At 38.8% G+C, this 230,686-nt stretch carries 215 protein-coding genes, 3 tRNA genes, 1 rRNA gene, 2 pseudogenes and 1 riboswitch (1 of these 222 cut by a window edge); of the genes and pseudogenes, 118 read left to right on the top strand and 103 right to left on the bottom strand.

Going from position 1 to position 230,686, the window contains the following annotated elements; genetic code table 11:
• Window positions 1-187, top strand: the 3' portion of a protein-coding gene (locus tag AC1M86_RS03275) for an AraC family transcriptional regulator (RefSeq protein WP_035267577.1). 821 nt of this gene lie to the left of the window's left edge; 187 of the gene's 1,008 nt are visible here — the last part of the coding sequence; its start codon lies off the left edge, out of view; the stop codon is at window positions 185-187.
• Between the two features lie 42 nt (window positions 188-229).
• On the opposite strand, the gene AC1M86_RS03270 is transcribed toward AC1M86_RS03275, so the two are convergent.
• Window positions 230-475, bottom strand: coding sequence for a hypothetical protein (locus AC1M86_RS03270; protein ID WP_179999072.1), 246 nt, complete (start codon window positions 473-475; stop codon window positions 230-232).
• Between the two features lie 72 nt (window positions 476-547).
• Complete coding sequence (locus AC1M86_RS03265; RefSeq protein WP_481591881.1) at window positions 548-1,591, bottom strand: DNA/RNA non-specific endonuclease; 1,044 nt, start codon at window positions 1,589-1,591, stop codon at window positions 548-550.
• 300 nt (window positions 1,592-1,891) lie between these two features.
• On the opposite strand from AC1M86_RS03265, the gene AC1M86_RS03260 reads away from it, so the two are divergent.
• On the top strand, window positions 1,892-2,254 hold the full coding sequence (locus AC1M86_RS03260; protein ID WP_228133254.1) for a hypothetical protein: 363 nt from the start codon (window positions 1,892-1,894) through the stop codon (window positions 2,252-2,254).
• A 69-nt stretch (window positions 2,255-2,323) separates the two neighbouring features.
• On the opposite strand, the gene AC1M86_RS03255 is transcribed toward AC1M86_RS03260, so the two are convergent.
• A complete protein-coding gene (locus AC1M86_RS03255; protein ID WP_481607229.1) occupies window positions 2,324-4,204 on the bottom strand; it encodes a potassium transporter Kup in 1,881 nt (626 codons plus the stop codon).
• Between the two features lie 123 nt (window positions 4,205-4,327).
• Here AC1M86_RS03255 and AC1M86_RS03250 point away from each other — a divergent pair.
• The 3 genes from AC1M86_RS03250 (at window position 4,328) to AC1M86_RS03240 (ending at window position 5,105) form a co-directional block, all read left to right on the top strand.
• Window positions 4,328-4,418: transfer RNA gene (locus AC1M86_RS03250), tRNA-Ser, on the top strand.
• A 206-nt stretch (window positions 4,419-4,624) separates the two neighbouring features.
• On the top strand, window positions 4,625-4,852 hold the full coding sequence (locus tag AC1M86_RS03245; protein WP_035267585.1) for a hypothetical protein: 228 nt from the start codon (window positions 4,625-4,627) through the stop codon (window positions 4,850-4,852).
• 177 nt (window positions 4,853-5,029) lie between these two features.
• A tRNA-Thr gene (locus AC1M86_RS03240) sits at window positions 5,030-5,105 on the top strand.
• A gap of 49 nt (window positions 5,106-5,154) precedes the next feature.
• Here AC1M86_RS03240 and AC1M86_RS03235 read toward each other — a convergent pair.
• From AC1M86_RS03235 to AC1M86_RS03225, 3 genes are all read right to left on the bottom strand, one after another.
• Window positions 5,155-5,994: a methyltransferase domain-containing protein gene (locus tag AC1M86_RS03235; protein WP_481607228.1), complete on the bottom strand. Its 840-nt coding sequence runs from the start codon at window positions 5,992-5,994 to the stop codon at window positions 5,155-5,157.
• Between the two features lie 8 nt (window positions 5,995-6,002).
• The gene (locus AC1M86_RS03230) at window positions 6,003-7,301 is read right to left on the bottom strand and encodes an FAD-dependent oxidoreductase (protein ID WP_481607227.1); all 1,299 of its coding nucleotides are present in this window, start codon (window positions 7,299-7,301) and stop codon (window positions 6,003-6,005) included.
• Window positions 7,302-7,749: 448 nt separating this feature from the next.
• Window positions 7,750-8,619 (bottom strand): pirin family protein, encoded by an 870-nt coding sequence (locus AC1M86_RS03225; RefSeq protein WP_481607226.1) that lies wholly within the window; start codon window positions 8,617-8,619, stop codon window positions 7,750-7,752.
• Window positions 8,620-8,919: 300 nt separating this feature from the next.
• On the opposite strand from AC1M86_RS03225, the gene ycaC reads away from it, so the two are divergent.
• Window positions 8,920-9,546 (top strand): isochorismate family cysteine hydrolase YcaC, encoded by a 627-nt coding sequence (gene ycaC / locus AC1M86_RS03220; RefSeq protein ID WP_035267592.1) that lies wholly within the window; start codon window positions 8,920-8,922, stop codon window positions 9,544-9,546.
• A gap of 122 nt (window positions 9,547-9,668) precedes the next feature.
• Window positions 9,669-10,592 (top strand): LysR substrate-binding domain-containing protein, encoded by a 924-nt coding sequence (locus AC1M86_RS03215; RefSeq protein ID WP_092766475.1) that lies wholly within the window; start codon window positions 9,669-9,671, stop codon window positions 10,590-10,592.
• Between the two features lie 45 nt (window positions 10,593-10,637).
• On the opposite strand, the gene ahpC is transcribed toward AC1M86_RS03215, so the two are convergent.
• The 8 genes and pseudogenes from ahpC to gigD all read right to left on the bottom strand — a co-directional run bounded on the left by ahpC (window position 10,638) and on the right by gigD (window position 15,295).
• Window positions 10,638-11,201, bottom strand: coding sequence for an alkyl hydroperoxide reductase subunit C (gene ahpC, locus AC1M86_RS03210; protein ID WP_481607225.1), 564 nt, complete (start codon window positions 11,199-11,201; stop codon window positions 10,638-10,640).
• Window positions 11,202-11,623: 422 nt separating this feature from the next.
• Complete coding sequence (locus AC1M86_RS03205) at window positions 11,624-12,118, bottom strand: flavin reductase family protein (protein WP_035267597.1); 495 nt, start codon at window positions 12,116-12,118, stop codon at window positions 11,624-11,626.
• 112 nt (window positions 12,119-12,230) lie between these two features.
• Window positions 12,231-12,664: pseudogene (locus AC1M86_RS03200) on the bottom strand (uroporphyrinogen decarboxylase/cobalamine-independent methonine synthase family protein); the annotation flags it as partial.
• 365 nt (window positions 12,665-13,029) lie between these two features.
• Entirely contained in the window at window positions 13,030-13,251 is a 222-nt protein-coding gene (locus AC1M86_RS03195) for a hypothetical protein (protein ID WP_035267598.1), read from the bottom strand.
• 345 nt (window positions 13,252-13,596) lie between these two features.
• Window positions 13,597-13,797, bottom strand: a complete 201-nt coding sequence (locus AC1M86_RS03190) for a hypothetical protein (RefSeq protein ID WP_092766478.1) — start codon at window positions 13,795-13,797, stop codon at window positions 13,597-13,599.
• On the bottom strand, window positions 13,794-14,006 hold the full coding sequence (locus AC1M86_RS03185) for a cold-shock protein (RefSeq protein ID WP_035267602.1): 213 nt from the start codon (window positions 14,004-14,006) through the stop codon (window positions 13,794-13,796). Before AC1M86_RS03185 ends, AC1M86_RS03190 begins: the two co-directional genes overlap by 4 nt.
• A 241-nt stretch (window positions 14,007-14,247) precedes the next feature.
• Window positions 14,248-14,324, bottom strand: a tRNA-Met gene (locus AC1M86_RS03180).
• A gap of 518 nt (window positions 14,325-14,842) precedes the next feature.
• Window positions 14,843-15,295 carry an Lrp/AsnC family transcriptional regulator GigD gene (gene gigD, locus AC1M86_RS03175; RefSeq protein ID WP_092766480.1) on the bottom strand — a complete coding sequence of 151 codons (453 nt, stop codon included), beginning with the start codon at window positions 15,293-15,295 and terminating at the stop codon, window positions 14,843-14,845.
• A gap of 141 nt (window positions 15,296-15,436) precedes the next feature.
• On the opposite strand from gigD, the gene kynU reads away from it, so the two are divergent.
• The 4 genes from kynU to AC1M86_RS03155 all read left to right on the top strand — a co-directional run bounded on the left by kynU (window position 15,437) and on the right by AC1M86_RS03155 (window position 20,124).
• On the top strand, window positions 15,437-16,690 hold the full coding sequence (gene kynU, locus AC1M86_RS03170) for a kynureninase (RefSeq protein WP_481607224.1): 1,254 nt from the start codon (window positions 15,437-15,439) through the stop codon (window positions 16,688-16,690).
• 40 nt (window positions 16,691-16,730) lie between these two features.
• Window positions 16,731-18,131 carry an amino acid permease gene (locus AC1M86_RS03165; protein ID WP_180028467.1) on the top strand — a complete coding sequence of 467 codons (1,401 nt, stop codon included), beginning with the start codon at window positions 16,731-16,733 and terminating at the stop codon, window positions 18,129-18,131.
• A gap of 17 nt (window positions 18,132-18,148) precedes the next feature.
• On the top strand, window positions 18,149-18,898 hold the full coding sequence (locus AC1M86_RS03160; RefSeq protein WP_481607223.1) for an alpha/beta hydrolase: 750 nt from the start codon (window positions 18,149-18,151) through the stop codon (window positions 18,896-18,898).
• Between the two features lie 164 nt (window positions 18,899-19,062).
• Window positions 19,063-20,124, top strand: coding sequence for a porin (locus AC1M86_RS03155; protein WP_481607222.1), 1,062 nt, complete (start codon window positions 19,063-19,065; stop codon window positions 20,122-20,124).
• Between the two features lie 122 nt (window positions 20,125-20,246).
• On the opposite strand, the gene AC1M86_RS03150 is transcribed toward AC1M86_RS03155, so the two are convergent.
• The 4 genes from AC1M86_RS03150 to AC1M86_RS03135 all read right to left on the bottom strand — a co-directional run bounded on the left by AC1M86_RS03150 (window position 20,247) and on the right by AC1M86_RS03135 (window position 24,054).
• Window positions 20,247-20,651 carry a hypothetical protein gene (locus tag AC1M86_RS03150; RefSeq protein WP_143047394.1) on the bottom strand — a complete coding sequence of 135 codons (405 nt, stop codon included), beginning with the start codon at window positions 20,649-20,651 and terminating at the stop codon, window positions 20,247-20,249.
• Window positions 20,652-20,804: 153 nt separating this feature from the next.
• Window positions 20,805-21,380, bottom strand: coding sequence for a single-stranded DNA-binding protein (gene ssb, locus AC1M86_RS03145; protein ID WP_092766486.1), 576 nt, complete (start codon window positions 21,378-21,380; stop codon window positions 20,805-20,807).
• Window positions 21,381-21,431: 51 nt separating this feature from the next.
• The gene (locus tag AC1M86_RS03140) at window positions 21,432-22,796 is read right to left on the bottom strand and encodes an MFS transporter (RefSeq protein ID WP_481607221.1); all 1,365 of its coding nucleotides are present in this window, start codon (window positions 22,794-22,796) and stop codon (window positions 21,432-21,434) included.
• Window positions 22,797-22,968: 172 nt separating this feature from the next.
• The gene (locus AC1M86_RS03135) at window positions 22,969-24,054 is read right to left on the bottom strand and encodes a DUF475 domain-containing protein (RefSeq protein ID WP_179999088.1); all 1,086 of its coding nucleotides are present in this window, start codon (window positions 24,052-24,054) and stop codon (window positions 22,969-22,971) included.
• A 317-nt stretch (window positions 24,055-24,371) separates the two neighbouring features.
• On the opposite strand from AC1M86_RS03135, the gene tenA reads away from it, so the two are divergent.
• From tenA to AC1M86_RS03115, 4 genes are all read left to right on the top strand, one after another.
• Window positions 24,372-25,046, top strand: coding sequence for a thiaminase II (gene tenA, locus AC1M86_RS03130; protein WP_035265765.1), 675 nt, complete (start codon window positions 24,372-24,374; stop codon window positions 25,044-25,046).
• A 172-nt stretch (window positions 25,047-25,218) separates the two neighbouring features.
• Window positions 25,219-25,590 (top strand): hypothetical protein, encoded by a 372-nt coding sequence (locus AC1M86_RS03125; RefSeq protein WP_481607220.1) that lies wholly within the window; start codon window positions 25,219-25,221, stop codon window positions 25,588-25,590.
• Between the two features lie 255 nt (window positions 25,591-25,845).
• The gene (uvrA, locus tag AC1M86_RS03120) at window positions 25,846-28,677 is read left to right on the top strand and encodes an excinuclease ABC subunit UvrA (RefSeq protein WP_035265769.1); all 2,832 of its coding nucleotides are present in this window, start codon (window positions 25,846-25,848) and stop codon (window positions 28,675-28,677) included.
• A 112-nt stretch (window positions 28,678-28,789) separates the two neighbouring features.
• Window positions 28,790-29,302 (top strand): hypothetical protein, encoded by a 513-nt coding sequence (locus AC1M86_RS03115; protein WP_035265770.1) that lies wholly within the window; start codon window positions 28,790-28,792, stop codon window positions 29,300-29,302.
• Window positions 29,303-29,496: 194 nt separating this feature from the next.
• Here AC1M86_RS03115 and AC1M86_RS03110 read toward each other — a convergent pair whose 3' ends face one another.
• Both AC1M86_RS03110 and blaOXA read right to left on the bottom strand, forming a co-directional pair.
• Window positions 29,497-31,203, bottom strand: coding sequence for a GGDEF domain-containing protein (locus AC1M86_RS03110; RefSeq protein WP_481607219.1), 1,707 nt, complete (start codon window positions 31,201-31,203; stop codon window positions 29,497-29,499).
• A gap of 487 nt (window positions 31,204-31,690) precedes the next feature.
• Entirely contained in the window at window positions 31,691-32,557 is an 867-nt protein-coding gene (blaOXA, locus tag AC1M86_RS03105; RefSeq protein WP_481607316.1) for a class D beta-lactamase, read from the bottom strand.
• An 847-nt stretch (window positions 32,558-33,404) separates the two neighbouring features.
• Here blaOXA and omp33-36 point away from each other — a divergent pair.
• Window positions 33,405-34,352: a porin Omp33-36 gene (gene omp33-36, locus AC1M86_RS03100; RefSeq protein WP_481607218.1), complete on the top strand. Its 948-nt coding sequence runs from the start codon at window positions 33,405-33,407 to the stop codon at window positions 34,350-34,352.
• Between the two features lie 63 nt (window positions 34,353-34,415).
• On the opposite strand, the gene AC1M86_RS03095 is transcribed toward omp33-36, so the two are convergent.
• The 4 genes and pseudogenes from AC1M86_RS03095 to AC1M86_RS03080 form a co-directional block, all read right to left on the bottom strand.
• On the bottom strand, window positions 34,416-36,386 hold the full coding sequence (locus AC1M86_RS03095; protein ID WP_481607217.1) for a BCCT family transporter: 1,971 nt from the start codon (window positions 36,384-36,386) through the stop codon (window positions 34,416-34,418).
• A gap of 224 nt (window positions 36,387-36,610) precedes the next feature.
• Window positions 36,611-37,299, bottom strand: a pseudogene (locus AC1M86_RS03090) (ion channel).
• 136 nt (window positions 37,300-37,435) lie between these two features.
• Complete coding sequence (locus tag AC1M86_RS03085) at window positions 37,436-39,142, bottom strand: cation acetate symporter (protein ID WP_180028478.1); 1,707 nt, start codon at window positions 39,140-39,142, stop codon at window positions 37,436-37,438.
• 1 nt (window position 39,143) lies between these two features.
• The gene (locus tag AC1M86_RS03080) at window positions 39,144-39,476 is read right to left on the bottom strand and encodes a DUF485 domain-containing protein (RefSeq protein ID WP_035265779.1); all 333 of its coding nucleotides are present in this window, start codon (window positions 39,474-39,476) and stop codon (window positions 39,144-39,146) included.
• Window positions 39,477-39,659: 183 nt separating this feature from the next.
• On the opposite strand from AC1M86_RS03080, the gene AC1M86_RS03075 reads away from it, so the two are divergent.
• Window positions 39,660-43,151: a hybrid sensor histidine kinase/response regulator gene (locus AC1M86_RS03075; RefSeq protein WP_481586858.1), complete on the top strand. Its 3,492-nt coding sequence runs from the start codon at window positions 39,660-39,662 to the stop codon at window positions 43,149-43,151.
• Between the two features lie 425 nt (window positions 43,152-43,576).
• Window positions 43,577-44,344, top strand: coding sequence for a hypothetical protein (locus AC1M86_RS03070; protein WP_035265786.1), 768 nt, complete (start codon window positions 43,577-43,579; stop codon window positions 44,342-44,344).
• 62 nt (window positions 44,345-44,406) lie between these two features.
• On the opposite strand, the gene AC1M86_RS03065 is transcribed toward AC1M86_RS03070, so the two are convergent.
• On the bottom strand, window positions 44,407-45,057 hold the full coding sequence (locus AC1M86_RS03065; RefSeq protein WP_035265788.1) for a response regulator: 651 nt from the start codon (window positions 45,055-45,057) through the stop codon (window positions 44,407-44,409).
• 376 nt (window positions 45,058-45,433) lie between these two features.
• Between AC1M86_RS03065 and msuE the strand changes: the two genes are divergently transcribed.
• The 4 genes from msuE (at window position 45,434) to AC1M86_RS03045 (ending at window position 49,461) form a co-directional block, all read left to right on the top strand.
• Window positions 45,434-46,171, top strand: coding sequence for an FMN reductase (gene msuE, locus AC1M86_RS03060; protein WP_481594495.1), 738 nt, complete (start codon window positions 45,434-45,436; stop codon window positions 46,169-46,171).
• Between the two features lie 29 nt (window positions 46,172-46,200).
• The gene (gene sfnG / locus AC1M86_RS03055) at window positions 46,201-47,310 is read left to right on the top strand and encodes a dimethylsulfone monooxygenase SfnG (protein ID WP_035265790.1); all 1,110 of its coding nucleotides are present in this window, start codon (window positions 46,201-46,203) and stop codon (window positions 47,308-47,310) included.
• 309 nt (window positions 47,311-47,619) lie between these two features.
• Entirely contained in the window at window positions 47,620-48,768 is a 1,149-nt protein-coding gene (locus AC1M86_RS03050; RefSeq protein WP_306669939.1) for an MFS transporter, read from the top strand.
• 78 nt (window positions 48,769-48,846) lie between these two features.
• On the top strand, window positions 48,847-49,461 hold the full coding sequence (locus tag AC1M86_RS03045; protein WP_092766502.1) for a riboflavin synthase subunit alpha: 615 nt from the start codon (window positions 48,847-48,849) through the stop codon (window positions 49,459-49,461).
• A 44-nt stretch (window positions 49,462-49,505) separates the two neighbouring features.
• Here AC1M86_RS03045 and AC1M86_RS03040 read toward each other — a convergent pair whose 3' ends face one another.
• Both AC1M86_RS03040 and acs read right to left on the bottom strand, forming a co-directional pair.
• The gene (locus AC1M86_RS03040; protein WP_481607216.1) at window positions 49,506-50,687 is read right to left on the bottom strand and encodes an acyl-CoA dehydrogenase family protein; all 1,182 of its coding nucleotides are present in this window, start codon (window positions 50,685-50,687) and stop codon (window positions 49,506-49,508) included.
• A 149-nt stretch (window positions 50,688-50,836) separates the two neighbouring features.
• Window positions 50,837-52,780 (bottom strand): acetate--CoA ligase, encoded by a 1,944-nt coding sequence (gene acs, locus AC1M86_RS03035; protein ID WP_035265794.1) that lies wholly within the window; start codon window positions 52,778-52,780, stop codon window positions 50,837-50,839.
• A gap of 453 nt (window positions 52,781-53,233) precedes the next feature.
• Between acs and AC1M86_RS03030 the strand changes: the two genes are divergently transcribed.
• Entirely contained in the window at window positions 53,234-54,217 is a 984-nt protein-coding gene (locus AC1M86_RS03030) for a mechanosensitive ion channel family protein (protein WP_180028484.1), read from the top strand.
• Here AC1M86_RS03030 and AC1M86_RS03025 read toward each other — a convergent pair.
• The 5 genes from AC1M86_RS03025 to prfB all read right to left on the bottom strand — a co-directional run bounded on the left by AC1M86_RS03025 (window position 54,191) and on the right by prfB (window position 59,000).
• Window positions 54,191-54,904, bottom strand: a complete 714-nt coding sequence (locus AC1M86_RS03025; RefSeq protein WP_481586864.1) for a 16S rRNA (uracil(1498)-N(3))-methyltransferase — start codon at window positions 54,902-54,904, stop codon at window positions 54,191-54,193. The two genes, AC1M86_RS03030 and AC1M86_RS03025, sit on opposite strands and share 27 nt — an antisense overlap.
• A gap of 11 nt (window positions 54,905-54,915) precedes the next feature.
• Complete coding sequence (locus AC1M86_RS03020) at window positions 54,916-56,196, bottom strand: 3-deoxy-D-manno-octulosonic acid transferase (protein ID WP_481607215.1); 1,281 nt, start codon at window positions 56,194-56,196, stop codon at window positions 54,916-54,918.
• A 98-nt stretch (window positions 56,197-56,294) separates the two neighbouring features.
• Complete coding sequence (locus tag AC1M86_RS03015; protein ID WP_481588808.1) at window positions 56,295-57,359, bottom strand: alkene reductase; 1,065 nt, start codon at window positions 57,357-57,359, stop codon at window positions 56,295-56,297.
• A gap of 26 nt (window positions 57,360-57,385) precedes the next feature.
• Window positions 57,386-57,688 (bottom strand): ArsR/SmtB family transcription factor, encoded by a 303-nt coding sequence (locus tag AC1M86_RS03010; RefSeq protein WP_035265803.1) that lies wholly within the window; start codon window positions 57,686-57,688, stop codon window positions 57,386-57,388.
• A gap of 216 nt (window positions 57,689-57,904) precedes the next feature.
• Window positions 57,905-59,000 (bottom strand): peptide chain release factor 2 gene (prfB, locus tag AC1M86_RS03005; protein ID WP_481591851.1). Its coding sequence is split into 2 segments (ribosomal slippage): window positions 57,905-58,927 and window positions 58,929-59,000, totalling 1,095 coding nucleotides; the frame shifts between segments, so codons are not numbered across the junction.
• A 177-nt stretch (window positions 59,001-59,177) separates the two neighbouring features.
• Here prfB and AC1M86_RS03000 point away from each other — a divergent pair.
• The 3 genes from AC1M86_RS03000 (at window position 59,178) to AC1M86_RS02990 (ending at window position 62,036) form a co-directional block, all read left to right on the top strand.
• Complete coding sequence (locus AC1M86_RS03000; protein ID WP_481607214.1) at window positions 59,178-60,029, top strand: putative porin; 852 nt, start codon at window positions 59,178-59,180, stop codon at window positions 60,027-60,029.
• Window positions 60,030-60,318: 289 nt separating this feature from the next.
• Window positions 60,319-61,101 carry a putative porin gene (locus tag AC1M86_RS02995; RefSeq protein WP_035265806.1) on the top strand — a complete coding sequence of 261 codons (783 nt, stop codon included), beginning with the start codon at window positions 60,319-60,321 and terminating at the stop codon, window positions 61,099-61,101.
• 173 nt (window positions 61,102-61,274) lie between these two features.
• Complete coding sequence (locus AC1M86_RS02990; RefSeq protein WP_481595747.1) at window positions 61,275-62,036, top strand: putative porin; 762 nt, start codon at window positions 61,275-61,277, stop codon at window positions 62,034-62,036.
• A 37-nt stretch (window positions 62,037-62,073) separates the two neighbouring features.
• Here AC1M86_RS02990 and recJ read toward each other — a convergent pair whose 3' ends face one another.
• The 9 genes from recJ to AC1M86_RS02945 form a co-directional block, all read right to left on the bottom strand.
• On the bottom strand, window positions 62,074-63,777 hold the full coding sequence (recJ, locus tag AC1M86_RS02985; RefSeq protein ID WP_481595746.1) for a single-stranded-DNA-specific exonuclease RecJ: 1,704 nt from the start codon (window positions 63,775-63,777) through the stop codon (window positions 62,074-62,076).
• Window positions 63,778-64,434, bottom strand: a complete 657-nt coding sequence (gene pdxH / locus AC1M86_RS02980) for a pyridoxamine 5'-phosphate oxidase (RefSeq protein WP_481607213.1) — start codon at window positions 64,432-64,434, stop codon at window positions 63,778-63,780.
• Window positions 64,435-64,448: 14 nt separating this feature from the next.
• Window positions 64,449-65,783, bottom strand: a complete 1,335-nt coding sequence (gene glmM, locus AC1M86_RS02975; protein ID WP_035265813.1) for a phosphoglucosamine mutase — start codon at window positions 65,781-65,783, stop codon at window positions 64,449-64,451.
• A 125-nt stretch (window positions 65,784-65,908) separates the two neighbouring features.
• Window positions 65,909-67,375, bottom strand: a complete 1,467-nt coding sequence (guaB, locus tag AC1M86_RS02970) for an IMP dehydrogenase (RefSeq protein WP_035265814.1) — start codon at window positions 67,373-67,375, stop codon at window positions 65,909-65,911.
• Between the two features lie 177 nt (window positions 67,376-67,552).
• On the bottom strand, window positions 67,553-67,918 hold the full coding sequence (locus AC1M86_RS02965; RefSeq protein ID WP_179999146.1) for a YkgJ family cysteine cluster protein: 366 nt from the start codon (window positions 67,916-67,918) through the stop codon (window positions 67,553-67,555).
• Window positions 67,919-68,133: 215 nt separating this feature from the next.
• Complete coding sequence (locus AC1M86_RS02960) at window positions 68,134-68,709, bottom strand: TMEM165/GDT1 family protein (protein WP_481607212.1); 576 nt, start codon at window positions 68,707-68,709, stop codon at window positions 68,134-68,136.
• 75 nt (window positions 68,710-68,784) lie between these two features.
• Window positions 68,785-68,927, bottom strand: a riboswitch (yybP-ykoY riboswitch).
• A gap of 88 nt (window positions 68,928-69,015) precedes the next feature.
• Window positions 69,016-70,992, bottom strand: coding sequence for a 2-oxo acid dehydrogenase subunit E2 (locus AC1M86_RS02955; protein ID WP_481607211.1), 1,977 nt, complete (start codon window positions 70,990-70,992; stop codon window positions 69,016-69,018).
• Between the two features lie 2 nt (window positions 70,993-70,994).
• Complete coding sequence (gene aceE, locus AC1M86_RS02950; protein WP_092766512.1) at window positions 70,995-73,697, bottom strand: pyruvate dehydrogenase (acetyl-transferring), homodimeric type; 2,703 nt, start codon at window positions 73,695-73,697, stop codon at window positions 70,995-70,997.
• Window positions 73,698-74,019: 322 nt separating this feature from the next.
• Entirely contained in the window at window positions 74,020-74,727 is a 708-nt protein-coding gene (locus tag AC1M86_RS02945; protein ID WP_481607210.1) for a M23 family metallopeptidase, read from the bottom strand.
• Window positions 74,728-74,834: 107 nt separating this feature from the next.
• On the opposite strand from AC1M86_RS02945, the gene AC1M86_RS02940 reads away from it, so the two are divergent.
• Entirely contained in the window at window positions 74,835-75,278 is a 444-nt protein-coding gene (locus AC1M86_RS02940) for a DUF721 domain-containing protein (protein WP_481607209.1), read from the top strand.
• 97 nt (window positions 75,279-75,375) lie between these two features.
• Here the strand turns inward: AC1M86_RS02940 and lpxC are convergent, their stop codons facing one another.
• From lpxC to murG, 7 genes are all read right to left on the bottom strand, one after another.
• On the bottom strand, window positions 75,376-76,278 hold the full coding sequence (gene lpxC, locus AC1M86_RS02935) for a UDP-3-O-acyl-N-acetylglucosamine deacetylase (RefSeq protein ID WP_481607208.1): 903 nt from the start codon (window positions 76,276-76,278) through the stop codon (window positions 75,376-75,378).
• Between the two features lie 123 nt (window positions 76,279-76,401).
• Entirely contained in the window at window positions 76,402-77,580 is a 1,179-nt protein-coding gene (gene ftsZ / locus AC1M86_RS02930; RefSeq protein ID WP_481607207.1) for a cell division protein FtsZ, read from the bottom strand.
• Between the two features lie 163 nt (window positions 77,581-77,743).
• The gene (gene ftsA / locus AC1M86_RS02925) at window positions 77,744-79,006 is read right to left on the bottom strand and encodes a cell division protein FtsA (RefSeq protein WP_035265831.1); all 1,263 of its coding nucleotides are present in this window, start codon (window positions 79,004-79,006) and stop codon (window positions 77,744-77,746) included.
• Between the two features lie 61 nt (window positions 79,007-79,067).
• Window positions 79,068-79,922, bottom strand: coding sequence for a cell division protein FtsQ/DivIB (locus tag AC1M86_RS02920; RefSeq protein ID WP_035265833.1), 855 nt, complete (start codon window positions 79,920-79,922; stop codon window positions 79,068-79,070).
• Window positions 79,923-79,925: 3 nt separating this feature from the next.
• Window positions 79,926-80,855: a D-alanine--D-alanine ligase gene (locus AC1M86_RS02915; RefSeq protein WP_035265835.1), complete on the bottom strand. Its 930-nt coding sequence runs from the start codon at window positions 80,853-80,855 to the stop codon at window positions 79,926-79,928.
• Window positions 80,856-80,910: 55 nt separating this feature from the next.
• Window positions 80,911-82,359 carry a UDP-N-acetylmuramate--L-alanine ligase gene (gene murC, locus AC1M86_RS02910; RefSeq protein WP_481607206.1) on the bottom strand — a complete coding sequence of 483 codons (1,449 nt, stop codon included), beginning with the start codon at window positions 82,357-82,359 and terminating at the stop codon, window positions 80,911-80,913.
• Between the two features lie 15 nt (window positions 82,360-82,374).
• The gene (gene murG / locus AC1M86_RS02905; RefSeq protein ID WP_481607205.1) at window positions 82,375-83,472 is read right to left on the bottom strand and encodes an undecaprenyldiphospho-muramoylpentapeptide beta-N-acetylglucosaminyltransferase; all 1,098 of its coding nucleotides are present in this window, start codon (window positions 83,470-83,472) and stop codon (window positions 82,375-82,377) included.
• A gap of 393 nt (window positions 83,473-83,865) precedes the next feature.
• Between murG and AC1M86_RS02900 the strand changes: the two genes are divergently transcribed.
• Window positions 83,866-85,083 carry an MFS transporter gene (locus tag AC1M86_RS02900; RefSeq protein ID WP_481586876.1) on the top strand — a complete coding sequence of 406 codons (1,218 nt, stop codon included), beginning with the start codon at window positions 83,866-83,868 and terminating at the stop codon, window positions 85,081-85,083.
• Window positions 85,084-85,102: 19 nt separating this feature from the next.
• Here the strand turns inward: AC1M86_RS02900 and gshB are convergent, their stop codons facing one another.
• The 3 genes from gshB to AC1M86_RS02885 all read right to left on the bottom strand — a co-directional run bounded on the left by gshB (window position 85,103) and on the right by AC1M86_RS02885 (window position 87,897).
• Window positions 85,103-86,041: a glutathione synthase gene (gshB, locus tag AC1M86_RS02895; protein WP_035270267.1), complete on the bottom strand. Its 939-nt coding sequence runs from the start codon at window positions 86,039-86,041 to the stop codon at window positions 85,103-85,105.
• A 132-nt stretch (window positions 86,042-86,173) separates the two neighbouring features.
• Window positions 86,174-87,067: a LysO family transporter gene (locus tag AC1M86_RS02890; protein ID WP_481607204.1), complete on the bottom strand. Its 894-nt coding sequence runs from the start codon at window positions 87,065-87,067 to the stop codon at window positions 86,174-86,176.
• Complete coding sequence (locus AC1M86_RS02885; protein WP_081403308.1) at window positions 87,064-87,897, bottom strand: 2OG-Fe dioxygenase family protein; 834 nt, start codon at window positions 87,895-87,897, stop codon at window positions 87,064-87,066. The genes AC1M86_RS02890 and AC1M86_RS02885 overlap by 4 nt, the downstream gene beginning before the upstream one ends.
• 218 nt (window positions 87,898-88,115) lie before the next feature.
• On the opposite strand from AC1M86_RS02885, the gene AC1M86_RS02880 reads away from it, so the two are divergent.
• The 5 genes from AC1M86_RS02880 (at window position 88,116) to AC1M86_RS02860 (ending at window position 92,058) form a co-directional block, all read left to right on the top strand.
• Window positions 88,116-88,673: a hypothetical protein gene (locus tag AC1M86_RS02880; protein WP_481588798.1), complete on the top strand. Its 558-nt coding sequence runs from the start codon at window positions 88,116-88,118 to the stop codon at window positions 88,671-88,673.
• A 64-nt stretch (window positions 88,674-88,737) separates the two neighbouring features.
• Window positions 88,738-89,673, top strand: a complete 936-nt coding sequence (locus AC1M86_RS02875) for a hypothetical protein (protein WP_481607203.1) — start codon at window positions 88,738-88,740, stop codon at window positions 89,671-89,673.
• 250 nt (window positions 89,674-89,923) lie between these two features.
• Window positions 89,924-90,535 carry an NAD(P)-dependent oxidoreductase gene (locus AC1M86_RS02870; RefSeq protein ID WP_092766521.1) on the top strand — a complete coding sequence of 204 codons (612 nt, stop codon included), beginning with the start codon at window positions 89,924-89,926 and terminating at the stop codon, window positions 90,533-90,535.
• 147 nt (window positions 90,536-90,682) lie between these two features.
• Window positions 90,683-91,321 (top strand): LysE family translocator, encoded by a 639-nt coding sequence (locus AC1M86_RS02865; RefSeq protein WP_481607202.1) that lies wholly within the window; start codon window positions 90,683-90,685, stop codon window positions 91,319-91,321.
• A 293-nt stretch (window positions 91,322-91,614) separates the two neighbouring features.
• Window positions 91,615-92,058, top strand: coding sequence for a selenium binding protein (locus tag AC1M86_RS02860; protein WP_481607201.1), 444 nt, complete (start codon window positions 91,615-91,617; stop codon window positions 92,056-92,058).
• Window positions 92,059-92,135: 77 nt separating this feature from the next.
• Here the strand turns inward: AC1M86_RS02860 and AC1M86_RS02855 are convergent, their stop codons facing one another.
• The 3 genes from AC1M86_RS02855 to arsC form a co-directional block, all read right to left on the bottom strand.
• On the bottom strand, window positions 92,136-92,534 hold the full coding sequence (locus AC1M86_RS02855; protein WP_481607200.1) for an Imm63 family immunity protein: 399 nt from the start codon (window positions 92,532-92,534) through the stop codon (window positions 92,136-92,138).
• A gap of 60 nt (window positions 92,535-92,594) precedes the next feature.
• Complete coding sequence (locus tag AC1M86_RS02850) at window positions 92,595-93,191, bottom strand: DJ-1/PfpI family protein (RefSeq protein WP_481607199.1); 597 nt, start codon at window positions 93,189-93,191, stop codon at window positions 92,595-92,597.
• A gap of 545 nt (window positions 93,192-93,736) precedes the next feature.
• Window positions 93,737-94,165 (bottom strand): arsenate reductase (glutaredoxin), encoded by a 429-nt coding sequence (arsC, locus tag AC1M86_RS02845; RefSeq protein WP_481607198.1) that lies wholly within the window; start codon window positions 94,163-94,165, stop codon window positions 93,737-93,739.
• A gap of 82 nt (window positions 94,166-94,247) precedes the next feature.
• On the opposite strand from arsC, the gene AC1M86_RS02840 reads away from it, so the two are divergent.
• Genes AC1M86_RS02840 through arsH form a run of 3 tightly spaced genes read left to right on the top strand, consistent with a single transcriptional unit; the run spans window position 94,248 to window position 96,317 of the window.
• Window positions 94,248-94,562 (top strand): ArsR/SmtB family transcription factor, encoded by a 315-nt coding sequence (locus AC1M86_RS02840; protein WP_035264683.1) that lies wholly within the window; start codon window positions 94,248-94,250, stop codon window positions 94,560-94,562.
• A 4-nt stretch (window positions 94,563-94,566) separates the two neighbouring features.
• Window positions 94,567-95,607, top strand: coding sequence for an ACR3 family arsenite efflux transporter (gene arsB, locus AC1M86_RS02835; RefSeq protein WP_481607197.1), 1,041 nt, complete (start codon window positions 94,567-94,569; stop codon window positions 95,605-95,607).
• Between the two features lie 5 nt (window positions 95,608-95,612).
• Window positions 95,613-96,317, top strand: a complete 705-nt coding sequence (gene arsH / locus AC1M86_RS02830) for an arsenical resistance protein ArsH (protein WP_481607315.1) — start codon at window positions 95,613-95,615, stop codon at window positions 96,315-96,317.
• Window positions 96,318-96,499: 182 nt separating this feature from the next.
• Here arsH and pyrE read toward each other — a convergent pair whose 3' ends face one another.
• The gene (gene pyrE / locus AC1M86_RS02825; RefSeq protein ID WP_481591958.1) at window positions 96,500-97,150 is read right to left on the bottom strand and encodes an orotate phosphoribosyltransferase; all 651 of its coding nucleotides are present in this window, start codon (window positions 97,148-97,150) and stop codon (window positions 96,500-96,502) included.
• Between the two features lie 38 nt (window positions 97,151-97,188).
• Between pyrE and AC1M86_RS02820 the strand changes: the two genes are divergently transcribed.
• Together AC1M86_RS02820 and AC1M86_RS02815 are read left to right on the top strand one after the other, a co-directional pair.
• Window positions 97,189-98,007 carry an exodeoxyribonuclease III gene (locus AC1M86_RS02820; protein ID WP_092766525.1) on the top strand — a complete coding sequence of 273 codons (819 nt, stop codon included), beginning with the start codon at window positions 97,189-97,191 and terminating at the stop codon, window positions 98,005-98,007.
• Window positions 98,008-98,438: 431 nt separating this feature from the next.
• Window positions 98,439-98,789, top strand: a complete 351-nt coding sequence (locus AC1M86_RS02815) for a Spx/MgsR family RNA polymerase-binding regulatory protein (RefSeq protein ID WP_481607196.1) — start codon at window positions 98,439-98,441, stop codon at window positions 98,787-98,789.
• Between the two features lie 48 nt (window positions 98,790-98,837).
• On the opposite strand, the gene AC1M86_RS02810 is transcribed toward AC1M86_RS02815, so the two are convergent.
• Entirely contained in the window at window positions 98,838-99,275 is a 438-nt protein-coding gene (locus AC1M86_RS02810) for a DUF2147 domain-containing protein (protein ID WP_035264927.1), read from the bottom strand.
• A 143-nt stretch (window positions 99,276-99,418) separates the two neighbouring features.
• On the opposite strand from AC1M86_RS02810, the gene AC1M86_RS02805 reads away from it, so the two are divergent.
• Window positions 99,419-100,333, top strand: coding sequence for an alpha/beta hydrolase (locus AC1M86_RS02805; protein WP_035264694.1), 915 nt, complete (start codon window positions 99,419-99,421; stop codon window positions 100,331-100,333).
• A gap of 61 nt (window positions 100,334-100,394) precedes the next feature.
• Here the strand turns inward: AC1M86_RS02805 and AC1M86_RS02800 are convergent, their stop codons facing one another.
• From AC1M86_RS02800 to AC1M86_RS02790, 3 genes are all read right to left on the bottom strand, one after another.
• Entirely contained in the window at window positions 100,395-101,162 is a 768-nt protein-coding gene (locus tag AC1M86_RS02800) for a transporter (protein WP_481607195.1), read from the bottom strand.
• Between the two features lie 12 nt (window positions 101,163-101,174).
• Window positions 101,175-101,717 (bottom strand): ankyrin repeat domain-containing protein, encoded by a 543-nt coding sequence (locus AC1M86_RS02795; protein ID WP_035264700.1) that lies wholly within the window; start codon window positions 101,715-101,717, stop codon window positions 101,175-101,177.
• Between the two features lie 126 nt (window positions 101,718-101,843).
• A complete protein-coding gene (locus tag AC1M86_RS02790) occupies window positions 101,844-102,203 on the bottom strand; it encodes an HPF/RaiA family ribosome-associated protein (RefSeq protein ID WP_035264715.1) in 360 nt (119 codons plus the stop codon).
• Window positions 102,204-102,444: 241 nt separating this feature from the next.
• Here AC1M86_RS02790 and puuE point away from each other — a divergent pair, with 241 nt between their 5' ends.
• The 6 genes from puuE (at window position 102,445) to AC1M86_RS02760 (ending at window position 107,234) form a co-directional block, all read left to right on the top strand.
• On the top strand, window positions 102,445-103,407 hold the full coding sequence (gene puuE, locus AC1M86_RS02785) for an allantoinase PuuE (protein WP_035264719.1): 963 nt from the start codon (window positions 102,445-102,447) through the stop codon (window positions 103,405-103,407).
• A gap of 133 nt (window positions 103,408-103,540) precedes the next feature.
• Window positions 103,541-104,044 (top strand): 2-oxo-4-hydroxy-4-carboxy-5-ureidoimidazoline decarboxylase, encoded by a 504-nt coding sequence (gene uraD / locus AC1M86_RS02780; RefSeq protein ID WP_180028400.1) that lies wholly within the window; start codon window positions 103,541-103,543, stop codon window positions 104,042-104,044.
• Window positions 104,041-104,367 (top strand): hydroxyisourate hydrolase, encoded by a 327-nt coding sequence (gene uraH / locus AC1M86_RS02775; protein ID WP_035264724.1) that lies wholly within the window; start codon window positions 104,041-104,043, stop codon window positions 104,365-104,367. Before uraD ends, uraH begins: the two co-directional genes overlap by 4 nt.
• 34 nt (window positions 104,368-104,401) lie before the next feature.
• Complete coding sequence (locus tag AC1M86_RS02770) at window positions 104,402-105,760, top strand: nucleobase:cation symporter-2 family protein (protein ID WP_035264726.1); 1,359 nt, start codon at window positions 104,402-104,404, stop codon at window positions 105,758-105,760.
• Window positions 105,761-105,882: 122 nt separating this feature from the next.
• Window positions 105,883-106,632 (top strand): outer membrane protein OmpK, encoded by a 750-nt coding sequence (locus tag AC1M86_RS02765; protein WP_481607194.1) that lies wholly within the window; start codon window positions 105,883-105,885, stop codon window positions 106,630-106,632.
• A gap of 95 nt (window positions 106,633-106,727) precedes the next feature.
• Window positions 106,728-107,234 (top strand): GNAT family N-acetyltransferase, encoded by a 507-nt coding sequence (locus AC1M86_RS02760; protein WP_179999697.1) that lies wholly within the window; start codon window positions 106,728-106,730, stop codon window positions 107,232-107,234.
• 32 nt (window positions 107,235-107,266) lie between these two features.
• Here the strand turns inward: AC1M86_RS02760 and hpxO are convergent, their stop codons facing one another.
• Complete coding sequence (gene hpxO, locus AC1M86_RS02755; RefSeq protein ID WP_481607193.1) at window positions 107,267-108,424, bottom strand: FAD-dependent urate hydroxylase HpxO; 1,158 nt, start codon at window positions 108,422-108,424, stop codon at window positions 107,267-107,269.
• Window positions 108,425-108,636: 212 nt separating this feature from the next.
• Between hpxO and alc the strand changes: the two genes are divergently transcribed.
• Window positions 108,637-109,644, top strand: a complete 1,008-nt coding sequence (alc, locus tag AC1M86_RS02750; RefSeq protein WP_481607192.1) for an allantoicase — start codon at window positions 108,637-108,639, stop codon at window positions 109,642-109,644.
• A gap of 93 nt (window positions 109,645-109,737) precedes the next feature.
• Window positions 109,738-110,235, top strand: a complete 498-nt coding sequence (locus tag AC1M86_RS02745; RefSeq protein WP_481607191.1) for an ureidoglycolate lyase — start codon at window positions 109,738-109,740, stop codon at window positions 110,233-110,235.
• A gap of 68 nt (window positions 110,236-110,303) precedes the next feature.
• Here the strand turns inward: AC1M86_RS02745 and AC1M86_RS02740 are convergent, their stop codons facing one another.
• The 3 genes from AC1M86_RS02740 to AC1M86_RS02730 form a co-directional block, all read right to left on the bottom strand.
• Window positions 110,304-110,705, bottom strand: coding sequence for a nuclear transport factor 2 family protein (locus AC1M86_RS02740; protein WP_481607190.1), 402 nt, complete (start codon window positions 110,703-110,705; stop codon window positions 110,304-110,306).
• Window positions 110,706-110,813: 108 nt separating this feature from the next.
• Window positions 110,814-111,734: a response regulator gene (locus AC1M86_RS02735; protein ID WP_481607189.1), complete on the bottom strand. Its 921-nt coding sequence runs from the start codon at window positions 111,732-111,734 to the stop codon at window positions 110,814-110,816.
• 3 nt (window positions 111,735-111,737) lie between these two features.
• On the bottom strand, window positions 111,738-115,214 hold the full coding sequence (locus tag AC1M86_RS02730) for a hybrid sensor histidine kinase/response regulator (protein WP_481607314.1): 3,477 nt from the start codon (window positions 115,212-115,214) through the stop codon (window positions 111,738-111,740).
• Window positions 115,215-115,416: 202 nt separating this feature from the next.
• Here AC1M86_RS02730 and urtA point away from each other — a divergent pair, with 202 nt between their 5' ends.
• From urtA to AC1M86_RS02685, 9 genes are all read left to right on the top strand, one after another.
• Window positions 115,417-116,655: an urea ABC transporter substrate-binding protein gene (gene urtA, locus AC1M86_RS02725; protein ID WP_481607188.1), complete on the top strand. Its 1,239-nt coding sequence runs from the start codon at window positions 115,417-115,419 to the stop codon at window positions 116,653-116,655.
• Window positions 116,656-116,735: 80 nt separating this feature from the next.
• Window positions 116,736-117,656: an urea ABC transporter permease subunit UrtB gene (gene urtB, locus AC1M86_RS02720; protein ID WP_035264743.1), complete on the top strand. Its 921-nt coding sequence runs from the start codon at window positions 116,736-116,738 to the stop codon at window positions 117,654-117,656.
• A gap of 19 nt (window positions 117,657-117,675) precedes the next feature.
• Window positions 117,676-118,842: an urea ABC transporter permease subunit UrtC gene (gene urtC / locus AC1M86_RS02715; protein ID WP_481590162.1), complete on the top strand. Its 1,167-nt coding sequence runs from the start codon at window positions 117,676-117,678 to the stop codon at window positions 118,840-118,842.
• On the top strand, window positions 118,839-119,597 hold the full coding sequence (gene urtD / locus AC1M86_RS02710) for an urea ABC transporter ATP-binding protein UrtD (RefSeq protein WP_092766538.1): 759 nt from the start codon (window positions 118,839-118,841) through the stop codon (window positions 119,595-119,597). Before urtC ends, urtD begins: the two co-directional genes overlap by 4 nt.
• A 9-nt stretch (window positions 119,598-119,606) precedes the next feature.
• Complete coding sequence (gene urtE, locus AC1M86_RS02705) at window positions 119,607-120,305, top strand: urea ABC transporter ATP-binding subunit UrtE (protein ID WP_481607187.1); 699 nt, start codon at window positions 119,607-119,609, stop codon at window positions 120,303-120,305.
• Window positions 120,306-120,517: 212 nt separating this feature from the next.
• A complete protein-coding gene (locus AC1M86_RS02700) occupies window positions 120,518-121,561 on the top strand; it encodes an aliphatic amidase (protein ID WP_035264753.1) in 1,044 nt (347 codons plus the stop codon).
• 38 nt (window positions 121,562-121,599) lie between these two features.
• The gene (locus AC1M86_RS02695; protein WP_481607186.1) at window positions 121,600-122,715 is read left to right on the top strand and encodes an AAA family ATPase; all 1,116 of its coding nucleotides are present in this window, start codon (window positions 121,600-121,602) and stop codon (window positions 122,713-122,715) included.
• A gap of 39 nt (window positions 122,716-122,754) precedes the next feature.
• Complete coding sequence (gene fmdA, locus AC1M86_RS02690; RefSeq protein ID WP_092766540.1) at window positions 122,755-123,933, top strand: formamidase; 1,179 nt, start codon at window positions 122,755-122,757, stop codon at window positions 123,931-123,933.
• Between the two features lie 121 nt (window positions 123,934-124,054).
• Window positions 124,055-124,351 (top strand): FmdB family zinc ribbon protein, encoded by a 297-nt coding sequence (locus AC1M86_RS02685; protein WP_481607185.1) that lies wholly within the window; start codon window positions 124,055-124,057, stop codon window positions 124,349-124,351.
• Between the two features lie 44 nt (window positions 124,352-124,395).
• Here AC1M86_RS02685 and parE read toward each other — a convergent pair whose 3' ends face one another.
• Together parE and AC1M86_RS02675 are read right to left on the bottom strand one after the other, a co-directional pair.
• Window positions 124,396-126,276: a DNA topoisomerase IV subunit B gene (gene parE, locus AC1M86_RS02680; RefSeq protein WP_481607184.1), complete on the bottom strand. Its 1,881-nt coding sequence runs from the start codon at window positions 126,274-126,276 to the stop codon at window positions 124,396-124,398.
• 14 nt (window positions 126,277-126,290) lie between these two features.
• Window positions 126,291-126,875: a YqiA/YcfP family alpha/beta fold hydrolase gene (locus AC1M86_RS02675; protein WP_035264764.1), complete on the bottom strand. Its 585-nt coding sequence runs from the start codon at window positions 126,873-126,875 to the stop codon at window positions 126,291-126,293.
• Between the two features lie 248 nt (window positions 126,876-127,123).
• Between AC1M86_RS02675 and AC1M86_RS02670 the strand changes: the two genes are divergently transcribed.
• On the top strand, window positions 127,124-128,455 hold the full coding sequence (locus AC1M86_RS02670) for a PGAP1-like alpha/beta domain-containing protein (protein ID WP_481607183.1): 1,332 nt from the start codon (window positions 127,124-127,126) through the stop codon (window positions 128,453-128,455).
• Window positions 128,456-128,498: 43 nt separating this feature from the next.
• Here the strand turns inward: AC1M86_RS02670 and AC1M86_RS02665 are convergent, their stop codons facing one another.
• Together AC1M86_RS02665 and gshA are read right to left on the bottom strand one after the other, a co-directional pair.
• Window positions 128,499-128,999: a disulfide bond formation protein B gene (locus tag AC1M86_RS02665; RefSeq protein ID WP_180028388.1), complete on the bottom strand. Its 501-nt coding sequence runs from the start codon at window positions 128,997-128,999 to the stop codon at window positions 128,499-128,501.
• Between the two features lie 18 nt (window positions 129,000-129,017).
• Entirely contained in the window at window positions 129,018-130,595 is a 1,578-nt protein-coding gene (gene gshA / locus AC1M86_RS02660) for a glutamate--cysteine ligase (RefSeq protein WP_481607182.1), read from the bottom strand.
• A 212-nt stretch (window positions 130,596-130,807) separates the two neighbouring features.
• On the opposite strand from gshA, the gene AC1M86_RS02655 reads away from it, so the two are divergent.
• Genes AC1M86_RS02655 through AC1M86_RS02645 form a run of 3 tightly spaced genes read left to right on the top strand, consistent with a single transcriptional unit; the run spans window position 130,808 to window position 133,282 of the window.
• Window positions 130,808-131,347, top strand: coding sequence for a DUF924 family protein (locus tag AC1M86_RS02655; protein ID WP_481607181.1), 540 nt, complete (start codon window positions 130,808-130,810; stop codon window positions 131,345-131,347).
• 35 nt (window positions 131,348-131,382) lie between these two features.
• Window positions 131,383-131,937, top strand: a complete 555-nt coding sequence (locus AC1M86_RS02650; protein ID WP_481607180.1) for a CC0125/CC1285 family lipoprotein — start codon at window positions 131,383-131,385, stop codon at window positions 131,935-131,937.
• 37 nt (window positions 131,938-131,974) lie between these two features.
• Window positions 131,975-133,282 carry a DUF445 domain-containing protein gene (locus tag AC1M86_RS02645; RefSeq protein WP_092766548.1) on the top strand — a complete coding sequence of 436 codons (1,308 nt, stop codon included), beginning with the start codon at window positions 131,975-131,977 and terminating at the stop codon, window positions 133,280-133,282.
• Between the two features lie 187 nt (window positions 133,283-133,469).
• On the opposite strand, the gene thrH is transcribed toward AC1M86_RS02645, so the two are convergent.
• The 3 genes from thrH to AC1M86_RS02630 are packed head-to-tail and all read right to left on the bottom strand — an operon-like array spanning window position 133,470 to window position 135,497.
• A complete protein-coding gene (thrH, locus tag AC1M86_RS02640) occupies window positions 133,470-134,102 on the bottom strand; it encodes a bifunctional phosphoserine phosphatase/homoserine phosphotransferase ThrH (protein WP_092766549.1) in 633 nt (210 codons plus the stop codon).
• 12 nt (window positions 134,103-134,114) lie between these two features.
• Window positions 134,115-134,723 (bottom strand): LysE family translocator, encoded by a 609-nt coding sequence (locus AC1M86_RS02635; protein WP_035264787.1) that lies wholly within the window; start codon window positions 134,721-134,723, stop codon window positions 134,115-134,117.
• 3 nt (window positions 134,724-134,726) lie between these two features.
• Entirely contained in the window at window positions 134,727-135,497 is a 771-nt protein-coding gene (locus tag AC1M86_RS02630) for a 2OG-Fe dioxygenase family protein (RefSeq protein ID WP_035264789.1), read from the bottom strand.
• Between the two features lie 97 nt (window positions 135,498-135,594).
• Here AC1M86_RS02630 and AC1M86_RS02625 point away from each other — a divergent pair, with 97 nt between their 5' ends.
• From AC1M86_RS02625 to AC1M86_RS02615, 3 genes are all read left to right on the top strand, one after another.
• Window positions 135,595-136,467: a LysR family transcriptional regulator gene (locus AC1M86_RS02625; RefSeq protein WP_035264791.1), complete on the top strand. Its 873-nt coding sequence runs from the start codon at window positions 135,595-135,597 to the stop codon at window positions 136,465-136,467.
• Window positions 136,468-136,622: 155 nt separating this feature from the next.
• Window positions 136,623-137,786: a methionine aminotransferase gene (locus AC1M86_RS02620; protein WP_481595706.1), complete on the top strand. Its 1,164-nt coding sequence runs from the start codon at window positions 136,623-136,625 to the stop codon at window positions 137,784-137,786.
• A gap of 104 nt (window positions 137,787-137,890) precedes the next feature.
• Entirely contained in the window at window positions 137,891-139,258 is a 1,368-nt protein-coding gene (locus AC1M86_RS02615) for an MATE family efflux transporter (protein WP_035264795.1), read from the top strand.
• Window positions 139,259-139,309: 51 nt separating this feature from the next.
• On the opposite strand, the gene AC1M86_RS02610 is transcribed toward AC1M86_RS02615, so the two are convergent.
• On the bottom strand, window positions 139,310-140,155 hold the full coding sequence (locus AC1M86_RS02610; RefSeq protein WP_035264797.1) for an SDR family NAD(P)-dependent oxidoreductase: 846 nt from the start codon (window positions 140,153-140,155) through the stop codon (window positions 139,310-139,312).
• Between the two features lie 198 nt (window positions 140,156-140,353).
• On the opposite strand from AC1M86_RS02610, the gene AC1M86_RS02605 reads away from it, so the two are divergent.
• From AC1M86_RS02605 to phoR, 3 genes are all read left to right on the top strand, one after another.
• A complete protein-coding gene (locus tag AC1M86_RS02605; protein WP_035264798.1) occupies window positions 140,354-141,040 on the top strand; it encodes a TetR/AcrR family transcriptional regulator in 687 nt (228 codons plus the stop codon).
• A gap of 228 nt (window positions 141,041-141,268) precedes the next feature.
• Window positions 141,269-141,979: a phosphate regulon transcriptional regulator PhoB gene (gene phoB, locus AC1M86_RS02600; RefSeq protein WP_035264799.1), complete on the top strand. Its 711-nt coding sequence runs from the start codon at window positions 141,269-141,271 to the stop codon at window positions 141,977-141,979.
• A 10-nt stretch (window positions 141,980-141,989) separates the two neighbouring features.
• A complete protein-coding gene (gene phoR, locus AC1M86_RS02595; protein ID WP_035264800.1) occupies window positions 141,990-143,351 on the top strand; it encodes a phosphate regulon sensor histidine kinase PhoR in 1,362 nt (453 codons plus the stop codon).
• A gap of 40 nt (window positions 143,352-143,391) precedes the next feature.
• Here the strand turns inward: phoR and asd are convergent, their stop codons facing one another.
• The 5 genes from asd to AC1M86_RS02570 all read right to left on the bottom strand — a co-directional run bounded on the left by asd (window position 143,392) and on the right by AC1M86_RS02570 (window position 148,670).
• The gene (gene asd / locus AC1M86_RS02590; protein ID WP_481607179.1) at window positions 143,392-144,240 is read right to left on the bottom strand and encodes an archaetidylserine decarboxylase; all 849 of its coding nucleotides are present in this window, start codon (window positions 144,238-144,240) and stop codon (window positions 143,392-143,394) included.
• A complete protein-coding gene (locus AC1M86_RS02585; RefSeq protein WP_481590171.1) occupies window positions 144,237-145,085 on the bottom strand; it encodes a sulfurtransferase in 849 nt (282 codons plus the stop codon). The genes asd and AC1M86_RS02585 overlap by 4 nt, the downstream gene beginning before the upstream one ends.
• A 111-nt stretch (window positions 145,086-145,196) precedes the next feature.
• Window positions 145,197-146,399, bottom strand: a complete 1,203-nt coding sequence (pncB, locus tag AC1M86_RS02580) for a nicotinate phosphoribosyltransferase (protein WP_481607178.1) — start codon at window positions 146,397-146,399, stop codon at window positions 145,197-145,199.
• Window positions 146,400-146,512: 113 nt separating this feature from the next.
• Entirely contained in the window at window positions 146,513-147,016 is a 504-nt protein-coding gene (locus AC1M86_RS02575; RefSeq protein ID WP_481607177.1) for an ankyrin repeat domain-containing protein, read from the bottom strand.
• Window positions 147,017-147,155: 139 nt separating this feature from the next.
• Window positions 147,156-148,670 (bottom strand): catalase, encoded by a 1,515-nt coding sequence (locus tag AC1M86_RS02570; protein WP_481607176.1) that lies wholly within the window; start codon window positions 148,668-148,670, stop codon window positions 147,156-147,158.
• A gap of 233 nt (window positions 148,671-148,903) precedes the next feature.
• On the opposite strand from AC1M86_RS02570, the gene dtd reads away from it, so the two are divergent.
• On the top strand, window positions 148,904-149,344 hold the full coding sequence (dtd, locus tag AC1M86_RS02565) for a D-aminoacyl-tRNA deacylase (RefSeq protein WP_481607175.1): 441 nt from the start codon (window positions 148,904-148,906) through the stop codon (window positions 149,342-149,344).
• Between the two features lie 90 nt (window positions 149,345-149,434).
• On the opposite strand, the gene AC1M86_RS02560 is transcribed toward dtd, so the two are convergent.
• The 3 genes from AC1M86_RS02560 to serB form a co-directional block, all read right to left on the bottom strand.
• Window positions 149,435-149,914, bottom strand: coding sequence for an SCP-2 sterol transfer family protein (locus AC1M86_RS02560; protein ID WP_035264813.1), 480 nt, complete (start codon window positions 149,912-149,914; stop codon window positions 149,435-149,437).
• 191 nt (window positions 149,915-150,105) lie between these two features.
• Window positions 150,106-150,420, bottom strand: coding sequence for a ciprofloxacin tolerance protein AciT (gene aciT / locus AC1M86_RS02555; protein WP_035264816.1), 315 nt, complete (start codon window positions 150,418-150,420; stop codon window positions 150,106-150,108).
• A gap of 415 nt (window positions 150,421-150,835) precedes the next feature.
• Window positions 150,836-152,056: a phosphoserine phosphatase SerB gene (gene serB, locus AC1M86_RS02550; protein ID WP_179999629.1), complete on the bottom strand. Its 1,221-nt coding sequence runs from the start codon at window positions 152,054-152,056 to the stop codon at window positions 150,836-150,838.
• Window positions 152,057-152,133: 77 nt separating this feature from the next.
• On the opposite strand from serB, the gene AC1M86_RS02545 reads away from it, so the two are divergent.
• The 17 genes from AC1M86_RS02545 (at window position 152,134) to AC1M86_RS02465 (ending at window position 173,884) form a co-directional block, all read left to right on the top strand.
• Window positions 152,134-153,405: a hypothetical protein gene (locus AC1M86_RS02545; protein WP_481607174.1), complete on the top strand. Its 1,272-nt coding sequence runs from the start codon at window positions 152,134-152,136 to the stop codon at window positions 153,403-153,405.
• A 284-nt stretch (window positions 153,406-153,689) separates the two neighbouring features.
• The gene (gene ribBA, locus AC1M86_RS02540) at window positions 153,690-154,811 is read left to right on the top strand and encodes a bifunctional 3,4-dihydroxy-2-butanone-4-phosphate synthase/GTP cyclohydrolase II (RefSeq protein WP_035264829.1); all 1,122 of its coding nucleotides are present in this window, start codon (window positions 153,690-153,692) and stop codon (window positions 154,809-154,811) included.
• A 24-nt stretch (window positions 154,812-154,835) separates the two neighbouring features.
• Window positions 154,836-155,306, top strand: a complete 471-nt coding sequence (gene ribH, locus AC1M86_RS02535) for a 6,7-dimethyl-8-ribityllumazine synthase (RefSeq protein ID WP_035264832.1) — start codon at window positions 154,836-154,838, stop codon at window positions 155,304-155,306.
• 3 nt (window positions 155,307-155,309) lie between these two features.
• Window positions 155,310-155,759, top strand: a complete 450-nt coding sequence (gene nusB, locus AC1M86_RS02530; RefSeq protein ID WP_035264834.1) for a transcription antitermination factor NusB — start codon at window positions 155,310-155,312, stop codon at window positions 155,757-155,759.
• A gap of 12 nt (window positions 155,760-155,771) precedes the next feature.
• On the top strand, window positions 155,772-156,701 hold the full coding sequence (gene thiL / locus AC1M86_RS02525; protein WP_481607173.1) for a thiamine-phosphate kinase: 930 nt from the start codon (window positions 155,772-155,774) through the stop codon (window positions 156,699-156,701).
• Window positions 156,702-156,711: 10 nt separating this feature from the next.
• A complete protein-coding gene (locus tag AC1M86_RS02520) occupies window positions 156,712-157,188 on the top strand; it encodes a phosphatidylglycerophosphatase A family protein (RefSeq protein ID WP_081403227.1) in 477 nt (158 codons plus the stop codon).
• A 26-nt stretch (window positions 157,189-157,214) separates the two neighbouring features.
• Window positions 157,215-158,579, top strand: a complete 1,365-nt coding sequence (gene glmU, locus AC1M86_RS02515) for a bifunctional UDP-N-acetylglucosamine diphosphorylase/glucosamine-1-phosphate N-acetyltransferase GlmU (RefSeq protein WP_481607172.1) — start codon at window positions 157,215-157,217, stop codon at window positions 158,577-158,579.
• 12 nt (window positions 158,580-158,591) lie between these two features.
• Window positions 158,592-160,430 (top strand): glutamine--fructose-6-phosphate transaminase (isomerizing), encoded by a 1,839-nt coding sequence (gene glmS / locus AC1M86_RS02510; RefSeq protein ID WP_035264843.1) that lies wholly within the window; start codon window positions 158,592-158,594, stop codon window positions 160,428-160,430.
• A gap of 152 nt (window positions 160,431-160,582) precedes the next feature.
• The gene (locus AC1M86_RS02505) at window positions 160,583-161,416 is read left to right on the top strand and encodes a TnsA endonuclease N-terminal domain-containing protein (RefSeq protein ID WP_481607171.1); all 834 of its coding nucleotides are present in this window, start codon (window positions 160,583-160,585) and stop codon (window positions 161,414-161,416) included.
• Entirely contained in the window at window positions 161,400-163,487 is a 2,088-nt protein-coding gene (locus tag AC1M86_RS02500) for a transposase (RefSeq protein WP_481607170.1), read from the top strand. Before AC1M86_RS02505 ends, AC1M86_RS02500 begins: the two co-directional genes overlap by 17 nt.
• The gene (locus AC1M86_RS02495; RefSeq protein ID WP_481607169.1) at window positions 163,488-165,134 is read left to right on the top strand and encodes an AAA family ATPase; all 1,647 of its coding nucleotides are present in this window, start codon (window positions 163,488-163,490) and stop codon (window positions 165,132-165,134) included.
• Between the two features lie 13 nt (window positions 165,135-165,147).
• Complete coding sequence (locus AC1M86_RS02490) at window positions 165,148-166,671, top strand: TniQ family protein (RefSeq protein ID WP_481607168.1); 1,524 nt, start codon at window positions 165,148-165,150, stop codon at window positions 166,669-166,671.
• Entirely contained in the window at window positions 166,664-168,262 is a 1,599-nt protein-coding gene (locus AC1M86_RS02485; RefSeq protein WP_481607167.1) for a Tn7-like element transposition protein TnsE, read from the top strand. Before AC1M86_RS02490 ends, AC1M86_RS02485 begins: the two co-directional genes overlap by 8 nt.
• Window positions 168,263-168,345: 83 nt before the next feature.
• Window positions 168,346-169,728: a class I SAM-dependent DNA methyltransferase gene (locus AC1M86_RS02480; RefSeq protein ID WP_481607166.1), complete on the top strand. Its 1,383-nt coding sequence runs from the start codon at window positions 168,346-168,348 to the stop codon at window positions 169,726-169,728.
• A 22-nt stretch (window positions 169,729-169,750) separates the two neighbouring features.
• Complete coding sequence (locus AC1M86_RS02475) at window positions 169,751-171,193, top strand: restriction endonuclease subunit S (protein WP_481607165.1); 1,443 nt, start codon at window positions 169,751-169,753, stop codon at window positions 171,191-171,193.
• Window positions 171,193-172,788, top strand: a complete 1,596-nt coding sequence (locus AC1M86_RS02470; protein ID WP_481607164.1) for a restriction system-associated AAA family ATPase — start codon at window positions 171,193-171,195, stop codon at window positions 172,786-172,788. Before AC1M86_RS02475 ends, AC1M86_RS02470 begins: the two co-directional genes overlap by 1 nt.
• A 79-nt stretch (window positions 172,789-172,867) precedes the next feature.
• Window positions 172,868-173,884, top strand: a complete 1,017-nt coding sequence (locus tag AC1M86_RS02465) for a hypothetical protein (RefSeq protein WP_481607163.1) — start codon at window positions 172,868-172,870, stop codon at window positions 173,882-173,884.
• A 1-nt stretch (window position 173,885) separates the two neighbouring features.
• On the opposite strand, the gene AC1M86_RS02460 is transcribed toward AC1M86_RS02465, so the two are convergent.
• The gene (locus AC1M86_RS02460) at window positions 173,886-174,098 is read right to left on the bottom strand and encodes a helix-turn-helix domain-containing protein (RefSeq protein WP_481607162.1); all 213 of its coding nucleotides are present in this window, start codon (window positions 174,096-174,098) and stop codon (window positions 173,886-173,888) included.
• A 90-nt stretch (window positions 174,099-174,188) separates the two neighbouring features.
• On the opposite strand from AC1M86_RS02460, the gene AC1M86_RS02455 reads away from it, so the two are divergent.
• Both AC1M86_RS02455 and AC1M86_RS02450 read left to right on the top strand, forming a co-directional pair.
• Window positions 174,189-174,671, top strand: a complete 483-nt coding sequence (locus AC1M86_RS02455; protein WP_481607161.1) for a hypothetical protein — start codon at window positions 174,189-174,191, stop codon at window positions 174,669-174,671.
• Window positions 174,672-174,898: 227 nt separating this feature from the next.
• Window positions 174,899-175,363, top strand: a complete 465-nt coding sequence (locus tag AC1M86_RS02450; protein WP_481597145.1) for a 2-thiouracil desulfurase family protein — start codon at window positions 174,899-174,901, stop codon at window positions 175,361-175,363.
• A gap of 6 nt (window positions 175,364-175,369) precedes the next feature.
• Here the strand turns inward: AC1M86_RS02450 and AC1M86_RS02445 are convergent, their stop codons facing one another.
• The 3 genes from AC1M86_RS02445 to mhpT all read right to left on the bottom strand — a co-directional run bounded on the left by AC1M86_RS02445 (window position 175,370) and on the right by mhpT (window position 178,390).
• Window positions 175,370-176,335 carry a bile acid:sodium symporter family protein gene (locus AC1M86_RS02445; protein WP_481591985.1) on the bottom strand — a complete coding sequence of 322 codons (966 nt, stop codon included), beginning with the start codon at window positions 176,333-176,335 and terminating at the stop codon, window positions 175,370-175,372.
• 49 nt (window positions 176,336-176,384) lie between these two features.
• Entirely contained in the window at window positions 176,385-177,038 is a 654-nt protein-coding gene (gene pncA / locus AC1M86_RS02440) for a bifunctional nicotinamidase/pyrazinamidase (protein WP_481595696.1), read from the bottom strand.
• A gap of 143 nt (window positions 177,039-177,181) precedes the next feature.
• The gene (gene mhpT, locus AC1M86_RS02435; protein ID WP_035264856.1) at window positions 177,182-178,390 is read right to left on the bottom strand and encodes a 3-(3-hydroxy-phenyl)propionate transporter MhpT; all 1,209 of its coding nucleotides are present in this window, start codon (window positions 178,388-178,390) and stop codon (window positions 177,182-177,184) included.
• Between the two features lie 681 nt (window positions 178,391-179,071).
• Between mhpT and dapA the strand changes: the two genes are divergently transcribed.
• The 3 genes from dapA to purC are packed head-to-tail and all read left to right on the top strand — an operon-like array spanning window position 179,072 to window position 181,351.
• Window positions 179,072-179,971 (top strand): 4-hydroxy-tetrahydrodipicolinate synthase, encoded by a 900-nt coding sequence (dapA, locus tag AC1M86_RS02430; protein ID WP_481592783.1) that lies wholly within the window; start codon window positions 179,072-179,074, stop codon window positions 179,969-179,971.
• 17 nt (window positions 179,972-179,988) lie between these two features.
• Window positions 179,989-180,594, top strand: coding sequence for a lipoprotein-34 precursor (NlpB) (locus AC1M86_RS02425; protein WP_481607160.1), 606 nt, complete (start codon window positions 179,989-179,991; stop codon window positions 180,592-180,594).
• A gap of 37 nt (window positions 180,595-180,631) precedes the next feature.
• Complete coding sequence (gene purC, locus AC1M86_RS02420; RefSeq protein WP_092766585.1) at window positions 180,632-181,351, top strand: phosphoribosylaminoimidazolesuccinocarboxamide synthase; 720 nt, start codon at window positions 180,632-180,634, stop codon at window positions 181,349-181,351.
• Window positions 181,352-181,770: 419 nt separating this feature from the next.
• On the opposite strand, the gene AC1M86_RS02415 is transcribed toward purC, so the two are convergent.
• From AC1M86_RS02415 to AC1M86_RS02405, 3 genes are all read right to left on the bottom strand, one after another.
• Window positions 181,771-183,045 carry a replication-associated recombination protein A gene (locus AC1M86_RS02415; RefSeq protein ID WP_092766586.1) on the bottom strand — a complete coding sequence of 425 codons (1,275 nt, stop codon included), beginning with the start codon at window positions 183,043-183,045 and terminating at the stop codon, window positions 181,771-181,773.
• Window positions 183,046-183,147: 102 nt separating this feature from the next.
• The gene (locus AC1M86_RS02410; protein WP_481607159.1) at window positions 183,148-184,332 is read right to left on the bottom strand and encodes a PQQ-dependent sugar dehydrogenase; all 1,185 of its coding nucleotides are present in this window, start codon (window positions 184,330-184,332) and stop codon (window positions 183,148-183,150) included.
• Window positions 184,333-184,442: 110 nt separating this feature from the next.
• Window positions 184,443-184,895: a YcgN family cysteine cluster protein gene (locus AC1M86_RS02405; RefSeq protein WP_481591991.1), complete on the bottom strand. Its 453-nt coding sequence runs from the start codon at window positions 184,893-184,895 to the stop codon at window positions 184,443-184,445.
• Window positions 184,896-185,085: 190 nt separating this feature from the next.
• Here AC1M86_RS02405 and AC1M86_RS02400 point away from each other — a divergent pair, with 190 nt between their 5' ends.
• The 7 genes from AC1M86_RS02400 to AC1M86_RS02370 all read left to right on the top strand — a co-directional run bounded on the left by AC1M86_RS02400 (window position 185,086) and on the right by AC1M86_RS02370 (window position 189,227).
• The gene (locus tag AC1M86_RS02400) at window positions 185,086-185,244 is read left to right on the top strand and encodes a DUF1328 domain-containing protein (protein ID WP_035264869.1); all 159 of its coding nucleotides are present in this window, start codon (window positions 185,086-185,088) and stop codon (window positions 185,242-185,244) included.
• Window positions 185,245-185,473: 229 nt separating this feature from the next.
• A complete protein-coding gene (locus AC1M86_RS02395) occupies window positions 185,474-186,211 on the top strand; it encodes a dienelactone hydrolase family protein (RefSeq protein ID WP_481607158.1) in 738 nt (245 codons plus the stop codon).
• Between the two features lie 62 nt (window positions 186,212-186,273).
• Window positions 186,274-186,642, top strand: coding sequence for an HIT family protein (locus tag AC1M86_RS02390; RefSeq protein ID WP_265596980.1), 369 nt, complete (start codon window positions 186,274-186,276; stop codon window positions 186,640-186,642).
• A 106-nt stretch (window positions 186,643-186,748) separates the two neighbouring features.
• Window positions 186,749-187,780, top strand: a complete 1,032-nt coding sequence (gene mutY, locus AC1M86_RS02385; protein ID WP_481607157.1) for an A/G-specific adenine glycosylase — start codon at window positions 186,749-186,751, stop codon at window positions 187,778-187,780.
• 47 nt (window positions 187,781-187,827) lie between these two features.
• Window positions 187,828-188,364 carry a M23 family metallopeptidase gene (locus AC1M86_RS02380; protein WP_481595690.1) on the top strand — a complete coding sequence of 179 codons (537 nt, stop codon included), beginning with the start codon at window positions 187,828-187,830 and terminating at the stop codon, window positions 188,362-188,364.
• Window positions 188,365-188,393: 29 nt separating this feature from the next.
• The gene (locus tag AC1M86_RS02375) at window positions 188,394-188,639 is read left to right on the top strand and encodes a hypothetical protein (protein ID WP_035264881.1); all 246 of its coding nucleotides are present in this window, start codon (window positions 188,394-188,396) and stop codon (window positions 188,637-188,639) included.
• Window positions 188,640-188,657: 18 nt separating this feature from the next.
• Window positions 188,658-189,227 (top strand): DNA-3-methyladenine glycosylase I, encoded by a 570-nt coding sequence (locus AC1M86_RS02370; protein WP_481607156.1) that lies wholly within the window; start codon window positions 188,658-188,660, stop codon window positions 189,225-189,227.
• Window positions 189,228-189,232: 5 nt separating this feature from the next.
• On the opposite strand, the gene AC1M86_RS02365 is transcribed toward AC1M86_RS02370, so the two are convergent.
• On the bottom strand, window positions 189,233-190,675 hold the full coding sequence (locus AC1M86_RS02365) for an aminotransferase-like domain-containing protein (RefSeq protein ID WP_035264885.1): 1,443 nt from the start codon (window positions 190,673-190,675) through the stop codon (window positions 189,233-189,235).
• Between the two features lie 94 nt (window positions 190,676-190,769).
• Between AC1M86_RS02365 and AC1M86_RS02360 the strand changes: the two genes are divergently transcribed.
• Entirely contained in the window at window positions 190,770-191,180 is a 411-nt protein-coding gene (locus tag AC1M86_RS02360; protein WP_481607155.1) for a hypothetical protein, read from the top strand.
• An 18-nt stretch (window positions 191,181-191,198) separates the two neighbouring features.
• Here the strand turns inward: AC1M86_RS02360 and AC1M86_RS02355 are convergent, their stop codons facing one another.
• Together AC1M86_RS02355 and dapB are read right to left on the bottom strand one after the other, a co-directional pair.
• Complete coding sequence (locus AC1M86_RS02355) at window positions 191,199-191,849, bottom strand: START domain-containing protein (protein ID WP_481607154.1); 651 nt, start codon at window positions 191,847-191,849, stop codon at window positions 191,199-191,201.
• A gap of 55 nt (window positions 191,850-191,904) precedes the next feature.
• Window positions 191,905-192,726 (bottom strand): 4-hydroxy-tetrahydrodipicolinate reductase, encoded by an 822-nt coding sequence (gene dapB, locus AC1M86_RS02350; RefSeq protein ID WP_035264896.1) that lies wholly within the window; start codon window positions 192,724-192,726, stop codon window positions 191,905-191,907.
• Window positions 192,727-192,946: 220 nt separating this feature from the next.
• Between dapB and AC1M86_RS02345 the strand changes: the two genes are divergently transcribed.
• The 10 genes from AC1M86_RS02345 to AC1M86_RS02300 all read left to right on the top strand — a co-directional run bounded on the left by AC1M86_RS02345 (window position 192,947) and on the right by AC1M86_RS02300 (window position 201,974).
• Window positions 192,947-193,102, top strand: a complete 156-nt coding sequence (locus tag AC1M86_RS02345) for a hypothetical protein (protein WP_171076739.1) — start codon at window positions 192,947-192,949, stop codon at window positions 193,100-193,102.
• Window positions 193,103-193,382: 280 nt separating this feature from the next.
• Window positions 193,383-193,781: an RcnB family protein gene (locus AC1M86_RS02340; RefSeq protein ID WP_092766593.1), complete on the top strand. Its 399-nt coding sequence runs from the start codon at window positions 193,383-193,385 to the stop codon at window positions 193,779-193,781.
• Between the two features lie 179 nt (window positions 193,782-193,960).
• Complete coding sequence (locus AC1M86_RS02335) at window positions 193,961-194,338, top strand: RcnB family protein (protein ID WP_035264902.1); 378 nt, start codon at window positions 193,961-193,963, stop codon at window positions 194,336-194,338.
• Window positions 194,339-194,488: 150 nt separating this feature from the next.
• On the top strand, window positions 194,489-195,841 hold the full coding sequence (gene argA, locus AC1M86_RS02330; RefSeq protein WP_035264904.1) for an amino-acid N-acetyltransferase: 1,353 nt from the start codon (window positions 194,489-194,491) through the stop codon (window positions 195,839-195,841).
• Between the two features lie 363 nt (window positions 195,842-196,204).
• A complete protein-coding gene (locus AC1M86_RS02325; protein WP_481591997.1) occupies window positions 196,205-197,179 on the top strand; it encodes a sulfonate ABC transporter substrate-binding protein in 975 nt (324 codons plus the stop codon).
• Between the two features lie 81 nt (window positions 197,180-197,260).
• On the top strand, window positions 197,261-198,193 hold the full coding sequence (locus tag AC1M86_RS02320) for a sulfonate ABC transporter substrate-binding protein (RefSeq protein ID WP_228143083.1): 933 nt from the start codon (window positions 197,261-197,263) through the stop codon (window positions 198,191-198,193).
• 21 nt (window positions 198,194-198,214) lie between these two features.
• Window positions 198,215-199,390: an FMNH2-dependent alkanesulfonate monooxygenase gene (gene ssuD, locus AC1M86_RS02315; protein ID WP_092766595.1), complete on the top strand. Its 1,176-nt coding sequence runs from the start codon at window positions 198,215-198,217 to the stop codon at window positions 199,388-199,390.
• A gap of 53 nt (window positions 199,391-199,443) precedes the next feature.
• Window positions 199,444-200,241, top strand: a complete 798-nt coding sequence (gene ssuC, locus AC1M86_RS02310) for an aliphatic sulfonate ABC transporter permease SsuC (RefSeq protein ID WP_481586967.1) — start codon at window positions 199,444-199,446, stop codon at window positions 200,239-200,241.
• 8 nt (window positions 200,242-200,249) lie between these two features.
• Window positions 200,250-201,044, top strand: a complete 795-nt coding sequence (locus AC1M86_RS02305) for an ABC transporter ATP-binding protein (RefSeq protein ID WP_035264921.1) — start codon at window positions 200,250-200,252, stop codon at window positions 201,042-201,044.
• 315 nt (window positions 201,045-201,359) lie between these two features.
• Window positions 201,360-201,974, top strand: coding sequence for a TetR family transcriptional regulator C-terminal domain-containing protein (locus AC1M86_RS02300; protein WP_481607153.1), 615 nt, complete (start codon window positions 201,360-201,362; stop codon window positions 201,972-201,974).
• A gap of 77 nt (window positions 201,975-202,051) precedes the next feature.
• On the opposite strand, the gene AC1M86_RS02295 is transcribed toward AC1M86_RS02300, so the two are convergent.
• The gene (locus AC1M86_RS02295) at window positions 202,052-202,621 is read right to left on the bottom strand and encodes a 5'-methylthioadenosine/S-adenosylhomocysteine nucleosidase family protein (protein WP_481607152.1); all 570 of its coding nucleotides are present in this window, start codon (window positions 202,619-202,621) and stop codon (window positions 202,052-202,054) included.
• A 189-nt stretch (window positions 202,622-202,810) separates the two neighbouring features.
• Here AC1M86_RS02295 and ribF point away from each other — a divergent pair, with 189 nt between their 5' ends.
• The 5 genes from ribF (at window position 202,811) to AC1M86_RS02270 (ending at window position 208,393) form a co-directional block, all read left to right on the top strand.
• Window positions 202,811-203,812 carry a riboflavin biosynthesis protein RibF gene (gene ribF, locus AC1M86_RS02290; RefSeq protein ID WP_481607151.1) on the top strand — a complete coding sequence of 334 codons (1,002 nt, stop codon included), beginning with the start codon at window positions 202,811-202,813 and terminating at the stop codon, window positions 203,810-203,812.
• Window positions 203,813-203,873: 61 nt separating this feature from the next.
• Window positions 203,874-206,720, top strand: coding sequence for an isoleucine--tRNA ligase (gene ileS / locus AC1M86_RS02285; protein WP_481607150.1), 2,847 nt, complete (start codon window positions 203,874-203,876; stop codon window positions 206,718-206,720).
• Window positions 206,713-207,255, top strand: a complete 543-nt coding sequence (lspA, locus tag AC1M86_RS02280; protein WP_035270556.1) for a signal peptidase II — start codon at window positions 206,713-206,715, stop codon at window positions 207,253-207,255. Before ileS ends, lspA begins: the two co-directional genes overlap by 8 nt.
• Entirely contained in the window at window positions 207,248-207,730 is a 483-nt protein-coding gene (locus tag AC1M86_RS02275; protein WP_035270560.1) for an FKBP-type peptidyl-prolyl cis-trans isomerase, read from the top strand. The genes lspA and AC1M86_RS02275 overlap by 8 nt, the downstream gene beginning before the upstream one ends.
• A gap of 120 nt (window positions 207,731-207,850) precedes the next feature.
• Window positions 207,851-208,393, top strand: coding sequence for an NADPH-dependent FMN reductase (locus AC1M86_RS02270; RefSeq protein WP_481588750.1), 543 nt, complete (start codon window positions 207,851-207,853; stop codon window positions 208,391-208,393).
• A gap of 135 nt (window positions 208,394-208,528) precedes the next feature.
• On the opposite strand, the gene AC1M86_RS02265 is transcribed toward AC1M86_RS02270, so the two are convergent.
• From AC1M86_RS02265 to AC1M86_RS02210, 12 genes are all read right to left on the bottom strand, one after another.
• Window positions 208,529-208,795 carry a PAAR domain-containing protein gene (locus AC1M86_RS02265; RefSeq protein ID WP_092766603.1) on the bottom strand — a complete coding sequence of 89 codons (267 nt, stop codon included), beginning with the start codon at window positions 208,793-208,795 and terminating at the stop codon, window positions 208,529-208,531.
• Between the two features lie 23 nt (window positions 208,796-208,818).
• Window positions 208,819-209,577, bottom strand: a complete 759-nt coding sequence (locus AC1M86_RS02260; RefSeq protein WP_092766604.1) for an OmpA family protein — start codon at window positions 209,575-209,577, stop codon at window positions 208,819-208,821.
• Entirely contained in the window at window positions 209,577-210,536 is a 960-nt protein-coding gene (tagF, locus tag AC1M86_RS02255) for a type VI secretion system-associated protein TagF (RefSeq protein ID WP_481588748.1), read from the bottom strand. The genes AC1M86_RS02260 and tagF overlap by 1 nt, the downstream gene beginning before the upstream one ends.
• Before the next feature lie 43 nt (window positions 210,537-210,579).
• Window positions 210,580-214,419, bottom strand: coding sequence for a type VI secretion system membrane subunit TssM (gene tssM, locus AC1M86_RS02250; RefSeq protein ID WP_481590192.1), 3,840 nt, complete (start codon window positions 214,417-214,419; stop codon window positions 210,580-210,582).
• A gap of 26 nt (window positions 214,420-214,445) precedes the next feature.
• Window positions 214,446-215,852, bottom strand: coding sequence for a hypothetical protein (locus AC1M86_RS02245; RefSeq protein ID WP_481607149.1), 1,407 nt, complete (start codon window positions 215,850-215,852; stop codon window positions 214,446-214,448).
• Entirely contained in the window at window positions 215,849-216,844 is a 996-nt protein-coding gene (gene tssG / locus AC1M86_RS02240; protein WP_481607148.1) for a type VI secretion system baseplate subunit TssG, read from the bottom strand. Before tssG ends, AC1M86_RS02245 begins: the two co-directional genes overlap by 4 nt.
• On the bottom strand, window positions 216,808-218,616 hold the full coding sequence (tssF, locus tag AC1M86_RS02235) for a type VI secretion system baseplate subunit TssF (RefSeq protein ID WP_481607147.1): 1,809 nt from the start codon (window positions 218,614-218,616) through the stop codon (window positions 216,808-216,810). The genes tssG and tssF overlap by 37 nt, the downstream gene beginning before the upstream one ends.
• Before the next feature lie 13 nt (window positions 218,617-218,629).
• Window positions 218,630-219,109, bottom strand: coding sequence for a type VI secretion system baseplate subunit TssE (gene tssE / locus AC1M86_RS02230; protein WP_481607146.1), 480 nt, complete (start codon window positions 219,107-219,109; stop codon window positions 218,630-218,632).
• Window positions 219,110-219,177: 68 nt separating this feature from the next.
• A complete protein-coding gene (locus AC1M86_RS02225; RefSeq protein ID WP_092766611.1) occupies window positions 219,178-219,681 on the bottom strand; it encodes an Hcp family type VI secretion system effector in 504 nt (167 codons plus the stop codon).
• Window positions 219,682-219,725: 44 nt separating this feature from the next.
• On the bottom strand, window positions 219,726-221,207 hold the full coding sequence (gene tssC, locus AC1M86_RS02220) for a type VI secretion system contractile sheath large subunit (RefSeq protein WP_481607145.1): 1,482 nt from the start codon (window positions 221,205-221,207) through the stop codon (window positions 219,726-219,728).
• Window positions 221,200-221,712, bottom strand: a complete 513-nt coding sequence (gene tssB / locus AC1M86_RS02215) for a type VI secretion system contractile sheath small subunit (protein ID WP_092766613.1) — start codon at window positions 221,710-221,712, stop codon at window positions 221,200-221,202. The genes tssC and tssB overlap by 8 nt, the downstream gene beginning before the upstream one ends.
• Window positions 221,713-221,740: 28 nt before the next feature.
• The gene (locus AC1M86_RS02210; protein ID WP_481607144.1) at window positions 221,741-222,328 is read right to left on the bottom strand and encodes a hypothetical protein; all 588 of its coding nucleotides are present in this window, start codon (window positions 222,326-222,328) and stop codon (window positions 221,741-221,743) included.
• Window positions 222,329-222,762: 434 nt separating this feature from the next.
• Between AC1M86_RS02210 and tssH the strand changes: the two genes are divergently transcribed.
• From tssH to AC1M86_RS02180, 6 genes are read left to right on the top strand one after another with little or no spacing between them, the layout of a single operon-like run.
• Window positions 222,763-225,459: a type VI secretion system ATPase TssH gene (gene tssH / locus AC1M86_RS02205; RefSeq protein ID WP_481607313.1), complete on the top strand. Its 2,697-nt coding sequence runs from the start codon at window positions 222,763-222,765 to the stop codon at window positions 225,457-225,459.
• A gap of 22 nt (window positions 225,460-225,481) precedes the next feature.
• Complete coding sequence (gene tssA, locus AC1M86_RS02200; protein ID WP_481607143.1) at window positions 225,482-226,600, top strand: type VI secretion system protein TssA; 1,119 nt, start codon at window positions 225,482-225,484, stop codon at window positions 226,598-226,600.
• 5 nt (window positions 226,601-226,605) lie between these two features.
• Window positions 226,606-227,970, top strand: coding sequence for a type VI secretion system baseplate subunit TssK (gene tssK / locus AC1M86_RS02195; protein WP_481594548.1), 1,365 nt, complete (start codon window positions 226,606-226,608; stop codon window positions 227,968-227,970).
• 19 nt (window positions 227,971-227,989) lie between these two features.
• On the top strand, window positions 227,990-228,793 hold the full coding sequence (gene icmH / locus AC1M86_RS02190; protein ID WP_481607142.1) for a type IVB secretion system protein IcmH/DotU: 804 nt from the start codon (window positions 227,990-227,992) through the stop codon (window positions 228,791-228,793).
• 12 nt (window positions 228,794-228,805) lie between these two features.
• Window positions 228,806-229,423 (top strand): hypothetical protein, encoded by a 618-nt coding sequence (locus tag AC1M86_RS02185; RefSeq protein WP_481607141.1) that lies wholly within the window; start codon window positions 228,806-228,808, stop codon window positions 229,421-229,423.
• Entirely contained in the window at window positions 229,420-230,397 is a 978-nt protein-coding gene (locus tag AC1M86_RS02180) for a M15 family metallopeptidase (RefSeq protein ID WP_481607140.1), read from the top strand. The genes AC1M86_RS02185 and AC1M86_RS02180 overlap by 4 nt, the downstream gene beginning before the upstream one ends.
• A 214-nt stretch (window positions 230,398-230,611) precedes the next feature.
• Here the strand turns inward: AC1M86_RS02180 and rrf are convergent.
• Window positions 230,612-230,686, bottom strand: a 5S ribosomal RNA gene (rrf, locus tag AC1M86_RS02175); the annotation flags it as partial.

Genomic DNA, 230,686 nt, shown 5'->3' with positions numbered 1-230,686 from the left:
TCAGCAGCGTGTTCAAGAAGTCCGCAAACTTCTAGCGATTCAATATCTACAAGATCCTTATCTCAGCTTACATGAGATTTCGTTATTGCTCAGTTATTCTGAACAAAGTGCATTCCAACGCGCATTTCGTCAGTGGATGAAGATGACACCCCAACAGTGGCGTATTCAACATCATATTCGCACTTGATGATTGTGAATTTAAGTCTTCAGTCTAAAGATGATTGATGAATCACAAGAAAGGATTTTCTATTTCATTCTCAGCCGTCGTTTCTATTTTTTCTGCTAAATTTTTTTGATCTTCTAAGTAGATGACCATTGCATCTAAATATTGTTTTAACGCTTTCGCAGCGGCTAAACCGGCTTGATCTTTGGTGATTTGCAAGTTGCCATAAATACTCACACGATCAAGATCATTTTCAAGCGTCAGATCATGTATCGAATGTGACTCAGTCCCATTTTCAAAAGGCTTAAACATGGCAAATCTCTTTATGTTTATAAATATCAATCCCTGAAGATAAATGAATCTTCAGGGCAAATTCGAGCTTTTTTATTTAAGGATTTGTAATAAATATTGCAACAACGCTTGAACCAACTCTTTCACGATTGCATCTTGTGCTTGTTCATCGATCTTAGCCTCTTGATTCGTTACGGTTGTATTGACAGGTACGCTTTGACTACTAAACTCTTTTTGCAGCGCTTTGAGTTGATCTGTTGAGATATCAACTGCACATTGGCTTTCGGCATCCCAGTGCGAATACTCTATCGCTTGTTGAGCTTTGACCTGATTGGCTTTTAATGGCAATTTATAAGTATTACGCTTTTGCTCAGATGTAAGTTGAGGAAACAGATTCATGCCAAGCACTTCTTCTAACTGGCATACACTGACCACTTGCATCTGTAGTGAATTATTATTTGGAGCGTAATATGCGCCAATAGCACCTGTTTTAGGTATATATACGGCTTTAAACACCGCTGTTGGAACAATAACACCGCGTCCAATGGTTTTCAGTTTTTTGCCACTATATACAGGCCCGGTAATCACATACACATCATGTTTCTGCTTCGTAACGATTGCACGTGTCGCTTCCTCAATTTCTCGCCAGATTTGTTGGTTATTCTGCGGAGCTTGAGGAACCATATTGGCTAAAGAAAAACTGTCGTACTGTGCAGCTTTATTTGGCATATCAGCATTTGGAGCCATATGACCACGGTCATATCCCGACCCACGATAATCTGATAATAATGCTCGATGCTTTTCTGCTACACGAGTCTCCTCATGGAAACTGTCTTCTCTTTTTATTTTTTGGCTCAGCCGATCTGGATTCAGATATTCAGCTACCCATAATGGTGTTTTTGAGACACCAGAATACATAGTGGTGAATCCATTAAAGCATAATGGGTAGCGATCTTTATTTAAGCTCTCTTTGATTAAATAAGGTGGCTCTTGGCGATAAAATTGATTTAGACAAGCTGTATTATTAACCGAACCTGAAAATGGCAGATATGAAGACAACTTTTCTTGACCGAAAGCAATTGCAAAGCTTCCTGCTGCAACAATACCTAATACAGCTTTTACCACAATATTATTCAAACTCAGATTACCTATTCATTCCGTGTTCAACTTCTGGCCCAATGCGTGGGCTTTATTCAAAACCGGCCACAGCTTAACAAGCTATGAATTTGAAGTACATCAAGTGAATTTTCAAGTGAATAAAGGATCTTCGCATTCCGTTCAAATATCACTCAAAATAAGTAACAAATTGTTGTTTTTATAGAATAGTTTTTTAATACTCTTTAAGGTTTTACGTGTATTTGATTGAATTACATCAATTACTTGTGAGATGGTATAAAAGTTATTTAGTAAATTAAAAGAATTGAAAGTGAGGACACTATGAAATTAGCACATACTTCTTTGACAGCATTAGTAATGGGTTTATCTTTGGCAAGTGCAAGTGCATTTGCTGAGCCACCAGTTCAAGCTGGCGAAACTTTGGAAAGCCTTTCTAAAGCTAAAGTCGTAACAACAGTGAATGGTCAGCCTGGTACTTTACAAGAAGTATTAGCTAATGGTCAGATGAAAGTTATTTCTGAAGGTGCTACAACACAAGCGCCTGCTGATGCGAAAGCGCCTATTGGAAACTTACCACCTGCTGAAGCAGAAGAAACTGCTCCTCAAGCACAAACTGCAGTTCCAGCTCAACCTGAAGTAAATGCAACTGAAGAAGCGCCTGTAGAAGCACCAGCGGCTGAGTAAGGTATTAGGCTTAATAAAAAACCGCCTTTGAGGCGGTTTTTTATATCCAAAATTTTAGCAAACGCTTACTCAGATTTCGATCTGGCTTCCCATTTCGACCACGCGATTTGGTGGAATTAAATAGAAATCACTCACAGGACTGGTATTCCGCTGCATTGATATAAATAATTTTTCACGCCATGGCGCCATTCCTTCTCCCACGGTATGAATCAGACGATCACGTGAAATAAAGAAACTAATTTGCATCATATCAAATTCAAAATTTAACTGCTCATATGCCGCTTTCAGCGCGACTGGAATGTTGGGTTGGTCTTTAAACCCATAATATACAAAAATCCTAAAGAATCGATTATCCATCTTTTCTACACGAATTCTCTCAATATCAGGTACATAAGGTACATCTTTAGTAATGACCGTAATCATCATATTACGTTCGTGTAGAACCTTATTATGCTTAATATTGTGCAACATCGCATGTGGAACGATATTAGGTGTTCCTGTGAGGAAAATTGCATCCCCAGGAACGATCAGCGTTTCATCACTCATCTTGACACTTTGAATAAAGAGATCAATAGGTAACGCATCAGACTCAAGCTTATTGAGTACGATTTGACGGCCATCTTTCCACGTCATTAAAACGGTAAATACAATTGCACCAATCAAGATTGGCACCCATCCACCACCAACAATTTTTAAAGAAGTCGAAGCAACAAAAATGAGGTCGATGATCAATAAAGGCACAGCAAAAAGGGCTACTTTCCAAACAGGCCAGCGCCAAACGCCATAAGCTAAAATCGAAATTAAAATCGTACCGCACAGCATCGTCATGGTCACTGCTACACCGTAGGCACTGGCAAGATTCGCGCTATTTTCAAATAATAAAATGAGAATAATGACTGAAATAAATAATACCCAGTTGATGAACGGGACATAGATTTGTCCTTGTTCAACATCAGATGTATGTTGCACGGTTAAACGCGGTAAATAGCGCAATTGAATCGCTTGATTGACCATTGAGAATACGCCCGTAATCACCGCTTGAGACGCAATCACGGCAGCAGCGGTTGCAAGACCAATCATTGGAAATAAAGCCCAATCAGGGACTAACAGATAAAATGGGTTCTCAATTGCATTTGGATCTCGTAAAAGTAAAGCACCTTGACCCGCATAGTTAAAAACTAGACTTGGCAATACAATCACAAACCAAGCAAGCTTAATAGGCATACGACCAAAATGTCCCATATCTGCATATAGTGCTTCACCCCCCGTCATCGTTAAAATGACGGCACCCATCGTGAGGAATGCAACAAAAGGTTGGTTGATGATAAAGCCAAACGCCCAATGCGGACTGATCATTGCCAACACGAACGGTGTTTGCATAACACTCCATAAGCCTAATAGTCCAATAGATGCAAACCACAATAATGTGATTGGTCCAAAGAACTTACCCATGGTCGCCGTGCCGTGGCGCTGAATTAAAAACAGTGCTGTTAAAATACCGACGGCCAATGGTAATAACCATTGATTAAACATCGGAGTCGCAATACTTAAACCTTCAATCGCGGATAAAATAGAAATTGCTGGGGTAATAATACCATCACCAAAAAAAAGTGATGCACCGATAAAGCCCAAGGCAATCAGATAAATTTTGCGCTGATCTGCAATACGGGTTGAACGTAGATTTAAGGCAAGTAGCGACATAATACCGCCTTCACCATTGTTATCTGCCTTCATAATGACTGAGACATATTTAAAGCTGATGGTGAGCATCATGCACCAGAAAATGAGCGACAAAATGCCCAGAACGGTTGCCTCAGTAATTGCAATATGAGCCGTAAGGAAGCATTGACGCAATGCATACAGAGGACTGGTTCCAATGTCACCAAACACCACCCCTAATGCTGCCAATGTTACCGCAGGAAGTGCGGCTTTTTTTGCAGTGCTTTGCATATTTTAGTCTTCATGCATTCGACAGAATTTTTCGGCAATCATATCACTGGCTAAAAACTTTTTCTTTAAATCAATTGTTTCAACTTGGCATCTGCTTTTTTTTTAGTTATCATCGCACGCCTTGGTGAAGTGTCCGAGTGGCTGAAGGAGCACGCCTGGAAAGTGTGTATACGTTAATAGCGTATCGAGGGTTCGAATCCCTCTTTCACCGCCAGAATTTAAAAAACCGAATCTCATGATTCGGTTTTTTTTCGCCTAAAACTTCGCTTTTGGCACGTATCTCGCTTCATTTTACTGTCATCAACATCATGTTAAGTTAATGAAAACAATACTTAAGGAGCTGAACAACCTAACAACGTTATTCAAATAGATGATTTTTGCACACCTATAAAATAGAGAACCTGCTATTCCGGAGATAATATGAATAACAGCGCCAACTATGTAAAACAAATTAAAAACGCAAAACGTGGTGGCTACACACCCACTATCGCTAAAGATGTGAATAAACACAAAATTCAAAAAGCGCTAAGATTAATTGAGCAATGGAGAAAATTAGCACAAGAGTTAAAACCTCAAATGCAATTTGATATGGCTTATACTCTTGAAGAGTGTGCACAAGACCTTGATCGTATTCTAAAAAACAAATAGCTGATCCTATAAAATTCTCTCAAGATGCCTGTACACGCTACGACGGGCATCACTATAAAATGAGGAGAAAAGAAGATCAAAAATAAAGCAAAAACAATTCATCCTGCTCAATTTTAATTAATCGATTAATTTTTGACTTGCGTTTTAGTGAAAAAACGCTATTATTCTCTCCACGTTGCCGGCATAGCTCAGTTGGTAGAGCAACTGACTTGTAATCAGTAGGTCCACAGTTCGAATCCGTGTGCCGGCACCATTTTATACTTAGCCTCGCTTTTTAGTGAGGCTTTGTTGTTTTTGATGATTTATTTTTTACTTGCACTCACTTGTACATATCGCACGATCCCCTCTTGATAAAGTTTCGCACACAACTTTGCTGTCATCTTAATTTTTGCTAAATCTAAAACGTGATACGAATGAGCTTGGATGTTATTTTTAAAAATATCACTCTGAATATACGTTGCAAATCCTGCAAATACCTCGTGACTCAAATCTTGAATATGTATATCTCTAAAACCCGTTTGCACTAAGATTGATTGCATTTCATCGAATGAGTGCAAATGGTTCAGTTGAACGTCAGCTGCTTTTAATAATAATTTAACTTTCAATTGCGCTAGAGGACTCAAAGTATAGAACTTTGAATTCAAAGCAAGATAATGAAATGCTAAGCGTCCTTTTGAATTCAAAATACCATCTACAGAACGAAGAAATAAATTCAAATTACTGTGATAAGCAGCATCGATGCAAATTGCCGCATCAAATTTAAATTCAAATGATCTAGATTCTAAATTTAAAAATGTTCCCTGCGAGATCCGATTGACATGAGGTAAAAACTTACGCGTATGATTTACATAATATTTTTGTAATTCAATTCCTTCCAAGTATTCGATTTGAAATTTTTCTTTCCATAAAATTAAGCTAGCACCTTGCCCACAACCTAAATCAATTAATTTATCTTTTGAATTTAAATCGATAGATTGAGCAAGGGTTATTGCGAGTAACTCGCAGGCTTGTGGATAATTCAGCTGGTCAGTTTGCCATAGACCTAAATTACTCCAAGCACAATTACGGTGATCCCCCAATAAAGCTGCATTGATCGCATATTTATGTTGAGGTGCTTTCATCCATGCTTGGAGCTTCTTCATTCAATCCCTTAATATCCTAACTCTGGTGCAACTTGTACCTTAGGCTTTAAACCTAAAAATGGTAACGGCGCATCAAGTAATTTTGCTATATCCATTGCTGAAGTCACCGCTGACTCCAAAATTGGCAATCCATCACATGACCAAGAACCACAATAAAATACTTTGCGACCTTGTTGTTGGTGACGAGCACTCAACTCATGGGTTAGTGGTAAAGTATGACGATCTACAACAGCTCTAGTGAGCTTCACTTTATGTATTACTTTTTTAGGATCAATCTCAATTACTGGATTCCAAGTTTGAAAAACAGGAGATTTACCCACTAATGTTGGCTCAATCGAATTCAGCCAAACAGTGAAATGCTGTTTAGTAAATTTACGATCCATCATATAACTCAATACGCACCAATCTTTACGCTTCACAGGCATTACCACTGAATCAGTATGAATGACCAATTCACCATCAACAAACTTAAATTGTTTGAGAAGTGCAATATCATCCGCAAACTGTTCAGCATCTAAAAACTCATAAACTTTTGTTGTTGGTGTCGCGACAATCACGCGATCAAATAAGTCAGATTCACCTGCTTCATTTTCCACATAGACTAAATCACCCTGCTCTTGTACACGAGTAATGGGCTGCCCACTTCTTAAATCGATATCTTCCAGCAATTTATCAACGAAAGCTGGCGTCCCACCTTGAATTCGAAGGAGTGCATCTCCATCCGTCAGTTGGCGTAAGAAAATCAACAATGGTTTTGCTGGCCATTCACCAATGGTTTTTGCATCACATGTACAAATGGTAAATAGGACAGGCATGACTGCCCCATTCCAAAATACTTCTTCTATTTGGTTATATTTAACGAACTCATCTAAAGTGATATCTTGATTTTTAGATTTAAAAAACTGCTTCAATGCAGATCTAAGTTGTAACATCCCTTTCACTAAACGGATGCCATATTGCTTTAATCCTTTTCGATTGTTAATGATTGGAAAGTTGCCTATGCGTGAACGTGATGTTGTCAGCCAAGTATCGATTTTATCTTCAAATAACCAGCTACATGACATATAGGTACGTACTGGAAAAGTATTGAGACCCAAATGTGTGGCAAGACTCAATGTATTTTTCCAGAGCATTGGATTCATGACACGTAATGGCGAATCAATAATCCCACCTTCATACTCAAGACTATAACTATCCATACCACGCCCTGGAAGCGCCTCGAAAACTGTGATCTGGTGACCAGCATCCTTGAGAATTCTCGCAGTTGCCAACCCTGCCATACCACTTCCAATCACTGCAATTTTCAAAATTATGATCCAAGCATTAAAAATTTTTTTAATTATGCGATAGAACACTTTGAAACTTGCTATTAAAAACTTCCAGATTTTATTTGTTTTTGATTAATTTTTAATCAAATAAATTTACGTAAAATTCTTGCGACACTATTCGTCATACGCTAAATATTTAATACACTTGTATTTTTTAAGAAATCAAAAAATATGTTTAAAAACAAAATAGATATTTTCACCAATAATTTAATTTTTTAGTTTACAGCTTAAAAAAAATGCATTATCATTGCTTTGAAAATGAGAACTACATCACATTAATAAGAAGCACAAATAGAATGTGATCTAGAAAATAAATATAAATTACAGCGTATAAGGACCTCTGTTGTGTGGGATAGAGGTCCTTTATTTTTTTAAAATGATGATCACAAAAAAAGCGGAAATGATATTTCCGCTTTTGTCGTTCCAATTAACGTGCAATTTCACCAAATTTACCATTATTGAAATCATGAAAAGCTTGAATGATTTCTTCTTTGGTGTTCATGACGAATGGTCCATGCCCTTGAATTGGCTCATTTAGTGGCTCACCTGTAAGCACTAAAAATTGTGTATCTTTATATGCTTGCAATTGAATTGCTGCCTCACCATCACGAGCAAACATCACAATTGAACTGTCTAGAACTTTTTGAGTCCCATTAATTACGAGTTCACCATTCAACACTACAACCAATACATTGTGATCTACAGGAACATGTATGAATGTTTCATACTCAGCTTTAAGCTGACCATCCCACACATTTATTGGAGTAAATGTTTCAGCAGGACCATAATGACCACCAAACTCACCCGCAATTACACGGATGTGACCAGCACCATCATCCATGGTAATTGTTGGAATATCATGAGATGTGATCGCTTGATAACGTGGTTGAGTCATTTTATCTTTGGCTGGTAGATTGACCCAAAGCTGTGCCATTTCAAGAATTCCACCTTTTTGAGCAAATTCAGGAGAATGAAACTCTTCGTGAACCAATCCAGCCCCAGCAGTCATCCATTGCACATCTCCTGCCTCGATAACACCACCACCACCACTGGAATCCTTATGTGCCAAACCACCTTGGTAGGCGATAGTCACTGTTTCAAATCCGCGATGAGGATGTGAACCAACACCTAACTGACGTGTCGTTGGCTCAAAGTGATGTGGTGCACCATAATCTAATAACAAAAAAGGACTAAGTGCTTGACCTAAGCGATCATAAGAAAATAAGTTACGCACTGGCAGACCATCACCAACCCAATGTGTATGTTGGTTACGATAAACCCCAATTACTCTTTTCATCTTTTACTCCTATATTCGATAGGATGAACATGCGCTCATTTTAGACTTTGCACAGAAAATAAAAAGAGCTTTACTGCCACACAGATTCCTATTTTTATGATTATAATAATCTAAATTAATTCATATATGTGACTATTCACTGAAATTTGAAATTCATTATTACAATATTCCTATTAATAAGACTAATTATCCTAAAAATGGTCACAAATTTATCTCATTTTCAGTCTAATATAACTAGTGACTGAATACGAGTTCATTGATACGTATTCACACTTACTAACATCATAGAGGCTAATAATAATGGGCAAACCTTACGTTCGTTTAGATAAAGATAATGCAGTAGTGCTTTTAGTCGATCACCAAACAGGTCTTCTTTCTCTTGTACGTGATATCGATCCTGATAAGTTTAAAAACAATGTTTTAGCACTCGCAGCAGCAGCAAAATACTTTAACTTGCCGACAATTTTAACAACAAGTTTTGAAGATGGTCCTAATGGTCCACTCGTTCCAGAATTAGTTGAAATGTTCCCTGATGCTCCATATATCGCGCGTCCAGGTCAAATCAATGCTTGGGATAACGAAGATTTTGTAAATGCTGTTAAAGCGACAGGTAAAAAACAACTGATCATCGCTGGTGTTGTGACTGAAGTATGTGTTGCATTCCCTACACTTTCAGCTCTTGCTGAAGACTTTGATGTATTCGTGATTACTGATGCATCTGGTACATTCAACCAAATTACGCGCGATGCTGCATGGAACCGCATGTCTCAAGCAGGTGCTCAACTTATGACATGGTTTGGTGCTGCAGGTGAGTTACATCGTGACTGGCGTAATGATATCGAAGGTTTAGGTGCTTTATTCGGTGAGCATATTCCTGACTATAAAAACTTAATGGTTAGCTATGTAAAGAACACCACTAAAAAATAATATTTAATAAAAGCGACCTTTGGGTCGCTTTTTTTTACCATATTCAAAACCCAAGATGATTTCTTGAACGGCTTAGTTTAACCTATGCTTAAACTTTATCAGATCAGGCGTCGAGGTGAAAATTGCATTCATTTGATGACTATTACTATTTTTATTTGGTCGTTAAATACGGCGGTTTCAGTGCTGCTAGTGACGCGTCAAATATAACTAAATCAAAGCTTAGTCGACGTATTTTAGAACTCGAAGCAAAATTTAATGTCACACTCATTCAACGTTCTACTCGCCATTTCAAAGTAACGCCTTTAGGTCAAGAATTTTTTCAAGAATGTGAAAAAGTAATCAACCAAGTTGATTGCGCTCATAATGTTTTACTTAAACAGAAAAGTGAACCTCAGGGTCTAGTTAAAATTAGTTGCCCACCCGTAATGATGCGTTATCAAATTCGCTCTTTACTCAATGATTTTTTGAAGCGCTATCCACAAGTTCAAGTCGAGATGGAATTAACCAGCCGACGCGTAGATGTATTGCACGATGATATTGACTTGGCGATCAGAACTAATTTTTCTGCCAATGAAGACTCCACCATCGTGGTTCGTGATGTCATCAAAACCACTCATTGTTTAGTGGCAACCCCTGAGCTTTTACAGGGTCGCGTTTTAGAATATCCAACTGAAATCAATGATTTTCCAACAATTGTTTTAGGAACTCAAAAAACTCATTATCAATGGAATTTGCACCGAATTGAAGGGCATGATCTCATTGAAATTCCATTACAACCACGTATTAAAAGTAATGATTTGGCTGGTGTGTATTATTCAGTAATGGATGGATTAGGTATTGCAGATCTACCTTATCTTACAGTGCAAAAGGATTTGGCAGCAGGACGGCTTATACACATCTTGCCTGACTGGTGCTCAAATATAGGGACTGTGCAACTCGTTTATGCATCACGTAAAGGACAAAGACTCGTGATGGAAAAACTCATCGACCACTTGGTTGAAGGTTTACGGCAAGCAGCACAAAATCAAGAAGGTTATGCCTCTTAATAAAAAACCAGCACATCGTGCTGGTTCTTTACTTTTCAACTTAATTTAGATCTTACCAACAAGATCGATTGATGGTGCAAGTGTAGCATCACCTTCTTTCCATTTCGCAGGACATACTTCGCCTGGGTGAGCATGAACATATTGAGCCGCTTTCACTTTGCGAAGAAGTTCTTGAGCATCACGACCAATACCACCTGCATTAATCTCTACAATTTGAATTTTTCCTTCAGGATCAATTACAAATGTACCACGATCTGCCAAACCTTCAGATTCAATCAATACATCAAAGTTTTTAGACAATGTCCACGTTGGGTCACCAATAAGTGGATACTGAATTTTACCAATCACATCTGAAGTATCATGCCAAGCTTTATGTGTGAAATGAGTATCTGTAGATACACCATAAATTTCTACACCTAACTTTTGGAATTCAGCATAGTTATCAGCAAGATCGCCTAATTCTGTTGGACATACAAATGTAAAATCTGCAGGATAGAAAAAGACAACAGACCATTTACCTTTAAAATCTTGCTCAGAAACTTCAATGAACTCACCATTTTGATAAGCAGTTGCATTGAATTGTTTGACTTCAGTATTGATTAAACTCATGTGTTTTCCTCTATTTCTTTGTGAGAGTGTTGCTTCGTTGAAATAGAGAATACAAAATATGATTGGATTGGTAAAACCGAAAGTATTTATAAAAACAATCGAATTTCTAGATTTAAAAGTTAATATATTTCTTTAAGAGAATAAATTAAATATAAAACACTGATTATTTTTTTTAAAACTTATTTAATTGGTTTCAATTTTTTGAAAATAATACTTTTCTTTTTTCATCCCAAAGAGAAAGATCATTCACTCTGTATGACCATAAACGATTCGAGTAATATCCATTGGGTTTAACCTCACACTATGAAAGCTCACTGTTCGAGGCTTACGATTCACCATCTTTCCCCAGATCATTAATCAAACGCTGATCTATTTCTATAATCATTATAAGAAACGATTGAAAATCTTGCTGCTCTAGCTCATTAAACTTCCTCTTCTGCACTCACCTGATGATAAGATCGATTAAAATAGACAAGACTTTCCTCTTGCGAGCTTTGTTGAATGGCTACAACTCGGCAAATAAAAATACTGTGTGTGCCCACTCGTTGAATTTGCTCAATCTCACAATCAAAACTGACTAAAGCATCCTTTAAGACCGGGCAACCTGTTTTCAATTTACCCCATTGGGCTAATCCAAAACGTTGTTCTGCACTCAATTGACTCGATGCAAAAGCATTTGAAAGAGACTCATGTTGAGAACTGAGCACATTGACAGATAAAACTTTGTTCTCAATAAAATACTGATGAGATCGGGATGATTGATTCATACACACCAAAAGCGTAGCAGGTGAATCAGTAACGCTACATACAGCAGAAGCCGTGAAACCATGCTGTCCTGTTTCACCAGCTGTTGTAATAATATTGACTGCAGTGGTTAATAAAGACATTGCGTTTCTGTAGTCTGAAGCTTCAACCATTTTTCTCTTCTCAAATATAAATTGCTAAACTCGTGCGAACCTAGGATATAGGTGATTGCACAGATGATCCATCTTGAATGTAGAAAATAAACTCAGCTAAAGCACTAACTTCTTAGTTTAAGATCGCTGAACCCATACTTAAGGCTTCAAGTTTGTCACGTCCCACGTGACGAGACAGTGGTATCATTCCACAGTGGGTTGAAGGGTATAGCTTATCAGCATCGACAAATTGCAAAACTTTACGCAAAGTGTTCACCATTTCGTCAAGTGTTTCAATTTGATTGGTTGCTACATCGATTACACCGATCATGACTTTCTTCCACGAATCAGTTCAATAAGATCCATGGATATATGTGAGTTTTGCACTCTAAAGAAATGATACCCCAACTTAGATTTTTGTAGTATCGGGAGTGACGTTTCAAAAGGACACCGTTCATTACTCAAAGTTTGTTTCCCATTTTTATTATCTTTCATAGAATTACTTTTACAAATATGTATGGCGGTTTCACATTTCAAATTTTCAAGCGCTAGCTCAAGAATAGCAATTCTCTAGACAAATCAAAATTAACTTTGTATCAAATTACTCAAGGTCATCAATAGAAATAAATCAAGTAGCGATCTAACGTCGCTCGAATTACGAGTCTAAAAGCTCTATGATGAACTGTGCTCAGATTATTCACGGTATATTTACTTAAGACCAATCAAAATAATTCGATCAATAAACCTATCATGACTACCTAAAAAAAGAGCCTAGATAGTGAATCTAGGCTTCTCTTATTTTTATGCTGGGATACTTGCTACTATATCCTCTCGAGACCAGAGTCTGTGATTTTGTATCGCTTTCTTAAATTTATCTTGATGATCTTTAAAGGTTTTACTACTAAAAATAGCATCATTTATGAAAAATATTTTTAAATCATAATCTTATATAGATTATTAAATCCCAAGAAAAAAGATCGGCCATCTAAGTTTATTTCAAATACTTCACCTGATTCGACTTCAACTTGTTTAGAAACTTCTACAAGAATTTGCCCTCTCATCGTATTTTGAACTTTATGAAATGGGATAATGTTAATTCGAATGGTTTCACCATTCACTGCTTTTGCTGTAGTCCAGCCATTAGAGATATTCATTTTCACTTACTCATTAATGAGCTCATGTAAAATTAAAAATAATATTAAATATTTAAATCGAGAGTATGGATTCTGATATCGAAGAGGCTCAAGCCTATAATTCAAATTACAATTTTACATTAGCATGTATTTAATTATAAAAAGCCCACAATGAGATTGTGGACTTCTAAGATCGGCATGGTGCGAGTTCATGCTCTGCGTTAACTGTTTAGACATCATAGATATTAAAATCTATAAATTGAGAATACGCAATTCTAAGTTCTATCTAAACACTTCCGTTTCGCTTACGGATTCGATCAACAATGATTATACCATAAAAAATACTTTATGGTTTAATTTTAATATTTAAATGAGCTGGTAAATTTTACCAGTATTTAAACTATGAAAATTTAAATCAAAACTAGGTCTTATATTTTCATTATCAACAGTGATAAATTTAATATTTATTTGAGATAAGTTCGAAGCATGCTGCGAAGTATTAAATGTACCTATCACTGCATATTTAACTTCAAACTGATCTTTCACCTCAATTAATGAGGTATTCATGAAATAGCTACAATATCACTTGCTTGTAAGCCACGCTGACCTTGTTGTACAACAAATTGAACTCGCTGTCCTTCGACTAGATTCTTGAAACCATTTGCTCGAATTTCACTAAAATGAGCAAATACATCTTGACCATTATCTACAGCGATAAATCCGAAACCCTTAGTTTCGTTGAACCACTTAACTGTACCAGTTGTTAAATTAGACATCATTTATTTCCTATATTATGTAATGAATAATTAGAAAATAATTTTGAAGATAGACTTTTAATAGAATGAAAGATGTAATTAATATCAGATCAAAATAAAATTAGTAAACAATAAAATTATAATTCTAGAAAACCAATATAACACATATTTAATTGATTTATTGATTTAATTTTCTTTAATAAAAAAACCTAACTACAGATCGACCGCAATTAGGTTGTAAACTTTTAAATTAGTTTTTAATTGGTAGCGGGAGCTGGATTTGAACCAACGACCTTCGGGTTATGAGCCCGACGAGCTACCAGACTGCTCCATCCCGCATCAACAAGTGCATTTGTACGCTAATTTGAGATATATAGCAATCTAAATAATTTATTTTTATCAAAAACTATAAAATCATTATCGTTACTAGATAAATTATTCAGATAATTCTGTTTTAAATTTTTGATGTAAAGACCTATACAAATTGAGTTTAAATTTTTCATTATTTAGTAATAATGTCGACTCTTCAGCCCAAGTAGCCTTTCCCACATCTAAACCAGAATGATTCAATGCCCAATCAGATATATACCCATAGATAAAAGAGTTATCAGCAAAGACCCATTTTACGATCTTATTTTGTTCATTCAGAAACACCTTATATGTAGGTAATGAACCAAAAAAACTAAATTTAGTGTATATATATTTGTAATGTTCGTTCATAGAATTATTTTAAAAAAAAAGATGAACCATAATAGCAGTTTTATGTGTTTTAACTCATAAAAAAAATATCGCTTGTAAAATCAATTCGAGATTGATTTTAAAATACGGATTCACTTTTTTTCAAAAAAAATTAATGATCACATGAAGGTCTTCTCGATCACTTTTTCAAGAATAATTTTAGAATTAATGTTGGCTATGCCTTTAATTTTGTTTAACTTATTAATAATAAACTGGGAAAACCCATTTAAATCTTTGGTGGCCACAAAGAGAACGTAATTCGAATCCCCTGTAATGATAAAAGCATTGATCACTTCATCAAAATTACGAATCTGGCTCAGAAAATGCTGATGATCTGATTCGGTCAGCTGATTGAGTTTAATTTCGACAATCGCCTCAACCTGAATACCCAATTTTTCATAATTAATTTTTGCTTGGTATTTTTCGATGACTCCATTGTTTTCTAAAATTTTGACACGGCGATGGCAAGCTGAAGCAGAAAGATTCACTAAATCTGCCAATTCCTGATGACTTAGTCGTGCATTTTGTTGTAACAGTCTTAAAATTTTATGATCAATGAGGTCTAAATTCATTCCTAAATATCATCCTGATTTTTTATATTTAATTCGAATACTATCCAGTTTTCATGCAATTTCAAGCATAATTATCGGATAAATATGAAAAAATGCCGTGATAAAATCGAATGAAATAACACGGACCGAGTTAGGATAAAAATGATTACCTTAGATCAATGCAAAGCATGGGATGCTGAAGACGAACTGAAACATTTAAAAAATGAATTTGCTTTACCTGAGAATACTATCTATCTAGATGGAAATTCCCTTGGTGCACGCCCTAAATCTGCTTTAACACGTGCTCAAGAAGTGGTGAGCCAAGAGTGGGGGGAAGATCTCATCAATAGCTGGAACAAAGCGGATTGGTGGGGATTATCGACTCGGTTAGGTGATAAGGTGGCTCAGCTCATTGGGGCAAATCCAGGCGAAACGGTGATCTCTGATTCAACCACACTCAACTTATTTAAAGCACTCTCTGCTGCTGTCAAAATCCAAGCTGAAATCGCTCCTGAACGTAAAGTGATTATTGCGGAAAAGGACGTCTTCCCGACTGACCTCTATATTATTGAAGGTTATATTGACCTTGTTCAAAAAGGCTACCAACTGGTTTTAATCGAACATCCTGATGAATTAGAAACCATTCTGAAAGCCCATCAAACGGCAGTTGTGGTGTTGTCACATATCAATTACCGCTCAGGATATTTCTATGACATGGAACAGGTCAACCAAACGATTCATCAATATAACGCTTTGGTCATCTGGGATTTATGTCACTCTGCAGGTGCTGTGCCAATCGATTTAAACAAGACCCAAAGTGATTTTGCCGTAAGTTGCACATATAAATACCTTAATGGTGGACCAGGTTCTCCTGCTCTCATCTGGGTAAATGCAAAACACCAAAATAAATTTTGGCAACCTCTTTCAGGATGGTGGGGGCATCAACGTCCTTTTGATATGGCTGATCACTACGAGCCAGCTCAAGGCATTCGTCGTTTTTTATGTGGCACACAAAGTATTTTGTCCATGAGTTTGATCGAATGTGGTTTAGATGTGTTCTTAAAAACTGACATGCAAAAGATCCGAGAAAAATCTCTAAATTTAACAGATCTCTTTATTCAATTGGTTGAACAGGAATGTGCTGAATTTGGTTTTGAGTTAATTACACCAATCGATCATTTACAGCGTGGTAGTCATGTGAGTTATTGCCATGAACACGGTTATGCCATTGTCCAAGCGCTTGTTGCACGTGGTGTGATTGGAGATTACCGAGAGCCAGCCGTGCTCAGATTTGGGGTCACACCTTTGTACCTAAGCCATGAAGACATTTGGCATGCTGTTCAACATCTTAAACAAGTGATGCTGAATGAAGAATGGAAAAATGAAAAATATTCGGTGCGAGGTCAAGTAACTTAATTCAGTTACTCACTTTATATCACCATGGCCAGGAGGGCTTATGAGTAACTTCGATAAAATTCAAACACGCGAAGCAGGATTACATAAAAAATTAACCGCTAAACAAATGGGCATGATTGCAATAGGCGGTGCCATTGGCACCGGTCTATTCATGGGTAGTAAATTTGCCATTAGTTTTGCAGGACCTGCTGTCATTCTAAGCTATGCGATCGGCGGATTAATTGCTTTTGCACTAATGGCTTGCTTGGCAGAAATGACTGTACAACACCCCACTTCAGGCTCGTTTGGTGCTTACGCTGAACATTATATAAATCCACTTTCTGGTTTCTTAGTTCGTTATAGCTACTGGGCATGTATCGTGTTGGCTGTAGGCACAGAAATTACCGCCGTGGCTGACTATATGAAACTTTGGTTTCCTCATGTCGGTTCAGGTATTTGGATCGTGTTTTTTTCAACCGTACTTCTCGCAGTAAATGCTTATAGTGTCAAGGCATTTGGCTTAGTTGAATATTGGTTTTCGACGATCAAAGTGTTTGCCATCATTGTGTTTATTCTGTTGGCAATAGGTATTTTGACGCAAGATCCAAATCCTCATCAAGCGCTAACTCACAATCTCACTGCACATGATGGCTTTATGCCAAATGGATTTAAAGGTGTTTGGATTGGTGTCATTATTTCTATTTTTAGTTATCTCAGTATCGAAATGATCGCGGTTGCTGCAGGTGAAGCCAATGATCCTGAAAAAGCAGTTAAATACGCTTTCAAAAGCACTGCGATTCGCTTATTTCTATTTTATTTACTATCGCTGAGTTTAATTGTCACTCTCGTTCCATGGACTCAATTGATAGCACCAGGTGCAACCAGTCCTTTCGTGTCTGTTATGCAAATTGTCGGCATTCCTTTTGCTGATCATATTTTAAACTTCATTGTGATTGTGGCAGCACTGTCCGCAATGAACAGCATGTTATATATCTCAACGCGTATGTTATTCAGTTTGTCACGTTCAGGAGATGCACCTAAGCTGTTTGGTAAAATTCGTAAAAATGGGGTGCCCATCAATGCCTTGCTACTTTCGGCAACAGGTATTGCCGTGGCGAGTATTGTTTATAGCATTAATCCCGAATCAGCATTTCCAATCATGATTGCACTGTCCATGTTTGGAGCTTTATTTACTTGGGGGGCGATCTTTGCCACACACTATTTCTTTAGAAAGAACTTAGCAAAAAATAATATCCACCTCAAATACAGCATTCCTGGTAGTCGTTATATTTCCTTTATTGGTTTGTTTGCAATTCTTGCAATCACGCTTACCACATGGTTTACGCAAGAATTTAAATCAACTCTCCAGTTTGGCGTGCCTTTTATCGTGATGTTAATCATTTTCTATCAAATGAAGAAATCATCGTTAAAGCATCAATTAACTGAAAATGAACAAGCCTAGTAAAGGAGCTGTAAATCATGCTCTATGACAACTCGAAAACTGTGGTGGATGAAAATCAGATCTTGTCTGATTTTAAAAAAATGAGCCAAGCAACTTATGAACAACACCATCATATTGCCGATTTACAGTATGACTTTCAGCGAAGATCTACACTGGATTTTTTCCCCACGCCTGTTGCCACCAATACTACTGTTATTTTTATACATGGTGGTTATTGGCAATGGTGTGAAAAAAGGGATTTTGCCTTTGTTGCTGAATTTGTTTTAAAGCAAAATGCTCAATGTGTGTTGGTTGAATATGATTTAGCACCTCTAAGTAGTTTAAATCTGATTAATCTACAAATTCGCAAAGCGCTCGATTATATCCACAAACAAACTTGGATCAGCTCCAATGTCATTGTGGTTGGGCATTCTGCCGGTGCCCATTTAGCTGCTTTAAATTTAGATCACCCCCTGATTGGTTCAGCAGTATTACTCAGTGGGATCTATGACCTAAAACCGATTCAAGAAACACATTTAAACAAGGCGCTAAATTTATCTGAGCTAGACATTAAAAACTTAAGTCCAGTTGAACATTCTACGCACTTTGCTAAGCCCTGTACGATTGCGTATGGACTCGATGAGTTACCAGAACTGAAATGGCAGAGCCAAAAATATTATCAAATTCGACAGCAACTAGAGCCTGAATTCACGCATCTATTGAGTTTTGTAGACACTAACCACTACTCCATTTTGGAACGATATTTTAAATCGACAATGACCACCTAATTTCTACTCAGCTTTAATCAGCAGAATCACCAGCTTAATTTATATTTAGTCACACGGATGTTACTATGTCAAAACCATGCTTTTACAAGCTATTGCTTTCCTGCACCTTTATTTTTTCAAATCTTACATTTGCCGAGATAACACTCATTGATGAACAGCAAATTGTGAGTGAATCCGATCGTTTAAAACTCACCACGTCTGGTAGTATTCGCCTACAAGCCTTAAATTTCGATCATTACGATAAATCTAACGAAAATCAGAAATATCGCAGAGATGGCTATAGCTCAAATAGCCGTATGTATGCCAATGCTGATTATGCATGGAATGAACGTTTGCATTTAATTGCAGGCTATCAAAACTATATCAATCTTCCCAAGATGCTGGATTGGGACGGTCATTACCGTTCCTCTGATGAAAACATCACCACCGAACAGGCGTATATTGGTCTGCGTGATTCAGCGTACGGTACCGTTAAATTTGGAAAAATCTATAGTATTTATTACGACATTGTAGGTGCCAAAACTGACCTATGGAATTACTCAACCTTGGCTCAGCCCCAAACGTGGAGCCCTGTCGCTTATACAGATGGTACGCAAGCAGCTCATAAAACTTTACGTTATGAGCTCAAAACGGATAAAGCAAACTTATATGCCAGCTATTTGTTCAAGGATAGTACGACGGTCGCAGATACGGATGTGCAATATCAACGTAAAAATGGTGCCGAATTGGCAGTTGATGTGCATTTAAATAAAAATTTAAGTTGGGCGACCTCATGGAAGTACAACGATGCTAGTCTGAATAATCAACAAGATAAACATGATTTAAAGCAAGAAATTTGGGCAAGTTCATTATTTTATTTTGATGGAAAATGGATGCTTAGCTTTGGCGCTGGTTGGTATAAAAATCTAGTTCCAAATTTTGATGCTTACAGTGAATCGAGCGATTTTCAACTTCAATCATTGCTGAATACTGAGGCTTATGGCGTTGAATTTTATGCGGGACAGCACTTCAAGATTGAAGAATACGGTATCAAATTCATTCAGCCCTATATCATGGGAAATCAACTTGAATATACCAGTGGCTCAGAGTTTAAACGCCGTGATCTCGGTGTTGGTATAGCAGCTAGATTTAACCATGGTTTTGGATTTGATTATGAACGTTTATATACACATGATACGTTCCAAACCCCAGATATGCATTTATTCCGTTTACGTTATGAATGGTAAATTCTAATTTTAGGTTAACTATCCTTCAAAGCCTTGTTATTTAAAAAGGCTTTGAAGGATCACTCATGGATTCGCATCAAATCTCAATAAGTTGTAGCGTTATACAAAGTCTTTAATAAATTTTATTTAATGCATAACATTTCAATTAACTTAATATTTTTAGAAAGTTGCATTGACATGGGTTCAAAATAAATCGTATCGAATGAATTATTATCATCTACGGCTTTACCTTGCGGCGTAAAACGCTGGCTTTTGACATAGGCTCTGGCTTTATTTTGACAATCAATTTGATGAACGGCTTGTATGTAGCCCTTGGGTTTGATGTTTAATGAGGGTACGCCATGTTCATACACATATTTATAGTCAATTTCAAAAATATGCGAGGCTTGATCGAGTGATTTAATAGTCGTTTTATCAATATATGACCAGCCCCCATCATCCCGATCAAACATGGTCCATTGTGGTGATTGTGCTAAGCTCATGCTGCTACACAGCACACAAGTTAAAAATATAATCCCGTCTTTCATTCAACTATCCCTAATTCAACTATGAACAAACGTTTTACTATATCACCATAAAAACAAAAAACCCTTTGTTATACAAAGGGTTTTTAACTATTTGATTCATTGTTAAATAATAAAAAACATTAAAATTTAACAAAAACTACTCTCAGGTATGTGTCAGAACGGTAAATCATCATCTAAATCAGATGGTGCTGTCGCCATTGGCTTCGGCGCTGGTTGATTTTGTGGCTTTTGGAAGCCTTGGTTAACGTTGTTATTACCATAACCAGCTTGGTTACCATAACCGCTACCTTGATTATTATTGTTATAACCACCTTGGTTGCCATAACCACCGCCTTGGTTGTTATTAAAACGTGGTTGATTATAACCTTCACCACCATTTTCACTTTGCTGACGATTATTAGAATCTAACATCTGCATTTGTTCGCCACGAATTTCAGTCGTGTAACGTTCTTGACCATTTTGGTCTGTCCACTGACGGGTACGTAAAGAGCCTTCAATATAAACTTTTGAACCTTTACGTAAATATTGCTGTGCAATTTCACCTAAACGATTATGTAAGACGATACGGTGCCATTCTGTTTGTTCTTTGCGTTCACCTGAGTTTTTATCTGTCCAAGATTCACTTGTCGCAATTGAAAACTGCGTTAATGAACCACCATTGGGAAATGTTTTTGTCTCAGGATCTTTACCTAAAGTACCAACTAAAATAACTTTATTCACGCCGCGCATGTGCTCTAATCTTCCTATTCGATTCTATGTTTTACTTTATAAGAGTTATGATTAAATGGCTACCTCTTTACCCAACAAGTGCGTTAAATGTTGTCGCGCAGTGTCATCTAACTGCTGCTTATCAACTTTGACATAGACCACTTGTTGATCAGTCATCACCACGACCTCTTCAATACCACGAATTGCCAGTAACTGAGAAGTCCATTCATCTGTTTCTTGGACTTTGGGCAAACTCAAAATCAGTGATGATAAATAACGTGGCTGCTTTAATCCAAAGCTAATCAACAGCCAAAGAATGGCAATTCCTGTCAGTACCCCCCAGCCTAGAGCAGTGTTATTTAACATCAGCAATTGCCCACCCAGTATACCGCCAAAAAAAGCACCTAAGAATTGACCACTGGCATTCACACCCATTGCTGTCGCTTTGGATTGGATAGGTGCTGCCTTCGATAACCAAGATGGCAGTAGTGCTTCCATCACATTAAAGGCAATAAAGAAAAGACCTAAACCAAGCAACAAAATGTATTTCGATTCAAATCCAAAAATCATCACGATCAAACCGGCGATGATCCCAGCAATCGCAGTCAGAAAAATACCTCGCATTTTTCGATATTTTTCAGCAAGAATGATACTAGGAAAAGCAAAAAATAAACTGATTACCAATAAGGGAAGATAGATCAAACCATGCTGAGCTAAAGGAATATCTGCAAAGTCAATCAATTGAGAAGGCACATAGATGAACATCGCCGTCAGCAATAAATGCAAAGCAAACACAGAAACATGTAAGCGATTTAAATCGCCCATTTTCAAAACTTGTTTTAGCTGAGTGAGATAACCTTGCTGAAAATTTTTATGATGACGTGTTGTTTTGGGAACAAGAAATAGCATTGCAATGGCAAGTAATCCCATGAGTGTGGTCACCCAGAATAAGCCTGAAATACCCACCACGCTGGTCAACCATGGCCCTAAACTAAATGCAATAACGAAAGAGAGACCAATACTCATCCCCATCATTGCCATCGCCTTCATACGATTTTCTTCACGCGTAACATCTGCCAATAACGCCATGACGACAGCAGAGACAGCTCCACCCCCAGCTATTGCACGCCCTATAATCACACCATAGATTGTGTCTGACATTGCTGCGACTGCACCACCCAAGGCAAACAACAATAAACCCAATACGATCAGCGGCTTTCGGCTATAACGGTCTGCAATCAAACTAAAAGGAATTTGTAGTATTGCCTGAGTCAAACCATACACACCTACGGCCAAACCAATCAAAGCAGGTGTTGCATATTCATAAGCCTGTCCCGCAACAGAAAAGACCGGGACAATCATAAACAGACCTAACATTCGCAATGCAAAAATGCTGCTCAATGCAAATGTGGAACGGCGTTCTAAGGCATTCATCATAAAATTTAGGTAATCGCGTGATTTCTATGTCTACTTTGATTATAGAATATTCGGCTGATGAACAGGCATGAATTTTATTTGAAATAAAGATCAACACCATCTGTTTTCCCTAGGGCAAAAGCCTTAAGCCAAAAAAAGCACAGCTTGTGCTGTGCTTTTTTGATTTATTCATCTAGCCTTGTAGCGCTTGACGCTTCTTATATTGAATAGATGCAATCACTGCCCAAACAATAAATGCTACACCAATCAGACCTGTAACCACTTCAGGAACATGTACGCCTGTACCACTCGCAATCATAATGAAAGCCAATGCACCAATTGCATAGTGCGCACCATGTTCTAAATAGATGTAAGCATCTAAAGTGCCTTTCTCAACGAGATAGATGGTAATAGAACGAACAAAGATAGCACCAATCGCAAGACCTAACATAATCACCACAACATCTGAGGTAATCGCAAAAGCACCAATCACACCATCAAAACTAAATGATGCATCCAATACTTCTAAATACAAGAACCCGCCGATACCTGCCTTGACTACGCCTGTTGGCACACCATTACTATCGTGACCAATTGCATTACCATTTTCATCAATTTCAGGCTCACCACCCAGCAAATGGCTCAGTACTTGTACCCCAATATAAATGACGATGCCCCAAATACCCGCCATAGTCACGACTAAGCGTTTAGCTTCATCAACATTAGCAGCCATGATCAGTAAAGCCACTAAAGCAACAAATACAGATAGTGCAGGTACAGATGCCAATTTCGCTAAACGACGCTCAATCCATTTGAACCAATGCGTGTCTTTACCATCATCCAAGAAAAAGTTAAGGAATACCATCAATAAGAATGCACCACCAAATGCTGCAATTTCAGGATGATGATTCATCAGTCGTGCCGAATATTCTTTAGGGTCATTTAATGCCAAATTGACAACTTCCATCATGCCCATATCCGCTGTGACCGCGACGATCACAATTGGGAAGATTAAACGCATACCAAATACTGCAATGAGAATACCCACAGTCAGGAAAAGCATTTTCCAAAAGTGATCCCAATGACGAAGCACTGAAGCATTGACGACAGCATTATCAAAAGAAAGTGAAACCTCCATCACAGCTAAAATTGCAGTGATGGTCAGTACGGTGAACATGGTCTTGAGGCCAGCTTCTGGACCATGGGTATAACCCCAATAGGCAGACAGCGCAAGACACACGATCGTGAATACGATAGAGAAACCAAAATGTTTCCACATAATCTAGCGACCTTATAAAAAATGAGGTGAATCAATAAAAATTTTACAAAACATAAACTTAGGATTTTTATATGACGAATATTAAGTGAAGTCTGTGCTTAGTGATTTGTAAAAATTCTATAAATTGAATGTCTGATCTCTAGCGCTAAAAGACACTCAATTAAACTGTGCTAATTATGACGAGTTTTCAAAATTTATCCAAAGTTCTTCGTATGATTTTTTTGTTGAAGATGATGTATCGCTCAAGCTAGTTTTGTAACGACAAATTGATATGATCTTAGATGATACCTAGAGATGATTTTATTCAGGATGGATTTATGCGTTTTTCAGAAGCCGTTTGGCAACGAAACTACGATTTATATCAAAAAACATTAGCACTCCCTTTTAACCAAGAACTGGCGCTTGGAACACTGAATCAAGAAGCTTTTTGCCATTACGTCATTCAGGATGCGCATTATTTGGTTGCCTATGGTCGAGCATTGGCTATTTGTGGTGCTAAAGCATATGACTCCGATGCCATTATTCAATTTACGCAAGGTGCTAATGAAGCAATTGTGGTTGAGCGTGAACTGCACAATGGTTTTATGCACGAATTTGGCATCACTAAAGCTGATTTTGAAAATACACCTTTGACTGCTGCTTGCCATCATTACACCTCATTTCTGACAGCTACTGCATGGTCAGAGAGTTATCCTGTCGTTTTAGCTTCATTACTGCCGTGCTATTGGATTTATGCGGAAGTGGGCAAAGACATTCTTAAACGTAATATTGCAAATAATCCTTATCAAGCGTGGATTGACACTTATGCTGGCGAGCATTTCAACGAAGAAGTACGCAAAGTCATTGAAATTATTGACCGTGTTGCGGCAGAAAGCGATCAACATACCATTGAAAAAATGCATCAAGCTTACACACGGGGAGCTGAACTCGAATATTTATTCTGGGATAGTGCCTATCATCAACGTCAATGGTTAAGCCTAGATCACTCATGATGCTATCACCTGCATAACCAAATTAAAGGTCGGTGATCTAAACTGCATTGCCGACTTTCAAGCTCATTTCGATTTAAATGGATTTAAGACTGGATTTTAAAGCAAACTTCAAGCACAATTATTATTGATAATAATTCTCATTATCATAAATAAAATTTACTTGAGGTTTTCTATGCAACATTCACTGGGAACAGAAGCAATCCGTGCATATTTCACTTTACAATGCTGTTGGTTAAATAATGAAGAAGTTTATTTAGAAAAAGGATGTATACACTGTGGATCTGCTGCCACATATCTCATTTATTTTACCAATCATCATATTCAAAATTTAATGCTCGACTTCATTGCACAATACTCTTGTTCAAGCTCTATACGTTTTGATTTTCTAGATTTACAACATTTCGAAACCGAATATAATGATTTTCTTCAACACTTAGAAAAAGAAGTAAATTTTTACGCACGTCAACATCATGCTATTGAAAGACATATATGTTTTGAACAGGTGGACTCTATTTTCGAACGTCACTATTCACGTGCTTGCTGATCAATATTCACCCGAAATTCACTTATATTTAACATCCTATGGCTCATCATGACATCAAATTTGCGAATTGATTATGTCTTGTTCATCTATTTAAAATCAGATTACAGGAGCTCTCAAAGCACTTTACATTGGACTTTTGCTGTTCAATGAAATTTTACCGACATAATTTGTCGTGTTTTATTTTTCATTTGTGCTTGAACAAAATTAAATCGCTATCATATATCACCTTCACTCAGCATATTTTCGAGATGTTTTATGAGCCAAAGTCATATCCGTATTCGAGGCGCACGCACCCATAACTTAAAAAATGTGAACCTTGATATTCCACGCGATAAGTTCGTGGTGATTACGGGACTTTCAGGTTCAGGTAAATCTTCACTGGCTTTCGACACCTTATATGCAGAAGGTCAACGTCGCTATGTTGAATCTTTATCTGCCTATGCACGCCAATTCCTATCCCAAATGGAAAAACCTGAAGTCGATTCGATTGAAGGTTTAAGCCCAGCTATTGCCATCGAGCAGAAATCAACCAGTCATAACCCACGTTCAACGGTCGGTACGATTACTGAAATTTATGACTATTTACGTTTGTTGTATGCTCGAGTGGGTACACCCTACTGCCCTGAGCATGACTTGCCGATGGTGGCACAAACTGTGTCGGAAATGGTTGATGCGGTTAAAGCACTTGAAGAAGGTACAGCTTTATTGTTACTTGCTCCTGTTGTACGTGAGCGCAAAGGTGAATACACCAATTTATTTGAGCAATTACAAAGCCAAGGTTTCGTCCGTGCACGTGTAGACGGTGAAATCATGGAAATTGATCCACCGCCTGAACTGGATAAGAAGAAAAAACATACCATTGAAGTCGTGGTCGACCGTTTTAAAGTCCGCGATGACCTAGGCAACCGTATTGCAGAAAGTTTTGAAACCGCACTGCGTTTAGGTGGCGATATTGCGATTTTGTCATGGATGAAAGGCGAACAATCTGATCGTGTGTTTTCAGCAAAACACTCATGTCCTGAATGTGACCGTGCCGTTGCCGAATTAGAACCTCGTCTGTTTTCTTTTAACAACCCATTTGGTGCTTGCCCAGTCTGTGATGGTTTAGGGACACGCAGCCATTTTAGTTCTGACAAACTCATTCCAAACCCTGAAGTCAGCATTAGCCAAGGGGCAATTCGTGGTTGGGATCGTCAGCGTCCATACTATTACAGCATGATTGAAAAAGTCGCTGCACATTTCGACTTTTCTCTTGATACGCCGTGGAATGAACTTGATGCGGAAACCAAAAAGAAATTCCTTTACGGTACAGGCAAAGAAAAAATTGATTTAAGCTATATCGATGAACGTGGTCGCCGTCATAACCGTGTGATGGCTTTCGAAGGGGTTTTACCACATTTAGAACGTCGTTACCGTGAAACTGAATCAAACTATGTACGTGATGATTTAGCTCAGTATTTATCGAATGCTGCATGTGACGCTTGTGGCGGTTCACGTCTCAATGAAATTTCACGTCATGTGCGTGTCAAAGACAAAACCATTGCCGAAATCACCAAAATGTCGATTGGCGATGCTGAAAGCTATTATCAAGATCTCAATCTTGAAGGCGCCAAAGGTGAAATTGCCGATAAGATTTTTAAAGAAATTCGTGAGCGTTTGCACTTCCTTGTATCAGTCGGCTTGAACTATTTAAGTCTATCTCGTTCAGCCGAAACCTTATCAGGCGGTGAAGCACAGCGTATTCGTTTAGCTTCGCAAATTGGTGCTGGCTTAATGGGCGTGATGTATGTGCTGGATGAGCCATCGATTGGTTTGCATCAACGTGACAATGACCGTTTGCTTGAGACTTTGGTTCGTTTACGTGATCTCGGCAATACCGTTTTAGTGGTTGAGCATGATGAAGATGCCATTCGCGCAGCGGATCATATTATTGATATTGGTCCGGGTGCAGGTGTGCATGGCGGTCATGTCATTGCCGAGGGGACTTATGATGAATTGGCAGCCAATGAAGACTCTCTGACCGGTAAATACCTTTCAGGTAAGTTAAAAATTGAAGTGCCAAAAACGCGTGTGCAACCGCCAAAACCTGATGAGCAAATTAAACTGATGGGTGCATGTGGTCACAACTTAAAGAATGTTGATCTCACCATTCCTTTAGGTGTGATGACCTGTGTGACGGGTGTATCGGGTTCAGGTAAATCGACTTTAATTAACCGTACTTTATTGCCACTTGCTGCAACACAATTGAATGGTGCAACGACGTTAACGGCAGAAAAATTTGATTCGATTGATGGCTTACAATTCCTCGATAAAGTCGTGGATATTGACCAAAGCCCAATTGGACGTACACCGCGCTCAAACCCTGCAACCTATACAGGTTTGTTTACGCCAATTCGTGAACTCTTTGCTCAAACCCCAGAAGCCAAAGCACGTGGGTATGCCGCAGGTCGTTTCTCGTTTAACGTGAAAGGTGGTCGCTGTGAAGCCTGTGAAGGCGACGGCATGATTAAAGTGGCGATGCATTTCTTACCGGATATGTATGTGCCATGCGATGCCTGCCACGGCAAGCGTTATAACCGTGAAACATTGGAAGTCGGCTATAAAGGCAAAAACATTTCTGACGTGTTAGAGATGACGGTTGAAGACGCCATGCATTTCTTTGATGCGATTCCTGTTATTCATCGTCGTTTAGAAACTTTACATCAAGTTGGTTTAGGCTATATCCGTTTAGGTCAGTCTGCAACCACGCTTTCAGGTGGTGAAGCACAGCGTGTGAAACTTGCACGTGAGTTGGCGAAGCGTGATACAGGTAAAACCCTGTATGTGCTTGATGAGCCGACTACAGGTTTACATTTCCACGATATTGCCAAACTTTTAGATATTCTTCATGAGCTACGCAATAAAGGTAATACCATTGTGGTGATTGAGCATAACTTAGATGTGATTAAAACTGCCGACTGGATTGTGGACTTAGGTCCTGAAGGTGGTGCTGGTGGCGGTATGATTATTGCTGAAGGTACGCCTGAAGAAGTAGCGAAAAATAAGGTTTCGCATACTGCACGTTTCTTAAAACCAATGTTGAAATAATCTCCCCCCTTACGGATTAATGCTCCTCATCTTTGAAAAGGAGGGTTAGGGAGGTTTCAAAATAATAATTTATTATGCTAATACGGTGATTCATTCACCGTTTTTTATTCTTATGACTTTATTAGAAATATTAGATACAGCTATTAAAATTGGTTTAGGTGCGCTCATTACAGGGATCATTACTTATTTCAATCAAAAGGCAAATTTGAAGGCACAACAAAATAAGGAAAACAAAGAATTTAATCGTAATCTTTTAACAAAAATTTCTTCTGATATAGAGGAAATAAATCATTTAATTTTAAAAATTTGGGCTATATTTGATTTTGAAATTAAAAAGCCTGTATTAGATAAAGAAGTAATTAGCGACAGACTCTCTCCTCTGCGAGAAAACCTATTTGATGACTTTAATCTATTAAGTAAAAATGAAGGGCTTTTACTTTTATATGACTATAAAGATCAACAAGAAATATTGAGAAGATACGGTGAACTTGTAGGTGCTTTTAATTCCTATACATGTTTTCGTAAAGAATCTGTTTCAATTGAGAAAACTGCTGAATATAAAGCAAGTATATTAGAGACTAGAAAACAACTTTATCAAAGTTTAAATAAAGCCATTCCTAAATAATTTTTAACTGAAATCCAATCACATGAAAGCGACCTGGATGTCGCCCGTTTGATTAAGATATAAGGATGTATCCTCAATCAAACAAAAGCATTTTGCCTACTTTTTTCTTTCAAAAGTAGGAAACTACTACGCAAATTTAATAAAAAATCTAACTGACAATTGAGGACGTGATTACAGCCAATATTCACATAATCTTAGCTTGAAACCGTATTGCGTCCCTGCGCTTTTGCCCTAAACAAAGCTCGATCCGCTTTCGCAAATAATGCTTTCCAAGAATCAGCACCTACCGCAACACCCACACTGATCGAAACCGTAAATGATTGACCTTGCTCATCTGTAAATTGTAAATCACCAATACCCTTACGCATCTTTTCTGCAGCACGTAACCCATGTTCAAGGTCTAAATTTTCAATCAACACCAAAAATTCATCCCCACCAAAGCGAACGACTAAATCAGTTGATCGAACATTATGACTTAAACAATTTGCCACCTGCTGAATCACTTGATCCCCTGCCACATGACCATACTGATCATTAACCTGTTTAAAATAATCAATATCTACAATCATCAAACACGTTTGGGTAAACTTATTGGGCTGAGCTTCCATAAGTTTGGTATAGGCTTCTAAAGCAAAACGATTTGAAACACCTGTTAATTTATCGGTATTAGCAATATTCTTTAATTCAAATTCAAACTCATCACGTTGATGCAACATTTTCTGAAGCTTTTGCATCGCTTCGTGTAATGAATGTACTTGCTTCTGCTGATCTTCAATAAAATGACTATCGACCAAAGCATTGGCATACGACAATTCAACTAATTTATCTCTCACCATGATAAGCGGCGAAATAACTTTACGTTGAACATAGATCATCGTAAATAAAGCAGCCAATAGTGAAATTAAAGAGACTATCAACGTGAGTAGGAAGTTCAATTGATTCGCGTCTTTTTCTGACTTTGCGATTTCAACGCTCTTATTGAGCAAATAGTCTTGTAAATCGATAACTGTTAAGAATTTACCAGATACAGCTACACTTAATTCAGTCCCTGATAAAAAATAAGGTTGTCCCTTTCGGCTTTCATCAATTAATCGCATGATGATAGGTAAACCTTGATCAATAAACTGAGTTTTCACTTCTTGGTGTAAGCGAGCGAATTCAGCTGTACGATGGCGTTCGGGTTGGATGGTATTCACTAAATCCCACAAATAGCGAACTTGTTTTTGCGTTTGTAATGCGCGTGCAATATTGTCACTTGGTAACGGCTGCTGAAATGTCACATGTGCAGTTACATTTGAAGCAACACGTCCAGCCTGATCTCGCAAATCAGCCAACACCAAAATCATGGTGTAATAATGCCCCATCGAACTGTCTTTACTTTTAGACTGCATTACCAGTTTCTTCAGTAAATCATGACTGCTATCCCACGCATTAAACATTGTAAGAATAGCTTGATCTAAAGCTTCAGGCGTACGCTCTGCAAATGGCAACGAAATATAGTGATCGACTTGTTTGCGACCTTCCGCTAATTTTGGATTTAGGTATTGAGCGACGTACTCTTCTAACCCATCATATCCAGACTGATTTAATCGATGAATCGAGACCTTAATTTGTTCATCTACTCCCGCGCGATACTCAATAAGCGCTTGTTTATTTTTTTCAAACTCTTCTTGTGAACTCGACATTGCCATGTTCGCAGGGCCACGCTCGCGTGAAATACGATTCGCTAGAGCAGCAACGGCACGAAGATTTTCTATTTCAATCAATGCTGTTTGTGATTTCTGATATTCGCGATAATGGCTAATGACCAATGGGATTGAAATACAGAGGATAGATAAGACGATAATCATCACGAACACAAATAGGCGGCGACCAATTTGCTCGGAATGTGATTTTAACATCCAAACTACCTCTAAAATAAAAGACCGTATAAAGCGGTGAGATTTATAAAATTTCTTTGAACTTAGTTATATTTTACAATATAACCATGCTTAAAAAGCACTTAAAGCACAAGTTTTTATTTAAGAAACAATGTGATAAATATCACACTATTGTAATGCCGTAAATTTTTTTTGTTCAATATTTAAATTATTTTTCCACCAATATACAAGTGACATATTTGGTAGTATTTACTTTTTTTGAATTAAAATCAGATGATTATTTTGATCACTTAATCAGCATCGAAAAAATAGATCATGCGCATAATTTTTAATCATTATACAAACCTCATCCTTTAAACCATAATGCTTACATCGCAAAGACACTGATTCATATCAGATTTGCTTAATGAATTTTGTTCTACCCTCGGATGTTTCTCCCACATACAGAACATCCTTTTTCAGCCCAGCCATCCCAATCGGCTGGGTTTTTTTATCTTTTATATGACTTTTAACGTAAATAATGAAATAAACCGAGTCGATCTAAAATATCTAAAGTGATTTCCTTCCGTTGCTGAATTTTATCACCATTTTTCATTTCTAAATTTAATGCAAAGGCAGTGACTTGACCGCTGGCTTGTTCTACAAAACCCACATACCAGCCCACCTGAGGCTCAATATCCATTCCCCAACCACTTTTGGCATATAGCTTATTCGCACCACGTGATTCGACATACATCATGTCTCTTACATCTTGTTGTACATCTCTACGAAACGGCAATGACAACTGTGCCAATCTATAAACAAATTTAACTTGTTGATCAGGTGTAATCTCTAGAGGACCTTTTAACCAAAATTGATCTATCTCATCCCCGACTTTTGCATTTCCATACTGAATTCGACTTAATTCCTGTTGCATCAATGATGGTCCAATACGGTGTGCTAAGGCTTGATACACAGGTACAACAGATGCTTGTAAGGCTTCACCAAGCGTAAAATCACGTTGCCAACTATCAAATGAACGTTTATTTCCATCCCATTTAAACACTTCATACCGAGTTGATTTATGATTTTCTAATCCAATCAAAGCATTCACTATTTTAAAAGTAGATGCAGGGATAAAATTTTCTTTTGCTCTTGTTCGATCAGAACCATAGGTTTTAACGTGTTCGCCATCATAGGTGATAAATACACCTTGAATATTTTGCTGATTAAATAGGGTCTTTATATGATGCTGATTTTTTGATTCATAGCTATTCAGCATTGTATCTTCTTTCAAATCGTATGCTTTTATTCTCGGATTAATGTGGTCTAAGGTCTGACAGGCAGATAAAAAAACAGACGTAAAAACAAGTGCAACAATAAAGAATCCTTTCAATTCAATGTTCCAATTTGACCAATGCATTTAAATCAATTTTGACAGATTATTTCCAATTTTTTTGTCTATTTTTAACACTTTTTTTAAAAATAATATTTACATGTGCAATATGCTGGTGCATAATGCCCCACATTAGGGCGAGATAGAAATATACCTCAGCAGAATTTCTGTATTTCCCTCAAGTTTTGGCGAAAAAACCTAGTTTTCTATGAAAACTAGGTTTTTTTTTGCTCAGTATTGATAAAGAATACACCCAGTTATGCACTATAATGGTGCAAATAAATATAAGTAAAAAAAACCCAGCCTTGGGGAAAGCTGGGCATATAAGAGAAATAACCACTATAATATTTAGTAAATCTAAAAGGCAGAACTCAATTTATTTAAATATAAAAAAAAACTTAGTTAACGAGCATGTAATTATGTGAAAATTAACTTAAATTGCAAACATCGCAACCCTTTGAAATTCCGAATAGACCTAACACTTTACTACCAAGTAGGTGAAAAAAGTCACATTATTTATTTTCAAATGAGTTAAAATTAAACGAAAATCTTAAATTTCATGTAAATTAACATTTTCTTTATACGTTTTATCCGATTCTAATAATCTTTTTTTTGTATAATTTCGATGCAATTTTTTAAGCTTAATCGACGTTGAAAATCTCCTTATCACATTGTTATTTTTGAATAAAATGTTCAAAAATTCATGTTCTTAATCTTCTTGTATCAAGACATAACACACAAAATAAATTTAGACCAGCAGACTATTACCTTAAAGATCATTGACTTAATACATTGTTACAATACAATATTTACTGCATATTCATTCGACATTTATTTGGTAACTATTATGAAAAAAATTAGTTTAGCCACTGCTTTATTAGTAGCAATGACTGGGGCACACGCATATCAAGTTGAAGTACAAGGGGCTGCTGAATACTTTGATGACTCATTGAACAATGATAACTACACTGGTTCTGTACAAGGTACTTATTACTTCAAGAATGTTGACTCAACTAAAGGTCCTTTAGCTGAAGCGGCTTTCTTAAATCAGGCATCTAATGTATCTGTGGCTTATAACTTCGGTGAATATTCTGCTGATATTAAAGTACCTGCTTACAGTATTAATGAAGAAGTTAAAGCAGAACAACATAACTACGGTGCTAAAGCTGAAGCTTACATCCCAACTAAACTTATTCCTTTATATGCAAGCGCGTCATATAGCCACTCAAAAACTGATGCTAAAAATGATTTCACTGCAAACAACCCATTAAACCACCCACAAGTTGCTAAATTAGCAGATGGTAACGGCGATCGTTATGCTTTAGAACTTGGTGCAATGTTACTTCCAAACTTCTTAGTTGCTGTAGGTTATACAAGCGTTGCTGATCAATACTCTTTTGATGTCTTTAAAGCAATCAACAACGGCAGCGTATTCTCAGCACTTGAAACAGGTACTATTGCTGAAGATCAAGATGCGATCACAGCTCGTACTAAATATGTAGGCGGCATCACTGATACAAATATGTCTGTTGGCTTTGAAGCTGGTTTAGTATACGGTGAAGACACACTTTACCAATTAAAATCTGACCTTTACTTCAATCCACAGTTAAGCGCAGGCGTTTCTTATACTGAATCAAGCTTTAATGACACTCCAAGCTCAGCTATCGGTGCTAACGTAAACTACTTCATCACTCCAGCTGTAGCTGTTGGTGCAAGTTATGTAAATGCTAACGCTGAAAATGGTTCTAGCCGTGATACTGAAACTGTTGGCTTAAATGCTAAATTCCGTTTCTAATAAATTATTATATACAGAATCAAAAAAGGACGCATAATGCGTCCTTTTTTAATCATTCACTATTTACTCAGGGCTACGAATTACACTTAAGAAATGTAAATGTCTTTCGTATTGATCAATGACATCTTGAATTAAGTCTTCTTGTGTCCAGTCCATTACATCATAGGCCTGTCCACCCTCTCTTAAAAACACTTCCGCCTGATAATAATCCTGCTCAGTCACCATTGTATCTGGCATAAAGCTCGGTGGCGTTGTTCTTTGTGACATCACTTGATATACGAAATTCAACTCAGCATGATGATCTACCCTCAACTCTACACCTTCACCCAATCGATTTACACTAACCTTAAACTGTCTTCTCTTGAACTCTTTCTGCACTTGCTCTAATGCTTGAGATACTTGAGATTCAATAAATACATCAACCTCTTCCTTAGAATGAGGATAGTGCATAATCAATCCTAAGCGTTTTTGCCAACTCCGTGGTTGATGAATCGCTCGAGGTGTAATTCTCGCTTCTTGCAAAGCATTCATTTTAATTAAATCTACTTTTAAGGCTTTGAGTAATCCCCAACAAATAAAGAGCATAATGACGGAGAATGGCAATGCACTCATGATGGTTGCAGATTGTAAAGCACCGAGCCCACCGACCAATAATAATACAATTGCCAATACCGCCATAAGCACAGTCCAAAAGAGTCGTTGCCATGTCGGTGAACCTTCACCTTTGGCCGTCAAATAGTCTGTAACTAATGCACCTGAATCCGCTGAAGTGACAAAGAATAAAATAACCAGCGATGTTGCCACCACACTCATGATTGAAGCGAGTGGTAAGCTATTTAAAAATTCGAATAATGCAACGGAAGAATCCTTCTGTACTGCTAGCATCAGTGCTTCATTGCCTTCTTGCATAATACTGAAGAGCGCAGCATTCCCCATAAAGCCCATCCAAATGAGTGTAAATCCAGTAGGAATCAACATAACTCCAACGATAAACTCTCGAATAGTTCTTCCATGTGACACACGTGCGATAAACATCCCGACAAATGGTGACCATGAGATCCACCATGCCCAATACATAATCGTCCAACCACCAATCCAACCATTCGGTTGATAAGCATATAAATTAAATGTCATGGTAAAGAGATTAGAAATATACTGACCCATGTTCTGAATTGTGGTTTGCAAAAGATAAATGGTAGAACTCGCGAAGAATACAAAGAGCAATAAACTTATTGCCAATACCAAATTCAACTCAGACAACCGTTTAATTCCTTTTTCTAAACCTAGAAAAACGGACAATGATGCCAATGAACTGACGATAATGATCAGTATCACTTGAGTACTTGCTGATTGAGGAACATCAAATAAATAATTCAAGCCTGAATTAATTTGCGTTACACCAAAACCCAATGTTGTCGCCACACCAAATACTGTTCCAATCGTGGCAAATGTGTCTACAGCATCCCCCATTGGACCATGAATTTTTTTTCCAATGATCGGATAAAGCGCGGAACGTACTTTTAAAGGCAATTGATGTCGATAAGCAAAATAGGCCAAGGACAATCCAATCAATGCATAGATTCCCCATGCATGAAGTCCCCAGTGGAAGAAAGTCACTCGCATCGCTTGCTGCGCTGCCATAACCGTTTCTCCATCACCGACTGGCGGAGAGACATAATGCATTACAGGTTCTGCTACCCCAAAAAACATCAGGCCAATCCCCATACCTGCGGTAAAGAGCATGGCAAACCAAGAGCCATTACTGTAACTCGGTTGGCTATGATCTGGACCGAGCCTGATTTTGCCGTAGTCAGAAATTGCGATATAAGCCAGCACGATCAGAAATATGGCAACTGCTAAAACATAGAACCAACTAAAAGAATCCGTAATCCATTGGTTCAGTTGCTGAGTAACTAATTCAAAACCATTAGGAGATAACACCACAGTGGCCAAAAATACAAAAATGATGAGTACCGTGCTGATAAAAACACGTGGATTTACATTTGAATACCATGAAGGATGCTGAGAAGACATAATTCCCCTATATATTTATTTTTGGTGAAACGCTTCAAACTGGATAAAACGCTATATGAATTGAGATCATTTATCCTCAACCTCATATAAAGCCGGGTTAGTTTCATCAAAAACAGAATAGAAAATCGACTCAATATCGAGGGTTGGAGATTATTTTTTGATCTAAGTACTTATTATTCATGATTTTGCAGATGAATGCCGTTAGCAAGATGTAACGTTCTGTTTTAATCATCCTGATGCTTTGGCAAATGAGCAATGTATTGCAGTGCAACTAAGCGCGAAACAATCAAAGCCAGATACATGACACCACTAACATTTGAATCATGGCAATCAGTCTCGCCAGCGGACTCAAGGGCATAATATCTGAAAGACCTGTTGCCGACTGAATACTAAAACTGAGAAACAACAAATCTAACCAACTATGTTGAACAGATTGTTCAGGCGTTATGCTAAAACTCAGTGGGTCATATAGCTGGCAGATGCTATATAAAAATGCGAAGCTCCATGCAATTAAAGTAAAAACAGCTGCTGCCGCAAATAATTCATCTTTGGTCAAATAGCGGTCTTCGAACATATATCGAACCAAACCATAAGCCGCTGTCGTATACGCGATAACTTCAAATGCATGCGCTGTAATTTGAATATAGGCTTGATGATATCCAATCAGAATCAAGAAAGAAAAAATGAGAGCTCCTAATACCCCAAATAAACCTACAGCACTAAAAATTGGGGTCATTTTGATGACTTTAGCAATAATAAGAAGGACTAAAGCGCCGAGAATCCAAGTCATGGAGCGATAAGCCAAATCATGACTTGATATCACTGCGAGGAATAAAATCAGCAGCTGTAAAATCAGTAGACACGCGGATGGTAAACGTACGAGATCACGTATCACGCGGCATATTAAACTCATCTCAACTCCAACTATTTTTATTGTTTTGTTTGAATGAAAGCATAGCGGACAGTTGATGACTTGTATGTCATTTAAAATAGAAATTTGGTAAAAAAAAAAGCCCCTTAAAGGGGCTTTTTATCATGATCAGTATGGTTTAGTGGTCTGACGCACCAGAAATACCAATACCTGTTTGTGAACGTACAAACTGTGCATCAAATGCTTTACGTTCTGCTTGCGCTTGTGCAGAATTGTCTGTCACAGAGAACAACCAGCAGAAGAAGAATGCTAAAGGCATCGCAAATAATGCAGGACCGTTATATGGATTAATTGGTGTATCAGAAATACCAAGCGTATCTACCCAAACTGCTTTAGAAAGTACGATGAGTACAACCGCTAAAACTAATCCAACAACACCACCGGCAACTGCACCACGCGTTGTTAAACCTTTCCAGAACATTGAAAGTACAAGCACTGGGAAGTTTGCACATGCAGCAACAGAGAATGCTAAACCTACCATGAAGGCAACGTTTTGTTTCTCGAACAAGATACCCAAGATCATCGCAAAGATCGCAAGACCTAAAGTCGCGATTTTAGACATACGAAGTTCAGATTCAGGTGTAGTTTGTCCTTTTTTCAATACGTTCGCATATAAGTCATGTGAAATTGCTGAAGCACCTGACAACGTTAAACCTGCAACAACTGCTAGAATCGTGGCAAATGCAACCGCTGAAATGAAGCCCATGAACAAGTCACCGCCTAAAGCATCAGACAAGTGAACCGCAGCCATGTTATTACCACCAACAAGCTCTAGCTTGCCAGTTACTGCCATTTTCGCAATATCAAGGAATTGTGGGTTGTTCGATACATAGAGAATCGCACCGAAACCAATGATGAAAGTTAAAAGATAGAAGTAACCGATAAAGCCTGTTGCAACAACAACTGATTTACGTGCTTCTTTCGCATCTTTTACTGTGAAGAAACGCATGAGGATATGTGGTAAACCAGCTGTACCAAACATCAATGCTAAACCAAGAGAAATCGCATCAATTGGGTTTGATGCCAGACTACCTGGTCCCATGATTTTGGTTGCATCATCTAAGGTTAAATCATGTACTTTAGAGAAGACTTGAATCGATTGCTCGAACATATTGGTGAAGCTAAAGCCAACGCCTTTCATCACCATAAATGCCATGAAGGTAGCACCTGACAACAACATCACTGCCTTAATGATTTGCACCCATGTTGTCGCTAACATACCGCCAAACATAACGTATGCCATCATGAGCAGACCGACGATGACGACAGCAATGTTATAGTTCAAGCCAAACAGAAGCTTGATCAACTGACCAGCGCCGACCATTTGGGCAATCAAGTAGAATGCAACAACAACAAGAGAGCTTAACGCTGCCAGTGTGCGTACAGGTTTTTCTTGTAAACGGAATGATACAACGTCAGATAAATTGTATTTACCCAAGTTACGCAAACGCTCTGCTATCAAGAAAAGTACGATAGGCCAACCTACCATGAAACCAAGTGAATAGAGTAAGCCATCGAAACCTGACAGGAAAACCATCGCAGAAATACCAAGGAACGATGCTGCGGACATATAGTCACCAGCAATGGCTAAACCATTTTGGAAACCAGAAATTCCACCGCCTGCGGTATAGAAATCTTTGGTGTTAGTGGTTTGTTTAGCTGCCCATTTGGTAATCCCCAGCGTTGCACCGACGAAAATCAAGAACATGATAATCGCAGGCCAATTTGTTGCTTGTTGTTCTGCTGCACCTAAATCAGGACCTGCGAATGCCAATCCAGATAACATTGCAGTCCCTGCAAATGTGAGTAAAGAATTCCATTTCATCTTAGTGTAGTCCCTTCTCGTGAGTGATGGCTTCAACTTCGCGCATAGCTTCTTCGTTTAATTGATCGAGCTTATTGTTGGCAATGTACGAATACACACCACATAACAAGAAAGACAGCACGATGATGCCTAATCCTAGAGGGATACCCCAAGTGGTTACACCACCTGAAAGCGATGACAATAAAAACTCTTTGTTATAGCCAACTAAAAGCATAAAACCAACGTAGACAAACAGCATAATGCCTGTCAATGTCCAGCTCAGTGTGCTTTTCTTTTTGACCATTTCTTTGAATTTGGGATTCTGTAGAATTTGCTCTACTTGTCTCTCATCCATAAACAAGACTCCATATGAGACCCAAACGTAGGTCATTTTTTTTATTTAAATTATTCCGATTTTTAAATTAGCAAGATTTTGCATTGGTTGTAATTTAGACTTTGGTCGCTAAATTTTGATCAATTTGAACGTGACAGTTCATGGATGCGTTATCATTACACGAGATTCTCAAGTGTAAGTCCTATGAACAGTTGGTTGATTATTGGGGTACTCGCCCTCTACATCCTCATCCTTTTTATTTGCGCCTTTTTTGGTGAAAAACATGCCAGTCGGCTCAGCCCACGTGGACGCATGTTATTGTTTAGTTTGACCTTAGGCGTATACTGTTCGTCTTGGACATTCTACGGCGCAACGGGTGCTGCTGTTCGTGAAGGGATCATTTTCCTTCCAATCTACTTAGGCCCACTTCTGTTTGTCTGGTTTGGTTATGATATTTGGCGTCGCTTAGGTCGGGTACGTCAGCACCATGCTATTTCCTCAATTGCTGACTTTGTGGCAGCACGTTATGGCAAAAGCGGACCTCTCGCCTCACTCGTCACCATTTTAGCCGTGATCGCCATCATTCCTTATCTTGCCTTACAACTGAGAGCCATTGCACTCAGTGCATCCGTGATGTTGCAACAAGATTCAGAAGTGATGAATCTGACCACCAATGGTGTTCTTGCACTTACAGGGGTTCTCGCAATTTTGGCTATGATGTTTGGTACACGTCAGATTGCCAACACCGAACAGCATGGTGGTTTAATGCTGGCAGTCGCTTTTGAATCCTTTGTTAAATTATTTGCACTCCTCTGTGTCGCTTTTTTCTTTTTATTTGAACGCCCCGAAAACCTCATTCAAGTTTCCGCAGACGTATCCAAAACCTTCCATGAAATTCAACTGATGGGCGTGCCAGATACCTTTTGGATTCAAACACTTTTAGCAGCATTAGCGATTATATGTTTGCCACGCCAGTTTCATGTTGCTGTAGTTGAATTACGTGATGAAAAACATATTCGTGGTGCGCGCAGATGGTTTGCCGCTTACATCATTTTAACCGTTGTCGCGATTATTCCGATTGCAAGTTGGGCACTTCATGCTGCACCAGAATACATGGCAGTCCCTGATGTTGCCGTGCTGTCACTGCCTTTGAGCTATAACCAAGAATGGCTGACGCTCTTAGCATTCCTTGGAGGATTTTCGGCTTCAACTGGTATGCTTTTAGTCTCTTCAGTCGCACTCTCAATCATGCTCAGTAACGACTTGATTATGCCTGCGCTATGGCGCTTGGGTTGGATTTCTCGTCATGACAAGCGTTTACCTCGAATGCTGAAATTCACACGTCGCGTATGTATTTTGGCGGTCATGCTACTTGGATTCTTATTCTTCCATTTCTTTAATGACATTGATCAGCTGTCAGTATTTGGTCTTTTGGCATTTAGTGCAGTTGCACAGTTTGCACCTGCACTTATTGGGGGGTTGTACTGGCGTGGTGGAAGTAAGCAAGGGGTCTATGCAGGTCTCATCGTTGGTTTTGTGATGTGGAGTTACACACTGCTCTTACCAACAATTTTAAGAAGTTTACCAGATGAATATTATCAATTTACTTATTCGTTTCTGATGTTTGGCCCTCTGGGATTTGACTTATTAAAGCCTGAAGCATTACTTGGTTTTGAATCATTTGCGCCATTAACACATGGTGTAATTTGGTCACTTGGCTTAAATATCGTGCTCTACATCTGGATCTCACGAATTTATCGTCCAAGTATTGCTGAGCAAATACAGGCAGAAAGTTTCTTCTATTACGAAACTAAACCCCTACAAACGCAACAAACCTCAAATGAAGTTAATTATTTACATCATGATGTCGCACGATTAAAAGTGGGTGACCTGATCACGCTTGCCAAACGGATTACGGGTGAAGGTCCGACCATGCATGCGTTTAATCAATTCTGCTTATCCAATAATGTGATATTAAACGAAAACAGCAGTGCCAATGGGATGTGGTGGCGTTTCACTGAACAATATCTTGCTGGCACAATTGGAGCTGCATCGGCACGTACCCTACTCACTACAGCCATGGTTAACAATGGATTAGCACTTGGACAGGTCGCTAATATTCTAGACCAAGCATCACAATGGCAACGCTTTAACCAAAATCTAATTATGACCATGATCGACCACATGACCCAAGGGGTAAGTGTTGTCGATGAAAACATGTGTTTAGTCGCATGGAATAATCAATATCTCGTTTTATTCGATTATCCAAAAGATTTGGTATATGTGGGCTGCCCGATTGCAGACTTGATCCGATATAACGCAGAGCGCGGTGAATGTGGACCTGGTTCCGTTGAAGAGCACGTACGTAAACGTATTCATTGGATGAAAGTAGGTAGCGCTCATGAGTTTGAACGTATTCGTAAAGATGGTCGTGTTATCCAAATGCGAGGAAATCCAATCGAAGGCGGTGGCTTCGTGACGACATTTGCTGATATTACGGCATTCCGAGAAACTGAAGCACTACTTGAAGGACGCGTTCAAGATCGCACTCAACAACTTGCCAATGCCTTGGCAGAACAACAATTGGCACGTGAACAAGCTGACAAAGCCAATATGTCAAAAAGTCGATTCATTGCTGCAGCAAGTCATGATTTACTTCAACCTATGCACGCTGCACGGTTATTCAGTACGGCATTAGAACAAAGCATTCAAAATGAAGAAGATGCTAAAACGCTACAGCAACTCGATCGTGCCTTACATGGTGCAGAGAGTATGCTTTCTGCATTATTAGACATTGCACGTTTAGAAGGTGGAACAATACAACCTAAACGACAAGCCTATCCATTACATGACCTATTGAGTGACTTAGAACTACAATTTAAATCAATTGCAGCACAACGAGCGATCTCCTTCCGAGTGCATGACGTGAAATTCTGGATTGATACAGATCCTCAATGGATTCGCCGTATTATTCAAAACTTTGTCAGTAATGCCCTAAGATACACAGCAAAAGGTCGTGTAATTGTTGGGGTGTTACGTTCAGCAGAAAGAGCAAACCATATTCGTATTGGTGTTTGGGATACTGGTCCAGGGATTGCTGAACAACAACGTATTAAACTCTTCCAAGAGTTTGAACGTTGTGGACATACCTCGCCATGGGGTGAACAAGGTTTAGGTCTTGGACTCGCCATCGTTCAGAGAATGACCAGCATGTTGGGTTATCCTGTGCATGTGTATTCCGAGTTGGGTAAGGGTTCATGTTTTATGATTGAAGTCCCACTCATCGATGCACCAAAGGTTGTGACCGCACCAGTTCAAGCCACACCATTAAAATCTGCAGCGTATAAAATTTTATGTTTAGACAATGATGAAACTATTTTAGAAGGCATGGCAACTTTGCTTACTAAATGGGGTTATCAAGTGTTTAAAGCCACAGAACCTGAACAAGCGCTTGAGATTATTCAACAAGAGAACATTCAAGTTTGGTTGGTCGATCAACACCTGAATTCAAATAAAATAGGATTAGATTTTATTGTAGAACATCGTCAAGAAAATGTGCCTGTGGCATTGATTACAGCTGATTCAGATCCTGAGCTTCCGCAAAGACTCAAAGAGCTGAATATTGTCCTATTGAAAAAACCTCTCAAACCTGCCTCTCTACGTTCATGGTTATCAGGTTTAAAAATTTCAAAATAAGATTCGAAATAGTCACATTTTGATACATTCTTCACCCAGTTTTTCCACGAAAAGCTGGGTGATTTTTATACATATTCACACCGTACTTTACAATGATTGGCAGATCTCAGCTTTAGAGGTGGCAAAAGAGAACAAAATAAAGCTAAAAAGAGCATTTGCAATTGACCAAAAAAATCAAAGTCCGATTTTCTATGGCAAAACACATCAAAAGTTGAAATATCATTTAAAACAAATAGTTACAAGTTTACTAACATCATGTTTTTAGATGACAAATTTACTCATCAAATAAAAATTAATACTTTAGTCTTATTCTTATTGCAATCAACATAATTCTAAATCTAGCCATCAGCACATCTTCGTTCGATTAAAGAAATCAAAGTGCCTCAAATTTTCTCGAGAATAAAAGTATCAAATGGAGTCTTGCAATGAACATTTCAGAAGCTATGCCACATGGTTTAGATCGTAATCACGAATTTCATCGCCAATATGGTGCCAATGCAATTTTGCCTGAAATCAAGTGGCAAGAAATTTTTCCATCTACATCCTTAAAAAATGTACATGTACGTGCCTTGGAACAGATTTACCAAACTGCAGTACCTTTGGCTTTACAGGTTTTTGAACAATTAAAATTTGATGTATTTACACCAGCAGCTTATCACCCTCAAGGCTTAGGTTTATTTGATAAATTGGCACAACAAGAAAATCAACTTATTCAACGTTTAGCATCAGAATGCCGAGATTTAGATGAACATACGCGTCATCAAGTGTGGAGTATGTTGTTGCGTGGTGGTGCCGTTTTGGTCTTTAAAGCTTGGCTTGGTAAAGTGAAAACTGGTGAAAATACGCTTGATACCACGCAGTTTGATGAAATTTCAGATTTACTCTTTATCAAAACACCGCCGCTTGCACTCGCAGAACAATTAGGCATCGATGCATATGCAGATTTCGATCATATTTTTCTCATGTATGGCAATGAGGTGTTTTTAGATCGTTTTAATGGACTTGAAACGGCTGCACTCTTTGTTGATCTGAAAGTTTATGATGCCGCTTTTTTAAGTCTTAGAGATGATCGCGTTGCAGAATATTTAAAACGCAAGGGCTATGTAACACAAGATCAAATTGATGAACTTCAATGTGCACTCAATCCTCTATATTGTAATGAGTTGACACCTAAACAGGACTGTTTAGCCTAAAGTAGATACGCATCGAAAAAAAGACCTTTGATTAGGTCTTTTTTTTCAAATCTAAGAATCATTTAAACACGTTTTTCTTCGATGTTTAATGCATTAATCGCTAATACAGCCTGAGTACGATTTTGAACGCCTAATTTACGGAAAATCGCGGTCACATGCGCTTTAATCGTTGCTTCAGAAACATCAAGTTCGTATGCGATCTGTTTATTCAACAAACCTTCCGCAACCATCATTAACACTCGGAATTGTTGTGGTGTTAGAGATTGAATACGTTCTGCTAAAGCTGTTTCATCTGCAGCACGTGGATCAAAGTTTAAATTCGCAGGCAGGTTTGGTGGTAACCACATATCCCCTTCTAATACCTGACGAATCGCTTCACCAATGTGACTTGGATGCGCTGATTTTGGAATATAGCCCATTGCACCATGTGCAATCGAGCGTTGAATAATTGAAACTTCTTCATGCGCCGATACGACAATAATTGGTAACGATGGATACTGTGCACGCACATGCACCAACGCTGAGAAGCCTGATGCACCTGGAAGATTCAAATCTAAAAGCACTAAATCTGGTTCAGGACCTTTTTCTAAACGTTCATAAAATTCATTAACAGCAGCTGTTTCATGGATTTGGGCTTGCGGTAAGCTGTAACGAACTGCTTGAATTAAAGCATGACGAAACAGTGGATGATCATCAACGATTAAAATATTCATAAGCGAGGCGAGAGATCTCAAACACAATCAATATACTAACTGTGCTATAGCTGTTAAGGATATATAAATATTAACGAATTTTTGCAGAAAATGTCGGGCTAAATCTTACAAACGCGATTTTTTTATGTAATTTTGAAAATTCGATAAGCACATCACTTTTAAATATAAAATTTATTCAAATATTGAAATAGCTTATTCATAATCATAAATATACGTTTATTCAGTTATTTATCACTTATTTATATCTCAAAAAGATTAAATTATCGCTATATACGCAAAAATGATATTTATTCTTATTTTGCTTATTTTACAGAATAAGCATAAATCCACATAAATAGTGCATCCGAGATTAATTTTAAATTTTTAGGTTTGTACTATGTCTACTGCTCAACAAAAACCATTAAATATCGTTGCTGTCTCTGGCGGTCTAAATAATCCTTCAAAAACTGAAGCGCTTGTTCAAGCGATTTTGGATGAGTTAGGTGAAGCAACACCAATTCATGTGCATTTTATTAAATTTAGCGAAATCGGTCATTTATTAGGTGGTGCCATTTATCGCAATCAGCTGCCGCAACGTGTTCAAGATGATCTTGCTGCTGTTGAAGCCGCGGATGCATTGATTGTGGGAACGCCCGTATATCGCGCATCTTTCACAGGTTTATTTAAACATTTCTTTGACTTTGTAGAACAAACTGCGCTGGTTGATGTGCCTGTATTACTAGCTGCATCAGGGGGCAGTGATCGCCATGCCTTAGTACTTGAGCATCAATTGCGTCCTTTATTTAGCTTCTTCCAAGCACAGACTTTGCCAATTGGCGTTTATGCAACTGATCGTGATTTTACGCCTGAATACACCATTCACAGTGAACTATTACGTGCGCGCATTACCTTAGCCATTGCTCGTGCTTTACCAATTTTAGAGTGGGCACCAGCCAAAGGTAAACGTGCTGAGGTTGTGAAAGATAAAACCCAACAAGCCAATCAAAACTTGGGCATTAACAAACAAATTGAACAAGAAGAAGTATTACCTTCAGCAGCAGTACCAAGTTTAGATGCAGCAGAGTCACGCTTGCATCACAAGAATAATGCTGCCCCAAAAATTGAAGTGGCATAAATATAATTGAATCAATGAGGGTATAAGCCATGTCTAATGCAGAAAAACAAGCGATTAAATTTGCCTATTGGGTTCCAAATGTCAGTGGTGGTCTTGTCGTCAGTAATGTTGAACAACGAACAGACTGGAGCTACGACTACAATGTTCGACTCGCGCAAGCTGCTGAAAAAAGTGGATTTGAATATGCTTTGACACAGATTCGATTCACGGCAGGATACGGTGCGGAGAATCAGCATGAATCTGTAAGCTTTAGTCATGGCTTATTGGCAAAAACTGAAAAGTTACGTGTAATCGCAGCAATTTTACCAGGCCCTTGGAAACCCGCGCTGGCGGCTAAACAGCTCGCGACAATTGATCATTTAACCAATGGTCGTATCGCTATTAATGTTGTGAGCGGATGGTTCCGTGGTGAATTTGATGCCATCGGTGAAGAATGGCCTGAACACGATCAACGATATGCACGTTCAGAGGAGTTTATTCGTAGCTTAAAAGGTATTTGGACGCAGGATAACTTTAGTTTTGATGGAAAATATTATCAATTTAAAGACTACACCTTGAAGCCAAAACCTGTTCAAAGCCCACATATTGAAATTTTCCAAGGGGGTAGCTCGCGTGCCGCACGTGATATGGCATCTCGTGTTTCTGATTGGTATTTCACCAATGGAAACACGCCTGCTGAAATTAAAAAGCAGATTGATGACATCCGTGAAAAAGCCAAGCTGAATCACCATCAAGTCAAAATTGGGGTGAATGCCTTTATCATTGCTCGTGATACTGAAGAGGAAGCAAAAGCTGTACTTCAAGAAATCATTGACAATGCAAATGTAGAAGCAGTCAATGCTTTTGGTGATGCAACTCGTGAAGCAGGTGCCGCAACTCAAGAAGGTGAAGGTAACTGGGCAAAATCAACATTTGAAGATCTTGTCCAATACAACGACGGGTTCAGAACAAATCTCATCGGTACACCGCAACAAATTGCTGAACGTATCGTTGAATTAAAATCAGTTGGTGTGGATCTGATCTTATCTGGCTTCTTACATTTTATAGAGGAAGTTGAATATTTTGGTGAAAAAGTACTGCCTTTAGTTCGAAAACTCGAAGCTGAACAGCAACAACACATTACCGCTAAATCAGCTTAATTTGTCTTCGATTATTCAACAACGATCTGAATGAAATCAGCGCTTTGTTCAATCTTGTTTTGACCCTGATAACTATAATAATAGCGTCATGCAGTAGCAACTTAACCCCCAAGGCTCGGCTTGGGGGGCTTTTTATTGGATAGTTCATATAATCTGATCAGCAACAGTACATCGAAAATTGAATAAATCGTACATTGTTCCGCTGTTACACGGTTATAATCACCTCAAAAATGAAGACAGCACAGCCTTATGGGTTCAATTCAATCAATAGAACATTCAAATAATTCCTCTAGTATTTCAGCAAATAAAATGGCGGTTCATATTATTTTCGCTATTGCATTAGCGCATGGATTACATGATCTGATCCAGTCTTGCTTACCAGCCATTTATCCCATGCTGAAACTCAATTTTGACTTGAGCTTTACCCAAATCGGGATTATTTCTTTGGTCTATCAAATGACTGCATCTATTCTGCAACCTTGGGTTGGACTCTACACTGATAAGCATCCTAAGCCCTACCTCCTCCCTTTGGGTATGTGCGTTACACTGCTAGGTATCGTTTTGCTGGCATTTGCATGGACTTTTCCAATCTTACTGATTTCAGCAGCACTCATCGGTGTGGGCTCATCTGCCTTTCACCCAGAAGCCTCACGAGTAGCGAGAACAGCATCAGGTGGTCGCTTCGGAACTGCTCAATCCGCTTTTCAAGTGGGTGGTAATAGCGGCTCTGCCGTTGGGCCACTGTTGGCCGCAGCAATCATTGTACCGAACGGCCAAGCCTCAGTTGCTTGGCTCATGATATTTGCCATTTTCGCTATTTATCTGCTTTACAGAATAAGTCGATGGACCATTCAATATGGTGTTCAAGCTGCTTCAGCAGTAAAAGCCAAGCAATCAACACCGTTGAAAGGTTCTAAACTTGTACAGGGAATTGTGATTATCTGTGCGTTAATGTTTGCAAAATTCACGTACATTGCAAGTATTGGAAATTACTATACCTTCTATTTGATCGAAAAGTTTCAGGTCAGTATTCAACAAGCTCAGCTTTATTTATTTGCTTTTTTAGCCGCAGTAGCAATCGGTACTTTTGCTGGTGGCCCTATCGGTGACAAAATAGGTCGTAAAGCTGTCATTTGGATTTCCTTTATTGGCATGGCACCCTTTGCATTACTCATGCCACATGTGAATTTGATGTGGACGTGTATCTTTGCGATTCTTGCTGGATTGATTATGTCTTCCGCATTTTCAGCAATGGTTGTATATGCACAAGAAGCGATGCCAGGTCGTGTCGGCATGGTCTCTGGTTTGATGTTTGGTTTGATGTTTGGGATCAGCGGTATCGCGGCAGCAGCTTTGGGCTATGTAGCAGATCATCAAGGTATTCGTTGGGTATTTCACTTTAGCTCATACTTACCACTACTGGGTGTATTGACCTTCTTTTTACCTAGAACCAATTGATCTGCGTAAGATGATCATCTCTACGATCTCAGGTAGGATTAAAAGCAATTAAGATTTATTTTTAGGCAAAGGTTTATTATGTATACAGGTATCGTGCAAGGGTTAGAAAAAGTATTAGATATACAGCATAAAGAGGGATATCGGACTTTTGTTATTTCTAATGCGCTCAATCTTTTTCATGATGTATTTATCGGCGCCAGTGTTGCGATTAATGGTGTTTGCTTAACCGCTACACAAATTGATTTGATCGCTGGTCAAGTGCATTTTGATGTTTCAAATCTAACACTTGAATTAACCACTTTAGGTCAACTCAACGTCGGTGATGAGGTCAACATTGAACGCTCCGCTAAAGTAGGTGCTGAGAATGGTGGGCATAATTTATATGGTCATATTGAAGGCACTGCAACCGTAAAGCATTTAACCAAAAATGGTGAAACGTTTCATATCGACCTTGAAATTCCAAATGGCAATATCAAATATTTCTTCTTAAAGGGCTTTATCGGTTTAAATGGCTGCAGTTTGACAGTCAATCGAGTTGATCGTGCAAACAATCAAATCTCAATCGATCTTATTCCAGAAACTTTACGCCTAACCACATGGAAATATGTTCAAGTCGGCGATCAAGTCAATTACGAAATTGATCAGATGACACGTACGCTTGTCGATACTTTAGAAAATATTCATCAAAAATAAATAAAAGCCTCTACGATAGAGGCTTTTTTCATAATCAATTGGATCTAAGAGTAGAAACTTGGATCTGGAATTTTTCCAGTTAATGCCCACTCTCCGACTTCCTGATATTTATAATCAATTGGATCATGCAGGGTTTGGGTTCGTACATTACGCCAGAATCGATCTAAATTCAGTTTTGCAGTAGTCGCGCGTGCACCCATCACTTGAAAAATATTTTGTGTCACATAAAGTGAAGTATGAGTCGCTGCGATTTTGGCGGTGGCGATTGCAATTGAGGCTTCACCACGTTGCTCCGCAGTTAATGTTTCCCCTTCATCCCACGCCTTTTGTAATGTATTGATCGCTTTTTCCGCGAGCAAGCGCACACCTTCAAGTTGCACATAAAATTCGGCGAAATGCTTTTGGGTAAATGGATCATTCACCGCTTGTTCAACCAGTGATTTCGACCAAGCTTTTTGTGTTTGAACTGTCTCTTTCGCAACATTGAACGCTCCCTCAGCAACACCTAAAAATAAATGCACGAAAATCAATTGAGCAATTAGCGGTCTCAAACTTGAATAAGGTGTACTTAAAGGACCGGGATTGAGGAGTAATTCATCCTTGCGAATTTTGACCTGTTCAAAATGACTGGTACCACTATCCGTTTGACGTTGCCCCATATTATTCCAATCTCCAAGAAAGCTCACGCCCTCTCGTGCTGTTGGAATCACGCCAATCAGTAACTTTCCATCTTCATTAAATCCTGAACAGAGCAAGATATCTGAATCAATTGATCCAGAACAAAAACTTTTATCACCATGGAAGATAAATTCTTCGTCAGAAACTTGTTTCGCGGTTGTTCTACGATCTAATGGATTTAACGTATTTCCCCAAAATAAGTTGTGTTTGGCGGTTTGTCTAAACCAATCTCCATATTGAGCTGGCTGTGCAAAAAGTTGTACCGTCGCTATAAGCAAATGATGAAAGCCATATACATGCGCAAGCGAACTATCGACTTGAGCAATGGTTTGAATGGTTTTAAAAATCGTGCTCCATGTTGCACCTTGCCCACCAAATTCTTTTGGAATAGATAAAGACAATAAACCACTTTGTCGAATTAGATCTCGCTGAGCCTTTGGATTTCCACCCTGTTTGTCGCGTTCTGCTGCGGTCTTCGCAAACTCAGATGCAAGTATTTGCGCAGTCTCAAGTGGCGTTTCAGGGTTAAAATTTAGGGGAGAATTCATTGTTATATTCCGTATCGCATCTGCTGATAAGCTTAGCAGATCAACATGATTTGACTTATCACAATGCCTGCTTTTCTTATCACTGAACTAAAAATACCGCTAGTTGAACTAACGGTATTTAAAACATGACTTCGTCTGTTTAATCTGGATTACTGCTGTGATTTCACTTCAGCAATTAATTGATCCACGACCTGTGGATCTGCCAAAGTTGAGGTATCCCCCAAACTATCTAGCTCATTAGCAGCAATTTTTCTCAAAATTCGGCGCATAATCTTGCCTGAACGTGTTTTTGGTAATGCTGGCGCCCAATAAATTGCATCTGGTGTAGCCACAGGTCCTAAAACTTTTCTTACCCAACCTACTAGCTCTTTCCTGAGTTCTGCTGACTCTGGCGTATCTGCCTGTAAAGTTACATAGGCTGCAATCCCTTGACCTTTGATGTCATGTGGCATACCCACAACGGCTGCTTCTGCAACATGTTCATGTGCAACCAATGCACTTTCAATCTCTGCAGTCCCCAAGCGGTGTCCCGAAACGTTCAGAACATCATCCACTCGCCCCGTAATCCAGTAATAACCATCTTTATCACGGCGTGCACCATCTCCCGTGAAATAATTCCCTGGATAAGTTGAGAAATATGCCTCGATAAAACGATCTGGATCACCCCAAATGGTACGCATTTGTCCTGGCCAAGAATCTTTGATCACCAAATTACCTTCAGCCTCTCCTTCTAGCTCTTTACCATCAGCATCAACCAAAGCAGGTTGTACACCAAAGAATGGGCGTGTTGCAGAACCAGGTTTAAGTGCAGTTGCGCCCGGTAAAGGCGAAATCATGAAGCCACCTGTTTCAGTTTGCCACCATGTATCTACAATTGGACAACGACTTTCACCAACTACGGTGTAGTACCAGTTCCAAGCTTCAGGATTAATTGGCTCACCGACGGAGCCCAACAAGCGTAAGCTACTACGGTCACTTTCACGGATAAATGCATCACCTTCACGCATCATCGCTCGGATCGCCGTTGGTGCCGTATATAAAATTGTGACGTTGTGCTTATCTACAATATGTCCAGTGCGTGCCCAAGTTGGGTATTGTGGAACACCCTCAAACATCAATGTTGTCGTCCCATTTGAAAGTGGACCATACAACACATAAGAATGACCAGTAATCCAACCGACATCAGCGGTACACCAGAAAATATCATCTTGTTTTAAATCAAATACTTCCCTAAAGGTAAAGTTCGCGTAAGTCAGATAACCGCCTGTAGTATGTAGCACACCTTTAGGTTTACCCGTTGAGCCTGAAGTATATAAAATAAACAGCGGATCCTCTGAATTCATTGGTTCAGGTGGACAGATATCTGTGACTGTCATGATTTCCATGTGATACCACAGGTCACGACCTTCATGCATTGTGATTGGGTTACCAGTACGATGCACCACAATGACATTTTGTACAGAGCTCGTCCCTTCAAGCTCCATCGCTGCATCAACGTTTTCTTTCAGTGGAATTGGCTTACCACCCCGCATGCCCGAGTCTGCTGTAATGATGACTTTTGCTTGGCTATCATCAATACGACTTGCTAAAGAATCTGGTGAAAAACCTCCAAACACCACGCAATGTACCGCACCAATACGTGTACATGCCAACATCGCAATGGCTGCTTCAGGGACCATTGGCATATACAGAACAACACGGTCGCCTTTGGTCACGCCATGCTTCTTGAGAACATTGGCAAAACGACAAACTTCATCGTGTAATTCTTCAAATGAAATAATTTTATGGCGTGATGGATGATCACCTTCCCAAATAATCGCAGGTTTATGTGGGTGTTCTTTTAAATGTCGATCGAGACAGTTTTCACTGACATTTAATTGGCCATCTGCAAACCATTCAACTTTGTAATTCTCTTTATCAAAGTTGGTATTTTTGACTTGTGTAAAAGGCTTAATCCAGTCTAGTTTCTTGGCTGCTTCGGTCCAAAATGCTTCGGGGTTTTCAATAGATGCTTTATACCGCTCGAAATATTGCTCTTCATTGGTTCGTGCAGTTTTTTTAAAAACTTCGGGTACTGGATATATTTCATTCATAATTCGCATCCTTGATTTATGTTTCTCATCTCGAGAGTTGTCTTGATCATACTGATCATTTTTTGTCTTATATCTTGAGTATGACTATACTTTAAAATTTCAAACAATCATGCTTTGGTCGTAGACTGAGCATTCATTTATTTCAAAAGTTATCCGTATCTTCTTGCCAATTGAACAACCTAAAAAATCTAACAATCAATGATCCGAATCATTGCTGATCATCATTCCTAAGCAAGTAAAATCTGTCGTTGTCAAAAAACTCCATTTTTTTATCAATAAATACCATTTCGATTTTTTTGTTGGACAAGGTGCTGAATGTTTATAAAAACATGCAATTTTTTTGTTATTTTCAGTTTATTCAATGAATAAAAATGACGATAAAACCTGCGAACGTGATTTTTATTCACTGTATTTTCAGGCAAAATGTAAACATTCAATACATTTGGAACACTCGTGGCTGAACAACAAAATTCTTTGAGTCAGGTGGCTCAAGGTACGACTCAACTTCTACAAGATGCAAGTGAGAAAACGGCTCAAACCGTCATTGCACATACTGCGAAATACAATGATGCATATACCACCATTGATAAAATCATGGATGGCTTTTGGGAACGAATCCCTTATATCTGTATTGCTTTGATTGTATTTACCTTATTTTGGTTGTTGTCTAAGCTGTTCAAATTATTTGTCAGAAAAGCACTTTCAGAGCGTTCATATACCAAACAAAATTTAGTGCTCGTCCTCAACCGCGTCGGTAGCTCTTTTATTATTTTCTTTGGCTTCTTAATTGCGATGGTTATTGCAATTCCAGGGTTTACACCTGGACAGCTGATGAGTGCACTGGGGATCGGCTCTGTCGCAATTGGTTTTGCATTTAAAGATATTTTTCAAAACCTGCTCTCTGGTATTTTAATTCTACTCGGTGAACCCTTCAAAATTGGCGACGATATTATTGTGAATGGTTTAGAAGGGACCGTTGAAGATATTCAAATTCGTGCGACCTACTTACGTTCACCTGATGGTCGCCGTATCGTCATTCCCAACGCAACGGTCTATACCAATGCAGTGACCGTCAATACGGCATATCCACGTCGTCGTTGTGAATTCGTGGTTGGTATTGGTTATGAAGATAATGTTCAAAAAGCGAAAGATATTATTTTAAGTATTTTAGACCGCGATCAACAGATTCTCAGTCAACCCGGATTTAGCGTGAATGTCTCTGCCTTAGCTGATTTCTCAATCAACCTCACTGTACGTTGGTGGGTGAATACGGGTGAAACTGCGACATCTACATCTATTAGTTTAGTTCAAGAAAAAGTGATTCAAGCTTTTGCTGAACATGAAATCTCGATTCCATATCCAGTTCAAGAGGTTAAAGTCTATCGCGGAGATTCTTCACAAGAAGATGAATCACCACGTGCTAAACAGACGACCTAACACATAAGGAATCACCGTCTCAGTACGAATAATTCGGTTGCCTAAGCTGACAGCTTGGCAGCCGTTTTTTATGAGTAAATCAATCTCATAAGGAATATAACCACCTTCAGGCCCAATCAATATCGTACACGGGTGCTCAATCGCATGAGGCATACTGTGGGTTGCATAAGGATGTGCTACATAAGCTGGTCGTTCAACGGAAATCATTTGAGGAAGAACATCTTCCACAAAAGGTTTAAAGCGTTTATACATTTCGATTTCAGGTGGAAATGTATCACCCGCTTGTTCTAAGCCCAGTTGAACATAGTGATCAATTTGTTGTAAAAATGGTGTTTGCCAATAGCTTTTATCGACCCGATAGCTGTGCAGCAAAATGATTTTTTCTACGCCTAAAGTTACAGCATCTTGAATCAATCGTCTCAATACTTTCGGTCTAGGCATAGCAACGATTAACGTTACAGGTAATTTCTTCGGTACAGGCTCTTCATAAAGTGGCTGAATTAAGATTTTCCTTTCAGAAATTTCTATGACCTCAGCTGTATATCGACCAGCACCTCTAATACCAACCTTTAAAGTATCTCCAATTTTAATATCAAGTTGATGCTTCAGATGCTCAATTTGGCGTGCAGATTGAATCGTCCAGAGGTCATCCTGTGCTGATGCAGGATCAAGCAATACAATATTCATATACTTAAAAACTAAAGGTATTGATTCAGGACATGAATATGTTTTTGCAATGACCCTGTATTCCGTTGCATGATCTTTTGAGCCTGATTTTGTACTGCTAAAATCGTTTCATCCTGAGATAAGCACTGAATAAGATGATTCACCACCTCTTCCGTAGTCTGACCGATTAGAATCCCTTTTTCTTCCACAAATTCATCGACAATGGTTTGAAAGTTAAAGTAGTTCGGTCCAATCACAGTCGGGACATTGAGTGATATTGGCTCTAAGATATTATGCCCACCGCCAGGTTCATTTAATGATCCACCCACAAAACTTGCTTGGCTCAATGCATACCAAATCCACATTTCACCCATACTATCAGCAAGATAAACTTGTGTATCAGCCTCAATGATTTCACCTAAACTACGTCGATGCATTTTTAATTCATGACTTTGAATGGCTTGTGCAACCTCATCAAAACGTTCTGGATGACGCGGTACAATAATCAACAAGACGGCAGGATGATCATTTAAATAATCTTTAAACTTAGATAACAGATTTTTCTCTTCAGGATGATGTGTGCTTGCAATCGTAATAATTTGGCGTGCTTGCAAATCCCAATCTTGATGAATTTGTTGCGCTTTCAATAGCATTTCTTCGGGCGCATGAATATCAAACTTAATACTACCCACTGTTTGACTATGCGCTGTAGCAGCACCTAAAGCCCTAAATCGATTCAGTGAAGCTTCATCTTGAGCCAAAAGTTGAGTCAGACCGCTGAGCATAGGCTGAGTAATACTTGGTACTTTGGCGTATCCTTTTGCTGACTTTTTAGATAAACGTGCGTTCACCAAAAAAGTGGGTATTTTACTAATTTTCGCCTGATCAATTAAATTGGGCCATAGTTCTGTTTCAACCAAAACCAACATTTTAGGTTGATATTTTTTAAAAAAAGCACTGACTAATTTTTTTTGATCTGCAGGTAAATATACTGCTTGAAAAAGATCTACATATGGTGCTTTTGCAAATAAGGATTTAGCTCGTGCCTGACCTGTTTTGGTGGTATTCGAAACCAACACAGCATACCCAAGCTTTAAATAATGTTCTATCAGAGGTTGTGCAGCATTGGTTTCTCCAACTGAAACCACATGAAACCATATCGCATTAAGATTTTTTGGAGATTGAAACGGACCGAAGCGCTCTAAGCACTCTTGATGAAATTGCTCAATATTGTCTGCTCGCTTTTTTATACGCCATTTATAAATTGGCTTTAATAAAGCCAATGCTGCGTTATACCAAAGTGGAGTTGTCAAAACGTAAGACCTCGAGCTTTCTTAAAAAAATAGGGCATGACCACGAAGTTGAGATCATACCCTGCGAATTTTTTCGGTTCAAATACTTATCTTAAATTTCAATTTCCTTGTAAAAAAGGATAATCGATATAGCCTTCAGCCACATTCGTCCCGATCATATTTTCTAACTTTAATTCATTCAAAGGAGCATTGTGTACCAAACGCTCATATAAATCAGGATTGGCGATATAATCTTTACCAAAAGACACTGCATCAGCTTGACCTGAAGTGAGAAGTTGTAAAGCATCCTCTCGACTTAAACGCATATTGGCAATAAAAGGAATACCTTGTCCACGCGCTTTTAATTCTTGACTAATACTGTCTTCTGCCAAATATTCACGTGTAAAGAAAAATGCAATGTGTCTTTGACCGAGTTGTTCTAACACATAACCGAAAGTTTCACGTGGATCATCATCACCCATATCGTGTTCATCACCACGAGGAGCTAAATGTACACCTACTCGACCAGCACCCCAAACTTCAATTAGCTCATCCACGACTTCTAACAAGAAACGCGCACGATTTTCCACCGAGCCGCCATATTCATCTTCACGCTGATTGGTTTTCGATTGCAAGAATTGATCAATTAAATAACCATTCGCCGCATGCAATTCCACACCATCAAATCCTGCCTCTTTAGCACGAATTGCTGCTTGTTTATATTGCGCTGTAATCGCGTGAATTTCAGAAATTTCTAATGGACGTGGCAAGACATAAGGACGTTTCGGACGCAACAAACTGACATGTCCGGCTTGTTGAACAGCACTCGCCGAAACGGGTATATCACCCTTCAGTAAATCTGGATGTGACACACGTCCAACATGCCAAAGCTGAGCGACAATTAAGCCATCTTTGTCATGAACAGCTTGGGTTACTTTCTTCCACCCTTCCACTTGAGCATCAGTGAATAATCCTGGCGTATTTAAATAGCCATTCGCCTCCTCAGAAATTACGGTCGCTTCTGAGATAATTAATCCACTACTTGCACGTTGCGCATAATACTCAGCCATCATTTCTGTTGGTACACGATCATCTGTCGCACGACTACGCGTTAAAGGTGCCATAACCACGCGATTTTTGAGCTTTAATTCACCAAAGACTACTGGGCTACTAAAATCAGTCATTCATTTATCCTCTTCACTCATTATCGTTAGAGTGATTGTTGAAGGTGTTCTGCAAAACTTTTTATCAGTGCTTCATTACGAGAAAAATAAGACCATTGACCATGCTTAGTAACATGAACCAAACCTGCTTGTTGTAAAACAGATAAATGATTAGACATGGTTGACTGAGATACATCTGCAATTTTTTCAATCTGTCCTGCACATACGCCACGACTAAAATCTTGCACGCACTCATCTTGTGGAATAAAGCGCTCTGGATCTTTTAAACATTGTAAAATTTGGCGGCGTATCGGGTTCGATAAGGCTTTAAAAATTGCTTCAGTATCCATCTCATTTCACTCAAGTTAATGATCTGCACTGTGCTGAACTCATTATATCGATTTTTATAGATATTAATATCGAATTATTACGATATTTAACAAATCGAGTTTATGAATGACTGTGCCGAATAATTCTGATTCTAACATTGAACTGATTTAATCTAGCAAGCTTCGTGCTAGAACAAAAAAAAGCAGGGCTTTTGCCCTGCTTTTTTTTAAAAATGATTAAAGCCCTTGTTTCAAACTAGCTTCAATAAATTTATCAAGATCACCATCTAACACGGCACCCGTGTTTGAGTTTTCAACGCCAGTACGTAAGTCCTTAATACGTGAATCATCCAACACATAAGATCGAATTTGGCTCCCCCACCCAATATCCGATTTAGAATCTTCTAGTGCTTGAGCTGCTTCATTACGCTTATTCATTTCCAATTCGTACAATTTAGCACGAAGCTGTTTCCAAGCATGATCACGGTTAGCATGTTGTGAACGCTGGTTCTGACAAGCCACCACAATTCCAGTTGGTGCATGGGTTAAACGCACTGCAGAATCTGTTTTGTTAATGTGCTGACCACCTGCACCTGAAGCGCGGTATGTATCCGTACGGACATCTGCTGGATTGATCTCAATTTCAATGTTGTCATCAATTTCTGGAGACACAAAAACCGCTGAGAATGAAGTGTGACGACGGTTGCCTGAGTCAAAAGGTGATTTACGGACTAAGCGATGTACACCTGATTCAGTACGTAACCAACCATAAGCATATTCGCCTTCTACACGAATAGTTGCCGATTTAATCCCAGCTACATCACCGTCAGATTCTTCCATTAACTCAGCTTTAAAGCCATGACGCTCAATCCAACGTAAGTACATACGTAATAGCATAGATGCCCAATCTTGAGCTTCAGTACCACCTGACCCCGCTTGAATTTCGACATAGCAAGGATTTGGATCCATTGGATTACTAAACATACGTCTGAATTCAAGTTTAGCCAGTTCAGCCTCAGCTGAATCAAGTTCTGCTTGAACATCTGCAAGCATTTCTTCTTCATCCGCTTCTACAGCAAGATCAAGCATCGCTTGTGCATCATCCAGTTGTGTTGCTAAACCATCTAAAACATTTAAAACGTTTTCGAGTTCACCTTTTTCTTTTGCCATCGCTTGAGCACGATTTTGATCATTCCAAATTGCTGGATCTTCAAGTTCGCGGAGAACCTCCTCTAAACGCTCTTTCTTTAGATCGTAGTCAAAGATACCCCCGTAGTGTTTGACCACGTTCGTTCAAGTCTTTCAGCTGGAGAAGATAAGGATTAATTTCCACGGTGTAGATCCTAAATATGTCTATATCAAAATTGGCAATATTTTAACACAGCCAAGTAAAACTTGAGAGTTTGCTTTTTTATTCAATATTCTCTTGACCATTGTTTAGTTATTATTAACAATACATTTAATTATTAAAAAATACTTACTTTATTTTTACAACAATAAGCAGAGACTTATGAAAATGAACAAAACCTATTTGGCTTTGGCCATCCTCCCTTTGACAACTTCAGCTATGGCCTACCAAGCTCAAATTGATGCTGAATATACCTATTTTGACCATGATAGTCTCAAGGTTGATTATCACGGTGTATTTGAAACAGAAGGTACTTATTACTTCAAAGCAGTTGATACTGAAAATAAACCACTTAATGAGGCTGCATTTCTTGGCCACCATAATCGCGTTTCAGCGAAATATAGTTTTCAGCATATTAAAGACGATAAAGTGTATATAAATGAAACAGTTGCACAAAGCAAACAAGAGCTGCACGGCTATTCAATAGGGGGAGAATATTATATTGATCAACTGTACTTCACAGGTGAGGTCGGTCGTCAACATTATAAAGTGGAGTCACGCTCAAGCTCACTAAACGGTTCATCTCATGCTAAGCAGCGTTTCGATCTAACCACCTATAGAGCTCTCGTTGGTTATACTCCTATTCAAAATTTACTGATAGCAGTAGGTATTAATGCTTATAAAGGTGAAGGCTTTGATGAAAATGCTTTTGCTTTAAAAGCCAAATATGTCACCCCATTAGGCCAAAATGGTCAATATCTCAATTTAGAATTGGATGGTAGTTTTGGACATGATATTGATTCGATTACATTTGGTGGGGATTATTATTTAACTCAACGCTTAAGCCTAGGTAGTGCTTATACACGAGATACGAATAGCACTAGTAAAATTCATAAAGACGAATACCAATTACGTGGCAAATACTTTATCAATAATAACCTCTCTCTTGGGAGTATTTTAAGATTCAGTGATGATGAAGATAAGTTTAATATAAACGGAATATATCGATTCTAATTCCATTCAACATGGGGAAGTAGCAGTTCCAAAACTGCTACTTTCGTTCAAATTGCATACAATTCATATTCAAAAGCAACATAAAATGACTAAAACACCTTATCTTTCACATGAATTAACATGTTTTTTTATTTTTTAAAATCAATAACTTAAATTTTTATTTTTACATAAAAATTACACAAGATACATTACTGTTACTTTTGCTTGATTGATCCTTCATGATTTTCCCCTACACTGAACTTGTAACAAAAAATGTATTAACAACTAACTCTATTGAGGGGAAGTATCCATGAAAAAATTAGCAATCGCGTCTGCACTTCTTTCTGCTTTAGCTGTAACTGGAACTGCAAATGCATATCAAGCTGAAGTAGGTGCTTCTGCAGGTCTTATCGATCCTGATAATGGTAGTACAAGTGGTTCATTTGGTGTTGATGGTACTTATTATTTCCAACCAGTTCAAACACGCAATGCTCCACTAGCTGAAGCTGCATTCCTTGATCGTGCAAGTAATGTAAATGCGAAATACCAATACAGCGAAGTTGGTGATGATGAAAGACATCAATACGGCGTAGGTGTTGAATACTTCGTACCTAATTCTGATTTTTATGTAAGCGGTAATGTTGGTCGTGATGATCGTAAATTTGATATTGGACCTGATTTTGATGAGACAGTTTATGGTGCTGAAGTAGGTTATTTGCCTGCACCTGGCTTATTAATTGCAGCAGGTCTTAAGGGTTACGATAACGACTATGATGATGGTGTTGACCCAACATTACGTGCTAAATATGTAACTACATTGTCTAACGGTAAAGATATCAACTTAGAAGCTGGCGCTGCATTCGGTGACCTTGATGAATATAATCTAGCTGCTGATTACTTCATCGATAAAACTTTAAGTGTTGGTGTGGATTACTATAGTAAAGATACTGGTCCTGCAGATACAAACGAGTTTGGTGTAAGCGCACGTAAATTCTTCACACCTCAAGTCAGCTTAGAAGGTCGTGTAGGTTTCGGTGAACTTGCAAATAATGATTACAACAAGTTCGGTTTAGCTGCTAAATATCGCTTCTAATATCTTAATTAAAATTTAGTGTTTCTTAAAAGCCCATCTTAATGATGGGCTTTTTTTGTGCAAAATCCCGATGGAATGTTATTTTTTGTGCATTGACTCATCCCCTTTTGTTCTTACAATAGAAATCAGCTGTCACAAAACAGTCATATTTCTATAACAAAGAGAGTCAATATATGTTTAAAAAAATTACACTTGCGACTGCACTTATTGCAAGCTTAGGAACTGCACATGCGTATCAAGCTGAAGTTGGGGCTACAGCCAAATTGATCGATCCTGATAATGGTAGCAATTCTGCAGGTTTTGCGCTTGATGGCACATATTATTTTAATCCTGTTCAAATCAAGAACTCTCCATTGAACGAAGCTGCATTTTTAAATCGTTCGAGCAACGTGAATGCAAAAGTATCTTATGACGACTTTGATGTGGTCGAATACTGGAATTATGGTGTTGGAATTGAATACTTTGTTCCAAATACTGATTTCTATCTAAATGCCAATCTTTCTCAGGAAACTCAAAAAATACCTAACACCCCTGATAATGATGTCACAAACTATAAAATTGAAGCTGGTTATTTCTTAGCACCATCTTTATTGGTCGCAGCTGGTTTACGTGGTTGGGATGATGACAACGATGATGGTATTGACCCTACTATTCGAGCAAAATATGTCACTCAAATTGGCACAAATGATGTGAATTTAGAGGCTGGAGCTGCATTTGGTGATCTAGACGAGTTCTCGTTAAGAGGCGATTATTATATTGATAAAACACTCAGCGTGGGTGTTGACTATTTCAATCAAGATTTCAATGGCGGATCTTTTGATGAGTTTGGTGTAAATGCTAAAAAATTCTTCAATCAGCAAGTAAGTGTCGAAGGTCGAATTGGTTTCGCAGATGACGGTAATACCTTTGCTGTACGTGGTGCATACCGCTTCTAATCTTTGAGTGCTAAAAACCGCTCTAATGAGCGGTTTTTTATTGATGCATATGTACAATGCGCATTTGTAAACTGGTATTGCCATTAAAGGTATTTTTATCCAGCTCATAGACCAAGCGAATTTCATTGAGCATCGGATCAAACTGATATTTATCTGCTGCGTTAAAGGCGATTGCCTCTACCACTTGACCATTTTCTAAAGCTACACGCAGTTTCAAGTGCACATCCTTAAGCCAGCGATAATCCAAAATTTTAAATACTCCCTCGAATACAGGCGCAGGAAACATTTGCCCCCAAGGACTTAAATTTTGTAATACGTCCACCGTTTCAATTTGGAAAGCTGAAGCTGGCAACTCCCCATCCGTCCATAAGGTTGCAGTAAACAGACTTTCATCTTGACTGGCAATCAACTGCTCAAATACCTGCTTAAATTCAGCAAAATGTTCTTTTTTAATGGTTAGACCTGCAGCTGCAGCATGCCCACCAAAGTGACTGACAATATGTGGATATTGCTCAGCCACACGCTCAATCGCATCCCGAATATGAATTCCCTCAATTGAACGCGCTGAACCTTTGATATGAATGCCATCTTCATCACGGGCAAAAACGATACTCGGACGATGGAACTGCTCTTTTAAGCGTCCTGCCACAATTCCAATCACACCTTGATGCCAATGTGGCTCAAACATAATTAACGCTGCAGGTATTGCATCCTTATCTAGCTGAATTTGATCTAATGCAGTCAATGCTTCTTGTTTAATTTTACCTTCTACCTGACGACGTTCCACATTGAGTTGATTCAGCTGTTCCGCTAAAGGATATGCTGTAGCCAAGTCGGATGCCAAGAGACATTCGATGCCAATATCCATGGTTTCCATACGCCCTGCCGCATTAATTCGCGGTCCAATCACAAAACCTAAGTCTTGCGCTTTCAGTCCTGCAGGATCACGTTTGGCAATATCTAATAAGGCTGAAATCCCAGGGCGACATAATCCTTGTTGAATCCGCTTTAGACCACTGTCGATTAAGATTCGGTTGTTATAGTCCAAACTGGCAACATCGGCATAGGTCCCAAGCGCAACCAAATCCAAATAGCTGATCATTTGTGCAAAAGACTTGCCCATTTTTTTACGATGACTGGATAGGTTCGCCAACACATAAAAGGCAACTCCTACTCCTGCCAAAGCTTTACTTGGAAACTCACAACCGAGTTGATTCGGATTCACCACTGCCTCAGCCATAGGCGTTGGCTTGGTTGTGAGATGGTGATCGGTAATAATTACTTGCATCCCATGATCTTGAGCTTGCTTAACTCCATCATGACTTGAAATGCCATTGTCGACCGTAATCAACAAATCAGGCGTAAAGTTGGCAAACGCAAGATCTGCAATAGCAGGTGTCAAACCATAGCCATACTTAAAGCGATCAGGGACTAAATAATCAACATCTGCCCCCATGTCACGTAGTGCAAGCATCATCAGTGCTGTACTGGTCGCACCGTCAGCATCATAGTCACCGACAATCACAATTTTTTTGTGTTGATCAATGGCTTGGTCGATCAACTGAATTGCAGCATCTAACCCCTTCATAGTTGGCGCTAATAAGTATTTTAATTTCAGTTCTAGTTCTTGTTCAGATTCAACGCCTCTACGTGCCAAAATTTCGGCAATAAATGAAGGCACGCCCTGAAAATTTTCAGGGCGTGTTAAAAATGGACGTTGCTTGATTTCAAATTTTGGCATTTATGGCATCAATCGTTGTAATTTCCACGCACCGTCGATTTTTTCATAACACAAACGGTCATGCAAACGGTTTGGGCGACCTTGCCAGAACTCATAATAATCTGGCTCTATACGGTAACCACCCCAGAAGCCAGGCTTATCTAAAGTTTGTTGATCTGCCACACGCTCATGCAAATCATTAAAGCGTTGCTGTAGCTCGTCACGGCTCGCAATCACACCACTTTGTGGGGTACTAATATGCGCTGCAATTTGACTATCACGCGGACGCTTATGGTAATAATCAGCGGATTCTTGTTCCGAAATTTTTACCACTCGACCTGAAATGCGAATTTGGCGTTCTTGTTCTGCCCAATAAAACAGAATTTGCGCATAAGGATTGGCTACTAAGTCGAGTCCTTTTTGGCTGTCATAATTGGTATAGAACGCATAACCATTTTCATCCGCACCTCGAAGTAATACGGTACGTACGTGCGGTCGACCATCGGCATTTGCCGTAGCCAATGACATGGCATACGGTTCGTGAAGCTGAGCTTCTAACGCATCGTTAAACCACAATAGAAACTGTTCATGTGGATCAGCATTCACTTGATCCTCATGTAATTCGCCTTTTTGATAATTTAGGCGCAGTTCACTGAGATCTTTAATCAAATCACTCATGAGTCAATCCCCGATTAAGCTGCTGCATTAGCACGTACAGCATCTGCCAAAGCATGTGCCAGTGCAGTCACTTCTTGAAGATTGTCACCTTCAACCATCACACGAATTACAGGTTCAGTCCCTGACTTACGAATCAGTAATCGACCACGACCTTTAAGTTGCGCTTCGGCTTTGGCAAATTCTGCAGCCAATGCAGGTACTGAGTATGGATCAAACATTGCATCTAAACGGACATTTACAAGCACGTTTGGCAGTAATTTAAAGTCAGCAACCAACTCATGCAATGCTTTCTTCTGTTCAACCATGACAGTTAAGACTTGTAGGGCTGCAATAATCGCATCACCTGTGGTGCTCTTGTCTAGAGTTAAAATGTGACCTGAAGGTTCACCACCAATAACCCAACCGTTTTCCTCTAAACCTTGCAGTACATAACGGTCACCAACTTTGGCACGTAGCAGTGGAACTTCTGCTTTTTCAAGTGCTAATTCAAGTGCCATATTGCTCATGAGCGTACCGACAATACCGGCTGGTTTATTGGCACTTTGTGTCGCCAAGATATATAGAATATGATCGCCATCAATCAGCTTTCCATTCTGATCCACTAGAATGACACGATCTGCATCGCCATCAAATGCAATACCCAAATCTGCTTGATGCTCAACAACAGCAGCTTGCAAACTCTCAGGATGAGTTGAGCCACAGCCTTGGTTAATATTCAAACCATTCGGTTCATTATGAATCGCAATCACTTTGGCACCGAGCTCACGGAATACCGCAGGACCCACGTTATATGCTGCTCCATTGGCACAGTCGACAACAATCTTTAAATTGTTTAAATCATAATGGTATGGGAACGTTGATTTACAAAATTCAATATAACGACCTGGAGCATCATCAACACGCACACTTTTTCCTAGACTCGCAATATCATCAATGACAATATCTTTCTCGAGTTCAGCATTAATCTCATCTTGAAACTCGTCTGGTAATTTTTTTCCTTCTGAAGAAAAAAACTTAATGCCATTATCATGATAAGGGTTATGTGAAGCTGAGATGACAATCCCTAAACTGGCATGCAAAGCACGAGTTAAATGAGCAATGGCAGGCGTAGGTAATGGACCCAATAAATGCACATAAACACCAGCTGCGTTTAAACCCGATTGTAAAGCCGCTTCTAAAATATAACCTGATAAACGAGGATCTTTGCCCATCACCACAATCGGTTTATTTCTTTTTGTTCTACGCTTAAGTACTTTACCCGCAGCAAACCCTAATTTGAGTGCAAACTCAGGTGTGATTGGAAATACACCGAATTTCCCACGAATACCATCAGTACCAAAATAACTCATTCATTCTCTCACTTCTTAGCGGGTGATTAACATCATCCTTTTTCAATGCGCACCACTTTACACCAAAATAAAAAAACCGTCATTTACATGACGGTTTTTTTTAAAAATTGTTTTATAACAGGCAATTAACCAACACGGTAATTCGGTGCTTCTTTAGTAATGGTCACATCGTGAACGTGTGATTCAGACATACCCGCAGACGTGATTTTCACGAATTTCGCATTTTGACGAAGATCTTCAATCACTGCAGAGCCTGTATAACCCATAGATGAACGTAAACCACCCATCATTTGATGCACGATGTTGCCCATTGGCCCTTTGTAAGGTACGCGGCCTTCAATACCTTCTGGAACCAACTTCTCAGCACCTGCTTTAGAGTCTTGGAAATAACGATCCGCAGAACCTGTTGCACCCGCCATTGCACCCAATGAACCCATTCCTCGGTAAGCTTTGTAATAACGACCTTGGAAGAATTCAACTTCGCCTGGTGCTTCTTCAGTACCAGCAAGTAAAGAACCCACCATAATCGTACTTGCACCTGCACCGATCGCTTTTGCCATATCACCTGAGAAGCGGATACCACCGTCTGCGATCAATGGAATTTGATCTTTCAGTGCGTTAGCAACAGAATCGATCGCCGAAATTTGTGGCATACCAATACCTGCAACAATACGAGTCGTACAGATTGAACCAGGACCGATACCTACTTTCACAGCATCTGCGCCTGCATCAAGTAAAGCCAATGCAGCATCGCCAGTCGCAATGTTACCGCCAATGACTTGAACTTGTGGGTAATTGGCTTTAACCCAACGTACGCGCTCGATAACACCAGCAGAGTGACCATGTGCAGTATCGACTACAATCACGTCAACACCCGCATCAACCAATGCTTCAACACGGCTTGGAGTTTCTACACCTGTACCAACTGCAGCACCCACACGTAAACGACCTAAGTCATCTTTACAGCTATTTGGATAAAGCTCAGCTTTATTAAAATCTGTTACAGTGATTAAACCTTTTAGTTCGTTGTTTTCGCCAACAACAATCACTTTCTCAATGCGATTTTTTTGAAGAAGTGCCTGAATGTTTTCTTTCGATTCACCTTCGCGAACAGTGACCAAACGATCTTGACCAGTCATGATGTTGCTTACTGGCTGTTCAAGATTAGTTTCAAAGCGTGTATCACGACCTGTCACAATACCAACTACTTTGCCATCTTTCACCACTGGCACACCGCTGATATTGTTCGCTTGCGTAATTGCGATTAACTCACGCACAGTCGTTTCAGGGGTTACTGTAATTGGATCTTTCACCATGCCTGCTTCGAATTTTTTAACACGGCGTACTTCAGCAGCTTGCGCTGCAATATCCATATTTTTATGAAGGATACCAATACCGCCATTTTGTGCCATTGCAATTGCCATACGGGATTCAGTCACCGTATCCATTGCTGCAGACACAAGAGGGATATTCAAATTAATGCCGCGAGTTAAACGTGTCTTTAGAGAGACATCTTTTGGGAGAACAGTAGAGTAGGCAGGGAGTAATAGGACATCATCAAAAGTTAACGCGTCTTGAACGATGGTCAACATAACAGTCTCACTGGTAATTTCCGTGCGCCATTATATACAAATTTTAAGGTAAATTTCATTTCTTATTATCGACAATTTTATGAAATTTACCCACCACCCCTATTTTTATGCAATTTACTATCCGAAAAAATCATAATAAGAGCATATAAAACAGAAGCATATTTTAAATCATTCAAATTAACTGACCTGATCGTAATCGTCATCATTCGACGATGGAACAATTTCAATATCAATTAATGGGATCAGATGATGGGCTTGTCGAGCTTTGGCACATTGCGCATCTCCGGCTTGGACCTCTCTACACGATGAACTGCGAACCGTATAGATCGAGCAAGAGACCTGCTTCCCTATTTCTCCTTCTAGAGCAACGCATCGCGGGTTAGTTTGATTCGTCCCCACCATACAAGCATATACAGGGTTAATATCCTCAACCATCTCGGTAGGGATGTTCATCGCTTCCGCACCATAAAATGAAACACGGAAATAGGCACAACAAGCACCACAACTTAAACACGCATCCTGTGCAGAAATCTGAGAGAGCATTTTTAAATCTCTTAAAAATAATTTTTTAGTGACGAAATCCTAAAAAAACTTAATTTCAAAAACAAGATTTATTTTTATTATATTTATTTACTAATCAATAACTTCCATTAAAAAAATGCACCATTATGAATCACTTTCATGGTGCATTATTTCAATACTATTTATAAATAAACTAAATCTTTTGAAGATTCAGATCTTTATGCGTATACAACCATTTATAAACAATAATGTTGCACTAAAGTGCCCACACCAATGACAAGGAAAATTATTGCGCCAATTTTGTGAATCAAGGAAATAGGTAATCGATTCGCCAATTTATCACCAATAAGTACTGCCGGCGCATTAGCGATCATCATACCTAATGTCGTTCCAGCCATCACCCACCAGATACTGTCAAAACGTGCAGCAAGTGCCACTGTCGCAATCTGCGTTTTGTCGCCAATTTCAGCCAAGAAAAATAAAATAAATGTCGCTCCAAAAACGCCAAATTTTTGCCATTGTTGAATACTTGCTGACTCATCCTCTAGTTCATCAGGGACCAGCATCCAAGCAGCCATAGCAATAAATCCTATTGCTAGAATCCACATGAGGATCTCGGGACTTAAAATTGTTGTAACCCATTGTCCTAGAGCAGCGGAAACTCCATGATTGACAATTGTCGCTAACAAAATAGCAATTAAGATTGGAACGGGTTTACGAAAGCGTGCAGCAAGAAGTAAAGCTAACAATTGGGTTTTATCACCCATTTCAGCTAGTGCGACGATACCTGTAGACAGAAGGAATTCATACATGATGTCTTTCTCTGGCTAGCATAACAAATACCAATGACCCACCATCCCTGCTAGCCAAAAATCCGCAGAATGGTAAATCAAAGGTCTTGCCAACAAAAGAAAGCTCAAATAGAGCTCATTTGGTTCTTTGCTATGATGACCATGCTCGTTTTAGAGCAAATATGTTGACCATCACCTGTTCTATTGCAGAACAGCGGCTACTCCCCAATGAAGTTTATCCATTATAATCCTGGCTTTTTGTTTTTACAAATAAAAACCCCACCGAAGTGAGGTTTTGATTCTGCAGACAAAATACGTTAAAAATATTTAGATGAGCAATGTACGAATATCTTTAAGCAGCTTCGTCAGTTTATTGGTAAAGCGAGCAGCATCAGCACCATTAATGACACGATGGTCATAAGACAATGACAATGGAAGCATTAAACGTGGATCAAAACCTTGTCCATTCCACACAGGTTGCATCGTTGCAGGTGAAATACCCAAGATTGCCACTTGCGGCCAGTTGACAAGCGGAGTGAATGCCGTACCACCAATTGCGCCTAGGCTTGAAATCGTGAAGTTGGCACCTTGCAGATCTTTCGGTGACAATTTCTTATCACGTGCTTTTTGACCCAACTCACCGAGTTCAACTGCGATTTGCTTAATTGATTTTTGATCTGGATTACGTAGCACAGGCACTGTTAAACCATCTGGTGTAGCAACAGCAATGCCCATATGGATTTCTTTACGCAGTAATACGGTTTTGCCATCATCAGACAAATGACCTGCAAACTCACGTTCTTCTTTTAGCAAATGCGCTACAGCCTTGATGATGAATGCCATAATGGTCAGGCTAATGCCTTCTTTCTTAAAGTTGCCTTTAAGCTCATTACGCCATGCTTCAAGCTCCGTAATATCTGCCGCATCGAATTGGGTCACTTGCGGGATATAATTGTTCAATGACAACTGTGGAATAGACACTTGCTGTAAACGTGTTAACGCTTTTTCTTCTACACCACCAAAGGCATCAAAACTTGGTAATTTAGGCAATCCTGCTGGTGCAGCAACTGTCGGTGCAGCAGTTACAGGTGCTGGTGCAGTTAAACGTGTTTTCACATACGCAAAGATGTCTTCTTTCATTAAGCGTGCATGTGGACCAGAAGCTTTGACTTCTGCCAACACAACACCAAGCTCACGCGCCAACTTACGTACCGCAGGACCAGCATATACTTTAGCATTTGCTGCATTTTGCTCTTTGGTCAGCTTATCTGCTGAAGGAGCAGCTGTTTGTACAGGAGCACCAGCTTGCGCAGGGACTGCTTTTGGTGCTTCCGCTTTTGTACTCACTGGTGCTGCTACAGGGGCTTCTGTAACTGGGGCTACTTGACCTTCAGCCTCAATCGTAACTAAAGCCACGCCTTCAGACACGTTTTGACCCAATTCAATATGAATTGCGGTAATCACACCTGTGGTGGTACTTGGCACTTCAACGGTCGCTTTATCTGATTCAACCACAATGATGCTTTGGTCTTTTTCAACCTTATCACCAACAGCCACTAAAATTTCAGCTACAGCAGCTTTGTCTACACCTAAGTCAGGGACAGCAATCTCAACTTTACCTGCTGGCGCTGAAGCAACTGTCACTTTTGTTGATTCTGCAGGTGGTGCCGCTGCAGCTGGAGCAGTCGTCGGTGTAGTTTCTGCAGCAGCTTGCGCCACGTTTGATACTGAAGCTGCTGTTTTCACTTTCAGAATCACAACACCTTCTTTGACTGTATCACCGACTGAAATTTCAATCGATTCAACTGTACCCGCAATAGCACTTGGAACTTCGACTGTCGCTTTGTCAGACTCAACAACAATGATACTTTGATCGGCATCAATTTCGTCGCCCACCGCAACCAAGATCTCACCCACAGTGGCTTTTTCAACACCAATGTCTGGTACTTGAACATCAACAGTTTCAGATGCCGTTGCTGCTTTTGGTGCTTCCACTTGAGATTGGGCTACAGGTTCTGCTTGAGCTTGTGCTTTCGATTCTTCAACTTGTGCTGTAGGTGCTTCAGATGACGTTTGCCCCTCCGCTTCAAGCTCTACCAAAACCGCACCTTCAGCAACTTCGTCACCAAGGCTCACCAAAATACTTTTCACCACACCTGCTGAAGTGCTTGGCACTTCAACAGATGCTTTGTCAGACTCCAACAAAACAATGCTGTCATCGACACTAATCGTATCACCCACTTTGACCAAAATTTCAGCCACTGTAGCTTTATCTACACCAATATCAGGAGTCGTAATTTGCATGCTTAGTTCTCCTCTTTGTAGTCAGCTACAGCGTGAAGTTCAGGCGTTGTTTGAGGTGCCCAAGCGACTGGACGGTCAGTATCTAATTCAAAGCTAGAAATCGCATCTTTAACTAGACGCGCATCTACTTCACCCTCGTCAGCAAGTTTCTTCAGTGTCGCAACAACAATATGTGCAGCATCTACACCAAAGTAGCTACGAAGTTTTGCACGTGTATCTGAGCGACCATAACCGTCTGTACCTAATGCTACAAATGGACGGTTATCTGGAAGGTAAGCGCGAATTTGCTCACTGTAAGCACGCATATGATCTGTTGCAGAAACGACGATACCTTTCGTACCACGCAACTGCTTCGACACCCATGCTTCTTTTACATCTTCAGTAAGTGGATGTAAACGATTATATTCTTCGCACGCCATACCATCACGCGCAAGCTCATTAAAGCTTGTTACGCTGTAGACATTCGAATGAATTTGATATTCATCACGTAAGATTTGAGCCGCTTTAATCACTTCACGCAGAATTACACCTGAACCTAAAAGCTGAACTGTGGCTTTTTCATCTTCCTCAAGTAAATACATACCACGTTTAATGCCTTCTTCAGCACCTTGTGGCATCGCTGGATGCTCATAGTTCTCATTCATTACAGTTAAGTAATAGAACACACGCTCCTGATCCACATACATGCGTTTTAGACCGTCATGTACAATCACCGCAAGTTCATATCCGAAACATGGATCATAAGAAATACAATTTGGAATCGTATTCGCAAGAATATGTGAGTGACCATCTTGATGCTGTAGACCTTCACCATTCAGCGTAGTACGACCAGCAGTTGCCCCCAATAAGAAACCTTGCGCCTGTGCATCACCTGCCGCCCATGCAATATCACCAATACGTTGGAAACCAAACATTGAGTAATACATGTACATCGGGATCATAGGAAGGTTATTGGTTGAATAACTTGTTCCTAAAGCAGCCCAAGCACTCATCGCACCTGCTTCATTGATCCCCTCTTGAAGCATATGACCATCTTTCGCTTCACGGTAATGCATCAACTGCTCTTGATCTTCAGGGGTATATTTTTGACCGTGCGCGGCATAAATGCCCAATTGACGGAACATCCCTTCTAAACCGAAAGTACGCGCCTCATCTGGAACAATTGGTACCACACGGTCTTTAATTGCTTTTTCTTTCAGTAGTGCAGAGATTAAACGTACCATCACCATGGTCGTTGATTGTTGCTTACCATTAGAACCAGCTAACACTGCATCAAATACAGACAACTCAGGAATCGCTAAAGATTCGCTCTCTTTACGACGTGCTGGTAAGTAACCACCTAATGCCTCACGGCGAGCCTTCATATACTTAATTTCAGGCGAGTTTTCACTTGGGCGATAAAATGGAACTTCTTCAAGTTGCTCATCGGTAAATGGCAAGTTGAAACGGTTACGTACATATTTAAGCGATTCAAGTTGCATTTTCTTGATTTGATGCGTTTTATTGACCGCTTCAATTTCTTCAGATAAGCCGTAACCTTTAACAGTTTTCGCGAGAATAACCGTTGGCTGACCTGTAGATTTCATGGCTTCTGCATAAGCAGCATATACTTTGTAAGGATCGTGACCGCCACGATTTAAATTATCGATATCTTCATCACTTAAGTGTTTAACTAACTCTTCAGCTTCAGGATATTTACCAAAGAAGTGCGCACGTGTATAAGCACCACCTTTCACTTGATAACGCTGATAATCACCATCTACAGCTTCTTCCATAATGGCTTTAAGCGCACCAGATTCATCTTTAGCAAGTAGTGGATCCCAATGACGACCCCATACTACTTTAATCACGCGCCAACCTGCACCACGGAATAAAGACTCAAGTTCTTGGATGATCTTACCATTACCACGAACTGGACCATCTAAACGTTGCAAGTTACAGTTTACAACCCAAACCAAGTTGTCTAACTTTTCACGACCTGCCAACGAGATTGCACCAGTACTTTCTGGCTCATCCATCTCACCATCGCCAAGATAAGCCCAAACCTTACGATCTTCTTCTTTAATCAAACCGCGGTTCATCAAGTACTTTTGAATATGTGCTTGATAAATGGACATGATTGGACCCAGACCCATCGATACCGTTGGGAACTGCCAATAGTCTGGCATTAAGTATGGATGTGGGTACGAAGGCAAACCAATACCATCAACTTCACGACGGAAATTGTTTAGATGCTCTTCAGTTAAACGACCTTCCAAGAATGAACGCGCATAAATCCCTGGTGCACAGTGACCTTGATAATAAATCATGTCACCGCCGAAGTTATCACTGTTCGCACGGAAGAAATGGTTAAAGCCAACATCATATAAAGTTGCAGAAGATGCAAAGCTGGCTAAGTGACCACCAAGATCGTCGCCTGTTTTATTGGCGCGAAGCACCATTGCTAAAGCATTCCAACGAATCAAAGCACGAATTCGGCGCTCCATATCTGGATCGCCAGGCATTGCAGGTTGCTCTTCTACTGAAATCGTATTTAAGTAAGGAGTATTTAGACGCTGAATGGGAACATGTTTCGCAATCGCACGTTGATACAGTTTTTCAAGAAGAAAGGCTGCTCTTTCCGTCCCCATATGCTGTAAAACAGAGTCAAAAGCGTCCTGCCACTCTTGGGTTTCTTGTGCGTCGGTATCACCGTAATACGCCATATTACACCTATATTCATGCCTATTTGTATGCCCTATATTTAACATATTTTCGCGATACGCAGTTATGGCTATAAATGAATACGACATTAGACTAATATTTCGATAATAAATAGTACTTGACCATTTATTACACAAATTAACACTAAAACGCCAATATTGCTGTTTTTTTATACAAAGCTTTATTCTAATCTTAAATTTAATCAGGTGACCTGACAGCAAAAACGAAAATCGCCAAGACTTTGCTTGGCGATTTATTCAAACGACTTAACAATGGATGTGTATTAATGAGGATAGATGTGTATTAATGAGGTTTGATAATTAATTAAGGCAACATCGCTAGGTAAGTTGAAGGGTTTTTACGCTGACCATCTTTGACCACTTCATAATGTAAGTGAGGACCAGTACAACGTCCAGTACAACCCACATTGGCAATATGCTCACCAGCAGTGACTTTATCACCTACTTTAGCAATCAAGCGTGAAGCATGTGCATATCGTGTGATATACCCATTACCGTGGTTGATTTCAACATATTGACCATAACCTGTACCCCAACCTGATTTGGTCACTATACCTGGACCAGTTGCATATATTGGAGTTCCTGTTGGTGCAGCAAGATCTAAACCAGAATGGTTTTCAGCACGTCCGCCCATTGTTCGGCCGCCATAATTTGAACTGACACGACCACTTGGAAGTGGGTGTGTCACTAACCATGAATATGCATTATTTGAAGAGTAACGATTTGAACTTGTCGTTGTAGTTTTTTGAGCAGGGTATTTACTATTAAGCAGCGCATTATTTAATTCGATTGGATCCGCCTTCGCTCGAACTGTCACATCGACTTGTGCTGTCGCTGGAATGTCCATGTCATCAGGATGACTATAAGAACCTTGTGATAGTGTTCTTGTTAACTCTTCCAATCGATCAGGATTGGAGGCTTGTGTGGCATCTAATTGAACTAAATCTGCAAATGCAACCGAAGCTGCTGAAGCTGCTAAAGAAAACGCTAATAAAATACGTCGCGTATACATATAAACCTCATTAAACTGTTCTTACTCAAGTCTCTTGTGTGATCTCTTCCTTGATATCGAAAGAAACAAGCGTTTAAGATTAAGACAAAACAATGTAGGAACAATGTATGTCAGAACCAAAAAATATGTTTCAACAAACAAGACAACACATAAAAACAGGAAACTTATCGTTTCTCACAAAGCAAGTTGCTGACTGGCAGAGACTTACAAAATTAATTCAACCGCTATTGCCCAAAAATGAACAATGGCAAGTTGTCTGTTATCAATACGGTATTTTGACCATCACCGGTGAAAATCAAGCCATGATTAGTCAACTCGGTTACCTTCAAAAACAGTATATTTCTCAGTTATCACAAATACCTGAACTCAAAGATTTACAAAAAATCCAAGTTCGTATTCGAGCAAAAAAAGAAATTCCCCAAACACAAACTGAAAATTCCAAAACTTCTTTATGTCCGACAACGCAAGAAATGTTACTCAACGCTGCTAGTTTTGTGAACGATCCTAAGCTTAGCCAAGCTATGATACGTTTGGCAAGCAATAAAAAGTAACAGGACCATTTGATTTAAACGTCATTCACTATTTTAAAGGCGAATTAAGTCACACTTAACAATGTTACACTATAACATTTAACCTGAAGACAATGACTTAGATCACACTTACATATTGAATTGGACAAGACTTTTCGTCATCAAATGTTACAATTTCATAATTAGATGGATCACTCTGAACATTGCGAAGCAGTTGATTATTGAGTGCATGTCCAGATTTGTAACCATCAAACTTCGCAATAATTTGATGTCCGAGTAAATAAAGATCACCCACCGCATCCAATATTTTATGACGTACAAATTCATCAGCAAATCGTAAGCCTTCTTCGTTCACGACACCTGAATCATCAACACCAATTGCATTCTCTAAACTAGCACCCAAAGCTAAATTATTCGCCTTAAGATAATCCAAATCTTTCATAAAGCCGAAAGTACGTGCCTCACTGACTTCATAAACAAATGTTTCCGTTGAGAAATCAATACTGGCAGACTGATATTCTTTGGCAAAGGCTGGGTGATCGAAATCAATTGTAAAATTAAGTTGAAAACCATCATGCGGATTAAAAATAGCGCGCTTATCGTCAATTAATGCTTCTACAGGCTTTAATATTTTTATAAATTTTTTAGGCGCTTCTAGCTCCATCAACTCACCTTGCATGAGTAAATAGATAAATGGACCGGCGCTTCCATCCATAATTGGAACTTCTGAAGCTGATACTTCAATAATCAGATTATCAATACCAAGACCTGCAATCGCACTCATAATATGTTCGATAGTCCCAACTTTGGCATTTTCTTGTACCAAATTCGAACACATAAATGCTTCTTGAATCAGCATCGCATTAGCAGGAATATCTACAGGCGGATTTAAATCAATACGACGAAAAACAATACCCCCATCAGCTACATGTGGTACAAAGTTAATCATTACTTTTTGCCCACTGTGTAATCCGATACCACTCGCTTTCACGACTCGTTTCAGGGTGCGTTGTTTCAACATGTTTCTTCAATATTCATCTAAAATCTAGTATACGTTAGCACATTTAGCCATTGATAAAAATCAAAAAGGTGGCATAAGCGCCACCTTTTCTGTTTGATCATCGTAAACACATTATGTTACATGTTATTTACGCTGTTGATTTTTAAGATAATCTTGAATGCTCATTGGTGCAGATCGAGGCGCCGCAGAAGGCTCAGGGGCTACACTCTCTGGATTCTGACGTTTACTGATTGCTGGAACATCATCTTCATCCAAAGCAGCAGCTTGTCCACCAACTGATGGGTTTACACTCACTGGCGCACGGCGCTTCACTTCCGTTTCATTCGCATTACGAGTTAAACCTGTCGCAATCACAGTAACACGGATTTCATCACGCGCATCTGGATCAAATACTGTACCAAAGAAGACTTCACCTTCATCCAGATCAACAATTTGATTGACAACATCTGTGATAATTTCAGTTTCACGCAAGGTAACATCATTACCGCCAGTGATATTAATTAAAACACCCTTCGCGTTCATAATATTTACGTTGTCAAGCAACGGACTGCGAATCGCAAGACGCGCTGCATCTTCAGCACGATCTGGACCGCTACTCTTACCTTCACCCATCATCGCATAACCGCGTGTGCTCATCGCTGTTTTTAAATCGGCGAAGTCAAGGTTGATATGACCAGGACGCACAACTAAATCAAAGATACTTCGTACCGCGTTAAGCAAGACATCATCCGCTTTGCGATAAGCATCTTGCATCGAGATATCACCATAAACGCTAAGTAGGCGTTGGTTTGGAATGATAATCAATGAGTCAACATGCTTTTCAAGTTCTTCGATCCCTTTTTCAGCAGAACGTTGACGACGACGACCCTCGAAGTTAAATGGAGTGGTGACAACACCAACCGTCAAAATACCCATTTCTTGTGCTATTTCAGCCACGACTGGTGCTGCACCAGTACCAGTACCACCACCCATGCCGGCAGTAACAAATACCATATCTGCACCTTCCAGATGCTGACGGATTAATTCGCGACTTTCTTCTGCTGCAATTTGACCGACATCAGGATTTGCTCCTGCACCTAGCCCACGCGTACTTTGTTGGCCCAATTGGATTTTGAATGGCGCATTCATACGATCCAAAGCTTGTTTATCTGTATTTGCACAAACAAATTTCACGCCTTTGATATCAGATTGCACCATGTGTTGTACGGCATTACCACCACCGCCACCAACACCAAACACAGTAAAACGGGCTTGACCGTTATTATCGGTTTGTTCATCTTCTAAAAATTCAAATGAAGCCATGACCTTAACTTTTCCTAATAAATTTGGCAGTCACTTAAGCCCGTATACTGCCTTGATCTTCAATAATAAAAATTTGTTTTTAGGATGCGTTGCAATCACATTCTTGTCAAGCACATGAAGTTGCTCTTACAAGTTGCAAACAATACTCCCTTAAAAACTAAACTTAAAAAATACCTTTCAATTTGTTATTAAACGCATTCCAACCATTCGCTATGCGCTCTAATAATGGACGCTTATTCACTTCTTCAGGTTGCTCGACTGATTCTTGTAAATCGCTTTGACTAAATAACAGCAGTCCTGTTGCGGTAGAATACATTGAACGTCTTAATGCAGGTAAATGTTGATCATCCGCATATACTTGTAGCGGAGGGTTGCCTAAATGAGCAGAAACACCCAACATACGACGTGATAATGTGATCATACCCTCAATCTGGCATGCATCACCACTTAAAACTACACCGTGATATAAACTTTGTAGCGCACCACGTTGTTGTAACTCATCACGCACCATAGAAAGAATTTCTTCGTAACGTGCAATAATAATCTCTGATAGCTCAATCCGACTGATCGCTTGAGGACCATCGATCGCTTCAAACTCGATCATATGTTCAGGTTTGACTTGCTGTAAATCAACACAACCGTAAAGCAATTTGAGTCGTTCAGCTTCTTCGGTCGTCGTTTGCAATACTGCGGCGATATCACGCGTTACATTTTCACCACCACGTTGAATGGTGTGTGCTAGCACTAAATGACCTTCAATATAAACTGCAATATTGGTTGTACCAGCCCCAATATCCAATAAGCATACACCATACTCTTTTTCATCTTTCAGCAATGCACCTTCAGCCGTTGCTAAACATGAAATCACCATCTTTTCGACAAAAATATTGGCGCCTTTCATTGCACGATCTAAATTTTGCATGGTGCTGATTGGTAGCATCATGAGTTGATAATGCGCCGTCATGCTATTTGCTGAAAGGTTAATTGGATTATGCACCCACTCAGGTGAATCATCCAACTCAAAACCCAATGGGACTGCACTTGCAAGATAATGATCAGAAGTTAAATGACTGGCTTTTGCCATTTCTAAAGCTTTAACCACTTCTGAAGTCGTAATGGTGCGTTCTGGATTAGAAATCGGTGTCCGGCCTGTCGCATAAGCACTTTGCAGTTCTGTACTCGGGATCGATACCCATGCTGAATGCACACGACACTCCGCCATATCTTCTGCTTCTTGTACCGCATTCTTAATCGCAGAGATCACTTTTTCAAGGCTAACAATTTTTCCTTTGTTCATGCCTTTATTTCGCGCAGTCGCCATACCGATGACCTGGATATTATCCGGCGCATGCACTTTACCAATTAGAACTGAAACTTTATGTGTCCCAATGTCTATCGCAACAACTGAGGGAACAGCCTCATTCATGATTCACTACCATTTTCTTCATTGTTTATATCTGGCTTATGCCTATTTTTAAAGCCACGTATTATGGCTTTGCAACTCTTGAATCTGCAATGTTAATGTCATTAATGGTTACAACAAACTGACCATTTATAATCTTTGGTGGTGTCGCATTTTTCCATTGAATCGCCAAGCCATTTCGGTAACGTAAGTCAATCGCTGAAACTCTTGGCCAAACCACTTTCAGATCTGCTTGAGATAAGTGACTCAATCGTTGCAGTTTGCTCATGGTCTGATCCTGATCCACAATAATACGTAAACCCGAATCGAACTGCATAAACCATGTCCGACGATCTGTTAAATATAGCTCTTTCAAACGCAGATTAACTGGACTAAACAGTTGATTAATTTCATGATAACGTCTCATCATGACTTTTGACTGATCTGACGGACCATGCATAAGTGGTAAATTAGCGTGATTTCTAGAATATGCCTCTGTATACACCACACCCTGATCACTTAACAGACGTCCTGTTCCCCAACGTGCAATCGGATGTTTCGGAATAACACGAACCTTAATACCGTCTGGCCAAGCTCTAGAGATGACCACTCGATCTACCCAAGAAATCTCTAATGCCTTATCACGAATTTGCTCAAGATCAGCAGTAAAATAATTGCCTGTAATGGTAGGCATTAACTGCTGTTTTACTTGACTAATTTCAGGCTCGGCTTGCAGACCAACCACATCCAAAGATGCTACCTTTGCACTGGTCATGACGCTATATAAGCCATAAATCCCGACCAAAAGTACACAACATGCAAAAATAAGCATGACCCAACCACCCGCATTAATCATTTTCTCTTTGCGAGTCGGTGGTTTGTCATGAATCGATGTAATCGCCGCACGTTTGCGACGCATCGATGGAGGTAGTTGAGCCATAACTTAGTGTGATTCTTTCGCTAAGGTTTGCTCTAAAATAGCCAAACACAAATCTTCAAAACTATAACCTACTGCTTGAGCTGCTTTTGGTACCAATGAATGACTGGTCATGCCTGGAACAGTATTCACTTCTAGCAGCCAAAATTGACCTTGCTCGTCCTGCATAGCATCAATTCTACCCCAACCACTTGCCCCAACAGCTTGAAACGCTCGTAAGCAAAGCGCTTGTAAACTTTTTTCTTCAGCTTCACTCAAACCACAAGGGATACCATATTCAACATCATTACGTTGGTATTTAGCTTCATAATCATAAAAGGCTACATCAGCTGGAGGTTGTAAACGGATGACTGGTAATGGTTGACCGTTTAAAAATGAAATCGTAAATTCACGACCTGTAATCCACTTCTCAGCCATGACCACGGCATCATGTTGAGTCGCTTTTTTAATTGCTTCAGCTAAATCCTCTGCTTTCTCAACCTTACTCATGCCCACACTCGAGCCTTCGTGCACGGGCTTGATAATCAGTGGTAATCCAAGCTCTGCAACGAGTGCTTGTGCATCAGTATCTTTAGAAACAATGCGGTATGGCGCTGTAGGAAGTTCAGAACCTTGCCAAATTTGCTTGGTCTTTACTTTATCCATTCCGATAGCCGACCCCTGCACACCAGTTCCAGTATATGGAATATTTAACCACTCTAATGCGCCTTGGATTTGACCATCTTCTCCACCACGACCATGTAACACAATAAATGCACGATCGTAATTTACCAGTTCAGTCACACTGCGTTCTTGAGGGTCAAAACCCTCTGCATTCACCCCTGAACGTACCAATGCTTCAAGTACAGCCTTACCACTATCTAATGACACCTCACGCTCTGCAGATTTACCACCAAGCAATACAGCAACTTTGCCGAATTTAGAAGCATTTGACACGTTTAGTTCCTTAAACTTATAAAATTTTCAATTTAGCCAAATCATCAAACGACGATTATTTTAAATAGAGCTGGTTCTGAGCAAGCTCAATTGAAATTGCTCCAACGTTACCCGCACCTTGAGTCAATAACAAGTCATTTGCTTGTAACACTTTTTGTATCACATTTGGCAAATTCCCTTCTACTGGATCAATCAAGATTGGTTCAACATCACCACGCAATCGGATACTTCTTGCCAATGAGCGACTATCTGCACCAACAATCGGCTTTTCACCTGCAGAATATACTTCTAATAGCAGTAATTGATCGACTTGTGACAAGACATCAACGAAATCATCAAAACAATCACGTGTACGGCTAAAACGGTGAGGTTGGAACATCATCACAAGTCTACGATCAGGATGACTTGCACGCGCAGCTTTAATCGTTGCTTCAACTTCTTTTGGATGGTGACCATAATCATCAACCAGTTTGACCGTTCCATCACCTAACTCAAATTCACCTTGAATTTGGAAACGACGCCCTACACCACTAAAACTTTCTAAAGCACGAGCGATTGCAGCATCAGATACACCTTCATCAGTTGCCACACCAATCGCAGCTAACGCATTAAGGATGTTATGCAAACCAGGCATATTAATGGTTAACTTGAGTGGCTCTTTGTTTTTACGAAGCACTGTAAAATGTGATTGCATCCCTTCTTGTACCACATCTATAGCACGAATATCGTTATCTTCGTTAAACCCATAAGTTAAAACAGGTCGACCAATACGTGGCATGATTTCACGAATATTTTGATCATCGCCACACACTACGGCTAAACCGTAGAACGGAAGTTTCTGCAAGAATTGAACAAAAGTATCTTTCAACACATCGAAGCTACCACCATAAGTATCCATATGATCAGCATCAATGTTGGTAACAATAGCGGCCATTGGTTCTAAATATAGGAATGAAGCATCAGATTCATCTGCTTCAGCTACAATATAACGACTCGCACCTAAAGCAGCATTTACTCCAGAGCGATTAAGCAAACCACCAATCACGTATGTCGGATCCATGTTTTCTTCAGCAAGCATACAGGTCACCAAACTTGTCGTTGTGGTTTTACCATGTGTACCTGCAACCGCAATACCATGACGGTAACGCATCAACTCGCCCAACATTTCCGCACGACGAACTACAGGGATACGTGTTTCAATCGCTGCTTTAATTTCTGGATTTTCTTGGTCAATCGCAGTCGATACAACCAATACATTCGCACCCTTAATATTATCAGCAGCGTGTCCGATATGAACTTTAATGCCATTTTCTTCAAGCTGTGCAGTGGTTTTAGAGGCTTTAATATCCGACCCTGAAACTTTATAGCCTTGGTTTTTTAAGACTTCCGCAATCCCGCACATTCCTGCACCACCAATACCCACAAAATGGATATGCTTGATACGGCGCATTTCAGGAATTTTAATCAGGTTTTTTGCTTTATCAGCTGGGTTCGTTGAAGACATAATTTTCTCTAAAACTTACAAATCTTGAATTAAACCAACCACACGCTGAGTTGCATCTGGTTGAGCTTGTTGACGTGCTTTAACAGCCATTTCCGTCAACAATGTACGGTTCATGAGTGGCAATAAAACTGTTTTTAATGAATCAGGAGTGAGTGTCGCTTGTGGACAAATTTTTGCAGCATTAATATCTGCTAGGAATTTGGCATTCGCGGTTTGGTGGTCATCTACTGCACTTGGCAAAGGTACAAATACGGCTGCAACACCCGCAGTAGCAATCTCAGTGACCGTCAGTGCACCAGCACGACAGATTACAAGATCGGCATTGGCATAGGCTTCCGCCATATTTTCAATAAACGGTTGAACTTCTACCTGTAAATGATCAGGAGCATCGGCATAACGTGCCCGCGTGCTATCAGCATGATTTTGACCACACTGATGATAAACACTTAAAGGAACATCTAATTGTTTCAGTGCTTCGGGTACGCGCTCGTTCAATGCTTGTGCGCCCAAAGAGCCGCCTACAATTAAAATTCGAATAGGCTGATTGGCTTTTTCTCGCTCTTGATATCGCCAAGCAGGGCTCAATATCGCAGAAATTTCCTTACGTACGGGATTACCTGTAGTCACGATTTTATGATTTTCTGGAAATGTTTTCGGGAATGCCTGACAGACCGTTTTAGCAACACGAGCCAATTGGGTATTGGTGAAACCCGCTACTGCATTTTGCTCATGAATGATGACAGGAATACCAAGAATACGCGCAGCCAAACCACCAGGACCTGCAACATAACCGCCAAAACCAGCGACTGCATCTACGTTTAATCGTTTCATATAGCGCATTGCGCTAAGCGTTGCTTTTAAAATTTTAAAAGGGGCTTGCAGCTTACGGACGATTCCATTGCCACGCACACCCTGAATATCAATTTGATAAATTGGAATTTGGTGATTTTTAAGCAAGCGGTTTTCCATACCTGAAGGCGTTGCCAACCATGACACTTCGACACCTTGCTGTTGTAATTCCTGAGCAACTGCTAGGGCAGGAAATACATGTCCACCTGTACCTGCAGCCATCATCATGACATGTTTAGGTTGTTTATGCTGAGCTTGTGTCACGGTCTAATTCTTCAAATCTAAGAGCTAACAGAAAATTTTATATAAGGCATCAATTGTAATCACAATCGTATATCCATGAAAGTTTATTTACTTTTTTTCACGGACCCTTTAATTGTTTTTTTCATATGATTTCAGAGTTTAAACTAGATTTATTATGAGGTGTGCCTTTTTTATGTATTTTACCATTCGATCTAGTTTATAACGCACCAAAATAATGATTAATGTGCACATTAAAAACCACCACAGTATTGGCTCTATTGTTCCTTCGTATCTGCGCTACCACCATATTGGATATAAACTTATGTCTAAATGGTATGAGGCAATAGTTCTATTTATGATATTGCTATATCTCATTGAGATTCAGCTCGCGAATAAAAGGATTTTTAAACGCAAATGTCAAAAATATCATCTTATGACATTTGGATTATTTTGGCAGGCTACCTTGCTGCAATTCATGTCGGTAAACTTTCTGCTGTTATTCCAATTCTTCAAAAAGATTTAAATCTAAGTTTCACCCAAGCAGGCCTATCCTTATCACTGGTTCAAGGTGCTGGAATGCTATTTGCCCTGTGTATTGGTGCTGTATCTGAGAAAATAGGACTCAAAAAATGTCTTATTTTTGCACTCATTCTATTGGGGATGAGTAGTTTTGCAGGCTTATGGATTGATCATAGTATTAGCCTTTATTTTTTTCGATTTATGGAAGGCATTGGATTTCTCACCATTAGTCTTTGCGCTCCCGCAATTTTAAAACGCCTAAGCACGCCTGAAACCATGAATTTTAAAATGGGGTTATGGAGTTCTTATATGGGAGTTGGGGTTAGTCTTGCTATTTTGACCATCCCTGTATTACTCGAATGGCTCAGTTGGCAACACATTTGGGCATTATTTGGTGCCTTTTGTTGGCTGGTTGCCTTGATGATTTACCATTTTTTACGTTATGACGATAAGCAAACCACTGTAACGACAAAGGCACTGAGCACATCAACCTCCAACTCTTTTTTATCTATTGTTAAAGTCACCGTGACCCATCCACCCATTCTCTGTCTAGCCGTTATCTTTGCTTGCTATACCAGTCAATGGATCACACTCACAGGTTTTTTACCCAGTCTTTATGTCTCATTCAATATGGATTTAAAGCTTGCAGGAATTTTGGTGTCAATGGTTGTATTATCTAACTTAGGTGGAACCTTTGGCGCAGGCGTATTACTTCAAAAAGGCATATCTCCTTTTAAATTACTTCAATTTAGTTTTTTAAGTCTAATTTTATGTAGCTGGGTTGTATTTTCACAACCCTATTGGTTGATTTTTGAGTTGCAATATTTGTGCGCTATTTTGTTTTCTTTTATCGGTGGCATTATTCCGACGACCGTCTTTGCCAATACGCTTAGATACGCACCACAGGTCAATGCAGCAGCATCCAGTATGGGCTTAGTGCTGCAAATTTCTGCATGTGCGCAGTTCCTTGTTCCCCCAGCAACAGCAGCTCTCGTTTCGTCTTCTCACCAGTGGTCCAATGCCGCATGGGTTACCGTAAGTCTTTCCACCCTAGGACTATTGACCAGCTATTATTTATTTAAAATATATACGCAAAAAAAAGAGCCTATTTAGGCTCTTTTTTGCAGATCAGCTAACGTCCAGCTTCCAAAACATCAAATAATGTATCTGCGATAGAAGTACCAAATTGTGCGTCTATTTCACGTATACACGTTGGACTAGTCACATTAATTTCTGTTACATAGTTTCCAATGACATCAAGACCAACAAATACCAGCCCCTTCTCACGCAAGAATGGTCCAACTTTAGCAGCAATCACCTTATCATTTTCAGTCAACGGACGTGCTTCACCACGCCCACCAGCAGCAAGGTTACCTCGCGTTTCACCATTTTGTGGGATACGCGCTAAACAATATGGAATTGGCTCACCATTGACCATCAGAATACGCTTATCTCCATCCACAATTTCAGGAATATAACGTTGCGCCATAATCGGTTGCTGCCCCATTTGAGTCAACATTTCCAAAGTTGAACCGATATTTGCCCCTGCAGCAGTTAAACGGAAAATCCCCATACCGCCCATCCCATCTAGCGGTTTTACAATCACATCTTGATGTTCAGCAATAAACTCTCGGATTAAACTTTGCTGTGAAGTTACCAAAGTCGGAACCTGCAGTTCTGGAAATTGTGTAGCGAACAGCTTTTCGTTACAGTCTCGCAAACTTTGAGGTTTATTGATAATCCAGGAACCTTCACGTTCCGCTTGTTCCAGAATATAAGTTGTATAAACAAAGTTCATATCAAAAGGTGGATCTTTACGCATGAGTACAACATCGTATGCGGCTAAAGATTCTTTCTGTTTTTCACCAAGTTCATAGTAATGATTATAATCCTCAAACACTTTAAGTGGTGAGATCAAACCAAAAGCTTTGCCTTGATCGATATATAAATCTTCCTGAAGTGCATACCCTAACTCATGACCGCGACGTGCAGCAGCCCAAAGCATTGCCATGGTCGAATCTTTTTTGAGGTTTACATTTTCGATGGGATCCATCACCACAAGTACGCGCATGATCTGTTCTCTATTTTATCAATGAAGCGATTATAACGAAGTTTAGTGAACGATCTACTGATCTATCAAAGGATCAATTGTATAAATTCAGAGAAGCTCTTTCCTATTTCTGCTGAGCACTAGAATTTGGATTCATATCAAACTACTAAAAAAAATAATAAAAAACGGCGCAATGAGCGTCAGGAAAAATCCACTGAGAATTGCAATTTGTACATCTAATGGTGAACAATTGTTTTTTACAAAGGGTAAAGTCGAGTCCATCGCCGTGGCACCACATACACCAATGATTGGCTTTGGATAACGCTGACCTAATAAATACAACAATGCAATCGCATAAAACTCTCGTACAAGATCTGTGATCAAAGCAAAAGTTCCCTGCTCAGGTCCTAAAACTTTAGCAACTAAAGGACCAGAAAGAGAGAACCAACCAAATCCACTCCCCATCACAACGAGTTCGACAAAAGATTGAGTCATGATATGACTCGTCAAATAAGCCGCAATAAATAGTGCAATGATTGAAAAAAATGGCACTTTAATATGATTCATAGTGAGGGCTTGAATTTTAATCGTAGACAAATCCACTCCGATTAAAAAAATCAACACATACAATAGTATCGCGCTTAATATTTCCCCTGATAAAGTCTTGGGTAATAGCCAATATAGCCCCATCCCGATCAACACCATTCCAATCGCAATCAAGCATTCGGTAATAGGTTTGAGCATATCCTTGAATGATTTTTGGTGCTCAGCCTTAAAGTGGCTACGATTAAATAAAAGTCCAAAGGTAATCACACTTAACACTGTAGAATAAATAAAAGCTTCAATTAATATTTTTGAACCAAGATCTTTATCAAACAAGACACTGCCAAATTGAAAGCCTATAGAGATGAGGAGCAACCACACCAAAAACGTAATTTGACCAACCAATATATTGCGAACTTGAACGTTTGCAGCTTTACCTATGCCCCAACCCAATATAAGAGAAATGAGAATAGGTAAAAGCGAAATTATTAAATTTTGAATCATATTTTTTGCTTTGTAAGAGAGAAATCAATCAAAATCATCCAGCGCTCACCAGCCTCAGCATTTGTGCCTTGATCTATTTTTCTAATAGGTGATACATAATGTGAAACTGCTGGATCGTGTACAGCAAAACTTTCAGAAGCTTGTCTCAACGTAAATTTTTGATAAATATTATAATTATTTACCTCATCTAAACGCTTATTTCTTTCCTGAGGTGATGCAATAAAGTTTTCACCTCCTTCAATGTTATTGCTCCTATAAAACAAATGAGCAAATGTGAATGGCTCACCATCCTGATGAAAACAATTAGGCGAACTAATTCCTAGCTGATCGGCATGAGTTGAACGCAGTTTGACAAAATGGACACCCACGTAAATTGGCAGATAGGCATTTTCCAAACCAAAAGTAAGTTGATAATCATCTACAATCAAATCATTAAGATATTGCGTAGATTTAGCTTCTTGGCTCAACGCGTTAAAATAACGAATCGACTGATGCTCGGGATTGTTCCCTCCCTGATCATATCCAGATAACTCCTGCCCTATATTATCACGCACTGTCGGCAACCAAATAGGCTTAAGATCTTTTTCCCAAGGTAAAATTAAGGCATTTCCGTATCTTCTAAACCTTTGAGTATGTGTAGGTGCAAAAGGATCTTTTTCAAGTTTTTCAAACTCTTTAGCTAGTAATAGTTTAGAAAAATGATCCACCTCTATAGATTTATAATGTAGATACCCTTTTGCTTTGAAGGTATTCTTCAAATCAATTTCTTGATGTTTTATAGCAGTCAAATTGCTATACGATTCAGTATTAGCGTCTAATTGATCAAGCACAATTAATCCTTAAGAATAACTAAATAAATATCATAGTTACGCTAAAATTATTACGTTTTTATTAAGGTTTACTCACAAAATAATATTACTATTTCAAATTAAATTATTAAGAAAAATTACAAAATTATTGTTACAACTTCAAATACGAATTACATCAAACGTTAACATCGTTGAATAAAACTAACAGGACTTAATATTCCAACAATAGGTACAAGTCCATGATTAAAATAATTTCTACACTATGTTTACTCACTATCAGTTCAGTTACTTTAGCAGCAGGCAATCCTACACGAGTCGGTGATGTACTCGGTCGAGACCTCAACGTTCCAATTGTTGGTGCATTAGGGCATACAGGTGTATATGTAAGTTCAAACAATATTGTTCAAGTCATGAACAAAACGGCATATGTAGATGTGATTGAATATGTCAGCTTAAGTGGATTTAAAACTACAAAATATTGGGGAGCAAAGGCCAAAACAAGTTTTGGATATAAATCTCCTTACTCATCTGCTGCTAATCAAATCACTGCGATTTCAAATCAGCAACGACCTCATGTCGCTTACACGCTGTATTCAGCAACACCGAACCCAGCTGTGCAAGTCTGTTCACAATATAACTCCAACGGTGCTTGTAGCAAATATACATGGCAAAAGGGAACGTTCCGATGTGACAGCTTTACGAAATGGCTCTACACTCAGACAGGTAATGGTAATCTAGGAGGAAGCACACCGCGTGGAACTTTCAACAGTAGCTTACTCACAATTACACGAGTGTAAATAAATCATTCCCATTATATTGCCTTCACATCTCTGATGTTGAAGGCAACGACAGCTTAATATTATGAATAAGAAAAATATTTTTTTGGTTATTTTGATCTTCGTGATCTGTGCAGTAATTTTATGGATGTATTTGAAACCGACAGCAGATACGACTCAAAGTATATCAAATCAAAATAATAATACTTCAACGCTAAAAAGCAATGAAGATCGCGCGACTAGCTTGTCTGAAAATACTGCAGATATGAAACTCAACACTAACCTACCCGTATGGGCAAAAAAGTTACTTCAACTGGATCAATCTGCTGCGAATCGAGAAGAAAAAATACATGATTTAATTCAGCTACTTGAACAAAACCAGCATGATGAAAATGCAATAGAAGAAATCCTGACTCAACTTACTTCTCTCAATCCTTTAGAAGCAACTGAACAAATTTTGCCATTTCTCACACATCAAAATCCTAAAATTCAAAGCTTAGCGATAGGCGCACTGAATAATGCGATGTTGCTGACTGATCGAGAACATGAACTCAAAAAATCCCTACCTGAAAATGATTTGATTCGACAGAAAATTAGTCACGCTTTAGAGCAACGTTTTCAGGATCCAAATTTAGATCCAAAGGTTAAACAAGTTCTTATTTCTAGCCTACCGCATACCGCATCTATCCAAACTCAGCACAATCTTGTACAAGAACTTCTTCAACAAAATTCTATCTCACCAAACGAAGCACAATTTCTTTCTCAATATCTGCTAAATGGTCAGGGAAATAACACAACTTTAGAACAACTTGCGCATAAAAATCCGAAGATGATTGAAGACATTATTGCGAATTTAAATAATCAAATTGTCGACCAACCATCTATTGTTGAAGTTCTGAATAATGATCAAAAAAAGCAACTACATAATTTTATCTTACAGCATCCACCAAGCTCGAAAGATGAAAGCTATGGATATAAAAATGATATATGGCGATTTTCTTTAAACCAACTTCAACAATAAATAAAAGTTAGACTGGTTTTATATGAATATTTTTCAAGCTTATAATTACATAAAATTTACATTTAAAATAATTAAATAACTTCTCACTCCTATTTTAACTATAAATCAACATAGATTTAATACATTAATCTTTTTTATTTTAAGCTAAATTAATATTACATTTTAATCATTCATGATTTCATTTTTTTAATCGTGATGACTAAATATTTAGCACTCCAATAATCATAGTTATAAATTTAATGAGGGCATTATGAAAATAGTTTTAATTGGTGCAACAGGCATGGCAGGTTCTCGTATTCTTGAAGAGCTTGTTTCACGTGGACACTACGTTAAAGCGATTGCGCGTAATACAAGCAAAGTTTCAGATACAGAGCGTGTGTTAACTGTAGATTTAGATTTAAATGATCAAGAAGCACTTGTAAATGAGCTGAAAGGTCAAGATGCTGTAATTAGTGCAGTACGTTTCCAAGGTCTTGATATCAATTCACTTCTTAATGCTATTCGTGAATCAAAAGTTAAACGTTATATTGTTGTAGGTGGCGCTGGCGGTTTAACTGTACCAAATCAAAATGTGCGTGTAATCGATACAGAAGACTTCCCTGATGCATATAAAGCTGAGGCGGAAGCAGGCATTCAGTTCTTTGATAAGTTAAAACAAGTGGACGACATTGACTGGACCTTTATTGCTCCTGCAGCGGAATTCGGTCCTGGTAAGCGAACTGGTGAATATCGCTCTGGTAAAGATGAACTTATCGTTGGTGAAGAAGGCAGTAAAATCTCTGCAGAAGATTTCGCAGTAGCGCTCAGTGATGAGCTTGAAAATAATAACCATATTCAAGAGCGCTTTAGCGTAGGTTATTAATATTCAATGATATTATTAAAAAAGGAAGCTTAGGCTTCCTTTTTTATTATTTATTTCGCTCTATGAGATATTTTAAATAAATGAGATGAATGAAATCTAAAGAGGTTATAATATTTATATAAATAAAATTTAAAAAGTAGTATTTTCATGAATTATCTTGAGTATTTTTTATATATTTTCACTGTCATTATTATGATTGCCACTCCAGGCCCTGTTATGATTTTGGTGGCCAGTGCAGGTGCAAAAGGTGGTTATCGAAAAGCATTACAAACCATTTTAGGCACTAATGTCGCCTCACTATGTTTAATTGCGCTTTCAATTCTTGCACTTAAGGGTGTTCTTCATTTTAATGAGCATATTTTCAACATCATCAAAGTCCTAGGATGTCTTTATATTGGCTATTTAGGTTTTGAAATTCTTAGAGAAACTTTTCAGCACAATCAAACTGCCTCTTCAAAGATCAAGCCGATGGATAGCGGTTTTTCCAAAGGGTTTTTAGTTGGAATTTCCAATCCAAAAGATATTATTTTCTTCACTGCTTTTTTTCCGCAGTTTATTCAAATTACACCAAATATAGATTTAAGTTTGTCGCTGTTAATCATCACATGGATTCTTCTAGATTTTGTCGTACTATCTTTGGTCTATTTAGGTTTTAACGCTATTTCTCAACAACGTATTTATTCAAAAATCTTAGCCTTGTGTGGCGCGATCTTCATTAGCATTGCTGGGTATGGGTTACTCCACACAGCGCTCTTTTATGAGTCACTTTTAACTTATTTAAACTAAAATTTATGAATGAATTTATTCCCGGGGTTTCTAATGATGCAACCCGCCATGATCGTCTTTTATTCAGAAGATAAAAATCATTGATTAGATGATTCTTGCCTGCGATCAGGTTATACATTTGATATACCCCACCGTGGCAAAATCGTCCTTGAGTGATGAGGTAACAAGAACTGAATGAAAAGTTGGGCATAACGTAAAAATGTAATTTGTGTGATGCAGATAAGAATTTCGCATAAGGTGTATTATGTTAATTTTAGAAAATCTTTAAAAAATTAAATTTAGGAATTAATAACATGTATGAGAATTACACACGTCAAGCTTTGCCATCAAAAAAATATAGAGAACTTATAGGAACGGCTATTTGCGTATTTAATTCAAATAATAGCTTTGTGATCGAAAACATCTTAAGAGTAGATCAGACTGGTCAATATGAATGGCATAAACTTATAGACAAAGTATCAGGTCGGCTTAATGATGATATTGAACAGACGATCACTGCCAATTCTGACGATACTATTGCAAAACTTTTTAGTACTATTGTTGATAGAAGAAATCGAATAGTACATAGCTTTCAAATTACAGCTCCAGCAGGTACTACTGATGATCCAGATAATCAAATGCTAGCAACTAAGCATAAAGATGGAACACAAGAGATACTTACTGAAGAATATTTAATAGAATTCATAAAGATGAATGAAGAACTTGCAACTAAATTGCATCAATTTAGAGGCTTCTAGTTGCTCTATTTAACATAATGGCTGTTATGCGAAATTCCATAGATATTTTAATTCTCTTGAAAATAAATATTTATAAATCAAATATCTCTAAAAGGAGCTGTTTCTAATACTTTTTTTATCTCATTTTCTTTTTTTACTTTCCATTGATCACTGATTAAACCAAAAAGTTCAATTTGTTTTGAAAAAGCGAGTCGACGGAAATCTTGTCCTCTAGTTCTATTCTTAAGTTCAAACTCAAACGAATAGCTAGATATAAAATTATCCATTATCCAATAAAGCAACTCTTCAAAATCCTTAGTTGTTTTTTCAAAAAAAACTTCTCCTCTTTCTTCAGAAATATACCAATATTTATTTTCATGGATTAATACATATGGAGCTCCATCATTCTGAACTGCGGGCCAAACTCTTTTTTTTCCCAGCCCAATTTTTTCACAAATTTGATCAACCTTACGTTGAATTTCTAAAAATGTAAGCATTATTCTTTGATTCTCCAAATGTTCTTAATATCTATTTAACATAAAAACTCTTATGCGAAATTAAAGGTAAGGGTCAATATTGCTCATAGCTTTAAGAACGTAATATTCTTTTTCTCCTACAGGAGCTACGTAATCTATAGCTTGCTTAGCAGCATCAACTCCCTCTAGTCGAGCAATTACCCAACTAGCTAGATAGACAGAAGATAAACACCCACCTGCTGTAGCAATATTGTCTTTAGCGAAAAATGGCTGATTTAGAACTGATGTACCAGACTCTATTACCCAGGGTTTTGTAGTGACATCGGTACATGCTGGAATATTATTGAGCAACCCTAGTTTTGAAAGAATTAATGTTCCAGAACATTGAGCACCTATTAGTTGCCGATTTGGATCTAGATTTAGTAGGCTCATTATGTCTTGATCTACTGCAATTTCTCGTGTCTTCATTCCACTTCCAATAAGGACTACATCCGCTTCATTGGCTTCTTCTAAAGAACAATGTGACTCTATTAAGACTCCATTCATGGAACGAATATATTTATTATCACTAGCTATACTGACTTTCCAATCAGGCTTTTTAATTCGATTTAAAATTCCTAAAGCAATGAATGAATCGAGTTCGTTAAATTGATCAAAAGTTAAAATAGTTATATGCATTTAATTAAGCCTTTTAAGGTCTGTGATACGGCTACTTCATAGTTAAAATTAGCATATCTTATTTTTTCAGACATAAAAAAAGCCCAACATCCTGTTGGGCTTTTTTACGTATTTGATGCGTTGGTATAACTCCTGTCGTACCTGCATATTCCATTGCTACGATTTCTTATTGTTATCTGGAGCATCCTGCTCTCTATGTGTTCATCATAGAAAATTGAGGGGGATTGGTATAGACGCAAAATACTTGAATGAATGTGAGCCAAGGCGTACAAAATTGATTAAAACTTATCCCAAAAGTTGTCCGCAGAAATTGGGGATGAATTTGATCTTAAAAGGCATATATCTTATAGGGAATTGCGGTTTCTGATCACTTTTTGAACAATTTTATTGGCAAGAAGTATCAAAATTGCTCAAAAAGAAACCGACATGTTTCAAAGTCGGCTTTTTGCTGTTTTTCGGGGTCGGTAAATATTTTTAAGTTATTGATTTTGAATGATTATTATGATTGCATTTCGCATAAGCTCTATTATGTTAAATGGGGGGATTTATTTAATCCGCTTACCATCTTTATCTATGATGATTTGACCATCCTCTTTGATAAAAGCTCCTAATTGAGGCGCAGACAAAATATCTAAAACGAGTTCAGATGGTCTACATAGTTTTACACCTAATTCAGTCACTACAAATGGACGGTTAATTAAAATTGGATACTCAACCATAAAATTAATAAGTTGTTCATTTGTCCAGTGCTGCTGATCCAACTTGAGCGTTTCAAAGGGTTCTACATTTTTACGAATGGATTCACGTACAGAAATCCCTGCTTTTTCAATTAAATTAATGAGTTCAATCTTACTCGGAGGGGTAAGAAGGTATTCAATAATTTCAGGTTCTTCTCCTGTATTTCGAATGAGAGCTAATGTATTTCTTGATGTTCCGCAAGCTGGGTTGTGATAGATCTTAACTTTCGATGACATTGGATTAACTCAGAACTTAATAATATTGCATTTATATATGGATATGCGTATATTCGCAATAGCATATATTGGAGTGTAGATGATGGATCAAGCAGATTTCTTTAAATGCCTATCTGACCCGACACGTCTAGATATTTTAAAAATTATTTTAGCAAGACAAAATGTATGTGTTTGTGAAATCACAGAGATCTTACAACTGAGCCAACCCAAAATTTCTCGTCACTTGGCTTTACTCCGTAACCTCTCAATTTTGCTAGATGAGCGCAAGGGACAATGGGTGTATTACCGATTAAATCCTGATTTACCAGAATGGGTAAATGCAGTGCTCAATGTCTTAAATGATGAAGTACTGAATAAACCTGCAAGCAACTTATCTATCTCTATGCAATGCGAGTAATTCAATGTCCGGATCAAAGCTCTCATTCTTAGATCGAAATCTAACGCTATGGATTTTCATTGCCATGACATTAGGAGTAGGTATTGGTGTATTTTTTCCTCAAGCATCTGCGGTACTCGATCAATTAAGCATTAATTCAGTGAATATCCCTATCGCAATAGGGCTTATTTTGATGATGTATCCACCACTTGCCAAAGTAGACTATGCGACTTTGCCTAAAGTCTTTGAAGACAAGCGAACCCTTACATTATCTCTCGTTCAAAACTGGCTAATAGCACCTTGCTTAATGTTTGGTTTGGCAATCATTTTTTTATATGCCTATCCTGAATACATGACTGGCCTAATTCTCATAGGCTTAGCCCGATGTATTGCGATGGTCCTCGTCTGGAACGATCTGGCATGTGGGGATAATCAATATGTCGCTGCCTTAGTCGCGTTTAACAGTATCTTCCAGATCTTATTCTTTAGTACTTATGCTTGGTTATTCTTAACCTTCTTACCACCATTCTTTGGGGTAGAAGCACAAATCATTAATGTGAGCTTTTGGACAATTACCCATGCTGTTCTTATTTATCTAGGTATTCCGTTCTTACTTGGGTTTTTAACCCGACTGATTTTGGTTAAAAAGAATGGTTTGGCTTGGTATCAGGATAAATTTATCCCAAAGATTAGCCCAATCAGCCTTATTGCCCTTTTATTCACGATTGTAGCCATGTTCAGTCTTAAAGGTGGTGAAGTGATTAGCCTTCCTCTAGACGTGCTTAGAATCGCTATTCCTTTGACAATTTACTTTGTTGCGATGTTCTTCATCAGCTTCTTTATGAGTAAGTGGATGGGTAACGATTATCCTAAAACAACTGCTATTTCCTTTACTGCGGCAGGCAACAATTTTGAATTAGCACTGGCTGTAGCGATTGCCACTTTTGGATTAGCTTCACCTGTGGCTTTCACAACCGTGATTGGTCCGCTTGTTGAAGTTCCTGTATTGATTGCCTTAGTGACAGTTTCGCTATGGCTGAGAAAAAAAGTGTTTAAAGAGGCATGAGTCGAATGAACCTACCAAATATTGATCCTAGTCTTTTAGAAAAACCGACTTTAGAAAAAGTTCAGGCAAAAAACCTTGAACATCCTCCAAGAATACTGCTTCTGTATGGCTCAAATCGTGATCGATCATATAGTCGTTTAGCTATTCAGGAAGCTGGTCGAATTCTTGAATATTTTGGTGCGGAAGTTAAAATTTTCCATCCAAAAGGGCTACCTCTGCCTGAAGATGGTGATATGCAACATCCAAAGGTCAAAGAATTACATGAGCTGTTAGCATGGTCAGAGGGCATGGTTTGGTGTTCTCCTGAGCGTCATGGTTCAATGAGTTCAATATTGAAAGCTCAAATTGATTGGATTCCATTAGCAGCGGGTGCAATCCGTGCAACGCAAGGTAAAACCTTAGCTGTAATGCAAGTTTGTGGAGGTTCGCAATCCTTTAATGCTGTAAATCAATTACGTATTTTAGGGCGTTGGATGCGTATGATCACGATACCAAATCAGTCCTCAGTCCCTAAAGCATTTCTAGAGTTTGAAGAGGATGGTCGTATGAAGCCTTCTTCTTATTACATGAGGATTGTCGATGTGATGGAAGAACTTTATAAATTTACGCTTTTAACCAGGGGACAGTCCTCATATCTCACTGACCGTTACTCTGAACGTGTAGAAAGTGCAGAAGAGCTTTCAAAGCGTGTGAATCAAAAGAGTATTTAGATTTCCTAAAATTAACATAATACACCTTATACGCAATGATTTTTTATTAAATACAAATCAACAACTTATATCGATATAAAAACCCAGACCTATAGATCTGGGCTTTTTTATAGATTCTTCACGTTCCACGCTTATTTATTAAGCAATGTTTCACATTAATATTAAGTAGAACTTTATAAGTCTTAAATTCCGTACTTCACACGGTACGCTTCCATTTTCGCTAAAGCATCTTTGTCGCCTTTAGCATCTAAGTAATCCATTAAATCTTTCATTGTGATAAGCGCATGCACAGGAATTTCAAGCTCTTTTTGAACTTCTTGAATCGCAGACAATTCACCCTGACCTTTTTCTTGACGGTCAAGCGCAACCAATACACCCGCTATTTGCGCGCCTGCATTTTTTAAAATGGTCACAACTTCACGAATGGCTGTACCCGCAGTGATCACATCATCAATGATCCACACCTTTTTACCTTCTACCGAAGCACCCACAAGCACACCACCCTCACCGTGATCTTTAGCTTCTTTACGGTTGAAGCCCCAAGGTACACTTACACCGTGGTTTTGTGACAATGCTACAGCCGTTGCAGCGACAAATGGAATCCCTTTATATGCAGGGCCAAATATCACTTCAACGTGATCACATTCAGTTAACTTTGCTGCATAGCCAGAAGCCAAGCCAGTTAAGGCTTCACCGTCATTTAACAAACCGGCGTTGAAAAAATAAGGACTCACACGACCTGATTTTAAAGTAAACTCACCAAATTTAAGCACACCACGTGATAATGCCAGTTCGATAAAAGCTTGTGGATTAAATGCCGCTTGCGCTGTCATGAGGTGCTCCATTTATTAAATTGAGGTTAAACTCGAGCATGATACCAAAGAGTAGCTATCCTAGTGATCAAAAAATTTTACGTGTCGTATCAATCAACGTAAATGGTCTTCGTTCTGCAGAAAAAAAAGGTATTTTTGACTGGATGGCAACTTCAGATGCCGATGTCATTTGCATGCAAGAATCCCGTATTACACACGAACAATGGACAGATAAATTTAAGCCAGAAGGTTGGTATACACACCTATTCCCAGCTGAGCGTCCTGGCTATGCTGGTACCGCAATCTATAGTCGTTTGCCGTTTATCTCAGTTACCGATGGTCTGGGTTTTGAATTGGCTGATTCACAAGGTCGTTTTATCTCAGCAGAATTTGATCTAGGCTTAGAGAAAACAGCTCATATTTGCTCACTCTATTTACCATCAGGTTCTTCTGGTGAAGAAGCACAAGCCCGTAAAGATCACTTTCTAAATGAATACAAGCAGATCTTGAAACAATGGCGTGATGAAGGTAAATCTGTGATTGTTTGCGGTGACTACAATATCGTACATAAACGCATTGATATTAAGAACTGGTCAGGCAATCAAAAAGCTTCAGGTTGTTTACCACATGAACGTGCATGGCTCGATCATATTTATGATGATTTAGGCTATGTCGATACCTTCCGTGAAGTGCGTAAAGAAGCAGAACTTTATTCATGGTGGTCAAACCGAGGGCAAGCCCGTGCCAAGAACGTGGGTTGGCGGATTGACTATCAAGCTTGCTCACCAGATTGGAAAGATCGTACTGTGAATGCATGGGTATATAAAGAAACGTGGTTTAGTGATCATGCCCCTGTCATTATCGATTATAAAATTTAGTGCCGTGCAAACTGAGTGAACAACTGTTTACTAAATGCACGCTAATTGCTCACAAATCTTGTCGTGTTAACGTATTTTTATTCCGACTAATTCAGTGCATTATTGTCGCACGGCACAGGGACATGTCAGGATGACAATAGGGATTGGAAGCCGTAGGATGAAAAGAAAATAAATTTCGGTTTATTTTCCAAGGATGAAGACATTGGACGTTGAATTGAGACCCGCATGATCAGGATGATTTAATGCGGGTTTTCTCTATTTAAAAGATCAATACAAATTTTAAGATAAGAAATTTTCCACCATTTTATTGATAACCACCATGAAGCCACACTGTAGATTTCAAACCTATTTAAAATATTCTGATCACATTTATGTTTTTGCGTAAATTTTGCTAAGCTCTAGACTGATCACAATGAATAAGACTGTTAGAGATGATTAAAGTTTACGGCATTAAAAATTGCAACTCGATGAAAAAAGCATTCGATTTACTCAATGAGTTGGGGCTTAGTTATGAGTTCCACGATTATAAGAAACAAGGTATTGATGCTGAAACAGTACAAAAATGGCTAAAGGATCTTGGTGCTGAACTTGTCCTCAATAAAAAGGGAACGACTTGGAGTAAATTGTCTGAGGAAGATCAACAAATTGCCCTTGCATCTGAACAGGGTTTGATTGAAGCACTGACTACACATACGAGCCTTATTAAAAGACCAGTGATCACTACTGAATCAGGCTATGTAGTAGGTTTTGATGAGAATGCGATAAAAGCATTAAAGAAATAAGAAATAAAAAAAGCCGAGCAACTACTCGGCTTTTTTATGAATCTTAAATTAGTTCACGCGTACCCAAGTTTGGTTACGACCAAGCGCTGATACGCCGATGAAACCACGAAGTTCGAGCTTTTGACCACCGTCTTTCAATGAACCCTTCAATTTGTAAGTTTTTCCAGATTGTGGGTCTAAGATTGAACCACCATCGTAATTCGTTCCACCTACATTTTTAAGACCCTTCACAATGGTTAAACCTTTTAAAGATTTCTTGTGATAGGGACCTTCACAGTTCGTACATGAATTTTCTTGACCCGGTGTGACAACACTCTGAATCGTTGCATTCAATGTTCCGTTTGGCTGTTCAGTGAATTTTACAAAAGCTTTAGCTTTTTTAGTTTTCTCATCAATCGTATTCCACACGGTACCATTGAGTGGATCTGCAGCATTTGCAAATACTGCTGAAGCGAGTAATCCTAACGCTAGTGCAATTTTTTTCATTGTTTTTTGTTTCCCTTGCTGAATTGACTTTAATATTATTAAAAATTGATAACATTTAAGCAATTTTTGAATGTGACTATTTAGTGTACCATTGTAATGCTGTGTGCTGATAATAAACATAATTTCATTAATATGGAAAAACAATGAAGATCAATCCGGTTTTGAAACAATACATAACAGAGTCTTTTTTAAAAACGAGTCTTCGCTTTCCGAGTCGCTTTAATCTTCCCCCCACCGTACTTCGTGTTGCCTTAGAGCAGATGACGCGTGTTTTTCCACAGTCCAAAGATGTCAGTATTCGAAAACTAAGAATCGCAGGTATTCGTGCCGAAGAAATTTTGCCTCAACCTGAAACGACTCAGCTCATTTTTCACATTCATGGTGGCGCATTCTTTTTAGGATCGTTAAATACACATCGCGCATTGATGACTGAAATGGCACTTCGGACTCAAATGCAAGTGCTACATATCGATTACCCTCTTTCACCTGAACAACGTTTCCCCGATCTCGGAGAAGCAATCTATGATGTGTACCAATTATTGGTAGAGCAAGGTGCTCAACCGAAAGATATTATTTTATCTGGCGATTCTTGTGGTGCCAATTTAGCACTTGCACTGGCTTTACGTTTAAAAGAAGAAAATCCAAAACTTCTTCCAAGTGGCTTGATTTTAATGTCACCCTTTCTTGACTTAACTTTGACCAGTGAATCTCTACGCTACAATCAAAAGCATGATGCTTTATTGTCAATTGAAGCTTTAGAAGCAGGCATAAATCATTATGTTCCTAAAGGTGTAGATGTCTCAATTCCCGAAATTTCCCCAATTTTTGGAGATCTCAAAGGATTGCCACCGACATTGGTTCAGGTGGGTTCAAAAGAAATTTTGTTAGACGACTCTACGCGATTTGAAGAAAAGGCTAAAGCAGCTGGAGTGGATGTTGAGTTTAAGTTATACACCGGTATGTGGCATAACTTCCAAATGTTTAGCGCTTGGTTTGATGAAGCAAAGCAAGCTTTGACCGATATCGCAGAGTTTGCCCATCGTTTGGATAAAGACTGATTGAATCAAAACTGAAGTAAACATAAAAAAGAGTAGCGTAAGCTACTCCTTTTTTATTCATTTAGAATAAGTATGAGACACCAAATCCACCATGATAACTTCGATCGGATCCACTTAGGTCTACACCGATGCTTGCATCTAACTGCGCACGATCATTCAAGGCATAGATTAAACCAGATGCCAGTCCATACTCTCGCTCTTGGCTTTCTTTCTTGGTAAATACTGCTTCAGAATAGCCCGATAAATTACCCACGATTTTATACCCAATAGTAGGTACAGCAGTCACCGACCAGTCACTATTTTGAGCCGAATAGAACATTCCTATTCCTGTCGTTACAGTATCGTTATATTGATACTCAACAGATGAGCCCAAAGTATAAATATCATCAACATAAGTAAAACGATCATTTCCTGTTGCGATTTTAGCTTGTGCCAAAATTGCCATTTTCAGTTGATCATCTTGTAAGTCAACGTGATGCTTAATCCCAACAGAAACATCACCTAAACCATCATGGTCATCAGTTCGATTTTGGATTCGGGTCCGCTCCCACGCTGGGCCATCCCAACCCAATTGAAGCTCAGTATTCTTACTCAATCCCGTACGCAACAGGACATCAGCATTGAGTCGCAATGATTTATTTCTAAAACCATTTTCAGTACTTTCAACATACTGTGCAGTTGGAAGTCCCTGCTCCCATGCCAATTGACCTACGGGCGTAATGCCTGTGCTGAAACTCGTACCAGGTCGATCGAAGGCAAAATCTGCAGCCATCGCACTTACACTCGCGGTTGAGCAAAGTATCAAGCTCAGTTGTTTTAATTTTGTCATGGGGCACCCAAATTAATTTAATTCTTTCGTCATTTTTGCGCCACGGCTACGTAATAACTCGAGTGTCTCACGTTCTTCCGGTAAAGCCTGTGACCAATCAATGGTATCAAAATCGCAGTCGAAAAATAAATCACTAATTGAACTCAGAATGGTATTCCCCTCTTCATCTTTGGTATTAGGATCAACTTGATGATCAAGTAAGCGTTGAACTGCAGGCACACATGCAGCACTCGCAGCATCCCAAAGTGGGCCGTAACATTCCTCTGCATCCCATAAATGGAAATTAGCTTTCGCTGCAATCAGTGCATCTAGAATATCAAGATGTACTTGTAATTTCTGTTGTTTTTCTTCTGTTGAAAGCGCATTTCCTTGCTCATACGCTTCACAAATTTCTTCCCACCATTGAAATAAAGTGTCTGACCACACAGAAACCGCAGGGCCTTTCTCTCCTGCGATAAAGTTTGGATCTAAACCTTCTGCTAACAGGCGCTGTACCTGTGCTAGGTCTAATTCTTCTAAGGCCTGTAAAAACACTTGTTGATGTGCTGTTAGCATTTACTTTCTCTACTATTTATCTATAACGACATTATGCCTAATAATGCAGATCATTATTCAATTAAATAAATCAAAACTGTTCATTCAAAATTTTATTCAAAAAAAAAAGCCCCGAAGGGCTTTTTGCTATTCCACATCCACTTCATCTTCTTTCAGTTGGATGGGCGCTCCACGAGGGTTCTCTTTTTTCTCGAATACATGTTCAAGACTACGCTTTAATCGGTCAATCGCACCATGAATCGCTGTGTCGATATTATGACCTCTGTGATTGACCACAACTGGTTTTAGTCCAGCTGGGCGAGCTTCGATCATACATTGAATATCGTCTGCACCGCCTTTATGGGCATTTTCATCACTTAAATGAACCGAAAAATGGGTAATTCTTTCACTATGGCGTTGAAACTCTGTATTTAGTTCTGCACGTACATAATCAATTAATCGCTCACTGTTTTGAATATTCTTATCTGTACGGATTTCTATGTTCATAAATATCATCCTCACTCTTCTTCTGAATCATTTTTGTGCAAAACTTTTTATCTTGGCACGTTTGTAGCTTGCAATCTAATTGCATCGAACATCTTCAATTACTGTTTGGAATACGTCCCTCCACATTGAATGATGAACACTTTTTGAGTCTGCAGAACCGTGTCCTTATACTTTGAATATCGGGCCTAACTCAAAAATATGCAAGTGGTATTTTAAAAAATTAATAAAAGGATTACTCATTGTGACAAGTACTTACTTACGCGGACAGGCGCTTATTGATTCGATTCAAAATGCACCTTATTCCAGAGACTTAAGAGGTTATGGGGCGAATCCACCTCATCCTCATTGGCCTAATCAAGCGCGTATCGCAGTGCAATTTGTCTTAAATTATGAAGAAGGTGGTGAAAACCACATTGAGCACGGTGATCAAGGTTCAGAGCAATTTTTATCTGAAATCGTTGGTGCTGCCAGTTTTAATGCTAAGCATATGTCAATGGATTCTATGTATGAGTATGGGTCAAGAGTCGGTTTTTGGCGTATTCATAATGAGTTCAAGAAACGTCAATTACCCATGACTATTTTTGGTGTGGGAATGGCTTTGGCACGTCATCCAGATGTGGTCGAAGCAATTAAATCTGCGGATTACGATGTGGTATCTCATGGTCAACGTTGGTTGCATTATCAGAATATGGATATTGAGACCGAAAGGCAGCATATGGATCAAGCCATTTGTGTACTTGAAACGCTATTCGGACAAGCCCCAATCGGTTGGTACACAGGTCGAGATAGTCCCAACACACGTCAACTTTTAACTGAATTTCCTCAAATCAAATACGACTGCGATTATTACGGCGATGATTTACCTTTTTGGACACAGCTCACCCATCCCAATGGCGAGCAGCATCCGCATTTAATTATTCCTTATACCCTGGACACCAACGACATGAAGTTTAGTTCAGCAGGTGGCTTCAATCATGGTGAACAGTTTTATCAATATCTAAAGGATGCCTTTGATGTCTTGTATGCCGAAGGGGAAACTGCACCAAAAATGATGTCTATTGGGATGCACTGCCGTCTTTTAGGACGCCCAGGACGCTTCAAGGCACTACAACAGTTCTTAGACTATGTTCAATCTCATGAACATGTTTGGATTTGTCGTCGTGGAGATATTGCGCAACATTGGATCGATCATTTCGCACCATAATTTCACATTCACGAGAAAAAGAGTGCTTTATAAGGTGCTCTTTTGATCTTTTTTCAGTCACTTTTTCCACCAAATCTACGTTGGCATTGTTATTGCAATTTAAGCCTAAAGTTTCAATGTATAGGTTTGAATTGTGTTGCTTTCAGAATTTAATCAAACATCTGTTGAACATCAGAAAGCATTTTTATTGCAATGTGTTCATATCCCACGATGGGGCGAGGAAATCATTCATTACGGTCCTTTTGACACACGAGAAGGACTATTAAAGTATGCTGAACAACATGCCATTACATGGACATGGGATGAAATTTTAGCAGCCCTAAATACACACCCAAGGATTGGCGAAAGAAAAGCAAAACTTGAATTATCAGAACAAGAACAAACTTTTTCAAGGCGTGAACAAGCACGCATCACACATGATCAAGAAATTCTAGATGCGTTATATAAAGGCAACTTGGCCTATGAAAAAAAATTCGGTTTTATTTTTCTGATTAAAGCTTCTGGTTTGAATAGTGAAGAGATTCTGACAGCATTGGAATACCGCTTGCTAAACGATTTTGAGACTGAAAAAAGAATCGTCCATCGCCAACTTTTAGAAATTGCTTTACTGCGCCTCTCACAGGAAATTCAAGCATGATCAGCTCACATATTTTAGATACCCACCTTGGACGTCCTGCAAGTAATGTTGAAGTTAAGCTTTTTTCTGCGTCTGGAGAGTTATTAGCGATAGCCAAAACCAATTCTGATGGACGTGTGACAGCAGCAGATTTTGGACTCGATCAAATTGATGTCGCTGAATACAGCATCGAATTTATGACACAAGCTTATTTCTCAGCGCAGAACATCCCAACTTTTTTTCCTAAAGCCGTCATTCATTTTTCAGTAAACGATGCTCACCAACATTACCACATTCCCTTGCTCATTAGCCCTTATGCCTACTCCACCTATCGTGGCAGCTGAGCACTCGCAAATTTAAAATATAGAGGGATTTATTATGACTGCACACGAACAACAACAATCACCCGAACATGAATATCTTGGTGCTGGTAAAAGTGCTGCTTATGGCTTACAACATGTTTTAACCATGTATGGTGGCATTATAGCGCCTCCTCTGATCGTGGGTACGGCTGCAGGCTTATCAGGTATGGAAATTGGGCTACTCATCGCTGCTGCTTTATTTGTCGGTGGCTTAGCGACAATTTTACAAACCATAGGCGTTAAACATATTGGCGCACAATTGCCCTTGGTTCAGGGTGTCTCTTTTGCTGGTGTAGCCACAATGGTCGCAATTGTCACCACAGGTGGCGGATTACAGGCAGTCTATGGTGCCGTCATTGTGGCATCCCTTTTAGGTTTTTTCTTAGCGCCCTACTTCTCTAAAATTATTCGATTTTTTCCCCCAGTTGTTACAGGCTGTGTAATTACAATCATAGGCTTATCACTCCTGCCAGTTGCTGTGCGTTGGATGATGGGCGGCAATAAAAGTGCACCTGATTGGGGAAGTGCTGAAAATATTTGTTTAGCGTTAGCGACGCTTGCAATTGTCATAATATTGAATATGGCTGGCAGTGCCACAATTCGACGCCTTTCAATTTTACTGGCAATTATTCTTGGCACTGTCTTAGCATTTATGTTTGGCTTTGGTGATTTTAGCAAAGTTGGGGAAGGTCATTGGTTACAGGTTCCTAGCTTCTTTGCATTTGGTATGCCGACCTTTGAGTTTACAGCAATACTTTCCATGATCATTGTTACCCTCGTGATTATGACTGAGACTACAGCTGATATTATTGCAGTCGGTGAAATTATCGGTACCGATGTAGATTCAAAACGTATTTCAGATGGTCTACGCGCAGATATGTTATCAAGTGCAGCAGCACCGATCTTTGGTTCATTTATGCAAAGTGCGTTTGCGCAAAACGTTGGTTTAGTTGCAATAACAGGGATTAAAAGTCGCTATGTTGTCGCTGCTGGCGGGATAATTCTGGTCGTACTTGGATTACTCCCAGTGATGGGGCGTTTTATTGCAGCGATTCCTGTGCCTGTACTTGGGGGTGCTGGCCTTGTTTTATTTGGTACAGTAGCCGCGAGTGGTATCCGTACACTGGCAAAAATTGATTATAACGATCAGAAAAACTTAATTATTGTCGCGACTTCCATTGCTGCAGGAATGGTACCCATTATTGACCATTCGTTCTATTCCGACTTCCCAAAATGGGTCCAAACCTTGTTCCATTCGGGTATTAGCTCAACCTGCTTAATGGCGATAATCCTCAATATATTATTTAATCACTTAAAATTATTTGGACCGAAAATTAGCATTAAAAGTAAACAAATAATTGATTCTCATCATTAATTTAAACCATCTTTGTATCAATGCCTGCATACGTGGGCATTAATTTTTCCTTTCATCCACTTTTGGCTTTATTTTTGCAAAAGAATCGTTATTCTGTTACCGCTTTCTCTGGGGATTCTTTTATGAAACTTAATCAAATCGCAGCACTTTGCGCATTAGCTTCTACAGCAGCGTTTACTCAAGCAAGTCCAATTGTTTGGCAAGATTTCAGCCTAACTGGTCTTTATGGCGATAACTACCTAAACCCTTTCTCTCAACAAGAAGGTGAACGCTATACCATCACTGCTGAATATGCTGCAAAGCTTAAGTACTCGGATGTTTTCTTTTTCGTCGATCAACAATGGGGCGGAAAAGATGGTGATTCAACTTATCTTGAATTAGCTCCACGATTAAGTTTAAGTGAAGTTTCTGGCCAAAAACTAAGCGTTGGTCCAATCAAAGATGTATTGATTGCAACGACTTGGGAACACAACGCTGGTTATAACAACAATACTGAGTTCAATAACTTCTTGTATGGCGTAGGCTTTGCTTTAGATATTCCTTACACGCAATATGCAAATATTAACTTCTATCGAGTTGACAATGACTTGACTGAAGATGACTACCAAATGACGATCACTTACGCTGTTCCATTCAAGCTAGGCAATGAAGAATTCTTGGCAGATGCATTCCTTGATTGGTCTACAAATGAAGGTCTTGGTCATGCGAGTGAATTGAACTGGACAAGCCAATATAAATGGAATGTTGGTAAACATATCTCTCCAAAAACCAAATTGTATGTAGGTGTTGAACACTCTGTCTGGAACAATAAATTCGGTCAAAAAGGTCAAGACCAAAACGATGTAAGCGCATTGGTTAAATATCATTTCTAATTGATATTTATAATAAAAAAGCAAGACTAGTGTCTTGCTTTTTTTATGCTCAATAATCAAAATAAAGTTATAAATACTGACGATTAGAATAAAAAATGTCTTTTAAAATTCGTTTCGCAACTGAACAGGATTTAACTCAAATCCAAGATATTTACAACGATGAAATTCTGAATGGTTTTGCAACATGGAATGAGCAAGATCAAGACATTTATTATTATCAGAATTGGTATCGTCAGCATCTAATAGATCATTTCCCTATTTTTGTGGTTGAAAACGAACTCACCCAACAAATTGCAGGTTATGCTGAATATAGTACATTTAGAGCGATCAGTGGTTTTAGACAAACTGTCGAACACTCTGTGTATATTCATCCCAATTTTACACGTTTGGGTTTAGGCAAAGCTTTACTCCAACATTTAATTCAACACGCAAGCCAACATAAAATTCATGTCATGATCGCTGCTATAGATCATGAAAATTTTGCATCCATCAAATTACATGAATACTTTGGATTTAAACAAACAGGCTATTTACCAGAAGTCGGACAAAAATTTGGATCTTGGCGCAATCTCGTCTTATTCCAACTGAATCTAAATACTTAAAAAGGGCATTTAGCCCTTTTAGTTAAAATCTCTTAATCCAAAGGATTTCCAACAATATTACTGATAATACCTTTCATAATATGAGGTCCTTGTTCTTTTCTTAAGTCCTCATACCATTCACGAGTAATCGATTCGTCTTTCATATGCGTCACATCACAACGTTTACGCGCTCTCAATACCATTTCAGCAGTGCGTTCATTACGTTTGTTTTGATAACGTCTTAACGCATCCTGAATTCCCAATGTATTAATCTGTAATGCCCGAGCCAAATAAATGGCATCTTCCATCGCTTGGCAACCGCCCTGCCCAATATCAGGTGTTGTACTATGTGCTGCATCGCCAACAATCACAACTCGCCCTTTATAGAAATCTGCAAATGGTTCTATATCATGGATTTCAACACGATTGGTTCGCTGTTCATCAATAGCATCAATCAAAGTTTGTACTTGCGGACACCAACCGTCAAAATATTGTTTCAATAATTTTTTATATTGATTACGATTATTTTCCAAACCTAATTCAAGTGGTACATCAAAGAAGAAATAAAAACGATTACCTGCGACTGGCATTAAAGAAGCTCGCTTCCCTTCTCCCACAAAGGTGGTCCACTGATCAGCAGGTGCCAGCGACTCAGAAATTTCGATCAACCCATTCCAATTCACATAACCGGCATAACGACGCTCAACTTGCTCACCTAAAACATAGGCACGCGTGATCGAATGAGTGCCATCCGCGCCGACCAATAAATCCGTGGTTATTTGTGTTCCGTCAGCAAAATGGATTTTGACGTCATCACCTTGATCCTCAAGTCCGATCATTTTTTTTGCAAGATGAATATCTTCACGTCCAAACTCATCCATTAACATATTTTGTAATTCAGCGCGAGAAACAGGATAAGGTCGCTGCCCGACTTCTTCAATCAATGGATATAAACTAAATTGCGTCATGACATCACCCGTAAGCCCATCGACATAAGCAAGGTGATCCATTTTCCCACCAAGTTGAGCGACTTGATCCGTGAGTCCTAGATAGTTCAAACATTTCACACCATTTGACCACAATGAAATCGCAGCACCCACGGGTAAAATTTTTTCAGTTTGTTCATATAATGAAACTTGATGACCAAATTTCTTCAGCGCAATTCCGGTCGTTAATCCTGCCATTCCGGCACCAATAATGGTGATATTCATTTTTACTTCCACAATTTTTTTTGCTTTAACCCACTGCTTAAAGCGAAAAACGTGCCATTTCCACCAATATAGCGCTACATAAGTGCAAGGTTGGCACATGCTGTGCATTCTTTTTAAAGCCCTTAAGCAGATGCGACATAACAACGCATTACGATTCTAAGAATGCATTCTTTTGATAAGAATCAAGTTTTAAAGTAATAATGGAAGATGACATGGCAACACTATTGGCACCGGAATTTGAAATCCCTACTCATTTACAGCAACTTACTAACCTTGCAGATGCCCGAATTGGTGCAAAAGTCACAACATGTTCTGATGATTTTTTTGCTGAAGCTCAACGTATGCTTCAGTTTGATGCGCCTATCTTTGTAGAAGGTAAATTTGATGATCATGGCAAGTGGATGGATGGATGGGAAACCCGTCGTAAACGTCACAGTGGTTATGATTGGGCGATTGTTCAGTTAGGTGTTGCAGGTAAAATTAAAGCACTCGATATTGATACCACTTTTTTTAGTGGTAATTATCCAGCTTCTGCTTCAGTAGAAGGGTGTTATGCACCAAATGAAAACTTAGATGATGCTGAATGGCACCAAATTTTACCAAATAGTATATTGGGACCAAGTCAGCACCATGTCTTTGAAGTTTCAATGAATCAGATCTTTACCCATCTCCGTTTAAATATTTTTCCAGATGGGGGTATCGCACGATTCCGCGTATATGGTGAAGTCAGCGTTAAAATCCAAGATCAAAGCCAAACCCTCGACCTGCTTGCACTTGAAAATGGTGGACGTGTTATTGCCTATAGTGATGCACACTTCGGACATCCACGTAATCTGATCAATCCAGGACGTGGGGTTAATATGGGTGATGGTTGGGAAACCGCACGCCGTCGTGCACCCGGTTTCGACTGGTGTATTTTAGCTTTAGGGCAAGCTGGTCACATTGAAAAGATCGAGATTGATACAGCCCACTTTAAAGGAAATTATCCTGCTGAAGTGTCCATTCAAGCCATTTATATAGAAGATGCAACGGATCCTCAATTGATTCCACAAAGTATGTTTTGGCCTTTCTTATTAGATGCTCAACCGATGCAAATGGATCACATTCATAACTTTGTAAATGAAGTATTGGGACACGAAAAAATTTCTCATATTCGGGTAAATATGATTCCTGATGGTGGGATTAGTCGTATTCGCCTCTGGGGTAAAGTGAATCCTTAGTTGAGCATTTGTTACTTTTAAAGTGATCTTATTTTGACTGCATTTTCGACTCAATTCTAAATTGAAAATGCAGTATCTTTTTAGCGAATTTTTATGAAGCATACCATTACCCTACAACCTTTAACCTCCGAAAATTTTGCACCTTTTGGTGACGTCATTGCTTGCCAAGGAAATGATTATTTTCATATTAACGATGCGCATACAGAGCGCTATCATGCTTTAGTGACCACTGAAATTATTGGCGATGCCAAAGCAGGGATTAGTATTTTTCGAAATATTCAAAGTACCAATATTCCGTTCAAAATTTCAATGCTTGAACGTCATCCTCATGGATCACAAGCTTTCATCCCGATGCAGGGACAAAAGTTTTTAGTAGTGGTTGCACCAAACTTAAATGCGGATCAGCCCGATATTTCAAACCTACAAGCTTTTATAACCAATGGCTCTCAAGGTGTGAACTATCGGGCGGGGACTTGGCATCATCCACTTTTAACATTTGAAAGCCCGAGTGATTTTGCGGTGGTGGATCGGATTGGCAGTGGATCTAATTGTGATGTGTTTAAGTTTGATCAAATTGAAATATCACATTGAATCTGGTGCTTATGAATCTCAGTTATGCAGATCATGAGACCATCTAATTTTATGTCCATCTTTGACTATTATTTTACAACTAGGTAATCATTGTCATTCACCGATGTCGCATATTCTTCCATTCTTGAAATCAGTCCATTTTCAATGGTGTACTCTTGTACCCATTTTTGCTCAAATTCACCATCTTGACCATCAATCGTAAATTTTTCGCGTCCAAAAACCACCACTTTGTTACCTTCTTTGACCATACGTAAAATATCAAAGTATGCGACATGCATGGTTGTGAAATTGGTATTGAAGAACTGTTCTACACCCGTTTTTCCTTCAAATCGAATTGAAGGCAGTTTTTGTGAGCCATGGTGAATCCATACCGTATCCTCAGTTAATGTTGCAACAGCAGCCTGTAAATCTTGAGACCTAAATGCCTCAAACATTTGGTCTATGATTTGAAGTGAATTGATCATACTCATTTTATTTACTCTTTTTATCTTAGGATAAAAAGAGGTTAATGAAGGGAGAGTGAAAGATCACTATCAGCTGGTATAGCGATTTAAAGATTTTGCTAGAAACGATGAGTTCTATACGACTGCTTGATTTTGACAAGCTGACATCACATGTAATACCGCAGCAGTTCTCGTTTCCACAAACAGCTTCTCAAAAACATGCTCTAAATGTTTATTGACGGTGCGTGGACTCAACTCCAAAATTTCTGCAATATCTCGGTTGGTTTTGCCAAGCGTTACCCAATGCATAACTTCAGCCTCACGTGGTGTTAAATTCGGACAAGCTTGAGCGATCTCTTCAACACTTGGCATGTGTGTTTGCTCTTTGAGCTGAACCAAAACATGTTTAGGTAATTGACCTTCTTTCAACTTGGTCAATAAATTTAATTGTAATTGCTGATGCCCATGACCATATTGACCATGTAGCATTTCTTCTTGATACGATTGCTGGAAAAGTGCTTTTAACCAATGATTTATACTCTTTCTAAAATGAGCAATATCAATTCCATGTTGCGTTAATAAACCTTGCACTACAGTTGTCTGCCAAATAATTTCCCCATCCATATTCATCGACAAAATTGCACTGCCTGTTGCATCGAGCATTTGTTTCTGTTGGTGCATTAAACGGGCTTGCAGTAAATGCGTTTTGACACGTGCTTGTACTTCATCGATATTCAGTGGCTTTGTCACATAATCTACACCCCCAACTTGAAAGCCTTTTACAATATGTTCGGTTTCCGTCAAACCCGTCATAAATATGACAGGGATGTGCTCAGTCATCGGACTCGCTTTAAGCTGGATACAGGTTTCAAAACCATCAATCTCAGGCATACTCCCATCCAATAAAATCATATCTGGCTGTGAACGGTGCGCAATTTCAATAGCAGTAAAACCATTGGTGGCAACTAAGACCTGATAGCCGGCTTGATCAAGACTCTCATGTAATAAACTTAGATTTTCAGGAATATCATCCACAATTAAGATACTTTCTAACATAGCTTAACTCCCTTCCAAATCAGATCTGATATCAGATAGGTGCTCGTGTAATCGTTGTAATGCACGTTGGGTATCGAAGCGTTGAATATCAAATTCTATGTGCTGCCATATAGAAGGATCACAGACATTGAGTTTCTTGCAAATTTCGAGCATCTCTTTGGCTCCACGGATATAACCAATACTCAAATAATCTTCTAGTTTGATTAGCGCTTGTTCTGGTGCTTCATCATCCTCATCAATCACGCTGACAGATAAAGCGTTGCCATCATGGTGTAAGGGTTCAACCTGTTTTTGAGGTTCTTCTGCGGCTTGATTCGGCTCATTCTGATGAAGCCAGTTTAAGCCTAATTTATCTCCAATCTTGTTCAGTAGCAGATTTAAGTCCACGGGTTTGACCAGAAAGTCTTCATTCAATACATCGGTTTCAGGATTCTGCATTCGTTCATTGGCATCTGCGGAAATAATGATGATGGGAACATTGGTCATTTTATTATTTCTCAATAATTTCGCAGTTTCCCACCCTCCCATCAAAGGCATACTCAAATCCATTAAAATTAAATCTGGTCGAAATTCAGGGACTTTTCTTAGACATTGCAATCCCGATTCTGCTTCTTCAAGAATAAAGCCGAGAGGTTTAAGGAAATTTAAAACTAGTCCACGATCAGTTGCTTCATTGTCTACGACCAATATTTTACGGCGATGTCCCGTATAGCCAGATACTGTATTCGATGCGACATCAGCAATGGGATGAATGACCGACTTTGAAGGTAAATATAGTTTTATTTTAAAAATTGAACCGTTTTTTAACGTACTGCTTACCTTTAACTCCCCACCGAGAATATCCACCAATAGTTTAACAATTGGTAAACCCAAACCTGTTCCTGCAAAGCTCCCTTGTACGACATTTTGTCCGCGCTCAAAAGGCTGGAATATTCGCTCTAGATCTGCTTCAGCAATTCCACATCCCGTATCATGAATTTCAAAATATGCCGTCTGAAAGCGATAATCTACTCGAAATTTCACCTCTCCTTCGAGCGTAAATTTCAAAGCATTTCCCATTAAATTGATAAGGATCTGTTCAAGTCTTTTTTTATCTATACGTACGTATTGTGGTATTTTTTCACTAATTTCGACCATAAATTTCAGTTGTTTTTGTTGGAATTGTGGCTCAAACATATTCACGATTTGTTGGAGAAACTTCGGAAATTCAATATTCGACATTTCTAAAGAAATTTTACCTGTTTCAATCCTTGCAAGATCAAGTAAACCATCAATCAAGGACGTTAAATGCTGCCCACTACGACGAATCACGCCCAGCGCAGCTTTTCCTTGTTCAGAGAGTTGTTCTTGTTTATTGAGTAACTGGCTATATCCTAAAATACTATTTAGAGGTGTTCTCAGTTCATGACTAATCCCAACAACATAACGACTTTTGGCCTCATTGGCTTTTTCAGCTTGAGTTCGTGCATCTTGTAATTGCCGATCTGTAATTTTATGCGCTTCAATTTCGTCCATGAGCAGTTGTGTTTGCATATTACTTTCAAGCTGAGCTTGTCGGCGACTTTCATCATTGAGTACCAACCACCATGCTGCAACACATAACAGTAAAAATAATACGGCATAAATTTTCACAAATAGCATCAGCAACTCATGCTGTTGAGTTGATCCAAATACTGTGCCGAATTTACTCAGTTCTTGTAAATAAACCAGACTTAAACTGACTGCCAAAACCACACTCAGAACAAAGATCATCAAAATATAAAGACTCAATCTAGTATTGATGTATCTCAACCATTGGCTCGGTAGAAACCAAACTGCAAAATGCTTAAGTTGTGCAGACCACCGTGCATGAGGCTTACATAAATCATGGCAACGAGCTTCTAAGGTACAGCATAAAGAACAAATAATATTGTTATAAGCAGGACAAGTCGCCATGTCAGCCATTTCATACTCATGCTCACAAACCACACATCGTTGTGTCTCTATTGGTTTTAATGATTTATCTTCATGACGTGCGATGTAGTATTTGCCACGAGTAAAATAAGCAAGCATTGGGACACAGACGATAGCTGAACCTAAAGCAATAAATCCTGCTAAGGATTTTGCGATATCACCAAATAATCCCCAGTAGCATAAAATCGACAATAAGGATGCAATACATAAACTGCCAACACCGACTGGATTAATGTCATAGAGGTAAGCACGCCTAAACTCAATTCCTTTCGGGCTCAGCCCCAATGGCTTACAGATGACGAGATCAGCAACGATGGCACCCACCCATGCCAAGGCCACATTACTATAAAGCCCTAATACACGCTCCACCGCATGGATGACACCCAGCTCCATCAACAATAGCGCAATAAAAATATTGAATACTAACCAGACTACACGTCCGGGATGACTGTGCGTTAAGCGTGCAAAGAAATTAGACCATGCCAATGAGCCAGCATAAGCGTTGGTTACGTTGATCTTTAACTGTGCGATACACACAAACATGACTGTAAGAAATAATGCAGCACCAGGATGCTCAATCACTTGTTGGTAGGCGATCCAATATAGATAATTCGGATTGCTTAACTCATGATTCGGTACCATAAATTTAAGGGCGAGTACCATTAAAATCATGCCCATAAAAATTTTAATGAATCCCACCAATATCCATGCAGGACCGCCTAAAAATACCGCCCAATTCCATTTCTTTTGAGCATTTTTTTTGTCTGGCAAAAATCTTAAATAATCAGCTTGTTCACCAATCTGCGTAATCAGCGCAAACAAAACAGTGCAAGATGCGCCAAAAAAAGCCAAATTGAATCCTGCACTTTGACTTTGCGCGCCTTCTATTAGGGCAACTTCAGAGAGCAGAGTCGGATGCTTCACCAAAACAAAGCACCATGGTAGTAATAATAAAAAAATCCATAATGGTTGGGTAAACGCTTGTACTTTATTAATAAATCCTATGCCTTTGATCACTAGGGGCAGAATAATAAGCGCAGAAATTAAATAACCTAGACTCAGCGGCACACCTAAACCAAGCTCAAGCGCCAAAGCCATGATAGCGGCTTCAAAAGCAAAGAAGATGAAAGTAAAACTGGCGTAAATGACTGAAGTTATAGATGAGCCGATATAGCCAAAGCCTGCGCCCCGTGTAAGTAGGTCAATATCAACATTGTATTTGGCCGCGTAATATCCAATAGGCCAACTGGTCAAAAAGATAATGATTGAAACGACCACTAAGGCCCAGAATGCATTGCTAAAGCCGTATTGCCATAACATGGTTGCACCAAGCGCTTCCATCGCTAGAAAACTGACTGCTGCAAGCGCTGTATTGGTCACCGTCCAAAGGGACCACCGTCTTACTGACCTCGGTGCGTAGCGTAGTGCATAGTCTTCAATACTCTCATCAACCACCCAAGTATTGTATTTACGGCGTGTATGAATCACCCGTTGCGGTGCTTGAGGAGTATTGCTAGATGAAACCATAAAGCTAGGCAATTTAAATAGACCCTTACAGTTAGCAAAATCTATGCCCAGCTTAACTTTCATCAAAAATCATTTTGAGGAACATCGATATACGTAAAGTGACGTATATGCTCATTTTTTAACACCCCTTAGGCTTAAGTCCATAGCAAGCGCAAACAATAAATCGCGCAATGGCCTTATCCACTTCATCAGGGGAACACCAATGACCTTAAAATCTAAAGTTAAAACATCTGGCTTACTCGCAGGACTACTCGCTGTTCCTTTTTTACTGGCACCTGTCTTGACCACTGCGAGTGCTCCAGCGACAGCAAAAGTAAATACAACCAAACTTAACGTAAATGATAAATTCGTCTATGTCGGTCAGCTTCATTCAGCGACGGGAACGATGGCAATCTCTGAAACAGGAGCCATCCAAGCAGAACGTTTAGCCATTGAGCAGATCAACAAACAAGGTGGTGTATTAGGTCGTCAGATTAAAATTGTTCAAGAAGATGGTGCATCTGACTGGCCAACTTTCGCTGAGAAAGCCCGAAAATTAACTGAAAAGGATCGTGTTGCAGCAATTTTTGGTTGCTGGACTTCAGCTTCTCGTAAAGCCGTATTACCTATTATTGAACGAAATAATTCGCTTCTGTATTACCCAACATTCTATGAAGGTCTAGAACAATCTAAAAATGTGATTTATACCGGTCAAGAAGCTACGCAACAGGTGCTTGAGTCTCTGAATTGGCTTGCACGTGAGAAAAAAGCCAAAACATTCTATTTAATCGGTTCTGACTATATTTGGCCACGTACCACCATGAAAATTGCCCGTACACACATTGAAAAAGTGTTGAAAGGTAAAGTCGTCGGTGAAGAATACTACCCGCTTGGTCATACGCAATTTGGTTCTTTAATTAACAAAACCAAACTTCGTAAACCAGATGCAATTGTCGCTGCCGTAGTAGGTGGATCAAACGTTTCATTCTACAAGCAAATGAAAGCGGCAGGTGTGACTGGCGATAAGCAAACACTGCTTACCTTCTCTGTGACAGAAGATGAATTACTGGGGATTGGTGGCGAAAATATGAAGGGCTTTTACTCTTCAATGAAATATTTCCAAAGTTTAAATAATCCAAGTAACGCAGCTTTCGTAAAAGCATTTAAAGCAAAATATGGTCCTAAAGCAGTAATTGGTGATGTGACTCAAGCCGCTTATCTTGGTCCGTGGTTATGGAAAGCCGCAGTTGAAAAAGCTGGTAGTTTTGATGTTGCCAAAGTTACCAAAGCCTCTTCAGGCATCGAAATGAAAAATGCGCCTGAAGGTTACGTGAAAATTGATGCCAATCATCATTTATGGAGCAAATCACGTATTGCACAAGTGCAAACCAATGGTCAATTCAAAGTGGTCTACGAATCAAAAGGTTTAATCAAGCCTAATCCATTCCCTAAAGGCTACTAAATCGACAGCACATGATCAGGAGAGCCCTCTCCTGATCTTTTCATTTCAAACCTATTATTTAAAGCTTGGAGGATGAGGCGATGGATTTATCTTTAGCTGACTTCGGTGCAATTTTTGCGATGCAAGGCTTTAATGGTCTTTCTGTTTTCTGTGTGCTGTTGTTAATGGCACTGGGCCTTGCAATTATTTTTGGGCAAATGGGTGTCATCAATATGGCACATGGTGAATTCCTCACAATAGGCGCGTATACCACATTTGTCATTTCAACCCTGACAGAAAGCTATTTTCCTCAATTGCTTCCCTATTATTTTATTGTAGCGATTGTGGCAGCTTTTCTGACAGCAGGCATTATCGGCTATATGGTCGAACGGCTCATGATTAGTCGGCTTTATCAACGGCCACTCGATACTTTGCTTGCAACTTGGGGCTTGAGCTTAATCATGCAACAAGTGTTTCGCTCTACATTTGGTCCCAAAGAAGTGAGTCCAACACTACCTGATTGGCTTATGGGCTCTTATCAACCGACAGAGACGATTGATATTCCTATTAATGGCTTATTCCTTGTCGGTGTCACACTCACCGTGACCGCTTTCGTCTATTTCCTCATCTATCGTTCTCGCTGGGGCTTACAGCTTCGTGCGACAAACCAAAACCGTTTCATGAGTGGTGCCGTTGGTATTAATACAAAGCGTGTGGACAGTCTAACATTCGCATTAGGTTGTGGTTTGGCCGGTATTGCTGGTGCGGCGTTTACGACAATTGGCTCAACTGGTCCAACTGCAGGCTCTCTCTATATCGTAGACACGTTCTTGGTTGTGGTGTTTGGTGGAGCTGCAAGTCTATTAGGCACTATCGCTTCGGCTTTCAGTATTGCACAAGCCCAATCAATCTTAGAGTTCTTCCTGTCAGGCTCTGTTGCCAAAGTCATTACCTTAGCGACGGTCATCATCATTTTGATGTTACGTCCTCAAGGTTTGTTCTCAATCAAAGTTCGTAAATAGGTATTCAGGAGAGATTGATATGAGTAATCCAATGAATGCCTTGTTAGGCGGTAAAGAAGGTGCGATTGGACTGGCTATATTGGCAGTACTGATCCTATTTGTAATGCCCATGTTTTTAGATGTTTTCCGTCTCAATTTAATGGGTAAATATCTTACATTTGCTTTTGTCGCGATTGGTTTAGTGCTGTGCTGGGGTTACGGCGGCATTTTGAGTTTAGGTCAGGGTATTTTCTTTGGGATCGGTGGCTACTGTATGGCCATGTTCCTCAAACTTGAAGCTTCTGACATGCAATCCACAGCAGCTCAAACCACACCCGGTATTCCAGATTTTATGGACTGGAACCAAATTACCAGCCTACCAATGTTCTGGGAACCATTCCATAGTTTCACATTTACCCTATTCGCGATTGTAATTATTCCAATTTTATTGGCTTTTATTATTGGTTTTGCAATGTTTACTCGTCGTGTAGGAGACGTGTATTTCTCTATCATCATGCAAGCGATTGTGGCGATTTTGACAATTTTGATTATTGGTCAACAAGGCTTTACTGGTGGTATCAACGGTATTACTGATCTCAAGACATTACATGGCTGGGATATCCGTACGGATGAAGCAAAGTACGTTTTGTATTACATCAATGCATTGTTACTCATCGCAGTCATCATGATCAGTCGCTTTGTTCTCAGCTCAAAGTTAGGTCGCTTACTTTCTGCAATGCGTGAAAAAGAAGAACGTGTACGTTTTTCTGGCTATGACGTTTCAATGTACAAAGTCTTTATCTTCTGCTTTGCGGCAGTCGTTTCTTCCGTCGGTGGGGCAATGTTTACACTGCAAGTCGGCTTCATGTCTCCAACGATTATTGGCATCGTCCCATCTATTGAAATGGTGATCTTGGCTGCAGTAGGCGGACGTTTATCACTGATTGGAGCTGTATATGGTGCAGTTTTAGTTAACCTCGGTAAAACTTACTTCTCTGAAGCATTCCCTGAAGTATGGTTGTACTTCCTTGGTGCATTGTTCATAGGCGTTGTGATGTTCTTACCGAATGGTTTAGCTGGCTTATATGAAAAATATGTTCGCCCACTTATCTTCAAAGATAAAAAAACAACGGCTTCGCCTATCCCCCATCAACCCACGGAGTCCAAAAAAGATAGCAATATTGAAGTTGAAGGAGGTGTGAAATGAGTAAAGTCGGCGTAGAAATGGCAAAACCTGTACTTGTTATCGAAGATCTCACAGTCTCGTTTGATGGCTTTAAAGCCGTCAGCGATCTCAACTTCTATCTCGATAAAAACGAAGTTCACGTGGTGATCGGCCCTAATGGTGCAGGTAAAACAACAGTATTGGATTTGATTTGCGGTAAAACTAAAGCAACTTCTGGCACGATCAAATTTAATGATATTGAACTGACTAAGCTCAAAGAGTTCGAAATCGTTCGTAAAGGTGTCGGTCGTAAATTTCAAAATCCCAATATTTACGAAAACCTTTCAGTCTATGACAACCTAGAAATGTCTTTCCCACGTGGTCGTAATGTGTTTGGGGCTTTGTTCTTTAAGCGAACCAAAGATGTCGAAGAACGTATCCAAGAAGTCGCTTCAAAAATTTTCCTCACTGATTTATTACACACCTCCGCAGGCCTATTGTCTCATGGACAAAAACAATGGCTTGAAATAGGGATGTTGCTTATGCAAGACCCCGAGTTGTTAATGCTGGATGAACCTGTGGCAGGCATGAGTGTTTCTGAGCGCGAACAGACAGCACAACTGCTTCGTGAAATCAGTAAAGGACGCTCAGTCCTCGTGATTGAGCACGATATGGAGTTCGTAAAAACTATTGCAGATAAAGTGACTGTATTGCATCAAGGGAAAATCCTCGCAGCAGGAAAAATGGATGATGTGCAAAGTGATCCAAAAGTCATTGAAGTCTATCTCGGACACTAAGGAGGCCTTATGAGCGGATTATTAGAAATTAGTTCTTTGTGTTCAGGTTATAAACAAAGCCAAGTCATTCATGATCTAGAGCTTAAAATTCAACCCAAAGAAATTGTGGCGATTATGGGTCGAAATGGGATGGGAAAAACCACACTGTTTAAAACCCTTATCGGTGATATTGAAAATACTCAAGGCGAAATCAAGCTCGATGGTAAAAACTTAGAAAAGCTTGACCCGTATCAACGCGTGGAAAATGGTGTTGCCTATGTTCCTCAAGGTCGTATGATTTTCTCAACCATGTCTGTTCTAGAGAATATTCAAACGGGTCTCCCTGCGTCTGCCCATGGCAAAGTACCTGACGATCTGTATGAGCTTTTCCCTGTACTTTGGGATATGCGTAAACGCAAAGGGGGAAATTTATCTGGTGGACAACAGCAACAATTGGCAATTGCACGTGCACTCGCCACCAATCCCAAAGTATTGCTGCTCGATGAACCTACCGAGGGAATCCAGCCCTCGATTATTAAAGATATTGCGAAAACGCTAAAAGAAATTCGCGATCAACGAGACCTCACTATCGTGGTCTCCGAGCAAGTACTGAGCTTTACTATGGCGATGGCAGATCGCTTCTTGGTCATCGATAAAGGCCGTTTTGCTTATGAAGATGTCAGAGCGAATGTCGATGAAGCAACCATTAGCAAATATCTTTCAGTTTAAAGCACGTCATCTCATCAATTCTTAATTTGGCATCTCCCTCGATTTTTCGGGGGATTTTTTTGACCATTTGTTGGAGTGGTATTGTTATTTCGATCTAAAGACTCATTCAAAATATCGCTTCATATACGCAATTCACCGTATTTTGCATCGATCAATTTCACGCGAAACTCCTTACATAGATTTTAATTTTAAAGATATGGGGAGTAAGTTGAATGCGTCACGGTGATATCTCAAGTAGTCCAAATACAGTAGGTGTAGCAGTAGTGAACTATAAAATTCCACGCTTGCACACCAAAGCAGAAGTACTTGAGAATGCAAAAAAAATTGCTGAAATGTTGAAAGGGATTAAGCAAGGTATTCCTGGTATGGATCTCATTGTTTTCCCTGAATACAGCACCATGGGCATTATGTATGATCATGATGAAATGATGGCAACTGCAGCCACAATCCCAGGTGATGAAACAGCAATTTTCTCTCAAGCTTGTATTGAAGCAAATGTTTGGGGCGTATTCTCAATTACTGGGGAACAGCACGAAGAACACCCGCATAAAGTGCCATATAACACCTTAGTGCTCATCAATAACAAAGGTGAAATCGTTCAAAAATATCGCAAGATTATTCCATGGTGCCCAATTGAAGGCTGGTGCCCTGGAGATACGACTTATGTGACAGAAGGCCCTAAGGGCATCAAGATGTCACTCATTATCTGTGACGACGGCAATTACCCTGAAATTTGGCGCGACTGTGCGATGAAAGGTGCTGAACTTGTAGTGCGATGCCAAGGTTATATGTACCCGGCTGATGAGCAGCAAATCAATATGGCCAAATGTATGGCTTGGGCAAATAACGTTTATGTCGCTGTTGCCAATTGTACTGGTTTTGATGGGGTGTATACCTACTTTGGACATTCGGCAGTGGTCGGCTTTGACGGACGTACATTAGGTGAATGTGGTACGGAAGAAAATGGTATCCAATACGCACAGTTATCACTCACAGAAATACGTGATGCACGTAAATACGATCAATCACAAAACCACTTGTTCAAGCTGCTACACCGTGGCTATACAGGCGTATACAACAATGGTGATGGTGATAAAGGGGTTGCCGATTGTCCATTCGACTTCTACAAGACATGGGTCTTAGACGCACAAAAAGCACAGGAAAATGTTGAGCAGTTTACGCGTTCAACCATTGGCGTTGCAGAGTGCCCAATTGGCAACTTACCTCACGAAGGGTTAGAGAAAGAAGCTTCTTAAAGAAGCTTCGTCCGACTTGATTTCAGGAGGTTTCGAACATGACATTTGCCAGTGACCGTATACATGCCAATCAGGAAAGTTTGGCAAAACAACGCTATGACATGCAAAGCAAGGAATGTATTGCACGTACTTCCCGATTCAGTTTTGAACCAGATGCCGTGATGACCCATCTACGTGAACATATTATTGGACAAGAAGCCGCACTTGATGAAATTGAAAATATGCTCACCACAGTGAAAGCAGATTTTAACGCAGCTCATCGTCCTTTAAGTGTCACACTGATGTTAGGTCCTACCGGTGTAGGAAAAACTGAAACAGTCCGCCTCATTGCTGAAGCGATACACGGTAAAGCTGATGCATTCTGCCGAATTGATATGAATACATTGGCACAAGAGCATTATGCAGCCGCCCTGACAGGTGCCCCACCAGGCTATGTCGGCTCTAAAGAAGGAAATACTTTATTCGATGAAGCCCTGATTCAAGGGAATTTCTCCAAACCTGGCATTGTTCTCTTTGATGAAATTGAAAAAGCCAGTACTGAAGTCATTCGAGGGCTACTCAATGTGCTTGAAACAGGAACTTTAAAATTAACTGCGGGTACAAAGGTTTTAGACTTTAAAAACTGCATGATTTTTATGACCAGTAATGTAGGTGCCAAAGATGCTCAAAATCGTCTGAAACAACTCAGTCAATTACCAAAACCACTCCAGAATTTAGCCAAGCATTTGAAATTAGATGACAGTGAAATCACGACAAAAGCACTCGATAAAAAGTTTGATCCTGAGTTTCTAAATCGCATTGAGCGAATCTTACATTATCAGCCAGTTGAATCTGATTTTGCTGCAACCTTAGTCCAACTCGAAATTGACAAAATGAACCAACGTCTAAAAAAGCAAAGTCGAACCATTGCTTTGACCGATGCTGCCATTCGATTCCTAAGTTCAGGACATGATGTTCGATTTGGTGCTCGGGGTTTAAGCCGTCGTTTTAAAGTGTTAGTTGAACCTGAACTCGCGAAAGCTTTTCTAAACAACAAGCACATTAGTGAATTCATCATCGATTACGACAATACGAAGCTTCAAATTCAGATGATTGAGCCTGCAGTGAAACAACTTGATCCGTTACTGATACACGAAGCATCACAACAACACTGAGACCTAAACTTTATTTGACCTCAATACAGGGGATACATTATGCAACATATTAAAATCAAACCAGGAGTTCCACTTGCGGAGCAAGCCGAAATTGGTCACAACCGTTGGCACCCAGACTTACCTTTTCTGACATCAGTAAAACCTGGTGAAGAAATTCTGATTGAAAGTTTGGATTTCCTTGATGCACAAATTAAAGATACTGACGATATTTCTGATGTTAAAAATGTGGATTTAACACGTGCTCATCCTTTAACAGGGCCATTCTATGTTGAAGGTGCAGAACCAGGTGATTTGTTGGTCATTGATCTACTAGACATTCAACCGATTTCTGATGTGGGTTTTTCGGGTGTTTTTGCCAAGGAAAATGGTGGTGGTTTCTTGGCGGACTATTTCCCAGAGGCAGATAAAGCCATTTGGGATTTGAAAGGTTTATTTGCAACTTCACGTCATATCCCTGGTGTACGTATTGCAGGTTTAAAACATCCTGGCTTGATGGGAACCCTACCATCACATGATTTACTGAAAGAATGGAATCGCCGTGAAGCATTGCTCGTTCCTAAAGGTCAAGCAAACCCTCCTGATCCACGTACAGCCGTTCTGCGTGGTGTAAAAGGCCCCGAATTTGATCGTATGGCGGCTGAAGCTGCACGCACAGTTCCTCCACGTGAACATGGGGGTAACACAGACATTAAAGACCTTGCTGCAGGAAGCCGTATTTACTTCCCTGTTTATCAAAAAGGTGCTGGCTTCTCAATGGGCGACCTCCACTTCTCACAAGGTGATGGTGAAATTGGTTTCTGTGGTGCGATAGAAATGGATGGCGTTACACGTGTCGGTTTCGATTTAATCAAAGGTGGGATGGAAAAATACAATATTGATTCACCTATCTTTGTTCCAAGCAATGTGCGTCCAAATTATGATCAATGGCTGACTTTCGAAGGGATCAGTGTTGAAGATGGTGTAAATCACTATCTCGATGCGACAGTGGCTTACCGCCAAGCATGTTTAAAAGCCATTAAGTATCTTGAAAACTTTGGCTTTACTGGGTCACAAGCCTACATGTTACTTACCGCTGCACCGGTTGAAGGTCGTATCGGAGGTATTGTAGATATTCCAAACTGTGCATGTACCGTCTCACTCCCAACCTCTATTTTTGAACAAAATATCTTGCCGCAAGGTGCTTTAAATGACGATAAATTTTGGGGGCATAAACGCTAATTAGCGCATTATTGTTGTTACAGGTTTCACCATTTTACGGGGTAGCTTGAGTAAGCATGCGAGCTACCTCCTTTTTAACTTTTAAACATGCGCATGCTTAAAAATAAGTAGGAGCACGACCATGCCATTATACGATTTCCGCTGTGATCACTGCGAAGGAATTTTTGAACAACGTGTGCCTATTTCTAGGATTGCAACTGACACCATCGAATGTAAATACTGCCAACAACAAACCTTAGCAAAACCGATGATAACTGGCAGACAACAAATCAACATGAAGACCAAATGGCGCCCAGGGTCAGGCGCAGAACAACTTGCAGGACCTTTAGTCGGCGGTCCAGGTACCAATAAAAATAGTTCACGCAGTTCAGTGCTACACAATTGTCGTGGTGTGAATTGTTCACTCTGTGAAGTATAAAAAAGCCCGCAGATGCGGGCTTTAATGCTCGTGTCTACGGACAATTAAACGACTAATTCAGCTAAGTTGCCTTTTTGTTCCAACCATTCTTTACGATCACTTGCGCGTTTCTTGGCTAATAATTTATCTAATAAACCTGAAGTAAAATGCACATCATCCAAATCTAGTTGCACCAAACGACGAGTATTGGGATCCAATGTTGTTTCACGGAGCTGACTTGCATTCATCTCACCCAAACCTTTAAATCGTGTGATTTGTGGGGATTTAGTTTTGGCTTTTTTCAATATGCCTTCTAATTCTGCTTCATCAAGCGCGTAATGCACATCTTTACCGTCATCAATACGGAATAAAGGTGGCATCGCAACAAATAAGTGCCCTGCTTCAACTAGACTTGGGAAGTGCTTCACAAATAATGCACATAGTAAAGTCGCAATATGTAATCCATCTGAGTCTGCATCGGCAAGAATACAGATCTTGCCATAGCGAAGTTCAGACAAATCATCAGAACCCGGATCGACTCCTATTGCGATTGCAATATTATGAACCTCTTGAGAAGCAAGTACTTCATCTGAAGAGACTTCCCAAGTGTTTAAAATTTTTCCGCGGATCGGCATAATCGCTTGGAAATTCTTATCACGCGCCTGTTTGGCAGATCCTCCAGCAGAATCACCTTCCACAATAAATAGTTCTGACTCTTCCAAACTATGTCCCACACAATCAGATAATTTGCCTGGTAAAGTGGGACCTGAAACGATTTTTTTGCGCTCAACTTTCTTCGCTGCTTTTAAACGACGTCCCGCTTTTGAAATCGCCATTTCAGCCAATTGCATTGCAATTTCAGAGTTTTGATTCAACCATAAGGCAAAAGCATCTTTTGCGATGTTCTGCACAATCGCAGAGGCTTCACGACTTGAAAGACGCTCTTTGGTTTGACCTGAAAATTGTGGCTCTTGAAATTTCAAAGACAGAATATAGTTCACGCCATCCCATACATCTTCCGCTGAAAGCTTCATATTACGTGGTAAGAGATTACGTAACTCACAGAACTCACGGATCGCATCCGTCACACCTGAACGAAGACCATTCACATGTGTGCCACCTTGCGCCGTTGGAATCAAGTTCACATAAGATTCTTGAATGCTCTCTCCGCCTTCAACATTCCAACAAATCGCAAACTCCGCACTGGCACGTTCCGCGTCACCTGTAGCGACAAATGCAGGCATAGGGATGATTTCACGATCTTCCAACTCATCCATCAAATAATCGACGAGACCATTTTCAAACTGCCAAGTGATCTTTTCGTCGTTAATTTCATCAACATAATTGATTTGTAAGCCAGCAGCTAATACCGCCTTCGCTTTTAAATTGTGTTTAAGTGCCTTTAATGCAAATTTAGGTGAATCAAAATATTTCGCTTCAGGCCAAAAGTGAACTGAGGTACCCGATGCACGTTTAGGTGCTTCACCTTCCAGAACTTCAAGTGGTGCCGTTGCTTCACCTTGCTCAAAGGCCATTTTGTACAAATTACCTTGGCGCTGAACTTGGACTTCCACACGTGTGGAAAGCGCATTTACAACAGAAATACCAACCCCGTGCAAACCACCAGAGAATTGATAATTATCTGTGCTGAATTTCCCGCCTGCATGCAGTTTAGTCAGAATGATTTCAATGCCGCTTTGACCATATTCAGGATGAATATCAACTGGCATACCACGCCCGTTATCTTCTACTGACAATGAACCATCTTTATACACAGTCACTGTAATTTTATTCGCGTGTCCTGCCAATGCTTCATCGACCGCATTATCAATGACCTCTTGCGCCAAATGGTTTGGACGTGTGGTATCGGTATACATGCCTGGACGACGGCGTACAGGATCTAAACCAGATAAGACTTCAAGGGATTGGGCCGTATATTGAGACACGTTGAATTGTTTCCTTATTTTAAGCTGTCAGCTAAAAACTGATATACCAAGGGTATTTTATCCGCGAAATCATCCATCGCGTGATTGCCATATGTTTCTGTAATGAGGAACGCTTGATGACCATCGCAATTATAATAACGTTCCGCTTCACGATAATCCAAAACTTCATCACCTTGTTGTAACAAGACCAAGATTTTGTCTGCATCTTGCACAAACGGAACTGCCATATGCTCCAATTGATCAAGCTGAGCTTCATCTAACGACCAATTCGCAGTGACTGGATAAGGAAACTGCGCCGTTGAAAACAAGTTTCTAAATAATTTCCATGGTTGCATAGCGGGATTAATCAGTACAGCTGCGACTCCATGTTTCGCGGCAAGCTGCGTCGCATAAAATCCACCTAAACTGCTCCCAATCAAAACGACATTTGACATAGACTCGATGAGTGTCGAAATCGAAGTAATGACCTGATCAGGCGGCATATTTAAATCGGGCAAATGCACTTGTACATGTTCATGTCTTTCAAAATACTGACGAATCAGTTGCCCTTTAATCGAAAAAGGACTACTTTGAAATCCATGTAGATAGATAATATTCATGAACTGATTAATTGCATTTTCCTCAAAATTGTTCTAATTTTTATTGTGAATCATATCACATATTTGTTTCTCTTTTGTACGATAACAAATATTGTCAGACAAAAAAATTAGAGCCGATCTGAAATCAAAGTTATCTTAAAAATTGTTCGGGATGAACAACATAAGATAAATACAAGGAATTTTATACAGTGATCATTGCTAAAAATAAAGTGTCTTTAGATGATCATGCACTATCAGGATAAGACTAGATGCCGAGTTTAACGCCACTACATGAAACCTATTGTAAATGGGATCGATCTCCTCCGAGTCAGGCCGATGTGCTTGAAGGTTTGGCACAACTGGTCAGCACTCCAATTAACCTTGCTGTTCAAAATCTCATTCAATCACTTCAACGTGAAGTGCTCTTAACCGTATTTGGTTTAAGTAAAAAAACATCAAAAGAATTTCAAAAGAAAACCTACGTTCGAAAGTTATATAAATTTTCATATGACACGCTTCTAAATTACGGAAATTATTTGGTCGCACCAGCCCTGCGCAAAATCATTGATCAATTTCCGAAACTCCATGATAAACCCCTCACGCCAAAAATGATTTTTTTGGTCAGTGCTCTTAATGGCGTGATTGGCGACTATTTACTCAAAAATCAAAATCCGTTGGCGATTACCAGTAATCTGTATGATCACTATGGAGAGTTACAACAGGGTGACCTGTCAGGTCGTGTCGTGATCTTTTGCCATGGTCTGTGCATGAATCATCTTGATTGGACCAATCGCAACTATGGCGGTATTGGTGAAAAACTGCTTGCACAACGCGACAACAACACCATGCTTTATTTGCATTACAACACTGGTCGCAGAATTTCAGCGAATGGTCGTTCGTTGGCCAATATGCTTGAAGACTTGGTAAAGCGCAATCCACGTATCACCAGCCTTGATTTAATCGGTCACAGTATGGGTGGTTTGGTTTCTCGAAGTGCTTTGTTTTATGGTAAACAAAATCTCCATCAATGGTTTCACATGGCAGAGAATTTGGTCTGCTTAGGTTCTCCACATCATGGTGCAGTTCTAGAACGTATTGGCTTTGCCGTTCAAGAAAAAATTGGACACTTTCCCGTCATCAAGTTAGCCAGCCACATTGTGAATATTCGCAGTGATGGTATTTTGGATTTACGCCATGGTAGTGTCCGTGATGATGACTGGGAACACAATCACGCTCGTATTGGCATGATGGATGATAATCGTAAACCTGCACCGCTGCCTTCACATATCAATACATTCCTAGTAGCTGGAACAATTGAGTTTGAAAATCGTAAAAATCGTACACTCAAAGTCATTGGCGATTACTTAGTGAGTGTGCAAAGTGCTTTGGGTGAGCATCCAAATCCGCGATTCCAACTGAAATTGCCAGAATCACATAAAGCGGTGTTCTACGGGCTCAATCATATGGAAATTCAATACCATTCCAGTGTTGCTGAGCAAATCGTTAAATGGTTCTATCCACATCACGATGAATTAGCTGAAGAGCAAATCCGTAAATATTTAATCAAATTAGAAAGCATGGAAGGAATCGTAGAAACCTGACCATCTTCAATAAAAAAGCCAACTATTAGTTGGCTTTTTTATTTTAAGCAGGATACTTTCTGAATAACTGCCAAATCGAGATGATCAGCAAAATACTAAAAAATACCAAAGACCACACAGGTAAAGACTGACCTAGGAAAGTCCAGTCTACTACCGCACATTCGCCTGATCCTGACAGCACTTGTTGAAGCACTGTTTTAAGCGGCAAAGCATCTACCAAATAATCTAAACCAGGCCCACAACTTGGCACTTTATCTGGAGGTAAACTCTGCAGCCAGACATGACGTGCAGCAACACCCGCTGACCATAAAATCGATAATGTCCCTAGGAAAGCATATGCTCGTTTTAAACCATTACGGACGGGATTGTGTAGAACCGCAATAAAAGAAATCAGTCCCAGTCCGATCAGACCTAACCGTTGAAATACACACAATGGACAAGGCTCAAGTCCTTGGACATGTTCGAGATACAACGCGAAGGCCATTCCAATCACACTGGCTACAAACAACAGACCACTCACCATGCGATAATTTTGCCACTGCATATACTTTCCTCAATATTTTTATCGATATGCTTTTAGATATTCTTTAAAGCTTAAACTAGACTCTGCTTCCAACTGTTGTTGCTGCTCAAGTGATTGCACTGTAAGTTGTTCAAAATAGGTGACTTTATCCTGAGATAACACATAATTTTGATAATGATCAGCATGTTGATGCGCGAGCACACTACCTAAGCTCCAAGTACCACTATGTTTTAGTGTATCTTCTACTATTTTCGCAGAGAAGGTTTCATCCACTTCATCTACTCGTGATTGCATAATTTGCATTGCATCAGAATACAACGAGGTCGAGTGAGCTTTATCTAACGTTTCTGCTAAAGGCTGCATCTGTTTGAGATATTGATTTGCCCATGTCTCAATTTCAATTGATTGACCATTTTCAACAATGGCAGCATTTGGGGCACGCCCACGATTCACAACTTCTTGCTGGTTTTGTTCAATCACTTCAAGTTCATCATCTAGCAGCTCAGGACTGTCTTTTAATAAACAATAAAGCGCTAATACCTCTAGGAAGCCTGCAGTATCTTCATTGATACCAATTGGGCTGTATGGATTCACATCTACTGCGCGTAATTCAACATACCCTACCCCACGGTTTGCTAATGCATCAGATGGTGTTTCACCAGACTGTGGTACTTGTTTAGGACGTACAAGACTATAGTACTCGTTTTCAATTTGCAGTACGTGATCATTAATTTGGATCGGCTCACCCGCTTCGTCATCTAATCCCAAACGACTGAAAGCAGCATAAGATGTTTTCACCGCCTTTTGTAAACCTGCTAAATATCCTTTCAAATCATTGTAATGAATACCTAACTCTTTCTGCGCCGAGTTTTGATATCCAAAGCGCCCCATACGCAATGCAGTGGCATATGGCAAATACAATGTTCCCTTAATTAAAGGCAATAAATGATGTTCACGACCCGTCATAAAACAACGACAGACTGATGGGCTTGCACCTATCAGGAACATAACCAATGGGGTTAAACGAATGAAATTTCGAATTAAAGCGAAATATCGATGGCTGCGATAATCCTGCAAACTGAGCTGTTTTAAAGCTTCATCTTGCTCGTTTGCTTGCAACTGCTCAAACAACGCATCAGGGAATGAAACATTGTAATGTACACCTGAAATCGTCTGCATACGACGACCATAACGTACACCTAAACCACGGCGGTATAAAGTTTTGAATTTACCGATATTGGATGAGCCATATTGCGCAAGACGAATGCTTTCTTCTTCATCATCCAACATACATGGCATCGACATTGGCCATAGCTTTTCACCATCTTCTAGGTGTCGATGGGTGAAAGCATGAATATCTTCTAAGTAGCTTAATGCTTCAGAAATTGAAGATTGAGGAGGCGTAATAAACTCAAGTAAGGCTTCAGAATAATCTGTCGTAATATGAGGATGAGTTAACGCAGAGCCTAAACCCTTAGGATGATCTTTCTTGGAGATAAAGCCATCACTTTGCATCCTTAGGCTTTCGCGCTCAATGCCTCGTAACATACCTTTAAACACCGTCGAATCCACCCAATTTGGTAAAATTGTTTCAGAGAGCGCTTCGGGTTGACTCATTACTTACTCGCTTATCTAGAAGAACGACTGAGATAAAAAATTATTGATTTATATCAAGTATACCGTGATTTATATTCCCAAATGCAGTTTGCATATACATTTCAGTTGGATAAACCTTTTATTTTGGCAAATTTTTAACACAATCTTAGTCTTTAAGACATCTGAAATTTGTGATTTTATTGCAGAATAAATGCTAACAAACTGTAAAGAATATGAATTATCACAACGTTATAGATTTTTGGTTCAGTGCTGAAACTCAACCGCATTGGTTTGCGAAAAGCTATGCTTTCGATCAACTTATTCAAGCGCAATTTGGTCACACCATCCAACAAGCTGCCGCAGGCGAACTATGGACATGGCGGGAAACTGCTTTAGGACGCTTAGCAGAAATCATTGTCTTGGATCAATTTTCTCGTAATGTTTATCGTGGCAAAGCTGAATCTTTTGCCCAAGATCCATTAGCACTTGGGCTAGCTCAAGAAGCGGTTCGTCTTGGTTTAGATCTCGAACTGGAACCTGAACAACGTAGCTTTTTATATATGCCTTTCATGCATAGCGAATCAAAAATCATTCACACTCAAGCGCTTCGTTTGTTTGAGGCATTAGGCAACCCTGTAAATTTAGACTTTGAGAAAAAGCATCAAGTCATCATTGAACGTTTCGGCCGCTATCCTCATCGTAATGAAATTTTAAATCGTCTCTCTACGCCTGAGGAAATAGAATTCTTAAAACAGCCAAACAGTAGCTTCTAAATTGATATTGACACAACAGACTTCAGGAGAGCGAAATGAAAAACTTATGCATGATTTTGGGATTATCTGGCATGCTCTTGCTGTCTGGTTGTGTCACGACGCCAAGTAAACCGCGTACATTTGATCAGCTTGGGCAATTCGCAACTATTCCCTTGAACCAATCAACGTATCGTATTAGTTTTCAAGGCTCATCTAACATGAGCTATGGTACAGCTGAAGAAATAACCTTACTTAAAGCTGCACAAACAACGGTCAAACAGGGCTTTCATTTTTTTAAAGTCCAAGATGATCCAAGCAATCGCACACAACAACCACCTCGTCAAGCTGTGGTTTATTCCAATCCTTACCCGTATGGTTATGGATATCGTAGACATCCTATGTTCTTTGATCCTTTTTATGATGTGCCACAGGTGGTCAGTTTAGAACCAGTTCAAGTAGCCTATACCATCACCTGTTTTAAAGATCAAAAAACAGCACCTCAAGATGCTTTTGATGCACGTTTAATTTTACAGGCCTTAGGGTCTAAATATGGTTTAAGTGCTACAGGCGACGTACTGCCTGTACAAACACAGCCTTCTCAATCACAATAAAATAATATTAATACAACAGCTTACATAGGAATTATGCATGAGTGCATCACCAACAATGACTACCCCTAGTCTGGATCGAAGCAAACGGTTTGCCATGATCGCACTGGTTGTCGCTGTATTGGCTTGGATATCGCTCATGGTGGCTGCCAAAATTTTTCCAGAATATGTTTGGCTTATTCATATTTTAATGTTGTCTGCTGAAGCAGGTGTGGTTGGTGGTTTAGCAGATTGGTATGCCATTACGGTTTTGTTTCGGAACCCATTCGGCCGTATCCCTATTCCTAAGTTTTTAAAAGATCACACCGAAATTATTCCACGTAACAAAGCGCGTATTGCAGAATCCATGGGACGTTTTGTTCAAGAAAACTTCCTATCGCCACAGATTGTGGCAAAAAGCTTGAGTCAAACAGATGTGAGTTTGGCAGTAGGACAATGGCTAGCCAATCCAGATAACAATCGTCAAGTGACTCAAGTGATTCAACAGACAGTGCCTAAAGTTTTTGAGTTTGTTGGACAAGAACAAGTCGGTAGGTTTATTCAAACTAACAGTGTGCAATGGGTAAAGAACACTCAAATCAATACCCTGGCCAGTGAAATGATTCGTGCCGTATTAGAAAATGACTTCCACCAAGATGTTTTACAACGTGGTCTCGATGTTGCGCACGGTTGGGTGACTTCACATCCTGAACAAACTCGGGAGCTAACCCGCACCCTATTTAAAGAACTCGGAGTGTGGCGTTTAGCCAAAGGCGCAAGTTGGATCGGTATCGATGTTCAACAAAGAACGATTGACTCTTTAATAGAGCGTGTCGAGTCAATGTTGGCAGATCCAGAGCATCCATGGCGTCAAAAAATTGAGAGTATTGCACAGCATTTAATGACTGAACTGGCAAATCCTGAAAGTCAGGCGAGTCTTAAATTAAATGAAACTAAAAATGCATTGTTAGATAGTCCTCAAGTTTTAAATTTTATTACTGGTGCCGTCGTCATTCTGTGCAATGCCATTCGTGAAGATTTGGAGAAAGCAGATTCAGGTATAGCTGAAAATTTACGTGTTGCGATTCAACAAGTCGGTCAAAACATCATTTCCAATCCTGCATTACGCCAATTATTAAATGAAAAAATGAGTTCAATGGCAGTCAATCTCAGTGATCAATACAGCGAAAAAGTCATTTTATTTATCAGTGAACGCATTCACGAATGGGACTCACGAGAAATGATTGATAAAATTGAAAATGAAGTCGGTGGTGACTTACATATGATTCGCGTCAACGGTGTTGTCGTTGGTGCATTTATCGGTTTAGTGTTAGGGATCATCCGAGCAGCAGTTGAATTTTTGATTTAACTTAGAAATGAAATTTAAATTTGGTCGCTGACTAAAATTGAATTCATTGTGAATTGACGTCATCAAAAAGCCCATTTGTGCATGAATGGGCTGTATTTATTATTCTTAATCCATTTAAAGAACTAAGCTATCACTAGAGTCATTCCTATCTGCTTCATCTTATATAAACCATAATAATATTATAAGGTTACATAATTTTTTTACGATTTAAATGTGAAATAATATCTTGATAAGAGTCTACTTTACAAAAATAAGCTGGGGAGTTCTTTCTCACGTCTTCTGAGGGTTGAAATAAAAAACCATAATCAACTAAATGCAACATCGAAAAATCATTGAATGCATCACCGATCGCAATACTATTGGTCATTGAAACGTTTTCTTTTTGGAACTTTACAATAATTTCATGTTTCCCTTTATCTCGTGTATACAGAACATTTTCTATAAATCCATCTGGTCCAATTTCTAAGTGATGACAATATGTATTTTTAACAGGAAGATTTAATTTTTCAAAAAAGGGAAATAAAAACTCATAAAAGCAATCTGAAATAATGTTAACTTCAAAATTTTCAGCCTTTTGCAAATATTCTAAAAACTCCTTAGCATCTGGAATGACATCCAGTTCTTTAATGTCATCGATTAATTGTTTTAAAGGAATTTTATTTTCTTTCAGTAAATTAATTCTGAATTCCATCAGAGACTTATAGTCTGCAACTTCTCGAGTTGTAATCGCCAACTCTGGGATATTGTATACATTTGAAAAGTGTTTCCATATTTCAGGGACAAGAACACCTTCCATATCGATAAAAGCCATCTTTTTCATATTGCTACCCTATTATTGAAATTTAGCAAACAGAAGTGCTATCCCTAGCAGACATAATACAGTTCCAATCACTCTGTTAATCTGTACTTGCTTAGCTAACATTTTCTGTCTTAAAACAATCGATGAAAAAAGCAAAGCCACCAATCCAAACCATAAAAAATGAGCAAAAGACATAAATAGCCCATAACCGACCAGAATCGCTTTCGGCGTACTCACACTGATGATCTGAGTGTATGTACTAATCACAAATAAAGTCGTTTTAGGATTAAGTGCATTGGTGAAAAAGCCATATTTCACTGCTTGAAAAGGATTAATTGCAGCAGTTGATGACGTCTCGACAACCGGACTTTGTACAAAAGTTTTATAACCGATATAGATGAGATAGATGGCTCCAATATACTTCACAATATTTAGAATTTGAGGTGTATACGCCATGACAAATGCGACAGCAATAAGCGTATAAGTCACATGAATCAAAACACCTAAAGAAATTCCCAGTGAAGTGAGAACACCTATCCTTCTACCATATAAGTAACTGTTTTTTGTCACGATAGCAAAATCAGCACCAGGACTCACAACAGCGAGTATGGTGATGAGAATAACTGCTATAAACTCACCCATTCATTATGCCTTTTTAAACGTGATCACTAATACATCTCTTAATCCAGTATCACCCAACGTAAAATCATTGACTTTGATTTCCGTTACGCTGTGATAGACCTGATGATCATCCACAAGTGCGATATCTAAAAAATTTTCAAGCATAAATTCTGCTTTCAAATTCTTATTTAAGTCATAAATTCGGGTCATTCCACCCTGAACATTTTGACGGTTGATCATGGCCATTAAAACGAAATCCACCCCATCTCGATGTATCCCCTCAGGGGTTGGCTTACCACTATCGTTAAATTTTGCTTCAATGCGAAATTGATGCGCTTCGATAAACCAATTTTCAGTTTCAATTTCTGAAAAGGTGAGATATGCGAATTGTAGTAAATTTCTAAAAATTGGATTTTCAATTGTATTTTTATCAATCTCTGAAAAATATCTCGCAATTCCACCATTCAAAGTGTTGTATTCAATCGTCTGAAAATGAGGAATATAAGAATTTTTCAGTAAAATTTTATGCTTATCATTAATAGTAAAAGTTGCATGTTTTCTTGTTCGATATTTACCTTTATCCGACATAAATTGATCTAAATCTAGAGCGTTCCAACTGTCTATAAAATCACTGACATCTTGCTCATTAACATCGTGAAAATTATTATTTTTCTGTATTTCTTGGAATGTATTTAAATCAATAAACGCATAACCCTTTTTGATTATCTCTTTTGAATATGTGTATTCATGGAGATGCTGCTTGTTAAATGGACTGAATTTTAATATATTTTCCATTGTATTAGCTTTATTTTGCTTTTGGTAATCTTCATTTTGAACAAAAGTTAAAAAAATAAAATCAATAAAATCGACTAAAAATATATGAGTTTTTGGAATGATAGAAAAAATATCTTTGAATTCACTGAAGTTTTTTTATTTTGTCGCTAAATACAGCAGTGTCACGATTGCAGCAAAGAAATTATTTGTTACGCAAAGTGCCGTCAGTAAGCAAATTTACAATCTCGAAGAAATATTAAATATCACATTATTTGAACGACGAAATAAAACCTTGATACTCACCAAAGAAGGAGAAACTCTTTTTCATTGCGCTCAGAATATTTTCAATCAATTGGATGATTGTTTAATTGGACTAACTCAAAATAAAACTGAAAACAAACAATTGGTACTGTCCTGTGAACCAACCATTTCGATGAAGTGGTTAATTCCACGACTTGTTGAATTTAAAAAACTTGGACATGATTTTGAAGTGGTTTTGCTCACAGGTGGTGGTGTAGTCGACTTTGAAAAAGATAATATCGATATCGCAATACGAAGAAATGATTTTGAATGGGGATCGCATCTGTTTAGTGAGAAAATTGGCGATGAATATATTGTGGCAGTCCAAGCATCTCACCACCCTAAAACCAAAGAATTGTTAATTTCTAAATCACGCCCTTATTTTTCAAAAAAATTACACCAATTGGATGAACTCAAAGATATTCTGAAGAAACATTCCAAAATAGAATTAGAGCATTTTTACTTATGTTTAGAAGGCTGCTTGGCTGGCCTAGGAAAGACGATCATTTCTATCTACATGATTGAAAAAGAATTAGAGCTCAAGTCTGTAAAAAAAATAACACCAATTCTTCAGGATGGTTCTGCCTATTATCTACTGTCCCATACTAGATTTATTGAAGATCCTCGGAAGATTATTTTTTTAAATTGGTTAAAAAATGAAATGAAACAAAGTCAGATCAATCATTTTTAACATGAGATCACATAGATCATCTAAGGTTTTAAACTTAATTGAAGATCATTAGAATCTTATGAAAATTAAAACGAATATGTCGCAGATATTTGTATTTAGTGCAGGCATTTCAACTGCTAAACTACGAAGAAACGGGCTAAATATTACTATCCAGCATGATTAAAATTGAATCTAAATTACCAGACTTAGGTGTCACTATTTTTAGCGTGATGTCAGCACTCGCCCAAAAGTTGAACGCGTTAAATCTTTCTCAAGGTTTTCCTGATTTTCCACCTCCTCCTGAATTAATTGCAGCTTTAGCTCAAGCCACACAACAAGGCTATAACCAATATCCACCTGGTGACGGTCTGCTGAGTTTAAGACAAAAAATTGCAGCCCAATTCTGCCAACGAGACCAAGTCGATTTAGACCCGATCAGCGAAATCACCATTACACCTGGTGCAACGACTGCAATTTTGTGTGCGATTCAAGCTGTTGTAAATGCTGGAGATGAAGTAATTATTTTCGATCCTGCTTATGATAGTTATGCACCTGCAGTGAAACTCGCTGGGGCGCAAGCGATCCATATCAACTTGGTACATCCAGACTTCCATGTTGACTGGAATGTGGTGAAAGATCGAATAAATGAACGAACGCGATTAATCATTGTAAATACACCACATAATCCCTCAGGTGCAATTTGGTCCAAGCAAGATTGGCAACAACTGATCGAGTTGATTCAGGATAAAAACATTTGTGTACTATCTGACGAGGTCTATGAACATTTAGTGTTTGATGGTCAACAACATTATTCTGCGCTTAGTTTTCCTGAACTTCGAGATCGTAGTTTTGTGATTGGTTCATTCGGAAAAACGTTTCATGTTACTGGTTGGAAAACTGGATATTGCGTTGCACCTCAGGCACTGATGAAAGTATTTCGTCAAATTTATCAATTTGCCAATTTCTGTGGTGTCCATCCGATTCAAATCGCGCTTAATCAATTCATCGAACAACATCCTGAACATATTTTAGATCTCCCCAATTTTTATCAAGCTAAACGTGACTTATTCATCCATGGAATTCAACATTCAAAATTTCAATATGTGCCGTCACCAGGAACTTATTTTCAAAACTTAGATTTCAGTACACTAAGACCTGAGCTCACAGATATAGAAATGTGCCAATATCTTGCAGAACAACACAAACTGGTAGCGATTCCTATATCAGTGTTTTATCAACAGCCACCTCAAGATCTGAAGCTCATTCGGGTCTGTTTTGCAAAACGAGAGGAAACCTTGCATCTTGCAGGAGAAATTTTAACGAAGGTTCAATCACAATAACGAAAAGAGACGAGACGGATTACTTTATTACTAAAGCAATTTGAATGATAAGGTGCTAAGGTCAATCCGTTGATATAGAAAACAATAATGGATAAGACTTATATATGGCGAGAACCTTACGGCCGATTGATGAACCTGGTTTCTGGAAAGTTTTTTTAGTTTTTTTAGTTCCGCTGATTGCAACCAATATCCTGCAAAATTTATCCGGCACAATTAATACGATCTTCGTCGGGCAAATGATGGGCGTTCAAGCAATTGCTGCTGTTTCCGTCTTCTTCCCTATTTTGTTCTGTCTCTTGGCTTTTGTAATTGGGCTTTCGGCTGGCTCGACGGTATTGGTTGGTCAAGCGTGGGGAGCACAAAATTTAGAAAAAGTAAGAGCGGTTGTCGGCTCTACTATTTTTATGACATTGATCGGCGGGACGATTATTGCCATTTTAGGTGTTCTATCTGCACGCCACATTCTTGAGGCCTTGGGCACAGACCCAAGTGTCATGCATTTATCTTTGCCTTATGTTCAATGGATGTTAGCAGGTAGCCCACTCCTTTTTATTTATATTATTTATACCTCTATCTTACGTGGTGTCGGTGATAGCATTACACCTCTCATCGCTTTGGGAATGACCAGTTTAATTGGGCTCTTTATTACCCCTGTTCTCATCGCTGGATATTTTGGATTTCCTCAATTGGGTATCATTGCACCTGCCATCGCCACGATTGTGGGTTATCTGGCCGTGCTTATTTTTCTGTACGTTTATTTAAATAAAAAAAATCATCCATTACGTCCAGATTTAGCAATGTGTAAACATGTACGCCACAATCCTGAACTAAGCAAAATTATTCTCAGGCTTGGCGTTCCTACTGGCATTCAAATGGTCACGACTTCTGTGGCAGGTTTAGTCATTGTCGGCTTGGTCAATCGCTATGGTTCAGAAGCAACAGCTGCTTATGGCGCAGTCAATCAGGTTTTGAACTATATCCAATTCCCTGCTCTGTCTATCGCAATTGCCGCTTCTATTTTTGGGGCTCAAGCGATTGGTGCAGGTAAAGCGGATTCTTTATCACGTGTAACTAAAACAGCACTGGGCATGAATTTTGTCTTTACAGGCGGGCTCGTAATCTTGGCTTATTTGTTCTCAAAATATCTCATGGCATTATTTATTACAGATGATAAAGTTGTGATACTCGGGCAACAATTATTGTTTATTGTGCTGTGGTCAATTTTATTTTTTGGCGCGAGTGCTATTTTCGCCTCAATTATGCGTGCAAGTGGCACTGTCACTATGCCAATGATCATCAATATAGTGGCCATACTTTGTATAGAACTCCCAGCAGCTTATCTATTTAGCGCATGGTGGGGGCTGGCGGGAATCTGGTACGCCTATGCTTTGGCTTTCGTTTGCTTATGTGTGATGCAAGGTTTGTATTATCAATTTGTTTGGAAAAAGAAAACTGTCCAAGTACTGATTTAAATTAGAAATCAGGAAAATAAAAAACCCGCATGACGCGGGTTTTTTTAACGATTATTTAGAATCGAAACGTTTACTCATTTTAGTCGCAAATGCAGTCACTTTTTGATAGCCCGTTGGCATCACACGTTGCATCAAATCAATCACTTTCGCATCGTTGCCAATCAGTAAACGACGGCGATCTTTTTGTACTGCTTCTAGAATTTGACGCGCTGCTTCTTCAGGTGGACAACGTAATAACTTATCAAATGTCTGTGCAGATTTCTGTGGATTCATGCCCAAAGATTTTAAACTGTCATTCATTTTTGCAGCTTTCGCAATATTGGTACGAATGCCACCTGGATGTACGCACAGCGCGCTCACACCCACATTTTCAATATCTAGCTCTTGACGAAGAGATTCAGTGAAACCACGTACAGCAAATTTAGTTGCATTATAAGCAGACTGAGTGGGTTGCGCAGTTAAACCGAATAAACTTGAAATGTTGATAATGTGTCCATCACCTGTTTTTTTAATATACGGTAAAAATTCTTTAGTGCCGTACACGACACCCCAAAAGTTAATATTAACAATCCATTCCAACTCTTCGTATGTTGCGCCTTCAACGGTCGAACCCAATGCCACCCCAGCATTGTTGAAAATCATGTTCACTGAACCATGATTCTGTACAGTTTCAGCCGCCCATGCTTTAACTTCGTCACGATTCGCAACATCTACTTTCTTGGTTGTGACTCGTACATTTGCATTCTTCGTCAGTTCAACTGTTTCTGCTAAGCCCTTTTCATTTACGTCACTTAAAGACAAATGACAACCTTGCTTAGCCAGTAACACTGCAAGTTGTTGACCAATACCAGAACCTGCACCTGTGATTGCAGCCACTTTGTTTTTAAAATTTTTCATTGTGAATCCTTTTTTTGATTTTTATGCACCACAGCGTTGATCTGGGTCATTCATGTTCACTATAATTTTGACAATTATTATTGTCAATGTAACTATCGACCATTTTTATTGTTACTATAGGCCAATTTAGTATCTTTAGCTGATCAGTACTCTATACTGACCGCAGCATAACACTTTTATAAAAAGACTCGAATTGCTATGAACCCAGAGAACCTCACTCCATCAGAACACGAGCAAGCGATTGAAAAGCCTCCCGCAAAAGAGCGTCAATTTAAAGGGATGTCCTTAACTGAACGCAAACAAGCACGCCGTGAGAAACTTATTGAAGCGGGTATTGAAGCATATGGAACTCATGGTTTTTTCTCAGTAACCGTTAAAGATATTTGCACACAAGCGAAATTAACTGAACGTTACTTTTATGAATCTTTTAAGAAAAGTGAAAACTTATTCCAAACGATCTTTTTAGAACTGATTGAGAAGCTTCAACAAACATTAATGCAAGCTATTATGAAAGCCTCTCCTGAGCCTCTAAACATGATTGATGCAGGTCTAAATGCGTTCTTTAGTTTTTTAGAAGATGATCCGCGTACCGCTCGGATTATTTATATTGATGCAATGCTCGTCCAAGAACTTCATAATCATGCAACCATTCAAGAAACAATGGGCCGTTTCGACCGAATGATTCATGCCTTTGTCACATTAATGATGCCACATACCCATCTCACTGAAAAAGAGATCTCCTTGATTGCAACTGGTCTAAATGGCTATGTCACTCAAGTTGCTGTTCGCTGGGTAGTAGGTGGTTTTAAACTTCCACGTGCTGAGGTCGTTCAGGCATGTAAAACCGTTTTTCTCGCCCTATTGAATGATCTAATGAAAAAGTAGCATCAAATTAAGATGAAGAAATTGTGACAAATCGTAAGTAAATTTAAGATATTGATTTAATTTTAGATTAATAAATATCAATGAGACAAAATATCAGCCTAATTGTCACAAAACATTGCTATATTTAACTTCGATTTCCATCTTGCAATGATACTGTCATAATTAATCTTTGTAATAAGCCTGTCATAAATATAAAACGGTTCACCGTTCATCATAGGATATTGCGTTGTGAAAGATGACTACATTTTAATTGTCGACGACGAGCTCCCAATTCGGGAAATGATCCATACTTCTTTAGATATGGCAGGCTTTCAATGCTTGGAAGCAGAAGATGCGAAACAAGCACATCAAATGATTGTTGATCAACGTCCAGCGCTTATCCTACTCGACTGGATGTTACCGGGTGGCGTGAGTGGCGTAGATTTGTGTCGTCGCCTTAAGCGTGATGAAACACTTTCAGAAATTCCAGTCATTATGTTGACTGCGCGTGGCGAAGAAGACCATAAAGTTCAAGGTCTTGATGCTGGAGCAGATGACTATATGACAAAACCATTTTCAACACGTGAGTTGGTATCCCGTATTAAAGCGGTGTTAAGACGTGCAAATGCGTTAAATGGCGAAAAAACCATTGATGCAAATGGCTTAATTCTTGACCCAGTAAGCCAACGTGTCAGCTATAATCAAAATATTCTTGATATGGGGCCAACAGAATATCGTCTATTGGCATTCTTTATGACTCATCCAGAACGTGCCTATACCCGTGCTCAATTACTTGATCAGGTATGGGGTGGAAATGTGTATATTGAAGACAGAACCATCGACGTCCATATCCGTCGCTTACGTAAGGTGCTCGAACCTTATGGTGCAGACCGTTATGTTCAAACTGTGCGTGGTACTGGCTATCGTTTTTCAACACGAGCTGATGTTGCTTTAGGTTAATTTAGATTTTATGTACGAACCCTACCCCGTCCCAGAATTGGCACGTGAACATCAAAAGTTTCTATATAGCAGTTTATGGACTTTTGCCAAGCAAGACTTACGTTTACTGGTATTTCTACTGATTATTGCGGGCTGTATCGGGTTAGGGATTGGCTATCTTTGGATATGCTTAGGCATTGCCTGTCTCATATTTTTTGGTATCCAATTACGCTCATTATATTTAGTCAATGATTGGATTTCGAATCGTCCTTACGATGTACCACCAAATTTAAATGGAATCTGGGGGGCATTACTGTTCAATGTATATCGGGCTCAACGCCAAGAACGTATTGTTCAGTCTGAAATGGTTGGACTGATCGATCGAACTCAATCTTCTCTCGTAGCTTTATCAGAAGCGATTATTCTTACGGATGATTCCCATCAAATCGAATGGTGGAATCCTGCTGCGGAAAAACTATTTGGGATTCAAGCTGTTGATCGTGGCCGTAACCTGCTCACGATTATTCGCCAACCTGATTTTATTGAGTATTTTCATAATACCCATCAAGCACCAGATGGTGTAAAAATTAAATTGGTGAACCATGATAATAAGTATGCGCAAATTAAACTGACTCGCTTTGGCAATGAAAGTCGCCTCTTAGTTGCGCACGACATTACCCGTATGAAAAATCTCGAGCAAATGCGTTCAGATTTTGTTGACAATATTTCACATGAATTAAGAACACCACTCACAGTGTTAAGTGGGTATATCGAAACATTCACAGATCAAGAAGATATCAATCCGCGCTGGAAACGTGCCTTTGAACAAATGCAATCGCAAACTAAACGCATGAATGCATTGGTCAATGATCTTTTGCTTTTGTCTCGTTTAGAAAATGAAAAACAAATTGCGAAAAATCAAATTATCGAAATGCCAAGTTTAATGAACCATCTGTTTGATGATGCGCAAGCTTACAATATTGATTATGGTCATACACTTAACCTTGATATAGACAGCCACTGTGACTTAATTGGTTCAGATATGGAATTGGCGAGTGCATTTAGCAACTTAATTACCAATGCCATAAAGTACACCCCGAAAGGTGGCACCATCACCATCGGCTGGCATGATGATGGAGAACGTGGCTATTTTTCTGTTCAGGATACTGGTATTGGAATTGATCCAAAACACTTACCGCGTTTAACTGAGCGTTTTTATCGTGTGGATAGTGCACGCAGTCGTCAAACAGGTGGTACTGGTTTAGGCCTTGCCATCGTTAAGCACGTACTTATGCAACATGGCGCACATATTGAAATCGAGTCGAAAGAAAACGAAGGCTCTACATTTATTGCCGTGTTTCCCAAAGAACGCTTGTATAAAATGCACGAATAAAAAAAGCGCCTTAGGCGCTTTTCTTATTCAAAAGATATACTCAAATAAGATGACCCAACGCTTCACCCATTACTACAGTTGAGTTCGCCTTAAATGCTTGGTCCCATTGCATTTTATCTTTCTCAAACAAAACTACAGCCGTTGAACCCAAATAAAAACGTCCGAGCTCATCACCTTTTTCAAGTTTCATCGCATGATGGTCCAGCTCTAAGCGACCTGTTGGTTTTACTTTACCTGTCGCAACAGTTTCAATTCCAGCAACAATCATTGCGCCAACTAAAACAACAGCCATACGACCAATATCAGTATCGAATAAACATACCATTCGTTCATTACGTGCAAACAAACCCGGAATATTTTCAGCTGTAGTTTGGTTGACTGAAAATAATTCACCTGGAATATATAAAGTTTCAGTCAATGTACCAGAATAAGGCATATGCACACGATGATAATCACGCGGTGATAAGTACACTGTTGCAAATTCACCATTTTTGAATGGTGCTGCCAATTGAGGATCACCAATTAACTTTTCAACTGAAAAGCTTTGACCTTTTGCCTGAAAAATATCGCCCTCATTGATTTTACCTAATTGTGAAATTGCACCGTCTGCAGGTGACACGACACTTTTAGGATTAGGATCAATTAAACGAACGCCTGTTTTCAAAGAGCGAGTGAAAAACTCATTAAAGGATTTAAATTTCAAGGCATTTTGTTGCTCAGCAATTGACATATCAATGCCATATTTTGCTTTAAATGCTTGAATGACAACATTCTTTAATACTGGGTTTTCACTAGCTGCGACTTTACCCACCAAACGGCTGAGTTTTTGTTGCGGGACGATTTGCTGCGCTTGAATAAATAGTTTCTTTTTTAAATTTGTCAGACTCACTCAGGTGACTCTCCAGTAATGATTGGACTGTCGAGGCGGTTGCCCCACTCGCTCCACGCACCATCATAAGCTTGGATATCCCAACCCAGTAATCGACCAATAATGTAAGCTAAACCTGAACGGTGATGAGACTGACAATATACGACGACTGGCTGATCAAATTGAAAGCCCAATTGTTCTAAACGTTGTTGCGTGCGTTCTAAGGGGTGCAATTTTAAATGATTTTGACGATTAAGTGCAGTACTCCACTCAAAATGTCTAGCCGTTGGAATATGTCCACCACGACGTGCCGCGAGACGTTGCCCGGTATACTCCTCAGCCGTTCGGCAGTCCCATACTTGGCAAGTTTTATTTTCAATTTTTTTTATTAAAGTTGAATAATCAATACGGTGTTGATCAACATTGGATGTCTTAACTTGAAAAAGACATGTGACTGGCTGAACCTCTTCAACTTCTGAAGAAGTAGGATAGTTGGCGCCTAACCATGCATGAATACCACCATTTAATAAACTGGTGTTATAAAAACCCATACAGTGTAGATTCCAGATCAGTCGACCAGCCCATGCCCCACCTTCATCATCATAGACCACGACATGATGCTCAGGTGATATGTTTAATATCTCGACTAGCTGCTGAAGCCCTTCATCATCAGGCAATAAACCCGTAGTTTGTTCCTCTTGGCGCACTAAAAATTTTGGCTTCAGATGTATAGCATGCGGAATATGTAATTGCTCATAGACCGAACTTCGGGTCAAATCAACAATACGTAACTTTTCACTTCCTAAATGAGGAACAAGTTGTTCTGCTTCAATGAGCAGACCGAAATCAAAAGCGTTAGTGGTCATATTTATTGAATAGTTCTATTGGCCTTGTTCAAATCTTAGCACAAGACTTTTTCAAAATTATTCTGATTTTTTGCATGGTATTAGCAAAAAATCAGAAAAGGGAAATTATGATTAAGGAGACTCAACATCAAATACCTGACGCAAATATGCGAGGAAGGTATCATTATCAGTCATCGTTTTTCCTGGACTATCAGAGAGTTTAGCTACCGATTGACCATTGCATTCGACTAACTTTAAAACAATATTCAAAGCAGTTTGTCCCATATCATTGGTGAGGTTAGTACCAATCCCGAAACTGACTTGGAAACGATCTTTAAAATATTGATGCAAATCCCATGCCTTCTCTAAGTTTAGACCATCACTGAAAGTGAGCATTTTAGTTTTGCTGTCAATTTTTAATTTTTTATAATGTGCGTAGGCTTTATCGCCCCACTCATATGGATCACCACTGTCATGTCGTAGACCATCAAACAATTTGGCAAAATACAAATCAAAGTCTCTTAGGAATGCATCCATACCAACAACATCTGTCAGTGCAATACCTAAATCTCCGCGATATTCCTGCACCCAAGTTTCAAGTGCAGCTTTTTGGAAATCACGTAAGCGAACATCCAGTGCTTGGAAAGCTTGTAAAAATTCATGTGCCATCGTACCAATGGGTGTAATACCCAACTGCTTTGCCAATAAAACATTACTTGTGCCACGAAAAATATGTGGTGCAGCCTTATTAAACTCTTCCACCACATGTTTCTGCCAGTCAAAACTATAGCGACGGCGTGTTCCAAAATCGGAAACAAGAAATGGTGGATCATTCGGTTGTTGACTACTTTCATAGTGTTTCAACAATTCAATTTTAGCTTTAAGACGGCGCTCTCCTTCTGCCAATACCTGCTTATCGCGAATACGACGAAAATAGAGTTCATTGACGATTGCAAGCACGAAAATTTCAAACATCATTGCTTGAACCATAGGTCCTTCGATACGAATATCTAAACGGCCTTGATCATCGATACTGGCTTTAATAAAGCGGCGCTTAAGTTGGAATAATTCTAAATAGTCTACAAAATCACTTTTAATAAAGCGTAAACTTCTTAAATATTGTAATTCATCTTCTTTAAATTTGAGCTGACACAGTAAATCTAACTGTTCGTTCAGTTCCTCTAATATATTCACGAGTGGATAGGCTGTATCTTCAAGGTTACGACAACGAAATTGATAGACACTATCCGTTTGAGGAAATTGATGTAATACCACTTGTAACATCGTGAATTTATACAAGTCAGTATCAAGTAAGGATTGAATAATGGCAGACATATTATTTTTCAGTTTTTAGCAACTTATTGCATTAAAGCACATTTTGTTGCGATTCATAGCTCGTTTTAGTAATTGTCGAAGATTATTCGACTAATTACTAAAACTTAAACTGATTATTTTTTTGTATTGTCTTGACTATATGACTCAGTCAAAGCTTTCAATGCTTTATCTTGCCCAATAACTTTTGCGAATTCTTCTGTGGTCTTGTGTCCTGTCTGTTTTGCTTGAGCATCACAATCGACCTGGCGTAATTGTTTGGCAATCGACCATTCAAGCTTAAAGATAGCACCCATCAAAGCTGTATTACCCTTATTATCACGAGCACAGCGGTCTGCGCCGTTTTCCAATAGAGTCGTTACAATATCTTGATGACCATAGTAGGTCGCCATCATTAATGGTGTAAAACCAGCATGGTTTTTAATATTGACTGGAAACCCATGTTTCAAAAATTCATGAATAACTTCTTTGTTTCCTGTTTTCGCTGCTGCAAAAAATAAGTCAATCACTTCTTTCTGATCTGATTGTTGTGAGCTACTGACAGACGTCGTTTGAGCGTGAAGCATTACTGAACTTAAACTCAGTAAAGCGATTAATAAACTATATACAATATTTTTCATTCTTCCCTCACCTGAGTTTAAATTCGATAACGAGTGCCTGTAAAACTCCCCTAGGGTTGCAGGAAAGGAATTGAGTTTTACAGGACTTTTTTGAGGTGACACCTTAGACCCTAATCACCAATTCAAGGACTAATCTTGATTAGTCTTTTAAAGCTGCCGCTTTCGCTTTAACAGTCGCTAAGTTACCGTTTACAGCTTTAGTCATACGTGTGCCGTAATCCGCATCTGCTTTATAGAAATAAGACAACATGATGTGTTTAGTTTCTGAATCTTTTACGTTACCAAGATCAGCTGCTAAGTTCATAATGAGGTCAGATTTCTCTTTAGCAGAGTATGAACGGTATAAATCACCCGCTTGCTTAAAGTTTTGCTCTTTCACACCACGTTGCTGAACTGTGCCAGAAAGTGGAGTTTCAACAGCACGTGCTTTAGGAGTCGATGGTTTTGGCTCCATACGGCTTGGTTCATAGTTCACGTTAGATGAAGTTGCACCAACATTCATATAACCATCTTGGTTATTGTTGTTCACATTTACCAATGGACGGTTTACTGGAATTTGCTGGTGATTTGCACCCAAACGGTACATTTGTGTATCAGAGTAAGAGAAGATACGACCTTGTAACAGACGGTCTTCTGATGGCTCGATACCTGGTACTAAGTTACCCGGAGCCATTGCCACTTGTTCCGTTTCTTGGAAGAAGTTTTTAGGCATACGGTTAAGCGTTAACGTACCTACTTTTGTTTCTGGTACTAAATCAGTAGGCCAGATTTTAGTTGGATCAAGTGGATCGAAATCGAAGCTATTCAAATCTTTAGGATCCAATACTTGGATATAAAGATCCCATTTCGGGAAATTGCCCGCATTGATGTTCTTATAAAGATCTTTCGTTAAGTGGTTGAAGTCTTTACCTTGTAATTCAGCAGCTTCTTTAACGTTTAGACCTTTAACACCTTGCTTAGAACGGAAGTTAAATTTAACGTATTTATATTCGCCTTTGTCGTTGTACAATTTAAATGCATGTACACCGAAACCGTCTTGTTCACGGTAGCTCGTAGGAACACCTTGGTTACCATATACATAAGTCAACATATTTGTTGCCCATGGCTGGCTAGACAAGAAGTCAAATACGCGATTAGCGTCTTGAACGTTGTCAATTGGGCTTGGTTTCATTGCGTGGATGAAGTCTGGGAACTTGATCGCATCACGAATGAAGAATACAGGCGTTTGGTTACCAACTAAATCCCAGTTACCTTCTTGAGTATAAAACTTAATTGCGAAGCCATGTGGGTCACGTAAAGTTTCTGGAGAATGCTTACCATGAATTACTGTAGAGAAGCGTAAGAATACTGGAGTTTTCGTACCTGCTTTGAAAAGTGAAGCAATAGTAAGATCTGATAAATCTTTAGTTGCAACGAATTCACCATAAGCTCCCGTACCACGTGCGTGTACAACACGCTCAGGGATACGCTCACGACCGAAACGTTGAAGTTTTTGAATCAACTGTACATCTTGTAATAATACAGAACCATTTGGACCTGCAGTGATTGAATTTTGGTTATCACCCACTGGTGCGCCGTTATCTTTTGTTAATGGTGCAGCTGATGCTGCTGTCGCAGTTGCAAGCATTGCAACCAACATTGAACGCTTAAACATCGTTTTCTCTCTCAAATTTACCTTTCCTGCACGCGTAAATTACCTTCTTTAACAAAATTGGTAAAAAGGTTAATTTTTATTATTTCAATCGCTTTATTAGATCAAAAGTATATACCCCAATTAATTATTTTTTTATCAATGACTTATGAGGATAGATGACGACTTTATCCCTTTTCTTTTTTCCAATTTGATACAATTCATTTGAATTAAAAAACATCAAACTTGGTTGAATTATGCGTGCTTTACTCCAACGCGTCCTTGAAGCAAAAGTCGTTGTGGATGGTGAGATTACTGGTCAAATCGAAAAAGGGATTTTAGTTTTTATTGGTATTGGCAAAGAAGATAACTTTGAAAAAGGTAAGAAGCTCATCGATAAGATTTTAAAATACCGTTTTTTTGATGATGACCAAGGAAAAATGGGTTGGAATCTTAGCCAAGCCGGAGGCGGATTATTATTAGTCTCGCAATTTACCCTGATGGCACAAACCCAAAAAGGTTTGCGTCCTGACTTCGGCCCTGTAATGCCGCCTCTCGAAGCAAAAGAACTGTATGAACAGTTAGTTGAATATGCAAAATCTCAGTTTGAACATGTACAAACAGGAATCTTTGCAGCGGATATGAAAGTGCATCTCATCAATGATGGTCCGGTAACCTTCAATCTTGAAGTTGAATGACTAGAAAAGCCCTCTGATGAGGGCTTTTTCTCTTGCATTTAAATACTCATTTTTAGAATCAAAACGAGAAAAGTCCGTATAGGTGCTGTATTACTTACCCGTCTTTTCTTTAATAAATTGACGAGCAAATTGTATTTTTTCTTTTACAGGTTTAGGAATTTTCGGTGGAATTAATTTAGCGACTTGGTTAAACCATACCAATAAGCTGAAATCACCTTCCATTTTAATACTGCCATTTTGCATACCCGTCATGAATGCAGTTGGATCACCTTTCATCAGGGTTTTAACACCTTGCTCGCTATCAGCAAACTGAAGTACGAAATCTGCTTTCTCTGCATCACCTGAAACAGAATCAATCTGGCCATTGTTGACTAAAATCTGACGTGCAACACCTAGATCTGTACCAATTTGAATACGGAACTCACGATCATGAATTAACTCAATAAATTTTGGACTCGTACGTGACAATTGTTTCATACGCAACGCCAAACCTAACACCAAAAGGTCTAGTGGATCTGTGCTTGCATCAACGATAGGTAATTTCACAACAGGTATTGAAGATAGTTTCATGACAATCTAAGTCCGTTTTTTTAATATCAAAAAATAATTGATTCATCCTAGCATATCTTATAAGTAAGGAAATGCAGCTTTGTTTAACAAAACGTATAGGCAAAAAAAAGGTATATCATTTTGATACACCTTTAAATATAAAATTGTTACCACGCAGTTTTGGTCTACATATCATTTGTCATGAGTAGGATTTAATCGTCCTCATATACAGGAGTGTGTTCAATATAACGACGATTTTCTAACGCCTTTTGCGCACGACTATCTTCGCGAAGTAAGAAAGCCGTTAAAGCCACCATGGCTAAGCTAATCGCTGTTAAATAACTATATGCCAAAGACATGTCAAAGACGTGTTGGACACTATAACGAATACCTTCAAGTAAACCCCAGAAGACCATACCCGCCAACATAAACCCTAGCCAATGACGATAAGGTGAAAAGAATACGGCCGCCAATGCTACAGCGATCAGAGCAAATCCGAGTATCGTTGCAAAAGTTAAAGTGACCATAAAAATCTCCGTCAAAATTTAGATGTTTCAAATACTGCCTAATGGTGTTTTACAAAAAATTAAATAACGCTTCACTTTCTTCAATGGTCTTGTTGGCGTCTATGAAAGCATTATGGTGAGTTTTTTTCAGAAAAAAAGACCTGATGCTTTTGTAAGCGACACATATTGTCGCAACATTCTTTTGTCATTACATTTTTTAAGATTAGACATTTTTCATAGAGTCAGAATCAGTCAAACTTGGCGTGTCATTACAAAAAAATACCTCGTAATTTTTTGTCAAAAACATCTTTTTTTCGATGATGACCATCTGTTTTTTCGTCTGAACTTAGCTGATTAAAATTTGTCTAAGAATGATTCACTTAGATAAAAAAAAGCGACCATTTGGTCGCCTTTTTAATAAGCTTTTTTTTTGATTTTAAGCTCGACTTAAATCTTTATCATGTACACCTAACAGGTACAGAACACCATCCAAACCAACACTTGAGATGGCTTGATTTGCATTTTGACGCACCAATGGTTTAGCACGGAATGCAACGCCCAAGCCCGCTATAGAGAGCATTGGCAAATCATTCGCACCATCACCTACTGCAATCGTTTGCTCAAGTGAAATGCCCATTTCATCCGCAATTTGGCCTAATAAAAATGCTTTACGAGCGCCATCCACAATATGCCCTTTAACTTCGCCAGTGACCTGCCCATCTTGAACATCCAAGATATTGGCATGAACTTCATCAATCCCAAGTTTTGCTTGTAAATATTCAGCGAAGTATTGGAAGCCACCAGATAAAATAGCCGTACGATAACCCAAAGATTTCAGGGTTGAAATAAGACGTTCTGCACCTTCAGTAATCGTTAAACGTTCTGCAATTTTAGGCAATACAGAAGCATCCATACCTTTCAGTAGCGCCACACGCGCACGGAAACTGCTCTGAAAGTCCAGCTCACCTTGCATAGCACGCTCAGTAATTTCTGCGACTTGTGCACCGACACCTGCTTCAATTGCAAGCTCATCAATCACTTCTTGTTCGATCAGCGTTGAATCCATATCAAAGCAAACTAAACGACGATTACGACGGTACGGCGTGTCTTCTTGTACTGCAACATCGACACTAAGGTCATTTGATAAACTTAAACATGCCGCTCGCATCGCTGCAGCATCTAACATCTGACCGCTCAAACCAAATTGCACACAAGCACGTTTTGGTTCATTTTCAAAATGATTTAACGTTGGGCGTCCAGACAAACGGGTGACTGTTTCAATATTAAAGCCTTGACTCGAAACAATATTAGTCACTGCTTGCAAATGTGCTGCAGTAAGTTCAGGTGCCAATGCTGTCACAATATATCGTGTACGCCCACCTTCTTTCACCCATTGCTCATAATCTTCTGAATCGATCGGTTTAAAGCGCACAGTAAGACCAATATCGTGTGCTAAAATCAGAATATCCTTCATGGCCAAAGCCGTTGCTGTCTGGTCTTCGGAGGCAACCACGATGCCGAGAGTCAATTGGTTATGGATAACTGCTTGTCCTACATCTAAAATTTGCAAAGAATGTACGGACAACACCTGCATCAATCGAGTAAACTGATTCGGTTGGTCAGGTCCTAAAAATGAAATAAGAATGATTTCTCGCATGAATTGACTCGGGTCTGAGCTACGAATATTGTAAGAATCATAATCGAAATTGAATTAATTTTCTTTGGAAGTTTACGTTGAATGCGCCTAGACAAGGGCTATTTGCTAGCCTGCTGATTGTAAGTTTTGCCTTGCATACCTTTTTATTGGTTATTGCAACGACACATCAATTAAATGAAAACCGTGCAAGCCAAGGTTTGCTAATGACGACTCAACTGGTCGCAGATAGCTTAACTGAACTTGAACCTGCTAATACTGTATCTCTTGCCTTATTAGCCAATCGCTATGCAACGAATCCAAGTGTTGCATATATACGTATTCTTGGCACAGGAGATCAAGTTCTCGCAACTGCAGGCTTGTCTAAGACGCGTCAGGGTGAAATCTTCGTTCGAGATGCACTACAAAATGAAAAGAAAATTGGCAGTGTGGAAATCACATTGGTTAAACCAAGTATCGGTGAAATATTAAGAACACAATGGCTGGCGATCCTCTCTTCACTCTTTATTCATGGCTTATTATGGTTGGCTTATCGTGCCATTGCTCGCCCTACGCGTAGCGAATATCTTGCGAGATTAAATAATGAGTCCCGTTTACGTCATGAAATCAAGCTGCTCACTGAAGCATTAGAACTGGAAAAGAGTCAGCCTAAACAACCTCATACGCCAGAGCAAAATAAAGAACAAGCTGCAATTACGCCAAAAGTACCGACTCTGCAGTTAGATCAGGATGCTTTATCCCTGAATATCCAATTTTATGATCCGAAACAATTAATTAATACGGTTAACAAATCTGTCTCTTTACCTTATTTTAATTTATGTCAAATTTTCTTAAATAAGAGTATCGAACTGTGTACAGCGCATTATCATTTGAATGTTGATGATATCGTTGTGAATCGTAGTTTTGATCAACAAGGCGCTGTCATCAGTATTTCTTCACTCAAGAATAACTCGATTGCTTGCATCTTAATGATTGGTTCGGTGTTTCAATTATTGTCAGAAGTACTCTATAAGCGTTACCGTGAGGATAAACGGTTCGTATTGCAAACGCGCTGTGCTGTAACCGCCCCAGTGGAGGCAATGCAACTCGATTCAGTACAAGCTGCGGAAAGACTCACACATCACCTGATTGCGAAAGAAATGGCGCTATATTTGACCCACGATCAGTTAAAGCATATTGGTGAATGCTATCAATTGGTTCCGATGCCGAATCCAACCAGTGTGTTAACACGTCACGCTTTCATGATTAATGGTATGAACGAAGCCTGTGCCGAACTCGCACAAAATATCCGTACTGAGATTTTGAAAGGCAAAGCCCAAAGCCCCTCGACAGATCGTACAATCAGCTCTTAATTAGATTAAATTTTAATAAGTAAACCAGATTTGATGCTAAGTTAAATCTGGTTTTTCTTTTTAAAAGCTCACAGTCGTGAAAAGTTAGACTAAGCGTCTAGTTTGTATACAAAATTGCTCTTTTGGTAATTTTATCTCTCTTTTCAATGTGCTATGAAGGTGTATGTTTGACTGTGTTGAATGGTACAGTCATAAGCATAGGCAAACTGACTAAAAAAGCGTTAGACTATGGCGCAACAAATTTATTCAAATGTCAGAATGACATAACAAAAAGGTGAAGGTTGATGTCGCTCAATACTGTAGAAGAACTTGTAGCAGATATCCGTGCAGGAAAAATGGTCATCCTGATGGATGATGAAGATCGTGAAAATGAAGGCGACCTCGTTATTGCTGCAACGCACGTACGACCTGAAGACATTAATTTCATGATCACGCATGCTCGTGGCTTGGTTTGCTTAACCTTAAGTCGTGAACGCTGCAAACAATTAAATTTACCGTTAATGGTTGATGCGAACGGCGCTCAACACGGGACAAACTTCACGCTTTCTATTGAAGCTGCAAATGGCATTTCTACAGGTATTTCTCCAGCAGAACGTGCGCACACGATTCAAACAGCAGTTGCGGCACATGCAAAACCAGCAGATATCGTTCAGCCAGGCCATATTTTTCCACTCATGGCACAACCAGGTGGTGTGCTCCATCGTGCAGGTCATACCGAAGCAGGTTGTGATTTAGCTCGTCTTGCAGGTCTTGAACCAGCTTCTGTGATTTGTGAAATTATCAATGAAGACGGGACTATGGCCCGTCGTGCTGACCTTGAAATTTTTGCTGAAAAACACGGTCTAAAAATTGGTACAATTGCTGATCTTATTCACTACCGTATGACCAATGAACAAACGGTAGAGCGTTTGGATCAACAAAAACTCGATACCGAGTATGGTACTTTTGATCTTTACCGTTATCGTGAAGTCGGGAATCCTGATATTCATTTGGCATTGGTTAAAGGTCAACCTGAAGAGGGTGTGACGACTGTTCGCGTTCATGGCTTCAATCCGGCGCGAGACTTATTAAAGCTTAATAAGCAAGATGGTGAAGCAGCTTGGAATTTAGATCGTGCTTTAAAAGAAATTGCTCAAAGCGATCGTGGTGTCTTGGTATGGATTGGACAACGTCAGCCGTCTGATTTAGGTCCAGCATTAGAAGCATTAACTGCGCCAAAACCAGCCAAGTCAAATGCTGCCTTATCGCAGCAATACCAAACCATTGGTGTGGGTGCACAAATTTTACGTGATTTAGGCGTACAGAAAATGAAGCTCCTGAGCTCACCCTTACGCTTCAATGCATTGTCTGGCTTTAATTTAGAAGTGGTCGAATACATCACAGCTGATCAGAGCTCTCATTCATAACTCTTATTAAATATCGAGGTTGCTATGGCGATTCGCCGTATTGAAGGTTTATTACATCTCGCGAGCGAAGATCGTTACGCGATTCTAGTTGGTCGTTTTAACAGCTTTGTTGTTGAACATTTATTAGAAGGTGCAATTGATACATTGCATCGACATGGTGTTAAAGACGATAATATCACTGTCGTTCACGCGCCAGGCGCTTGGGAACTTCCGGTTGTGGCGAAAAAACTCGCAAATTCTGGTAAGTTTGATGCTGTAATTGCACTTGGTGCAGTTATTCGCGGTAGCACTCCTCACTTTGACTTTGTTGCTGGTGAATGTGCAAAAGGCCTTGGTGTTGTTGGTTTAGAAGCTGGTTTACCTGTAATCAATGGCGTATTGACTACAGACAGCATTGAACAAGCCATCGAGCGTTCAGGTACAAAAGCAGGTAATAAAGGTGGTGAAGCTGCCTTGACTGCAATTGAAATGGTTAACTTGCTAAAGGCGATCTAAAGCATGTCGCAGACACTCCAAGCTACTTATGCAGCTAAACGCAAAGCACGTCGTTTTGCTGTACAAGGGATTTATGAATGGCAAATGAGCCACAACCCTGTGCATGAAATTGAAGCACGTACACGTGCTGAAAATGCCATGCATAAAGTGGATCTCAGCTATTATCACGAGTTGCTCACACAAGTGATTGCAAATCATGAAGCATTGGATGCGTTATTAATTCCAGTACTAGATCGTGAGATCTCGGCACTGGACGGCGTTGAATTAGCTACTTTGCGTCTTGGCGCGTATGAATTGAAAGAGCATCTTGAAATTCCATATCGCGTCGTTCTCGATGAAGCAATTGAATTGGCTAAACACTTCGGCGGTGCAGATAGTCATAAATACATCAATGGTGTATTAGACCGTTTGGCACAAAGCCTACGTGAAGCAGAAAAGCAACAAGCAAAATAAGTTGTTGTTGAAATGGCTGAGTTTTCTATTATTGACACCTATTTCAATCGACCGAGTTATTCTTCAGTCGATCTAGGTGTCGGTGATGACTCAGCCCTGCTCACCCCGCCTCCACAGCAACAATTGGTCATTTGTGCCGATACCCTCGTTGCTGGTCGACATTTCCCCATCGATACAGATCCCCATGCGATTGGATGGAAATCTGTAGCTGTGAATCTTTCAGACATTGCAGCCATGGGTGCAAAACCTCAAAGCATTCTCTTGGCATTGAGCCTACCCCAAATTGATCATCACTGGCTAAAAGGGTTTAGTCAGGGTTTGTATGATTGTTGCGATCAATTTGGAGTAAGTTTAATTGGCGGCGACACAACGCAAAGCCCACATCTCACATTATCAGTTACTGCTCTAGGCTGGGTGGATATTGGAAAAGCCGTGCCACGTTCTGGTGCTCAAGCAGGTGATTTAATCTGTGTATCAGGCACTGTCGGTGATGCTGCATTCGGATTAAAATATCCCGATCATGCTTTAAAAAAACGTCTCGATTATCCCACTCCACGTTGTGAACTCGGTCAAGCGCTTAAAGGATTGGCGCATAGTATGATTGACGTATCCGATGGTTTAGCACAAGATCTAGGACATATTCTCAAAGCATCTCATGTTGGTGCCGACCTACACTTAGATCAACTTCCACTTAGTCCTGCCTTACAAGCATTGCCCAATCAACAAAAATGGCAATTAGCTTTAGCAGGTGGTGATGATTATGAATTGTGTTTTACCATTCCTTTACCTGCCTTGGATGAATTAAAAGCTCGACACTGCGATACACCGATCACGGTGATTGGTGTCGTAAAAGAGACACAGCAATTAGATTTTTATCATCATCAACAACCACAAGAACTAGAATTACAGGGATATCAGCATTTTGCAAAAACAACCAATTAATTTTAAAACGATGACTTGGTCTGAACGTTTCATTGTTTTTTGTGGCGTTGGATTCGGTTCTGGTTTAGCGCCAAAAGCACCTGGTACTTTTGGTTCAGCTTTTGCCTTGTTGTTTATCCCTGCTTTCATGGCAATAGGTTTTTTGTATAGCACGATTGCCATAATCGTTATGTCATTGATTGGGATATATATTTGTGGAAGAGCCGCTGATATAATGCGCGTCCATGATGACGGACGAATTGTGTGGGATGAATTTGCGGGTCAATCGATCACGTTTCTCCCTTTAATCTACCTAGGTCTGATGAATTGGGTATGGCTTTTTATTGGTTTTGCACTTTTCCGTCTCTTTGATGTTTGGAAACCTTGGCCGATTCGCGTCATTGATCGTCAAGTCGACGGTGGTTTCGGCATTATGCTTGATGACCTGATCGCAGGTTTGTGGGCAGCACTTTGTATTATAATTTATCTCTATATTGATATGGCTTAAGCCAAGCTCCAAAGAAAGGATGTTGTATGTCAACCACAGTTGTTATTCTTGCTGCAGGTAAAGGGACGCGAATGCGTTCAAAACTACCAAAAGTATTACAGCCTTTAGCAGGACGTACACTCTTAGGGCATGTCATTGAAACCGCAAAAAAAATACAAGCTGAAAATATTATTACTATTTTCGGTCACGGCGGCGCTCTAGTTAAACAAGCATTTTCGACAGAAAATATTGACTGGGTTGAACAAGCTGAACAACTTGGTACAGGTCACGCTGTTCAAATGACCTTACCTGTCTTACCCAAAGATGGTATTTCTTTAATTTTATCCGGCGATGTGCCTTGTATTACAGCCGATACATTACAAAATTTACTTGAAGCAACACAATCTAAAGGTATTGGCTTAGTCACACTTACACTAGACGATGCTTCAGGTTACGGTCGTATCGTGAGAGAAAATGGTAAAATCCAAGCCATTGTTGAACATAAAGATGCTTCTGAAGCGCAACGTTTAATTCAAGAAATTAATACTGGCATTTATGCAGTAAGCAATGCCAAATTGCACGAGTGGTTGCCACGTCTGAATAATAATAATGCGCAAGGCGAATACTATTTAACAGATATCGTAGCAATGGCTATTAACGATGGACTCGAAATTGCTTCAGTTGAACCTGCTTTAGCTTTCGAAGTTGAAGGTGTAAATGATCGTGTGCAATTGGCAGCATTGGAAAGAGAATACCAAAACTACCAAGCGAAATTACTGATGCAGCAAGGTGTACATTTGATCGATCCGAGTCGTTTCGATCTCCGAGGTTCACTCAAGGTTGGTCAAGATGTACGTATCGATATCAATGTCATTATCGAAGGCGAATGTGAACTTGGTGACAATGTCGAAATCGGTGCAGGATGTGTAATTAAAAACTCCAAAATTGCTGCAGGCACGAAAGTTCAACCGTATAGCGTATTTGATTCAGCCATTGTGGGTGAGCAGACTCAAATTGGACCATTCGCACGTTTGCGTCCTGGTGCTAAATTGGCAAATGAAGTACACATTGGCAACTTTGTTGAAGTGAAAAACACCACCATTGGTTTAGGCTCTAAAGCCAATCATTTTACGTACTTAGGTGATGCCGAAGTGGGTGAAGGTTCAAATATCGGCGCGGGTACGATCACATGTAATTATGATGGTGCCAACAAGTTTAAAACGATCATTGGTGACCAAGCCTTTATTGGTTCAAACAGCTCTTTAGTCGCGCCAGTCAAAATTGGCAATGGCGCAACAGTTGGTGCTGGATCGACGATTACTCGTGATGTGGATGATCATAGTTTAGCGGTAGAACGCTCTAAACAATTTGTGAAAGACAATTATCCACGTCCACAAAAGATTAAGAATTAAGGGGATTACAATATGTGTGGTATCGTCGGCGGTGTAGCAGAACGAAGCATAACGAATATTCTAATTGAAGGCTTAAAGCGTCTTGAATACCGTGGTTATGACTCAGCGGGATTAGCTTTAATCAATGCAGGTCAAGTTTTACGTGAACGTCGTGTCGGTAAAGTTATCAACCTTGAAGAAGCGGTTTCAGAAGCAGCGATCACTGGCGCGCTTGGTATCGCACATACACGTTGGGCTACTCATGGCAAACCTACAGAAAATAATGCACATCCGCATATTTCTGGTCAAGTCGCTGTGGTTCATAACGGTATTATTGAAAACTACCAAGAGCTTAAAGATGATCTTGAAGCATTAGGATATGTGTTTACATCCCAAACAGATACTGAAGTTGTTGCACACTTAGTTCATGATGCACTGAAGTCTGCTCCTAACCTACTTAAAGCCGTTGAACAAGTTGTGCCTCAACTCAAAGGTGCATTTGCACTCGGTATCGTACATACAGATTATCCAAATGAATTGATCACTGTTCGTGAAGGTTCACCGCTCGTGATCGGTGTGGGAATTGGTGAGAACTTTATCAGTTCTGATCAATTGGCCCTATTACCGATTACCAATCGTTTTATATACCTTGAAGAAGGCGATATTGCGCGTTTAACACGTGATACGATTGAAGTCTATGTACAAGGTGAGCGCGTTGAACGCCCTGTCAAAGAACTTGATGCGACAGTGAGTAATGCTTCAAAAGGTGAATATAAGCATTACATGCTGAAAGAAATTTATGAGCAACCTGAAGCGATCAAGCAAACTATCTCTCAAGCCTTAAATGCCGATCACTTACGTGATGATTTTCTTGCAAATGCTGTAGAAGATTTTTCTCAGATTCAGCAAGTTCAAATCATCGCTTGCGGTACCAGTTACCATGCAGGCATGATCGCAAAATATTGGTTTGAACAACTGATTGATGTACCTTGCCAAGTTGAAATTGCAAGTGAGTTCCGCTATCGCACTCCAGTCATCGTGAACAATACACTCTATGTGTGTATTTCTCAATCAGGTGAAACTGCCGACACATTGGCTGCTCTTCGTGATACACAAAAACGTGCCAAAGCGAAAAATATTAATATCACCACGATGACGATCTGTAACGTTGCAACATCTTCCATGGTGCGTGAAACAGATTACAGCTTATTGACATTAGCAGGTCCAGAAATTGGGGTTGCGTCGACCAAAGCATTCACCACACAACTTGCTGCCTTGATGCTTCTCGTGCTTAAGTTCGGTCAAGTTAAACAAACGATTTCTAATGAACAAGTAACAGAAATCATTACTGGATTGTGGCATACACCTAAAGTGATTCTTGACACATTACAATGTGATAAAGAAATTTTACGCCTATCTGAATTGTTTGTTGAAAAACAACATTGCCTATTTTTAGGTCGTGGAACACAGTTCCCAATCGCGCTTGAAGGAGCGCTTAAACTGAAAGAAATTTCATATATTCATGCTGAAGGTTATGCAGCTGGTGAGTTGAAACACGGCCCATTGGCCTTAGTTGATAATGATATGCCTGTTGTCATTCTTGCTCCTCAGGATGACATGCTTGATAAGCTCAAATCAAATATGGAAGAGGTTCAAGCACGTGGTGGTGAGCTGTTTGTATTTGCAGATGAAAATAGTGGCATTAAGGAGAAAGAGCGCCAACACGTCGTTCAAGTTCCGAGCGTTTCAGCACTATTATCACCAATCGTATACAGTATTCCTGTGCAGCTTTTGTCTTATCATGTCGCTGTACTACGTGGTACCGATGTAGATCAGCCGCGTAACTTAGCAAAGTCAGTTACGGTTGAATAATTCAATTTGATCTACACTTAAAAAGTGTATGAGAGTAATAAAGTTTCATACCAAGTAATAAAGTTTCATACTGAGTAATAAAGTGTAATACTGAATTGCTCAAAAAATCCACACAAGCTATGCTCTAAACAGCATGATGTGTGGATTTTTTTATGGCCAATTTTAACAACACACAAAATCATGAACTCAAAATTCAAAAATGGATTAAAGAAGGACGAGGACAGGGTTTTGGAAATAACTATAAGCCTTGGCTCACAATTCGAGATGTGAGTTCAGAAGGACGATCTCACCGAATTTTTGGTCATAAAAGCCAAAGAACTCATCACCTTCTCTCTGATATAGAACTTTCTACTTTTCTATTACTAGAATGGCATTCAACGACTATCGATATTCGAGAGCAATATCCCTTAGACCTAGAACAGACTCTAGAAATTGCGGAGAAAATTGGAATCCCTCACCCTAGATTTGGGAAACACTATCAAATCATGACAAGTGATTTTTTAGTGGATACAAATAGTTCAATAACACCTAAATTTGTAGTCCAAGTTAAATATTCAAATGCTCTCAATGACCCACGCACAATAGAAAAAATAGAAATCGAAAGACAGTATTGGAAACAGCAAAATATCCCTTTTTATATTTTTACCGAGCACCAAGTTCCTAAAACTGTCAGCCAAAACATCCAATGGTTATACAGTTCAATAAATACTATGCAACTGAGTGAACAAAATACGCTAGATAAACTTCACTTTTATGCAGATATTTTCATTAAAAATAAATCTCAAAAGATTAATGAATTAGCGAGAATTATTGATCAAAAATATCATTTTGAGTTAGGACAATCGCTAAGAGAAATTAGAGACTTGCTTGCTCAAAGGTATTTCATATTTGATCTGAATATTTCTTTTAAGGATTTGAATACAGATCATATTCGATTGGGCGAGCTTAATATTTGGAATGAGGTACTTCATGCTGAAAATCAATGAAGTATTAAGTTTTGAAAGCTCTTTATTTAGGATTTTAACGATCCTACCTTACTCTGTGATTTGGATTCGTCTTGACCTTGAAAATGCTTTTCCAATCGAGCTTAGTAGAACAGAAATATTAAAAGGTTTGGAAGATGGCAATATTGAAAGAGCAATAGACCCACATGAGTCACTTGCTTTCATTCAGACTGAGAAGGAATCTATACAAGAAATAAAACGTGACCAAAATTATGCTCTTATTTATCCCCTGATCTCTCATGAATTCTTTTATATCCCAGCTCAAAGAGGAAAAATAGTGAGTGAAATCATGAATCAACATGAAGTCACCAAACAAACTATTTATCGCTTAGCTCGTAGATATTGGCAAAGAGGACAAACTCCTAATGCATTACTTCCTGATTACAGAAATAGTGGAGCTAAAGGTCAAAAAAGAACGGCTAAAGACAAAAAATTAGGTCGGCCTCGTATCTATAATAGTGAACAAGGCATTAATGTTAATGAAGACATTGAAAAACTTTTTTATCGCACCATTAAATTATTCTTTTTAAAAGACAATAAACATTCACTTCCATTTGTATATCGAAAATTTCAAACCACTTATAAAAATCTCTACCCAGATATAGCAGAATCAGATATTCCGACAATATGGCAGTTTAAGTATTACTACGAAAAAGAATTCAAAAAAATTGAAAGTATAAAAGCTCGTATTGGTACCTTAAACTACCGTAAGGACTATCGCCCTTTGCAATCAACGTCTAACGCTCAAGCCTTAGGTCCTGGAGCACGTTATGAAATTGATGCCACGATTGCCGATATTTATCTAGTTTCAAACTCAAATCCTGAAAGTATTGTTGGTAGACCCACTATTTACTTCGTGATTGACGTCTTCAGTCGTTTAGTCGCAGGATTTTATATCGGTTTTGAATCACCTTCATATTTAGCTGCAATACAAGCATTGAATATAGCGATGACCGATAAGGTTAAGTATTGTGCTGAGTACGGAATCTCAATTCAGCCAGAAGATTGGCCAGCAGTCGGTCTACCTGATGCTTTACTCGCGGATCGAGGAGAATTATTAGGCTATCAAATAGAAGCCTTAGAAAAAACATTCGCTGTAAGACTCGAAAATGCACCAGCGAGACGTGGTGATGCTAAAGGCATCGTAGAGCAAGCTTTCAATACGTATCAAGCTTATTTCAAAAAAGAAGGTAAAGGAAAAGGTGTTGTTGACGGCAGCACTGTAAAAAAAATTGGTGGTCGTGATTATCGTCAAGATGCGACATTAAATATTCACCAATTTACTGAAATCATTCTTGCCTGCATCATTTCACATAATCAATTTCATGTTTTAAAAACATATGACCGTGAAGCAGATATGCCTAATGATTTACCAACCATTCCCTTACATTTATGGAATTGGGGTATTCAAAATAGAACTGGAAAATTGAGAAATGTTCCAGAGGAAGCTCTCAGAATCGCATTATTACCACGTACTAAAATCACAATATCAGACTTAGGCATCAAAGCATTTGGGCTTTATTACCTAGCGAGAGAAGTACTTGATCTTGGTTGGTTGCATCGTAAAACAGGAAGTTCTCGTCCTCAAAACCTTGAAGCTGCATATGATCCTTACTCAATGAATAAAATTTATATTTTTCCTAAAGATAATAGTCTCGAATATTGGATAGGAGCTCTCTCCGATCGATCGAGAGAATTTAAAGATTGTACTTTGTGGGAAATCAAAGACAAACAAAAAGCCCAAAAAGAAAGCCTTGTGCAGCATGAACTAGAGGCTTCAAAAAAACGAAGAGAGCTTGAAGCTTTTATCAGTGAGAAACTTAAAACTAAGCTTCCGAAGAGTCCAATTAAACCATCTCAACGAATCGCTGAAATAACTGAAAATAAAGCAAAAGAAAAAAATATTGAACGTAAAGCTAAGGTAAAACAGCAAGAAATAGTGGATACCAATATTATTCCAATGCCTAAACTGAAAACCTCAATTAAGCCTCAAGATGCTGAAGCGGTTCATTATCCAGACTTAACAGACGAATTATTTGGTGAGGATGACTAAATGACTTTGCCATTAAATTTTATTCAAGCACGTTACACGCCTAGTTTTGGTGAATATAAAGACAATCCATTTATTGAAGCTCTACCACCAATCATGCAAGAAATTGCAGATATCAAAGCTAATCTGATTGGTAAAGTGGACTTTAACCCTGAAGATATTCTGAGATCTAAGAACGAAAGAATTCATCTTTCATCTCAACTGCTTCATCAATTTTTTCAACCCATTACTCGGCATATTTCATTAGAGCAAAAAATTGCAATATTAATTCGTCAAGGCTATGTCGGGCGCAATATTGCTGATGGTAAATTGCACCAACACTTGCAAAATGGTTATGAGCGTATTATGTCGGGAGACATCAATGCCTTTCGTTTTGATGCACCAAAATCTACAGCTTTAAGCTATTCACTGATCGGTTGTTCAGGCAGTGGTAAAAGTACAACGTTACAGCGCATCCTAAACCTTTATCCTCAAGTGATTTACCATGAAAAATACAACTTCACTCAACTCGTTTATCTCAAAATTGACTGCCCTCATGACGGCTCATTAAAAAATCTATGTTTGCATTTTTTTAAAGCGATTGATGTTGCTTTAGGAACAGATTTTGAAAGAAAAGTAGCCTTAAAAAGATTAGGAATCGAAGCTCTACTCAACTATATGCGTCAAATTACCAATACCTACGCTATTGGTGTTCTCGTTATAGATGAAATTCAGCATTTGAGCGTTAAGAATTCAGGTGGTGCTGACAAAATGCTGAATTTCTTTGTCACCTTAATTAATGTTGTAGGTTTACCAGTAGTTATGGTCGGCACACCTAAAGCCAGATTTATCTTTGATAAAGATCTACGTTCAGCACGTCGTGGGGCTGGTTTCGGGGCTGTTATATGGGAACCCATGAAGAATACTCCCCCATTATCAAATACCGCGACGAGAACAGAATGGATGGCTTTCACCAATGCCCTTTGGAAATACCAATGGCTAACGAATAAAGAACAACTGAGTGAAGAAATTCGAGACTGTTGGTATGAACTCTCTCAAGGAGTACTGGATATAGTCGTCAAGCTTTTTGTTTTGGCTCAATGTCGAGCGATCATGACCGGACTAGAAAGAATAACGCCTAGTTTGCTTAGACAAGTCTATGAGGATGAACTCAAATTTGTCCACCCAATGATAGAAGCGCTCAAGTCTGGAGATCCTAATCGCATCGCACTTTATTCCGACTTAACTATTCCATATGTGGACAAAACATTACTTCTACTTCAGAAAAAAATAGAAGAAGAACAAGAAAAAGTTGAACAATATAATGGAAACATACATGCTCAAAGATTGCATAATCTACTGATTGCCACTGGATATTCAGAACCTAAAGTAATCACTGTAATCAAAAAAGCCTTTTCTGACTTTCCTCATCTCAATATGCAGGAACTGATGCCTATCGTTTCGAATTGGCTCACTGAAGTTGAGATGGATAAAAAAGCTATACCTGAAAAAATGAATCTCAAAAAAATAAAACAAAGTGAATGGATTAGCTTACCGTCAGATGATTTAAGGTTTAAGTTTTCTCAAAAGCAAAAATCCCAAAATTTTTATGACGTTCTTCAATCAAGTGATTTAATTTTTGATACTCAAACTTGGGTGCAATCAATGTAATAGTGGAATTAGCATGTTGAACTTTCCTACACCATATCCTAATGAGTTAATTTATAGCACGATAGCAAGAGCTGGAATTCACCATGCTATTACAAGCCCTAAGCAATTACTCGAAGAAGTATTTGCTAATCGTAAGGTTATTGCAACGATTGACTTACCTAGCCATCTAATATGCCTTTTAAAGCATTTACCACCATACTACACGCTTGAAAATCTTGCTTATGAACATACGCTTTTTCCGATCTACGCTTTATTTTCTCCAGAAAACACACGTTTAAAATGCCTTCAATGGATGAATAATCAATCAAAAGGTTCTGTCCATTTAGCATTAGGGGTTGCAGCATCTAAAGTAAAGCAAATATCAACGCATCGATATTGTCGACATTGCTTTGAAGACCAATATCAAAAATATGGAGAATTATTTTGGTCAAGAGTTTGGTACATCCAAGGCGCAAATTGTTGTAGCAAACATAAAGTTAAATTGTCAGAATTTTTATTACCATCCCATTTGAATGGACGACATCAATTTATTCCTGCAAATATCATCCCAGATCGGAATCACCTTACTAATCCTGCACATGAATTAGATCTAATCGTTAGTAGGCATATTGATGAGTTGCTAAAGCTTCCACCAGCAACATCACCTACATTCCATCAATGGAGTAAATTTTATCAACGTATTGCAAAGCGATTAGGTTTCAACAAAGCTTCTAAACACATTGATCATTCAAAAATTTATTCAGAAGTTATAAAAATATGGGATCTAAAGTGGTTACAGCAACATCACCTAGATGAACTGAAGTCTGAAACATGTTGGCTTAGAGCTATCTTTAGAAAGCATCGTAAGTCATTCAGTTATCTTGAACATATTATTGTCTTAGAGACATTTTTCCCTAAAGGCTGGACATGGGCAGCCATTCTAGGTGAAATCCATCCGTTACCGTCTCATCCCTCTAATATAGATAGACCAATTCAAAGAACTAAATGTAAAGACATATTGATACTTAGAGAAAAACGTAATGAATGGCTGTGTTTGATTCAAAATTTTGGAATAAAGCCGTCTAGAGTCAAAAATGCAGCCTTATATGCATGGCTTTATCGCAATGATAAAACTTGGTTACTCACAAAAAATAAAAGCTTTCACGCTTTACCCACAAGTATTCCCAAGAAAGTAGATTGGCCTCTGAGGGATTGGCAAATGGTGAGGCGATTATTCAAAATATTCTATCAATCATTAGACGATTTGAATTTACCTAGGCAATCAAGAAATTGGTACTTAAGACAATTACCACAACACTCTACCGTAGAGAAAAACCTATATCAGCTGCCCTTAACAAATAAATTTTTGGCTACTTTTTCAGAAGATATTAGCAGTTATCAAATCCGTAGAATTACCCGGACAATAATTCACTTTGAGAAACTTAATCAACACCAAGCGAACTGGCAATTATTACGACATTCAGGATTAAGTGAAGAAAGATTAACCCATGAAACACTCAAATTCCTAAATCAAATTAAAAGGATGAATCATGGCTAAGATAAGTCACATCGCTAAGAACATGAAAATAAAAAAGATTGGTTCTTTATTTAAAAAACATAACTCAGGCAGTTGGGCAATAAATCTAGCTTTGGAAAATGAAAATAAAATATCTGAGACGACTTTCACTAATTTTTCTAATGCAAAATTATTAAGAAAAAATAGTCACATCAACCCTACTCAAGAATATTCCAAAGGCTACAATTTACGCTTTAAAATTAGTTCAACTCAAGATTGGCTATCTTCTGCCCATAATTCAAACTTAGCTAAAGGAAAGTTTGTAGAACATTATTTTTTATTTGATGCAGTCCGTGTGGATCAATTCGGCCAGCCGATGTCCGAAACCATCAAAATTAAGCTCCCTCAATTCGAACTTGCTCGATCTCTGTTTTTCTACACCCCATATTTAGCAAGATCAGCAGTCATTGAGAATAGTTTGAGTATTGATTTCGATATTGTTTCTAAGCCAGATCACTACCTCATCAATATATTACCAGCCTGCTCATACCCCATTTCTCATTTCAATGATTCAGGTATACGTCGGATCTTATCTTGGATTCTTCTTGATCCTGATATTCGACAATCCTTTGCAAGTATTAGTCAGTTCTGTACGAAATATGGCTATGACGTTGACCAATACCGTATATGGAGTTTTTGTTTTAATCCGCCCCTACTCAATGAAGTGATCTTTAATGCATATGGCTATTATAAAGCTGAAGCATCCGAGTTTTTTGTCAATGAAATTTCAGGTTTCGAAAGAATCTCAAATCGTATTTCTAAAGAAGTTGAATTCTATAGTGATAAATTCATTGAGTCTAAATCTGGAGGTAAAGCTGAAAGTTCATCAGGGCCTAAAAACCAAGGAAAAGAACCAACCATCAAAGATGATGAAGAAGGTAATAGTGATGATGTACAAATAATTGATGTTGTTCCTACACACTTTGACTTCCTAGAAGCTATTGAAACACGGAAAACTTCTAAAAAATCTAGGCTTAGAAATCAGGGTACAAAAGATCAAGAATTACCATCTAACAAGGAACTATCAGGTGTTAGCACCAATGAGCCTATTTCTGAAGGTTCGATCCCGTCTGCTGAATTTAATGGTGTTGAAGATGAGACTGAAGACCTTCATTTGTATCTTGATCGATTCTCAGCATTTCAACAAATGATTGATTTGTTTTGTGAAGAACATCGTGTTAAAAATTTTAGCTTTCAACTCCATAAATTACCTAACATTCAAGGCCACTCCAAACATATAAAAACTGATAGCAATCCTAGATGTGTGGCCGAAGTTAGTTTCCAATTTAATGGTCAAAATATTGTGATCTTAGAAGTAGATACATCCGATAATAAAAAACCACTTTCAACTCGTGTTTTATCTCTTAAAGACATGAACCAATGGAATACTACTGATCGAGCCAAAGTACTTGAACTTGTAGTTACTCAATGCTTACGCTGGCCAAAGGGGGTCTTTAAAAATATTTGTTATAAAAATAATACGTTGAACCATCCTAGAATGGATAGTAAGAATCAACAGATCTCAGATCAAGAATTAGCTAGTTGGAAGAAACGATTAATAATGCAATTATAATTTCATATCTATGTATTGTAATTTATACTTCTTACCATACATTTCTGTATTTATAGCAGATTGCCGACCAACCAAGGACTTAGATGAGATCTGACAATATTGTTCAAAAAATCTGGAGCTTATGTAATATTTTACGTGGTGACGGCATTACTTACTATCAATATATTTCCGAATTGAGTTATTTATTATTTCTTAAAATTGCTCAAGAAAACGGTACAGAGAGTCTTTTACCCTCGGGTTACAGATGGCATGATCTTGAAAATCATCCACAGGAAGGTCTTCTAGATTATTATCAAGAAATGTTAACTCATTTAGGTTCACATTCTAAAAATGATACCGTTAAAGCAATTTATGCCTTTCCTACTACAGTCTTTTCTCACTCTGAAAATCTTAAAGCTACAATCAATGGTATTAAAAAGATTGAATGGAATCAAATCGGTAAAGATGGTTTCGGTGATTTATATAGTGGTTTAATCGATAAGAGTGCTCAAGATACTCGTTCTGGCGCAGGCCAGTATTTCACACCACGTCCCTTGGTAGAAATAATAGTCCAATTATGCAAACCATCTTTAGGAGAGATTATTCAAGATCCTGCGACAGGAAGTGGAGGTTTCTTAATTAGTGCTAATGAATTTATAAAAAATAATAACTTAGATTCAGATTTTTTAAAAAATCCACCAAAATTTGAAGGTGTTGAGATAGAAAAAAATACCCGAAGAATTTGCTTGATGAATACTTTCTTGCATAACTTAGATGCCAAAATAATTTATGGAGATGCTCTTACGGAGGATGCCGAACTACTTAATACTCCTGATTTAATCTTAGCTAATCCCCCATTCGGCAATAAAGCAGGAGGGAAGAGAGCTCAAAGGGGAGATATACCTTTTCCCAATTGCAATAAACAATTTGCCTTTTTACAGCATATTTATACTACTTTAAAATCTGGTGGTCGTGCTGCTGTGATTGTACCTGATAATGTTTTATTTGAAGAAGGTATAGGACAATCTGTAAGAATTGACCTAATGAAAAAGTGTAATTTACATACAATATTGAGACTACCAAATGGAATATTTTATGCCACAGGTGTAAAGACTAATGTATTGTTTTTCAATAAGCCTGAGGATTACACGAATAACTCTAAAGAAGTCTGGGTATATGATATGAGAACAAACTCAGGAAGTTTTGGAAAAAACTCGCCCTTACAAAATCATCATTTTGCAGACTTTGTTGATTGTTATGAAGGGCCTAGAAAAGAAACGGCTAAATTCAAGTGCTTCTCTAAACAGGATATCACTAAAAATAATTATAATTTAAATTTAATCTGGTCAGAAAATTTTGAGGAACAAGATGAATCAATAGATTTGGATACTTTAATTACTTCAATTTTAGAACATCTAAATACTGCCATTTCTGAAATAGAAGTTATAGCAGATGACCTTACAGATCATCTATCTAAACATAATTAGTTTTTTGAGACTTTAGTTCTATATGTATGAAGCACCTAAAGGATGGATTCAAACCACAATTGGAGATGTTTTAACTATCCAATATGGGAAAAGCTTGCCCGCCAAAATGCGTGAAACAGGCCAATATAAGGTTTATGGATCTAACGGTATCATTGGGAATCATAGTATAGGCTTAACAAATGCTCCTACTATTATTATTGGTAGAAAAGGTAGTATTGGTAAAATACATTTTTCAGAAAACTCATGTTTCCCGATTGATACAACCTTCTACATTGATAGCTTTAATGGAAATAATCCTAAATTTATTAGCTACTTACTAGAAAGCCTTCCCTTATCAAATATGAATCGCTCCACAGCTATCCCTGGTCTAAATCGCGAAGAAGTTTATGCATTAAAGATATATCTGCCTCCTATTTCTGAACAAGATGAAATTGTAAAGATTATTGATATAACATTAAACCGTATAAATCAATCAATTGATTCTTTAAATCACATTCCAAAGTTAATAGATAAATATAGAACTGAAATCTTTAACAGTATTTTTAACAAAATTGAAGAAACTACTTCTGACTTTGGTAGTTTGATTAATTACATTACAAGCGGTTCAAGAGGTTGGGCAAAATATTATCATCATGAGAAAGAGTCCGTTTTTCTAAGAATAGGAAATACCAAAAGAAATAATATTGATTTAGATCTAGAAGAAATACAATATGTCAAACTACCTGAAGATGTAGAGGGAAAAAGAACAAAAGTTCAACCAAATGATATTTTGATTACCATTACGGCAGATATAGGACGGGTTGCTTATATTCCTGAAAATTTTGAATTAGAAGCATATGTAAATCAACATTTATCATTGATCCGTTTAAATACACCTAATTTAGCTAAATATATTTCTCTATATTTAATTAGTCCCAAGGGGCAAGAACAACTACGTAGTTATAGCCGAGGTATGACCAGATCTGGATTAAGGCTAGATGACTTAAAAAATATCAAAATTCCTTTGCCTAATATAGATATCCAAAAAGATACAGTTCACTTGTTAACCAAATCCCTTAATTCAATTGAAAAAATTATTGGTTTACAATCAAACTCACTTGTAAAACTTAATGAGCTACATCAACAAGTTATTAAATATGCATTACAAGGTAAAATGACTGAACAAAATCCTAATGATTCTGCTATTAATCTTGTTAATAAAGTTGAACAAATAATAAAGCCAATTACGAAACCCATCTCTCTAAATAAAAAGCTGAGTATGAAAGACATAAAATTATTGATTCTACAAGATAGTAAAACATGGCCAAAAGAAGGTCTAAATTTTTCAGAAATCGCAAACAAATATTCAATATCTTATGAAGATCTTAAAGATTGTGTTTTCAATTTATTGGTTGAAGAAAAAGATATTTTTAAACAGGTTTTTGATAAAACCACCCTTTGTATTCACTTACAGAGAATATCTTAATGAGATTAAATTACCTGAAAGTTGAAAAAGCATCTATTGATAGCGATTCGATCTTAGACGATTTTGAAGTTTATTTTGGCCGTAACAATGATCTTGAGTTAAGCATCGCTCCTGTATGTATTATCGGGCCTAATGGCTCTGGAAAATCCCAATTTCTTCAACTCTTAGCTGAAATATTTCAAGTTATATGGCATGAGTATTCTGATATTGAAGAACGAAATGTAGCAAATAAGCATGTACTGTTTGAACTTTCTTATCATATAACTCCTACTGGTAGCGACTCACCTAAATTAGTTACATTTAAAAGACAAAGAGTTGGAAAAAAAATTACTCCTATAGAACTATATGTTGAAGATAATGAAGTAGCTCTTTTACCTAGAAATGTTGAATTTGGAAAATATTTACCATCACTAATAGTCGGATATACTTCTGGGGACAATGAAACTTTAAGCCTTCCCTTTTTAGTTAGTAGAAGTAGTTATGCCAATGAAGTTGCTAATACAGCTTTAAGTGATAATCCGAATCAATCTGTTGCTGATAACAAATTAGTAATGATTGACTATAGTACTAATTTAGAAGTGCTTTTTGCTAATATGATGCTTGGCACTGATACCATAAGACAAGAAATTCTACATCATGCTCATTTAGATGACTTAGCATCCTGCCGTTGTGTAATTCGGTTAGCACATTCAGCCGTAACAAAAGCATCTAAAAAACAAAGTAATCTTACGGGTAGAAAGGGAATCCAATTAACTGGTGAACTTGAAGAAATAATAAATGCTTTAAAATCGACAGCAACATGTTGGAATGAAGATAAAAAGACTGAAACTTATACATTTGACTTTTTGATCAGTAATGCTACTAGAGAAGCATTCTCTTTTTTTTGGAAAGATGCTTTTTCTTTGTATAGATCTTTACATAAATTTGCATTATTGAATGATCTTGCTATACCTCGAACTGCAAGAAAAAGATTAGATCGTGCAGTTAATGAGAGAAGATTTGCATCAAGGTTACCAGAACCACAACAAGAAGATATGGTTTTTAACTTTGAAGAAGTACGATTTTGGCCTCATAATCGATCGAAAGAACCAGTAGATTATGTTTCATTATCTGATGGAGAACATCAGCAGACCCTTATTTTAGGTATGTTCGCAATGATCTCTAAGAAAAATGCTATTTTTTTACTGGATGAACCAGAATCACATTTTAATCCACAATGGAGAACAAAATTCGTTCAAAGGCTTTTGAGTATAACAAGTAATAGAGCTAGTCAAGAACTACTTCTAACATCTCATGCTCCATTTGCTCCGTCTGATATGCCACGCGAGCAAGTATTAATTTTTTCAAAAGATTCTCAGAATAAAGTTAATGTACGCTCACCAAATATAGAAACTTTTGGTGCTACTTTTGATAAAATTTTAGAGAGTTGCTTTGGCATTAATCCTCCAATTTCCAAGATTGCTGAAAGTAAAATTAACGAGCTATTATCTTCTAATGATATTTCGTTAATTGAGAATACTCTTAACGAACTTGGACAATCTGTTGAAAAAGCATTTCTTGCTGACCATCTAAGAAGACTTAAGAAGAAACTTTAAAATGCTTTTCACATATTCACCCACAGCTCTATTAAAAAACTGGCTAAACCCAACTATTATTCAAATATTAGAAGATGGCATGAAATCTATAATGAATGATAAGAAACCACGGGATTGGCCTGAAATTATTCCACAACAATTTCGGGATCAGCTTAAGAATAGGTCAGGAATTAGTACTAGAATTCAGAAAGTTTGGGATTCATTTAAAGAATTAGAAAAAGATGAACAGATTAGACTTTTAGCATCTTTACATCAACAAACAGCATTACCTACAAATTTATCAGATGATTCTGAATGTACAAAAATCACATGCTTTCCTGATAATGTAAAAGACTCCATAAAAGATTTATTTACTTTTCTATTTGAAAAACAGCTTATTTCTATTAAAGAAGATAGCACTTGCCTTCGCGATTTTCATTACAAAGAAATATACAATAATGCTAATGAAAGACTCTGTCCTTTTTGTGGATTATCATACTTAAGAGCACCCACTGCGCCTAGACATGCCTTAGATCATTATATGCCAATTTCCTTGTATCCTTTCGTTGGTGCAGATTTAAGAAATTTGTCACCAATGTGTGATGAATGTAATTCATCTTTTAAAAAACAAATTGATATTTTATATGATGATGAAAATAACAGAACTCCTTGTGTCGATCCCTATGCTGGCCCTACTTTTGAAATTTCCCTTATTAATAGTAAAGCTTTTGAAGGAAAAGTTGAAAAAGGAATATGTTTACCAAAATGGAAAATTGATATTCTAGGGGGGACAGATCAGCTTTCAGATAATTGGAATAGAATTTTTCAAATAAAAGAAAGATATGAGAGAGATATTTTAAATTCCGAGTTTAGATCATGGCTTGAACATTTTGTAAAATGGTTTATACATCAACCTACTAAATTTGATACACCTAACGAAAATATTCATTATCAACTTGAACAATATATAGAAACTGTAATTCAAGAAGGTCTCGCTGATCGAGCTTTTCTAAAAGCACAAGTTTTTAAACTTATTTTGAATGAAATAAATCAACATGAAAAAAAAGAAGATATGTTAGCTTTCTTAAATTTAATAATTGAAATCTACAATTCTTAAATTAAGGAAGTAGGTCAACAGCTTGTAATTTAAGTGCATTAGAAATTTCATAAATTTTTTCTAAAGTAGGATTCACCTCCCCTCTTTCAATTCTTCCTAAATAGCTTCGATCTATATTACAGAGCAATGCCAATTGCTCTTGTGACATGTTTCTTTCTTTTCTATATTTACGAACCAATTGCCCAAATTGAATAGTAAGTTCTGACATAAACATTCAAATGCTTAAAAAACAGAACTATCACTATTTGAGGATTATATATCCACGGACTATAATCCTCTTTTAAAGTTTTCTATTTTTTCTTTTATGAAACAAATTGCCTCCCCTATCTTTGAATCTTTTCTTGTCCTTCTATCCAACAACCAAATCAATGGATGGACTTCAAACAAAATTTGGAAAAACTTACAGATTTCGAAAGATGAAAAGGAACGAATTAACCAACAACAACTTTATAGGATTTTGAGAAAACTAGTGAAACAAGGTCACTTGATCAAACATATTCATTCTGATAATCCAAGACTTTCAACATTTGTTGAAACAAAAAGTATGGCTACGTTTAGAAAGCAATTGGAAATTCAAAACGTTAAAAATGACTCTGAAAAACTTGGACTCAAGACTAAACAATTAAAAGAAAAGCAAAAGATATATGAAAACCAAATCAAAGCTTCTGAACAAGCACTCATAGACTTTCCAGAACTAAAAACTGATATTTTGAAAAGAAAAAATCAATTACTTCAAGATATTGAAAAAATGAAAGCTTACACTGACTTTTTAACATCACTGATATAATATAAGGGTAGATTCAGCAAGCCTAAAGTTTCATTTCAGTATGAAACTTTATTACTCAACTGGTAGTAGAAATTGAAGAAAAAATAATTTTTAGTATGAAACTTTATTTTTTCTTCAATTATTTACAATTTATAAATTTCAATGAGATAAGGCTGGTTTAGTATGAAACTTTATTACTTTCATACAAAAAGATCGATAATGAAAATTATCGGTCTTTTTTTTATCAAATGAAATATCTTATCAGTGCATGTTTAGTCGGACATCCAGTTCGCTACGATGGTCAACATTGCCTTCAAGAAAAAATTAAAACGCTGATTGATGCCGATCAGGCCGTCGTAATCTGCCCTGAAATTTCTGGAGGACTTAGCACTCCCAGAGCCCCTGCTGAAATTCAAAAAGGAACAGGCTCCGATGTTTTGAGTGGCCATGCAAAAGTATTTGATCTTTCGGGAAAAGATGTTACCGAAGCATTTATTTTAGGTGCCAAACAGACCTTAGCTTTTGCGAAAAAACATGGGATTACTCATGCGATTTTGAAAGCTAAAAGTCCATCATGTGGTTTTGGTCAGATTTATGATGGCTCTTTTTCGGGTTCAAAAATAAATGCGGACGGTGTTACAGCAGCGCTTTTAAAGCAACATGGTATTCACATCATGACTGAAAAAGAATTTCTAGATCAGTTAATGAAATAAAATCAGCTACTTAATCACATCATCGTCATATTCATGTTTTTTAAGGTGAGCTTTGTCACGCGTCGCCCAATAACTCGCCAAGATGGGTCCCGAAATATTGTGCCATAAACTAAAAATCGCACTTGGAAGTGCTGTAATGGGTGTTGCCGCAAAATGAACCGCAGCTAAAGCAATGCCTAAGCCAGAATTTTGCATCCCTACTTCTATCGAAACTGCTTTAGCATCTGCTTGATTAAGCTGCAATAATTTTGCAGCCCAATAACCTATAAAATATCCTAATCCATTATGTAAAATTACAACAGCAAGGATCAGTAACCCTGACTGTAAAATTTGCATTTTGCTTCCAGCAATAATCGCAGCCACAATCAATACAATCGCGATGACTGAAACCATAGGCATCATTGCGATATATCGATCTATTTTTTGCTTAAATAGGCCGCTCACGATCACCCCTAAAATGATAGGGAACAAAATCACTTGCATTACCGATACAAGCATTGCTACCGCATCTATATCGATCCACTGACTCGCTAAGAGATAAAAAATCAATGGTGTCAGCAAAGGTGCTAACATCGTTGAAACTGAGGTACACGCGACGGACAAAGCCACATTTGCCTTTGCCATATAAGCAATGACGTTAGATGCTGTACCTCCGGGACAACATCCAACAAGGAGTACGCCAACGGCAATTTCAGCGGGTAATCGAAATGCTATGCACAATCCCCATGCCAATAATGGCATCACTATAAATTGAGCACTCACGCCAACGGCAACCGCCTTAGGCTGGCTGAAAACACTTTTAAAATCTTCCCACGACAGGGTCATTCCCATGCCAAACATGATAATCCCGAGCATCCAAGTGATATAAGACTTAAGCCAAATAAAAGCTTCTGGCATATACATGGCAATTCCTGCAAATAGGAGTACCCACAGCGCAAAGGTTTTCTGCACGAATTGATTGATAGCTTTCATTTAGAAGTTCACTTGTTGGATTAACGACGTATGATCTTGAGCCATGCCTTTAAATGGTCTGCGCTGAGTGTCTGAGAGTCATCAGTTCTTTGGCGTAAATTCGTTTCACACCTTGTGCAAGCATTTCTTGCCATGCATGTTGCAACGAACCATTTAAATCGATGCCTTTAGTCGCATCTGACACGACATAACTGTTAAAACCTAATTTTGCAGCATCAATTGCCGTCCAAGCCACACAAAAATCAGTGGCGATCCCGACAATGAAGATGTCACGAATTCCACGCTCACGCAGATAACCTGCTAAGCCAGTCGATGTTCGATGATCAGCTTCTAAAAAGGCAGAATAACTATCAATATGTGGATGAAAACCTTTACGAATGACCAACTGCGCTTTGGATATATTCAAGTCTGGATGAAAATCTGCATCATGTGTACCCTGCACACAATGTGAAGGCCATAACACCTGGCGGCCATAAGCTAATTCAATCGTCTCATAAGCAGACTTTCCAGGATGATTTTCAAAAAATGAAATATGGTCTTGAGGATGCCAATCTTGGGTAAGGACAACATTGTCAAAATGCCGAGCAAGTGAATTAATGGTTGGAATAATTTGATCTGAATTTGCTACCGCCAAATTTCCCCCAGGGGTAAATCCATTCTGAACATCAACAACGATAAGTGCACTTTGTTGTGGTTGGAACATCCTTTTCAGCTCCCAATATTTTTAAAATTGTTAGGGACTATTGCATAGGATCAAGAGAACTACAATTGCTTGAGTTGAAAATTTGATATCAAAATTCTATAAAAAAAGCCTGCATCAAGCAGGCTTTAATCTATGTTTTTGTCTTAATTCTGGATACGACGTACCAACATTAACATGAAGATCGCAGAAATAATAATACAAGGGATTGCTGCAGAGATTACGCCTGCTGCACCAAATCCTGCCGTTAACAATGATCCTGCAATTGCTGGCCCAAGCATAGCACCGATACGACCTACTGCCGATGCTACACCAACACCTGTACCACGTACTTCTGTTGGGTACACAATACCACCAAATGCGTAAAGCACACCTTGACAGCCAATCACGAAAGCACCAACCAATGCTGAAGCCAAATACATTTGTGTGAGTGAGCTTGCTGCATTCAACGCAAGAAGGCCAGCCAAAATACCACCGTACATTAACAAGATCACATAAGCTTTTTTCCAGCGGTCAGTTAATACACCTAAAATCACAGTACCTACAGTAGCACTTACCATGAAGTAGAATTGCGCTGTCGCACCTTCTTTTCTCGAAAAACCTAATTCTTGGAATAGAGAAGGTAACCAGCTGAGCATGATGTAAACCACCATGAGCGTGAAGAAATAGCTACACCAGATGAACATCGTACGAAGAAGATTCTGTGAATTAAACAAATCTTTAAACGAACCTTGTGGAGCTTCTGCAATTTCAGCTTCAGTTCTATTTTGCGTTTTCAAAAATTCTTTAGATTCAGGTAAGAATTTCATCATCACTGGTATAACAATTAATGGTAATAAACCACCAAGATAGAAAATATTTTTCCAATTAGCACCGAAATCTGTACTTGCAATTAAAGATAAGATCGCAGCACCGACAGGCATACCACAGTACATTAGCCCTACAGCACGACCACGATTTTGTGGGGTTACTGCTTCAGAAGCCAAAGTGATGAGAATTGGCATTGCTGCACCTAGTCCTGCACCTGCAAGGAAACGTACAGCCAATAAACTGTTAAAACTATTTACCCATACCGTACATAAAGTGAATACAGCGAAAACAGCAACAGACCAAATTAAAACTGTTTTACGACCAATACGGTCCGCAATACGCCCACCTACCAGTGCCCCAGGTAACAGACCTAAAATACCGGCACTAAAAAACACACCTAATTGTGAACTATCTAAACCAAAATGTTCACGAATACCCGCAGCTGCAATACCTGCAGCCTGAATATCTAAGCCTTCAATTACTGCAATGAGGAAGCAGATACCTACCGTCAAAATTGCATGTTTGTTACTTACTGATTCTTGCATTGAACTTCCCTCACTCATCAGCATTTGAGTCCGATGCCCGATTATCTATGTAAGTCAATGAAAGTGAGAGTTATCAAATGGTGTAATAAAATGTAATCAAAATAAGATTAAATTTCATACCTCTTGCCAACCAAAATAAATTCTAGTCTTCAAAACGATTAATTATTTTTTTTATTTAGGAAAAAACCAAGAAAAATCTATTATAAAATCTATAAGTATTAGAATAATTTAACCTTTAAGTAAAAAAAATAAGACGTTTTATAAATTATAATATTCACATAATTTAAAAATTATTAGTCTATTCACCTGTATATACATACATCTTAAATCTGATGTAAGTGATATAAGCTATTAATTCAGGGTAAATTGGTCAGATTTTAGTTCGAATTTTCATTTTTATCCGCAATACTTTCATAGACGAACATCTATCTTCACTGTAATTTAAATGCCTAACCATAAGGTCTTAAAATTGCTTTTTTTAAAAAAAGTTACTTGTTTTAACTAAACTTTTTTTTGACTGAAGTGAATTCATATTGTTCTTATTGGTAGCTTAGTTCATAATTTGCATACGCATTATCCAGTATGCAGGCATATTGGATCGTGATATAAATCAAAATACATACCCATCCAAACTTCGCTTCTCAACCTTCACTGGATGGAAAAATAGGATCGTGTTTTAAAATGACTACTCAGCAAGCTCAGGTAATTCAAGGCTCAATCGTCGCAATCGTCACTCCAATGTTTGAAGATGGAACTGTTGATTGGAAGGGTCTCGAGAAGCTTGTTGAATGGCACATTGAACAAGGTACAAACAGTATCGTTGCCGTGGGAACAACAGGTGAAGCTTCGACCTTAAGCATGGCTGAACACACTCAAGTGATCAAAGAAATCATTCGTGTAGCCAATAAACGCATTCCAATTATTGCCGGCACAGGCGCAAACTCAACGCATGAAGCGATTGAGCTTACCAAAGAAGCTAAAGAGCTTGGTGCAGATGCTGCACTTTTAGTAACGCCATATTATAACAAACCGACTCAAGAAGGCTTGTATCAGCATTACAAAGCAATTGCTGAAGCTGTTGATTTACCGCAAATTCTTTATAACGTACCTGGCCGTACTGGCGTTGATATGAGCAATGAAACTGTAGTTCGTCTTGCTGATATTCCTCAAATCGTAGGGATTAAAGATGCAACAGGTGATGTTCCTCGCGGTGCTGAGCTTTTAAAAGCACTTGAAGGCAAAGAAATGGTGGTCTATTCAGGTGATGACGCAACAGCATATCAACTGATTGAGCATGGTGCGAAAGGTAATATTTCTGTGACCGCTAACGTTGCTCCAAAGCAAATGAGCCAAGTGTGTGCCGCTGGTTTAGTGGGTGATGCAGCTCAAGCAAAAGCAATTAATGATCAAGTTGCAAATTTACACGAAATTCTATTTTGTGAATCAAACCCAATTCCTGTGAAATGGGCACTTCATGAAATGGGATTAATTGGTACAGGTATCCGTTTACCACTTACTCCATTAGCAGAACAATATCGAGCTTCACTGCGTGATGCATTAAAAGCTGCGAGCATTATTTAAAGAAGAGTTTAACAACTATGCAACTACGTTTTGGTTTATCCCTTGCCCTTTCAGCCCTCAGCATGGTCGGTTGTAGTACGATTGGTATCGATAATGGTTCACTCGATTATAAAAAATCTACTGCACAAACCCCGCTTAAATTTCCTGAAGGTTCAATGGTTAGACCAGCAACACCGCTTTATCCAGCGCCTGTTGTTGAACAGCTTGCAATAGACAATGCGCCACAAATGGTTAATAAGCGAGGTAATCGTTTCGAGCTACCTCGTCCTAATGTGGCACCAACCGTTTCTAATCCTGTTGAGAGTGAACAATCAACTGCTGTCGGTCGTCCACAACTTTTAACTGATGGAAATGGCAATCCGTTGATCAAAATTGACGGAAATTCTGCTACAATTTGGCAATACACAATCGCCACCCTCAGTAGCCTCAACTACAACTTTGTCAATCAACCTAAGAATCCCCATTCCGCGACAATTCAAGTGGATGGTGAAAGTTTAGTGCTTAAACTGACATCTGTAGGTTCGAGTCATACCTTGGCCGTGTTTACCCCAACTAACGCGTTTGCAGACAAACAAAAAGCTGCGAGCCTGTTAACCCAGATTTATCAAAACTGGCCAGCCTAGTCGTTCTAGGCATATTTTTTCTGAAAAAGGTTCCACCATGTTAAAACAAACCTTGCTCTATACTGGTAAAGCTAAATCCGTTTATGAAACCGATAGTGCAGACCACCTGATTTTAGTCTTTCGTGATGATGCCTCAGCATTTAATGGCGAAAAAATCGAACAGCTAGATCGCAAAGGTAAGGTGAACAACCGTTTTAACGCCTTTATCATGGAAAAACTTGCAGCTGCAGGTATCGAAACTCATTTCGAAAAACTTTTAACACCAAACGAAGTTTTGGTTAAAAAGTTAAACATGATTCCAGTTGAATGTGTAATCCGTAACTATGCAGCTGGTTCGCTTTGCCGTCGTTTGGGTGTTGAAGAAGGTTTAGAACTTACACCACCTACATTTGAATTATTTTTCAAAGATGACGCTTTGGGCGACCCAATGGTGAATGAATCTCAAGCCATTGCTTTAGGTTGGGCTACTGCTGAACAACTTGAGCGTATGAAAGAGTTAACTCACCAAGTAAACGTGGTGTTAAAAGATCTTTTTGCTCAAGGCAACATGCTTTTAGTTGATTTTAAACTTGAATTTGGTGTGTTCCATGATCGTATCGTTCTTGGTGATGAATTCTCTCCAGATGGTTGCCGTCTATGGGACAAAGATACCAAGAAAAAATTAGATAAAGACCGTTTCCGCCAAGGTTTAGGTGGTGTGGTTGAAGCATATGAAGAAGTTGCGACACGTATCGGTGTTGACCTTTCTGATATCTAAATCAAAATTTAGATAAAATGAAGCCGAGTCATATGACTCGGCTTTTTTGTATCTGTTGATATTATTTTTATATTTTCAAATTGTTGTTATACATTCATTATTTTTGTTAAGTCGCATTACCAATGCTCTCTCCTCATTGGTAATGCTATTAATTTATCGAATCGATATTTAAATAAGATGACAAATCTGGGGTCTTGATCATTAAAAAACTCAATTGTTGTTTTTGTTTTTAAATTTACACCCATTAATCGAATAAATTAATGCTATTTATTAAAATGATCGTTTTTACAATATTACTAAGTTCAACTAATATATTTTTATACCAGGCAACTACAGGAGTTGGTGGCTCAAGAGAGAGACTGTAGTTGCCGACCAGATGAATCGCTTTTCGCCCAGCTTCCCATAGAACTGGGCTTTTTTTATTGTTGTTGCTGCTCTTGCTGCCAACGTCGCTGCTGTAAACGCTCTGCTTCAACTTCACGCTTATTACGAGCTGATTCGTACAATTTGGTGCCTTTCAGCTCTGGAGGCATATAATCCTGCAACACGAAATGTTCTGGATAGTGATGTGGATATAAGTAATCTACACCATATCCCTGCTCTTTCATTAACTTGGTTGGAGCATTTCTTAAATGCAATGGAACTGGAAGATTTGACGTACGTTCAGCCAACTCTAATGCTTTATTGATTGCTAAGTAAGTGCTGTTACTTTTCGCGCTTGTGGCCAAATACACTGCACATTGTCCTAAAATAATACGGCATTCTGGCATCCCAACCGCTTGAACGGACCTAAAACACTCCCCAGCCAATAACAACGCATTAGGATTAGAATTTCCAATATCTTCCGAAGCGGCTATCAACATCCGACGCGCAATAAAGACTGGATCTTCCCCCCCCTTTAACATTCTCGCCATCCAATATAGTGCAGCGTCAGGATCACTTCCACGAATTGATTTAATGAAAGCTGAGACTAAATCATAGTGCTGCTCACCAGATTTGTCATATCGCGCAATATTTTGTTGAGCTACTTTTACCACGATGGCATTGGTGACAATATTTTCAACATCTGCTTCAAATGTGCTCGCAATGAGATCCAATAAATTGAGTGCTTTACGAGCATCGCCTGCGGCAAATTGAATTAATGCATCATATTCTTCGATGTGAATATGACGGTCTTTCAAAAATTGGTCTTGCTTGAGTGCACGTTCAATTAAATGTTGAATATCATGCTCAGATAATGCATTCAGCGTATACACCTGACAGCGCGACAACAAAGCATTATTGACTTCAAAAGAAGGATTTTCTGTGGTTGCACCAACCAGAGTAATCTTGCCTTTTTCTACTGCGCTCAGTAAGGCATCTTGTTGAGATTTATTAAAGCGATGAATTTCATCAATAAAAACCACTGGCACAATGAGATCGCCACTTTCCCCAATAATTTCTCGAAGCTCTTTAACACCAGTGTTGAGTGCAGACAAGCTAATAAAAGTACGATCTACAGCTTGAGCTAACAATAGCGCAATGGTGGTCTTGCCGACCCCTGGAGGCCCCCAAAAAATAATCGAAGGTAAATGTCCTTGGTCAATCATTTGACGTAAAGGTGCGTCTTCACCAAGTAAATGATCTTGTCCGATAATCTCAGACAAATCACGTGGACGTAAGCGTTCAGGTAGCGGAATTTGTGTATCGGACATATTTTTTATAGATCTCAAAGTGCTGTTGACTAGTCTACTATGTAATAGTCAAATTCCAATATTAATAGTCAAAACAACCATCACTATTCAACATTTTTCATTTTACTCAGATTCGAGTTTTGGTTTTAATTTGAATAAATAAGCTTGCGGTCCATCTTCTATTCCCCAAATTGTGCCATCCTTTGCTTCATGCAAGTCTCGTACTCGAACCCCCATATCCAAGCGCTGAATTTCTCGTACAGGTTCAGATTGTGGATCTACCACAATAATGGCTTTCGATGATAATCCACCGATTAAGGCTTTGTTCTTCCATTGTGGAAAATAGTTAGATTTATAAAAAATCAGACTCGAGGGTGAAATCACTGGAGACCAATCAAGTTTAGGGGCTATAAATTCAGGTCGCGTTTCATGATTCGGAATCTTTTTACCATCATAGTGATCACCATTAGATACAATTGGATAGCCATAATTCTTACCTTTTTCAATAAGATTGAACTCATCACCACCTTTAGGGCCCATTTCTGCCACCCACAAACGATTTTGATGATCGAATGCCATACCTAAAGGATTACGATGACCTAAACTCCAAATCTGCGCTGAGACACCACCTTGTTTGGCAAATGGATTAGATTCTTGAGCACGACCATCATCATACAAATATACAATTTTACCTAGATTAGACTGCATATCTTGTGCAGGCTGAAACTTCTGCCGTTCCCCTGAACTAATCCATAAATTCGCTTGCTGGTCAAACACTATACGATGTGCATAATGCCCCTGACCCGACACTTTAGGGACTTGCTCCCATATGCGTTCGATATCCGTCAGTTTCGGTGCTTCGATATTCGATAAATCCAATTTCGCTCGGATTACCACTGCACCAAATAATCCATTTTTTTCTTCGGCATAACTGAGATATAACCAAGCGTTATTATTGAAATTAGGATGAATCGAAACATCACCTAACCCACCTTGTCCGCCATAAGCAACTTGAGGCACACCAGCCACGTTAAAACTACGTTTTGATTGTGGGTCAAACAACTTAAGTATGCCTGACTTTTCTGTAATTAACAGTTGACCATTTGGTAAAGTTGCAATCGCCCATGGTTCATTAAATAGAGCAATTTTTTCAACTTGATAACGTTGTTCTTGAGCTTTTGAATTCTCGTTTTTGACTGTTGATTCCTGCGGATTCTGTGCTTCACTGGCTTTATTTTGATTGGCATGACACGCCATTATGATTCCGCTCAAACCAACAATCCAAATCAGTTTTGCAGCTTTTAACATGCCTTTCCCTTTTTAAATCCTTGAATATCAGTCTCAAGGATTAAACGGCAATGATCATTTTAAAAGTGTTTTTATATTACAAAATATGTGTAGTCTAGCAATTGAATGTACTAGCGTACCCACCGCACGATGTATTCATCTATTTCATTTTCATTAACAAGCTGTTCAGATATACAACGACCTGCTACAGATTTTCGAGCACTAATCACACTTTGTTTATTGCCTGTCACCAAGTGATGCCAATTCGGTAGCTTTTTACCTTCATTAATACGTCGATATGCACAACTCGAAGGTAGCCATCGTATTTGTTGTAATTTTTCAGGCGTTAACTGAATACAGTCAGGTACATGCACCTGACGATTTTCATAATCTGAACAATGCCCCGTCTGACAATCTAGAAGTTTGCACGCAACTTTGGTATATGCGATTTCTTCGGTTTCATCATCTTCTAATTTAACCAAACAACACATACCACAACCATCACACAGTGCCTCCCATTCTGCTTGGTTCATTTCAAACAGTGAATAATGTTTCCAAAATTCAGGGCGTAAAGATGTGCTCATGATTCAGCTAAATATCAAAAATTTGAGTCAGTATATCACTAATAATTCTCATAAAATTTCATCAATCTCAGTTACAGTTGATTAACTAAAGAATATCAATACTCTACGTTAAAATACCCTTTGTATACATTTTGCTCAGTTTATTTTCTTATACTGAATGAACATTAATAAAAATTTATGGAGAATCAAAATGTTCCGTTGGGCGATTATTTTTGCAGTGATTGCATTGATAGCAAGTTTGCTAGGGTTTGGTGGTGTAGCAGGCTTATCTAAAGATTTCGCAATTATCTTACTTGTGATTGCAGTGATTCTCGCAATTGTAGGCTTTATCTCAAGAGGCAAAGTCTAGTGTTCTAAATCACTAGATTAAATTGAAAACACAAGATTGATGAAAAGAAGAAGGTACTCCTTCTTCTTTTTTTATTTCTTTTTATCTGTTCATTGATACGCGTTTTATACATTCCAATCTTTCATAAATTCTCACATTTGATTTTACTTTCTTATTGCAAATTCATCACTTCGGAAAACATTTATGCTTTAATCTTTGCTGATTTTCATAAACGAAAGGACTTTCAATAATGACTTCAGCAATTCAAACAAGAGAAATTCAGTATAAAGCGGCAGATGGTACTCAATTGATTGGTTATTTTGCCGCACCTGAAAACTCTTCAGGAGCTGCAGGTATTATTGTAGCCCCAGAGTGGTGGGGTCGTAATGAATATACAGAACAACGTGCTCGAGAACTTGCAGAACAAGGATATGCTGCTTTTGCCATTGATATGTACGGCGACAAAAAGGTAACCACTGAAGCTTCTCAAGCAAATGAGTGGATGATGCAAACTTTCGCACAGCCTGAAACAATTGTACAACGCGCTACAGCTGCGTTAGACACTTTATCTGCACAGCTTGAAGTTGACGCAACTCGATTAGCTGCGATTGGTTTTTGTTACGGCGGAAAAGTTGTTTTAGATCTTGCTCGATCTGGGGCGAATTTAAAAGCAGTTGCTACCTTCCATGCTAATTTATCTGCGCAAACACCTGCTCAACAAGGTCAAGTAAAAGCTGAAATTCTGGTTTTGCATGGTGAGCTAGATAGCATGGTCACGCTAGATGATGTGGCACAATTTAAAGAAGAAATGTTTGCAGCTCAGGTGCCACATGAGGTCATTATCTTTGAGGATGCAAAACATGGTTTTAGCAATCCACAAGCTGATGAACGGGCAAAAGCCAATGGTGTAGATCTCGGTTATAACGCTGAAGCTGAGGAAAAAAGCTTAGCTGCGATGTATGAGTTACTGTCGCGTCACTTAGATTAATTACTTTCAAAGTTTATTAGCGCTAAGATTATTGAAGAAAGAAGATAAAATATAAGAGGAATATAAGGATGAGTGAACAATGTACTTATTGCAATCACGATGAATATGATGTGATTGATAAAAATGAATTCGGTGTGATTTTGCCAGAACAGCAACCGTTGACTAAAGGACATTCCGTTATTATTCCTTTACGTCATGTGAGTTCTTTTTTTGAAATTACCGATAAAGAGCGTAAAAGTTTACAGTCGTTGTTAGAACTGGCACGTAACGAGTTAAAAATCCGTCATCATCCGGAAGGCTTTCATATCGCTTTTAATGATGGCAAAGTTTTTGGCGATGAAGAGTCGGAACATTTACACATCCATATTATTCCTCGTTACAAAAACCAACCGCTTAAATTAGATAGTCGTTGGGGCATTATTCAAGAGTAATGTTGATTTTACAAAAAGGCGCAATATGCGCCTTTTTTCATGCTTTTTTAAAAGGTCTTTGCCTAGATTGGTTATAATGAGCACAGATTGTATTAATGGTATTTTCATGTTTTCTTTTTCAACTGCGTTACTGGATTGGTTTGATGTACATGGTCGACATGACCTGCCATGGCAAGTCGCAGATGATCCTTACAAAGTTTGGGTCTCTGAAATTATGTTGCAGCAAACCCAAGTGAAAACTGTTCTGAAATACTATGATCGTTTTATTGAGCGCTTTCCGACGGTCACCGATTTAGGTCGTGCTACTTGGGATGAAGTTGCTCCTTACTGGGCAGGTCTAGGCTATTATGCGCGTGCTCGCAACCTGCATAAAGCAGCCACAATCGTAAGTCAAAATGGACATTTTCCAGAGACTTTAGAAGCTTGGATGGCCCTGCCAGGAATAGGTAGATCAACTGCTGGTGCATTGATGTCACTTGGATTACGCAAATACGGCGTGATAATGGATGGAAATGTTAAGCGTGTTTTAGCACGTTTCTTTGCCATTGAAGATGATTTATCAAAGCCTGTCCATGAACGTGCAATGTGGGAATTAGCTGAGCAACTCTGTCCTGAACAACGCAACCATGATTACACGCAAGCCATTATGGATTTGGGTGCAACAATTTGTACTCCTAAAAAACCACTTTGCCTGTACTGTCCAATGCAGTCAGAATGCCAAGCTTTAAAGCAGGGTCTGACACAAGAGTTACCATTTAAAAAGCCAAAAAAAGCAGTGCCTATAAAGACTGCGGATGTTTTATTACTGCGAAGTACTGAAAATACATGGTTATGGCAACAACGTCCGCATTCAGGCTTATGGGGTGGTTTATGGACCTTACCCATCATTGATGAAACTTCAGAATTTAGTCAATTGACTCAGCAATATGGTTTGGTGAGTAATCAATTACCAACTCAAATTTCACACAGTTTCACCCACTTTACCTGGTTACTGAATGCACATATTTTCCATGTTGATCTCGACCAGATGGAATACCTCCAAACAGAATTAGGAGGTGAATGGCTCGCTCCACAAGTTGTAACAGAAATGGGCATTCCAACTGCGATGAAAAAATTGATCTCAGCCTTGAATTTGTGACATAGTCGATTCAAATAAGTGTGGCTGTATCATATCAAGGAGTTCGAGTGACTAAGTATTTGCGACATTACATCATCCTAAGTGTAGCTATTTTACTTGTCGCCTGCAGTAGTCAACCTCCAAAACAAACGCCGCTTGATCCAACCCTCGTTGCTCGCTTACATATGCTTCCTTTGGACCGCAAATTACCTATCCCAGTACAAGGTGTAAAAGCGAGACAACTCACTGACACTTGGGGTGCATCACGAAGTCACGGTCGAACACATGAAGGCATTGATATCTTGGCGCCTCGTGGTACAAAAGTTTATAGTGCAACTGATGGAATTGTTCGCAGTATGCGCGATAATAAACTGGGTGGGAAAGTCATCTGGATTTTAGGACCTGCTGGTTCTTGGCATTATTATGCGCATTTAGATCAGCATAAAAAAGGTCTCAATGAGGGTGACTTCGTGCGACGAGGTGACCATATTGGTTATGTCGGCAATACGGGTAATGCTCGACATACTGCCCCTCATTTACATTATGGAATTTACTTAGATGGTCGCGGTCGAGGCCCTGTCAATCCATACCCTTATTTACGTTAAATTAAAGTTTTTATTTTTAGGAAGTTTTCATGTCAGAAGCCTTGATTAATCGTCTAGTTGAATTTGCAGAATCTGGCAATCAACAACGTATTGTCTTAAATGGACAAAGCCATCAGGGCTGGATTATGGAAATTACCGAAGAAGCTCTGTTGATTAGCACTGGGTTTGCGGACAAAGCAGGTAAAGATTTCTGGATTAATTTTTCAGATTTAGAACAAGCAGAGTTGTTCTTTTGGGACAATCAAAACGATCAGTGGGTTGCTTTTACCATTTGATCAATCTGGAGCATTCGCATGACGATTCAACGCTGTGGCTGGTGCTCCGATGAGCAGATTTATATTAATTATCACGATCAAGAATGGGGTGTTCCTGTATATGATGAACATACCTTATTTGAAATGCTCTGTTTAGAAGGTCAGCAAGCAGGACTCGCTTGGGTTATTGTTTTAAAAAAACGCGAGCGATATCGATATCATTTCTTTCAATACACCATTGAAGAAATTGCGACTTTTACAGATGAACATTTATTCGAAATAGCACAAGATCCGGGCATAATTCGTCATTTAGGTAAACTAAAGGCGATTCGAGATAATGCTCGAGCATGGTTGAATATGCGCCAAATCATGCCTGATATGGTCAAATGGCTATGGAGTTTTGTAGGGCATCAACCCAAAGTTCATTCTGTGCCAGACTATCGCTTAGCACCAACACAAAGCGAATTAAGCCTGCAACTGTCTAAAACTCTAAAAAAGAATGGTTTTAAATTCGTGGGTCCAACCATTATCTATTCTTATCTGCAAGCGGTAGGAATGATTGATGATCATGAAAATCACTGCTTTAAAAAGCTTAGTTTAGCGCCATAATCTTTTTAAGAAGGTGCTTGGGATGATGACCTCATTTTTTGTTTCACCCAATCCGCTAAAAACACGATGGAGTCATGAATTTCATGAGTTAGTTCATGCCCTGCATTTAAGCGAATATAATTTTTATAACGGCGTTCTTCTCCAAAAACATCACCGGGAACAATGTTAATACCATGTTGACGTGCAGCATAATAGAGTTCTAAACCATCAATATGTGTCGGCAATTGCAGCCATAAAACATAACCACCATCCGGCTGACTTAACCCAATGTCGATCCCGTGAAAAGCGTTTAATATCGTTTTTCGATATGCATCAACTTGATGATTTAATTTTGGTTTTAATCGGAGTAGATGCTCACGATAGGCTCTACTATACATCAGGTCAGCCAAAGCCAATTGCAAAGGTGTATTCACACTGACATTTTGAATGACAATTTGACGATGCAAATATTTAAGCCTCGGCGGTAAACAAAACCAACCTACTCGATATGCGCTCGACAATGATTTTGATATTGAACTGCATAAAATGACATAGCCTGCTTCATCCCAATGTTTGATCGGTAAAGGTCGCTGTAAATTAAAACTACATTCAGCATAAATATCATCTTCAATCACATAACATTGATATTGTTCAGCCAATTGCACAATTTTCTGTTTATCATGATTTGAAAGCTCAAACCCTAGTGGATTTTGATAATTCACAGTCAATAGACAGGCTTTGGTATCGGGGTGCTGCATTGCTCTTTCTAAGCGTTCTAAATCAAAACCATCCACATTTGCAGGTATCTCAATCAACTTGCGTTTCAGTGTCCCTAACAACTGTAATTGACCATTAAAATTTGGGGTTGGAATCACAATGCCATCCCCTTCCTTGGTCAAGAGCTGAACCACGAGTGATAACGCAGCCATACAGCCATTGGTGATATAAGTCTCGTCTGGATTGATATAAAAACCATCTTCAGCCCAATGGTCTGATAAAGCTTGTCTCAATCTCAAATGCCCTTGTCGATTACTGTAAAGGAAATCTTCTGGTTGACTGTGTTTTAAAGCACGTTGAATTGACTTTCGGATTGCATCTACAGGCACGTGATTTGGAGAGATTTGTACTGCACCTAAATGAATTGATCGGTTATTGATTGAAGACTCCTGTATTTCAATTTGCAAATCTAAGTTACTGATATCCTTTGCTTCAGCTTCAAATTCATGATGATAAGGCAATACTGGCGAATCATTTCTGGATTTCAAATGTTGAACAAAATAACCCGATTTATTTTTAACAGTAATGAGCCCTTCCGATTCCAATAATGTATAACAATTTTTTGCTGTATTTAAACTGACGGCATGTAATGCTGAAAATTGCCGAAGGGAAATGAGCTTCTGTCCTGAACACAGTTCTCCACTCAGAATTTTCTGTTTGATATGTTTGGCTAAGATTTGATACTGAAACATGAACTGTGCTCATTTTTATAAAATGTGTGTATCTGTATCTATAAACCTAGCAAATTTATGATGGTCTTACAGCTAAAAAAACACAGGAGGCCACATGAACAACGATAAATTATATTTGATATTACCCTTGGTAACACTTTTGACAGCTTGCCAACCAGAGCATGCGATCGAACAAGCTGCACTTGAGCAAAAATTTATTTGTACATCGTTAATTGATGGATTCTTGAAAGTGACGCACAACAGTCATTATCGTTTTACAAAAAGTATTGAATCTCCAGATCAGCAGAAAATTTACCTCTACACCGTGTCTTCTGATCATGCAGTCAAGCTCAATAGCCCCACACAAAAAAATTTAAATTTTCAATGTGATGATTCCAAAAAACAAACCTATCAAGTTTTTCTATTGGATCAGACGTCTAAGACTAAGCAACCAATTTTGAGTTTTCATTTGCCTCAAGCAGCAGAGTTAAAGCAATTTACAGCTTACACTTTGAAAAATGATTAAATGACTGATATAAAGTCATTATTTCAAAATATCTGGTAACGATATCTGCGCAGATTGAGATTTTGCTAATTCAGTTTTCATTTTTTGCAACATTTGATAAGGCTGCTGTTGTACAAACATATTGGTCACACTTTGTGGAATTGCACCTTCTGGATCCGCATATCCTGAAGTGCTGACCTTCACCTTATTTGGTCCAATCTGTTCAAAGCTCCAGTCTCCAACATAGTGTTGCAGCCGAATATACTGAGGATTCTTCGGTTTTCCCGTTTGCGAAGCTTTATTCTTAATATGAATAATACCTTTTGAATCCTTATACATTTTCCCTTGCACAATCAGGTCTCGATCTTTCAAAGGAAATGGAAAATCTAACACCATGTAGAGTTTAAATTCCCCTTGCTTCAAATCTTGAGAAATCACCTGTGCTGAACCGACATTGGGTACCCATGATTTTGCATTTTCTACATCCAAAACTATTGCAACTGCTCTTTCGAGTGAAGCATCCACTACTGTTTCCGCACGATAGGACAACACAGGATGATCAGGATTTTGTATCGTCCACACTTTAATATTGTTTTTGTTAATGGTGAGTCGTGAGGCTTCATTGGCTTGAACTTGGCTTGTCAGGCCAATGGCACTGACAAGCAAGCAGATCATAGAAATTTTCTTCATTTTTATTCTTCATATTTAACATTATTATTTAGATGATCACGCAGTATTTTTAAACTTAAACTTTGATATCGTTGAAGCCTAAAACGTCTTTCATGTCATATTTTTTCGGTGCTTTACCTACAACCCAAGCAGCGGCACGTACAGCACCTGCAGCAAAATTCATGCGATTCGTGGCTTTATGTGTGATTTCTACACGTTCACCTTCACCAATAAACATTACCGTATGTTCACCCACAATATCGCCACCACGAATGGTTTGGAAACCAATACTTTGACGTTCACGAGGACCAGTATGCCCTTCACGGTGATACACAGCATCTTGCTTCAAATCACGACCTAATGCATCAGCAATCGCCTCACCCATCATTAAAGCAGTACCTGATGGCGCATCAACTTTATGACGATGATGTGCTTCGATCACTTCAATATCGACACTGTCACCAAAGACTTTAGATGCTAATTCTAAAAGTTTAATGGATACATTCACGCCTACGGAGTAGTTTGCTGCGTACACTACAGGAGCAATCGTTGCACTTTCATCTAAAAATGCTTTTTGCTCATCGTTCATTCCCGTCGTACCGATCACTAATGCAACACCAGCCTCACGGCACAGTTTCAAATGCTGTTCAGTTGCAACTGGTGCAGTAAAATCAATAAATACATCGCAATCATTTAAAACATCTTGGATATCACCCACGACTTTCACACCAAGTGTACCAATACCCGCTAATTCGCCTGCATCCGCGCCAATAAGGCTACTGCCTGGACGCTCTACCGCTGCTGCTAATTGATAACCAGCATCTTGAACTGCTTGAATCAATGTACGACCCATACGGCCACCAGCACCTAAAATCCCAATACGCGGAGCGACAGACATAACCTATTCCTAGTGTTGCTTTAAAATTGTTCTTACTATAACAAAAGTCTATACATACGCTAAGTTTATCGATATAAAAAATTATGCTGTCTTCTAAGCATTTGATTCGAACATTAATCGAATAATCAGATTAAATTTAGAAAAATATTCGGTTTTTTATATTTATAAATTTTAACTATGATCAATGCCATGAAATTCAACACTTTTATAAGGAAATAATATGGCAGACCAAGCTCGAAAATTATCAACGATCCAAACGATCGAACAGTTACAGTTGGATGCTTCATTAGTTCAAGGTTTAGATCATGCCGAAACTGCGTGGATCATTATCGAAGCTATTCAACAATTGCAGGAATATCATAATCAGTGGCACTGAGATGAAACGGATCAGATGATTTTTCTTATTTAAAAGAAAATCATCTTCTGTGTTATTAAAATATTTACAATTTAAAAATCATATTAGGATTCAAAATTTAAAATTGCTCAAAGCATTGATTGCTCAGCTAAAGCATCGGTTTCTATTTTCATTCCTATTAAAATATGTTCTTATTATCTCGTTATTTTTAATCTAAATTACATTCTATCTTCACAGTTTCTCTGCATTTTTTCAGTACATTAGTGTGAACCCCAATTTATAAGGTCAACGAGGGCGGAATATGAAAAAGATTATGACAGTTTTGACATTATCTTTAAGTGCAATATTTACAGCAAATATTGCCAATGCTGCTCCTTACTCTGATGACTACCAAGATAAAGGTTCACGTGAACGTGGTAAAGGATTTGAGAAACGTACTCAATATGATGCTTCATCAGATCAAGAGTTCCAAGATCGTCGTAAAAACAGAGAAGAGCGTGGCGTAAAACGTTTACGTCAACATAAATGGCAAACTGGCTACGTCATGCCTCAACACTATCGTGGCAATAGTTATAAAACCGAATATAAAGATCATAACCTACCAAAACCTGGTAAAAACCAACAATGGTACAAAGTGAATAATGACTTTATTCTGGTGGATTCAAACAGCAATAGCATTTTGAAAATCCAGCAAGATTAATTTTGACGTTTAAATCGACCCGACTTCATGTCGGGTTTTTTGTTGAGTTCAATCCTAATCATTCATCTTCATCACTTCTTCATACATTTCACAAATTGACTATATCTCTCCACGGTTTATCTCAAATCATTTTGTACTTTAGCGATATCGGATAAATAACAAAGTTAGAGGTATCCCACATGAAAAAGTTAGTATCAGTACTTACATTAGCAATGAGTGGTTTATTGGCAACATCTGCGATGGCTGGTCCACATGACGATGGTCGTCACTATTCAAAACCAACTCCACCACCAGCGCATTGGAATAAAGGTCAGCCTGGGAAATATCAACATGACCGCTATGAACAAAATCGTGGCTTCCAAAATGTAAATCCAAGCCGTCAATGGCGAGTAGGTCAACAGTTACCACGTCAATTCAACTCTTCAAAATTTGAGTTAAGTGATCGTCAAGCGAAGAATCTACCTAAAGCGGCGCGTAACCAGCAGTGGTACAAAATTAATGGAGACTATGTCTTAGTGAATGAGCGTACAGATCGCATCGTGCGTATCATCGGATAAGCTTATTCCTAGATCTTCTCAAATTGATCTTCCCTGCACTCAGCCCAAACTCAGTTTGGGCTTTTTTATGTCTTTATTTTAATGCAGGTGTGGAAAATCATTTTTTTGTTTAGAATCTGATGACCACTTCCCGCTTCTATCGGTACATGCATGCAATCGGACTCAATAGATACAACTCAAAATATGACACAGCAATATGTGCATTGGTTCCGAAACTCAGCGCCGTATATCAACGCCCATCGTAATAAAACCTTCGTTTTAATGTTTGGCGGCGAAGCAGTTCAATCACCAAATTTTCAACATATTATTCATGATATTGCCCTTTTACATTCTCTCGGCATTCGACTCATTCTGGTTCATGGAGCACGACCACAAATCAGTGCAAATCTTGCTGAGAAGAATTTAGATAGTCCTTTTCATAATCATCGTAGAGTAACAACACGTGACTCATTAGGTGCGGTCATGTCTGCCGTAGGCTCAATCCGTTTACAAATCGAAGCCTTATTGTCTATGGGACTTGCAAATTCACCTATGTATGGTGCTCGCATTGATGTGGTATCTGGTAATTTTATAACAGCTAAACCTTATGGCATTCGTAACGGTATCGATTTTCAACTTACCGGTGAAGTGCGTTCAGTCGATGCAGATGCGATTCAAAAACATTTGGACAATCACAATATTGTATTGCTTGGCCCCTCAGGTTATTCAACCACTGGTGAAGTTTATAACTTGCTTGCTGAAGAAGTGGCGACCAAAACAGCTATCCAACTCGGTGCCGATAAACTCATTTTTCTCGGTTCCGAACAAGGTTTAATGCAAAGCCCACAGCAGTTGTTGCGCGAAGTGACCCCGCATCAGCTAGATCAACATATTGACGTTGCTTTAGAGCAAAATTATGAATTGGCATTGCATTTACAAAATGCCAAGGAAGCCTCTTTAAATGGCGTTAACCGCGTTCATTTATTATCTTATGAACATGATGGTGCATTAATCGAAGAATTATTTACTCGTGATGGGCATGGCACGATGATCACCGATGCACATTATGAAGAAGTCCGCACAGCGACGATTCAGGATGTCGGTGGATTAATCAGTTTATTACGGCCATTAGAACAAGAAGGCATTTTGGTATACCGTTCTAGAGAACGCTTGGAAAATGAAATTGATCATTTCGCTGTGATTGAACGTGACGGTATGGTTCTGGCTTGTGCAGCATTATATCCAATACCAACTGAATCAAATGAAATTCGTTCTGCAGAAATAGCCTGTGTGGCAGTACATCCAAGTTACCGCAAATCAAATCGTGGTAGCCAAATCTTGCACTATTTAGAAGAGAAAGCAAAAAAGTCTAATATCCAACAGTTATTTATTCTTACGACACGAACCGCACATTGGTTTTTGGAACAAGGGTTTGTCAAAGCATCGGTGGATGACTTACCACAAGCGCGTCAGGCACTTTATAATTTCCAAAGAAACTCAATTGTTTGTAAAAAGCCACTCTAAAGTGGCTTTATTATTGCACCCTTATGAACTGCTTTATCTTTATTTTATATATCGATATTCCTAGGTGAACTATCTTCACAATCATTCGATATATTCATACAAATCATATCCTTATCACAATTTAATATTTTAATATATATTTATATATTTCATAAATTTAGAAACAAAAATATCGTTATTCTTAGATTGAGCCTTTTGCATTTTTTTAGATATTTTTTTCTCTTTTAATTTTATCTTTTTTATTCATTAGGAATTCCTGAATTCTTATTTTTTACGAAATAGAAAATTCATTAACTTAGGCTCGTTACATGACGCATTTATTTTTTTGATTTTTTTTATTTTTAAGTTTTCAGGATTTTCAATATGAGCAGCTTTAACGCTAATCTTTGGAAAAAAACACTCATTTTGTCTTCTGCGTTAACAGGTGCTTTGCTACTCACTGGTTGCGACTCAAAAAAAGAAGATAAAACCCAAGTGTTAAATATCGGTTATCAAAAGTATGGCTTACTGCCCGTGATTAAAGAACGTGGTGAATTAGAAGCCGCGTTGAAGGATCAAAACATTCAAGTGAAATGGGTAGAGTTCCCAGGTGGACCACAACTGTTAGAAGGTTTGAATGTCGGCAGTGTTTCATTTGGTGAAGTCGGTGAAGCCCCCCCTATTTTTGCCCAAGCAGCGAATTCAAATTTGGTTTATGTCGCAAATCAACCTGCGACTCCACGCGCTGAAGCGTTGATTGTTCAAAAAAATTCGAACATCAAAGATATTCAACAACTTAAAGGTAAGCGTGTAGCGTTAAACAAAGGTTCTAACGTTCATTATCTTCTCTTGAAGATCTTAGAAAAGAATCATTTGACGCTTGATGATATTGAAGTGGTTTACCTACCACCATCGGATGCTCGTGCAGCATTTGAGCGCGGTGCAGTCGATGCATGGGTAATCTGGGATCCGTTCTTTGCAGCGGCAGAGCATCAAATCGGCGCACGTGTTCTCGCTTCTGGCGAAGGGAATGCCAATAACTACCAGTTCTATATGGCTGATCGTAAGTTCGTTGAACAGAATCCTGAAATTATACAAACCGTTGTTCAAGAACTTAATGAAGCATCAGATTGGATTGCTTCCAATAAAGACGAAGCAGCTCAACTGCTCGTGAAGCCTACAGGTCTAGATTTCAAAATTCTTCAAACCTCAATTGGACGTATGAGCTTCGGCGTTTATCCAATTAGTACTGAAGTTGCTCAACATCAGCAAAAAGTTGCCGATGTATTCCATCAACAGAAATTGATTCCAAACAAAATCAATATTCAGGCCGCAATTATTGCGCCTACACCCAAATAACAACATGAAAAGGTGATGAACATGACTCAATATCAATCAGCAAATACAGCACACACTTGGTTTAAAACCTCAAGTCATTCAATGACAACGATGCTATTTGCCTGTGCGATGTTGGGTTGCTCAGCTGCATGGGCTGTTGATCCCTCAGTGAAAGAATTACGCATTGGCTTCCAAAAATCTTCCGTAAATTTGGTGATTGCTCAACAGCAAAAACTGTTTGAGCAAGAATTTCCCAATGCCAAAATTACATGGAATGAGTTCCCTGGTGGTCCTCAAATTTTAGAAGCACTTGCAGTGGGTTCAGTGGATATTGGTGCAACAGGTGATACCCCCCCTGTTTATGCGCAAGCAGGAAACAAACCTCTGCATTACATTGCTTATGAGGCGGCGAAGCCACTTTCTTCAGCAATCTTAGTGCCGCAAAAATCCAAAATTACTCAGCTTAAACACCTCAAAGGCAAGCGTGTCGCAGTACATCGTGGCTCTAGTTCACATTATCTATTGGTCCAAGCCGTCCGAAAAGCAGGTTTGCAATGGAGCGATGTAAAACCAATTTGGTTAAGTCCTGCTGATGCACGCGCAGCATTCCAAAAAGGTGCTGTTGATGCATGGGCCATTTGGGACCCGTATTACGCTGCTGCTGAACTTGAAGATAAAGCAAAAGTTTTGACCACTGGACAAGGGCTGAGCCCGAATTACACGTTCTATCTCGCTTCAGGCAAGTTTATCGACAAACATCCTCAAGCGATTTCAGGTGTCATTGAACAGATTAATCTTGCTGATCAATGGGTTCAAAAGAACTTAAAAACTACAGCAACGATTTTTGCCAAAACAACAGGTTTAAAGCCGAATGTCAGCCAAACCTTTGTTCAGCGCCGACCTCGTCCATCTTATGCAGCACCTTTAACCGCGAAAGTCATTGCAGATCAGCAACAACTGGCTGATCGCTTTGCTGAGCTCAAAATCATTCCTAAACCGATACAAATTAACCAAGTCGTATGGACTGGTAAGTAACTCATATTAAGGACTTAAGTAATGAAAATTTTCTGGTTTATTCCTACTCATGGTGATAGTCGCTACCTAGGTACAAGCAAAGGCGGACGTGTTGTCGACCATGCCTACATGAAACAAATCGCTGTGGCGGTGGATAATCTAGGTTATGAAGGTGTGCTTATCCCGACTGGTCGTTCTTGTGAAGATCCATGGTTGACTGCCGCAAGTTTAATTGATGCCACCAAAAATCTTAAATTTCTCGTTGCTTTGCGTCCAGGGGTAACCACTCCTGCACTGGCTGCACGTATGGCAGCAACCTTTGACCGTCTTTCAAATGGCCGTGTTCTATTGAACTTGGTCACTGGTGGTGATGAGCAAGAGTTAAAAGGTGACGGCGTCTATGAAGATCATAAAACGCGTTATAAAACTGCGACTGAATATACTACGATTTGGCGCGAAATTTTAAAACGCTCTCATACGGGTGAAAGCTTCACGTTCCATGGTGAACGTCTAAGCGTGGATGATGCAAAATTATTATATCCACCCGTCCAAAAACCTTATCCACCATTGTGGTTTGGTGGTTCTTCTGATGATGCTGTTGAACTGGCAACTGATCAAGTAGATACCTATTTAACTTGGGGAGAGCCTCCAGCAGCGGTTAAAGAAAAAATTGAAAATGTCCGCGCTAAGGCGGCAGCTAAAGGTCGCACCCTAGATTACGGTATTCGTTTACATGTCATCGTCCGCGAAACCAACGAGGAAGCATGGAGAGCTGCTGAAGAATTAATTCAGTATGTTGATGATGAAACCATCGCTGCGGCACAGAAAAAATTTAAACAAATGGACTCTGTTGGTCAACGTCGTATGGCTGAACTTCATAATGGAGATCGCTCGAAACTTGAAGTGTCACCAAACTTATGGGCTGGCGTAGGTCTCGTCCGTGGGGGTGCAGGCACGGCATTAGTAGGTGACCCTGAAACTGTGGCGGCACGTATTCAAGAATATGCAGATTTAGGCATTAATACCTTTATTTTCTCGGGTTATCCGCACCTTGAAGAATCAATTCGTTTTGCTGAATTGGTATTCCCTCTTCTGCCATTAGAAACACGCCAAAAACTGACTCAACCTAATCTGACTGGTCCTTTTGGTGAGATTGTCGCGAATAACTATACTCCTGAAGAAAATAAAAAAGGAGATCAGGTTCAGGAGCCGGCATGACAACAGCGGTAGATAAAACTCAAAAACATTCTATCGTGTTGAGTAAAACCAAGGTGGTTAAAGCTGAAGGTTTTCTCTCTCGAGGAATCAAACAACTGGGGCAACGTTTGTTGCCTTGGTTAGTACCCATTTTTCTTATTGTGATTTGGCAACTTGCTTCAGTCACTGGCATTTTAGAAAGCCGTGTCTTGCCTGCTCCAACCGCAGTGGTTTTGGCTTTTTGGCATCTATTGCTTAGTGGTGAACTGTGGACACATGTCCAAGTCAGTGCGGGACGTGCACTGATTGGCTTGCTGATTGGTGGGGGCTTAGGATTATTTTTAGGATTGTTAAATGGCTCATCTAAAGTAGCCTCTACGTTACTCGACACGACCCTACAAATGATCCGTAATATTCCAGCTTTAGCTTTAATTCCATTGGTGATTCTATGGTTTGGAATTGACGAATCTGCCAAATTATTTTTGGTCGCGATTGGCGTGTTTTTCCCAATTTATATCAATACGTATCACGGTATCCGATCTGTAGATCCTCAGCTGATCGAGATGGGCAAGAGTTATGGTTTAACACGCTGGCAGTTATATAAAGAAATTATTTTACCAGGTGCTCTTCCTTCCATTTTAGTTGGTTTGCGCTTCGCACTAGGTTTAGTTTGGGTTCTGTTAATTGTGGCTGAAACCATCTCAGCACAAGCTGGAATTGGCTACATGACCATGAATGCGCGTGAATTTTTACAAACAGATGTCGTTTTAGTTGGGATTCTACTGTATGCCCTACTTGGTAAATTAGCGGATGTACTCGCGGTTGCCTTAGAAAAATATTTATTACGCTGGCATCCAGGCTATCAAAAATAGGAATGCGTATGACTGATTTAAGTATTTCAAATCTCGCTGATGAACATGTCATTCCAGATCATGCCAGATCAGCTCCACAAAAGATCGGTGCAGAAATCAATCTTGAACAACTGCACAAGTTCTATGGCAAAGTTAAAGTATTAGAGGATTTAGACCTACATATAGAACCTGGTGAATTTGTTGCCATTGTGGGTCGAAGTGGCTGTGGTAAGAGTACGTTGTTACGGTTAATCGCGGATTTAGAACAACCGAGTTATGGTGAGATTAAATTTAAATCTGCACTGAACTTTCGTGAAGGTATTACCGCTGATGACATCCGCGTCATGTTCCAAGATCCTCGCCTATTACCATGGAAAAGCATTTTAAAAAATGTGCAATTGGGCTTAGATAAATCCCAGCATGATAAGGCTGAAGCATTATTGGAAAAAGTTGGCTTAAATGAAAAAGCTGAACTTTGGCCTGCACAACTTTCAGGTGGACAACGTCAACGAGCAGCGCTAGCACGTGCCTTGTCTCATACCCCTCGAATACTATTACTTGATGAACCTTTGGGGGCTTTAGATGCGCTTACGCGTTTAGACATGCAAAATCTAATCGAGAAACTATGGTTAGAACAAGGCTTCACCACCATCTTAGTGACACATGATGTCAGTGAAGCAGTCCAGTTAGCAGATCGTATTATTTTGCTCGATAAAGGTCATATCGCACATCAGTTCAAAGTAGATTTACCACGACCGCGACAAAAAAATGTCAAATTTGCAGAGCTTGAACAACAAGTTTTAGAAGCCGTACTTTCAACTTAAGCTATACAAAATATGACATTCTGAATTGTTGAATAAGGTAAATGGAAGTGTCTAATTTTCGTCGGAAAATTAGACACTTTTCGTACTGATAAATGGCTTTTTTTAATTAAATTAAAAGATATTCTCGATCAGCATTTCCCACATGAGTAATATGTATTTGTTTATCAAATAAATTGTACATGTGTCTTATTATTAGTTTTATCACTTAACTACACAATTATTCTTCATATTCTTTTGCAAATGGCCTAATCCTTGTGCACAAATCGCACGTTTTGCCGTACAATTTGAGGTTCCTTTTTATAATTTACTGACGAGATGGAACAAAAGAAGAGTACGCAAAAACGTCAACAGCTTTTAGCTGCTGCATTAGATGTGTTTTCTGTGTATGGTTTTAGTGGTGCAAGCTTAGATGAAATTGCACAACTCGCGGAAATGCACAAATCGAATATTTTCTATTACTATGAAAATAAAGAAGCGCTCTATGTCGAAGTGCTGACTACTGTCATGCAAAAATGGTTAGCTCCACTGCAAATGTTGGAAGCTGATTTAGAGCCTGCTGAAGCGATCACACAATATCTCATGCAAAAGATTGAGGTTTCCCGTACTCAACATAAGGCATCAAAATTATTTGCTTTAGAAATTATCCAAGGCGCACCACATATCCTGCCAATTTTGAAAGGCCCATTAAAAAAACTCTTCAAACGTAAATCTAAAGTCATTTCCACGTGGCAAGAGCAAGGCAAAATATCAGACAAGATCGATGCTGAGGTTTTAATTATTAACCTTTGGGGTATCACACAAAACTATGCTGATTTTAGCACCCAAACCGAAATGGTAACGGGAAAAACCTTACGCAATCGCACCATGTATCAACGTACCATCGAGCATACAGTCCATATGATGCTATACGGTATTTTACCTCGATCATAATTGGTTTCTCTAAATATCTTCGAGATTGATCTCTGGCATACGACCATAGTTTCTATGGTCGCCAAAATCTTCAAAATCTAGTGTTCCACGCTCTGATATAAAGCCAATAATTTTTGAGCGCCCAACAACAAGTTCTCCTCCCAATCTAAATGTGCGGTGTCGTTTGCCCCATCTGTAATGTATTTCACTGAAATCAAACGAACGCCAAGTTTCTTACATACTTTGGCGAGCGCATATCCTTCCATATCAACCAACTGACATGGCACCTTAGGTTCACCAGTTTCAAAGCTATCGCCAGTCCCACAAATGCCCTTGGGAAGATGTTGAAAATACGGCTCTAGGTTAATCGCTGCGGGAAATTCCTGATCCATCGGTGTAACACCAACTTCAAAGCCAAGCGGTGAAACATCCATATCTCGCTGTACAAATGTTGTTACTTCAACCAAGGAATGCGCATCAAAATGCGAACTTCCTGCTGTTCCTAAATTCAGCAAAGTTGTGCATCCCGTTTTTTGAATCACTTCAAAAGCTTTAAATGCTGCATTGACCTTACCAATACCACTGTAATGTACTGCAATATTTTCAGCTTCGAATAATCCTTTAGATTCGCTTGCTAAGGCCATAATTAGGGCTAGATCAGACATCACTTACTCATTAAATATTGAATGGAACACATTAGACAAAAATATATCCGGAAATAAAAGTTTCTTTGATCTAATGACTCAAGCATCTTGATCTAGAATAAGAAAAGTATTGAATAAAAACACAACAACAAGACGAAACTGTGAGAATATGGCAATATATAGCCCAAATTAATTTTAGTCACCATTTCGCCCATGAAGCTACTCCGTCTGAATGCTTTAGCGCCCAACTTTCAATTGCCCAAAACTGCCGTCACCATTGGCAATTTTGATGGTGTTCATTTGGGTCATCAGGCGATGGTTCAGCAATTAAAAGACATAGCACAACAACAAGATTTAAAAACTGTGGTGATGATTTTTGAGCCACAGCCTTTAGAATATTTTAAAAGTTACGAAGCACCACCACGAATTAGTTCATTACGTGAAAAAGTGGAACATTTGGCTGCACTTGGTATCGACTATATAGTTGTTGCTAAATTTGATGACACATTCCGTAATTTAAGTGCGGAAGAGTTTGCTGATATTCTAAAATACAAACTGAATACCCAAAGCCTAGTACTCGGTGAAGATCATCATTTTGGTAAAAATCGACAAGGTAATAGCCAATTCTTGCGCGATTATGGTTTTCAAGTCACCGATTTAGATAACGTTGAACTGAATGGCGAGCGTATTAGCTCCACCTTAATACGCCAAACTTTGGCTGCAGGTGATCTTAAAAAAGCTGCGGAGCTACTTGGTCGCCCGTATAGCATTACGGGTCGTGTTCAATATGGTGATCAAATCGGTCGCACCATTAACTTTCCAACTATCAATGTTCGTCTAAACCGCCATAAGCCCTGTTTGCATGGCATCTATGGTGTTGAAGTGATTTGTGAAACAGAATCGTTAAAAGACAAAGTTCGCAATGAAAATGCCGAATATCCAGGTATTGCTGGTTATGAGGCTACAGCCCTTTTCGGTGCAGGACATGTCGGCACCCGACCAGCCATCGAACAGGAACATCCAGAGTGGCGATTAGAAGTACATTTCCCTGATGTTTCTGCTAATCTGTATGGCCTGTTAATGCGGGTAACATTTTTGAACTTTGTTCATGGCGAAAAGAATTATCCTTCGCTAGAAGCACTCAAAGCTGGGATCGATGATGATGTTGAGCAACTGCTTGAGTTTCGCCGAAATAACCCCAACTTTCCTTATTAATACTCCTTAATTTTTGTAAAACGCGTCAGCTTTAGACTGATTAAATTGGAAGACAACTTGCATGAGCGATAAGCAAACTCCTGAAAATGCAGTGGACTATAAAGCCACGCTAAACCTCCCAGGTACTGACTTTGCGATGAAAGCAAATCTCGCAGTACGTGAAGCGAAATGGTTAGAAGAGTGGTATGCCGACAACATTTATCAGCAGATTCGTGCGTCGCGTATTGGCAAGAAAAAATATGTGCTTCATGATGGCCCTCCATATGCGAATGGTCAAATTCACTTAGGTCATGCGGTTAACAAAGTCTTAAAAGACATCATCATTAAAAGCCGAGTGATGGATGGTTTTGATGCACCATACGTACCGGGTTGGGACTGTCATGGTCTTCCAATTGAACTTAAAGTTGAAGAAAAAGTCGGTAAAGTCGGCGTAAAAGTAGATGCTTCTACATTCCGTAAAGCCTGCCGTGAATATGCTTACACACAAGTTGAACTGCAAAAGAAAGACTTCGTGCGTATGGGCGTGTTTGGTGATTGGGACAATCCGTACTTAACGATGAACTTCAAACAAGAAGCCGACATCGTGCGTTCATTGGGTGCTATTGCCAAAGCAGGTCATATCGAACCAGGTCTTAAACCCGTCAACTGGTGTTTAGACTGTGGTTCATCATTGGCTGAAGCTGAAGTTGAATACGAAGATAAAAAATCAGACGCAATTGATGTGGGTTTCAGCGTTGTTGATTTAGCTGACCTTTCTGCACGTTTGGGTGTAGACATTGCTGAACGTACCGACATCGTGATTTGGACCACAACACCTTGGACCATGCCTGCCAACCAAGCGGTTGCGCTTCATGCTGATCTCGAATATCAACTTGTGAAAGCGACTGGCGAAGACAAAGTACCTCAAAACTTCATTCTTGCGAAATCATTGGTTGAATCAGCTATTCAGCGTTATGGTTTTACTGCATTTGAAGTCATTGCAGAATTCACTGGTGCAAAACTTGAAAACCTTGTTCTGCAACACCCACTGATCGCTGAACGCCAAGTGCCTGTAATCTTAGGTGAGCACGTGACTGACGGTAGCGGTACAGGTGCTGTACATACTGCACCAGGTCATGGTGTAGACGACTATAAAGTTGGCTTACAGTACAACTTAAAAGTTGAAAACCCAGTCGGTGGTAATGGTGTGTATCTACCAACTTCGCCACTCTTTGCAGGCGAGCACATCTACAAAGCCAATCCAAAAATTATTGCAGCATTGACTGAAGCAGGCAAACTTTGGGCACATGTTGTGATTAAACATAGCTACCCACATTGCTGGCGCCATAAAACACCGATTATCTTCCGTGCAACACCACAATGGTTCATCAGCATGGATGCCAAAGGTCTACGCCAAGGTGCATTGAACGCGATTGAAAATGATATTGAGTTCGTACCAGATTGGGGTAAAAACCGTATTCAAGCGATGATCGAAGGTCGCCCAGATTGGTGTATCTCTCGCCAACGTACTTGGGGTGTGCCAATTCCATTCTTCGTTCATAAAGATACTAACGAGTTACACCCTCGTACACCTGAATTGATTGAAGAAGTTGCGAAGTTAATCGAGCAAGAAGGTATTGATGGTTGGTATAACCGTGATGCACGCGAATTCATCGGTGATGATGCAGATTGCTATAACGCTGTTCGAGATACTTTAGACGTATGGTTCGATTCAGGTACAACACACTTTGCAGTCCTTCGTGAACGTGAAGAGCTACAAGACCCTGCTGATTTGTACCTTGAAGGTTCAGACCAACACCGTGGTTGGTTCCAATCTTCATTGTTGACTTCAATGGCAATCAACGAACGCGCACCGTATAAAGGCTTGTTGACACACGGCTTCGTGGTCGATGAGAAAGGCCGTAAGATGTCGAAATCGATCGGTAACGTCATCACACCGCAAGACATCATTAAAGATATGGGTGCTGATGGCCTTCGTTTCTGGATTGCATCTGCAGACTACCGTTATGAAATGACCGCAGGTAAAGAAATCTTTAACCGTGCCTCAGACGGTTACCGTCGTATTCGTAACACATTGCGTTTCTTGTTAGCAAACTTAAATGGTTTCCAACCTGCGACTGATTGCTTAGCGATTGATGATTTGATTGCACTTGATCAATACATCTTGCAACGTGCTTCAGAAGTGCAAGAAACCATTAAGAAAGCTTACGAAGATATGAACTTCCATATCGTGACAAGTGCGCTGACGAATTTCTGTATCAACGATTTAGGTGGTTTCTACCTAGACATTATCAAAGACCGTCAGTACACCACCAAAGCAGATTCTCAAGCACGCCGTTCTGCACAAACTGCGTTGTACCATTTGGTTCAAGCATTTGTACGTTGGATGGCACCTATTTTAACATTCACCGCACAAGAAGCTTGGCCATTGATTCCCGGTCAAACTGAGAAATATGTCTTCACTGCTGAATGGTATGATATTCCGACTGCATCAAGTGCCAATGTCGTATCAGAAACTGAATGGCAAACATTGATCAATGTGAAATCGGCAGTGAATAAGTTTATCGAGGCAGCACGTGGTGCGAAAACTGTGGGTTCAAACTTGTCTGCTAAGGTTGAGCTTTGGGCGAATGATGAACTTAAAGCCGTTCTAGACAAATTAGGCGATGAACTTCGTTTCGTTCTCATTACTTCACAAGTGATAGTCAATAGTTTCGATGCAGCACAAGGTGAAGTATCTGACTTAGAAGGCTTGAATGTGAAAGTTTCTGCTGCTGACGGCGAAAAATGCGTTCGTTGCTGGCATGTTCTGCCTGATGTGAATACACATCCATCACATCCAGGACTATGTGGTCGTTGTATTATTAACCTCCCTACAGGTCAAGGCGAAGAGAGAAAATATGCCTAATCCACAAAATAATAAAAAAGGTTTATTCCAATTCTATCCCCACAATTTGTGGTGGATAGGATTGTCTATTGTTGCCATTATTTTGGATCAATGGACTAAATGGATAGCAAGTACACATCTGACTTATGCAGACCCTGTACCTGTTTTACCTTTTTTAAATTGGACATTACTACATAACTACGGCGCTGCCTTTAGTTTCTTGTCCGATGCCGGTGGATGGCAACGTTATTTCTTTACATCACTTGCAGGAATTGTCTCGGTTATTTTTGTGTTTTGGATTATGCGTATGCCAAAAAACATGAAAGTATTGCCTTTAGCCATCGCACTCATCTTAGGTGGGGCGATTGGTAATCTTATTGATCGAGTAAGTTTAGGCTATGTTGTAGATTTTATTCATGTCTACTATAACAATAGCCACTTCCCTGCTTTTAACCTTGCAGATAGTGCCATTACTTTAGGTACCATCTTAATGCTGATCGATACTTTTTTCTTAGAGAAACATCGTATTCAACGTGCGGAAGCGCAAAATGACTGATTTTATTAATCCAAATGAAGATACTCGCATTGAAGCGGGTTCAAAAGTACATTTACACTTTTCAGTAGCCATTGAAAATGGTGTTGAAATTGATAATACCCGTAGTCGCGAAGAACCTGTAAGCCTCGTGATAGGTGATGGCAGCTTATTGCCTGGTTTTGAAAAAGCTTTATTTGGCTTACGCGCGGGTGACCGTCGTACAGTAAGTTTACCTGCTGAAGATGCTTTTGGCCCTTGGAACCAAGAGAACGTGCAAAAATTTGATACTGTTAAATTTGAGCAACGTCCTGCTGAAGGTCAAATGATTGAGTTTGAAGATAAAGCAAAGCAGTCATTATATGGTGTGGTTAAATCGGTTGGTGATGATATCACTGAGGTCGACTTTAACCATCCGCTTGCTGGTAAGGACATTACTTTTGAAGTTGAAATTTTCAAAGTAACACCAGCAGGTCAGCAAGGCATCAAAATTATGTAATGCCTGATTCGTACATAAAAAAGCGCCTTATGGCGCTTTTTTTTAGATACATTTTCGATCTACCTTTTTTAAAAAAAACATTTTAAAGTCAGTGTGATAACAGATAGAAGGATAAATTTGGTGAATATTCAAATTATTGTGGGAAGCATTCGAGAAGGCCGCACAGCCATTAAAGTTGCAAATTGGGTTCAAAACACGATTTCATCATATAACTACAGCACGATTAAGACAGAAATTGTGGACTTAAAAGAATGGGATTTACCGTTTTTCGCTGGAGCAAATCCACCACTAACGGGTATATATGATCAACCTAAGCAACAAGAATGGGCTGCTCAAATCGCGAAAGGTGATGCATTTATATTTATTAGTCCTGAATATAATCATGGATACAGCCCTGCACTTAAAAATGCACTCGACTATTTAGGTAAAGAGTGGAATGGAAAACCTGCTGCTTATGTCAGTTATGGCGGTAGTAATGGCTCTCGCTCTATCGATCAAATCCGTCAAGTTGCTACGCAATTAGGTTTAGTCGACTCAAATGCCGTGGTTGAGATTCGCGATATTTTTGCACGCAATCGCAATGAAACATTCGAAGGCAATGAATTCGATGACAAAGCGCTTAAATCTGCGTTTGATAAAATTGTGCAATATGTAAGTGCGTAATAATCATCTTCAGATCATCAGTAGGTGCGCGATTACAAATACCGAAGACACTTTGATCGAGATAAAATTATAGTTGAAAAAGTGAACCCTCTAAAATTAGAGGGTTCTTTTTAGATACAGATCCCAATGAATTAACTAATTTTGTCCAACCGTTAAACTTTGATTCCCTATACATTTGCATCCACATGCCAAAGGTGAATTATGCTGTGCGGCGGGTTTTCCCATAATAACCATTTTGCTGTCACCCGCAACAATTGTCGTCACCGTTTTATGTTTAGGACAGGTGGCCTTATCCCCTACACAAGCAACTGGCTTACCTTCGATTAAGAAAGAACTATTTGCTGAAATAACCTGCCCACCACCAGTGGTTGGAGAGCCAATCGTAATATAAGGGAAAGCCATACACTTGTTCCTTTTATAATATTTTATTGAACTTCAAACTCGATTCTTCGATTTTTCTTACGACCCTCTTCCGTTGCATTGTCTGCAACAGGTTCATCAGCACCCATACCCGCTGTACTTAATCGTGAAGGTGAAATATTCTTGGCAATCAAATATTGTTTTACTGCATCCGCACGTTGCAAGCTCAATTCTTTGTTTTTCTGTGGATTACCTTGACTGTCAGTATGTCCGATGATTTTGACATTTTTGCCTTGAACTTTGTTTAGCGCAACCACCATTTCGTCTAAAATTTGTGTGCCTGCTGGTAAAAGTGTGGCACTTCCAGAAGCAAATTCAATAATTCGATTTTTTAAAGCATTATCAATGATGGCTTGTTCTGCATGATTCACAGATAACTGTGCATTAAAGCGATAAGGTGCCACAACTAAATTTTGAAATGTATTTTGAGTCGGTACGATATCATTTTGATTGAGGACTTTACCTGTGAGCTCAACTTGTGTTCCTCTTACACTCAATTTTCCTTGAGAAACTTTTTTAAGATCAGGTGTAATGACTTGTGTCACGGAATCACTCCATCCATTGGGTGCAGTGACAGGACGAACCTGAATTTTATCGATAATTTGGTCTTGGCTATAGACCACTTTCATTTTATTCAATATGGCCTGTTTGCTCATCTCGTTAGGAACAACTCCCTCAACGATAATTTCTTTCGCGAACGATATAACACTTATACTCAATATCGAACTAAGCAATGAAATCTTTAATAAGGTTTTCTTCATCATTATTCTTCTATAAAAGTCTGTCGGAATAATTTCATTCCTTGATTTAAACTCAACTGTCGTTCGCACAAAGATTGCTCGAGTGCAGCAAGACCTGCATTTTGTTCCAAATAGCGATCAATCCACTGTGCTTGTACCAATGAAACCCAATGTTCAGAGCTTAAGTTCTGATTGAAAATATCACTTAATGCTTCAATATCTGCGCCCTGAAAGCCAAATAATAAAACTGGACGTTCTGAATGAAGAATACCAATTAACACTTCGGTATTATGTTTTGGCAAAAATCTTGCGATTAAACTAACCCAGAATGCTGCGATTTCATAACAAAAACTAGGGTTGTGAATTGGTAAAATTAACACCTTATTCAGTTTACTCGTTCCATTTTTTAATACAGGTTGGAGTAAAAGACCTAGTCCAATCATGCTTTGTGCAAGCTCATAGACCGATATTTTCATCATTTGTGCAAATGAATGCATGGTGTGATTTTCAAAAAAAGCGGTTGATTCAGTTACATCAAGAACTTGAATTTCTTTTTTGAGCTGAGCCAGTTTTTCGATTAAATCATCAGCATCTCGAATTTGACGAATCACACGGTTTCTTTGAAATAAGTCAATCAAAACTGGCTTATAGCTATAAGGTGCATAGAGCAAATTTTGGTAGGGTGCATCCACTTCCAATAAGTGACTCAACACCATAGGAAACTGACGACCTGAGCTGTCTTGGCTGGTCACTAAGTTTGCAACCAAGAACATATTTTCACGCGGATTGGCAATAAAGAAATCTAATGATGCCAAACTTTGATAATTTTGATCGAAATTTGGATTTCTCATTGCCATTTCAAGCGCTTCAGTAATCCACTGATCAATCACTTGAATCAAAGAATACTGTCCTTTGGTTTTCAGAAAATCGCCACGAGCAGGACTCTTACCATAGTACAAAGGCATTGTTTTCACACTGTACATATCGCCTCCTACTGATGATCCATCTTAAGTTGTACTCCATACATCATGGCTGTGCTCCTTGTGTTGCATTTTGCAATGCCGTATTCGTTGAATTCTCAGCTTGAGGTGCTGGTGTTGGTGCCTTTTGAGCAGATACCACACGTGCTGTCGCCTTGTTGGTCGTCACCTTATCAACCAATTGCAAACCGTTTAAATCACGATTAGAACCAACGCCTGTTCCACCTTGACCTGAATTCCCACTGATCAAACGAAAGTTTACTTTTACCGCTAATGATGGTTGTTGAGCACTTGCCCAAGTCATTTCGATGACACCATTTTGATCACGACGTTGCGAAGAGTCGATCAAACGATTGATCCCGTATTCACCTGGTGCATCAAAAATCGTATGCGTTTTCCCTTCGAGATCGACTGCAGTAATACGTGCTCCAGGAATAGCACCAGTATTCGGCCAAACAAAGTTCACCCACTGTTGGATACCATTTTCAAAGACCATACGTTGACCATCAATATCAATCGTATAAGACAGCAACTGTGGATTAGACAATGGATAGAATTGGAAGTTGGACTGATTGGTCGCAGCAGGCGCAGAACCTTGTGACAAAGTACCTGTAGCTACACCGTTAAGTGGTGAAACATAGCGTTGGAAACTCATCACAAATTGTGGATTCAAGATAATGCCTTGGTCTTTCCACGTTTTAGAAGTCAGTGTGTAGCCACGACGAATCACAAATGGATCGAGCGTTTCTTTAACAAAATTGGCAATACTACCGCCCTCACCGAAGATTTGACCGATTTCACTACTCGTCGCTTGGATTGAAGCCGAGGTATTGAATGGAACCTTTTGGCTCAGAGTCTGATTAAACGGTTGATAAGCTTGCATCACCCATAATTTATTAATCTCATCTTGTGCTGGCGTGATTAAGCTTGCAAAGGATTGTGTCAGTGGACTCACCAAAAGCTTTTGAATGAGCTTATTGTCAATATCATTCAGACCGACCGTCAGTTTTTCATCGACAAGTTTTTGCGTAGTATTAAATACTGAGGTTTGTTCATTGATGGTTTGTTTTACCAAAGCCATCGCATTTGGGCCAATATCCCCTGCATTTCGGAGATCATTAAACTTACTGCGTACCTGTGCGAGATTTTCTAAATACTCATCAAGTAATGATTTATTTTGCTGATCATCACGTTTACGAACCAACTGATAAAAAACGTTAAATTCTTTTGAGATAGCACCTTGGGCGCGCTCAGCTGCACGTTGAATTTCATTGGTATTATCTTGACGAAGAACCTTACGTTTAAACCAAGCGATAAATCCTGTTTGTGGAGCAGCCAATTCCGCTTGAACCACAGGGTTATCCCAATTGGTTTCTTTCGCTGTATGCTCAATGAGCAAACGTATCGGGGAGTTTTGAGGCTCACCCAATAAATCTATTGTTTTATGTTGCTGGGCAAAATCAGGTTGTTTTGCATAATAAATTCCATTCAAGAATTTACGCCACTCTGCGATATATTCTTTCTTATAGAGTTCAGTCAGCTGCTTACGAATTTGATCTGGACTACCACTAAAGGTGAGGTCATCTGATTGATTGCTGTTCAACACCCAGTCACGACTGTCTGTCGGACTATTCGCAGCTTCATCAATGGCTTGATCGATATATTCGTTCCATGCCTTATATGTAAATACCCCAGGAAGAGCATAAGAACCTAATACGGCACTACGATTGTTCTCACCTACAATTTGAGCTGCTGTCACTGCTGGATATCGTACAGCAGCACGCATTTTGATCTCATTATAAACTCGATCACGTGCTGGCATCCCCTTCATCACCGCCAACAATACTTGTCGGCTTTGATCAACCAATTGCGCATCCGCTGACAACTGTGGGAATTTTGGATCATTCGCCAATGTCATGGTATAGGTCAGCACCTGCTCCGCTTTTTGGATCATTTCACCACGTGGCATTTGTCCACGATTGGCATCTAACCATGAACGCCAAAAGCGCGTAACCTGATCACTCAGATGACTTGCTTCCATATATTTTGAATTGCTCATCATCAAATAAGCTTTCAATGCGTTGTAAGCATCTTGGGGATTCGAATCAGAAGGTTCCAAAGCATTTTGTGCAGGTTTAGCCGATACTTGCTGAATTTCAACATTAACGTGATTTTCTTTTAGTGTCGCTTCATTATTTTTTACACGTTGCAAGAACTGACCAATATTTTGTTGAGATGGTTCTAAAACAATTTGTCGCACACCATTTAAATATTCGGTTTTAAGTTTTTCCCGCAGATCATTGCCTTGATACAAACCAAAGCCAAACTTTAATGGACGATCTTCTTCAAATTGATCTAACTGTTCTAAACGCTGTTGTAAAATTAGTAACGAGTCGAGCTGTGTCGCCAAATGCTGACCTGATGCCTGCTCCATTTGCATCACTTTATTCAGATCAGCTTGAACATCTGCGATCAACTGTTGATTGTTACGGTAAGACCACACCCACAGGCCTAAAATTACAGATACCCCAAGTAAAGCTGCAATAAAACTCAAATAACGTTGGCGCTTTTTCGCCGGGTTAATATGTTGCTTCACCAAGTTTTTATCTTTCAGAATGACATCTGAAAATAATCCCTTTAAGAAATACCCATGATTCTGTGATACAGAATTTTGTGGAATACCATGTTCGCTGTTCGGAATTTTCTGAAGTCTAAATTCTTGAGCAATTTGCTCCGTCATTGGACTCTCGATCGTTCCTTCTTGTAAGGCACTGGTGAAGTAAAAACCACGGAATACAGGTTTGAACTGATACGGATTTTCCTCAAATAGTGTTCCTATAAAAGTTTTGAGTGCTGGTTTTAAAGTCTTAAACTCAAGCGGAAAAGTCATCACACTTGGTGAGATATTCTGTGCATGACGGCGACTTAAATGAGTCGTACTTACGCTTTTCAATCCATCATACAAAATATTGTAATGATGCTCGAATAGATCAACAGCATTTTCAGATGAATCTGGATTATAAGGCAGCGTTGCTCCCCAAACTTGGTCAAATTCATCCTGATCATAACAATCAAAAAACTCAGTGAATCCTGCGATCAAATCCATTTTAGAAAACACCAAATACACAGGTGCAAAGATTTCTAAACGTTCCGTCAAATCTTGTATACGTGCTCTCAAGTTTTTAGCGAGTTTCAAAGATTTTTCAGGACTTTGGCTAACTAACTCGGCAATACTGACGGTGACAATCAGTCCATTAATCGGCGCTTTAGATCTATTTTTTTTGAGCAAGTTCAAAAAACCAATCCACTCAGAGTGATCTTCTGCATAGACTGAGTAACGACCAGCAGTATCCAACAACACCCCTTCTGTTGAGAAAAACCAGTCGCAATTACGTGTTCCACTCAAACCTGAAGACACTGCATTTTTATGCGTTTCTTCGAATGGGAACTTTAAGCCCGAGTTATAAATGGCAGAACTCTTACCGGCAGCAGGGTTACCAATGACCATATACCAAGGCAACTCATATAGCGCTGCATTCCCTTTTTTATCACCCAGCTTTGACTTACGAATGAGCTGAATTGAATCCTTCATCTGTTGATGAACCAATTGTAGTTCATCTTTATCCTTCTGCTTACCATACTCAGCTTGGGTATCTTTTTCGATTGCTTCCGCCAATTCTTCCCCTTGCTTCTCATGGCGTTTGCGTTGAATGAACCAATAGATTCCATAACCGATTAGACCCAGTACATAAGCCACCGCAAGCGGCCAGAAATACTGTCTAGGTATCGTGTGATAGGCAGACACTAAGGCAACAAACAATGACAATGCAATGATTGCCTTTGGGTTTGAAACGTACTGCCATACATAGCCTAATATCGTGTGCATTGTATTCTCATTTTTTTCGTAAATTTTTAAACGTTTTGCTGCTCAGGATTTATGTCTGATTCTGATTGATAAGTTTGAATAAATGTCTGAACATCTGGGTTTTGAGTTGTATACACCATTGTCATCAAGGCATCATCAAACTGAAAAGCGAGAGTAAAGCCAAAAATTTTAGCTAAGCTTTGTGTATTCCCAAGTGTTGGAAAAAGCATTAAATAGTGATGTTGCTCAATATTCGTATTGGCAAAATTTTGCTCAATTTTCTTAAGTGTTTTGAGTTGAGTAATGTCATCCAACAGAACTGTAAAGGGCTGCTCATTTTCCACTTTGAACTGATGATCAATGTTATAGCGATCTAAACTCTGTTTCAGTTGTTTTTCATTTATCGCAATATCTAATGTTTTCGTAGGTAAAACATTTTCAATTTGAATTTTAGGTGAAGCTAAACAACAGCTCGAAATATATTCTGCAGGAATATACTGCTCTGAAATCCAAATCTTTTCATCTAATGTATCTTGGTCAATTTCGGAATCAACGATAAACACAAGACTTATAGACGACTCATCTTTTTCAATACTTTGTAAAAGATGAATCCATTCACTATAGCTTGTTTCAGCACCCCAATAGTGGTGTTCCACGTGAAACACTTCAGGAATATAATTGAGCTGACTCAGGTAGTCTGAAATGAGTTGCTCAGAATCTTGTTCATCCCAAACATGCAGTAATTCTTCAGCGAGAATCAGGTGGATTTTAAGCTTATTCAGTCGATAAACTTGCTGCACAGAAGGAGTATCTTCTTCCCCATCATGATACTCAGCCTGAGGATCAATCCATGCTGGATGCATACGATAAGATTGGCTAATTTGAGTATCGTAGAAAAGTGCAGATTTTTTTAAATGCTCACTAATTTCCCAGAGTATTTCTGTTTGTTGTTCGAGTTGAGTCAGAATCAATTGGTGAATGCGGTATTGCCGTTTGAAGCTATATTCATCCTCTTCATCTTGTTCGACGTCTAAATCAGAAATTCGATAACTCAGAATAGGCAAGCCATACCCATTCAATAATTTGTCATCAAGTTCAGGACTCTTGAATTCCCGAATCGCATCAATAATCAGATGATTTTCACCCAAAGCATTGAGTGCATAAGCGCGATAGACATTTAAATTGATCCACTCCACAGGCTCAGGCTGTAGCTCCTCAATTGCGACCTCATCGCTAAGTTGAGGATCATTCTGTTTATTTTTTTGCTCTTTTATCCAATGATAAATCATATATGGCATCACCAAAAAAGCAGTGATTGCAACAGGTAACAATCCAAAAAAGATAAGTAGATCACTGCCAGAAGGATCAAAATTGATGTCACGCCAATACAGCACCACAATCGCAGAAATCACCAGATAAACAGTAAGGAACACTCCAACAATGATTTTGATCATGACGCTACTCCAAGCAATGGGTAGCAAGTTTCATCATTGTCTAGCGGTTGATTATGAGCTAAAAAGGCACCCTGACTAAGCCCCATAGAATGCTCCGAATTTAAAGTAATAGGCTGTATTTCTTGTTTTGATAAAATTAAACGAACATCAACCAATAAGGTTGGGCTACACCAGCTTTGTAGTAGTTTTTTTAATTTTAAACTTAGTTTTTGTTGTGGTAGAAAATCTAGGTAAGTTTTACGATCCAACGGTCCAATTTGAATTTCAATTTTGCCATCAATTTGGGTAATAGTCTCTCCACAAAATGTATTCAATCCTAACAAGCTTGGCGTCGCCCCTCCTAAGGATGTTCTCTGCTGAAGCTCTAATTTAAATTTTTCAGGGATAAACTCTTGTATTGCCACATGCTGATTAAATACCTGTGCAATCATGGTTTTTAAAGCATGTGCTGTATTATTTTGCCCCTGCATTAATCCTGCAAATTCAGCAAAATAATCATCAAGTTCTTGTTGTTGATGTTGCTGACTAATATAACCATTTAAAGCATGGATAATATTCAGATAATGATTTTCAGACTCGACCTCATACCGTACTGGTAAATTGTACTTGACCGTCGCATCAACGAATTGTGAAGTGAGCTTATGATTAAATAAACTCAAGAATTGCGTTGTTTCAACTCGAAATTTGCGTGATGCTGATTTAACTTTATTGGTATAGCTATAGGGTAATGCCCCCTGCATGCCAGTCAAACCCACCATTAAATTTGTAAGCTGAACTTTTTCATCTTCTAAAGCTAGCGATTCAATTTCTTTTTTAGGGAAGTTAAGCTCTAAGGAAGGATGAAATTTAAAATCACGATCCCATGGTGTATGTGGCCGAGCAAAGGGCACATGTCTTAACAATCGAATCGACTGAATAAACTCATAAGCAGTCGGCTGTTGAAATAAATGGTCTATTACAGAAGCTTCTTGCCACCAACGTTCTGCACGCATTGGTATAACTCCTGTTGTGATTGAGCATCTTCGATTATGACATCGACAAAACTGTTTAACTGCACTTTTAAGTTAAACACATGACTCAGCAATTGACTGAAAATATAAAGACTATGACCTCTGAATATTTGTTCATCGATTCGGATAACAACTTTGAGTCCTCGTACGAAAAGCGGGAAAGGTTTTGCTTCAACCAACTTATGCGTCAGGCTAAATTCAATTTGTTTAATCGAATTAATTAACAGATGATTTTCTTTATTCGCCGGTAAGTTATATAACTCTAATAATTCTTTTAAATGTGCTACCGCATCCCCTTTCATCAGTGCTAACGTATTTAATGAAAGATGAGAAATAATGCGCCATTGCTCTTTCTGATTTTGCTCAAATTGATAGGGTAAACTCGGACGCTTCAATACCAACGCTCGACGTGCCAAACTACTATCATTCAGATTTAAAATATTATTTGACTGGCTTAATGCTTCATGCGGTAAATTCCGATTCGAACATAGCAATACGGTGCTAATAAAATCAGACTTTGTATCATACGGCTGTAAATGCTTAGAAATAATGGAATAACCCGTTTCAACAAACTTATTGTTGAGCTGTGATGAGTTCAATGCATAGAAAAATTGGACATTTTCATCATGGTAATGACTCATTCCAAAGAACGGCAACACTGGATGATAAACCTGTTCCTGATTAATCTTTTCACGAACCATGTGCATTTTCTGAATCGAATAGACCTGATAAAACTCAGGATGATGCGCATCCGTGATCAATGGATATTCAAGTTGTCGATGATGTATTTTTTGTGGTTCAGCATTTTTTTCAAAAAGATTAACAGCCGGCGTGCTAAATAATTTGAAATTTGCAACATTCAGCTCTGAATAATTACGAATAATCGCCTGATCGTTTAGGTTTAACTTAAAATGAATTTGGAGATCAAAACTCGTTTGCTGATCTAATAAATTTCTTAAAAAAGACAAATCAAGATTAAGAAAGCTGAATTTATCTGCAAAACAAAAATATTCCATCAACAAGCGATAGGCATGATGTGTATGTTGATCAATAGGCAATAAACTCTCATCTTCCTCAAAGCCCATTAAGGAAAATGGATTAGAAATTTGATAAAGCTGTGTTCCAATGCGTACCGTAAAAGTCGTATCTTTTTTGAAAATACTATCCAAAACTTGCAGCGGAAAATTTGAAATAGCATCTAAATAAATAGGGAGTTTTTCTTGATGAATCCACAAGCCTGCTTCATTGAAAGTTTCAAAACTTAATTGCAAAGTGGCATTTTGATTGAGATGAATTTGAGCACTTGGGTTCGTTTTAAATTGAACTTGATTCAGTTGAATGGGAAGTAATCGTACAGCTTGAGAGGTATTAAATTCACATTGTACCCCCTTAAAGCTTCGTGATTTTAGCGTTGTTGCCTGCGGAATGACGTGAGCTTCAGTTAATTGTTTTATTTTATTTTGATCCTCGAAACTGACGACAGTACAACTTGGAAAATGTCTTAGATATTGAGGGAACATCACCTCAAATAAAGCACGTGTAAAAATGTCATAACTGTCTGCTAATTTTTTATCAATTCGAGCAGCAATCAACGAAAACGCCTGAATTAAGCGCTCAATGTGTGGATCATCAATCTGTTCTTGGTTGAGCGAGAGCCGTTGGGCAATTTTAGGATACTTCTGAGCAAACTCGCGAGATTGTTGACCAAATTCTTGTAATTGTTTTTCGTAGTACGGTAAAAGTTCTTCTATCACAAAAGCCCCAATCTTAAGATCTAGCCGAAATTACATATTGTTGTGTCGTTGGTTTCAATAAAGCATCAAAAACTACAGGCTCATACAATGGATGGATATTTAAATATGCTTGAATACTGAGGCAAAGTGCGCCCATATTGTCGCTGTCTAACAACATTTCAACTTGAATTTGTCGTAGGCGAGGTTCATGTGCCGCAATGGACTGCTGAATAGATTGGCAAATTTTGTCTCGATCCATTGGATTGGCTGTTGATAATCCAACAAAATCAATAATGCCAAACTGTGCAATCGAGCCTTTAACCGTAGGGAAGTCATCAATTTGATCAAACTTGGCTACTCGACTATTGAGTAGATCTTCCAAGTCATGTGCAACAGATTCACGTAGCTCTTGCATAGATAAGCCTCTGATCTGATCCTCATATTCTGGAATCAAGCGGTCAAATAAAGTTGCACGGAAGCCAAATGGATAAAGATGATCTAAATTTGTTTTCATCTTGCCTACTCTAAAAGATGAATAAAGGCCAACTTAAGTCAGCCCCTACTCCTCTCACTTTCAAGACTTTAAGCTTTGTAGCTTGCAGTGTTGTTAGAAAGTGACCATTGCTTCGTGATCGCACCTTTTTGAGTACCATCGATATCTTGTTGGTTGTATGTCCATTCAACAGCAGCATATTTCAAACCAAATGCTTCAGTCGGAACACCTTCAGCATTTACAGATGGTGTTACGCTTGAAACTAGAACATGTTTCAATTTGATTTGAAGGTACTTGATACGCTTATCACCATTCGCACGGTAGTAATCGATTTGTACTTCATCAAAAGTGTAACCAGCAGAACATGCTTCCCAAAGTTTCGGGCTAGTCGCATCTAAATCTTTAACGAATAACATGTCTGAATGTTCAACACGCTCTGAAGTATGACCACCAACACTTGAAGATGTCGCAGATTTAGGCTGACGGATGTTATGAGACCAAGAATTAACTTCCAACCAATCTTTGTGCTCAGTGTCACGAGATTCGCCGTCTACTTTGTATTTTCCTCGAAATTGAACATATATATCTTTCATGAAGATTTCCTGTTTTATTTAACGTTATTATAAAGTTGCTCTATTTAATTAGAGGACTGAGGTAACTCAGTGACAAGTCTCAAAGATACCGACAACTCGTCCAACTGGAAGTGCGGTCTTAAAAACACGACCGATTTGTAGTGACCAGGGTTCGCCGGGTCTTCCACAACTTTTACAGATGCTTCACGAAGCGGGCGCTTAGCTTTGGCCTCTTGTGATGCACCATCATCTAGTAATACATATTGAGATAACCAATCATTCAAAAAGCTTTCTACATTTCCAGCTGAAGCAAAACTTCCGACTTTATCTCGCATCATTGCTTTCAAATAATGCGCAATACGCGACACAGCCATGATGTATTGAATCTGGCTTGAGAGTGCTGAATTTGCATTCGCTGTATCGCTATCATATTTCTTAGGCTTTTGGGTCGATTGAGCCCCAAAGAACGCTGCGTAGTCTGTGTTTTTGCAGTGTACTAATGGAATAAAACCGAGATCGCTCAACTCTTTCTCACGGCGGTCCGTAATCGCAACTTCTGTCGGACACTTAAATACGACTTCACCATCATTGGTTTTGAAGGTATGTACTGGCAAGCCTTCTACTAAACCACCACCTTCAACCCCACGAATTGCTGCACACCAACCATGCATATCAAATGCATTCGTTAAACGTGTACCGAAACCGTATGCTGCATTCATCCAGAGATATTGATCGTGATCTTCACCTGAGACTTCTTCAACGAAGTTAAAGCCTTCTGTTGCCCAACCCTCTTTAGGGTCATAAGGCAGGCGACCCAGAACGCGTGGCATAGTTAAAGCCACATAGCGAGAATCATCACTTTCACGGAATGAGCGCCACTGTACATATTCTGCAGTTTCAAAAATTTTAGATACATCACGAGGACGATCAATTTCAGTGAAAGATTCAAGACCTAGAATTGAAGGGCTTGCTGCTGAAATAAAGGGTGCATGAGAGGCAGCGGCAACATGAGAGATTTGTTCTAAAAGATACATATCTGACGGTGTGCGATCGAATTCAAAATCACCAATCAAAGTTGCGTAAGGTGCACCACCAAAAGAACCATATTCTTCTTCATACACTCTTTTGAACAATGTGCTTTGATCAAAGTCAGTTGCGCCTTGGAAGTCCTTAATCAATTCTTTTTTAGTGGTATTTAAAATGCGGATTTTAATTAAAGGATTTGAAGGTGTTTCTTGACAGAAGTAGTAAAGTCCACGCCAAGTCGATTCAATCTTTTGAAACTGTTCATGATGCATAATTTTGCTTAATTGAGCAGAAATTAAAGCATCAATTTCAGCAATACGCTTATCTATTGAGACCGTCATGTTTTCTGAAACAGTAATTGTTCCAGCCATAACTTCTTTGGCTAATTCCCCAATTAAATTTTTCGCACGAACATGTTCATCATCGTTACGCGCAATTCGACTTTGTTCAACAATCGAATCTAGAAGACTCGTTTCTTCAACAGCATTGCTTGTCGCAGGTGCGGTTTGTAAATTACTCACGGTCGTCGCCTCCTGCTTCAGCACTTAATTTGCGTACTTGATCTGTATTTTGAAGAATTTCATCAAGCAGATCTTCTAGACGTTCACTATTTGAAATTTTATTACGCAAATCTGAAAGGCGTTCACGCGCTTCAACCAATTTGCGTAAAGGGTCAACTTGTTGAACAACATTTTCAGGTCGGAAATCTTCCATTGAGTTAAAAGTAAGATCTACCGACATATTTCCACCCTCTTCCGAAATTGTGTTTTCAACTTGGAAGGCTGCTCTTGGTGCTAGCGAACTCATTACTTCATCAATGTTATCCAAATCTACATTAATAAATTTCTTATCTTTCAGTTTGGTTCTTTCAAGTTCAGATGCTGCTGAGAAGTCCCCTAATACACCAACAACAAAAGGAAGTTCTTTTATTTCTTTACCATCACCTACTTCTACGTCATACGTCAGTTGTACTCGAGGTGGTCGGATGCGTTGTAATTTTTTTTGAACACTTTCACGCTTAGCCATATTATTTTTTCCTAAATTTGTAATTTGATCAGTTCAACGAGCCAAATGGATTCTCACGTTTTGGTGCTGCTGGTTTTTCAACTTTCGCAGGTGTCGTTGTTTTAGCGGGTGTTGTTTTTGCTGGAGTCGATGCACGGCGCGTCGTACGTGCAGGCTGTCGAGTAGTTCGAGTCTCTTGAACACGCTTAGGTGCTTCTTCAACTTTGGTTTCGATTACAGTCAAAGGTTTAGCTTTTTTAACTGCTTCAGAAAGTGCCAACGCAGGTTCGTAAGTCTCTTCAGTCAAATAACGTACTTCTGGTCCACGCATTTGCTCTAATGCCTCATTCGCGATTCCGATTCCAGCTAAAAACTTAGTATCTGTTAACGATGAGTGCTGAACATTTTGTGCATTAAGAATGTTCACCAATTGAAGTGCTTTCTGATTTTGTCCGATTTGTTGAAAACGCTGAGCTGCTTGTGCTAGAAAACCATTTTTGTTGTCTTTATTTTTTTTATCACATGCTTGAGCATAAATTTGTAGCAATGTCTGGTCTGTTTCACCCGCTACTAATGGATGATCTTTAACACAACCTCTTTTGAGTTTTACTTCATCTGCGTAAGTTGTAGACGCCATCCCCAACCCAATTAGCAGAGTTGTAAGCAGAATTTTAGTATTCAAAATACACCCTCATTTATTATAAAATTTACATTAACTATATGATTCATTAAATCATTTTTTAACACACTCAATGTTTAGAGCAATGTCTTCTATATATATTAGATTTAATTAAAATTTAAACTTATAAATGCAAACTTAGTCAACATTATGACCATTATAATAAAGAAACAATTAAGTTTTTTAAGTTACAAAATTATATAGTTCTGTAAACGATTCACACTATAGGATAGTTTTTTTATCACCTTTATTTAGGTAGAATAAAAAATATGGGTGAATTTTTTCATACTAAAAATTATTGTTTATTAAATATTTAGTCGTTAAAAATCTTAAAAATAGACGTTATGTAGGTTTATTTTAAGTAACTATAAATAATTTGAACACAGAGAATTCTGATGAATAACTTGAAAATTTTGATTACAAAACTATCTCCTACGACAAGAACAGCACTAGAAAAGTCTGCAAATTATTGTATTAATCAACAAAATTACGAAATCGAAATTGAACATCTACTCTTCGAATTATTAAATCAAAACGTAAAAAATGATCTCTCTATTTTGCTCGATCACTATAAAATTTCTAAAAATGCACTGATCGATGATTTACAAGAAACGATTTCGCACTTGCCCAAAGGCAATACGCGTACACCTATTTTTGCTCAATCGATTGTACGTCTGCTAGAACAAGCTTGGCTTATTGCTTCCGCAGATCAAACCCCAGTCATCCGTAGCGGGCACTTATTAGTTGCGTTATTGACTGCAGGAGATTTATATCAAATCGCGCTTCGTGCATCGAGTTTATTCGATCTGTTCCCGATTGATACGATGAAACACAAATTTATAGAAATTTGTAAAGCTAGCATTGAAGAGCATCTCCCTCAAGCTGATCATCAAAATGATGTTCAGGGTCAGGATACGATTCAAGGTTCAGAATCTCATGCAAAAACACCTGCACTAGATCAATACACCATTAACTTGACTCAAAAAGCGCTTAACGGTGGGATTGATCCTGTCATTGGACGTGAGTTTGAAATTCGCCTTATGTTGGATATTCTGATGCGTCGTCGTCAAAATAATCCTATTTTAACAGGTGAGCCAGGCGTAGGTAAAACTGCTGTCGTTGAAGGTTTAGCGCTGAAGATTGCCAACAACCAAGTGCCTGATGCATTAAAAAATGTACATATCCATGTTCTTGATATGGGTCTATTACAAGCAGGTGCAAGTGTAAAAGGTGAATTTGAAAATCGCTTAAAACAAGTCATCCAAGAGGTTCAAAGTTCCGCTCATCCTATCATCATCTTCATTGATGAAGCACACACACTGATTGGTGCAGGCGGTCAAGCTGGGCAAAATGATGCGGCGAATCTCCTTAAACCAGCCTTAGCACGTGGCGAGTTAAGAACAATTGCTGCAACTACATGGGCTGAATATAAGCAATATTTTGAAAAAGATGCGGCGCTCAGTCGTCGTTTCCAAGTCGTCAAAGTTGAAGAACCGACTGAAGAAGTTGCGATTGATATGCTTCGCGCCATGATTCCTGTCATGGCTAAACACTTTAATCTTCAAATCGATGACGAAGCCATTGTGACTGCTGTTCATTCTTCACATCGATATATTGCTGGTCGACAACTCCCAGATAAAGCAGTGAGTGTTTTAGATACTGCTGCCGCTCGTGTGGCATTAACTCAGAATGCTCAGCCGGTAAAGTTAGATCAGCTCCATGCTCAACATCATAATTTATTGCTTGAATTAGATATTTTGGAACAAGAGAATAATCAGTTCCCACAGCATGACGAACGCCTCTCCAATCTTAAAAATACGATCACTGAAATAGAAAATGAGTTAAATGCCACAACTGAAAAGTGGAAACAAGAACTAGAAATTGTTCAAAAAATCAAAACACTTGAGCAAAAAAATTCTGAATTAAAACATGAAGAACACATTAATGATTTTAAAAATCAGATTCAGCAACTTAGATCCGATTTAAAAATATTACAAGGTGAACAACCTCTGGTATTTGAACGTGTTAATGCACAAATCATTAATGAGATTATTTCAGACTGGACTGGTATTCCTGTAGGAAAAATGGTCAATGACGAAATTAAGCAAATTCTAAGTTTAGAAGAAAAACTGGAACAACGCGTCATGGGTCAAGACTATGCCCTGCATCAACTTGTTCAAGGAATCAAAACTTCTAAAGCAAAACTTGAAGATCCAAACAAGCCTCAAGGGGTATTTATGTTGGTTGGACCAAGTGGTGTAGGGAAAACAGAAACGGCTTTAGCTTTAGCCAATGAGCTGTATGGTGGGGAATCTCATCTCATCACGATTAACATGTCTGAGTATCAAGAGGCTCATACTGTTTCCTCATTGAAAGGTGCGCCTCCAGGCTATGTAGGATATGGTCAAGGTGGTGTCCTCACTGAAGCTGTTAGACGCAATCCGTATAGCGTTGTTTTGTTAGATGAAATTGAAAAAGCACATTCAGATGTTCAAGAGTTATTTTACCAAGTCTTTGACAAAGGCACACTTGAAGATGGTGAAGGACGTGTTATCGATTTTAAAAATACCACGATTTTATTGACCTCTAACACTGGCTCAAGCGCAATTATGCAGGCCTGTTTGACTAAACCTGTAGAAGAATGGCCTACGGCAGAAGACTTAATTGAACATTTAAAACCAAGTTTATATAAACAGTTTAAACCTGCCTTCTTGGGACGTATGCGTATCGTGCCTTACTTCCCACTCCATGATGATCTACTTGTGCGTATTATTCATCATAAGTTAGGCAAAATTACTGATCGTATTTTCAAACAATATCAAACACGTGTTGAATACACCGATGATTTGGTGGAACTCCTCTTAAGTCGCTGTACAGAAGTCGATAGTGGCGCACGTAATGTAGACAATATTCTAAACTCTTCAGTTTTACCTGAACTAGCAACACAAATATTGATTGCCTTAGCGGATAACAAAGTGCCTAAATTAATTCAAATTGATAGCAAAGATGACGTGATTGAGTATCAATTAGATCCAACAACAGCACCGAAAAAGCGTAAAGCCACCAAAAAGAAAATTGTTGAAGCATAATTATTTGAGTATATAAATTAATATGAACATTGATATAGAACAGCTACTTCAACCAATCTCAGATCAAGCAATCTGTGGCGAAGATCTATCTTTTTCGAATGAATTTCATGAAATCAAGAAAGCGAAAACCCAAGATGATCCGCTCTTAGATATGGGGGATTGGGTAGCTGAACCTAAACAAGCAGATTGGTCATTTGTTTCGGCAAAATGTATCGATGTTCTGACTCAAAAAAGTAAAGATATTCGTTTATTGACTTGGTTAAGCGAAGCTTGGAGTCAACTCTACGGTTACGAAGGAGTCGCTCGTAGCCTTGAGCTTTCGCATCGTATGTTATCCAATTATTGGAAAGATATACATCCTGAAATTGAAGATGATGATTTAGATCAACGTCTGGGTTTATTGCAAGGTTTGACTTCTCAATTACCTGCTTTGATTAAACGTGTTCCACTCATCAATTCAGCTCCTTTCTATTCAATCTACGATTATGAAAAATTACTGCATCAACAAAATGTAAGATTAAAAAATGCTGATGATTATGGATCTTCTCAGAATCATCCAGAAATCGAGCAGTTCGAACAAAGCTTATTTAATACCTCAAAAAGTTTCCAATACAACAATTATCAGTTCTTTTTAGAAATTTTGACGCACTGGGATACACTCAAGCAAGTACTTGATCAACTGATGCAATTAGATGCTCCAAGTTTCGCAAATACTGATTCTCAGTTGGAAGACATACATAAAACACTGAAAAAAATTTATAAAGCAGATGCATTTTTAATGTCTGAGGATACTCCTGACATGAATCAAGACCTACAATTCCAAGAATACAATTCAAATATAAATTCTGCTCCAACAGCAAATATACAAGCAGCAGTAACTCAGCAGTCATTTCAACCTCAACCACAAAGTCATCTACAAAATCGTGAACAAGCAATGCGGGTGCTTAAAGATATTGCGGATTATTTTCAAGCAAATGAACCACATAGTCCTGTGAGTTATATGCTTCAAAAAACCATTAAATGGAGCCAAATGCCGCTTCATGAATGGCTCGCACAAGTCATTAAAAACGATAACAACCCATTGGAATCAGTCCATGAACTCTTGGGTGTAAAAAATAGCAATGAATCTAATGAATGGTAATCTCAATGTTTAAAGCAGAAAAAGTACTGTGGGGTGAAGGTCTATTTTTAAGACCGCAGCACTTTCAAATTCAAGACAGTTATCATGAACAGCGTTTAAATCAAACTATTCGCGCCACCATTCCATTCGCATATGGGGTACAACAGCTCAAATTTGATGAATCTCAATTAACGACCCATGTGCTAGCAATTGAGCACATTGAAATGATTTGGCAAGATGGTGAAATTTACGCTGCTCCTTCGCGAGATCTTTTACCTCAGCCCGTACTGCTCGATGAGCTCAATTTCCGTGGTGAAATGACCATTTTTCTTGCGCTCCCTATCGTTCAACCAAACAAGCGTAATATCGCCCATGAGGCTTCGACACAACCAAGTCGATATCATTCGTATCTGAATGAAACTCATGATTTGTTCACAGATGCCACACCTGCTGAAATTACTTACATTCGTCGTCGTGCTGAGCTGAAATTACTGGAATCTCAGAATGATACTCCTCATGAACTGGATGGTTTTTTATATTTGCCGATAGGAAAAATTAAGCGTCATAGTTCAGGAAGCTTTGAACTTGATACAAAATTTATTCCACCAATTTTGCATATTGCTTCATGTGAGTCATTGGTTGCTAATTTAAAACGTACCTTGAATGTCATTAAAGCAAAAATCAAAACTATTCAAACCAACAATCGCGAAAACGAACAAAAATTAATTGAATTTAGATCAGGTGACATTGTTTCGTTTTGGCTAGTGAATGCATTGAATACTGCTCATGCAACTCTCAGCCATTTATTGACTCATCCCCAAATTCACCCTGAACGCTTATTTTTTGAATTACTCAGATTGACTGGCTCATTATTGACATTCTCAACAGCCTATGAAGTTGAACATTTACCTCAATATCAACATCATAATTTACAAGATAGCTTTGCGCAGTTAGATGTCATTTTAAGAGAGTTACTTGACACAATCATTTCAAGTAGATACTTCAATATCAGTCTTAAAGAAATACGTCCTTCGTATTGGGTTGGTAGCTTAGAGTCAGATAAGATCACTCGCGAATCTCGTCTATATATTGCTGTGTCTAGTTCAATGATGCAGACACACGAACTTGTACAAATTGTCCCACTACGTTTTAAAGTGGGCACAACAGTCGATGTTGAGCAACGTGTCGTCTCTGCATTGCCAGCTATTCCGATTCACCATTTGATGCAAGTACCTACTGCGATTCCAGTCCGCTCTGGTGTGAGTTATTTTGAAATTGAACCTCATCATGAACTCTATCAACGCATGTTGGAGTCTGAAACCATCTGTATTTATGTACCTGCTGGATTCCAAGATATCAGTATTGAACTCATCGCAGTGATGAATGGCTAGAGATTGAGAAGAGAAAAATATGAATATGCCTAATGGAGCACCTTCACTGTTCGATGACGGTCAGATTGGAGCAGGCTCTACACCACAGCAACAGAATAAATTGACGCAGTCTTCTAATTTGGTTGATTTAATGCATGACGGTTTCTACATCGTTTTTTTAATTCGTAACCAATACGTTCCTGACAATGTCGATGAATTTCGCCAAAAAATCATGGATCAAATACAACGTTTCGAATTACAAGCGAAGAAGTTGCAGTTCTCAGCCGAGGATATCCATGATGCAAAATATGCATTTTGTGCATTACTTGATGAAACGATTGTCACGCAACAGGACCCTAGTTATTTCCATTTACAAAATTCGTGGTTAATTAGTCCTCTTCAGTTAACTTTATTTGGATCTCAACTCGCAGGTTATCAATTTTTTGACTTATTAGAAAAAATTAGAACTCGTGGAAAAGATCGCTTAGCGGCTTTAGAAGTTTTTCACTACTGTTTACTGTTAGGTTTTCAAGGTAAATACCGTATTGAATCAATTGAAAGCTTAAATCATTTGGTTGCACGCGTAGGCGATGAAATAGATTATTTAAAAGGTAAAAAAGCCCTCTTTTCACCTTTCGCTGCATTGCCTGATCAAATTAAAAACATTATTCATAAAGAACTTCCATTCGCTTGGATTCTCTTATTTTTACTCCTCTTTGCATTATTGGCATTTTCTGGACTTCGCTATATGCTCAGTCAACAAGAGACCAAAGCCATGACTCAATATAATAATGTCATTAGTGCACCTGCTGAACAGGCCCACATAACGATTCATTTACCATAAAAGATATTCAATATGAGCCAAGAAAAGAAAAATATTAGAGTCCTTACACCTACTAAAAAAAATAAAAAAATTTCGCCTCTAGTAAGTGGGATCATTGGTGTGGCAATTGGTATCTCTGCCACATCTTTAGCTTTTTATACCTATTTAAATCAACCAAGCTTCCAACCGATTAACGCAGCGGATACAGATTCAACACACTCAAATGATAAATTATCCAATGTTGATTCGGGAATCACCCAAGCTGATCAAAACGAGCAATCTGAACCTGATGAATATCACCAAGCTCAACCCAAGCTAAATGAGCTTAATAATATTTTCAAACATCAGCAAACCAACTCCGCTCAAGCAACTCAACCAGTGACTTCAAGTAAGAATCCCTTTGAATCAACTTTTAATCAAGCACAACCTTTAAGTGACAAAACTCCCCAAGTTCAACCTAAAGCAGAACCAGTAAAAAAGACGACAACTGAAACATTACCGAAAACCATTAAAAAGCCTGAGGTTAAGCCTACGACATCCAGCCCAAATAAAGTTGCTGAAAGTAAAGCTGATACTGATGAAAATATTGATATTCCTGTAGCCAGTGTAGAAATTTCAGTCACACGAACTGCTAAAGAACCTGCACCGTGATTTTTTTTATCATTGTCAGTTTTGTGATATTGATCATCGCGCTGACTTTATTGATGTCTTATGAGATAAGACAAAAAGTAATAGATTTTGCACAAAGCTTATTACCACAAGGTAAAAAAAAGCTTTTAAACGCACGTAAATTTGCACATGAAATGAATCATGCTGCTTCAGCAGACCAAATTCAAACGCATTGGCACTTACAGCAATGGTGGATACTCATTGCTGGTTTTTTCTTACTTAGCAGTATTATGCTTTTTGCTTTTACAAAACCCGTTGATCCTACAAAAATAGAAGCGAACTATTTAAAGAAAGCTGATCCTCAAATTTATAACTTATTAAATGGGGAAATTCTTTCCCCTCCACCAGAGGTTGAAGAAAGTCTCGTCGATGCAGCAATCGTTGAAGCTGTACGTCTTGAGCAACAATATCAAGCTCAAACTGGCGGTTCTGTTTCATCTACAACTATTCCTAATGTAGAAAATTCAGAGTTTTCTCATGGTCATCTCGATACTTCAATGGTAAATCGTAAGTGGGACAAGATGCATCCACGCTATAAACAACGATTACTTATGGTCTTCAAAATTATGAAGGAACAACATGGCTATGAATTAGTATTACTAGAGGGTTATCGTAGTCCTGCACGACAAAATAGCCTATCTCGGAATAAAGCAACCACTTTAGCGACTGCATACCGTAGCTATCACCAATTTGGTTTGGCAGCTGATGTCGCATTCAAGCGAGATGGTAAAGTCGTTATTTCTGAACGTGATCCTTGGGCTATGCGTGGCTATCAGTTATATGGTCAAGTTGCTGAGTCTGTCGGTTTAGTTTGGGGAGGACGTTGGACAAAAATTCATGACTACGGTCATACAGAATATCGAATGCCTGGCTTGGTTCGTAGCAAGGAAACTCATGATCGTTTCATGCGAGAAGCTGAACAAGGTAATTTAATAGCAAGCAATATAGAACAGTAATAATCCGTTGATTCTCTTTTCAAAATGCCTGTTAACGATACAGGCATTTTTGTATTTATTGATATATTTTGCGCTTGTAATTAACTATGTGAAGACATCGATTTAGAAGTTAATTTTCCCGTACCCATACATTTCCCTTAATTTTATTTGTTTATTTTTTTCTTTTCATATAAAAAAACACCCCCTTCTATTGAAGGGGGTGTTTAGAATAATGAGCTGGCGATGACTTACTCTCACATGGGTAACCCCACACTACCATCAGCGCTAAGAGGTTTCACTTCTGAGTTCG

Source organism: Acinetobacter sp. ANC_7654, assembly GCF_056779855.1.
The sequence above is the reverse complement of the archived record's forward strand: the minus strand, read 5'-3'. Positions and strand labels throughout refer to the sequence as shown.

Bases quoted from the DNA above. Each gene is read 5' to 3' on its own strand.
- AC1M86_RS02245 (WP_481607149.1), bottom strand. From the start codon at position 215,852: ATGATCAAAATCATTGTTGGAGTGTTCCTTACTGTTTATCTGGTGATT.
- AC1M86_RS02920 (WP_035265833.1), bottom strand. From the start codon at position 79,922: ATGGCTCAACTACCTCCATCGATGCGTCGCAAACGTGCGGCGATTACA.
- fmdA (WP_092766540.1), top strand. From the start codon at position 122,755: ATGCAACATATTAAAATCAAACCAGGAGTTCCACTTGCGGAGCAAGCC.
- tssK (WP_481594548.1), top strand. From the start codon at position 226,606: ATGTTTAAAGCAGAAAAAGTACTGTGGGGTGAAGGTCTATTTTTAAGA.
- AC1M86_RS02355 (WP_481607154.1), bottom strand. From the start codon at position 191,849: ATGAAGAAAATTTCTATGATCTGCTTGCTTGTCAGTGCCATTGGCCTG.
- tssG (WP_481607148.1), bottom strand. From the start codon at position 216,844: ATGCGTGCAGAACGTTGGTGGCAAGAAGCTTCTGTAATAGACCATTTA.
- omp33-36 (WP_481607218.1), top strand. From the start codon at position 33,405: ATGAAAAAAATTAGTTTAGCCACTGCTTTATTAGTAGCAATGACTGGG.
- AC1M86_RS02225 (WP_092766611.1), bottom strand. From the start codon at position 219,681: ATGAAAGATATATATGTTCAATTTCGAGGAAAATACAAAGTAGACGGC.
- AC1M86_RS02670 (WP_481607183.1), top strand. From the start codon at position 127,124: ATGCCGAGTTTAACGCCACTACATGAAACCTATTGTAAATGGGATCGA.
- AC1M86_RS02410 (WP_481607159.1), bottom strand. From the start codon at position 184,332: ATGTTAAAAGCTGCAAAACTGATTTGGATTGTTGGTTTGAGCGGAATC.
- AC1M86_RS02425 (WP_481607160.1), top strand. From the start codon at position 179,989: ATGCAACTACGTTTTGGTTTATCCCTTGCCCTTTCAGCCCTCAGCATG.
- thiL (WP_481607173.1), top strand. From the start codon at position 155,772: ATGGCTGAGTTTTCTATTATTGACACCTATTTCAATCGACCGAGTTAT.
- pyrE (WP_481591958.1), bottom strand. From the start codon at position 97,150: ATGACAGCGCAAGCGGCATTTAATCCACAAGCTTTTATCGAACTGGCA.
- AC1M86_RS02345 (WP_171076739.1), top strand. From the start codon at position 192,947: ATGGCAGACCAAGCTCGAAAATTATCAACGATCCAAACGATCGAACAG.
- AC1M86_RS02275 (WP_035270560.1), top strand. From the start codon at position 207,248: ATGACTGATTTTATTAATCCAAATGAAGATACTCGCATTGAAGCGGGT.
- AC1M86_RS02685 (WP_481607185.1), top strand. From the start codon at position 124,055: ATGCCATTATACGATTTCCGCTGTGATCACTGCGAAGGAATTTTTGAA.
- AC1M86_RS02735 (WP_481607189.1), bottom strand. From the start codon at position 111,734: ATGTTAGAAAGTATCTTAATTGTGGATGATATTCCTGAAAATCTAAGT.
- AC1M86_RS02450 (WP_481597145.1), top strand. From the start codon at position 174,899: ATGAAATATCTTATCAGTGCATGTTTAGTCGGACATCCAGTTCGCTAC.
- ileS (WP_481607150.1), top strand. From the start codon at position 203,874: ATGAGCGATAAGCAAACTCCTGAAAATGCAGTGGACTATAAAGCCACG.
- arsB (WP_481607197.1), top strand. From the start codon at position 94,567: ATGTCCGGATCAAAGCTCTCATTCTTAGATCGAAATCTAACGCTATGG.
- AC1M86_RS02560 (WP_035264813.1), bottom strand. From the start codon at position 149,914: ATGAAACTATCTTCAATACCTGTTGTGAAATTACCTATCGTTGATGCA.
- AC1M86_RS02335 (WP_035264902.1), top strand. From the start codon at position 193,961: ATGAAAAAGTTAGTATCAGTACTTACATTAGCAATGAGTGGTTTATTG.
- AC1M86_RS03205 (WP_035267597.1), bottom strand. From the start codon at position 12,118: ATGGTTGAAGCTTCAGACTACAGAAACGCAATGTCTTTATTAACCACT.
- ssuD (WP_092766595.1), top strand. From the start codon at position 198,215: ATGAAAATTTTCTGGTTTATTCCTACTCATGGTGATAGTCGCTACCTA.
- AC1M86_RS02455 (WP_481607161.1), top strand. From the start codon at position 174,189: ATGAAACAAATTGCCTCCCCTATCTTTGAATCTTTTCTTGTCCTTCTA.
- AC1M86_RS02405 (WP_481591991.1), bottom strand. From the start codon at position 184,895: ATGAGCACATCTTTACGCCCTGAATTTTGGAAACATTATTCACTGTTT.
- tssM (WP_481590192.1), bottom strand. From the start codon at position 214,419: ATGCACACGATATTAGGCTATGTATGGCAGTACGTTTCAAACCCAAAG.
- alc (WP_481607192.1), top strand. From the start codon at position 108,637: ATGGCAACACTATTGGCACCGGAATTTGAAATCCCTACTCATTTACAG.
- tenA (WP_035265765.1), top strand. From the start codon at position 24,372: ATGCGTTTTTCAGAAGCCGTTTGGCAACGAAACTACGATTTATATCAA.
- serB (WP_179999629.1), bottom strand. From the start codon at position 152,056: ATGCGAGAAATCATTCTTATTTCATTTTTAGGACCTGACCAACCGAAT.
- AC1M86_RS03140 (WP_481607221.1), bottom strand. From the start codon at position 22,796: ATGATGAATGCCTTAGAACGCCGTTCCACATTTGCATTGAGCAGCATT.
- urtD (WP_092766538.1), top strand. From the start codon at position 118,839: ATGAGTAAAGTCGGCGTAGAAATGGCAAAACCTGTACTTGTTATCGAA.
- mutY (WP_481607157.1), top strand. From the start codon at position 186,749: ATGTTTTCTTTTTCAACTGCGTTACTGGATTGGTTTGATGTACATGGT.
- glmS (WP_035264843.1), top strand. From the start codon at position 158,592: ATGTGTGGTATCGTCGGCGGTGTAGCAGAACGAAGCATAACGAATATT.
- AC1M86_RS03260 (WP_228133254.1), top strand. From the start codon at position 1,892: ATGAAATTAGCACATACTTCTTTGACAGCATTAGTAATGGGTTTATCT.
- AC1M86_RS03040 (WP_481607216.1), bottom strand. From the start codon at position 50,687: ATGAATTCTCCCCTAAATTTTAACCCTGAAACGCCACTTGAGACTGCG.
- pncA (WP_481595696.1), bottom strand. From the start codon at position 177,038: ATGTTCCAACCACAACAAAGTGCACTTATCGTTGTTGATGTTCAGAAT.
- AC1M86_RS02610 (WP_035264797.1), bottom strand. From the start codon at position 140,155: ATGAAAAATTTTAAAAACAAAGTGGCTGCAATCACAGGTGCAGGTTCT.
- AC1M86_RS03235 (WP_481607228.1), bottom strand. From the start codon at position 5,994: ATGAAGAAGCTCCAAGCATGGATGAAAGCACCTCAACATAAATATGCG.
- AC1M86_RS03015 (WP_481588808.1), bottom strand. From the start codon at position 57,359: ATGACTGATTTTAGTAGCCCAGTAGTCTTTGGTGAATTAAAGCTCAAA.
- glmM (WP_035265813.1), bottom strand. From the start codon at position 65,783: ATGAGTTATTTTGGTACTGATGGTATTCGTGGGAAATTCGGTGTATTT.
- AC1M86_RS02805 (WP_035264694.1), top strand. From the start codon at position 99,419: ATGAAGATCAATCCGGTTTTGAAACAATACATAACAGAGTCTTTTTTA.
- AC1M86_RS02320 (WP_228143083.1), top strand. From the start codon at position 197,261: ATGACAACGATGCTATTTGCCTGTGCGATGTTGGGTTGCTCAGCTGCA.
- AC1M86_RS02495 (WP_481607169.1), top strand. From the start codon at position 163,488: ATGACTTTGCCATTAAATTTTATTCAAGCACGTTACACGCCTAGTTTT.
- urtC (WP_481590162.1), top strand. From the start codon at position 117,676: ATGAGTAATCCAATGAATGCCTTGTTAGGCGGTAAAGAAGGTGCGATT.
- AC1M86_RS02400 (WP_035264869.1), top strand. From the start codon at position 185,086: ATGTTCCGTTGGGCGATTATTTTTGCAGTGATTGCATTGATAGCAAGT.
- AC1M86_RS02185 (WP_481607141.1), top strand. From the start codon at position 228,806: ATGAGCCAAGAAAAGAAAAATATTAGAGTCCTTACACCTACTAAAAAA.
- uvrA (WP_035265769.1), top strand. From the start codon at position 25,846: ATGAGCCAAAGTCATATCCGTATTCGAGGCGCACGCACCCATAACTTA.
- aciT (WP_035264816.1), bottom strand. From the start codon at position 150,420: ATGGTCACTTTAACTTTTGCAACGATACTCGGATTTGCTCTGATCGCT.
- gshA (WP_481607182.1), bottom strand. From the start codon at position 130,595: ATGAGTCAACCCGAAGCGCTCTCTGAAACAATTTTACCAAATTGGGTG.
- AC1M86_RS02700 (WP_035264753.1), top strand. From the start codon at position 120,518: ATGCGTCACGGTGATATCTCAAGTAGTCCAAATACAGTAGGTGTAGCA.
- mhpT (WP_035264856.1), bottom strand. From the start codon at position 178,390: ATGCAAGAATCAGTAAGTAACAAACATGCAATTTTGACGGTAGGTATC.
- AC1M86_RS02865 (WP_481607202.1), top strand. From the start codon at position 90,683: ATGAATTATCTTGAGTATTTTTTATATATTTTCACTGTCATTATTATG.
- AC1M86_RS02855 (WP_481607200.1), bottom strand. From the start codon at position 92,534: ATGCTTACATTTTTAGAAATTCAACGTAAGGTTGATCAAATTTGTGAA.
- AC1M86_RS02500 (WP_481607170.1), top strand. From the start codon at position 161,400: ATGCTGAAAATCAATGAAGTATTAAGTTTTGAAAGCTCTTTATTTAGG.
- AC1M86_RS03225 (WP_481607226.1), bottom strand. From the start codon at position 8,619: ATGAAAAGAGTAATTGGGGTTTATCGTAACCAACATACACATTGGGTT.
- phoR (WP_035264800.1), top strand. From the start codon at position 141,990: ATGTACGAACCCTACCCCGTCCCAGAATTGGCACGTGAACATCAAAAG.
- AC1M86_RS02745 (WP_481607191.1), top strand. From the start codon at position 109,738: ATGAAGCATACCATTACCCTACAACCTTTAACCTCCGAAAATTTTGCA.
- AC1M86_RS02475 (WP_481607165.1), top strand. From the start codon at position 169,751: ATGTATGAAGCACCTAAAGGATGGATTCAAACCACAATTGGAGATGTT.
- pdxH (WP_481607213.1), bottom strand. From the start codon at position 64,434: ATGAGTGATTTGATTAAAGATCTCAGTGAACTGCGCCTAAATTATCAA.
- AC1M86_RS02965 (WP_179999146.1), bottom strand. From the start codon at position 67,918: ATGCTCTCTCAGATTTCTGCACAGGATGCGTGTTTAAGTTGTGGTGCT.
- ribH (WP_035264832.1), top strand. From the start codon at position 154,836: ATGGCGATTCGCCGTATTGAAGGTTTATTACATCTCGCGAGCGAAGAT.
- dtd (WP_481607175.1), top strand. From the start codon at position 148,904: ATGCGTGCTTTACTCCAACGCGTCCTTGAAGCAAAAGTCGTTGTGGAT.
- recJ (WP_481595746.1), bottom strand. From the start codon at position 63,777: ATGCCAAAATTTGAAATCAAGCAACGTCCATTTTTAACACGCCCTGAA.
- msuE (WP_481594495.1), top strand. From the start codon at position 45,434: ATGTCTACTGCTCAACAAAAACCATTAAATATCGTTGCTGTCTCTGGC.
- AC1M86_RS02665 (WP_180028388.1), bottom strand. From the start codon at position 128,999: ATGCAGTGGCAAAATTATCGCATGGTGAGTGGTCTGTTGTTTGTAGCC.
- AC1M86_RS02480 (WP_481607166.1), top strand. From the start codon at position 168,346: ATGAGATCTGACAATATTGTTCAAAAAATCTGGAGCTTATGTAATATT.
- AC1M86_RS03000 (WP_481607214.1), top strand. From the start codon at position 59,178: ATGAAAATGAACAAAACCTATTTGGCTTTGGCCATCCTCCCTTTGACA.
- AC1M86_RS02810 (WP_035264927.1), bottom strand. From the start codon at position 99,275: ATGAAAAAAATTGCACTAGCGTTAGGATTACTCGCTTCAGCAGTATTT.
- AC1M86_RS02265 (WP_092766603.1), bottom strand. From the start codon at position 208,795: ATGGCTTTCCCTTATATTACGATTGGCTCTCCAACCACTGGTGGTGGG.
- AC1M86_RS02395 (WP_481607158.1), top strand. From the start codon at position 185,474: ATGACTTCAGCAATTCAAACAAGAGAAATTCAGTATAAAGCGGCAGAT.
- AC1M86_RS02585 (WP_481590171.1), bottom strand. From the start codon at position 145,085: ATGACCACTAACGCTTTTGATTTCGGTCTGCTCATTGAAGCAGAACAA.
- ssb (WP_092766486.1), bottom strand. From the start codon at position 21,380: ATGCGCGGCGTGAATAAAGTTATTTTAGTTGGTACTTTAGGTAAAGAT.
- AC1M86_RS02305 (WP_035264921.1), top strand. From the start codon at position 200,250: ATGACTGATTTAAGTATTTCAAATCTCGCTGATGAACATGTCATTCCA.
- AC1M86_RS02995 (WP_035265806.1), top strand. From the start codon at position 60,319: ATGAAAAAATTAGCAATCGCGTCTGCACTTCTTTCTGCTTTAGCTGTA.
- ycaC (WP_035267592.1), top strand. From the start codon at position 8,920: ATGGGCAAACCTTACGTTCGTTTAGATAAAGATAATGCAGTAGTGCTT.
- ftsA (WP_035265831.1), bottom strand. From the start codon at position 79,006: ATGAATGAGGCTGTTCCCTCAGTTGTTGCGATAGACATTGGGACACAT.
- AC1M86_RS02800 (WP_481607195.1), bottom strand. From the start codon at position 101,162: ATGACAAAATTAAAACAACTGAGCTTGATACTTTGCTCAACCGCGAGT.
- AC1M86_RS02820 (WP_092766525.1), top strand. From the start codon at position 97,189: ATGATACCAAAGAGTAGCTATCCTAGTGATCAAAAAATTTTACGTGTC.
- gshB (WP_035270267.1), bottom strand. From the start codon at position 86,041: ATGCGCGTACTTGTGGTGATGGATCCCATCGAAAATGTAAACCTCAAA.
- AC1M86_RS02695 (WP_481607186.1), top strand. From the start codon at position 121,600: ATGACATTTGCCAGTGACCGTATACATGCCAATCAGGAAAGTTTGGCA.
- AC1M86_RS03010 (WP_035265803.1), bottom strand. From the start codon at position 57,688: ATGGATACTGAAGCAATTTTTAAAGCCTTATCGAACCCGATACGCCGC.
- AC1M86_RS02990 (WP_481595747.1), top strand. From the start codon at position 61,275: ATGTTTAAAAAAATTACACTTGCGACTGCACTTATTGCAAGCTTAGGA.
- AC1M86_RS02795 (WP_035264700.1), bottom strand. From the start codon at position 101,717: ATGCTAACAGCACATCAACAAGTGTTTTTACAGGCCTTAGAAGAATTA.
- AC1M86_RS02945 (WP_481607210.1), bottom strand. From the start codon at position 74,727: ATGTATACGCGACGTATTTTATTAGCGTTTTCTTTAGCAGCTTCAGCA.
- AC1M86_RS03125 (WP_481607220.1), top strand. From the start codon at position 25,219: ATGCAACATTCACTGGGAACAGAAGCAATCCGTGCATATTTCACTTTA.
- AC1M86_RS02815 (WP_481607196.1), top strand. From the start codon at position 98,439: ATGATTAAAGTTTACGGCATTAAAAATTGCAACTCGATGAAAAAAGCA.
- AC1M86_RS02850 (WP_481607199.1), bottom strand. From the start codon at position 93,191: ATGCATATAACTATTTTAACTTTTGATCAATTTAACGAACTCGATTCA.
- AC1M86_RS02370 (WP_481607156.1), top strand. From the start codon at position 188,658: ATGACGATTCAACGCTGTGGCTGGTGCTCCGATGAGCAGATTTATATT.
- AC1M86_RS02615 (WP_035264795.1), top strand. From the start codon at position 137,891: ATGGCGAGAACCTTACGGCCGATTGATGAACCTGGTTTCTGGAAAGTT.
- AC1M86_RS02880 (WP_481588798.1), top strand. From the start codon at position 88,116: ATGATTAAAATAATTTCTACACTATGTTTACTCACTATCAGTTCAGTT.
- AC1M86_RS03190 (WP_092766478.1), bottom strand. From the start codon at position 13,797: ATGAATACCTCATTAATTGAGGTGAAAGATCAGTTTGAAGTTAAATAT.
- ftsZ (WP_481607207.1), bottom strand. From the start codon at position 77,580: ATGGCTTCATTTGAATTTTTAGAAGATGAACAAACCGATAATAACGGT.
- AC1M86_RS03185 (WP_035267602.1), bottom strand. From the start codon at position 14,006: ATGTCTAATTTAACAACTGGTACAGTTAAGTGGTTCAACGAAACTAAG.
- AC1M86_RS02760 (WP_179999697.1), top strand. From the start codon at position 106,728: ATGTCTTTTAAAATTCGTTTCGCAACTGAACAGGATTTAACTCAAATC.
- dapB (WP_035264896.1), bottom strand. From the start codon at position 192,726: ATGTCTGTCGCTCCGCGTATTGGGATTTTAGGTGCTGGTGGCCGTATG.
- thrH (WP_092766549.1), bottom strand. From the start codon at position 134,102: ATGAAAAAGATGGCTTTTATCGATATGGAAGGTGTTCTTGTCCCTGAA.
- urtA (WP_481607188.1), top strand. From the start codon at position 115,417: ATGACCTTAAAATCTAAAGTTAAAACATCTGGCTTACTCGCAGGACTA.
- argA (WP_035264904.1), top strand. From the start codon at position 194,489: ATGCAATCGGACTCAATAGATACAACTCAAAATATGACACAGCAATAT.
- AC1M86_RS03070 (WP_035265786.1), top strand. From the start codon at position 43,577: ATGAACATTTCAGAAGCTATGCCACATGGTTTAGATCGTAATCACGAA.
- AC1M86_RS02860 (WP_481607201.1), top strand. From the start codon at position 91,615: ATGTATGAGAATTACACACGTCAAGCTTTGCCATCAAAAAAATATAGA.
- kynU (WP_481607224.1), top strand. From the start codon at position 15,437: ATGATTACCTTAGATCAATGCAAAGCATGGGATGCTGAAGACGAACTG.
- tssA (WP_481607143.1), top strand. From the start codon at position 225,482: ATGAACATTGATATAGAACAGCTACTTCAACCAATCTCAGATCAAGCA.
- AC1M86_RS03110 (WP_481607219.1), bottom strand. From the start codon at position 31,203: ATGTTAAAATCACATTCCGAGCAAATTGGTCGCCGCCTATTTGTGTTC.
- AC1M86_RS03255 (WP_481607229.1), bottom strand. From the start codon at position 4,204: ATGCAAAGCACTGCAAAAAAAGCCGCACTTCCTGCGGTAACATTGGCA.
- AC1M86_RS03160 (WP_481607223.1), top strand. From the start codon at position 18,149: ATGCTCTATGACAACTCGAAAACTGTGGTGGATGAAAATCAGATCTTG.
- AC1M86_RS02840 (WP_035264683.1), top strand. From the start codon at position 94,248: ATGGATCAAGCAGATTTCTTTAAATGCCTATCTGACCCGACACGTCTA.
- AC1M86_RS02630 (WP_035264789.1), bottom strand. From the start codon at position 135,497: ATGGAAAATATATTAAAATTCAGTCCATTTAACAAGCAGCATCTCCAT.
- AC1M86_RS03025 (WP_481586864.1), bottom strand. From the start codon at position 54,904: ATGAATATTGTATTGCTTGATCCTGCATCAGCACAGGATGACCTCTGG.
- AC1M86_RS02620 (WP_481595706.1), top strand. From the start codon at position 136,623: ATGATTAAAATTGAATCTAAATTACCAGACTTAGGTGTCACTATTTTT.
- AC1M86_RS03080 (WP_035265779.1), bottom strand. From the start codon at position 39,476: ATGGATGAGAGACAAGTAGAGCAAATTCTACAGAATCCCAAATTCAAA.
- AC1M86_RS03245 (WP_035267585.1), top strand. From the start codon at position 4,625: ATGAATAACAGCGCCAACTATGTAAAACAAATTAAAAACGCAAAACGT.
- AC1M86_RS03165 (WP_180028467.1), top strand. From the start codon at position 16,731: ATGAGTAACTTCGATAAAATTCAAACACGCGAAGCAGGATTACATAAA.
- AC1M86_RS02340 (WP_092766593.1), top strand. From the start codon at position 193,383: ATGAAAAAGATTATGACAGTTTTGACATTATCTTTAAGTGCAATATTT.
- ribF (WP_481607151.1), top strand. From the start codon at position 202,811: ATGAAGCTACTCCGTCTGAATGCTTTAGCGCCCAACTTTCAATTGCCC.
- AC1M86_RS02260 (WP_092766604.1), bottom strand. From the start codon at position 209,577: ATGATGAAGAAAACCTTATTAAAGATTTCATTGCTTAGTTCGATATTG.
- AC1M86_RS02645 (WP_092766548.1), top strand. From the start codon at position 131,975: ATGAGTGCATCACCAACAATGACTACCCCTAGTCTGGATCGAAGCAAA.
- AC1M86_RS03115 (WP_035265770.1), top strand. From the start codon at position 28,790: ATGACTTTATTAGAAATATTAGATACAGCTATTAAAATTGGTTTAGGT.
- AC1M86_RS02360 (WP_481607155.1), top strand. From the start codon at position 190,770: ATGAACAACGATAAATTATATTTGATATTACCCTTGGTAACACTTTTG.
- AC1M86_RS03085 (WP_180028478.1), bottom strand. From the start codon at position 39,142: ATGAAATGGAATTCTTTACTCACATTTGCAGGGACTGCAATGTTATCT.
- AC1M86_RS02955 (WP_481607211.1), bottom strand. From the start codon at position 70,992: ATGCAAATTACGACTCCTGATATTGGTGTAGATAAAGCTACAGTGGCT.
- arsH (WP_481607315.1), top strand. From the start codon at position 95,613: ATGAACCTACCAAATATTGATCCTAGTCTTTTAGAAAAACCGACTTTA.
- AC1M86_RS02650 (WP_481607180.1), top strand. From the start codon at position 131,383: ATGAAAAACTTATGCATGATTTTGGGATTATCTGGCATGCTCTTGCTG.
- AC1M86_RS02575 (WP_481607177.1), bottom strand. From the start codon at position 147,016: ATGAAAAATATTGTATATAGTTTATTAATCGCTTTACTGAGTTTAAGT.
- AC1M86_RS02485 (WP_481607167.1), top strand. From the start codon at position 166,664: ATGGCTAAGATAAGTCACATCGCTAAGAACATGAAAATAAAAAAGATT.
- AC1M86_RS02890 (WP_481607204.1), bottom strand. From the start codon at position 87,067: ATGATTCAAAATTTAATAATTTCGCTTTTACCTATTCTCATTTCTCTT.
- AC1M86_RS02625 (WP_035264791.1), top strand. From the start codon at position 135,595: ATGATAGAAAAAATATCTTTGAATTCACTGAAGTTTTTTTATTTTGTC.
- AC1M86_RS02655 (WP_481607181.1), top strand. From the start codon at position 130,808: ATGAATTATCACAACGTTATAGATTTTTGGTTCAGTGCTGAAACTCAA.
- AC1M86_RS02490 (WP_481607168.1), top strand. From the start codon at position 165,148: ATGTTGAACTTTCCTACACCATATCCTAATGAGTTAATTTATAGCACG.
- guaB (WP_035265814.1), bottom strand. From the start codon at position 67,375: ATGTTGACCATCGTTCAAGACGCGTTAACTTTTGATGATGTCCTATTA.
- AC1M86_RS02635 (WP_035264787.1), bottom strand. From the start codon at position 134,723: ATGGGTGAGTTTATAGCAGTTATTCTCATCACCATACTCGCTGTTGTG.
- AC1M86_RS02770 (WP_035264726.1), top strand. From the start codon at position 104,402: ATGACTGCACACGAACAACAACAATCACCCGAACATGAATATCTTGGT.
- AC1M86_RS03150 (WP_143047394.1), bottom strand. From the start codon at position 20,651: ATGAAAGACGGGATTATATTTTTAACTTGTGTGCTGTGTAGCAGCATG.
- ribBA (WP_035264829.1), top strand. From the start codon at position 153,690: ATGTCGCTCAATACTGTAGAAGAACTTGTAGCAGATATCCGTGCAGGA.
- AC1M86_RS02460 (WP_481607162.1), bottom strand. From the start codon at position 174,098: ATGTTTATGTCAGAACTTACTATTCAATTTGGGCAATTGGTTCGTAAA.
- AC1M86_RS02470 (WP_481607164.1), top strand. From the start codon at position 171,193: ATGAGATTAAATTACCTGAAAGTTGAAAAAGCATCTATTGATAGCGAT.
- AC1M86_RS03050 (WP_306669939.1), top strand. From the start codon at position 47,620: ATGGCGGTTCATATTATTTTCGCTATTGCATTAGCGCATGGATTACAT.
- AC1M86_RS02210 (WP_481607144.1), bottom strand. From the start codon at position 222,328: ATGGCGTCTACAACTTACGCAGATGAAGTAAAACTCAAAAGAGGTTGT.
- AC1M86_RS02365 (WP_035264885.1), bottom strand. From the start codon at position 190,675: ATGTTTCAGTATCAAATCTTAGCCAAACATATCAAACAGAAAATTCTG.
- AC1M86_RS03195 (WP_035267598.1), bottom strand. From the start codon at position 13,251: ATGAATATCTCTAATGGCTGGACTACAGCAAAAGCAGTGAATGGTGAA.
- AC1M86_RS02875 (WP_481607203.1), top strand. From the start codon at position 88,738: ATGAATAAGAAAAATATTTTTTTGGTTATTTTGATCTTCGTGATCTGT.
- hpxO (WP_481607193.1), bottom strand. From the start codon at position 108,424: ATGAATATCACCATTATTGGTGCCGGAATGGCAGGATTAACGACCGGA.
- AC1M86_RS02325 (WP_481591997.1), top strand. From the start codon at position 196,205: ATGAGCAGCTTTAACGCTAATCTTTGGAAAAAAACACTCATTTTGTCT.
- AC1M86_RS02520 (WP_081403227.1), top strand. From the start codon at position 156,712: ATGACTTGGTCTGAACGTTTCATTGTTTTTTGTGGCGTTGGATTCGGT.
- purC (WP_092766585.1), top strand. From the start codon at position 180,632: ATGTTAAAACAAACCTTGCTCTATACTGGTAAAGCTAAATCCGTTTAT.
- AC1M86_RS03075 (WP_481586858.1), top strand. From the start codon at position 39,660: ATGAACAGTTGGTTGATTATTGGGGTACTCGCCCTCTACATCCTCATC.
- AC1M86_RS03270 (WP_179999072.1), bottom strand. From the start codon at position 475: ATGTTTAAGCCTTTTGAAAATGGGACTGAGTCACATTCGATACATGAT.
- AC1M86_RS02445 (WP_481591985.1), bottom strand. From the start codon at position 176,335: ATGAAAGCTATCAATCAATTCGTGCAGAAAACCTTTGCGCTGTGGGTA.
- tssE (WP_481607146.1), bottom strand. From the start codon at position 219,109: ATGAAAACAAATTTAGATCATCTTTATCCATTTGGCTTCCGTGCAACT.
- AC1M86_RS03135 (WP_179999088.1), bottom strand. From the start codon at position 24,054: ATGTGGAAACATTTTGGTTTCTCTATCGTATTCACGATCGTGTGTCTT.
- AC1M86_RS03045 (WP_092766502.1), top strand. From the start codon at position 48,847: ATGTATACAGGTATCGTGCAAGGGTTAGAAAAAGTATTAGATATACAG.
- AC1M86_RS02940 (WP_481607209.1), top strand. From the start codon at position 74,835: ATGTCAGAACCAAAAAATATGTTTCAACAAACAAGACAACACATAAAA.
- AC1M86_RS02790 (WP_035264715.1), bottom strand. From the start codon at position 102,203: ATGAACATAGAAATCCGTACAGATAAGAATATTCAAAACAGTGAGCGA.
- acs (WP_035265794.1), bottom strand. From the start codon at position 52,780: ATGAATGAAATATATCCAGTACCCGAAGTTTTTAAAAAAACTGCACGA.
- AC1M86_RS02900 (WP_481586876.1), top strand. From the start codon at position 83,866: ATGTCAAAAATATCATCTTATGACATTTGGATTATTTTGGCAGGCTAC.
- AC1M86_RS02570 (WP_481607176.1), bottom strand. From the start codon at position 148,670: ATGTTTAAGCGTTCAATGTTGGTTGCAATGCTTGCAACTGCGACAGCA.
- AC1M86_RS02605 (WP_035264798.1), top strand. From the start codon at position 140,354: ATGAACCCAGAGAACCTCACTCCATCAGAACACGAGCAAGCGATTGAA.
- AC1M86_RS02740 (WP_481607190.1), bottom strand. From the start codon at position 110,705: ATGAGTATGATCAATTCACTTCAAATCATAGACCAAATGTTTGAGGCA.
- ahpC (WP_481607225.1), bottom strand. From the start codon at position 11,201: ATGAGTTTAATCAATACTGAAGTCAAACAATTCAATGCAACTGCTTAT.
- tagF (WP_481588748.1), bottom strand. From the start codon at position 210,536: ATGTACAGTGTGAAAACAATGCCTTTGTACTATGGTAAGAGTCCTGCT.
- nusB (WP_035264834.1), top strand. From the start codon at position 155,310: ATGTCGCAGACACTCCAAGCTACTTATGCAGCTAAACGCAAAGCACGT.
- glmU (WP_481607172.1), top strand. From the start codon at position 157,215: ATGTCAACCACAGTTGTTATTCTTGCTGCAGGTAAAGGGACGCGAATG.
- AC1M86_RS02375 (WP_035264881.1), top strand. From the start codon at position 188,394: ATGTCAGAAGCCTTGATTAATCGTCTAGTTGAATTTGCAGAATCTGGC.
- dapA (WP_481592783.1), top strand. From the start codon at position 179,072: ATGACTACTCAGCAAGCTCAGGTAATTCAAGGCTCAATCGTCGCAATC.
- icmH (WP_481607142.1), top strand. From the start codon at position 227,990: ATGAATATGCCTAATGGAGCACCTTCACTGTTCGATGACGGTCAGATT.
- AC1M86_RS02300 (WP_481607153.1), top strand. From the start codon at position 201,360: ATGGAACAAAAGAAGAGTACGCAAAAACGTCAACAGCTTTTAGCTGCT.
- urtB (WP_035264743.1), top strand. From the start codon at position 116,736: ATGGATTTATCTTTAGCTGACTTCGGTGCAATTTTTGCGATGCAAGGC.
- pncB (WP_481607178.1), bottom strand. From the start codon at position 146,399: ATGTCTGCCATTATTCAATCCTTACTTGATACTGACTTGTATAAATTC.
- AC1M86_RS02675 (WP_035264764.1), bottom strand. From the start codon at position 126,875: ATGAATATTATCTATCTACATGGATTTCAAAGTAGTCCTTTTTCGATT.
- lspA (WP_035270556.1), top strand. From the start codon at position 206,713: ATGCCTAATCCACAAAATAATAAAAAAGGTTTATTCCAATTCTATCCC.
- AC1M86_RS03095 (WP_481607217.1), bottom strand. From the start codon at position 36,386: ATGTCTTCTCAGCATCCTTCATGGTATTCAAATGTAAATCCACGTGTT.
- arsC (WP_481607198.1), bottom strand. From the start codon at position 94,165: ATGTCATCGAAAGTTAAGATCTATCACAACCCAGCTTGCGGAACATCA.
- aceE (WP_092766512.1), bottom strand. From the start codon at position 73,697: ATGGCGTATTACGGTGATACCGACGCACAAGAAACCCAAGAGTGGCAG.
- AC1M86_RS02960 (WP_481607212.1), bottom strand. From the start codon at position 68,709: ATGTATGAATTCCTTCTGTCTACAGGTATCGTCGCACTAGCTGAAATG.
- gigD (WP_092766480.1), bottom strand. From the start codon at position 15,295: ATGAATTTAGACCTCATTGATCATAAAATTTTAAGACTGTTACAACAA.
- uraH (WP_035264724.1), top strand. From the start codon at position 104,041: ATGATCAGCTCACATATTTTAGATACCCACCTTGGACGTCCTGCAAGT.
- AC1M86_RS02730 (WP_481607314.1), bottom strand. From the start codon at position 115,214: ATGGTTTCATCTAGCAATACTCCTCAAGCACCGCAACGGGTGATTCAT.
- AC1M86_RS02505 (WP_481607171.1), top strand. From the start codon at position 160,583: ATGGCCAATTTTAACAACACACAAAATCATGAACTCAAAATTCAAAAA.
- AC1M86_RS02765 (WP_481607194.1), top strand. From the start codon at position 105,883: ATGAAACTTAATCAAATCGCAGCACTTTGCGCATTAGCTTCTACAGCA.
- lpxC (WP_481607208.1), bottom strand. From the start codon at position 76,278: ATGTTGAAACAACGCACCCTGAAACGAGTCGTGAAAGCGAGTGGTATC.
- murC (WP_481607206.1), bottom strand. From the start codon at position 82,359: ATGTCTTCAACGAACCCAGCTGATAAAGCAAAAAACCTGATTAAAATT.
- urtE (WP_481607187.1), top strand. From the start codon at position 119,607: ATGAGCGGATTATTAGAAATTAGTTCTTTGTGTTCAGGTTATAAACAA.
- AC1M86_RS02465 (WP_481607163.1), top strand. From the start codon at position 172,868: ATGAAATCTATAATGAATGATAAGAAACCACGGGATTGGCCTGAAATT.
- AC1M86_RS02870 (WP_092766521.1), top strand. From the start codon at position 89,924: ATGAAAATAGTTTTAATTGGTGCAACAGGCATGGCAGGTTCTCGTATT.
- sfnG (WP_035265790.1), top strand. From the start codon at position 46,201: ATGTCTAATGCAGAAAAACAAGCGATTAAATTTGCCTATTGGGTTCCA.
- AC1M86_RS02415 (WP_092766586.1), bottom strand. From the start codon at position 183,045: ATGTCCGATACACAAATTCCGCTACCTGAACGCTTACGTCCACGTGAT.
- tssB (WP_092766613.1), bottom strand. From the start codon at position 221,712: ATGGCTAAGCGTGAAAGTGTTCAAAAAAAATTACAACGCATCCGACCA.
- AC1M86_RS03065 (WP_035265788.1), bottom strand. From the start codon at position 45,057: ATGAATATTTTAATCGTTGATGATCATCCACTGTTTCGTCATGCTTTA.